The sequence below is a fragment of the Leucobacter allii genome, assembly GCF_022919155.1.
GTDB classification, from domain to species: Bacteria; Actinomycetota; Actinomycetes; order Actinomycetales; family Microbacteriaceae; genus Leucobacter; species Leucobacter allii.
This window is the reverse complement of record NZ_CP095045.1, coordinates 2,318,662-2,546,963: the sequence shown is the minus strand read 5'-3', so window position 1 is coordinate 2,546,963 and position 228,302 is coordinate 2,318,662. Positions and strand designations below refer to the sequence as shown.

Below are 228,302 nucleotides of genomic sequence, written 5' to 3'. Positions count from 1 at the left end.
TATCGTCATCTGATCGGGTGATTCCGCGGTCGATTGCCTCCCGCATGTCGCGGGCGCAGGCCTCTGCGGCCCGGCGCCGCCGGAGCGCGCGTCCCGAGCCCGTGCGTCCCGCCCCAGCCCCCGCTCGCCGTGGCGTTGCCGCGCCTCGCGCTTCCTGAGCGTGCACCGTGCATGCAGCTTCCGCCATGCTCGGGGCGGTAGCGTTGCGAGCAGCGATCGGCAACCGCCTGTGGCTTATCAGGACCGCTGCTCGCAGCGCTCCGGAATGGAACAGGTGCGCATCGTGGATACCGCTACTCTCACGTCGGGCGGATACACGCCGACCCGGGCGAAGACCGGGGACTTCCCCTCCGTCGCGAAGACCTATTCGCAGATCTCCCAGGTGGTCAGGGAATCCGGACTGCTCCGGCGCGCGCCGTGGTTCTACGCGGCCGTCGGCGCTGCGCTGCTCCTCGCCTTCGGCGGCGCCGTCACCGGATTCGTGCTGCTGGGGGAGAGCTGGTTCCAACTGCTCATCGCCGCGGCGCTCGGCATCGTCTTCACCCAGACCGCCTTCCTCGCGCACGAGGCCGCCCACCGGCAGATCCTCGCGCGCGGTCCCGCCAACGACCGGCTCGCCCGCGTCCTCGCCGGCCTCATCGGCATGAGCTACGCGTGGTGGGATTCGAAGCACACCAGGCACCACGCGAACCCCAACCGCGTCGGCAAGGATCCCGACATCGAGGTCGACACCATCTCCTTCCTCGAGGAGGACGCGGCGCAGGCCCGCGGCTTCCGCCGGGCGCTCACGAAGCGGCAGGGATGGTGGTTCTTCCCGCTGCTCACCCTGGAGGGCCTCAACCTGCACGCGCAGAGCTTCGCCCACCTGTTCGGCCGCGAGCCCGTGCGCGGCCGCTGGATCGAGCTCTCGATCATCGTCGCCCGGTTCGCCGTCGTCCTCGTGCCCGTCTTCTGGGTGCTCCCGCTCGGCATGGCCTTCGCCTTCCTCGGGGTGCAGCTCGCCGTCTTCGGCGTCTACATGGGCGCATCGTTCGCGCCGAACCACAAGGGCATGCCGGTCATCGCGCACGACGCGCGCCTCGACTTCTTCACCAAGCAGGTGCGCACCTCGCGCAACATCCGCGGCGGATGGTGGGCGACCTGGCTCATGGGCGGACTGAACTACCAGGTGGAGCACCATCTCTTCCCGAGCATGGCGCGGCCGCACCTCGCGCGCGCCCGGACCATCGTCCGCGAGCACTGCCGCACCCTCGGCGTCCCCTACACGGAGACGTCCCTCTGGCGCTCCTACGCGATCGTGATCGCCTACCTCAACCGGGTGGGGCTCTCGGCCAGGGACCCCTTCGACTGCCCCGTCACCGCGCAGTACCGGCGCGCCTGAGCGCACAGACGGCCCGCGGGCCCGGCACCGGAATCCGGCTCCGGGCACGTAGGCCGTCCTCCGGGCTCAGGCCACGGCGATCTCGTTCGGCGCCTCGGCGAACTCGGCGCTCGCGAGGATCTCGCCCGTCGTGAGGTCGATCGCGTGGAGGGCGTTCGCCGCAGGTTCGGTGACGTAGGCGATGTCGCCGGCCACCTTGATCGAGGGATGCGGATCCTGCCATTCGGCCGGCCCCTCCCACGCGTCGATCACCGGGAACTCATCGACCAGCTCGCCCGAGGCGGGGTCGAGGACGTGGATGCTGCCGTCCGTGGCGATGATGTAGGCGAGGTCCTCCGGGCCGCGCGCCACATCGCGGTAGGTGAACTGCACCTCGTCGGGCAGGTCGACGACCTCGTAGGAGTGCGCCGAGGTATCGATGAGCGCGAGCGAGTTGAGCAGGTAGCCCTCCGCGTCCGGGTCTGACTTGTAGTCGCCGACGACGATCGGGCTGGTCTCGGACACGTAGGCGTTGCCCATGCGCCCGTAGGCGTCCGGGGCGGTGAACTTCTCGAAGGCGCCGTCGTGGTAGAGCAGCGCGCCGTCCTCGCAGCCGAAGATCACCGCCTCGCCCTTCGCGGTGCCTTCGCCGTGGATGCCGGGGCACTCGTCGCTCGCGGCGAGCTCGTGCCAGTGATCGTCGTGCGGTCCGAGCGCGACGGCCCCCGTCCGCGCGGTCTCGTCGCCCACGGTGGTGAGCAGGGTGCCGTCCGCGAGCACGATCGAGACGCCGTGGTGCGCCGCGTCCGCCGTGTACTCGACGGTCTCGGGCAGCGCGCCGTCGCCGTCGCGCAGCGCATCGGTCTCGACGATCGTGGTGGCGCCCGTGCCGTCGTCGAAGAGCACGGTCTTGCCGTCGTGCACGACGACGTGCCCCGGAGTGGTGGCCGGGAAGACGGTGGAGGTCAGCTCGGGGGCGGCCGTGTCGAGGATCTGGAAGCCCTCGGACGTCGTGACGGCGACGTTCTCGCCATCGCCGAAGGCGTTCAGACGGGTGAACTCCTCCGTCTCGAACTCCTCGACCACGTCGAGCGTCGCCGCGTCGAGCACCGCGATCCCGTTCGCGTAGGCGACCGCGATGCGGCCGTCGGCGCCGGCGACCTGCGCCGCGGCGCCGTCCCGGGCCCCGCCCGTTGCTGCCTCGCCGCCGGCGTCCGCCGTCGAGCAGGCCGTGGCGAGCAGCGCGATGCCGGCCAGCGCGGCCACGGCGGCGGTCCTGCGTCCTGGAAGATGCGTCATGTTCTCTCTTTCTCTGGAGGGTCGGTCCCGGGATCCGAGCGGGTCCGTCCGCCGGAGCGGACGGACCCGCTCACGCCCCGAGCCCGTCGGCGATGCGCTGCGTGTTCGCGCGCATCATGGTCAGGTAGGTGTCGGCGCCCTCGCCCGGGGCGGTCAGCGACTCCGTGTACAGCTCGATGACGTCGACATCGATCCCCGCCTCGCTCGCGAGCACCTGCACGAGGCGGTCGGGCTGGGAGGACTCCGCGAAGATCGCGGGCACGCCGGCCTGCTCGATCGCCGACGTGAGCTCGCGCAGATCCGCGGCGCTCGGCGAGGCGAGCGTCGTGCCGCCGGGGATCACCGCCCCCACGACTCGGAAGTCGAAGCGCGCGGCGAGGTAGCCGAACACGTGATGGTTGGTGACGAGCGCCCGGCGATCCCGCGGGATCGCGTCGAAGGCGGTCGTCATCTCGGCATCCAGCTCCGCGAGCTCCGCTCGGTAGTCGGCCGCCCGCTCCGCAATCCGTTCGGGATCGACGCCGTCGATCGCGGCGACGCGCTCGGCGACGGCGTCGACGACGTCCCCCATCCGCGCCGGATCGGTCCAGAAGTGCGGATCAGGCGTGCCGGCCGCGTCGCCCTCCGCGTAGGGGAGGGGGTCGATCACGTCGCCGGCGGTGAGCAGTCGCGCGTCCCCGGCGTTCCCGCCGTCTCCGGCGTCTCCGGCGAGGCCATCGAGGTGCTGCTGCAGGCCCTCCTCGAGGCCCAGTCCGTTGGATACGACGAGCTCGGCCGAGGAAAGGAGGGCGGCCTCCTGCGCGGAGATCTCGAAGGAGTGCGGGTCGGCGTTCGGGCGCATGAGGGTCGTGACCTCCGCCTCATCCCCGACGACGGCCGAGACGACGTCGCCGAGGATGTTGGTGGTGACGACGATGCGCGGGGCGCCCGACGCCTCGGCGGGCGAACCGCCGGCGCCGGGAGCGGCGCAGCCGCCGAGGAGGGCGGCCGCGAGCAGCGCGGGGGCGAGGATCGCGATGCGCCGGCGAGCTCGCCGCGCGATGCGCGGGGCCGACACGCGGCGGGTCATCGTCCCACCTCCGCGAGGTGCGCCGCGGGAGTGCCCGGTGAGATCGCCCGGGCGACACGGGCGCCGTCCGCGTAATCGATCTCGAAGACCTCGCCGGTCGCGGGATCGTTGACGTAGGCCCGCTGGGCGTCGACGAAGAGCGAGGCGGTTCCGCCCCTGGCCGCCCCCTCCGCGCGCACGAGCGCGTCGGTGGCGCCCAGCAGCGCGCCGCTCTCGGCGTCGAACACCCGCACCCGTCCGTCCGTGCCGAGTCCGACGACGTGCGCGGGCGCGTCCGCGGCGCCGTCGTCCACCGCGACGACGCGGGCGAGCGGCGCCTCCGTCGGGATGAATGACCAGGCCCGCTCGCGGGTGTCGAGCAGCCAGAACCCGGTGTCGCCCGCGATGCCGGCGACGGTCGGCCGCCCCTTCCTGCCGTCGAAGGCGAGGGCGCGCTCGGCGGCCGGCTCGCCCCCCGCGGCGGCCTCGGGGTAGGGGATCCGCGTGAAGTCGACGCCGTCCGCGCCGCCCGTTCCCGCGCTGGTCGTCACGAGCACCGCTCCGTCGGCGCAGCCGATGACGAGGCCGACGCGCGTGGTGATGGTGCCAGACGGGGCGGCGCAGGGCGCCGCCGATCCGCGGGATCCGGCACCCTCGGCCTCCGCGCTCTCGGCGTCCGCGCCTCCGGATCCCGCATCGTCGGATCCTGCATCGTCGGAACCGGCATCGTCGGATCCTGCATCGGTGGATCCCGGTTCTTCGGGACCGACGAACCGCAGTTCTCCGTCATCGCCGGTCGCCGAACTCACGACCATGCCCTCGCCGATCGGCGCCGCGACGAGGGGATCGCCGGAGGCGCCGTCGAGCGGGAGGCGCAGCGTCTCGACGAGCTCCCCCTGGGAGAGGGCGTGATTGTCGAGGAGCACCGCCTCCCGCGATCCCGCGAAGGCGAGCGCGGTGCCGCCGGCCGTGGCGAGCGGTCCGCCGGAGACTGCGACCGGCCCCTCGCCGGCGACCTCGCCGAGCAGGGCAGGCGCCGCCCGGTAGTAGTGGAAGTGGTCCACGTGATCCCAGGTCCAGACACCGCTGTCGATGACATGAACGCCCGCGGTGCCTCCGGCGATGTCCGGGAAGTGCGTATCGGAGTCGGATGCGTCGGCGCGCACGGACTCGGCGAACACGTAGCGACCGTCGGTCGCCGTGCCGACGATCCCGGGCAGCTCGCCGATCTCGGTGTCCGTCCCGGCGAGGAGGTCGTGGATCCCGACGGATCCGGCGTCGTCGATGCTCAGGAGCTGCAGCGGCGGCTCGGCGACCTCGCTGGCGCCGGCGACGGCGCCGTGGTCGGCGTTCTCGGCGGCGGGCCCCGTCGTGCCGTGAGGGTCGACGGGGGCGCCGCCGCCGGTGAAGGCGGCGCAGCCGCCGAGCAGGAGCGTCGCGGCGGCTGCGGCGGCGGCGGCGAGGATGAAGCGGTGGGAGGTCATTGCGGCTTTCTCTGAGGTCAACGGGTGGGAGGAACGGCGATGCTGCGCGCGGGGGCGTCGTCTCGATGCGGGGGTTCGGCGCGTGCATCGGCGGCGCCTCCGCCGGTGGCCCTGCGGCGTCGGATCCGGTCGACGGCAGCGCGGACGAGGGTCGAAGCCGCGGCGAGCAGGATCGCGCCGAACGCGATCGACGCGCCGGCGGCGGTGCCGAGGTGCCAGGATGCGAGCAGGCCCGACACCACGGCGGCGATCCCGAAGCCGCTCGCGAGGAGCATCGTCGCCGGGATCCGCGCGGTCCACCGACCCGCCGCCACGGCCGGGGCGAGCAGCAGCGCCACTGCAAGGAGGCTGCCGACGATCTGGTAGGAGGCGACCACGGCGAGCGTGACGAGCGCGACGAGCGCGAAGCGCGCGAGCCGGGGCCGCAGCCCGAGCGCCTGCGCGATCCGCGCATCGAAGGCGGCGGCGACGAAGGCGCGGTGGCAGAGGATCGCGATCGCGAGCGTCACGGCGAGCGCGCCGCACAGGAGCACGGCATCGCCCGATTCCGCGGCGAGGATGTCGCCGAAGAGCATCGCCGTCGTGTCGGTCGCGAAGCTGCGCGAGTGCGAGACGATGATGACGCCGAGCGAGAGCATGCCGACGAAGAGCAGGCCGATGCTCGTGTCGTAGGAGAGTCGGCCGCGGCGCTGCAGCGCGCCGATGGCGGCGCTCATGAGGGCGGCGCTCGCCGCGGCGCCGAGGAGCAGCGGCGCGCCGACGACCGTCGCGATTGCGACCCCGGGCAGCATGCCGTGGCCGATCGCCTCGCCGAGGAACGCCATCCCGCGGATCACGACCCAGGTGCCCACGACGCTGCAGATGATCGCGGTCACGGCACCGGCGAGCAGGGCGTGACGCATGAACTCGACGACGAAGGGGTCGAGGACAGGGCCGAGCGGCGAGGCGGGGAAGGTGGGCACGGTCGTTCAGCGTACTCATAACGATAATGATTATCAAATGCTAAAGTCGGAATCATGCGCTTCCCGTCTCTCGCCTCCCGGTCCGCGTCGCAGGCCCGGCCCGAGTCCGCTGTCCGGTCCGGCCCTGCCGTTCGGCTCGACGCCGCTCCCGCGTCCCACTCCGCGGCCGCCCCGGCCGTCCCGGTGGACGACCCGACCGCCTCGGCCGGCCCGGAGACCTCCCGCTCGTCCTGCTCCGTGCGCTCCGTGCTCGCAGAGCGCTCCGGGCTCGCAGAGCGCTCCGCAGGCTCCGCTCGGGACGCGGCCCCCGGCGTTCGGCAGGCGCTGCTCGCCCGCGGTCTGCGATTCGACTACGGTGGGGAGCCCGTGCTCCGCGGCGTCGACCTCGAGATCGGTTTCGGGGAGCTCGTGGCGATCACCGGCGTCAACGGTTCGGGCAAGTCCACGCTCGTGGAACTGCTCGCGGGCGTGCGTCGGCCGAGCGGCGGCGCCATCGAGCGCGCCGCGGCGGTCGCGCTCGTGGTCCAGCAGCCCGACGTCGCCCCGCACCTGCCCCTCACCGTGCACGACGTCGTCGCCATGGGCGGCTGGCGCCCGCGCTCCGCGCGCTGGGCGCGCCTCGAACGCGCGCCGCGCCGGACTCGCCGGGCGCGGGCCGTCGACGCGGCGCTGGCGCGCGTCGGCCTCGAGGGGCTCGGTGCGCGTCCGTGGACCGAGCTCTCGGGCGGGCAGCGGCAGCGCGCGCTCGTCGCCCAGGGCATCGTCGCGATGCCGGCGATCCTGATCCTCGACGAGCCGGCCGCGGGCCTCGACGCGGCGAGTCGGGGTCGCACGCGCGAGATCCTCCGGGCCGAGGCTGCGCGCGGAGCGGCCGTCGTATGGGTCACCCACGACGCCGAGGATGTCGCGGTCGCCGACCGGGAGATCCGCGTCGACGGCGGACTCGTGCGTGCGGATCTGGGCGGCGCCTGAGGCGAGGTCGCGGTCCGCGACGCGTCGCGACTGATCGCGAGGGGTCATCCCACTGCTTCGGGACGCGCTGCGGCGGGACGGCGCGGCGAACACCGGATGGAGCGATCGACGAAACCTGCGCGACCCGATCCCGAAACACGCGCCTCGTATGCTCATCGGCATGGCGGCGCAGGATACGGACCCGGGGGTGAACTTCTACACCCGCAAGTGGGTGCGGCCCGAGGATCTCAACGCCAACGGCTCGCTCTTCGGCGGCAGCCTGCTGCGCTGGATCGACGAGGAGGCGGCGATCTATGCGATCCTGCAGCTCGGCAATCCCCATGTGGTCACGAAGTTCATCTCGGAGATCAACTTCGAGGCCTCGGCGCGGCAGGGCGACCTCATCGAGATGGGCCTCGTCGCCACGGAGTTCGGGCGCACCTCGCTGACGATGCGCGCGGTCGTGCGCAACATGATCAACCGCAGGACGATCCTCACCATCGAGCGCATCGTCTTCGTGAACATCGGGGCGGACGGCTCGCCCGCCCCGCACGGCTTCAACGGCATCACGTACGATCGCGATCGCATGCCCGTCTCCCTCGGGGGATGACGACGGCGCGGATCGCGCGCAGACTCCCGCGGGGAGCTCCGGGTAACGGTGCTCGGCTCCTCGCGGGAACCCTCTCGGCCGGTGCCGGGGCGAGGTGAGGGCGTCTCGCCCGTCCCGTTCGGACCCCGGCGCCGTCCCGACTTGTGGAGGGCGTTCCGCTGAATCGGGGCGGGGAACGCGGTAGGCCCCGTGGGACTCGAACCCACGACCCGCGGATTAAAAGTCCGATGCTCTACCAACTGAGCTAGAGGCCCGTGCCTCACTAATCTACCGTGTTTTCGGGGAGGGGAATCCCGCCCCGGGCGCGAGCGGCGAAGGGTCGCGCCCGCCGAGCTCGGGCCGAGGTGCAGCTTGGGTGAGCGATGCGGCTTCGGTGAGTCGGGATCGTGCGGATCGGTGTGACGGAAGCCGCATCGCTCACCGAAGCGACGCCCAGACCCGAAGCGACGCCCAGACCCGAAGCGGCGCAGGATCCGCGCCGGATCCGCACCGTGCCGGGCCCCGATCCGCGCTCAGCATTCCACGGTGTTCACGCCGACGCCGACCCTCACGGCGAGGCCGCCGAGCGCGGTCTCCTTGTACTTGTCGCTCATGTCCTTCCCGGTCTCGCGCATCGTGGCGATCACCTGATCGAGGCTGACGTGGTGCGAGCCGTCGCCCATGAGCGCCATGTTCGCCGCGTTGACCGCCTTCCCGGCCGCGATCGCGTTGCGCTCGATGCAGGGGATCTGCACGAGACCGCCGACCGGGTCGCAGGTGAGGCCGAGGTTGTGCTCCATGGCGATCTCCGCGGCGTTCTCCACCTGCTCGGGGGTGCCCCCGAGCACCTGCGCGAGTCCCGCCGCCGCCATCGAGGATGCGGACCCGACCTCGCCCTGGCAGCCGACCTCGGCCCCGGAGATCGACGCCTGCTCCCGGTAGAGGGCGCCGACCGCGGCGGCGGCGAGCAGGAACTCCCCGACGACCTCCTGGCGCTGCGCCGCGCACCAGCCCGCCGCCTCCGGGTGGTAGTGCGTGGCGTAGAAGAGCACCGCGGGGATGATACCCGCCGCGCCGTTCGTCGGCGCCGTGACGACGCGCCCTCCCGAGGCGTTCTCCTCGTTCACGGCGAGCGCGACGAGGTTGATCCACTCCTGCCAGTACCGCGGATCCCGATCCGGATCGCGCTCGCTCAGCCGCCGATGCCACTCGGGCGCGCGGCGTCGCACGCCGAGGCCGCCGGGCAGGGGCCCCGTGCGGGTGAGCGCCGAGTTCTTGCAGGCCTCCATGACCTGCCAGATGCGGGCAAGGCCATCTTGGATATCCCGTTCCTCGTGCCGGCTCCGTTCGTTCGCGAGCATCACCTCCGCGATCGAGCGCCCGGACCCCCTGGCATGCGCGAGCAGTTCGGCGGCCGTGCGGAACGGATAGGGCTCCGCCGGGCCGGCCGCGGATTCGCCGGACTCCTCCTCGCCCTCCCGCACGACGAAGCCGCCACCGACCGAGTAGGCGAGCTCCTCGTGGAGCGGGGCGGCCGAGGCGTCGAGGGCCGCGAAGCGCATCCCGTTCGTGTGTCTCGGCAGCACGGTGAGGGGGCGCAGCACGAGATCCTCGACGCCGAAGTCGAGCTCGACCGTCGGGGACCCCAGCTCGGCGGCGAGCCGGACCGTCCCCTCCGAGCGGATCCGGGCGAGCGCCCGATCCGCCTCGTCGGGGAGCACGGTCCCGGGGTCGAAGCCCTCCAGTCCGAGCAGCACGGCGGTGAAGGTGCCGTGCCCGCGCCCGGTCGCCGCGAGCGAGCCGGTGAGCTCGACGCGCAGTCCGGCGACCCGGTCCACGAGCCCCGCGGCGCGCACTCGGTCGACGAAGCCGCGGGCGGCGCGCATCGGTCCGACGGTGTGCGAGCTCGACGGGCCGAGGCCCACCGTGAACAGTTCGAACACGCTCGTGCCCGATCGCGCCCGCGCGGGCGGGAGCGACGGGGCAGCGGGTGCCGTCGTGGAAGAGACGGCGGGGGAGGCTGCGGGTACGGTCGCCGGGGAGTCTGCAGGTGCGGTCGTGGAGTCTGCGGGTACGGCGGGGGAGGCTGCGGGTACGGTCGCTGGGGAGCCTGCGGGGGAGGCGGGAACGGCGGTCATGGGGTCTCCGAACGGGGTGCGCGTTCGCGCGGGCGGACTGGGATCCTCCCCGCTCTGTACTGGGACCTGAGAGATTCGAACGCCCCGTCCGTTCGCGACGAGCGCGTCCTTGCACCTTCGGTGAGCCGCGGCGTCGCGGCTGCTTTTCAGAGTTGCCGTGCTGCAGCGGTACGGGTGCCTGAGAGATTCCCGGGGAGGGCTTGCTCCTACGGCGCCGGGTCGCACGCCCCCGGACTCTCCCGCTGCGGCTCGATGGCCGATATTCACGTTGATTGCAGCCGACGATAGCACCGCCGCGGCGGATCCCCAAGCACCGCGCACGGCACGCGCCCCGGTCGGATCGGGCCCGCGCCCCGACGGTGCCGGGCCCGTGCCCGGGCCGCGTGACGGGATTCCAACCCGGCTCCCATGCGCGCGGGCTCCCGGCGGCGTAGACTCTCCGGGTCCGCGGGCGGCCGGAGATCGCGCACCATCCCGTGCGCCAGGCCCCGCGGAGACACCCGAGGAGTTCCGTGCACCGAGACCATCAGCGTCCCATCCTGCAGCCCACCGCCGATTTCGACTGGATCATCGGCTCTGACGAGCCCGGCGCGGCCCACCGCCTCGCTCAGGAGACCTCGTGGGCGCTGCTGGACCGGGTGCGACGCGGCGCCGATCCCCAGGTCGTCGAGCGGGTCGTCGGGCTCGCCTCGGGCGACGGCATCGACGACATCGCGGAGCTCTGGGCGGCGGAGGGCACGCACTCCCTCGCCGGCGTGCTCTGGCGCCTCTACCTCCTGCGTCGCGTCGTCGCCGCGGATCCCGAGGCGGCCGCCGACCTCTTCACGCGCGGGAGCGCCGCCTCGGCGACCATCGATCCGGTCGTCGCCGGCGCCGCGGAGCCCGTGACCCCCGGCTCGATCGCGGGGCTGTGCGACACGATCCTGCGCGGAGTCTTCGCGGGGGATCTCGGCGCCGCGCTCGATCGCGCTGCAAGCTACTGCCGCCTCATGGCGCTCGGCGCGGCCGACCTCGCGGACGCGCGGGACGCGCACGACGACGCGCACGCGACGCAGCTCACCACCCGGGCGCTGCGCTATTCGACGCTCGCGCAGGAGCTGCACGCGGGGGCGCGCCGCTGGCGGGACGGCACGCTCGCCTGACGCGCCCGGGCCCGAACCCGCCCTGGTGCGCGGAGGAGACTGCGGTAGAATCTCTCGTGCCGGGCCGCAGTAACCCCGGGCTCCAATTTTCGCCGCTTCGAGCGGCCTTCCGCCGAGAGGCGTTCTGCGGCTCGGTTCCTTCCTCTCCGGTCGACGACCGCACTCAGGCGACGTGCACCCACGGACGGCGCGTGTGATCGGGCTCCGCCTCCCGCAGCACCTCGCGCGTCATCGGCGCGATCTCGCCCTCGCCGAAGAGCAGGAAGCGGGCGAAGCCGGCGATCGGATTCCCCTCGTTCCACCGGAAGTAGACGTGCGGCGTGCAGCCGAGCGCGTCGCGCAGGTGCAGCGCGACCGCGGCGATGGCGTTCGGCACCGAACTGCTGCGCACCACGAGCACGCGGAAGCCGTGGCGTTCGACGCCCCGCACGAGCAGCTCGCCCTCGAAGTCCGAGCTGTCGGAGATCTCGACCTCGATGAAGAGCGCGTCGGCGTCGGGCAGGCGATGCGCGCGCCGCGCGTGCTCGAGCTTCGCGGCGTAGCGCTCCGCCGACAGATCGTCCGGCGTGTGGGCGATCAGCCGGAGCTGTCCGGGAGCCTCGATGAACGCCGCGGCCGAGGGCTCGAGGCGCACGGCGGTCGCGCGCAGCTCCGTCGACCGGAGGACGCGGGAGACGAGGCTCACCGCGAGGATCCCCAGGATGAAGCAGCCGGCGATCTTGATGCCGTCGGGCCGCTCGATGATGTTCGCGACCGTGGTGTACAGGAAGACGAGGCTCACGATCCCGAAACCGATGGTCGCCCCGCGCTCCTTCCGCGCCCGCGCCGTGAGCGTCACCGCGACCGCCGCCGAGGTGATGAGCACGAGCACGCCGGTCGCGTACGCCCCGCCCTGCGCGTCGACGCTCGCCTCGAAGATCACCGTGATCGCGAAGGCGACGGCGGTGAACACGAGCACGAGCGGCCGCGTCGCGCGCGCCCACGCGGGGGCCATGCCGTAGTGCGGCAGATAGCGCGGGACGAGATTCAGCAGGCCCGCCATCGCCGAGGCGCCGGCGAACCAGAGGATCGCGATCGTGATGATGTCGTAGACGGTGCCGAAGCCCTCGCCGAGATAGGCGTGGGCGAGGTAGGCGAGGGCGCGGCCGTTCGCCGCCCCGCCCGGCTGGAACTCGGCGGCGGGGATGAGGGCGACCGTTGTGATCGATGAGGTGACGAGGAAGCCGCTCATGATGAGCGCCGAGGTGGTGAGGAGGCGCCGCGCGCCCCGGATCCGGCCCTCGGGCCGCTCCGCGGTGTCCGCGGCGTCGCCGCGGATCTGGGGCATGACCGCGACGCCGGTCTCGAAGCCGGAGAGCCCGAGGGCGAGCTTCGGGAAGACCACGAGCGCGATCGCGACGACGAGCAGCGGATCGCCGTGCTGCGCGGTGAGCACGCCCCACCAGTCGCCGATCACGATCGGATCGGCCACGAGATGGCCGATCGCGACGACGACGACCACGAGGTTCACGGCGAGGAACGCGGCGACGAGCGCGGTGGCGAGCCGGATCGCCTCGCGGAAGCCGCGGAGGAAGACGACGCCGAGACCGGCGAGCAGCGCGAGCGTGATGACGACCTCCTGGCCGGCGAAGCCGCGCGGCGCGAAGGGGTTCTCGACGAGGTGCGCGGTGGCGTCCGCCGCCGACAGGGTCATGGTGATCATGAAGTCGGTCGCGGCGAAGCCGAGGAGGGCCAGGATCGCGAGCTTGCCGCCCCAGCGGGGGAGGAGCCTGGCGAGCATCGAGATCGAGCCGGTGCCGTGGGGGCTCTCCCGCGCGACGCGACGGTACACCGGTAGGGCGCCGAGCAGGGTGACGGCGACCAGCACGATGGTGGCGATCGGCGCGACCGCGCCCGCGGCGAGTGCGGCGATGGCCGGCTGGTAGCCGAGGGTGGAGAAGTAGTCGACGCCGGTGAGGCACATCACCCGGAGCCAGTGGGCCCGGCGCTCCTGCCCCGGTCGGCCGTGCGGGCCGGCGTGCTCCCCGGGCGGCTCAGCCGTCTCGGCGAGCAGCCACGAGCGCAGCGCGTGTCGGCGACCCGATAACGGAGGCTCCTCTGGCGTCGCTTCGAGCGACGAGCCCATCCTGGTGTTCACTGCGCAAGTGTACCTCCGCGCGGGGCGACTGGCAGCCGTTCGCCATCTTTCTCCGAAGCGGGCTCGCTACAGTGAGCGCGTGACCATCGGACAGATCCTCGACGTGCTCCTCGTCGTGCTCGTCGCAGCTGCCGCGATCGCCGGGTTCGCCCGCGGGCTGCTGCGCACGCTCGGCGCCGCGCTCGGCCTGGTCGCGGGGGGAGCTGCCGCACTCGTCGTCATGCCGTTCGTCTCCCGCGAGGTGCCCGCGGTCGGCTGGAACGTCGTCGCGGCGCTCGCCGCGGGGCTCCTGCTGCTGGGGCTCGGCGCGGCCCTCGGGGGCCGCATCGGGCGCGCGGTCCGGCGGTCCGCCGAGCGGGCGAAGCTTGCCCCGCTGGATCGGGTGCTCGGCGCCGCGGCGAACCTCGGGGTGTCCCTCGCCACCGTCCTCGTGCTCGCGATGAGCGTGACCTCCTTCGGGGTCCCCGCGCTCTCGCAGGCCGTCGCCTCCTCCTCGGTCCTCCGCTTCCTGCAGAGCGCGACCCCGGAGCCGGTCGAGGCGGCGCTCGCGCGGCTGCGCTCCGCCGCGCTCGAGGACGGCATTCCGACGATGCTGGAGGCCGCGGGGATCGACGCGGGCCGGGCGCCCGACGCCGATGCCGACACGGCCGCCCTCGACGCCGCGGCGCGATCCGTGCTTCGGATCACGACGAACTCGCCGGCCTGCAGCACCTCGAGTTCGGGCAGCGGCTTCGTCGTCTCCGACGGCGTGGTGATGACGAACGCCCATGTCGTCGCCGGCGCCCAGGAGATCGTCGTCGAGGAGTCCGGCGCGATCCCGGAGGCGGCCAGGCTCGTCTACTTCGATCCCGCGGCCGACATCGCCGTGCTCCGGGCGGACGGGCTGACCGCCGCGCCGCTGCGCATCGCCGCGGATCCCGCCGCCGGCGACACCGTCTTCTTCCAGGGGTACCCCTACGGCGGTCCCTTCGCCTCGCGGAGCGCCGCAGCGCTCGTCACCGGCCCGCTCCTCGGCAGCGACGTCGGCGGGGGCGGCACGGTCACCCGCTCGGTGACGACGATCGCGGGGGAGGTGCGCCCGGGGAACTCCGGCGGCCCGCTCCTCACCGCGGACGGCGCCGTCGCGGGGATGATCTTCGCGAAGTCCGACACGAGCGCGGAGATCGGCTTCGCGCTGTCCATGGCGGAGCTCGCCCCCGTGCTCGCGCTCGCCGAATCGCTCTCGGAGCCGGTCGCCTCGGGATCCTGCACGGCCTGAGACGACTCCTGCACGGCCTGGGACGACTCCTGCACGGCCTGAGACGACTCCTGCACGGCCTGAGACGACGGTGCCGCAGGGGCTCGGAACCGACGGAGCGGCGCCCGCCGCGACCCCGGGGATCCCTCCCCTCGATCGACGGCGGGCGCCGCTCTCGGTGCCCGTTGCGCGCGGCGGCCTAGCCGAAGCGACCGGAGACGTAGTCCTCGGTGGCCTGCACCGAGGGGGTCGAGAAGATCGTGGAGGTCTCGTCGTACTCGATGAGCTTGCCCGGCTTGCCCGTTCCCGCGATGTTGAAGAACGCGGTGCGGTCGGAGACGCGGGAGGCCTGCTGCATGTTGTGGGTCACGATGACGATCGTGTACTCCTGCTTCAGCTGGTCGATGAGGTCCTCGATCGCGAGCGTGGAGATCGGATCGAGCGCGGAGCAGGGCTCGTCCATGAGGAGCACCTCGGGGGAGACGGCGATCGCGCGGGCGATGCACAGGCGCTGCTGCTGACCGCCCGAGAGGCCGGAGCCCGGCTTGTCGAGGCGGTCCTTCACCTCGTTCCAGAGGTTCGCGCCCACGAGGGACTTCTCCACGAGGGCGTCGGCGTCGCCCTTCGAGATGCGCCGATTGTTGAGGCGCACCCCGGCGAGCACGTTCTCGCGGATCGACATCGTGGGGAAGGGGTTCGGGCGCTGGAAGACCATCCCGATCTGCCGGCGCACGAGCACGGGATCGACGCCGGCGCCGTAGAGGTCCTCGCCGTCGAGCAGCACTTCGCCGTCGACGCGGGCGCCCGGGATCGCCTCGTGCATCCGGTTGAGGGTGCGCAGGAAGGTGGACTTGCCGCAGCCGGAGGGGCCGATGAACGCGGTGACGCTGCGGGGCTCGATGTTCATCGAGACGCCCTCGACCGCGAGGAACTTGGAGTAGTAGACGTTGAGGTCGGAGACCTCGATGCGCTTGGACATGCGATGGGTGCTTTCGTTCGGAGTCTGCAGGGGCGGGGACCGGTCAGCGGCCGGTCTTCGGCGCGAACCAGCGCGCGATGAGCCGCGCGAAGAGGTTCAGGGCCATGACGATCAGGATGAGCACGAGCGCCGCGGCCCAGGCGCGGTCGACGAACGCGAAGGCCGGGTTGCCCTGGTTCATGAACTGCGTGTACACGTATACCGGGAGGGACTGCATGCGGTCGGAGAAGAGGTCGTAGTTCATGGAGGCCGTGAAGCCCGCCGTGATGAGCAGCGGCGCGGTCTCGCCGATGACGCGGGAGATCGCGAGCATGATGCCCGTGGTGATGCCCGCGATGGAGGTGGGGAGCACCACCTTCAGGATCGTCCGCCACTTGGGCACGCCGAGGGCGTAGGCGGCCTCGCGCAGCTCGTTCGGCACGAGCCGCAGCATCTCCTCGCTGGAACGGACGACGACCGGGATCATGAGGACCGACAGCGCGACGGCGCCCACGATGCCCATGCGGACCCCGGGGCCGAAGAAGAGCGCGAACAGCGCGAACGCGAAGAGGCCGGCGACGATGGACGGGATGCCCGTCATGACGTCGACGAGGAAGGTGATGATCCGCGCGAGGCGCCCGCGGCCGTACTCGACGAGGTAGATCGAGGTCATGAGGCCGAGCGGCACGGAGATGACGGTCGCGGCGAGCGTGATGAGCAGCGTGCCCACCATGGCGTGCAGCGCTCCGCCGCCCTCGCCGGTCACGTTGCGCATGGAGGAGTTGAAGAACTCCCCGTCGAAGCGGGCCAGGCCGTTGCTGATGACGGTGATGCCGACGGAGATCAGCGGCACCATCGCGACCAGGAAGGCCCCGGTGACGAGCCCGGTGACGAAGCGGTCGACGGCCTGCCTCGAGCCCTCGACGAGCGTCGACATCACCGTGATGACCACGAGATAGCCGATGGCGCCCACGAGCACCGCTCCGACCAGGGAGAACGCGGAGCCGGCGGCGGCCGCGAGCAGGGCGAACAGCGCGAAGGAGGCGACGAGGCTCGCGCCGAGCACGATCCACGGCGTGCGACGCGAGAGCCGATTGCCCGCGAGGGCCGAGCCGGCGCCGGAGGGGCGGACGGTGAGGGACACGGAGGGGGTCCTCTTCTCTGTGGGGGTGGTCTGCTGCAGCATCAGTTCGCCGCCGAGAACTCTGCGCGCCGGCTCACGATCCAGCGCGCGACCGCGTTCACGAGGAACGTCACGACGAACAGGATCAGGCCGGTCGCGATGAGCACGTTGATGTTCTCGCCGTAGGCCTCGGGGAAGGAGAGCGCGATGTTCGCCGCGATCGTCGACGGGTTCTCGGAGGTGAGCAGGCGCAGACTGATGACGCCGGTCGCCGAGAGCACCATGGCGACGGCCATCGTCTCGCCGAGCGCCCGCCCGAGCCCGAGCATCGCCGCCGAGACGATGCCGGAGCGGCCGAAGGGGAGCACGGCGAGCCGGATCATCTCCCAGCGCGTCGCGCCGAGCGCGAGCGCCGCCTCCTCGTGGAGCGGAGGCGCCTGGAGGAAGACCTCGCGGCAGATCGCGGTCATGATCGGCAGGATCATCACGGCCAGCACGAGGGCGGCCGTCAGGATCGTGCGCCCGGTGCCGGTGACGACGCCGCTGAAGAGGGGGATCCAGCCGAGGTACTCGTTCAGCCACACGTAGATCGGCTGCACGGCGGGTGCGAGGACGCCGATGCCCCAGAGGCCGAACACGACGCTGGGCACCGCGGCGAGCAGATCGACGACGTAGCCGAGCACCTGCGCGAGCTTGCGGGGCGCGTAGTGGGAGATGAAGAGCGCGATGCCGATCGCGAGCGGCAGCGCGACGAGCAGCGCGAGGGCCGCGGCCCACACGGTGCCGAAGACGAGGGGGCCGACGTAGGCCCAGAAGTTGCTGGAGAGCAGCGACGCGGTCTCGTCAGTGGCGACGAAGGCGGGGAGGCTGCGCGCGATGAGGAAGATCGCGACGGCGGCGAGCGTGACCAGGATCATGCTGCCCGCGAAGACGGCCGAACGGGAGAACACCCGGTCGCCGAGGCTGAGGATCGGTTTCCGGGGGCGGGGGCCCGGGACGCGGGGGCCGTGGAGGTGGGGGCGGTGGTCACTCGGGCTCCTGGGAAGGGACGGATGCGGACGGAGACCGGGCGTCGGGGCCGCTCCGGCCCCGACGCCCGGGGGCGATCACTTGATCGAGTCGATCGCGGTCTGGATCTTGCCGCGCAGGTCCTCGGAGATCGGGGCGCTGCCGGCGGCCTCCGCGGCCGTGCTCTGCCCGTCCTCGCTCACGATGTAGCTGAAGTAGGACTTGACGAGCTCGGCGTTCGCCGCGTCCGCGTACTCCTCGCAACCGATGAGGTAGCTCACGAGCACGATGGGGTAGACGCCCGCCTCGGTCGAGGTGCGGTCGAGCGCGATCGCGAGATCGTGATCCGTGCGGCCCTCCTCGAGCGGCGACGCGTCCACGATCGCTGCGGCGGCCTCGGGGGAGTAGGCGACGTACTCCTCGCCGACCTTGATCTCGACGGTGCCGAGCTCGCCGGCCTGCGAGGCGTCCGCGTAGCCGATCGTCCCGGTGCCGTTGGTGACGGCGCTCACGACGCCGGAGGTGCCCTGGGCGCCCTCGCCGCCGAACTCGGTCGGCCACGACTCGATCGAGCCGACGGTCCAGTCCTCGGGGGCGGCCGCCGCGAGGTAGTCGGTGAAGTTGCCGGTCGTGCCCGACTCGTCGGAGCGGTGCACGGCGGAGATGTTCTGGTCGGGGAGCGTCGCGTCGGGGTTCTGATCCGCGATCGCCGCGTCGTTCCACTTCGTGATCTCGCCGGAGAAGATCTTCGCGACGGTGGCGGCGTCGAGCTTGAGCGAGTCCACGCCCTCGACGTTGAAGATGATCGCGATCGGGGAGATGTAGGCGGGGAACTCGACGATGTCGCCGGTCGCGCAGCCCTCGAAGGGGCCGGCGGAGATCTCGTCGGTCTTGAACGCCCGGTCCGAGCCGGCGAAGGCGCTCGCGCCCTGCTGGAAGGTCTCGCGGCCGGCGCCCGAGCCGGAGGGCTCGTAGTTCACCGTGACGTCGGCGTTGGCGGTCTGGAAGCCGGCGACCCAGGCGCCCTGGGCCGAGTCCTGGGAGGAGGCGCCGGCGCCGACGAGCTCGCCGGAAAGGCTGGAGGAAGCGCTGTCGCCGGTGTCCGCGCCCGACTCGTTCGTGGCGCAGGAGGTGAGCGTCAGGGCGGCGATGCCGCCGATGGCTGCGACCTTGGCGAATGCTGAAAGCTTCACGTTGGGGTGATCCAATCTGAGAGATGGTCAGGGGATGATGACCGCGAACGGCCACGTGTCCACGTTAGGCACGCTGCGTGACGCGCGGTCTGCCGATGGGTGAACAGCAGGTGAACTCCCGGGGCGACGCGGGTGGCCCGTTAGCATGGAGTACGTGACCGGAACGATGAAGCTCCCCGCCCTCGCCGCAGCCCTCGCCGTCGTCGCGCTCGCCGTCGGCTGCGCCCCCGAGCCCGGAGCGGAGCCCGCCGAGCCGGCCCCGCAGCCCACGGCGGAAGCGCCGGCGACCCCGACGCCGGAGCCCGAGCCCGAACCCCAGCCGGGCGCCGGTCCCGCCTGCCCGACCGAGCGCTGCGTCAGCGTCGCCGTGACCGGCGACCTGCTCTTCCACGAGGGACTCTGGACGCCGTACGCGATCCCGACGAACGAGCAGGGAGACAACTTCGACTTCGTGCCGCTCCTCGAGGGGCAGCGGGCCTATCTCGACCGGACCGACCTCGCGATCTGCCAGATGGAGACGCCGCTCGCGCCCGTGGGCGGGCCCTACGCGGGCTACCCCGCCTTCAGCACGCCGCCCGAACTCGCGAAGGCGGTGAAGGAGGTCGGCTACGACGTGTGTACGACCGCCTCGAACCACACCGTCGACCAGGGGACCGAGGGGCTCGTGCGGACCCTCGACGCGCTCGACGCCGCCGGCATCGCCCACACCGGCTCCTACCGCGCCGAGGGGGAGCGCGACGAGCCGCTCATCGTGGAGGCGAACGGCGTCAAGATCGCGGTGATCACCTCGACCTTCTCGCTGAACGGGCTGCACGCGGAGCACGAGTGGCAGGTCGACTACCGCGAGACGGAGCCCCGGGTGGACCCGGAACGGGCGATCGCGAAGGCCGAGCGGGCCCGGGAGCTCGGCGCCGAGATCGTGATCGGCGTGCAGCACATCGGCGAGGAGTACTGGTCGGAGCCGACGCCCGGCCAGGTGGAGCTCGCGCATCAGCTCCACGACAGCGGCCAGTTCGACTTCGTGTACCAGCACCACGCCCACGCGGTGCAGCCGCTCGAGTCCTATGGCGGGAAGTGGGTGCTCTACGGCACGGGCAACACCATCAGCGAGTCCGCACCGCCCGCCCAGCAGGTGAACAACGAGTTCCTGATGACCCGGGTGCAGTTCGCCCAGCAGCCCGACGGCGCCTGGACGACGACCGACGTCGCCTGGAACGCCGCGACGAACACGCAGAACGGCGGCTACAAGTGGTGCTCCGTGATGCCCGATGCGCCCCAGGGAGTCTGCCAGTCGGCGGAGTTCGACGCCGGCGTGCTCGAGCGCACCCGCGCCACGGTCAACGCGATGGGCGCCGCCGAGGCCGGGGCGAGGGAGTGGCTCATCACCCAGGAGTGAGCGCCGCGCGGCGGCCGCCCCGAGCTCAGTGCTGCAGCGGGTAGGTCTCCACGCCGAGGATCCCCGCCCCCGGGCGGAGCCGGGAGAAGTGGAAGACGGAGAAGCCGGCGGGCGGGAGCGCGGCGGCCTCCTCGATGTAGCGGCCGGGGACGCTGCCCGTCGCGAGCGTGAGCTCCCGCGCGAGGTCGGGGAGTACGGGGCGGTGGCTGCACACGATCGCGCTGCGGGCCTTCGCGACGAGCTTGCCGACGGTGCGGCGCAGCGGGTCGAGATCGCCCGCGTCCCAGAAGTCCTGGCTGAGCTCCTCCTTCTCGCGGACGCGCTTGCCGAGGTGCTCGGCGAGCGGGGCGACGGTCGCCAGGCATCGCGTCGCCGTGGAGGACAGGATCCGCCGGGGGCCGAAGGCCTCCAAGATCGGCACGAGGGTCTCGGCCTGCTCCTCGCCCGAGGGGCGGAGGGGACGCGCGCGGTCCTCGGGGAAGGCCGCGCTGCGCGGCTCGGCCTTCGCGTGCCGCAGCAGGGTCACGGAGAAGGTCTCCAGCAGCCCGTGCTCCGCGAGCCCGAGGAAGACGTCGTAGAGCTCGCGGTCGGCGCGGTAGCTCAGCCGTCTCCGCGCCTCCTCCACGGGGACCCACTCGAGCGCCTGCACCTCCCCGTTCGGCGTGAACGTCGAGGCGAGGGCGGTCGCCGCGGTGACCTCCGCGGCCCAGTACTGCACGGTCTTGCTGCGGCCGCCGCTGAGCGCGTACTGGATCGTGCCGAGATTGACGCCGAGCGAGACGGAGAGGCCCGTCTCCTCCCGGGTCTCCCGGACGGCCGCCTGCGGCATGCTCTCCCCGGGATCGAGCTTCCCCTTCGGGAAGGACACGTCCCGCTGCTTCGTGCGATGGATGAGCAGCACCATCACCCGCTCGCCGCCGTCGCTCGCGCGCACGCGCCGCCAGCACACCGTGCCCGCGGCGAGGATCTCCGCGCCCGGTGCCGGCTCCGCCGTCGCGGAGCGCCCGCTCACCGCGATCTCCGCGAGCGGGCCTGCGTGCGGTCCTCCATGACGAGATCCTGCAGATCGGGGAGCGGTTCGCCCGACTCGCTCACGACGCTGCGGTGCCAGGAGCCGTCCGGCAGCATGCGCCACGAGGACACGTCGTCGCTGAAGGCGAAGGCGAAGAAGCGGTCGATGCGCGCGAGGTGCTCGCGGTCCGAGAGCTGCACGAGGACCTCGATGCGCCGGTCCAGATTGCGGTGCATGAGGTCGGCGCTGCCGATGAAGACCTCGCGCTCGCCGTCGTTCTCGAAGGCGTAGATGCGGGAGTGCTCGAGGTAGCGGCCGAGGACGGAGCGCACCTGGATGTTCTCGGAGAGCCCCGGAACCCCGGCGCGGATCGAGCAGATGCCGCGCACCCACACCTCGACCGGCACGCCGTCCTGGCTCGCGCGGTACAGGGCGTCGATGATCGTCTCGTCGACCATCGAGTTGGCCTTCAGCCTGATCCCGCTCGGCCGCCCCGCCCTCGCGTGCGCCGCCTCGCGCTCGATCCGTTCGAGCAGGCCGCTGCGCAGCTGCAGCGGCGCCACGAGCAGGCGGTCGTAGTCGGTCTCGATGGCGTAGCCGGAGAGCACGTTGAAGAGCTTCGTCACGTCGCGGCCGATCTCCGGGGAGGAGGTGAACAGGCCGAAGTCCTCGTAGATCCGGCTCGTCTTCGGATTGTAGTTGCCGGTGCCGATGTGGCAGTAGTGGGCGAGACGACCGCTCTCCTCGCGGATCACCTGCACGAGCTTGCAGTGCGTCTTGAGGCCGACGAGCCCGTAGACCACGTGCACGCCCGCCTGCTCGAGCTTGCGGGCCCAGGTGATGTTCGCCTCCTCGTCGAAGCGCGCCTTCACCTCGACGAGGGCGAGCACCTGCTTGCCGGCCTCCGCGGCCTTGATGAGGGAGGCGACGATGGGGCTGTCGCCCGAGGTGCGGTAGAGCGTCTGCTTGATGGCGAGCACGTCGGGATCGGTGGCCGCCTGCTCCACGAAGGCCTGCACGCTCGTCGCGAACGACTCGTAGGGGTGGTGCACGAGCACCTCGCGCCGCGCGATCGCCGCGAAGGTGTCGGGCTTCTCGCTCGGCGAGTTGGTGCGGAAGAGCGGGTGGGTGACGGGGATGTGCGGCTGGAACTTCAGGTCGGGCCGCGCGATCCGGGTCAGGGCGAACAGCCCGCTGAGGTCGAGGGGCGCGGGCAGCGTGTACACCTGCTGCTCGTCGATGTCGAACTCGCGCACGAGCAGCTCGAGCGTCGCCTCGTCCATGTCGTCGGAGATCTCGAGCCGGATGGGCGGGCCGAAGCGCCGCCGCAGCAGTTCCTTCTCGAGCGCCTGGATGAGGTTCTCGGTCTCGTCCTCCTCGATCTCCATATCCTCGTTGCGGGTCACGCGGAAGACGTGATGGTCGATGACCTCCATGCCGGGGAAGAGGCCCTCGAGCTGGTTCGCGATGAGCTCCTCGAGGGGGATGTAGCGCACGTCGTCAACGCTCTCGCGGCGGTCGACCCTGACGTACCGCGGGATCATCTGCGGCACCTTCAGGCGCGCGAACTCGACCTTGTCCGTGCGCGGGTTGCGCACGCGGATCGAGAGATTCAGCGCGCGGCCGGAGATGTAGGGGAACGGGTGCGCCGGATCGACGGCGAGCGGCATGAGCACCGGGTAGATGTGGTGCTCGTAGTAGTCGCGGAGGATCTCGTGGTCGGCGGCGTCGAGCTCGTCCCAGTCGACGATGCGCACGCCGGCCGCCGCGAGCTCGGGCTGCACGCGGGTGCGGAAGCACTCGGCGTGCCGCAGCTGCAGTTCGTAGGCGCGGCGGTTGATGTCGGCGAGCACCTCGGTGGGGGCGCGGCCGACGTTCGTCGGCACGGCGAGCCCGGTGACGATGCGGCGCTTCAGCCCGGCGACGCGGACCATGAAGAACTCATCGAGGTTCGCGGCGAAGATGGCGAGGAAGTTGGCCCGCTCGAGGAGCGGCACGGCCGGATCCTCGGCCAGCTCGAGCACCCGCTGATTGAACGCGAGCCAGCTGAGCTCCCGGTCGATGTAGCGGTCGGCCGGCAGCGCGGCCCGGTCCGGGGCGACGGCGCGGATCTCTTCGGTCATGCGTCCATTCTGACATCGACGCCCGCCCGCGGCTCGCGGCGCCACTGACGGCTGCGTGAATCGATCGTGAATCCGGCCGTCTCGTACATCCGCACGGCGGCGGCGTTCTCGCCGTCGACGTACAGCGTCACCCGTTCCGGGGCGTGCTGCGCCATCCGAGCGAGGGTCGCGTCGAGCAGCAGGCGCCCGAGGCCGCGCCCGGCGTACTCCGGCCGCACGCTGACGGCGTAGAGCTCGGTCTCCGCGTCCCCGTTCTCGCCGCGCACCGTCTTGATCCAGCTCGAGCCCGCTAGCTCTCCCGCGCCGTCCTCGGCGGCGTCCCCGGTGCCGCCCGCGGCGAGCAGCAGCAGGTCCTCGGGATCGAACCAGGGCTCGCGCCGCAGGATCGCGAAGTCCACCTCCGTGATGCGGCCCTGCTCCGGGTGGTCGGCGAAGGCGGCGGCGTTCGCCCGCACCCAGGCACCCGCGTCGCGCGGCGACGCCGGATCGAAGGCGCGCAGCGCGAGGCCCTCGGGCACGGGGAGGCCGAACGGATCGCGACCGTCCGCGGGCAGGAGCGCCGGGTCGAGCGCCATCCGGTAGAGGGAGCGGACCGGCGCGAAGCCACTCGCGCGCAGCAGCGCCTCCGCGCCGGGATTCTCGCCGTGCGCCCAGGCGAGCAGCGGCACGCCGTCGTCGGTCGCCGCGAGCAGCGCTCGCGACGCGGCGGCGCCGATCCCGCGTCCGCGCTCCTCGGGACGCACCACGAGATCGATCTCGCCGTCGCCCACGACGCCGACCGCGACCGGCCGGGGCGAGCCCCCCTCGGAGAATAGGCGCAGTGCGCGCTGCCCCTGCGCGGCGGCGAGGAGCGCCTGATCGGAGATCGCGGAGGCGCCGTCGTGCGCCTCCGCCTCGGCGACGAGCGCGCGGGCCGTCTCGATCTCGGCGGCGGACGTCGCCTCGGCGGCCTCGAGCGTCATGCGGGCTCCCTCTCCTCGGGGTTACTGCGGGGCGTCGTCCTCGGCCCGCGCCCGCGCGAAGCCGTAGCCCACGCCGCGGACCGTGCTGATGAGCCCCTCGTGCTCGCCCAGTTTCGCGCGAAGCCGCCGCACATGCACGTCGACGGTCCGCGTGCCGCCGAAGTAATCGGTGCCCCACACCTCGCTGAGCAGCTGCTCGCGCGTGAACACGCGTCCCGGGTGGCCGGCCAGGAAGTGCAGGAGCTCGAACTCCTTGTAGGTGAGGTCGAGCGGGCGGCCGAAGAGCCGCGCCGTGAAATTCGACTCATCAATGACAACGCCCGCGGATTGGACCGCGGGCGGAGGGGAGGAGGAGGCGGAGCGCTCGAGCAGTCGCAGGCGCAACTCGATCTCGGCCGGGCTCGCGGTCGGCAGGAGCAGCTCGCTCGTGCCCCACTCCGCCGTGAGCGCCGTGAGGGCGAGCTCGGGCAGGACCACGACCCGCGGCGTCTGCACGGCGTCCGCAAGGCTCAGGCACGCGGTGCGCGCGCGGCGGGCGTCGAGCGTGCCGTCCACGAGGATCGCGTCGAAGCGGCTCGCCATGGTCTCAGGGACGCGCAGCGACAGGGGGGAGGTCCGCAGCTCGTGGGGGAGCAGGTCGAGCCCCGGGAGCGAATCGGCGGGATCGCGATCGGTCAGACAGAGCAGCTGCATCAGATGCGCCCCCATTCATCGTGCGTTCAACCCGAGGCAATAGTACTGCGGGCTCTGTTTCGCGGTCGTTACGCGGCGGTGGCGCGCAGAGGCGATGTGGGAGAATGACGGGCGTGACCGAACCGAGCGACCTCCCCGAGCGCGAGATGCGCGATGTGCAGTCCTGGCACGTCCCGCGGCTGATCATCGCCTGGGCCGTCGCCGCGGTCATCGGCGTGCTCGTCACCGTCTTCGCGGAGCGGGAGGCGCGCTTCTCCTGGCTCGTGCTCGCGATCGGCATCTCCACGCTCGTGACGTTCGGCCTGCAGATCGGCACGGCGCAGCGCGACGGATTCATCACCCGGGTCGCCTTCAGCGTCGCGGGCTCCGTCCTCGTCATCCTCGTCGTCGACGTCGTCGGCGCGCTGCTCTGAGCCCGGCGGCCGCGGGGCGCGTGCGGCGCCCGCGCGTCTTGGTAGACTGGCCCCATGCTCCTCGCACTCGAACTCTTCTTCCTCGGTCTGCTCGGACTCGCCTCGCTCGCGATCGCCTGGGTCTCCGGCACCGTGATCTACAAGCTCTTCAAGGGCCAGCGCTGAACCCCTTCCTCGACCTTCCGGGGGCGGTGGCCCCCGACGACGGGGGCGCGCAGGGGGTCGCGGCGCACTACGGCGAGCCGCTGCCCGAGCAGCGCGCTCTCGCCGAGGGGCGAGCGATCGTCGATCTCTCGCACCGCGGGATCGTCGCGGTCACCGGCGACGATCGCCTGAGCTGGCTGCACTCGATGACGAGCCAGCAGCTCATCGGCCTCGCGCCGGGCGAGAGCACCGAGACCCTGCTGCTCGACCCCAACGGGCGCATCGAGCGCGCGATCCGGCTCGTCGACGACGGCGCCTGCACCTGGCTCCTCGTCGACGAGGGCTCGGCGGAACCGCTCACCGCCTTCCTCACCCGCATGCGCTTCGCGCTGCGCGTCGAGGTGCGCGACGTCTCGGACGAGTACGCGGCGGTGCTCGCCTTCGCCGGCCCGGCCTCCGAAGCGCTGCGCGCGGCCGGCCCGGCGGCAGAGTGGCGCGACCCGTGGGCCGCGGTATCCCGAGGGGGCGTGCAGTACGCCAAGGGCGAGCTCCACGCGGGGGCCGAGTGGACGGCGAGCCAGTTCGTCTTCCCCCGCGACGCGCTGGCCGGCATCGCCTCGTTCGCGCAGCAGGGCGGGCTGCGGCCGGCCGGGCTCCTGGCGCTCGACGCCCTCGAGGTGCGCGCCTGGCGACCATCCCAGCACGCCGACGTCGACGAGCGGGCCATCCCGCACGAGCTCGACTGGCTGCGGACCGCCGTGCACCTCACCAAGGGGTGCTACCGCGGCCAGGAGACGATCGCGAAGGTCCACAACCTCGGCCATCCGCCCCGGCGGCTCGTGCTGCTGCACCTCGACGGGGTCTCGGGCGAACTGCCGGTGCCCGGCGCCCTCGTCTTCCCCGCCGGTGCCGCCGCGGACCCCGCGGCCAGACCCGTCGGCCGGGTGACCCGCGCCGCGCTGCATCACGAGTGGGGCGCGATCGCGCTCGCACTCGTCAAGCGGTCCGTCGCCGAGGACGCGGCGCTCGAGGTGCGCGGCGGCGCCGATGCCGCCGACCCGCAGGCGCCCGTGCACGAGACGCATGCGGCGGCGCAGGAGGTCATCGTGCCGGCGGATGCCGGCCGCACGCGGGAGATCCCGCGGCTGGGCCGGCTGTAGCGCCCGCCGTGCGGGGCGATCCCGCGCCCCTAGACTGGGAGCCATGACGAATATGCTGATCCTGCTCCGTCACGGACAGAGCGAGTGGAACGAGAAGAACCTCTTCACCGGATGGGTCGACGTGCGACTCACCGAGCGGGGGCGGAGCGAAGCCGCCCGGGCCGGCGCGCTGCTGGCCGAGTCCGGGGTGCTGCCGGATGTGCTGCACACCTCGGTGCTCAGCCGGGCGATCCAGACGGCGCACCTCGCGCTCGACAGCGCGGATCGGCTGTGGATCCCGGTGCGCCGCTCGTGGCGGCTGAACGAGCGGCATTACGGCGCGCTCCAGGGCCTCGACAAGGCCGAGACGCTGCAGCAGTACGGCGAAGCCCAGTTCATGGAGTGGCGGCGGTCCTTCGACACCCCGCCGCCCGCGCTCGACGACGCGAGCGAGTGGTCGCAGGCGGCGGATCCCCGCTACGCGGGAATCGACGGCGAACGCCCCCGCACCGAATGCCTCAAGGACGTCGTCGAGCGCCTCGTGCCCTACTGGGAGCAGGAGATCCTCCCCGATCTCACGGGCGGCAGCACCGTTCTCGTGACCGCGCACGGCAACTCGCTGCGGGCGCTCGTCAAGCACCTCGAGGGGATCTCGGACGCCGACATCGCGGGCCTGAACATCCCGACCGGCATGCCGCTCGTGTACGAGGTCGACGACCGGGGGACGCCGAGCGGCCCGGGCCGCTATCTCGATCCGGAGGCCGCTGCGGCCGGGGCCGCGGCGGTCGCCGCGCAGGGTCGCTGAGCGCGCGGGACCGCCGAGCGCGGCGAAGGGATCCCTCCACGGGAGGGGCTCTTCGCCGTCGCGCCGCATCGGAAGCGCGGCTGCCGGTACGCCGCCGTCACGGAGAACCGGGAGGGGTCAGTCCTCGTCCTCGTCGTCCGTGTTGTACTTGTCGGCGTACTCCGCCCACGGGTCCTCCCCGCTCCGCCGGTCGGACTCCGCGGAGAGCTCCCGTTCAAGCGCCGAATAGTTCGTGTCGGGGCTGAAGTACTTCAGCTCCCTGGCGACCTTGGTGTGCTTTGCCTTCTGACGGCCGCGCCCCATGCGTGACCCCCTTACACATTCGGGCCCCGCGGGATCAACGCCGCGAAGCAGGTACCAATTCAAATAGACGTATGGAGCAGATTCTAGCATGATCGGCCCGACGGACGCGGCCCGGCCATTACGATGAAGGCATGGCTTCACGACGTGTTCGTCCGCTCCGGATCGTGCTCATCGCCGTCCTCGCGATCGCCGTGATCGCGCTCGTCGGCGCGCTCGTCGTCGCCCTCCCGATCCTCACGCATCAGAGCGCCGGCGGGTCCGGCCAGGAGATCCCGCAGGGCACCGCTTCGCACGCGGAGGCGACCGGCGCCGACGGGCGGACCCGCGAGCTCGAGGTGGCCGCGATCGACGGCGGGGAGCTCGACGTGGCCGCGCTCGTCCCCGGCCAGGCCGTCGAGGTGCGCGGCAGCGGCTTCGATGCCTCGATCGGCATATACGTCGCCGTCTGCGCGATCCCCGAGAGCCCCGGGGAGAAGCCGAGCCCGTGCCTCGGGGGCATCCCCGAGGGCGCCGAATCGGGTGAGGCGGACGGCGAGGCGCTCACGAGCGCGTGGGTCACCGAAGACTGGGCCTGGCGCGCCTTCGCGACCGACCGCTACGACGACGCGGAGCGGGGGAGCTTCACCGTGCGCTTCGCGGTGCCCCCGGCGAGCGGCGAGGGGCTCGACTGCCGCGAGACGCGCTGCGCCATCGCGACGCGCGCCGACCACACGGCCGGCGCCGATCGGGTGCAGGACATGCTGCTGCCGGTGGCCTTCGCCGAGTAGCGGCGCGGCGCCGTCGCGGGCGACCGCGATCCCGGCCCCGGCCCTCCCGGCTCCGTGTCGCCCGGCCCGGCGGGACCGCCCGGTCCGGGGCGGTCGGCCCGGCATCGCCCGGTTCAGTGCGCCAGGGGGGCGATGACGAGCGTGGCGACGGCGTAGATGGCGAGGCCCGCGAGAGAGCCGACGACGGTGCCGTTGATCCTGATGAACTGCAGGTCCTTGCCGACCTGCAGCTCGATCTTCTCCGCGGCCTCCCGCGCGTCCCAGCGCTGCACCGTCTCCGTGATGATGTTCGCGAGGTCGTGCCGGTAGTTCCGCACGAGGTGCTCCACGACCTCCATCACCCAGACGTCGATCTTGTACTGCAGCGTCGGATCGTCGAGGAGCTTGCGCCCGAAATCCTGGGCGGCCCCGTCGATGCGGGTCCGCAGCTCGCTCCCGGGATCCTCCAGCATCTCGACGAGCGCGGTGCGCGCCGCCTCCCAGGTGCTCGCCGCCAGCGAGCGGATCCGCGGGCTGTCGAAGACCTCGTGCTTGAACGCCTCGAGCTGCGTCTGCAGCCGCTCCTGCTCCCGCAGATCGCGGGCGAGATCGGAGAGGAACTTCGCGACGGCGATGCGGAAGGGGTGGTCGGGCTCGGCGGAGACGCGCTGCGCGAAGCGCACGGCCTCGGCGTGCAGGCGGTTGTCGACGAAGCGGTCGACCACGCTCGGCACCCAGGAGGGGAGCCGGGAGGAGACGACGCGGTCGAAGGCCGCGGGGTGGGCGACGAGCCACTCCTCGAGCCGGTCCGCGGCGATGTCCACGAGCGCCGCGTGATGCCCGCCCGCCACGAACGATTCGACGGCCGTGCCGAGGAGGGGCCCCCACTCGGGATCGACGACGTGCCGTCGGACGAGCACCTCGATGAACTCGCGCACGTCGTCGTCGTCGAGCACCGTGAGGGCGCCGAGCCCGGCGCTCGCGACCATGCTGCCGGCGCGCTGCGCGTTGGCCGGCTGCGACAACCACTCGCCGGCGGCGCGGGCCCCGCTGATCTCCGAGAGCTTCGCGTGCACCACCTCGTCCGCGAGGAAGTTCTCCTCGACGAAGGAGCCGAGCCCGGCGCCGATGTCGTCCTTCTTCGCGGAGATCAGGTTCGTGTGCGGGATGCGGATGCCGAGGGGGTGGCGGAAGAGCGCGGTCACCGCGAACCAGTCGGCGAGGGCGCCGACCATGCCGCCCTCGCTGGCGGCGCGCACGTAGCCGAGCCAGGGGAAGCGCTCCTGCAGCGCGAAGGACACGACGAAGACGATCGCCATGAAGACGAGGAGGGCGATCGCGATGCCCTGCATCCGTCGCAGCTCCGAGAGCCGGGCGAAGTCGGCCGGCGTGACGGCGCCGAGGGTGCGTCGGGAGCGGGGGAGCGGCATGCCAGTCATTATGCCCCCATCCGCATGCCGTGCAGCGGCCGGTGCCCGGCGCACGTCGCAGGATCGCCCCGGCGCTTCCCGACCGGGGCGGACCGCATGGGATAATCGACCCCATGCACCAGCTCACGGCGCTCAGCCTGAAGAACCGCGCGCTCATCGCGCTGGTCACGATCGTCGCGGCCGTGTTCGGCCTGCTCGGGGTGGGATCGCTGAAGCAGGAGCTGATGCCCTCGGTGCAGTTCCCCACCATCGCGGTCGTGACGAGCTATCCGGGGGCCTCGCCCGAGGTCGTGAACAACGACGTCTCGACGCCCATCGAGACCGCGCTGCGCGGCGTCCCGCACCTCGAGTCGTCGACGGCCACGTCGGGCACGGGCGTCTCCACGGTGCTCGCGGAGTTCACCTACGGCGTGGACATCGCCGCGACGGAGCAGAAGGTCGAGCGGGCGATCAGCCGCATATCGCAGGCGCTGCCCGCCTCCGCGGAGCCCCAGGTCGTCTCCGGCAGCATCGACGACTTCCCCGTGATCCAGATCGCCGTCACCCCGGCCGACGGGGAGACCCCGGAGAGCACGGCCCAGCTGCTCGATCGCGTCGCGATCCCCGAGCTCTCCGACCTCGACGGGGTGCGCGAGGCGAGCCTCACGGGCGCCCAGCTGGATCGGATCACGATCACCCCGGACGCCGGCCTGCTCGCCGCGAACGGGCTCAGCCCGCAATCGGTGACCGAAGCGCTCCAGCAGAGCGGCGTGCTCATCGCCGCGGGCACGGTCGCCGACGGCGACCGTACGCTCGCGGTGCAGGCGGGCTCGGAACTGCACAGCGCCGAGGAGATCGCCGCGATCCCCCTCCCGGCCGTCCCGGCGCAGCTCGCCGCTCCGCCGCAGGAAGACGACCCGGCCGCGGGCACGCCCCGCACGATCGGCGAGGTGGCCACGGTGGTGCTCGGACCCGGCCCCCAGGAGAGCATCTCGCGGGTGAACGGCGAGGCCGCGCTCACGATCGGCGTCACGAAGACCTCCGAGGCGAACACGGTCGAGGTGTCGCACGCCGTGCAGGAGGCGCTCGACGGACTCGCCGACCAGCTCGGCGGCGCGCAGCTCACGATCATCTTCGACCAGGCGCCGTACATCGAGCAGTCGATCCACACCCTCACGACCGAGGGGCTGCTCGGGCTCGTATTCGCCGTGCTCGTCATCCTCGTCTTCCTGCTCTCGGTGCGGGCGACCCTCGTCACCGCGATCTCGATCCCGACATCCGTGCTGCTCACCTTCATCGGGCTGAACTTCGCGGACTACACGCTGAACATGCTCACGCTCGGCGCGCTCACCATCTCGATCGGGCGCGTCGTCGACGACTCCATCGTCGTCATCGAGAACATCAAGCGGCATCTCGCGGACGGCGGGGACCGGACGGCGTCGATCATCGAGGCCGTGCGCGAGGTCGCCGGTGCGATCACTGCGTCGACCATCACGACGGTCGCGGTGTTCCTCCCCATGGCCTTCGTCTCGGGGATGGTGGGCGAGCTCTTCCGCCCCTTCGCGTTCACCGTCACCATCGCTCTCGCCGCCTCGCTCCTCGTCGCGCTCACCATCGTGCCCGTGCTGGCGTACTGGTTCCTGCGCGGGGACCGCGGCGGCCGAGTGCGGCAGCGCTCGAACGCGCCGGCGGAGGCCGAACGGCCGACCGCGCTGCAGCGCGGCTACCGCCCGATCATCGAGTGGACGCTGCGGCGCCCGGTGGTCACACTCCTCATCGCGGTCGTCGTCTTCGGGGCGACGCTCGCCGCAACGCCCCTCATGAAGACGAACTACCTCGGCAACGACGGGCAGAACTCCGTCGGGCTCGTGCAGACCCTGGAGCCCGGCACCAGTCTCGACGCCCAGCTCGCGCAGGCCGAGCGGGTCGAGGAGGCGCTGCAGGGCGTCGACGCCATCGAGACGGTGCAGGTGACGATCGGCAGCGCCGGCGGCGCGGGCGCCCTCTTCGGCGGCAGCGGCGACGGGTCCCTGAGCTACGCGATCACGACCGACGCGGACGCCGATCAGGCGGCGGTCCAGGACGAGATCCGCAGCGCCGTCGACGGACTGGAGGACGCCGGGGAGTTCTCGCTCGGCCAGTCGGGCGGCGGGGTGACGATGAGCAGCGCGATCGAGGTCGAGGTGACCGCCCCGGACCAGGCGACCCTCGCCGAGGCGAGCGATGCGGTGCTCGCGGCGCTGCGGGACGTCGACGGGCTCCAGGAGGTGGAGAGCGATCTCGGGCAGTCCCGACCGTTCCTGCGCATCGCGGTGGACCGCGGCCTCGCCGCCCGGGCGGGCCTCACCGAGGCGGGCGTCGCCGGGCAGGTCGCGCAGCAGATGCAGCCGAGCCAGATCGGCCAGATCACGATGGACGACGACACGGTGTCCGTGTACCTCGCCACCGGCACCGCGGCCGCCGACCAGACGGCGGTCGCGGCGCTGCCGATCCAGACCGCGCTCGGCGTGCAGCGGCTCGATCAGCTCGCCGGGATCGCGGTCGAGGACGGGCCGGTCACGGTGCGCACCGAGGACGGCGTGCGCATGGTGACCGTCTCGGCGCTGCCCGCCGAGGACGACCTGGGCACCGCGAGCGCGGCCATCACCACGGCGCTCGATGGACTCGAGCTGCCCGGGGGAGCCGACGCGGCCGTCGGCGGCGTGATCTCGCAGCAGGGCGAGGCGTTCGAGCAGCTCGGCCTCGCGCTCCTCGCCGCGATCCTCATCGTGTACGTCGTCATGGTCGCGACGTTCCGCAGCCTGCTGCAGCCGCTGCTGCTGCTCATCTCGGTGCCGTTCGCCGCGACGGGGGCGCTGCTGCTGCTCATCCTCACGGGGATCCCGCTCGGCGTCGCGTCGCTCATCGGCGTGCTCATGCTCATCGGCATCGTGGTGACCAATGCGATCGTGCTCGTCGATCTGATCAATCAGTACCGCAGACGCGGGGACCCGCTGCGGGACGCGGTGCTGCACGGCGCCCTGCAGCGTCTGCGGCCGATCGTCATGACGGCGCTCGCGACCATTCTCGCGCTCACCCCGATGGGCCTCGGCATCACCGGCAAGGGCGGCTTCATCTCGCAGCCGCTCGCGGTGGTGGTGATCGGCGGACTGCTGTCGTCGACCGTGCTCACGCTCGTCGTGCTCCCGACGCTGTACTACCTCGTCGAGCGGCGGCGCGAGCGCGGCTCGGGGGAGCGACGGACCCGGTCGCCCCGGGCCCCGAGGCCGCCGCGCCGCCGCGGCGGCGACGTCGTCGAGGCGGGGACGCTGGGCTTCACGGGCTCGGCTCCCGCGGTCGTCGGCGCAGCCGGAGCCGCAGCCGGTGCCGGTGACAGCGCTGGGGCGGGCGCGGCGCTCGGGGCCGGGATCGGGTCTGCGCGGACCGGTGCCGTGCAGAGCGACGTCGTGCAGGGCGACGACTTGCTCGCCGGTGCTGTGCAGAGCGACGTCGCGCAGGCCGGCGCGGCGCTGACCGACGCCGTGCGGACCGCTGCGGCGCAGACCGACACCGACGCGGAGGACTGGATCCCCGAGGATCCGGTGTCCCGTCGCCGCAGCACCTTCGTCGAGGAACCGCCGCACGTCGCCGAGGAACCGCCGCACGTCGTCGAGGAACCGCCGCACGTCACCGAGGATCCGCTGCACGTCGCCGAGGAGCCGGGCGCCGGGCCGATCGCTGCTCCGGTCGCGGATCCCGAGACCCAGCGCGCCATCCTCGACGAGCTCCTCCGCGTCGGACGCTCCGCCCCGGAGACGACGGCCCCGGCGCCCACGGTCTCGGCAGAACCGGGTGTCGCGCGGTCCGAGGACCGCGCTCGAGGCGTCGACGCGCCGAACGGGGAAGCCGACGTCGCCGATCGGCTCGATGCCGCGGCTCCGGACGCTGCCGACGCCTCCGAGCCGGTCGCTCCCGGCGGTGCAGACGCCGGCACGGCTGACCCGGTCGCGCCCGCCACGAGCGACGCGGACATCCCGCTCCAGGCGCTGCGGCTGCCCGAACCCGTGCCGGAGGACGCTGCCGTGATGGGACCGGCGACCGAGGAGATGTCGCTCGCGCTCGCCGATCTCGGCTTCGTCGGGGACGACAATCCGCTGAGCGACCTCTTCGCCGATGCCGGAGGCGTCGAGCGCCCGGAGGCACGGGAGTCGCGGATCGAGTCGGAGGCCGCGATCGAGCGCGAGACTCCGCTCGGGCAGGACGCGCCCGCCGATCCGGCTGCGCCGGACGCGCCCGCCGATCCGGCTGCGCCGGACGCATCCGCCGATCCGGCTGCGCCGGACGCATCCGCCGATCCGGACGCTCCCGCCGGTCCGGCTGGGCCCGCATCCCCCTTCGCGCCGGAATCCCTCCGCCACTCGGAGCGCCAGGACGATCCGGAGACCCCGGATGCGTCGGAGCCCGCGACCGTGCCGGAGGCTTCGACGGGATCGCCTGAGGAGGCCGAGGCCGAGGCCGATGCCTCGGCCGACGCCGCGACGGTGCAGCTCCGGCTTCCCGAGGCGGCGCCTCGGTCGCCGGAGCCTGCGGATCCCGTCGCAGCACCCGATCCCGAACCCGCCGCGCCGCCCGAGACCGCGCTGCGCCGGTCCGTCCCGCCCGAGACCGCGCCGTCCGATCCGGTGTTCCTCGCGCCGGAACAGCCGGAATCCGCTCCCGGTCCGCTCGAGCCGGAGCAGCCCGATACGGACGCCGATCCGACGGAGGCGGCCTCGGCGCCGCAGGCCGCGCCTCCGGTGACCGGCGAGCTCAATTGGGAGCAGTTGCTCTGGGAGGCGACGCAGGACGCCGAGGAGGCGGACGGCGGCTCCTCCCCGGACTCCGGCGCACGCTCGTCGGGCGACGAGCGCGACGGCGGTGCGGATCGCGGCGACGCGGACGGCGCGGGGGCGCGCTAGATGGCGCAGCGCCGCCGCGGAGGGTTCAAACCGCCCGCGAACTACGAGCCCGGGCGGAAGCCGGCGAGTCGGCGTCGCGCCCCGGGCGTCCCCCGCGACGCCGCGGCCCCGGGAGCGGAGCGCGCACCGGGGAAACCGAGGGCGGATCGCACCGCGGAGACGCCGGGTCGCGAACGCGCTGCGGGGAAGCCCGGCCGCGAACGCGCTGCGGGCCGGGCGGACGGCGGACGCGCGGCCGGGCAGCCGGATCGCGCGCGCTCTCGGAGGTCCGCGCCCCGGTCGGTGCCGGATCCCGCGGCGCGCCTCGACGCCCGCGTGACGACCGCCGCCGATGTCGCAGGGCTCGGCTTCGCCGACCTGGGCCTCGGCGGCAACATCGTCCGCACGCTCGCGGAGCTCGGGGCCGAACACCCGTTCCCGATCCAGGCGGCGACGATTCCCGACACGATCGCCGGCCGCGACGTCCTCGGTCGCGCGCGCACCGGATCGGGCAAGACCATCGCATTCGGAGCGGCCCTCGTCGAGCGGCTCCTGAAGCTGAAAGCCGAGGGCGTCTTCGCCGGGGATCCGGCCCCCGCGCCGGAGCGACGGCAGCGCGGCGTCCGCGCGCCGCGGCGCGTCGGACGCAATCCGAAGGCGCTGATCCTCGCGCCGACGCGGGAGCTCGCACTGCAGATCGACCGCACCGTGCAGCCGATCGCGCGCTCCGTCGGCTTCTACACCGCTCAGCTCGTCGGCGGCGTGCCGATCGACCCGCAGGTGCACGCGCTCGAACGCGGCATCGACATCGTCATCGGCACGCCGGGACGCGTGCAGGATCTCGTGAACCGGCGGAAGCTGGATCTGCGGGAGGTGCGCGTGACGGTGCTGGACGAGGCCGATCACATGTGCGACCTCGGCTTCCTCGAGCCGGTGCAGCGGGTGCTCCGCGACACCGTCCGCGGGGGACAGCGGCTGCTCTTCTCCGCGACGCTCGACAGCGGCGTCTCCGAGCTCGTCGCGGAGTTCCTCCGCGATCCCGCAGTGCACGAGGCCGAGGAGGCCGAGGCCGCCGCGGTGCAGCACCGCGTGCTCGTCGTGCTCCGCGAGGACAAGCCCCGCGTGCTCGAGGAGCTCGCCGCGTCGCCCGGGCGAATCCTGATGTTCTGCCGCACCCGGGCCTTCGCCGAGCAACTCGCGGAGCGGCTCGCGGAGGCGGGGGTCGAGGTCGCCGCCCTGCACGGGGATCTCAGTCAGGGCAGGCGGGAGCGGAACCTCGCCCGCTTCGCCTCGGGCCGCACGCGCGTGCTCGTCGCCACCGATGTCGCCGCGCGCGGCATCCACGTCGACGACGTCGACCTCGTCGTGCAGGTCGATCCGCCGGAGGACTTCAAGACGTACCTGCATCGCGCGGGCCGGACGGGGCGGGCCGGCAGCGGCGGCCGCGTCATCACGCTGATCCCGAGGACCCGGCAGCAGCGCACCCGCGAGATGCTCGCGGAGGCCGGGATCACGCCCGAGTACTTCGGAGACGGTGCGCCCGGCCAGCGCTTCTGACCCGCCCATGGAGCAATGCTCCATCTTCGGCCCGTCGGTTTTGCATGATTCATACAATCGCATCGGGTGGCGTCGCGGTGCCCCGTTGTGCGCTCCCGGGGGTCCGCTTGTCGCCGACGGCACCGCCTCCTAGCCTGTGAACAGCACCGGGAACCGGGGCGCCGACGTCGCGGCGGCCTCGGACGCGACGCCGAAGGAGCACCGATGAGCGACACCACCCCGCAGCCCGCCCCACGCATCGACATCGCCGCGGTCGGCGACGCGCTGCTCGGCACCTGGAAGACCGAGCGTCTCGCCTCGCGCGAGCTCGCCGCCGATCCGCGCCTGCACACGATCCCGGGCCAGCCGATGGCCGAGCACCGCGAGCGCGCGTTCGGGCAGCTCGGGATCCTCGTCGAGCACGGCGCCATCCAGCGCGCCTTCCCCCGGGCGCTCGGCGGCGGGGACAACCACGGCGGCAATATCGCGGCGTTCCAGGAGCTCGTGCTCGCCGATCCCTCGCTGCAGATCAAGAGCGGGGTGCAGTGGGGGCTCTTCGGCGCCGCGATCCTGCACCTCGGCACCGCCGCGCATCACGAGCGCTGGCTGCCGGACGTGATGAGCCTGCAGCTCCCCGGCGCCTTCGCGATGACCGAGATCGGCCACGGCTCCGACGTCGCCTCCATCGGCACCACCGCGAGCTACGACCCCGAGACCGAGGAGTTCGAGATCCACACCCCCTTCGCGGGGGCCTGGAAGGAGTTCCTCGGCAACGCCGCTCTGCACGGGCAGGCCGCCGTCGTCTTCGCGCAGCTCATCACCCGCGGGGTGAACCACGGAGTGCACGCCTTCTTCGTGCCGATCCGCACCCCTGACGGCGAACTGCTGCCGGGCGTCGGCAGCGAGGACGACGGCGTCAAGGGCGGGCTCAACGGCATCGACAACGGGCGCCTGCACTTCGACCACGTGCGCATCCCCCGCACGAACCTGCTCAACCGCTACGGCGACGTGGCGGCCGACGGCACCTACAGCTCCGGCATCGAGAGCCCGGGCCGCCGCTTCTTCACGATGATCGGCACGCTCGTGCAGGGGCGCGTATCGCTCGACGGCTCCGCGGCGCGTGCCATGTCGGCGGCGCTCGCGATCGCGGTGCGCTACGGGAACGAGCGCCGGCAGTTCCCCGGCGCCTCGAGCCGGGAGACGGTGCTGCTCGACTACGGGCAGCACCAGCGGCGACTCATTCCCCGGATCGCCCAGACCTACGCGATGACCTTCGCCGACGAGAAGCTCCTCACCGTCTTCGACGAGGTCTTCTCGGACACCCGGGACACGGACGAGAACCGCGAGGACCTGGAGACGCTCGCCGCGGCGCTCAAGCCGCTCTCCACCTGGGCCGCGCTCGAGACGCTCCAGGAGGCGCGCGAGGCCTGCGGCGGCGCCGGCTTCATCGGCAAGAATCGGCTCACGGGGCTGCGAGCCGACCTCGACATCTACGCGACCTTCGAGGGCGACAACAACGTACTGCTGCAGCTCGTGGGCAAGCGCCTGCTCACCGATTACTCGGCGCAGTTCAAGAACGCCGACCGTGCGGCGCTCGCGAAGGCCGTCGCGAGCCAGCTCGGTGACCGGGTGAGCCGCTTCGGGCTCCGCCAGCTCGGACAGAGCATCGCCGACCTCGGACAGGTCGCGCGGTCCGTGGAGAGCGTGCGCAGCCCCGAGGCGCAGCGCGCCCTGCTGACGGACCGCGTGCAGACCATGGTGTCGGAGATCGCGCTCGCCCTCCGCGACGCGACGAAGGACGTGCCGAAGAGCAACCAGCGCGCGAAGGCCATCGCGAACGAGAACGCCTTCAACGCCCAGCAGCACAAGCTCATCGAGGCGGCGCGCGCCCACGGCGAGCTGCTGCAGTGGGAGGCGTTCACGGAGGCCATCGAGCGGATCGCGGACCCGGGCTCCCGCCAGGTGCTCACCTGGCTGCGCGACCTCTTCGGGCTCGGCCTCATCGAGACCCACGCGGCCTGGTACCTCGTGCAGGGCCGGCTCTCGGGGCACCGCGCCGAGTCGATCACCGCGTACATCGATCGACTCATCACGCGCCTGCGTCCGCACGCCCAGGACCTGGTCGATGCCTTCGGACTGACCCCGGAGCTGCTGCGCGCCGAGATCGCCACGGGCATCGAGGCGGAGCGCCAGCAGGAGGCCCACGACTACGTCGAGGCGCAGCGGGCGGCCGGCGCGTGGCCGATCCACGAGAAGGAGCTGCGCGCGCAGCAGAAGTCGGCGGCGAAGCGCGCGTCCGCCTGACCTGCGCCGAGCGCGGCCGCCGGGTCCCGGCCGCTGGGCGGGTGTCGAGCTCGGCCGCTTGTTTCGCGCCGTGCCCTGCCGCTGGGTCCCAGCCGCACGCGCTCGTCTGATCTGCCGTGCGAGTTCCCGTTCCGGTTCCGTCCGGCTTCCGCGCCCCCATCCCCTCCGCACCACTCTCCGCCCCACCCCCATCCGCACTTTCCACCCCACCCCATCCCATTCCCGGCCATCCCCGTCCCCGGATCCGGGTCGCTCTCGCAGGGTCAGCACCCTGAGAACCGTGCCGGAGGGACCCGGATCCGGGCGGAGGTGCCGCAATGGCCTGAATCAGGGGCCGGGGATAGGGGGAGGGCGGTGCCGGAGGGGCCCGGATCCGGGCGGAGGTGCCGGAGCGACCCCGATCGGGAGGAGGGAGGAGGGCGCGACCGGGAAAGGGAGGGAACGCCCCGGGACGCACGATGCACGATGCACGACGCACGGTGCCGGAGATAGGGTGAGGGGATGAGCGGAGCCCTGCGCGCACTGTACCCGCCGATCGAGGCGGACGCCTTCGGGCGGCTGGACGTCGGCGACGGCCAGCAGATCTTCTGGGAGAGCTGCGGCAACCCCGATGGGAAGCCCGTCGTCTTCCTCCACGGCGGGCCGGGCGGAGGGTGCGCGCCGGACCACCGCAGGTACTTCGATCCCGAGCGCTACCGGATCGTGCTCTTCGACCAGCGCGGCTGCGGCCGGAGCCTGCCCCACGCGGGCGCGCCCGATGCGGATCTGACGGCGAACACCACCTGGCACCTCGTCGCGGACATCGAGCGGCTGCGGGAGCACCTCGGGATCGAGCGCTGGCAGGTCTTCGGGGGCTCCTGGGGGTCGACGCTCGCGCTCGCCTACGCGCAGACCCACCCCGAACGGGTCGCCGAGCTCGTGCTGCGCGGGATCTTCACGCTGCGCCGCAGCGAGATCGACTGGTTCTATCAGGAGGGCGCCTCCCAGATCTTCCCCGATGCGTGGGCGGATTACCTCGCGGCGATCCCGGAGGGCGAGCACGGGGATCTGCTCGCGGCGTACCGTCGGCGCCTGGAGGATCCCGATCCCGCCGTCCACGTCCCGGCTGGGGTCGCCTGGACCGCCTGGGAGCACTCGACGATCCGGCTCATCCCCGACGCGGAGGCGATCGCGGACGCCCGCGAGGACACGGCCGCGGCGGTCGCCTTCGCCCGCATCGAGAACCATTACTTCTCGCACGGCGGCTGGCTGGAGGAGGGGCAGCTCATCCTCGATGCGGCCGCGCGGCTCGCCGGCATCCCCGCGGTCATCGTGCAGGGCCGCTACGACGTCTGCACGCCGCCGCGCACCGCGTGGGATCTCCACGAGGCCTGGCCCGAGGCGGAGCTGGAGATGATCCCGGACGCCGGCCACGCGGCGAGCGAGCCCGGCATCGTCGACGCCCTCGTGCGCGCCACGGACCGCTTCGCCGCGCGGTGAAGCGCCCGGCACGCCGGCGGCTGGCCATACACTGGGACCAGCATCACCGTCCCGAGCCGAGGAAGCCGCGATGACCTTCAACGACAACGTCAGGATCGACACGAGCAAGGTGTCCAAGCGCAGCGGGGCGAAGCGCGGCGGCATGATCGCCGGCGGGGGCGGACTCGTCGTGATCCTGCTGGCCATCGGCTCGCAGCTCCTCGGCATCAACCTCATGCCGTTCCAACCGCTCGCGGAGGATCTCGTCGGCTCCGGCCCGATCGCCGCGGAGCAGAGCGGCGAGCTCGTCGGCTGCGAGAGCGGGGCCGACGCGAACACCGACGCGGAGTGCCGCATGGCCGCGACCGCCGACGCGCTCGACCGCTACTGGGCGACTCAGGTCGGCAACTACCGGGCACCCGGCCCGGTCGTGCTCTTCAGCGGCCAGACCCAGTCGGGCTGCGGCGCCGCATCGTCCGCGACCGGTCCGTTCTACTGCCCCGCCGACGAGACGATCTACGTCGACGTCGCCTTCTTCGACACGCTGAGCAGCCAGTACGGCGCCTCCGACGGCTCCCTCGCGCAGATGTACGTGCTCGCGCACGAGTGGGGGCACCACATCTCGAATCTGATCGGCTCACTGCAGGGCGCCGGCCGCGAGACCGGGGCGAGCTCGGGATCGGTGCGGCTCGAGCTCCAGGCCGACTGCTTCGCGGGCGCCTGGGTGCAGAACGCTTCGACCGTCGCCGATGACGGCGGAGTGCCCTTCCTCAAGCCCGTCACCGAGCAGCAGATCGCCGACGCGATGAGCGCCGCGGCGGCCGTGGGCGACGACCACATCATGGAGTCGGCGGGCGTCGGCGTGGATCCCGAGCGCTTCACGCACGGCACCTCGGAGCAGCGGCAGCGCTGGTTCATGACGGGCTACGAGCAGGGACCCACCGCCTGCGGCACCTTCGACGTGCCGGCATCGGAGCTCTGACCCCGAAGCCGACGCCTGAGCCGACGCGGAACCGAAGCCGGAACCCGGAACGGATCGCCGGGCTCCGGTCCGCCGATCGCGGCGCGCTCAGCGCCGCTTGCGCCGCTTCGCCTGTCTGGCCTCCGCGCGCTTGCGCTCGGCCTTCTCCTTCGCGGCCTGCAGCTGCGCGCCGCGCGAGTTCGGCTTGAGCTTCGGGGCGGCCTTCCGGGGCTGCTCACGGGTGCGCGGCTCGCGCGCCGTGCTCCGCGCCTCCTCGCGCGCCGACTCCCGGGAACTGCCCGCGGTGCGCCCGCGGAGGATCCCGGCGAGATGCTGCACCGTGGCGTCGTCCCGTTCCCGATCCCACACCGCCCAGACGACGGAGCCCTCCAGCTGCGCCTCGCCCGGCGCGGCGCGCAGCGGCAGCACGACGTGCTCGCGCTTGCTCGCGAGGTGCCTCGCGAGCGGCAGCGGCAGCAGCATCGCGCCGGCGCCCGTCGCGACGAGCGCCAGCGCCGCCTCGGGGCCGGCCGGCATCCACGCGGGCTCGGCCCAGGGCGCGGCGGCTGGCCAGCTCGGGTGGTGGTCGGGGTGGTCGAGCAGCGTCACGAGGCCGAGGTCCTCGGGGCCCGCATCGTCCTGCTCCGCCAGCTCGTGATCCCGCGGCACGACGAGGGCGAGGACTTCGGCGTACAGGCGGATCGCATGCCGCGATCCCGTGCCGCCGCCGGCACCGGCACCGCCGGCACCGCCGGCACCGGCACCGCCGGGCCCCGCCTCGGAGCGCTCCGTGTCCGCCGGTCGGGCGCCCGGGGACGTGCGCTCGATGAGCACATCGCAGCTCGCGGCCGCCTCGGCGGTCGCGGGATCGGCGGCGTCTCGGGCGGAGCCGTAGGCCGTATCGAGGGGCACGAGTTCCAGCACCCGGCCGGGCGTGGCCGCCTTCCACCGCCTGGCCCAGGTGCTCGGCGCGACGCCCCGCGGGAATCCGAGGCGGAGGGGTCGGGGCGCGTCGGCGTCTGGCCGCGCATCGGGTGGCGTCGTCACAGGGCGACCTCCGCGTAGATCTCGTGGGTGTAGGGCAGCCGGGCCGAGGACAGGGCGATCCGGTAGTCCTCGTCGTCGGCGCGCCGGAGCGGCGTGCCCTCGGCGAGGTAGTGGGGCAGCGCGAGCCGCGCGTGGCCCTGCGGGGGCAGCCCGCTCGCGGGCACCACGCGCCACCACGGCGCGGCGTGCCCGTAGAGGGCCATGACCCGCCCGACGGCGCGGGGCGCCTCCGAACCGATCGCGATGCCGACGTCGCCGTAGGTCATCACGCGCCCCTCGGGGATGCGCGCGACGACGGCGAGCACGGCGTCGACGAACTCGGGGCTGGGCATGCGACCAGCCTACGCGGCGCGTCGGCGGCGGGCGATCCGGCGCGGCGGGCGATCCGGCGCGGTGCGCGGCACGGCGCGCTGGGCGGTCCGCCGGAGGCGGCCGCAGGCGCGGTGCCGCCGGCGGGCCTCAAGCGGCGGAGACGCCGAGCAGCGTGCCGATCGTGTAGGTGGCGGCGACCGCGATGCTGCCGAAGAGCAGCTGCCTGGCGGCACCCGCGAGCCAGCTGCGGCGCGTGAAGCGTGCGGCGATGCCTCCGGCGAGGAGCAGGCCGACCCCGCCGAAGGCGAGCCCCCAGCCGAGCACGCCGAAGCCGAGGAGGAACGGGAGGATCGGGATCAGCGCCCCGATGCCGAAGGCGCACAGCGAGGCGATGGCGGCGACCCAGGGGGACGGCTTCTCCTCCGGGCTCACCCCGAGCTCCGAGAGCAGGTGCATCCGCACCGCGACCTCGCCGTTGGCATGGACCTGACGGGCGACGGCACCGGCGGTCTCGGCGTCGACGCCCAGACCCTCGAAGAGCCGCCTGAGCTCGGCCTGCTCGCCCTCGGGGTTGCGCAGGTGCGCCTCGCGTTCGATGCGGACCTCGGCGTCGAGCTGCTCGTTGGCGGTGCGCACGGAGGTGAACTCGCCGAGCGCCATCGAGATCGCGCCGGCTATGAGGCCGGAGATGCCGGTGATGGCGACGATGCCGGGGGCGGCGCCGGCGGCGGCGATGCCCGCGATGAGACCGAGGTTCGAGACGAGACCGTCCATGGCGCCGAAGACGCCGGCGCGCAGCCAGCCGGAGGTCACGTCGGCGTGGCTGTGGTCGTACTCGTGGGGTGCGGCGATGTCGATCACGCTCATGGTCCTCCCGGGTCCCGCCCGTGCGCATGCCGCGCACGGTGAGCCACGCTAGCAAGGTTTCGCGGGGAGGGAGAAGCCCTGATCCGAGGTCGATCCGCCGCCCCGAGGGAGTTCGACGCGCCGAACTTAGGGTGTCGATGGAGCCGTCGACGGGGCCGCCAGTGGGGCCGTCGAAGTGCCCGTCGACGGGACCGTCGAAGTGACCGCCGACGGGGCCGCCGACAGTGCCGCCGACCCGCTCGTCGCTCAGCCCGCCGGCACCGCCTCGTCGATCAGCCCGCCGCCTCCGCGCCGCCCGCCGCCTCCGGCCCGCCTGCAGCGACCGCGCCGGACGGCGCGCGCATGCGGCGGCGGGCGACGAGGTCGATGCCCCAGCCGACGAGGAGCATGATGCCGATGGCGAGCAGGGCGGAGTACACCGGGTTGCCGAGCCACGCGACCGACACGGAGGCGATCGCGACGCACATCGCCGCCCACGCGGCGCTCGCGAGTGCCGAGTACGCGAGGAAGCGGCGGTAGTGCAGCCCCGAGGCGCCGGCGAGCGCGTTCACGGCGACCCGGCCGACAGGGATGTACCGGCCGACGAGCACGAGGGTCGCCGGCGCGGCGTGCACGCGCGCGGCGAGCCAGGCGGTCGTGCGGCGCATGCGCGGCCGGCGCATCCAGGCCAGACGCTCGAGGCCGAAGCGCCGTCCGATGAGGAAGGCGACGCTGTCGCCCGCGGCCGCTCCGAGCCCAGCGAGCGCCGCGACCGCGGCGATCCACCAGTGGTCGTGGCCGAGCGCGATGCCGGTCGCCAGCACCGCGACGACAGTCGTCTCGCTCGGTACCGGAGGGAAGAAGCCGTCGATGATGCAGACGGCGGCGATGAGGATCGGCAGCCAGGGCGAGACGATGAGTGCGGAGATGAGGTCGGGGAGGGCGTCCATGCGGCAACGGTAGGCGCCGGGCCCCGGCCGGGGCGTCACCCCGGCGGACGATTCCGACCCCCTACGGGAGAGGGAGGAGCGCCCGCACCCGGAAGCCCGCCTCGGCGGTCGCCCCCGTCTCGACGGTCCCACCGACGGCCGAGACGCGCTCGGCGACGCCGGAGAGGCCGAGCCCGGCTCCCGGAGCGGGAGGCTGCTCCCCGCTCGCGTCGCCGACGGGGCCGTTGACGATCTCGACCGCGAGCCCCGCGCCCGTCGCATCCACGGTGACGCGGATCTCGGCCCCGGGGGCGTGCCTGACCGCGTTGCTCAGCGCCTCCTGGACCACCCGATAGGCGGTGAGCGCGGTCGCGGTCGGCACCGCGCGCCCGCCGACCGCGATCCGGGATGCGATGCGCGCCCCGGAGCGTCGCGTGGCCTCGATGAGCGCGGGAAGCTCGTCGAGGGTCGGCTGCGGCGCGAGTGCGGCCGAGGCCTCGCCGGGGGAGCGCAACAGCGCGAGCAGGCCGCGCATCTCGCCGAGCGCTCGTCTCGAGGCCTGCGCGATCGAGTCGAACTCCTGCGCGACGGCGTCATCCAGGCCGGGCAGCCGGTAGGGCGCGGTCGTCGCCTGAACGCTGATCACCGACATGCTGTGCGCGACCACGTCGTGGAGCTCTTGCGCGATGCGGGTGCGCTCGTCGCTCTCCCGGCGCTGCTCGGCGAGATCCTCGTTGGTGCGGCGCGCCGCCTGCAGCGCCCCGCGGCTCGCCCCGAGGAGACGGAGCGACACGCCGATCGCGGCGACGCCGAGCGTCACCGCGGCCGCGACGATCACCGTGTTTCCCGCGACGGCCTCCCGGCTCGCGGCCGCGGCGGCCCCGGGCGGGACGAGGGCGACGAGGAGCGGCAGGATCTGCGGGGCCGCCCACGCGACGGCGACCGTCGACCAGCGGTGCCGGAGCGCCACGATCGCGAGTAGCACCGCCTGGACGACGATCGTCGTGGCCGGCCACGGCCAGGGCCAGGTCACGGTGCCCGCCGCCGCGAGCGCGGTGCCGGCGAGCGCGGCCGACTGCGCGGCGATCGCCGCCCACGGCAGCCTGACCGCGAGCAGCAGCGCGGCCGCGTGCGCGAAGGAGATGAGCATCGCGATGGCCGCCGGGACCGGGTAGAGCACGGCGAGGACGGGCCAGTCGACCGCGATCGTGACGATGGCGGCCGCGACGGCCGCGATCCAGCTCCAGCCGTCCGCGGAGAGCTCAGCCGCGAGGCGGGGCGCGCCCGGGCCAGGGGCGGCGGGCCCGGAAACGGCGGGCCCGGCAGCGGCGGACCCGGCAGCGGCGGACCCGGGGCGCTCCGCCGATCCGCCCGCGGCTGCCGTGCGCCCCCGTGCGCCGAGCGCCGCGGCGGTCGTCGAGGCGTCGAGAAGTGCGAGCCCGCGCATCACGAGCGGCAGCGTGACAAGGAGGACGGCGCCGATGACGAAGGTGAAGGCGACGTCGAGGGCGAAGGCGTTCGCCAGGGCGTCGGGAGCGGCGCCGTCGGTGATCGCCTCGAGGATGATCCCGGCCAGGGGCGTGTCGTCGCGGGGCAGGAAGACCGCCCACAGCCCGTAGCTCAGCCCGCCGAGCGCGCCGAGCGTCCAGCTCGTCGCGACGACGAAGGTCACCGTCCGCAGCGGGAACGCGATCAGCGTCTCGAAGGCGAGATCGAGCCAGCGGCGTGCGTCGAGCGCGCGCCGGAGGAGACCGACGAAGCCCGGGCGCGGCTCGGGGGGTGCGACCCGCCCCGGTTCGACGCCCCAGCGGCGCAGACGGGCGCGGGAGAGTTGCGCGAATCGCGAGGCGAGCAGCAGCGCGAACGGGAGCACGAGTGCACCGATCCAGACGATGTACGTGGCGAGCGCGAAGACGGTGAGCGGGACGAGGACGACGAATGCGCACAGCGCGAGCGGGAAGCCGGGCATGACGTAGGCGTAGTCGCGGGCGAGGCCGGCCAGGCGGCGCTCGGGGGCGTGGGGGATCATGGTCAACACCGTAGACGCCGCGCACGAACGGCGCGTCACCCCGCGGAGGGATCCCGGGTGCTACCGGGGAGGGATCCGCCGGCCGGGAGGGGTCGGTAGCATCGGCGGTATGGGACGAAGCGGAGCACCGGGAACGGAGATCGCCGTCGCGATCATCGACGACCAGGCGATGGTGCGCGAGGGATTCGGCGCGCTGCTGTCGGCGCAGGAGGACATCACCGTCGTGGGGAGCGCCGCGGACGGCAGCGAGGCCGTGCAGCTCGTGCGGCGCACCCGGCCGCACGTCGTGCTCATGGACATCCGCATGCCGCAGCTCAACGGCCTCGACGCCACGCGGGCGATTCTCGCGATGCCCGGCCTCGAGCATCCGCGCGTCATCATCCTGACCACCTTCGACGCCGACGAGTACGTGTTCTCGGCGCTGCGTGCGGGCGCGAGCGGCTTCCTGCTCAAGGACGCCACCGCAGAGGATCTCGTGGCCGCCGTGCGCATCGTCGCGGCGGGCGACGCGCTCCTCGCGCCCTCCGTGACGAGCCGGCTCATCGCCGACTACGCCGCCCGACCCGCGCCGCGGGAACCGGCGGCGGAGCTCATGGCGCTCACCCCGCGCGAGCTCGAGGTGATGCGCCTCATCGCGACCGGTCGCTCCAACGCGGAGATCGCGGGCGAGCTCTTTCTGGCCGAGCAGACCGTGAAGACGCACGTCTCGCGGGTGCTCGGCAAGCTCGGACTGCGCGACCGCGCCCAGATCGTCGTCGCGGCCTACGAATCGGGGCTGATCTCCGCCGGGCGCTGACCCGCCGACGGTGCGGCGGGCGTACGCTGGAGTCGAGCCCGCGCACGCGGGCCGGAGCACGGGTCGTCGGCCCGGGAGCGGGAGGCCGGCATGACCGAGGCGAGCGGACGGGTGGTCGAGACGGCACGGGGACGCGATCTGGTGCTCGCGCGATCGTTGGCGCTGCCGATCGCCGAGGCGTGGGCGTACCTCACCGAGTCCGAGCTGACCGAGCAGTGGTTCGGCCCCTGGGAGGGGGACGCGCGCACCGGGGGAGCCGTGCGCGTGCGCATGCGCTTCGAGGATCACGAGCCCGCGATCCGGATCGGGATCCGTCTCTGCGAGGCGCCCGAGCGACTCGCGCTGGAGGCCGAGTCCGAAGTCGGCGGCTGGAAGCTCGACCTCGCGCTCGAAGCCGAGGGCGATGACGACGCCCTGCTGGTGTTCACCCACCACCTGGAGGGCGACGATCCGATCGGGGAGATCGGGCCGGGCTGGGAGTACTACCTGGACTTGCTCGTCGCGGCGACCGAGGGCACCGAGCGGCCCGGCTTCGATCAGTACTACCCGGCGCTGCGGGAGGCCTATCTCGAGATGTAGCGCGGCTGCGGCGGGTCGAGAGGATCCGCAGCGGGCGCCTCGATGAGCTCCTCCGCGTAGCGCTCGACGGCGGCACGGTACCGGGGCAGCGTGCGGGCGAGCGCCGTCAGCGCGACGCGGAGCGCCTCGTCCGTTCGCCCCGCGTCCCGCAGCGCGAGCGCGAGGAAGGCCCGCGGGGCGTCCCCGACGACGGTCGCATCCGGGGAAGCCGCCGCGGGGCGGTCCCGCAGCAGCCGGATCGCCTCCTCGGGACGTCCCGTGTTCCGGAGCGAGCTCGCGAGCTGGATCACCGCCTGGCGTTCGCGGTCGCCGGCGAGCCCGGCGCGGAGCGCGGCCTCGTACAGCGGGACGGCCTCCCGCTCGCGCCCGAGGAAGTCGTGCACCGACGCCCATTCGTAGAGCGCGTCGGGATCGTCGGCGGGCCGCTCGGAGACCAGCGCGCGCATCTCCCGCAGCGCCTCCTCCGGGCGGGCGTCGTCCGCGGTCGCCCAGTAGGCGTCGATCCGCGCCTCCCAGGAGCCGGTCACCGCTCGGCCCTCGCGAGGTGCCGCACGGGGTACGGACGGCCGTCACCGTCGCGCTCGCTCCGCCCCTGCGGCGCGAAGCCGCGCGCCAGGTAGAAGGCGAGCGCCTCGGGGTTCTGCTCGTTGACGTCGACGCGGACGACGCCGTGCCGTGTCACGGCCTCCTCCAGCAGTGCCGTGCCGACGCCGGTGCCGCGGGCCGCGTCCGCGACGAACAGCATCTCCAGGTTCCCGTCGGAGACCCCGGCGAAGCCGAGGGCACGACCGTCGCGCTCGGCCACGATCAGGGCCACCGCGGGGAAATACCCCGTGGCGAGGGCGCCCTCGATCCGGGCGAAGTCGGAGTCGGCCAGGAAGTGGTGGGTCGCCCGCACGGCGCTCCGCCAGATCTCCACGAGAGCCGGGTACTCCTCTGGGCCCGCGCAGGGGCGGATCGTCGGCCGGGGCTCGGTATCGCGCATGCTCCCAGTCTCCCACTCGTCACGGCGAGATCGGGACGCGCGGCGGCTCCGGGGGTCGAGGCCCTCCGACCTCACCCGGTCGAGCGGATCACCCCACGCGCATCGGTACGGCTTCCACGCCGAGCTCGGCGCGCAGCCGTTCCGCGAGCCCATCGGCCGCGGCGCCGAGACCGCCCTCGTAGGCGAGCCAGTACTCCACGTCGTCCTCCCCTGCGGCGATCACCTCGCCCGCGACCGTCCGGGCGAGGTCCGCGTCGGCGACGGGCAGGATGAGCACCGGCCGGAAGCTCTCCCGGTCGATCCCGCGGATCACCGCCACCCAATCGAGCGGCGGGGCGCCTCCGGCAGGCACGCGGACCGGCAGCAGATGCGGCCTGGGCGGGGTCGTGATCCGCTCGGGCATCTCCGGTGCGCGCGCGAGCTCGGCCACCGTGCGGAAGAGATCCGCCCGCCCGCCCAGGTTCTTCACCAGCAGCGGCGTGATGCTGAGGCGCGACGGCCGCTGCTCGGCCTGCTCCGCGCCGCGAAGCGCCTCGGCCAGGGACCGCCCGAGCTCGCGGCACGGCGGAGCCTCATCATCGGCCTCGACGAGCCCGCGGGTGCGACGGCGATAGTCGGCGGGGGATTCTCCGAACCAGGCGCGGAAGGCCCGGGTCAGGTACTTCAGATCGGAGAACCCGCATTCGGCCGCGATCTGCGCGACGGTCGCGTCGTCTCGGACCAGCTTCCGTTCCGCGGCGCTGACCCGCAAGTAGGTGAGGAGATCGCTGAAGCTGACCGCGGTCGTCTCGCGCACGATGCGCGAGAGCGATGCCTTGCGGTAGTGCAGCCCCGTGGCGATCTGGTCGAGCACGTCGCGTTCGGCGATCCGGTCCTGCATGGCGATCACGAGCTGCCTGAACTGCAGCCGCCGGGCGCGGCTCGGACTGCGCCGTCGCTCGTAGTAGTCCTCGAAGGCGTACCCGTCCGCGAGCTCGGCGAGCAGCGCGGCGGCGCGTTCGAGATCGTGGCCCGGCGCGGCCAGCAGGACGTCCAGGATCCTCCGGCGCAGCGAGTTCTCGGTGCGCCGGAAGCGAGGCAGGTCGAACGACTCGCAGGCGAAGATCACCCCTCCGAGTCCGGGCACATGATCCGCGAACTCCTCGAGGCGCAGCTGCAGGATCGCGGTCGCGTTGTCCGCCGAACCGACGAGCAGATGCGGATCCCCCGCGTTGAGCACGGCGTAGTCCCCCTCGCGCAGCGCGAAGCGCTCGCAGCTCACCGTGACGTCGAGCGCACCGCGGAGGACGAGGACGATCTCGAGCACGCCCGGATGCGCGCGCAGCGACGTGCGCCGCACCGCGGAGTAGCCGATCTGGATCGCCGAGCCGTCGTGAATCATCCTCGGATCAGGATACGACGCCCCGCCTACACGCGGTGTCCCGGCGTCACCACACGAACTCGCCGTCCCGCACGGTGAGCTTGCCGTCGCAGTACACGCGGGCGTGATGGGCCGCGTCGTAGACGACGTCGGCGCTGCTGGTGGGATCGGCGCGCAGCACGAGCAGATCGGCCAGCTTCCCCGCCTCCAGCGTGCCGAGCGCGTGCGACATCCCCACGGCCTCGGACGAGACCGCGGTGGCGGCGTGCACGGCCTGCGGCACGGTCATCCCGTACTGCACGAGCGCCCGGAACTCCCGTGCGCTGTACTCGCCGTACTTCGTCAGCGGCTCGTACACGGTGTCGGATCCGAGGGCGATCTTGACACCGGCGGCGAGCGCCGTGCGGAAGCTCGCCTCGGAGGCGGCGCTGTAGGCCTCGCCGAATTCCTCCGTGCGCTCCTGATAGAGGTCGCGGTACAGGAAGGCCTCGGGCCTCACCGGCGCGCGCGGCTCGTCGCCCAGCGGGATGAAGTCGCGGTACCAGTTGATGATCAGCTCGAGGGTGGGGACGAGAATGGTGCCGCGCTCGACCATCTTCTTCGCGAGGGCCTCGTCGATCTCCTCGCCGTGCTCGATGGTGTCGCAGCCCGCGTCGATCGCCATCTCGATGGCCTCGCGGTTCTCGGCGTGGGCGGCGACGATGGTGCCCTTCTGCCGATGGGCCTCCTCGACGCACGCGCGCAGCTCCTCCATCGAGTAGTGCACGTCCTCGATGCGGTCGTGCGGCCAGTTGTCGCCGCCGCTGACCCAGATCTTGATCGCGTCGGCGCCTTCCCGCAGATTGCGGCGCACCGCTTTCCTCACCTCCTCGGGGCCGTCGGCGACGATGCCCCAGACCCCGTGCTCGGCGACGTAGTCCGGGGTGAACTGGAAGAGGTCGCCGTGGCCTCCCGTGCGGGTCAGGCCCGGGCCGCACGCGACGACCTTCGGCCCGGGGATCTGCTGCTCCACGAACAGCCGCTTCAAGTAGAAGCCGTTCCACGATATGTCCCGCACCGTGGTGAAGCCGCGCTTGAGCAACTGCTGAGCCTCGTAGACCGAGCGCATCGCCTTGAGGCCCATCGGCTCGGCCACGACGCCGATCTCCTGGTCGTCGACCTCGGCGCGGCCTCCGGAGAGATGGACGTGCGCGTCGACCAGGCCGGGCATCACGTAGTGCCCGGGCAGCCGGACCTCCTCGACGCCGTCGCGCGGCGCGTAGTCCGCCATGTCCCCGATTCTCGCGATCCGCGCTCCGAGCACCTCGAGGAACGCGTGCTCGCGCACCGGTCCGCCCGTGCCGTCGACGACTGCGATATCGCAGAGGACGAAGCTGTGCCGTTCGGTCATCGCGACTCCTTCGCCTGCGGGTGCACTGGGGGCCTAGGCATTGATCACGCCGACGAACGCCTCGACGTAGCGCTTCGTCTCGGCCGAGGTGAGCTGCCGGAAGTCGAAGATCCGCTTCGCGTCCTGCTCGGAGGGGAAGAGCATCGGGCTCTCCGCGAGCCGCGAGCCGAGCTGCGCGAGCTCTTCGCGCACCCCGTCGACGGGCGGCACGGAGGCCGTGTACTCGACGACCCTCGCCATGATCTCCGGCTGGTAGTAGAAGTCGATGAGCGCCTCGACGTCGGGCATGCGGTCCGTCCCCCTGGGCACCTGTATGGCGTTCACGTACTTGGTGCCGCCCGGCTCGGGGATGACGAACGCGAAGAGCTCCTTGCCCGCCTCGTCGTTGAGCACTTGGATGTCGCCGGACCAGCACATCGCCGCCCAGATCCGGCCCGACTGCAGATCCTGCGTGTACTGATTGCCGGTCGCCTGGGCGTACTGCCCGCTCGTCAGGCGCTCGTGCACCTGATCGAGCGCCGCGTCGAACTGCGCGTCCCCCCAGTCGCCCGAAACGTCGACTCCCTGATCCAGCAGGGTCAGGCCGATCGTGTCGATCATCTCGGTGAGGATCCCGACCTTCCCGCGCAGCTCGGGCCTCGCCAGGTCCGCGACGCTGCGGATGCCCCTCGGGTAGAGCTCCGTGTTGTAGCAGAGCCCGGTCATGCCGCCCATCCAGGGGATGCTGAACTTCCGGTCCGGATCGTAGGACGGGTGCGCCATCAGCTCGGACATGTGGGAGAGATTCGGGATCCGAGAGTGATCGAACTCCTGCACCTGCTCGTTGGCGATGAGCCGCGCGGTGAAGTCGTCGGCGAAATTGAAGAGGTCGTAGCCGGGGAACTGCCCCTGATCCAGCTGCTCCCGGATCTTGGCGTAGAAGGTGGCGCTGTCGTTGATGTCCTCGAAGTAGTCGACGGCGATCCCGGACTCCTCCGTGAACTGCTCCAGCGTGGGGTACGCGCCGGACTCGTCGTCGTAGTCCATCGTCATCGTCCAGTTGCCCCAGACGAGCGGTGCGCCTCCCTGGCCGGCGCCCGCGCAGGACGCCAGGGAGGCGACTCCGAGGGCGCCGATGCCCACCCCGGTGAGACGGAACAGGTCGCGGCGGCTGAGATCCAGCCGCGCGCGGGTACGGAGCGCGCGCATCTTCACACCTTCCCGCCGGTGCTCGCGACCGGGCACCTCGATGCTACGAGCGGGGGAGGCGCTGCGGACATGCCGATTCGCCCGGGCCCGCATGACGATCCGTTCCGGTCCCGGACCCGGTCGCATCTGCGTGGGAGGTCCGGGCGCGCGGAGCGTCAGGCCCGTCGCCGCGCGGTGGCGCTCAGATCGCGTCGCCCGTGACGGGCCCCTCCGTGTTCGGCTTCCAGCCGAGGGCCGGCGCGACGTGCTCGGCGAAGGCCTGCAGCACGTGCAGGTTGTACTCGGGGCCGAGCTGATTCGGGTCTATTGGTGTTCCTCATACAGTGCTTTTCGCATTCGAAAGTTCACGAGCTTCACTCCTTGCTTGACAGGTTCCTGTCGGTGCTCAACGAAGAATCCGTGTCTCTCGAAGAAAGGTCGAGCAGTGATGCTGACATCGGCAGTGAGGCTTGCCGCGCCGAGTTCTCTCGCTTGCCTTTCCGCCTCCTCAAGAAGCGCGCGCGCCACTCCTTGTCTCTGGTGTTGGGGATCAACAAACATCATGTCGATGTATCCATGCACATTGACATCGGAAAACCCAACGACCTCACTGTTCGCAGTGGCGACAAAACTGTTTCGCTTGCGCATGGCGAGGTGCCACCCTGTGGCATCTCGCTGGCCCGGTTGGGCCCAGGCCTGGACTTGCTCTGGCGAGTAGTCAGCCGCAGCGGTCTTTGTGATCGCCGCCGTGAAAATCCTCAGCGTGGTCGTAGCGTCGTCAGCCTGGTAGGGGCGGATGCTTGGGTGTTGCGGAGTCGTACTCACAGTTTCGTCAGTCTACCTAGACCCCAAAGGACACTGGCCTTAGATCGCGTATCCCTCGACGGGGCCCTCTGTGTTCGGCTTCCAACCAAGCTCAGGCGCTACATACTGGGCGAACGATTCCAGGATATGTACACAATAAGCAACACCCAACTGGTTCGGGATCGTGAGCATCAGGGTGTCCGCGGCCATGACGGCCTCGTCGGCCCTGAGCTGCTCGATGAGCCGGTCGGGAGTGTCGGCGTAGGTCTTGCCGAAGGTGGACCTGAAGCCGTCGATCACGCCGATCTGATCCTGCCCGTCGCGCCCGCGCAGCCCGAAGTACTGCTCGTCCTCCGCGCTCACGATCGGGAAGACGCTGCGGCTCACCGAGACCCGCGGCGTACCGCGGTGCCCGGCCTCCCGGTACGCCTCGCGGAACCCCTCGATCTGCTGCCGCTGCAGCACGTGGAAGGCCTCGCCGGTCGCCTCGGTGAGCAGCGTGGAGCTCATGAGGTTGAGCCCCTGGCGCCCGACCTGCTCCGCGGACTCGCGGGATCCCGCGCCCCACCAGATGCGGTCGCGCAGACCGGGGGAGCGCGGCTCGATCGGCAGCCGCCCGGGCGGTGCCATCTGCGGGTCGCTCTCGGCGAGCGCCTCGCCGTCGACGGCGCGCAGGAAGAGCTCGAACTTCTCCCTGGCGAGGTCGGCGCCCCGCGGATCCTGCGCCCCGTGATACCCGAAGTTCTCGTAGCCGCGCAGCGCGGGCTCGGGGGACCCCCGGCTCACGCCGAGCGCGATCCGGTTCTCGGCGATGAGGTCGAGCGCCGCCGCCTCCTCGGCGAAGTACAGCGGGTTCTCGTACCGCATGTCGATCACGCCGGTGCCCACCTCGATGCGCCGCGTGCGCGCGGCCATCGCGGTGAGCAGCGGGATCGGTGATGCCGCCTGCCGCGCGAAGTGGTGCACGCGCACGTACGCGCCGTTCACGCCGATCTCGTCGGCGCCCTCGGCGATCTCGATGGTCTGCCGCAGCATGTCGCCGGCCGTCCGCACGCGCGAGCCGGGGACGGGGCCGTAGTGCCCGAAGGACAGGAATCCGAATGCTCTCATGCGGGGTGCAACGGCGCCGGCCGAAATATATTCCCGCGCATATAAATCCGCGCCGCCGGGCTCGCGCCGCCGGGCTCGGCCGCGCGGTGCGGCCGGTACCGCCCGACATGGCACCCCGGCACCATGCGGACGGTACCCCGGGACGATCCGCGGGATCGCGGGCGCCGCGTAGCTTCGGGGCATGGACATCCTTTCGAGCGATATAGGAGCGGTCGCGCGCGTCGCGCACCTCGGCAAGCACTACGGGACGGGAGGACAGCGCGTCACCGCGCTCGACGACGTCTCGATCGGGATCAGGCGCGGCCAGTTCACCGCGATCATGGGGCCATCGGGTTCGGGCAAGTCGACGCTCATGCACGTCATGGCCGGCCTCGACACCGCGAGCGAGGGCCGCGTCTGGCTCGGGGACGACGAGATCACCGCGCTCGGCGACGCCGCGCTCACCCGGCTGCGCCGGCGCCGCATCGGCTTCGTCTTCCAGGCCTTCAACCTCGTGCCGACGCTCGACGTGATGGGCAACCTCCGGCTGCCTTTCGAACTCGACGGCCGCGGCCCCGACACGGCCGAGCGGGAGCGCATCGCCGCGCTCGTGGCCGCGCTGGGGCTCGACGGGCGGACCGGGCATCGCCCGCACGAACTCTCGGGCGGGCAGCAGCAGCGCGTCGCCATCGCGCGCGCCCTCGCCACCCGCCCCGACGTGATCTTCGCCGACGAGCCGACGGGCGCCCTCGACTCGCGGACGAGCCGCGAGGTGCTGCGCCTGCTGCGCTCCGCCGTCGTGGAGACGGGGCAGAGCATCGCGATGGTCACCCACGATCCGGTCGCGGCGAGCCACGCCGACCGCATCCTCTTCCTGGCGGACGGCCGCATCATCGACGATCGGGAGGCCATGAGCGCGGCGCAGATCTCCGAGACGATGCTCCGCCTGGAGACCGCGGCGTGAGCGCGGCCGGGCTGCGCGAGCACGCCGCGACGATCGTCGTCGCCGCCCTCGCCTCGCTGTTCGCGTCCACGCTGATCCTCGGCACCGGCGTGCTCACCGCGGCGCTCGATCCCGACCTCATCGCGGAGTCGGGCACCTACCGGCTCGTGCTCCTCATGGTGTGCGCCATTTTCATCGTGATCGCGCTGTACGTCGGCGCGGTCGTGACCGCCAACACCTTCGCGACGATCATCGCGGGCCGCACCCGCACGATCGCTCTCCTGCGGCTCATCGGCGCGAGCGCCGCCCGCGTGCGCGCCCGCGTCGCCGCCGAGGGGCTCGCCATGGGCGCCGTGGGGGCCGCGATCGGTCTCGCGCTCGCGACCGCGATCGTCGCCGGCGTCGCGAGCTGGGGGCCGGGCCTCGGATGGCTCCCCGAGGGCCGGGAGTACCCGCGCTTCGATCCGCTGGCCGTCGCTGCCGTCGCCGTCGTCGCGCTCACGACCTGGGCCGCGGCCTGGGCGGGATCGCGGCGCGTCGGCCGAGTGTCGCCGATCGCCGCGACGGGCGCCGCCGTCGAGGAGCGGCCCGAGGAGGCCCGCGCGCATCGCGGCCGCACCGTCGGCGCCTGGATCCTCATCGCCGTCGGCGCGGCTCTCCTCGCCCTCGGCGTGCTGCTCGGACTGCTGACGCCGCTCGCGCTGCTCGTCGCGTTCTGCGGCGGACTGTGCTCCTTCACGGGCATCGTGCTCGGCGCGCACGTCATCATGCCGCCCCTCCTGCGGTTCGCGGGGCGCGCCACGGGCCGCGGTCCGAGCGGGGCGCTCGCGGCGGCGAACGCCGTGCGTTTCCCCGAGCGGAGCGCACGGGCGACCATCGGCCTCGTGGTCGGCGTCACCCTCGTCACCATGTTCGCCGTCGCCCTCGACAGCTACCGGAGCATGACGCTGCTCGCCTTCGCCGACGATCCGACCCTCGCCGGCGAGCTCGAGAGCACGCTCGCGATCACGAGCGCGATCCTCACCGCGCTCGTCGGCTTCTCGGCGATCATCGCCGCGGTCGGCCTCATCAACACCCTCTCGCTGAGCGTGCTGCAGCGGCGGCGCGAACTCGGCCTGCTGCGGGCCCTCGGCTTCACGGCGGCCCAGGTGCGGCGGATGATCGTCGCCGAGAGCGCCCAGCTCACGCTCACCGCCCTCGGCTTCGGACTGCTGCTCGGGATCGGCTACGGCTGGATCGCCGCGCAGTCCCTGCTGGGCTCCCAGAGCGGGATCGCGCCGCCGACGATCCCGTGGCCGGTCGTCGCGGGCGTCGCGGGGTTCGGGATCGTCCTGGCCGCGCTCGCGGCGCTCGCCCCGGCGCGGCGCGCGACGCGGGTGTCGCCGGTCGCCGCGCTCGCGGTCGACTGAGCGCGGCGCCGCCCGCGGGCCGCGGGCCGCGGGCCGCGGGCGGCGGAGCCGCGGCCTGCGACGCCGCGGCCTGCGGATCCCGAGCCCGGGCCTGCGGGCCCCGGCGGAAGACTAGGCTGGAGACCATGAGCGTTGTGATTGACCCCGCATTCGATCCGGTCCCCTCCCTCGCGCGCACCACCCGCGTCGCCGTGTCCGCCGAGGCGCCGCGCGACCCCGGGGCGCTGGCCGTGCTCGTGACCGCCTCCGGGGCGCTGCCCGAGGGGCTCGACGGCGTCGACCGCGGCGGGCTCGAGGCCGCGGGCTTCACCGGCGCCGCGAATCAGACGCTCGTGCTCCCCGGTGCGCCGCTGCGCATCCTCGTCGGCTCCGGCGAGGGGATCGAGACCGACGCGCAGCTGCGCGACGCCGTCGCCGCATTCACCCGCGCGGCCCGCGAGTGCGACCGGATCGCGGTCGATCTCACCGGCGTGCTCGACGGCGGGGACTGGGACGTGGAGGTCGCGGTGCAGGCCGCGATCGAGGGCGCCGTGCTCGCGCGCTACCGCTACGACGCGCTCAAGAGCGAGCCGAAGACCGTGCCGCTCGAGGAGCTCGCGCTGCGGCTGCCGGCGGATCGCGCCGAGGCGGCCGAGGCCGGCATCGAGCGCGGGCTCGTGCTCGCCCGCACGGCGGCCATCGCCCGCGACCTCGCGAACACGCCGCCGCGCCATCTGAGCGCCGTGAAGTTCGCCGAGGTCGTCGAGCGGCTCGCGCCGGAGTTCGGCCTGACCGCCGAGGTCTTCGACCGCGAGGCGCTCATGGAGCTCGGCACGGGCGGCCTGCTCGGCGTCAACGCCGGCAGCACCGAGGAACCGCGGATGATCAAGGTCTCCTACCGCCCGGCCGACGCCGAGGGGCATCTCGCCCTCATCGGCAAGGGCATCATGTACGACTCCGGCGGGATCAGTCTGAAGCCCTCCAACGCCATGCACGCCGCGATGAAGTTCGACATGATGGGCGCCGCCGCGGTCTTCGCCGCGATGACCTCGCTCGCCGAGCTCGGCGCCACGACGGCGGTCACAGGCTGGCTGATGTGCACCGACAACATGCCCTCGGGCAGCGCGACGAAGCTCGGCGACGTGCTCACCATCCGCGGCGGCACGACCGTGGAGGTCAAGAACACGGACGCCGAGGGGCGTCTGGTGATGGCCGACGGCCTGGTGCTCGCCACGGAGGAGGCGGTCCGCCCCGACGCGATCGTGGACATCGCGACACTCACGGGCGCCGCGATGGCGGCGCTCGGCACCCGGACCGCGGCGATGCTCGCGAACGACGACGCGGTCGCCGCTCAGCTGCAGGCCGCGGCGGACGCGAGCGACGAGAACATCTGGCGGCTCCCGCTCGACCACCGCTACCGCGATCAGCTGAAGTCGAACGTCGCCGACCTCTCGAACATCGGCGGGCAGTACGCCGGAGTGATCCTCGCGGCGCTCTTCCTCAACGAGTTCGTGGACGGGCTGCCCTGGGGCCACCTCGACATCGCCGGCACCATGCAGGCCGAGAGCGACGACCTCTGGCGTTCCACCGGCTCGACCGGGTTCGGAGCCCGCCTGCTCGCCGAGTTCGCCGCGGCATTCGAGAAGCCGGTCGACGGCGCGGCGGGGGAGTAGCGACGTGCCCGGGCTGCTCGCCCAGCGCGACGGCTACATCGATGCGCTCGCCGGTTTCGTCTCGGCGTCGCCGAGCTCGTACCATGCGGCTCGGAGCGCCGCCGACGCGCTCGCGGCGGCCGGCTTCGCCGCGCACGACGAGACGGCGGCGTGGCCCGCGCTCGAGCCCGGCGCCCGCGGCTTCGTCGTGCGCGACGGCGCGATCATCGCGTGGCGGGCGGGCGCAGGCATCACGGCGACGAGCCCCGTGCGGATCCTCGGCGCGCACACCGACTCGCCCGGTTTCGTGCTCAAACCCGAGCCCGACTTCGTCTCGGACGGATGGGCGCAGGTCGGCGTGGAGATCTACGGCGGCCCGCTCCTGAGCTCCTGGCTCGACCGGGATCTCGGCTTCGCCGGCCGCGTGGTGACCCGGGACGGCGCCGAGCATCTCGTGCGCACCCGCGCCGTCGCCCGCATCCCGCAGCTCGCCATCCACCTCGACCGCGAGCAGAACAGCGGGCTCGCCCTCGACCGGCAGCGCCACGTGCAGCCCGTGCTCGCCGCGGAGGCGACCGGCGTCGGGGTGTTCGATCTGCTCGCCGAGGCCGCGAACGCGGTCGCGCCCGGCAGTGCGCCCGCCGTCGCAGCGGAGGACATCGCCGGCACCGACGTGCGGCTGTACGACACGCAGCGGGCCGAGCGCATCGGCGTCTCGGGCGAGCTCCTCGCCTCGGCGCGGATGGATAATCTGAGCTCGACCTTCGCCGGGCTCACGGCGCTCCTCGAATCGGAGCCCGCCCCCGGCACGATCGCCGTGCTCGCCGCCTTCGACCACGAGGAGCTCGGCTCGGCGTCACGCTCGGGCGCCTCGGGACCGTTCCTCGAGGAGGTGCTCGGCCGTCTGCGCGCGGGGCTCGGCGCGGACGCCGAGGCGGCCGCCCGAGCACTCGCGTCCTCGTGGTGCCTCTCGGCGGACGCCGGCCACTCCGTGCACCCGAACTACGGCGAGAAGCACGACCCCCGGGTCCGCCCGCTCGCGGGCCGCGGCCCGATGCTGAAGACGAACGCGAATCAGCGCTACGCCAGCGACGCCCACGGCGCGGCGCTCTGGCGCGCCGTCTGCGCGGAGGCCGGCGTCGCGACGCAGACCTTCGTCTCCCACAACACGGTGCCGTGCGGCTCCACGATCGGCCCGCTCACGGCCACGCGGATCGGGATCCGCACCGTTGACGTCGGCGTGCCGCTGCTGTCGATGCACTCGGCCAGGGAGCTCGCCCACGTCGACGACCTGCACGGCCTCGCCCGCGCCGTGGGGGCCTTCTTCGCCCGGGCATGACGCCCGGGCTCGACGATCCGGCCGTGCGCCCGCGCGGAGCGCCTCTGTTCCCGCGGCGGGAGGATTCGCTAGGATCAAGCCATGAGCGAGATGCAGCAGGCAGGGAACGGGAGTGTCGCGCTGACCCGCACTGCGCTCGCACCGAGCGTGCAGCGCATCGGGGACCGCGACATCGAGATCACGTTCCTCGGGGACAACGCGCAGGGACTGCCCACCTGGATCATGTGGAGCGCCGATGAGCCCTATCTCATCGGCATGCTCTGCCAGGGCAAGATGGGCTACCACTTCGAGCAGCGCACGAGCACGGGCGTGCTCGTGCACGAGAACATCTCGCTGAGCCGCGTGCAGCGCGCGCTCGGCGGCTGAGCCCCTGTCCCGACCGGCTCAGCCCTGCACGAGCACGCGGCCGAGGGTGCGCGCGTAGTCCTCCTTCACCACGTCGTAGTGCGTCCACGAGTCGAGGGCGCTGACGCCGGGCAGCGAGCGGATCGCGTCCATCACGGCCAGCAGGTGGGCGGGGGAGGAGCCGACCATCGTCGCGATGAAGTCGAAGCTCCCGTGCGCGCGCGTGGCAAAGTCGATGTCGGGCGACTCCATGATGTAGCGGCGGATCGGGTCGGGATCGCCGCTCACGGTGATGCCGACGCCGATGGCGAGCCGGTTCCGGGAGATCCCGCCCGACTGGATCGCGGAGATGCGGATGACGCCGGAGTCGATGAGGCGGTGCACGCGCGCCCGCGCCGACGACGGCGACAGGTGCACGGTGTCGGCGAGCTCCCGGTAGCTCGTGCGGCCGTCCTGCTGCAGCACCGCGATGAGCTCGTAGTCGATGCGGTCGAGCGCGACGTCGTTCCTGCCGTGCGAGACGAAGAATCCCTTGAAGACCTCGACGTAGGTCGACACGAGCACGCGGCGCACCGACGGCATGCGCCGCACCTCGTCGAGCACCTCGAGCAGCTCGCGGCTGTCCCCGTGCCGGGTCTCGAAGACGAGGGGGAACGGTCCGCTCGCCATGGAGACGAAGACCGCGTCGGGGAACTCCGCGATCTCCCGGGCGATGGGGCCGACCGGTCCGTCGACCTCTGCGCGGGCGTGCACGAGGAGATGGTGCCCGACGAAGCCCGGGTCGAGCGCCGCGACGATCCGCAGGCCGCCCGCGCCCGTGAGGCCGCGCAGGCGCTGCGCGACGAGGTCCCTCGAGGCTCCGAGCCGCTGGGCGAGCTCGTGGATGCTCGCGCGGCCGTCCGCCTGCAGCGCGCGGATGAGCGCGGCGTCCAAGGCGTCGGGATCGTGGCCGCGGGTCGTGCCGTGCGGCGCGACGCTCCGGATGGCGGGGCGCATGGGGTCCTCCCTGGGGGCGGGCGGGCGCCGGACGACACCCGCTCCCAAAATACGCTGATCTGAGCGGCTCCGCACGCATTCCAGCGGTGAAGCGTGGCTCCATCCCGCCGAATTCTGATGAAACACGCGAGAAGTCTGCGAATCCACGGTACCCGACCGGGTGTTGGCGCACGTTTCGCGCGCGCAATCCGTCGCGCTGATCTACAGTCGAGGCAGTTGCCGCGCGCACGGCGCGATCCTCTAAGCAAGGGAGCTTCTCATGTCCACAGCAACCGCACCGGTGAATTCGCACCGCAGAGCGCTGAAGTCGGGCTTCGCCGCGGCCGTCGGCACGACGATCGAGTGGTACGACTTCTACGTCTACGCGACCGCCGCCGCCATCGTCTTCCCGAGCGTCTTCTTCCCCGAGCTCGACCGCGGCCTCGGCACGCTCGCCTCCTTCGGCACCTACGCCGTGGCGTTCTTCGCCCGCCCGCTCGGCGGCATCATCTTCGGTCACGTCGGCGACAAGCTCGGCCGCAAGCCCGCCCTCACGATCACGCTGCTGCTCATGGGCATCGCCACGACCCTCGTCGGCGTGCTGCCCGGCTACGCGACGATCGGCATCTGGGGCCCGATCCTGCTCATCATCCTCCGCTTCGGTCAGGGCCTCGCGGTCGGCGGCGAGTGGGGCGGGGCGAGCCTCATGTCGGTCGAGAGCGCCCCGCCGAGGTTCAAGACCTTCTACGGCGGCTTCACGCAGCTCGGCAACCCCCTCGGCGCGCTCATGGCCTCCGGCGCCTTCTGGATCCTCGCCGCGATGGGCGACGACGTGCTCATGACCTGGGGCTGGCGCCTGCCGTTCCTGTTCAGCATCGTGCTCATCGGCGTGGGGTTCTGGGTCCGCTACCGCGTCGAGGAGACCCCGGTCTTCGAGGCGAAGATCGAGGGGCACCAGCAGTCGACGCCGATCCTCTTCGCGCTCAAGAACAACTGGTGGCCGATGCTCCTCGGCTTCGGCATCATCGCCATGTCGTCGGGCGGCTACGTGCTCGCCACGACCTTCGTGCAGAACTACGCGACGAGCCCCGAGATCGGTCTGGCCGCGAGCGTCATCCTCGGCGCGATGACCATCGCCTCCTTCGTCGAGGCCGTCGTCACCCTGCCGCTCGCGTGGCTCGGCGACAAGGTCGGCGCCAAGACGATCATGATCCTCGGCTCCGCGCTCTCGCTCGTCGCCGTGATCCCGCTCGTGCTCTTCATCGATAACCACAACGTCGCGATGATCTACCTCTTCGTGTCCGTGCTGCGCCTCACGCTGAGCGGCGCGTGGGCGCCGCTGTCGACGCTCATGGCCCAGATGTTCCGCCCGCAGGCGCGCTACACCTCCATGTCGCTCTCCTACGGCATCGGCGCCGCGGTCTGGGGCGGGCTCTCGCCGGCGATCGCCTCGGGGCTGCTCGCCGCGACGGGGAATTTCTGGACCGTCATCGCGTTCTTCGGACTGCTCGCGCTGCTCGCGATCCTCGGCACCGTGTTCGCCCCGCAGCACTCCGACACCGCTCCCGCCACGGGCTCGCTCAACGCCAGGCTCGACACGACCGCGGTCGACACGAGCGCCGCGGAGCGCTGACCCGTTCCGGCGGCCCGCGGGCTCCCGCGGGCCGCCGGCCCACCCCATCCATCCCACCGAGAGAACAGGCCACACCGTGCGACAGCTCGCCACCTACGACGCCCGCGATTCGATCCCGACGATCGTCACCGCGGCGCGGATCCTCACCGTCGACGCCGAACGACCCGAGGCGGAGGCGTTCCTCGCCGCGGGCGGGCGCATCCTCGCGGTCGGCTCGCTCGCCGAGGTCGAGGCGGCCGCCGCCGAGGCCGGGCTCTCCCCGGAGCGGGTCGACCACCCGGGCGCGACCGTGGTCCCCGGCTTCATCGACGCGCACGCGCACCCGCTCATGTACGGCCAGATGCTCACCTGGATCGACGTCTCCCCGGCGAAGGCCGGGTCGATCCCCGAGATCGTGGAGCTGCTGCGCGAGGGCGCGGCGAAGCTCCCGGCGGGCGCGCCGATCCGCGGCTACGGCTACGAGCAGCGCAACCTCGCCGAGCGCCGCCACCCCACCCGCCAGGAGCTCGACGCGGTCGCCGCCGACCGCGAGGTGTACATCATGAACGCCTCGGGTCACGGCGGCGTGGTGAACAGCTTCACCTTCGAGAAGTTCGGCATCACGCGCGACACCCCGAACCCGGAGGGGGGCGAGTTCTTCCGCGACGCCGACGGCGAGCTCACCGGCGAGCTCTCGGACGCGGCCTGCAACGTGCTCACCGGCCTGCACGGCGTCAAGATCGGCCACCACGGCCCGAACTTCCACCTCGGGGACGAGCCGGCCGAGCACCAGCGCCAGCTCGACCTCGTGCAGCGCGAGTTCCTCGCGGGCGGGGTCACGGCGATCGGCGACGCGCAGGTCTCCCAGCGCGAGCTCGCGGCCTACCTCGAGGCCGCCGACCGCGGGGCGCTCGACATGCGCGTCTCCATGTACTTCCTGTCCCACCTCGTCGACCAGGTGCTCGAGCTCGGGCTCACCGGCCCGTTCGGCAACGCCTTCCTCTCGGCCACCGGGATCAAGCTCTACGCCGACGGCACGCTCGGCGGCTGGACCGCCTACTTCCCCGAGGGGTACGTCGGCGATCCGTGCCGCACCGGCCAGCTCTACCACGAGCCGGCCGAGTACGCGGACCTCGTGCGCCGCGTGCATGCCGCGGGCCTGCAGACCGCGACGCACGCTCAGTCGCCGACGGCGATCGCGATGGTCGTCGACGCGATCGAGGCGGCGCTCGCCGAGCGGCCGGACCCCGACGCCCGGCACCGCATCGAGCACTGCGGATTGCCGACCCCCGAGGACATCGGCCGCATGGCGGCCCTCGGCATCCGCCCCGTCAATCAGACCCAGCACTACTACAACTGGGGCGAGGGCGTGGAGCAGGCGATCGGCACGCCGGGGGAGCGCTTCAACCCGCTCGGCGAGTTCGTCGCGGCCGGTGTCCCTGTCACCATCTCCTCCGACGCTCCCGTCGCCGAGCCCCGGCCGCTCGAGGCGATCCAGGCCGCCGTCACCCGCGTGACGCGCCGCGGGCACCAGCTCGGCCCGGACTCCCTCCGCATCAGTCCCGAGGCCGCGCTCCGCGCGCACACCCTCGAGGGCGCGATCACGCTCGGCCGGGAGCGCGAGCTCGGCTCGATCGAGGTGGGCAAGCGCGCCGACTTCGTGGTGCTCGGGGCGAACCCGCTCGAGGTCGCCGGCCCCGAGATCGCCGCGATCCCGGTTCGCGAGACCTGGGTGGACGGCAGTCGCCGGTACGCCGCGGATTCCGCCGTCGCGGGATCCGCCGCCGTCGCGGAGGCGGGGCGATGAGCGCCGTCGCGCGCACCGAGATGCGCCGCACGACCGGTTGGGTCGTCATGGAGACGCTGCGCGGTTACGGCGTCGACACCGTGTTCGGGATCCCGGGCACGCACAACCTCGAGCTCTACCGCCCCCTCGGCGCGCTCGGGATCCGCCCCGTCACCTCCCGTCACGAGCAGGGCGCCGGCTACGCCGCCGACGGCTGGTCGCTGCAGACCGGGCTGCCCGGCGTCGTCATCACGACGAGCGGGCCCGGCCTGCTGAACGCCCTCTCGGCCGCGGGTACGGCCTACTGCGAGTCGCGGCCGATGATCATCGTGTCGCCCGGGCCCGCCCGCGGCGCCGAGTTCGCGGACGTCGGCACGCTGCACGAGACGAAGGACCAGCTCGCCGCGGCCGCGGCGATCGTGGAGTGGGGGCGGCGCGCCGCCACCGCCGAGGAGGCCGTCGAGGCCGTGCACGACGCCTTCGCGCTCTTCGCCACGGGCCGACCGCGCCCCGTGTACCTCGAGATCCCGCTCGATCTCCTCGAGGAGGAGGCGGGCGTCGACGCCGCCGCGCTCGCCCCGCGCGCCGCGGCCCCCGTGCCCGCCCCCGATGCGGCCCGCGTGGCCGAGGCGGCCGAACTGCTCGCCGGCGCCTCCGCCCCCGTGATCCTCGCCGGCGGCGGCTCGCGCCGCGCCGCGACGCAGCTCCGCGCGCTCGCGGAGCGCCTCGCGGCGCCCGTCGTGACCACGCTCAATGCGAAAGGGGTGCTGGACGAGCATCACCCGCTCGCCATCGGCTCGCACCTCAGGCTCGCGGCGGCCCGCGAGGCCGCCCGCGACGCCGAGGTGCTGCTCGTCGTCGGTTCGAAGCTCGGCGAGGCCGAGCTCTGGGCCCCCCGGCTCGAGGCGGCCGGCCGGGTGATCCGGATCGACCTCGTCGCCTCCCAGATCGACAAGAACCAGGCGGCCGAGATCGGCCTCGTCGGCGACGCCGCCGCCTCCCTCGACGCCCTCCTCGCGGCGCTCGACGCCCTCCCGGGCGGCGGGGCCGCCGCGCCGGAGATCCGCGAGCGCGCCGAGCAGCGCGTCGCTCGGATCCGCGAGGCCGTGCGCGCGGAGTCCCTCGAGCTCTCGGCGGAGAACACCCGCCTCGCCGAGTCCATCGCCGAGGCGCTCCCCGCGGATGCGATCGTCGCCACCGACTCCTCGCAGATCGCGTACTGGGGACTCCTCGACGCCCTGCGCTCCTCCCGACCGAATTCGACGCCCTACATGGCGACGTACGCGACGCTCGGCTACGGCCTGCCCGCGGCGATCGGCGCCCGCATCGCCGAGCCGACGCGTCCCGCGTTCGTGGTGACCGGCGACGGCGCGCTGATGTTCTCCGTCCAGGAGTGCATCACCGCCGTCGAGCAGGGGCTCGACGTCACCGTGATCGTCGTCGACAACGGCGGCTACGCGGAGATCAAGCAGAACGAGGCGGACGCGGGCATCGCGCCCGTCGGCGTCGAACTCGCCCAGCCCGACTGGGCGGCGCTCGCCGCCGCATTCGGCGGCACGGGCCGCCGGGCGGGCAGCCGCGCGGAGCTCGCCGAGGCCGTCGCGGCGGCGGTGGCCTCCGGCGGCCTGCAGCTCATCCACATCGATCAGGCGTCGTTCGCGGCCTAGCCGCCGCACGCGACGGGGAGGATCCCATGCAGGAGAACGGGACAGCGGGGACGCGGATCGCCGTCTACACCGACACCGACGACACGGACGTCGCGCAGGGCGTGCGGCTGCTCGAGGAGGCGGGCTTCACCGTCCGCCGACTCGACACCCGCGACCCCGCCGAGATCATCGCGGGCGCGCAGGGCGCCGAGGTGCTGCTGCCCGGCTACGCGGCGATCACCCGCGAGATCATCGAGGCGCTGCCGAGCCTCCGGCTCATCGCGCTCATGTCGATGGGCTTCGACTACGTCGACCTCGAGGCCGCGAGCGAGCGCGGGGTGTGGGTGACGAACGTGCCGGGCGCCGCCACCGAGGAGGTCGCCACGCACGCGCTGGCGATCCTGCTCCACGCGAGCCGGCAGCTGCCGTTCTACCTCGCCTCGGCGACGCCCGAGGACTGGAACGCGCGCGCGGCGACCCCGCCGCCGCGGCTGAGCGAGGCGACGCTCGGCATCGTCGGGCTCGGCAAGATCGGCCGCGAGCTCGCACGGCTCGCCGGCCCGCTCTTCGGGCGGGTGCTCGGCACCGACCCGCTGCTGCCCGACACCCCCGAGACCCGCGCCCAGCTCGCCGAGCTCGGCATCGAGCGCGCGGAGCTCCCCGAGCTGCGTCGCTCCGCCGACGTGCTCTCCCTGCACCTGCCCCTCACGGCGGAGACCGAGCGGATGGTCGACGCCGGCTTCCTGGCCGAGATGCCCCGCGGCGCGGTGCTCGTCAACGTCTCCCGCGGCGCGCTGATCGACGAGCCGGCGCTCGCCGCCGCGCTCGACGACGGCCACCTCGCGGCGGCCGCCCTCGACGTGCTCTCGGAGGAGCCGCCGGCACCGGGCCATCCGCTGCTCGGACGCGACGATGTCGTGCTGACGCCGCACATCGCCTACTTCTCGGCGCGCACCGAGACCGAGTACGTGCGCATTCAGGCGCAGAACGCCGTGAGCCTCGCGCGGACGGGGGAGCCGGACTCGCCGGTGAACCGTCCCGCGTAGGCGGCGTGCGGGTTGCACCCTGGGGCCGCATTCCTGCCCGTCGCGTGTCCCGTCCGATCGCGTGCCGTCCGGCAGCGCGATCCCGGCACCGGAGCCCGGCTCCTGTCGCCGCCGTCCGCGCGGCCCCGCTCCCACCCGGTCCGCGCAGCTCCGGCGGCGCGACCCCGGCACCGTCCGGACCGATCCCATCCACCACTTCGAAAGGACCCCCGTGACCGAGCTCACCGCCGAGGCGAAGGAGACCGCGCGCGCGTGGATCGACGCGCACCTCGATCAGCTCACCGACTGGCACACCCGTATCTGGGAGCTCGCCGAACCCGCGTGGCGCGAGTACCGCTCGCAGCAGTGGTACGTCGAGCGACTGCGCGCCGAGGGCTTCGAGGTCGAGGACGGCTCGGCCGGCATGCCGACGGCGTTCAGCGCGCGCTGGTCGAACGGCGACGGCCCGACCCTGCTCACCTACGCCGAGTACGATGCGGTGCCGGGCAACAGCCAGGCCGCGACCACCACCGAGGCCCCTCGCGAGGGGCTCACCCGCTTCGCGCCGGGCCACACCGATCCGCACTCGGTGCTCGGCATCTCGACGCTCGCCGGCGTCCTCGCCGCGAAGCACGCGATGGAGCGTCACGGCATCATGGGCACCCTGCACTACACGGGGGAGCCCGCGGAGAAGATGCACGGCTCGAAGGTGGTGCACGGCCTCCGCGGCTACTACGACGACGCCGACGCGATCGTCTCCTTCCATCCCTTCTACATGCTGCCGCTGTGCAACACCGCGCGCTGGGACACGCAGTGCGGGGCGTACTACAGCAAGGTCTACAGCTTCGTCTGCGACCACCCGGAGACCTGGCAGCTCTCGAGCGCCGACCCGAACTCGCCGATCCCCGCCTCGCACTCGGCCGCGCGGGCGCCCGGCGCGAATGCCTCGCTCATGCAGATGTACACGGCCTCGCGCACCATGCTCGACTCGATGCTGCCGGCGACGGGCGGCTGGAGCTTCTCCGACGCGATCCTGAGCGACGGTCAGGCGACCGCGGACAATCTGCCGCAGCGGGTCGCCCGGATCCAGTTCTCGTGGCGCACCCCTGACATCGAGATGGCCGAGCACATCCTCGCGGTCCTCGATCGCAACGCCGCCGCCGCCGCGACCATGGGGCACTGCGCGCTCGAGGAGCGCTGGATCGCCCGCAGCCGGCCGGGCCGCACCAACCACGCCATGGCATCGGCCCTCTACGCGAACCTCGAGGAGGTGGGCGCACCCGTCTACGGCGCCGAGGCCGTCGCGGTCGCGCAGGAGATCCAGCGCTCCCTCGGCCTCGAGCCGAGCGAGCGGCCGTTCCTCGCGGAGACGGAGCAGCTCATCGAGCCGCAGGAGGCGGAGCGGGCGCTGCGGGAGCACATGCCCGCGTGGCAGCGGAACTGGACGAGCGACGACTACGTCGAGATGAGCCACTACGCGCCGCTCGTGCGCTTCTACGTGTCGCGGCCGGCGTTGCAGCCGGTGCCCGGGGCCGGGCCGTATCCGGCGTGGGTGATGAACGCGCTCGGCGGGATCCCCGAGACCATCGCCCCCACGATCGTGACCGCGGGCAAGACCGTCGCCGGGACCTTCCTCGATCTCCTCACCCGCCCCGAGCTGCTGGCGGAGGCGCAGCGGGAGTTCGCCGAGCGGACGGCCGCCGAGCCGATGCCCGCGCTGCTGCCGGCGGACTTCGCGCCGCCGATCGAGCTGCCCTGGCCCGACTATCGGACGGATCCCGCGGGCGGCGGGCACCGCCACTGGTAGCCGGTCGCGCGGCCCGGATCCCGCCGGATCCGGGCCGCGCTGTTCAGTGCTCCGTCGCGGTCTTCCCGCCGGCGCCGTGGTCCGCGGGGTGTCCGCCCCCGCCGTGCCCGTCTGCGGCCTCGCCGTGGCCGCCTGCGGCCTCGCCGTGGCCGCAGGTGCAGGATCCCGCGCCGCCGGCGCAGCAGGCGCCCGAGCCCTTCGCGGGTGAGCGCGGTGCGTCGAGCGCGGGGTTGCGGTCGAAGAAGCCGAAGGGCTTCAGCGTGAAGGCGACCTTGTCGACGGGCATGATCGGCCAGTCCTCCGCGCGGGTGATGTGGTGGATGCCGAAGACGTACCAGAGCACCACATCGGTGTCGACGAGACCCTCGTCGTCGGCGATCCACGCGCTCATGCCGTTGCCGAGGTCGTCGGCCGACTGCGTCGGGTAGTCGCCCGCCGGCCACATCTCCGCGTCGTGGTGCCGCGTCACCCAGAGCTGATTGCCGATGACGGGATTGCGGCGGAGGATCGGCGAGGCCTCGTCGAACATCGCCGGGAACGAGCCCGTCGGCACGAGCTTGTAGGCCGTCGGCGCGCCCCAGGCGTTCAGGCGGCCCGGGTTCTGCACCTTCCAGGCGCGCTGCCGCTCCCAGTCGTAGCGGCGCCCGGCGTCCCGCTCCGAGGCGATCACGGTGCCGCGCGTGTTCAGGTCCAGACCGAAGGGGTTCGCGTCGCTGATCGGCGCGGGCAGGGAGTCCGATTCGACGACGGTGTTGCCGCCCCCGTCGACGTCGAGATCGAGGTGCGCGACGAGGAAGTGCTGGTGGTGCGGCGCGTAGGTGCGGCGGTCGATCACGGTGCCCGTCGGGTGAGCGGCCGCCTCGTCCTCCATCGGCGTGGAGACCATGATCCCGGTGGCGCGGATCTCGCACTCGATGTTGCCGTCGGGATAGAAGCGCCAGTAGACGAGGTACTCGTAGTTCGCCACCGTCGCATGGACGGAGACCACGAAGCGGCGCATGCGCCGCACCTCCGTGCCCGCGTCGGGGTCGACGTGCTTCCAGAGCACGGCGTCGTCCTCCTCGTGGAGACAGATGACGTTCTTCGTCACGACGGGTTCTCCCGCCGTGTTCGGCAGCACCCCGTCGAGGTAGGTGATCTCGCCGAGGCAGTCGCAGCCGAGTTCGAGCGAGGTGCACATGTAGCCGAGGCCCCACTCGCCGATGTCGAAGGCCGTGCGGCGGTAGTGGTCGAAGCTCGAATCGCGGTAGGGCACGATCATCTCGGCGAGGGACATGCGGTAGGCGATGTCCCGGTACTCTTCGCCGTCCTTGAAGCGCAGTTGGTAGAGCACGGGCCCCTCGCGGTAGTTGAAGCCGAGTCGGAACTCCCAGTCCTGCCAGCGGATGCGCGAGCCGTCGAGCTCGAAGGAGACGCCTTCGGGCTGCACGATGTCGAGGGGCTTCAGGTCCGTGCGCGGAGCCTCGCCGCGCAGCTCGGGGACGTACTCGGCGTCGACCTCGGGGAAGCCGCGGTCGTGGCCGTCGTCGATCTCGAGCACCTCCAACGTGTTGACGTCCACCACGATCTTCAGCCCGCTCACCGGGTGCGCGTACGGGTTGCCGCCCGGGGCGGCGCGCTTCCAGATGTCGACCCAGCCCAGACGGCGGTCGCGCCACTGCGGCGGCATGACGGCGTTGCCGTAGGTCCACAGGTCGAAGAGCACGAGCTCGGGGTCGATGCCGCGGGCCGCGAGCACGGCGCGCACCCCGGCGTCGGCGCGCAGGGCGACGTCGCAGTCGTGGTACTCGTCGACGGTGAAGTTGGGGGTGACGCCCGGCACATGGGTCCAGGATTCGAGCGCGTCGTCGCTGAGGTTCGCGACGGCCTCGTAGACCTCGTTGCTGCGCTTGTCCCAGAGCACCGCGAGGGCGCGTCGGACGATCGGATCCCCCTCGCGCCAGGCGAGCACCTCGGCTTTCGGCGGTTCGCGGAGGATGATCGAGGCGTAGCGCCAGGAGCCGTCGATGCCCCGCTCGCGGGCGAGCAGCGCGGAGGTGCGGGAGAGTTCGTCTGCGGACAGCGAATCGAGCGGGTGGGATCCCATGGCGTCTCCATTTCTCGGGCGTCGCGGCGTCGCGGTGCATCCGCTCCCACTGTGCCACGCCGGCGCAGGCTTGGGAAGACGGTGCGGGCGGTCACTCCCGGGGGTCGGCGCCCGGTCCGCCGGGGGATCCCCAGTGATCCCCAGTGATCCCCAGTGATCTCCAGTGATCCCCAGCGATCTCCGGGGGTCGCGGCGGACGACACGCCAGGGATGCGCGCTCGTGGGGGCTCGATTTGCGCGGGCGAGGCGTTCCGGCATAGTATTTCATCTCGGTAGCAAGCGAGAAATCGCTTCGGCCCCATCGTTTAGCGGCCTAGGACACCGCCCTTTCACGGCGGCAGCACGGGTTCGAATCCCGTTGGGGTCACTGACACCGAATACAATTGAATACACATTATGGCCCTGTGGCGCAGTTGGTTAGCGCGCCGCCCTGTCACGGCGGAGGTCGCGGGTTCAAGTCCCGTCAGGGTCGCCAGATGAAGAGCCCTTCCCTTGGGAAGGGCTTCTTCGTCTCAGGCGATCGCCATAGCGGTGATTGTCCGGCTCTGTAGCTCAGTTGGTAGAGCGCACGACTGAAAATCGTGAGGTCACGGGATCGACGCCCGTCGGAGCCACTGCGGGAGTATTACGCCCGCTCCGAACCCCCTCCTAGCTTCTACATGGAGGGGGTTCACTTGTGTTTCAGGAGTTGAACAACGATGATGTCGCTCGCTCAAGGTGCGTTGGTGTGGTGTACGGTGGTGTTCGGCCTGGCCGCTGTCGTCTTCGTCGTGCTCGTGAGCATGATTTTGATGGCGCGCATCGTCCTGGAGGCGGAGCCGCGGATCATACGCGCTGCGCTCGCCGTGCTCTATGCTGGCGCGTTGTTCTGGCAGTTCATCTGGGTATGGAATCCTGCCGCCTTGTTCGCTGCCTTCGAGCGGTCACTCCTGGCTTCTGATGCTGCTGCGGGCGCTGCACATAACCAAGCGCTCGATGCCGTCAGTGACTACTTCTGGGGTGTCGTGATCGCCTTCCTGGGGGCATTCGCGGCCGCCGGAGAGATGGTCGCCCAAAGCGCTGCGAGCAGGTACTATCGTGCATTGATTAGGGGGCTGGCGCTCGCTGTTGTGATCGCGAGCTTCGTTTTCTTGATCGTTGGCCTCAGGGAAGTGCTGCCCTTCTATCTCTACCCAGAGGGCTGGGTGCCGGCTGTAGCGGTCATCGCCCTTCCGCTCATCATCTCTTGGCTGCCATCCGAACGGCTGAGGGTATTTCCGGAATCGGGGTCGAGAAGCCTTGCGTGAAGCATCCTATTCTGCTGTTTGAACTCCATGACGTGGCGTGCGAGGTCTCCTTCTGCCGATCAGGAATCTTGTTCGAATCGATTGTCTGAAAATCGATCTCAGTCGCACGCTGCACAAATGCCCGAAACATCCTTCAGGATGAAGCAGCTGGAGCACACTTCACGTGAGGGGGTCGACGACTTTCGAGCTCGCTCGCCATTGGCGGGCTCTCCGTGGTCTGGGAGGAAGACGTACCAAGTGCCTTGTCGAGACTTGCTGGGGTAGGCGTCTTGTGCGCCTGAAAGCGTAAGGGCCTCTGTTTTCGACCCGTAACCAAGGTATGCCGGTGCGTCTGACCCAGCTGGTCGAATGCCTCGACCCGGTAGTTGAAGTTCGGGGGTCCTTCTCGCCTCTTCAGTAAGCACCCATGTGCTTGACGGCTCACTGTCTTCCTGACTGGTCTGGGGAGGGGGTCCTACCGTGTCTCCTTAAGCGGTGACCAGCCGTACCCCTGACGTTCGCGGGCGAGCCAGAGCTCTCGTCTTTCCCGGGCTTTCTTATCTTGGCCGATTGACCACTCTTTGCCATTTCGAGAGGGCATGTACCCGGCATCTTTCAGGAGATGCTTTGCGAGCCGTCGGGGGAGGACGAGGGCCTCCATGACGTCGCTTAACCGCCAGATCGGTTTCGTGTCCAACCAGTTTCTAAGCGTAAGAGCTGAAGTGATGTGTCTTGAGATCAAATCCCTACTGAATTGTGCGTAGCGCTGGGTGCGTGTGATATTTCTCCTTGTGCCCGCCAGTTTGCGGAGGTTTGCGAGGAGCCAGCCGACTAGTGCGCTGAACACGAATGAGGCTGATTCTGAGAGCAGCCACCCCGTAAGCTCCTCCATAAGGGAAGTGCCTGCGCCACCGAATCCGCCTCTGTATCGGATGATGATGGTCGATGAATCGAAATTGGGGAAGTGGTCGTCGACCACCCTGCGCAATTGATTGATCGTGATCTTCGTAGGGATAGTTTGCGGCAGGGGCAGCATCTCTAACTCCCCATACGGGCCATATGCAAAGAAAATATGTTGCACGGCATCGCGGTCAGCTAGCTCGTAACTATCCGCATCGAGATCGCGTCGGAGAACAGAAATGTCAGTTCTTACGGCGCTCTCGTGTTCTTGAAAGCCGAGTATGTCCATCTCACGACTCAAGTCCCAAAGGATCGTGTGAATGGAATCATCTGGATCGACGTCGCAACGCACAATCTGAGTACGAGGGGCGCTTGGGGGCAGGCGCGGATCCTCTTTCCAATAGCCAAGATCAATGATAAGCGTCACTTGCTCAACTGAATTAAGCGCCATTCTGCAATCTCTCCCTTGGGTTAGTCATCGGCTAGTGGTAGCTGTCTTGCGCTTGGCTCGGCGTCGATCCATTCCTGATAACGGAGCGCATACTTTTCAGGTCGACCTAGTCGCCAAGTTTGGTCCTCAAAACGCTTGACATAACCCAATGCGTCAAAAATTTCCTCCATTGTTGAGACCGAGACGCCAAGCTTCTTTGCAGCTACCGTGCTGGTCCACTCATCCCTAGTGGCGGCCCAAAACCGAATGGTCTCTGACCCATAAATTCCTCGTTTTACAAAGCTCTGGGCTATTTGGCGAGCTTTCGAGGTCAAACGTAGTTCTTTGCCACCGACTCCTACTAAAGCAATCAAGTTGCCAATTCCAATCCAAACAAGGTTGGAGATGAGGTCCGGAAGTGGGCCAACTTGTCCCACCCCCTGCATCGGAATTGCCAGAATGACTCTAGGGTCGTTCTCTAGGTATCCAGCACTGTACGCACGATCCAGGTCTGAGAGTGTCGCAAGATCATTGGCGTAGGGTAGCGGCGCAAAATGAACGAGTTCGTCCTCGGACTCCCACATCCCAACTTGCTCAAGAGCGTGATTCTCGAAGGGAGCGTCACGCTCGACCGCGACAAGTAGGGAAAACTTGCCCCCATGAGGGATTGAACCGTTCGAAATGTGGCTTTCATCGTGTCCGGCTAGAACCTCGTCTACTAGCTCAAATATGGGGCTCTCCTCGTTAAAAGGAGCAGTTCTTGATGCGATCGGTATGAGGTGGCCGGGTTGGACTGGCTGAGCCTTGGTGATTAGCGAGGCAAACGCATCGATCGGCAGAACACAAATAGTTCGAATGGCATATGTCATTGTGATTCTGGCCTTTCTGCCTTACTCGGTACTCTCATCATGTCATTGTGTGTGGCTCGCACAATTGCGGGCACATATCAGCAAGCAAGGTACCTAGGTGTCGCAGCAAAGAGTGATCAATTGAATGAGTTGCATGTGACTTGTTCGACTGAAAATCGTGAGGTCACGGGATCGACGCCCGTCGGAGCCACTGCGGGAGTATTACGCCCGCTCCGAACCCCCTCCTAGCTTCTACATGGAGGGGGTTCTTTTCGTGCGCCCCGTTTCCGCGGCCACCCCGCTCCTCGCACGTCAGGAATCGTCGTCTGGCGGGCCTCCGAGCCGCATCTCCTGACGTGCGAACGCGCCGCGCCCTGCACGGGGGCTCCGTTCGCCGCGCACGCCCGGGGCTGCCACTTCGCACGTCAGGAGTCGTTGCCTGAAACGGCTTGCAGCGACAACTTCTGACGTGCGAATAGGCCCGACGTGGGAAGCGGGCCGACGCTCCGCCCGGGCGGCGCTCCGCCCGCGCGCCTACGCGCCCGAAGCGCGGCGCTCCGCCCGCGCGCGCCCGAGCTGCACGATCCACTCGATGACGAGCCAGAGCCAGCCCGCGAGCCACATCAGGGCGCACGGGGAGAGGAGCCCCATGGAGAGCCGCTCGCCCTCGGCCGTCGACGACGTCCCGGTGAGCTCGGTGAACGCCGAGCCGTAGGAGCCGTCGTCGCCGCCGTCGACGAGGAAGAAGGCGCTGAGCAGGACGCCGGCCGAGGTGAGCCACGCGGCCAGGATCCCCCGCCAGGCGTCGGACGCGACCGCGAACACCCCGCGTGAGCGGAGCATCCCGTTCGACGCGACGACGATCTGCATGGCATAGCCTATGAGGAGCGGGATCGCGCCGAGGACGAGGATGAACATCATCCACCCGGGGAACACGGACGCCTTCAGGAGGAACGCGAGCGGCGGGGCGAGCAGCAGAGCCCATCCTGTCGCCAGGACCAGTCCGCGGTGAGGAGTGCGCATACGGCGAGTGTGCCATACGCGAGCGCGCACCACGACGCCGGTGTCCCGCGGCGTCAACCCCGCGGGCCGAGCGCGGCCCCTATGCGAGCTGCGCGGCGAGGCCGGCCGCGTCCAGCTGGATCCAGTACTCGGCGATCCGGCCGTCGGCGATGCGATACACCGCGCTGCCGATGGTCTCGATCGGACGGCCCGTCGGCGCATGTCCGGCGATGACGCCGATGTGGTGACCCCGCTGCACCCACCGGGCGTAGCCGCGATCGCCGTCGACCAGCAGCTCCTCGACGGCGAAGTCGAAGGCGCCGAACATCTCGAGCATCTCCTCGACGTGCGCCGTGTAGTCGGCGGGGGAACGCTCGACCACCTCGCGCGTGCCGGCGGCGACCTGGTGCGCGAGCACGACCGGCGCGAGGAAGTCGGCCGCGCGCTCCGGGGCGCGCCCGCTGCGGACGTGCTCCAGGAAACCGCGGATGGTCGCTTCGGTGCTGCGGATCATGCGCTCCAGGCTACCGGCCCGGTCCGGCCCCGTCCGGCCCGGTCCGGTCCCGTCCGGCCCGGTCCGGTCCGTCGATCCCGCGCTCCGCCGCGCCTGACCCGGCCGGCGCCCGCGCGCATGTCGGCGGGACCTGTCAGACTGGGGGCGTGACGGATACCCAGAACGGTCGCGTGGCGGTCTACCTCGATTTCGACAACATCGTGCTCTCCTGGTACGACCGGGTGCACGGGAGGAACTCCTTCGCGCGGGATCGCCAGAAGATCGCCGAGGATCCGACGGCGCCCGGCATCGCCGAGCGCCTGCGCGCCGCGGTCGTCGACGTCGGCGCGATCATCGACTACGCCTCCTCCTTCGGCACCCTCGTCCTCACCCGCGCCTACGCGGACTGGTCGGCGCCCATGAACGCCGAGTACCGCTCCCAGCTCGTCGCGCGCGCCGTCGACCTCGTGCAGCTCTTCCCCGCCGCCGCTTACGCGAAGAACGGCGCGGACATCCGTCTCGCCGTGGACGCGGTGGAGGACATGTTCCGCCTCGACGACCTCACCCACGTCGTCATCGTCGCCGGCGACTCGGACTACGTGCCGCTCGCGCAGCGCTGCAAGCGGCTCGGCCGCTACGTGGTCGGCATCGGCGTCGCCGGGTCGACGGCGAAGTCCCTGACCGCGGCCTGCGACGAGTTCGCCGCCTACGACGCGCTTCCGGGCATCGAACGCCCCGAGCGCGGTGCCGCGGAGCCCGGGCGCGGGGCGTCGGCGCGGGGGAGTCGGCGCGGCGGGGGTGCGCGCGCCTCGGCGGACTCCGGAGCCGCGGTCGATGAGACGGCCGGATCCGGCAGCTCGGGATCGGGCACCGCGGGAGCCGGGGCCGTCGGGTCCGACGCCGGAGGATCAGGGGCCGAGGGGTCGGAGACCGCTGCGACGGGCGGCGGGGATCGGGATCGGCGCTCCCGCGAGGCGGTGGCGCATGCGGCGCACCCGGGCGCGGCCATCGACGCCCACGACGGGATGGAGGACGACGAGGAGACCGAGTCGGCCGAGGATCGCGATATCGCCGTGACGGGCCTCCTCATCCGCGCGCTCTGGCTGAGCCAGGACAAGGACGACTCGGGCTGGCTCTACAGCTCCGCGGTGAAGCAGCAGATGCGACGCATGGACCCCTCCTTCAACGAGAAGGCGCTCGGCTTCCGCAGCTTCTCCGACTTCCTGAAGTCGCGCTCGGACGTCGCGGAGCTCGAGGAGACGGGGCACGAGCGGCTCGTGCGGCTGCGCGACCAGGGCAATTGACGACCTCGGCGATTCGCGGGGCCGGAATCCGAGCCCGCGGCGCGGGGCCGACCGGACCATCCGCGCGGCAATCTCGCGCCCAGCGGACGTGCGCTCGGCGTGCCCTCGTCGGAGGCTCGGCGGGTGGTCGATGTGCGCGCGTCGCAGCGTTCCGGCATTGATTTCGCGCGAACCTGGGAAAACGCTTGACGTCGCTTCCGCCCGCGCAGTAGCGTGGAACACATCGAGTCGCGGAAGGAGGTGTCGAAGATGGTGACGAACAACGCGCAACGCGATTTCCCAATCATTTCGGCAGCGTCCGCAGGCTCCGTGCTGCTCGGGTAGCGCCCCGCGCACCCGGCACACCCCGTGCGGCCTGCTGAGCCGCCACCGCCTCGTCGACCGATTCCGATGGTCCGCCGCGCTGTGCGCGCGCCGCGACCGTCGCACTCGCGCTCGACGTACTCCCGCTTGCCGCGTCGGCACGCCGCCTCGTCCGATTCCCGCGCGATTTCCGCGCCGGAGATCGAGAGCATGGGGCGTGCCCCTCGCGGCACCCGCATGAGGCGCATCCCTCGGCGATGCCCTCCCCGCTTCCGCAACTCCCGAACAGGAACTCATCGTGAACACCACGTCTCCCGCACCCAGGCCCGCTACGGCGGATCGCGTCGTCGGACATCCCCCCGAACCCGAGCACCTGGCGCTCCGCGTCCCGAACGGGGCGGCGCTCCGCCGCCTCTCCGTCTCCGAGCGCATGCGGCTTCGTGTCGCCCTCTGGCTGCTGCTCCGGACGCCCGCGGGCGCCGAGGCGCGGTCGCAGACGGCCCGGCCCGCCGGGCTCGCCCCGATCGAGACCGGCGAGGCGTCCGCGCAGGAACGCCGCGCAGCGCGCCGCCTCGCGCAGCACGGACGCGCATCCTTCGCCGCCGAGCAGGCGCTCCGTCACCGCGCCCTGTGATCCGTCGGGCGGAGCGCGCATCGACGGGCTCCGCCCGGCACCTGGGCCGAGCGGTCGCCGAAGTGGCACGTTGCATGTCTGGCCACGCTGGGCGTCGCCCCGGCCGCGCCTGACGCTTCGCCGGCGCGCCCGGCGTCTCCGCCCCGCGCTGATCCGGCGCACTCGGCTCCTCGCGCGCCCGGTCGTCACCCGCGGGCTGTCATGTCCGCGCGCACGCCCGATCCGCGCGGCTCGCCCGGCCGGTTCCCGCTCGCCCCGCGCGTCGGCCGGTCGCGCCCGCGTGTCCCGTGCGCGCGGTCTGAGCTACGCGGCCCGCGTGCGCGGCGAACCCGGCGCAGACGCGGCGGCCTCCGCGATCCGGACTCGCTCGGTCGCGAAGCCGTCCGCGCCCGCGGGGCCGGCATCCGCGGCTCCCGCGTCCGCGGCCCCGGCGTCCGCCGCCCCCACGTCCGCAGCCCGGGCATCGCCGGGCCGCGCGTCCGCGGCCCCGGCGCCAGCGGCGCCCGCGCCTGCGGCCCCGGCTCGCGCCCCCGCAGCCCCGGACTCCGCGGCCTCGAGGAATCGCCGGACGCCGCTCGCGGCGATGCGCCCCGCGCGGTTCGCGCCGATGGTGCTGGCCGACGGGCCGTAGCCGACCAATTGGATCCGGGGGTCAGCGACGGCCGTCGTGCCGCGCCCGGCACGGTCGAGGCGGATCCCGCCCGCGGGACTCCGCAGGCGCAACGGCGCCAGGTGCCCGATGGCCGGTCGGAAGCCCGTGGCCCACAGGATCGCGTCGATCGGCTCGAACGAGCCGTCGGGCCAACGCGCCCCGTCGGCCTCGAGCCGGCTGAACATCGGCCGCCGCGCGCGGTAGGCGCCGAGGCGCTCCGCCTCGCGCTCCTGCTCTCGCAGCACGAGTCCCGTCACGCTTACGACGCTCCGCGGCGGGAGTCCGGCGGCGACGCGCTGCTCCACGAGCGCGACGGCGGCCGCCCCCGCCTCGGGGGTGAACTCGTCGTCGCGCCAGACCGGCTCCCGGCGGGTCGCCCAGATCGTCTCGGCGATCGGGGCGAGCGCCCCGATGAACTGCACCGCCGAGGCTCCGCCGCCCACGACGAGCACCCTCCGACCCGCGAAATGCTCAGAACCCGGGTAGTCGACGGTGTGGAACTGCTCGCCCGCGAACACCTCCACCCCCGGGAGGCTCGGGATGAACGGCCGGGTCCAGGTGCCGCTCGCGTTGACGAGGGTGCGGGCGAGCCAGCGCCTCGGGCCGGCATCGATGCGGAGCACGCCGTCCGCGTCGCTCACCCGGTCGACGCGTACCGGGCGGACGACAGGCAGCGCATGGGCTCGCTCGTAGGCCGCGAAGTACGCGGGGATCGCGCGGTTCGCGCGCTCCCCGGACGAGGGCGGGGGATCGGCGCCGGGGAGCTCGGCGACGCCGTGGACGTCCCGCATGGTGAGCGCGTCCCAGCGGTGGCGCCAGGCCCCTCCCGGGGCGTCGTCGGCGTCGAGCACGAGATGCGCGATCCCGAGCCGCTGCAGGTGGAAGGAGGTCGAGAGGCCGGCCTGGCCGGCGCCGATGACGATGCTCGGCAGGATCGCGCGGGTATCGTGATCGATGGCGCTGCGGTGATGGATGGCGCTGCCGTGATCGATGGCGTTTCCGCCGCGGTCCGCTGCGCGGCCCGTCGCTGCGGACCGCGCGGCGGCTGGGTTCTGCGGGAGGGGCACGCCTCGTGCAACGCGGGGCGCCCCGCGGGCATTCCGCGGCTGTGACGGCGACGACCGGGATCCGGAGGCATCGCGTCCCGGCGCTCCGGATCCCGCAGCATGGCGCGGCTCGTCCACCGCGGCCCGCCCGGCCGAGGCCGAGGCGCTCCAGCGCCCGCACGCCCGCCCGGGCGCGCGCCAGGGCGTCTCAGGCCGCCGCGCGCTCGGCGCGCAGGGCGGCGAGTTCGCGGCCGGATCGGCTCGCGTCGGCCTCCGCCTGCTGCTTGAGCTCCGCGGCCATGTCGGAGAAGGCGTCGAGCGCGGGGTTCACCCCGACGAGGGTAAAGGGGCGCTCCACGACCCGCAGGTCCAGGCCCCACACGTCCTCGAGCACGCGGCGCAGCCATGCGGTCGAGTGATCCCAGCCGTCCTTCGGAGTGCCGGGGCCGTAATTGCCGCCGAGTACGGTGACGAGCGTGGCGGGCTTGCCGTTCAGCGCGGTGCCCTCCGGGTCGATGCGGGAGTCGGTGTACGCGACGTCGAACCAGGTCTTGAAGTGCTGGGAGACGCCGAAGTTGTAGAGCGGCACGGTGAAGAGCAGCGCGTCCGCCGAGATGAGCTCGTCCGCGAGCGTCGTCGCGAGGGTCGCGGCGTCGCGCTGGGCCTCGCTGCGCTCGGCCTCGGGGACGAAGCCCGCCGTCACGGCCGCCTGCCAGGCGGTGGCGGCGATGGGCTCCGCGGCGAGGTCGCGGCGCACGATGCTCGACTCGGGATGCGCGGCCGACCATTCCTGCTCCACGAGGTCGCCGAGCGCGCGGCTCGCGGACGTCGCGGGGAGGATGCTGGCGTCGAGGCGGAAGAGGGTCACGGGCACTCCGATCTGTTTGCGATAGTCGCTAAGTTTTTCTGAGCGACTGTGGTGAGTGTAGCACGGTAGAATCTGCAGGCATGGAGCCCCAGCAGCACGAGCGACGTGAATGCGATGCCGCGGTGAGCCTCGCCTTCACGATCCTCGGGAAGCGCTGGAACGGCATGATCATCGACGCGCTCGGCTCGGGTCCGCTCGCCTTCGCCGCGCTGCGCCGGGCGGTGCCGGGCATCAGCGACGCCGTGCTCTCCGATCGCCTCGGCGAGCTCGCCGACGCGGTGCTCATCTCCCGCAGCGTCGATCCCGGCCCGCCGGTCTCGGTGAGCTACGCGCTCACGACCGCCGGTGAGCGGCTCATCCCCGTGCTCGGGGAGCTCGGGCGCTGGGCGTCCGAGCACCTCGGCGGCCCGGCGGAGCGGTGAGCCCCCGTTAAAGCTCGCCCGAGGTGACGCGGGCGAGGACGTCGATCCCCGGATCGACGTCGGGCGATCCCGAGCGGATCTCGGACACGGCGGCGATCCAGGCCGTGAAGGCGGCGACCGCGCGGGCCCGCGGCTCGACGGAGCCCGCGGGCCACGACCCGCGGGCGGCCGCGTCGGCCGCGATCCGCTCCTGCGCGCGCATCCAGCGCTGGAGCACGTGGCCCGCGATGTCGGGGGAACCCGCAACCAGGTCCTCGACGATCGGCAGCGCTCCGCCCATCGCCTGCCAGGAGTCGCCGCCGGGGCAGCGACCGTCCGCCGCCCGGGAGGCGGCGCGGACGGCCGCGCAGATCGGCTCGTCGGGCGGGCGGGCGCTGAACGCCGCGACGAAGGCGTCGAGCCAGTCGTCGAAGTGATCGAGCAGGATCGCGGCCTTGGACGGGAAGTGCGTGTAGATGGTGCGGACGGCGACGTCCGCGGCCTCCGCGATGTCCTCGATCGCGGTCTCGGCGTAGCCGCGTTCGGCGAAAAGCGCGTCCGCGGCCCGCAGGATGCCGGCGCGGGTGGCCGCCTTGCGGCGCGCCTGCCGCGACGGGACGGTCGGCGCGTCGGTCGAGGACATGGCTCCACCCTAGGTCACACCGGGACGGTTCGGACGGTGCCGGGCGGGGTGCGGCTGTTCCGAGATGACGGTGCGGCGATCCCCTGGGGCGACGGTGCGGCGGTCCCCGGGGCGACTGCTCCGCCGTCGCCGGGACGACCGCGCGGGATCCGCGATGCGCTCGGCTCCGCCCGACGCCGGATCCCGGGCACGTGCGGCGGATCAGCTCTCGGCGGTGTCCCGGTCGGCGGTGTCCCCGACGGCGGCGTCCCCGTCGGCGGCCTCCTGCTCGGTTCCGGCCTCGCCGTCGATCCGCTCGGCGAGCGCCACGAGGATCCCGTCGGGTCCGCGCAGGTAGCAGAGCCGGTACGCGCCGCCGTACGGGACCACACGATCGACGAGCTCGCCGCCGAGGCGCCGGAGCCGCCGCACGGCGTCGTCGATGTCGGCGACCTCGAACATCACGGTGCGCAGTCCGAGGGCCTGCGGCGTCTCCGGCCCGGGCGCGGGTGCGATCGGCTCCGGCGCGTCGTAGCGCGTGAGCTCGAGGGCACCGTGTCCGTCGGGGGTGCGCATCATCGCGATCTCGGTGCGCATGCCGGGGATCCCGGTCACGGCCGCCGCTGCGGAGTCCGTGATCGCCGCGCGCCCGTCCAGCGTCAGGCCGAGCTCGGCGAAGAATGCGATCGCCTCCTCGAGATCGCGGACGACGACGCTGACGTGATCCATGCGCGGCAGGGCCATATCCGGAGCCTACGCCGACCGCGCTCCGGACGCCAGGCCCAGCGTTCCCGGCCCCGGGCCCCGGGCCGACGCCCCTCGGCGCCCCCCGGTCCCGGGCCCGGCCCCCGCGGGCCCCGCGGAACCCGCGATCAGTTCGCGAGGCGCGAGGGCGCGAGACCCGCGAGCACGCCGAGCAGCGAGTCCGGCACGAGCGCGGCGTCCGCGCGCCCTTCGCGCACGATGGTCGCGATGCGGGATCCCAGCTCGGCGGTCGTCGCCCCCATGTCGGGACCCGCGAGCGCGGGAAGGCCGCCCAGCACCTCGACGGTCGCGGCCTCGACGGCGCGCGCCGCCTCGCCCTCGCCGAGGTGGCCGAGCAGGAGTGCGAGGGAGAGGATCGCTCCGGCGGGGTTCGCGGTGCCGGTGCCCGCGATGTCGGGCGCCGAGCCGTGGATCGCCTCGAACATGCTCGGCGCCGTGCCGTCGAGATTGAGGTTGGCGCTCGTCGCGACGCCGAGCCCGCCCTGGATGACGGCGCCGAGATCGGTGATGATGTCGCCGAAGAGGTTGTCGGTGACGACGACGTCGAAGCGCTCGGGGGTGAGCGGGAGATGGAAGCACATGGCGTCGACGTGCACGTAGTCGACCTCGACCTCGGGGTAGCTGGCGCTCACCTCGGCGACGACCTGCTGCCAGAGCTGCCCGGCGGCGACGAGGATGTTCGTCTTGTGCACGAGGGTCAGCTTCCTGCGGCGGCCCAGGGCGAGCCGGAAGGAGAAGTCGACGACGCGCTCGATGCCGGCGCGCGTGTTGAGCGACTCCTGCATCGCGACCGCGTGCGCGGTGCCTGCGTGGACCGTGGAGCCGCGGCCGACGTAGGCGCCCTCGGTGTTCTCGCGCACGATCACCAGCTCGCAGCGCTCGGGCGTGAGGCCGGAGATCGGGGTGGGGACGCCGGGGTAGAGGCGCACGGGGCGTACGTTCGCGGCCTGCTGGAAGCGCTGGCGCATCTCGAGGATGAAGCCGCGCTCGAGGATGCCCGGGGTGACGCGAGGGTCGCCCATGGAGCCGAAGAGGATCGCGTCGTGCGCGCGCAGCGGCGCCTCCACGGCGTCGAAGAGCTCGCCGGTGGCGAGGTAGTGGTTCGCGCCGGCGGCGAGGGTCTCGCGACGGGTGGCGAAACCGTAGCGGGCCTCCGCCGCGTCGAGCACCTCGAGCGCGCAGGCGACGACCTCGGGGCCGATGCCATCGCCTGGCAGGACCGCGAGGGAGTAGCTGTTCGTCATGTCGATCCTTTCAGGGCGCCCGTGCGCGCGCCTTGGAGATGAGCCGGTGGTGATCTATATTAAATGGTAAGACCACTCGGCGTGAAGCCTGCTGTGCCTCGCAGCGCGCGGCGACACGCCCCTCGCCCAGGGAGCCGCCATGTCCGACGCACTCGATCTCATCGCCCCCGCGAACGCCCTCCCCATCGGCGACGGCTGGCGCGCGCTCGAGGCCTCGGCGGAGATCGTCTTCCCCTACGACGGCAGCGTCGTCGCGACGGCTCCGGTGAGCGGGGCGCAGGACTCGCGCGACGCCCTCGACGCCGCCGAGGCCGCACGCGCCGAGCTCGCGGCGCTCACCACGGCGCAGCGCAAGGCGATCCTCGCGGGCATCACGGAGCGCGTGCGGCACGCCGCCGCCCGGCTCGAGGAGCTGCTGATCCTCGAGACCGGCAAGCCGCGCGTCGACTGCCGCACCGAGGTGAACCGCACCATCGTCACGCTCGAGGCGACCGCCGAGGAGGTCTCGCGCATCCACGGGGAGACCGTGCCGCTCGATCTGCAGGAGCTCGGTCGCGGCATGATCGGCTACTACACGCGCAAGCCCGCGGGCGTCGTGGTCGGCATCGCCGGGTTCAACTACCCCCTCCTCCTCGCGACGCACAAGCTCGCCCCGGCGATCGCCGCGGGCTGCCCCGTCATCATCAAGCCCGCGCCGAACACGCCGCTCGCCACGATCGAGCTCCTCGCCATCGCGCGGGAGGTGCTCGCCGCGCACGGCGTCACCGCCGCGGCCGTCCAGCTCGTCAACGGCGGCCCCGAGGTCGGCGAGATCCTCGTGCGGGATCCGCGTGCCGCCGTCGTCTCCTTCACCGGCTCGGCGAAGATCGGCCACCTCATCGCGCAGCAGGCCGCGCCCCGCAAGGCGCTGCTGGAGCTCGGCTCGAACACCGGCTTCATCGTCGCAGCGGATGCGGATCTCGAGGCCGCGGTCGACGCCGTGCTCCGCGGCGGCTTCTACGCCAACGGCCAGGCCTGCATCTCCGTGCAGCGGGTCGTGCTGGAGCGGCCCATCGCCGAGCGCTTCACCGCCAGACTCGTCGAGCGCATGTCCGAGCTCGTCGTCGGCGATCCTCGCGACGCCGCGACGAACGTGGCCCCCGTCATCAACGCCGCGTCGGGCGAGCGGATCCGCGCCATGATCGACCGGGCGCGCGCCGCCGGGGCGATCCTGCTCACCGACGGTCCGGGAGACGCCGGCGCCGCGCACCTCGCGCCCGTCGTGCTCGGCGACGTCCCCGCGGACGTCGACGTCTGGTGCGAGGAGATCTTCGGCCCGGTGGTTTGCCTCACCACGGTGGATTCGGTCGACGACGCGATCGCCCTCGTCAACGACTCCCGCTACGGACTGCAGGCCGCCATCTACACGGCGTCCCTGCAGAGCGCCTTCGCGGCGATCGAGCAGCTCGAGGTCGGCGGGGTCGTCGTCAACGAGATCCCCGGCTTCCGATCCGACATCATGCCCTACGGCGGCGTGAAGGACTCGGGCATCGGACGCGAGGGCCCGCGCTTCGCCATCGAGGAATTCACGGTGACCCGCATGGCGATGATCCGCCCGCAGGCCCGCAGCTGAATCGACCCCACCCGATCCGCACCCACCGATCCCGAGCCGCCCACGGCGGCACCCGAAGGAGCCCCTCATGACCCACGCCCCCGACTACGCGCAGCTCTTCCGCCTCGACGGCCGCACTGTCGTCGTGATCGGAGCGGGCAGCGGCATCGGTCGCGAGTCGGCGCTCGCGCTCGCCGCGCAGGGCGCGCACGTCGTCGTGGCCGACTACTCGCTCGCCGGGGCCGAGGCGACGGTCGGGCTCATCGCGGAGCACGGCGGCGTCGCGGAGGCCGTCGAGCTGAACGTGCTCGACGACGCCGCGGTCGACGCGGCGGTCGAGCGTTTCGGCTCGGCATCGGCCCTCGTCTTCACGGCGGCGACGAACGTGCGCAAGCGCATGGAGGACTACAGCTTCGAGGAGTTCGACCGGGTCGTGAACCTCAACCTGCGCGCCTCCTTCCAGCTCATCCGCCGCTTCGGCGCGCGGTTCGCCGCGAACGGCGGCGGATCGATCATCGGCTTCGCCTCGATCCGCGCCCAGGTCGTCGAGCCGGGGCAGGGCGTCTACGCCGCGACGAAGGCCGGGCTCGTGCAGCTCGCGAAGACCGCGGCGGCGGAGTTCGGACCCCAGGGGGTGCGGATCAACGTCATCGCCCCCGGCGTGGTCGAGACGCCGCTCACCGCCCAGATCAAGGCGAATGAGGAGTGGTACGGCGCCTACGCCCAGAAGGCCGCGCTCGGCCGTTGGGCGCGCCCCGACGAGCTCGCGGGCGCGGTCGTGTACCTCGCGTCGGACGCCTCCTCCTTCGTGACGGGATCGACGCTCACCGTCGACGGCGGCTGGACCGCGATCGACGGGCGCTTCACGCCCCCGGCCTCCTGAGCCGGGCCGGGCGCTGCGGGGCCGCCGGCGTCTCCTGCGGCCGCCCGCAGCGCCCGGACGATCCGTGCCCATCGGGCCGGGCAATCGCGCGGTCGCGCGCCGCACTCGCCGCCGTCGCCCGCACGCGAGCCGGCGACGGGCCGGAGACGGGCCGCCGCGGGGTCAGTCGATCCGCGACCAGTCGACCTCGGCGTCCTCGCCGCGGACCTCCTCGAACCAGCGCGCGACGCGCAGCAGCCGATCGTCCGCGCCGATCCGGGCGGCGATCTGCAGGCCGATCGTGCGGCCGTCGGCCTGCACGCCGGCCCCGATGGACACCGCCGGCTGCCCCGACATGTTATAGGGGACGGTGAAGGAGATGTGCCCCATGGTCGCGAGCGGATCCGTGATGGGCATCGGATCCTCCGCGGGGAACGCCGCGACCGGAGTGACGGGGGAGAGGACGAGGTCGAAGGGCTCGGTCGCGGCGCGCGTGAGCCTGGCCATCTCGTCGATCATGTTGCGGTTGCGCACGGTCTGCGCGGCGGAGAAGCCCGCGCCGGCCAGGCACCACTCGGCGATGAAGGGCAGCACGACGGCGCGCTCGGCCTCGCTCAGCGCCTCGTAGTCGGCGTAGGAGCGGCTGCGCCAGAAGTCGACGAGGCCGTCGAGCACCGCAGTCCCCACGAACGGCGCGAGCGGCTCGACGGCCGCCCCCGCTGCGGCGAACCGCTCGGCGGCGCGCTCGACGGCGGCCAGCGTCTCGGCCTCGACGGGGAGGCCGGATCCGGCGTCCAGCTGCACCGCGACGCGCATTCCGGCGGGCACGAGCGGCTCCGTCGACCACTCCATCGCGGGGTACGGGCGCGTGAGGTAGTCCCGCGGGTCGGGGCGGCCGATGATCGACATGAGCCGGATCGCGTCGGCAGCGGTGCGGGTGAGGGGGCCTGCGGCGCGGCCGTCGTAGGGCACGTCGAGGGGGATCAGCCCCTCGCTCGGCTTCAGGGCCGTGAGGCCCTGCCAGGAGCCGGGCAGCCGGATCGAGCCGCCGATGTCCGTGCCGACGTGGAACGGACCGTAGCCCGCGGCTGCCGCCGTGCCCGCGCCCGCGCTCGAGCCGCCCGAGGTGTGCGCGGGGTTCAGCGCGCCGCGCGTGACGCCGTGCAGGCTGGAGACGCCCGAGGAGAGCATGCCCCAGTCGGGCATCGTCGTCGAGCCCACGATGACGGCGCCGGCCTCGAGGAGCCGGTCCGTCGTCGGGGCGTTGCGCTCCGCGATCGGCGGGTGCGGGATCGCGGTGCCCGAGGGCTTCGGCCGGCCGGCGCGCGCGAGGTTCTCCTTCACGGTCGCGGGCACCCCGTCGAAGGGGCCGAGCGGTGCGCCCGAGCGCCAGCGCTCGGCGGAGGCCGCGGCATCGGCGCGCACCTCCTCGGCGTCGAAGAGATAGAGCGCGTTGAGCTCGGGCTCGCGGTCGACGACCCGGGCGATGACGTCCTCGGCGACGTCGGCGGGGGAGAGGCTCCCGTCGGCGTAGCGCGCCGCGAGGGTGCCGGCGTCGAGGAATGCGGGGCGGGTCTCGGGGGAGGTCATCTCGGGCCTTTCGTCGGAGGTCGGTCGGGGGTCGGTGCGGTGCTGCGGTGTCGTGGATGCGGTGCGGGGCGGGCGGATGGCGATGCGGCGGGCGGCGGATCGGCTCGGTGCGGCCGTGCGCTCGGTCGGGGATGCGGCTTCGGTGAGATCGGAATGGCGGAATCGGACTGACCGGAGCCGCATCCCCGACCGGAGTCGCGGTCCCGGAGTCGCAGTCCCGGGGGGGCGACCCCGGAGTCGCGGTCCCGGGGTCGCGGTCCCGGAGTTGCTGACCCTGAGCCGCCGCGGGAGGACGGGCGAGCCCGCGGTCCCGGAGCCGCGGCGGGGGCCGGGCCGGGTGCGCCCGTCAGGCGCTCCGGGCGAGCTCCTGCCTGAGCGTCAGGGAGGAGTCGATGAGGCGCCGCGTGTAGGGGTGCTGCGGGTCGCGGTACACCGTCTCGGTGTCGCCGGCCTCGACGATCTCGCCCGACTGCATCACGATGACCGAATCGCACAGGTGCCGGACCACGTTGAGGTCGTGGGAAACGAACACGAGCGTGAGCCCGTACTCGTCCACGAGATCGGCGAGGAGGTTGAGCACCTGGGCGCGCACGGAGACGTCCAGCGCGCTCACGGGCTCGTCCGCCACGACGACCTTCGGCCGGCAGATGAGGGCACGGGCGATCGAGATGCGCTGCCGCTGCCCGCCCGAGAACTGGTGCGGGAAGCGCTGGGCCGAGGAGGCGGGGAGCCCCACGGCCTCGAGCATCTCGGCCACCATGCGCCTGCGGTCGGCGGCGGTCTCGCCGCGTCCGGGGACGAGGAGCGGCTCCGCGATGATCTGCTCGACGGTCATGCGCGGATCGAGCGAGCCCATCGGATCCTGGAAGACGATCTGCAGGTTCTGCCGCAGCGCCCGCAACTGCGCCTCGCGGGCGCCGGCGACCTCGTTGCCCGCGACGACCGCGCTGCCCGAGCTCGGCTGATCGAGGCCGGCGAGGATGCGCAGCAGCGTCGACTTGCCTGAGCCCGATTCGCCGACCACGCCGAGCCTGCCGCCCTCGGGCACCTCGAAGGAGATGCCGCCCAGCGCCCGGACCTCGGGGGCGGGCTTGAACAGGCTCGTCTTCCCGCGGGTGTAGGTGCGCACGAGGTCCGTGACGCGCATCACGGGCGCGGCTGCGGCGGGCCGCGGATCCGGATCGCCGTCGGCGCCGACGGACGCAGCGCCGACGGCGGATGCAGCCGCGCCGACGCCCGCAGCCGCGGCCGCGCCCGCGCCCGCGCCCGCAGTCGACTCGGCCGCGTGCTCCGCGGCGAGCAGGCGCTCGTGCGCCGCGGCGTGCGTCTCGTCGACCCCGGCGGCGGGGGCCTCGGCGCTCGGCGGCACGTACTCCTGCGCCGTCGAGACGGTGAAGAGCCGTCCGCGGGCGTCCACGGCGTCGAGATCCGAGGCGGCGAGCAGACCCCGCGTGTAGGGGTGCTGCGGCCGGGTGAAGACCTCCTCCGTCGTGCCCTCCTCGACGATGACGCCCTGGTTCATCACGAGCACGCGCGTGCACATGTTCGCGACGACGGCGAGATCGTGGGTGATGAAGAGGAGCCCGGTGCCGCGCTCGCGCACGAGCTCCAGGATGAGGTCGAGCACCTGCCGCTGCACGGTGACGTCGAGCGCCGTGGTCGGCTCGTCGCAGAGGAGCAGCGACGGGTCGTTCGCGAGCGCCATCGCGAGCATGACGCGCTGCCGCTGACCGCCGGAGAGCTGATGGGGGTAGGCGCGCGCGGCCTGCGCGGGGTCGGGGAGCCCCACGGCGTCGAGCATCTCCACCGCGCGCCGCCCGGCCACCGTCTTGCCCGGCGCGAGGCCGTGCTGCAGCATGATCTCGGCGACCTGGTCGCCCGCCCGCATGAGCGGGTTGAGCGCGGTCAGCGGCTCCTGGAACACCATCGCCATCCGGTTGCCGCGCAGCCCCATGAGTTTCCGCTCGGAGGCCTCGAGGAGGTTGCCCTCGACGCCGTCGAGCTGCACGGATCCGGAGGCCGAGACGCCGTTCGGCAGCAGGCCGAGCAGCGCCGTCGTGGTCATCGACTTGCCCGATCCGGACTCGCCGATGAGGCCGACCCGCTCGCCGTGCGCCATGTGCAGCGAGAAGTCGTGCACGAGCGTCCGCTCGGCGGTGCGCACGGTGAGGCCGTCGACGCGCAGCAGCGCCGAGGCCTCGGAGCCCGGGGCCGCGGAGGCCGCGGGATCCGCGGGGGAGGGGGTCTTCGGTGCGTCGTTCATCAGCCGCGGCTCCCGTTCAGTTTCGGATCGAAGCGGTCGCGCAGGCCGTCCCCGAGGAGATTGAAGCCCATGACCGCGATGGCGATGGCGATGCCCGGCCACACCGCGAGCATCGGGTGCGTGCCCAGGAACTGCTGGGACTCCTGCAGCATGCGCCCCCACGAGGGCGTGGGCGGCGGCGTGCCGAGCCCGAGGAAGCTCAGGCCGGCCTCGGCGAGCACGGCGAGCGCGAAGGACACGGACGACTGCACGACCACCATGCCGACGATGTTCGGGAGCACGTGCCGCACGGCGATCCGGAACCGGGACTGGCTCGCGGCCCGCGCCGCGAGCACGTACTCGGTCGTCATCACCTGCAGCGTGCCCGATCGCGCGACGCGGGCGAAGCCGGGGATGGTGGCGATGCCGATCGCGACCATCGCCGTGAGCGTCGAGGCGCCGAAGACCGCGCTGAACATGATCGCGAGGAGCAGGGCGGGGAAGGCGAGTGCGATGTCGGAGGTGCGCATGATGACCTCCTCGATCCAGCCGCCGCGGATCCCCGCGAGGATGCCGAGCGGGGTGCCGACGAGGATCGCGATGCCGACCGAGATCACGCCCACGAAGAGGGTGATGCGCGCGCCGTGGAGCATCGCGGAGAAGACGTCGCGGCCGTACTTGTCGGTGCCCATGAGGTGCGCGGCGCTCGATCCCTGCAGCCGGGCGGCAGGATCGGCCTGCACCGGGTCGTAGGGGGTCCACACGAAGGAGACGATCGCGGCGAGCACGACGAGGGCGATGAGGATGAGGCCGATGGTGAGGGTGGCGGAGAGCCGCCGCCGACGGGAGCCGGGGGCCTCGCTCGTGCTCGCGCCGCCGGGGGCCTGGATCGCCGTGGTGCGCGGAGGCTGCGACGGCGGCGTGGGGATCTGCTGCGTGCTCATGGCTAGGCGCTCCTTCGCAGTCGCGGATCGATGATCGTGTACAGGATGTCGACGACGAGGTTGAGGATCAGGGTGATCGCCACGAGGACCATGACCACGGACTGCACGGTGAGCATGTCGCGGTTGCCGACGGCGTCGAGCAGCATGGAGCCGAGTCCGGGGATGACGAACACGCGCTCGATGACCACGGCGCCGATGATGAGCGCCGCGATCTGCACTCCGGTGACGGTGATGACGGGGATCGCGGCGTTGCGCAGGCCGTGCTTGAGCAGCGCGCCGTTCGCGCTGAGCCCCTTGGCGCGGGCGGTGCGGAGGTAGTCCTCGCTCATCACCTCGAGCACGGCGGAGCGGACGTAGCGGGTGAGGATCGCGCCCTGCACGGAGGCGAGGGCGACGACCGGGAGGATGAGCCGGCGCAGGAAGTCGCCGAAGTCCTCCGCGGGGGCGGTCCAGCCGTTGGCGGGGAGCCAGCCGAGTCCCACGGCGAAGATCATCACGAGCAGGATGCCGGCGAGGAAGCCGGGGATCGCGACGCCGATCTGCGAGCCGAGCCCGATGGCGACGCCGGAGAAGCTGCGGTGCTTCACGGCGGCCCAGGTGCCGAGCGGGATCGCGACGAGGAGCGCGACGGCCATCGCCGTGAGCACGAGGATGAGGCTGACCTGCACCCGGTCGAGCACCATGGGGCTGATGTCGGTGCGCGTGAGGTAGGAGGTGCCGAAGTCGCCGCGGAGCAGGCCGCCGAACCACTCGAAGTACTGCACGACGAGGGGCCGGTCCGTGCCGAACTCCCGCCGGGTCTGCTCGAGCAGCTCCGGCGTCGCGTTCACGCCGAGGGCGATCTGGGCGGGGTCGCCGGGGATGAGGCGCATGAAGAGGAAGACGACGACCGTGGCGACGACGTAGGTCACCGCGAATCTCGCGAGATTGATCAGGATCCGTATGGCCATGCGGGGTCCTCCGGGACGGAGCGAACGGGGTGGGGCGGGGCGGGGCGGGATCGCCCCTGCGGGCCGGGGCCGGGCGTCCGGCGCGGCGCGGGGCCGCGCCGGACGCCCGCGCCCGTTACTGCCAGCTCAGATCGGTGAGGTTGAGCGCCTCGACGATCGCGTTCTCGGGCAGGCCCTGCAGGCCGGCCTTCGCGACGGTGATGTTCGGGAAGAGGAACAGCACGCCCGAGGCGGCGTCATCGACGATCTGACGGGCGACCTGCTGCATGCCCTCGACGTAGCCCGCCTCGTCGGCCTGGTCGGCCTCCGCGGCGATCGGCGCGATCTTCGAGTTGTCGTAGCCGATGTAGTAGTCGGGGTCGTTGAACACCGTCAGGATGTCGCGCGCCTCGACCGCGAGCACGGTCGTCATCTGGTAGTCGTGCTTCGTGAAGACCTCGTCGAGCCAGACGGCGGGGAACTCGGCGGACTCGATCGTGGCGGTGATGCCGACGTCCTTCAGCTGCGACACGACGATCTCGGAGACGGCCTGCGCGTAGGGGCGGGTCGGCACGGTGAAGGTGATGCTCAGGTTCTCCTGGCCGGCCTCCGCGAGGAGCTCCTTCGCCTTCTCGGGGTCGTGCGGGTACACGTCCGTGAGGTCCTCGTAGTAGGGGTCGGTCGGCGTCGCGTAGGTGGCGACGAGCGAGCCGTAGCCGTTCCACGCGGTGTCGAGGATCGCCTGCTCGTCGAGCGCGTAGAGCACGGCCTGGCGCACGCGCACGTCGTCGAAGGGCGCGGCGCGGTTGTTCATCGACAGCGAGACCTCGCCGCTGGAGGTGCCGCTCGTGACGACGAACTGGTCGTCGGCCTCGAAGCTCGAGAGCAGCTCGGGGGCCTGGAGGTTCGCGATGGCGTCGACGTCGCCGGTCTGCAGCGCGTTGGTGGTCGCCGTGGCGTCGGCGAAGTACTTGAGGGTGACCTCCTCGACGCCGGGGGCCTCGCCCCAGTAGTCGTCGCGGGTCTCGAAGACGATGCTCTCGTTCGGGGTCCAGGACGCGACCTCGTAGGGGCCGGTGCCCACGGGGGCGTTCGCGAGGTCGTCTACGCCCTCGGGGGTGAAGATCGCGCCGACCGGCGTGGCGAGGCTGAAGAGCCACGCGTTCGACGGGGTGCTCAGATGCACGGCGACCTCGGTGTCCGAGAGCACCTCCACGTTCTCGACGACGTCCATCTTCGTCTTGAGGCTGGAGACCCAGTCGGTCTTCACCCGGTCGAAGCTGAACTTCACGTCCTCGGCGGTGAACGGCGCGCCGTTGGAGAAGGTGACCCCCTCCTGCAGCGTGAAGGTGTACGTCTTGCGGTCGTCGCTGACGCTCCACTCCTGGGCGAGGAGCGGGACGATCTCGCCGGAGTCGTCGAGCTCGACGAGGCCCTCGTAGACGTTCGACATGAGCGCCTGGGGGATCGCGGAGCCCGCGGTCGTGGTGAAGTCGAGGTTCGTCGGCGTGCCCGTGAGGGCGATCGTCGCGGTCGTGGGGGTCTCGCCCCCGGAGCCGCTGCTGCTGCCGGCGCCGGCGGAGCATCCCGCGAGGCCGAGGAGCGCGGCGGTCGCGAGGGCCGCCGCGGCGAACAGGGAGTTCTTACGTCGCATCATTGCTTTCCTGTGGCTCGGATCCCCGTGGGGATCGGTGATGATGGTCGGGTCGGGCGACAGTGCCCGGGAGCGCTGGACGACGCCGATCCCGGACGGTGTCGGCACTGCCAGCGTATTGCGGATCGAAGTGGGGTGCGTCCTTCCGAGACGGGATCGAGATTTCGAACCAGGATACATGGTAAGGCCACTGGTGTCGCGGTATCATCGGGAATGACACCCGGCCGCGGACGGCCGGGACCGCGCGGAACGCGCCCCTCCCGGCCGGAAGGACCCCTGGTGACGACGTCCCACAGCTTCGAACCCGCCGTGCCCGTGCACACCTACGAGCGCATCGTGGACCAGATCGAGCGGGCCATCGTCTCCGGGGAGATCCCGGTGGGCTCGCAGCTCGCGAGCGAGCGGGACCTCATGGTGCAGTTCGGCGTGAGCCGCCCCACGGTGCGCGAGGCGCTCCGGATCCTGCAGAGCATGGGGCTGCTCGAATCGCGGCCGGGGACGCGCGGCGGCCCCGTCGTCCTCGCCCCCTCCTCGAAGACGCTCGCGCGCTCCTTCCGCGCGATGGTGGGCACCGATGCGCTCAGCGCGGCCGAGCTCGTGCAGTACCGCGTGATCCTCGAGGGCTCGACGAGCCGGCTCGCCGCCTTCCGGCACGACGACGCTCAGCTCGCGCGCATGCGCCGGGGGATCGAGCGGATGGAGCGCGACGCCGAGGCGAACGATCCGGGCTTCGCCGACGCCGACCTCGAGTTCCACGAGGCCATCTGGGCCGCGAGCGGCAACGAGGTGCTGCGGCTCAGCGGTCAGGCGGTCTCCGGCGCCCTCCGCCCGCTCATGCAGCGCGACGCCGAGGGCGAGCACCACGACAACCGCGTGAAGCTCGACTCCGCCCGCATCGACCGGGGCCTCTTCACCGCCATCGAGGCGCGCGATTCCGAGGGGGCGAGCCGGATCGCGCGGCGCGCGGTCGCCGACCGTTTCGGACCGCTGCTCGCGGAGGAGGCGGATCGCCTGGCCCTCGCCATGCTCGCCGAGTAGCGGAGGAGCGGAGTAGCGGAGGGGCGCCGAAGCCCGGCGGAGCCCGGGCGCCCCGGAAGCGGCGCGCCCGGGTCGACGCCGTCAGCGGGGTGAGCTCCCGCCGCGCCGCCCGCGTCGCGCTCGCCGCCCGGCGACGACGCCGAGCAGCGCGCACGCCCCGGCCGTCGCGAGCGCGAAGAGGGCCACCGCGTCCGCCCGGCCGATGCGCTCGACGAGCGCCCCGAGCGCGACGACCGGCAGCGCGCTGCCGAGGTAGGTGACCGTGTAGATCGCGCTGACGGTCGAGGCGTGGCGATCCGGCGCGACCCGGGCCGTCGCGTCGGTGAACGCCGCCTGGAAGGCGACGCCCTGACCGATGCCCGCGAGCGCGCAGACGACCACGAGGAACCAGACGGCGCCGACCGCGCCGGCCGCCGCGAGCCCCGCGAGCGCGAGCGCGAGGATCGCGAGCCCGGCAGGGGTCCGCCAGGCGCCGCGCAGCGGCACGAGCTGGGTGAGCGCCGAGGCGCCGAGGGTGGTGGCGGCGAGCAGCCCGATCACCGGCCGCGCGTCCGTGCCGGCGATCGCGGCGAAGTGCGAGGGGGCGAGCGAGAGGCAGAAGCCGAAGACTGTGAAGCTCAGGAAGCCGACCGCGGCCGCGATCCTGAACGCGCTCAGCGCGTCCCGCCCGCCGCGGCCCGCGCCTCGCGCCGAGCGCTCGGGGGGCGCGTCGGGGAGCGCGATGCGGTCGTCGTGCGGCGCGGGCGCGCAGGCGGCGTGCGGCGCGACCGCGAGGATCGCGGGCACGAGCGCCGCGAGCACGACGGCAATCGCGAGATACGGGATCAGCCGGGGCGCCGGTGCGAGCGAGAGCAGTCCGCCGAGCACGGGCCCGGCGGCGACCCCGCCCGAGGTGGCGAGGAGGGTGAGGCGTCCCACGAGCGCCGGCCGCCCCGGCAGCAGCGTGCGCAGCGCGCTCGCGCCGATCCCCGTCGCGCACGCGACGGCGGCGCCCTGCACCGCGCGCGCCGCGCAGAACCAGCCGAGGGTGGGCGCGACCCCGAGCGCCGCGGTGGCGAGCGCCGCCGCGGCGAGCGCGGTCACGAGCACCGTGCGCCGGTTGACGACGTCCGCCACGCGGCGGAAGAGGAGCAGCCCGACGATGAGCGCGAGCACGTAACTCGAGAACGCCAGCGTCGTGCCGAGCGCGCCCGTGCCGAGCTCGCGCTCGAGCAGGGGGAAGAGCGGCGTCGAGAGGTTGGCGCCGACGAGGAGCGCGAACAGGGCCAGCGCGGTGAGGACCGTGCGCGCGGGGGCGCGCACCTGGCGCGGGTGCGGGAGCCCGCCGGGGGCGGGGTCGACTGCGGCCCGGGGGATGGCCTGGGTGCCGGGGTGGGGCATGGCTGACTCCTTGCTACCGCCCTTGTGGGGCGTTCCGTTCCGCCCGCGGGGATGGTGCGGACGGCTGCGTCCGCGGCTCGGGTGCGAGCCCCGGACGGGAGTCAGTCAATCGGATGCGCCGCGATATGCGCAAGACTCTGCAAGAAGATTGTGCAATATGATCGATCGGACACGGTGTCAACCGACAGAAGGGCGTCAGAATGCGCGGACTGGACGAGACCGACCGCCGGATCCTGCGGGTGCTCGACGAGGACGCGCGCATGCCGACGGCGATGATCGCGATGCGGCTCGGGCTCGCCCGGGGCACGGTGCAGGCGCGGCTCGAACGGCTGCGCGAGTCGGGGGCGCTGCGCCTGCACAGCGCCCGCGTCTCGCCGCAGGCGCTCGGCCGGCCCGTCGGCGCGAGTGTGCAGGTCGAGCTCGATCAGCATCAGATCGGCGACGCGATTGCCGCCCTCGCCGACATTCCCGAGGTGCTGGAGTGCTTCGCCCCGGCGGGGAGCACGGATCTGCTGCTCAGGGTCGTCGCGAAGGATCCCGACGATCTCTACCGGGTGAGCGAGGAGATCCGCCTCTGCCCGGGGATCGACCGCACCTCGACGAGCCTGTTCCTGCGGGAGGTGATCCCGTACCGCGTCACCGGGCTGCTCGCCGAGGAGAGCTGAGCGCTCCCGGGATGCGGCGCGGCGCCCGGACGCTCACGCCGCGAGCCGCGCGGCGCCGAGGATGCCGGAGCGGTACTCCGGATCGGCGAAGGCGCGGCGGTACAGCGTCGCGGCGAGCGCGCCGTCGCGGGAGGAGATGGCGCGCAGCAGCTGCTCGTGCCCGCGCGCGGTGCGGTGATCGACGGGGGAGGCCGCGAGCACCATGCGCCGCCGACCCTCGAGCTTCCGGCCCATCTCGACGAGCACGCGGTTGCCGGTCATCTCGTACATCTGGCGGAGGAAGGCGAAGGCCGGCTCGTGCGCGGAGGCGGGGTCGTGCGCGATCGCCGACTGCTCCGCGACGACGATCCGGTGCAGGGACGCGAGCTCCTGCGGTGCCGGGCGGCGCGCTGCGAAGCCGGCCGCGAGCGCGTCGAGCTCGGCGGCGACGTCGAACAGATCCTCCGCCTCCTCCGCTCCGAGGGAGCGCACTCGGGAGGCCACGCGCGCCGAGCCGAGCGTCACGAGCCCCTCGTAGGCGAGCGCCTCGATCGCCTCGAGCGCGGGATAGCGGCTCACGTCGAACTCGACGGCGAGCAGCCGGCCGGAGATGACGGTGCCCGGGCGGCGCGTCCTCGCAACGATCTGGTCGCGCACCGCGTCGCGCACGAGGACGAAGCCCGGGGTGTAGGGGATCCGCTCGCGCAGCAGCCCGGCGGCCTCGGCTGTGCCGTACCCGGAGGCGGTGTCGCCGCCATCCGTGAGCTCGATGAGGGCGTGCTCGGCCCGAGCCTCGGCGATGTGCGCGCCGAGGGCGGCCATCGCGGCGTCGGCGCCCCCGGGGTCTCGGGCGGCGAGGGCGTCGGCGAGCCGGTGGAAGTGGGGGAAGGGATCGAGCGCGAGACGGCTGGCCTGGGTGAACATGCGCATCGTGCGGCTCTCGAGCGCCTGCTGGATCTCCCGGAGCGGACGATTCCCGGTCGCGGCGAAGACGAGGGAGCGCAGCTCCTGGATCACCCGTCCGCTCGCGGCCCGGTCCCCGGCCGCCGCGGCCCGCTCGGCCACGGCGAGCTCGGCGCGGAAGCGCTCGGCGTCCGCCGCGGGGGCCCGCAGCGCCGCCTGCCGCGCCGTCAGGCGGTCGAGCGGTCCGTGCAGCTCCGCGATGTCCGCGACGTCGGCGCGATCCATCGCATGGACGACGCCGCCGTGGCGGGGGCTGCGGTCGATGAGTCCCTCGAGGATGAGCCAGCGGATCGCCTCCCGCACCGGCAGGCGGCTGACGCCGTACTGCTCGGCGAGCTCGCGCTCGATGAGGCGGGCGCCGCCGGGCAGCGCGCCGGAGACGATGTCGGCGCGCATACCCTGCAGCACCCGATCCGCGGAGGAGTCGTTCTGGGGACCAATCAGCACAGCGCACCTCGTGAAGACGATGGGCCGGACCCTTCCGGGGGTCCGGGAGCCGGGGTCGCGGAGAAGCCGACGCCCGTGATTCCCTCCCACGGTACACCGGCACACCTGGGGAATAGTCGATACACAAGTTTTGAATGGAGTATCGATAAGTCACGCGCGCGCCCGGCGCCGCGTCGACGCGTCGGCGCCTCGGGTCCCTAGAATGGACTCGGGCCAGAAAATACCTACGGCGCACGGCCGGATCGGGAGGTGCGAAGTGCCCATCACGGCGAGCATCCTGGAGACCGCGGCGGCGCACCCGGAGCGCCTCGCGCTCGCGGGCGACGGCGAGGCGCTCGGCTACGCCGCGCTCGTCGAGGACTCCCGCCGCGTCTTCGCCGTCGTCGACGCGCTCCATGCCGAGAGCGGCGAGCGCGCGCCGCGCCCCGCCGCCGAGACCCGCGGTATCCCGATCACGGCGGTGAGCGTGCGCTCGGCGTTCCACACGGCGCGCATCCTCGCCGGGCTCTCCGGCTACCGCGCGGTCTCCGCGACCCTCGATCCGCGCTGGCCGCTGCAGCACCGCGTGCGCGTCGTGCTCGCCACGGGGATCGGGGTCGTGATCGCCGACGATCCGGCCCTCGCCGATGCGCTCGCCGCCGCGGGCTGGGGCGGGCGGATCCTCGGGCTGGACGAGTTCCGCGCGCGGGAGCGCACGGCGGTCCCGGCGGCCCCGCCGTGCGTGCGCGCGCCCGACGAGGCGTTCCTGCTGCTCTTCTCCTCGGGAACGACGAGCGATCCCAAGGCGTTCCTCAAGACCCGCGCCCAGTACCGGGCGAACCTGGCCGTCTCGAGTGCGCACCTCGAGCCCGGCCCCGGCGTGGTGACCCTCGCCCCGGGGCCGGTCTCCTACAGCCTCACCCTGTACGCCGTGATCGAATGCCTCGGCACGGGAGGGGCCGCGCACCTGGCCGACGCCTTCTCGCCGTTCGCGCTCGCGGCGCGGATCGCGGAGGCGGGCGTCAGCCGCGTCGTCGCGGTGCCCGCGGTCGTGCAGGCGATCGCCGACGCGGCACGCCGCGATCCGGCGGCCTGCGCGACGCTCGACCTCGTCGTCACCGGCGGCGCCCACCTCTCCGCGGCGCTCCGCGACGCCCTGGCGCAGGCGCTGCCGGCGGTCCGGCTCATCAGCTACTACGGCGCCGCCGAGATCGGCTTCATCGGCGACAGCCGCGGCGGCGACGGCTCCCGCATCGCCGTCTACCCCGGCATCGGCGCGGCGATCCGCGACGCCGCGGGCGCAGCCCTGCCCGACGGGGAGATCGGAACGCTCTGGATCAGCGCCGACGCCTGCTCGGACGGCTACCTCGCCGGCACGAGTCCGACGCAGCTGCGCGGCCCGGACGGCTGGGCCAGCGTGGGGGACCAGGGGCGCCTCATCGGCGGCGAACTCGAGCTCCTCGGCCGTGCGGGCGACATCGCGGTGACCGGCGGGCACAAGGTCGCGCTGCCCGAGGTCGAGCGGGCCTTCGCTGGCATGCCGGGCATCGGCGAGGCCTGCGCCGTCGCGCTGCCCCACGCGCGGCTGGGCAGCGTCGTGGCGCTCGTCGTCGAGGAGGCTCCGGACGCGGCGTCCTCGCCGTCGACCCGCACGGATCCCTCGACCCGCGCGGATCACTCGACCCGCGCGGATCCATCGATCCGCGCGGCGCTCGCGGCCCGCGCCGCCGAGCGCCTCGCCCCGCAGTTCGTGCCGCGCCGCTGGTATCGCATCGCCCGGCTGCCCCGCACGGTCGGCGGGAAGATCCGCCGCGGCGAGACCGCCGAGGCGATCGCCGACGGACGGGCGGTGCGCCTGTGAGCGGGGGCGGGCGCGGCCCCGAGCGCGTCGCGATCACCGGGATGGGCGCCGTGACCGCGAGCGGCATCGGCGCTCCGGCGCTCTGGGACGCGGTGGTCGCCGGGCGCAGCGCGATCACGGCGCTGGACGGCGCTGCCTTCGCGGAGCTCCCCGTGCGCATCGGCGGACGGGTCCGCGACTTCGACGCGTCGCGCGTGCTGACGCCGGCTCAGGCGCGGCGCCTGAGCCCCGTCGTGCAGTGGGCGATCGCCACCGCCGACGAGGCGCTCGGCGACGCCCTCGGCACGGCCCTCGACGGCGCGACGGCCGCGGTCGCCGAGCCGCCGTTCCCGCTGCCGTGGTCGCCGCGGCGGACCGCCGTCATCGTCGCGACCGGCTCGGGACCGGTCGACGCCATGCAGGCCGCGACGCGCGCGCTCGACGCCCGCGGTCCGCGCGCCGTGCCGCTCGCGCTCGCGATGCACGGGGCGCCGGACGCCGCGGCGGCGCTCATCAGCCAGCGGCACGGCCTCCACGGCGCGGCCCAGGCCGTCTCCGCCACCTGCGCGAGCGGCGGCGTCGCCCTCGGCGAGGGGCTCAGGCGAATCCGCCACGGCTACGCCGATGCCGTGCTCGTGGTCGGCGCGGAGGACTGCCTCGGACCCGTCAACCTCGCGGCGAACGCGAACCTGCGGGCGCTCGCCACGGGCTACGAGGCGCATCCCGAGGCGGCGTGCCGCCCGTTCGACCGGGGCCGCGGCGGCTTCGTGATGTCGCAGGGCGCCGCCGCGATCCTCCTCGAGTCCGCCTCGGCGGCCCGCGCGCGCGGCGCCGTCGTGCTCGCGGAGCTCGCGGGCTTCGGCGCATCGAGCGACGCGCACCACGCCACCGCCCCCGAGCCCGGGGGACGCGGCGCGGCCGAGGCCGTCGCGGAAGCGCTCGCCGACGCGGGCATCGACGCCGCTGCCGGAGCCGACGCCGCTGCCGGAGCCGCTGCCAGTGCTGGCGCCGCTGCCGCTGTCGGAGCCGCTGTCGGTGCCGGCGCCGCAGTCGGGATCGACGCGATCAACGCCCACGGCACCGGCACGCCGGCGGGGGACGCGGCGGAGCTCGCCGCGTTCGCCCGCGTCTTCGGGGACGCGGCGCGGCGCATTCCGATCAGCGCGACGAAATCGGTCACCGGGCATCTGCTCGGCGCTTCCGGCGTCGCCGAGGCCATCATCGCCGTGCAGTCGCTGCGCACCGGGATGCTGCCGCCGACCCGCAACCTCGACGACCCCGAGTTCCCGGAGTGGGACATCGTGGCGGGCGCGGCGCGGCGCGCGCCGATCCGCACCGCGCTGTCCACCTCCTTCGGCTTCGGCGGGCACAACGCCGCGCTCGTGCTGCGGCGCGCCGATCCGGCGAACGGCCTGAGCTGATCCCGACCCCGACCCCGACCCCGACCCCGATCCCGACCGAGAGCAGGAGACCCGCCATGACCGACCGCGAGACCCGGCACGCGGAGCTCGCCGCGCGCTACCTCCCCGATGCGCTGCTCGAGCGATTCCGCGGGCGCGCCGCAGAGACCGACCGCGAGAACGGCTTCTTCGATGAGGACCTCGCCGAGCTGCGCGGGGCGGGCTACCTCGCGCTCTTCGTCCCCGAGGCGCACGGCGGGCCCGGACTCACCCTCCACGAGGTCTCGCGGCTGCAGCAGCGGCTCGCCGGAGCCGCCCCGGCGACCGCCCTCGGCGTCAACATGCATCTCATGTGCACCGGGGTGGCCCGCGCCATGTCGGAGCGCGGCGACCGCACCCTCGAGCAGGTCTTCGCCGAGACGCTCGCGGGCGAGATCTTCGCCTTCGGCATCAGCGAGCCGGGCAACGACTGGGTGCTGCAGGGATCGACGACGGCGGCCGTACCCGAGCCGGACGGCGGGTACCGGCTCAGCGGCGTGAAGATCTTCACTTCGCTGTCGCCGGTCTGGACCCGCCTCATCGCGCACGGCCTGGACGCGAGCGACCCGGAGGACCCCCGACTCGTCTACGGCTTCGTGGAGCGGGCGGAGGCCGGCATCGGGGTCTCGGATCGCTGGGAGGTGCTCGGCATGCGCGCCTCCCAGAGCCGCGCGACGACGCTCGAGGCGGTGCGGATGCGGCCGGAGCGGGTCGTCAGGATCCTGCCGCCCGGGCGCGTGCCCGATCTGCTCACCTTCGCCATCACGAGCCAGTTCCAGCTGCTCGTCGCCTCCGTCTACGCGGGCGTGGCCCGCCGCGCCCTCGACGTGGCCGCCGCGGGGCTGCGCCGGCGGCGCTCGGCGAAGAGCGGCGGGTCCCTCGCCGAGGTCGCCGAGTACCGCACGCGCCTGGGCGACGCCTACGCGGAGTACCTCGCGGTGCCGGCGCAGCTCGACGCGACGACGCGCGACTTCGACGAGCGCATCGATCACGGGGCGTCGTGGCCGCCCCGTCTCGTCAGCGCGCGGCTGAACGCCTCGCGCGCGGCGCGGCGCGCGGCGGAGGTCGCGCTCGTGTGCGCCGGCGGCGCGGGCTACGACGCGGAGCACGAGGCGAGCCGGCTGCTCAGAGATGCGACGGCGGGGCTCTTCCACCCGCCGAGTGCGGACGCCGCCCGCCCGATGTTCGCGGCGGCGCTGCTCGACGACTGAACCGGGCCGATCGGATCGGGCAGGGGCGTGGTCTCCGGGGGCCTCGGAGGGCCCGGAAGAAGGTGACCGCGGACGCCGTTGTCGGCGGTCACAGGACACGTTAGCCCGTCCTCGGCGACTTGTGAACCCCCCGGGCTGCCCGCCGCGCGGGGATGCGGGCCTCAGCCGTCGCGGACCGCGAGGATCGCCCCGTGCGGTCGCGCCCCGGGATCGTGCCGCGTCTCGACGCGGGCGACCGTGAACCCGGCGGCCGCGAGCTCGGTCGTCAGCAGCTGCGGCGGCCAGAAATAGGCGGTCGCGACCGCGTGGTCGAAGGGGGCGAGCTCGGAGCCGGCGAAGAAGCCGAGCGCGAGGCCGCCGCCGCGTCGGAGGACCCGCGCGAATTCCGCGAGCGGCGCGGCGATGTGCTCGGGCGGCGTATGGATGAGGGAGTACCAGGCCAGGACGCCGCCGATCGAGGCGTCCCTGCCGCCGAGGCGTTCGGCGGCGCCGAGCCGGAAGCGCACGCCCGGGGCGTCGGAGCGGGCGCGCGCCAGGAACTCCGGCGAGGGATCGACGCCCCGGGCGTCCGCACCGAGCTCGGCGAGGTACCGCGTCCACTGGCCGGGGCCGCAGCCCACGTCGAGCAGCGGGCCCGCGATGCCCAGCGCCCACTCGCGCACGAGCGCGAGGTCGGGCTCCGCGACGTGCCCGATCCGCCCCACCGCGGCGATGTACTCGTCGGCGCGCGCGCCGTAGGCGCCGGCCGTCCGGGCGGTGGCGGCGTCGAGGTCCGCCGATCCGCGGTCGTTCCGCTCCGCCATCCGCGCCCTCTCGATCCGTCGCCGCGTCGCGCGGAATGCCGCGCCTCCCCGATCGCTTCCGGGGTCGGGCGCGGCGTCGATGCTAGCGTATCCCTGGACCGAAGACCGACACATGGGCTGGGGGAGTATGCGGAAGCGGATGAGGGGATCGACGAGGCGCGTCCTGAGCGCGATCGGCGCCTGCGCCTTCGCGGCCGGGATCCTGGTCGCCGCGCCGATCGGAGCGGCCCCCGCGCAGGCGCTCGATCTGCCGACCTGGGACGACGTGCAGCAGGCGAAGCAGAACCAGTCGGCGGCCTCCGCGAAGGTGAAGGAGATTGAGCAGCTCATCGCGGACGGCGAGGTGGAGCTGGACCGGCTCCGGAACCTCCACTCCACCACCATCGAGGAGCTGCACGCCGCGGAGGACGCGCTTGCGCGCGCCTCGGAGAAGGCCGCGACCCTCGAGACGCAGGCCGAGGCGAGCCGTGCGGAGGCGGACGACGCGGCTGACCGCGCCGGCGCCCTCGTCGCGCAGATGTACCGCTCGGGAGGCGTCGACCGCAGTCTCGAGCTCTTCCTCGACTCCGACGGCAGCACCGCGGACGCGCTGCTGGACCGCATGGCGTCGATGTCGAAGGCCACCGAGCGCAACACGCAGCTCTCCCAGGAGGCGGAGCAGGCGGCGAACACCGCGGACACGCTCACCCAGCAGGCCGAGGCGGCCGCCGCCGAGCGCGAGGTGCTCCGCCAGGAGCAGCAGCAGAAGGAGCAGGAGGCAGCCGCGGCCGTCTCCACGCAGGGCGAGAAGGTCCAGGAGCAGGAGGAGCAGCAGCGCGATCTCGCGGTGAAGCTCGAGGCGCTCAAGGACACCACGACGAAGACGGTCGAGGGATATCAGGAGCGGCTCCGCATCGAGGAGGAGCAGCGCCGCGCCGAGGAGGAGCGCCGGCGCAAGGAGGCCGAGGAGGCCGAGCGTCTCGCCCGCGAGGCCGGGAACGGCGGCGGAGGCGGCGGCGGTGGCGGCACCGATCCCGGCTCCGGCGGAGGCGGAGGCGGCGGTGGCGTCGGCGGCGGCGGGAACGGCTGGACGCTGCCGACCTCTGGGTACTGGGTCTCCGAGGGATTCCGCCCGCCGGGGCGCCCCGACCACACCGGCATCGACCTCGCCGCCGGGTGCGGCACACCGATCTACGCCGCGGGCTCCGGCACGGTCGCCCTCACCTACTGGGACGGCGGCGGCGGCGGCAACATGGTCAGCGTCAACCACCCCAACGGCTGGCAGACCCGCTACGCGCACATGATGAGCTGGGCGATCGTCGTGCCCGGGCAGGCCGTGTACGCCGGCCAGATCCTCGGCTACGTGGGGACCACCGGCGCGAGCTCCGGCTGCCACCTGCACTTCGAGATGCGCCCCAACCAGGACAACGGCTGGTACGACTTCGTGAACCCCGCGGACTACATCTACTTCTGACGCGCGCCGCGGGGCCGGAACGCGGGAACGCCGCAGGGCCGGAACGCCGCAGGGCCCGGGATCGCGATGATCCCGGGCCCTGCGCCGTCGCGTGCCGAGGCGGGTTCCGCGGCTCGGCACTGCTCGGCGAGGCGCGTTCCGCGGCTCAGTGCTGCTCGGCGAGGCGCTGCTGCGCCTCGATGATGAGCTGCTCCGCGTCGGCGGCCGAGCCCCAGGCGTCGACCTTGACCCACTTGCCGGGCTCGAGGTCCTTGTAGTGCTCGAAGAAGTGCTCGATCTCCTTGCGCGTGTACTCCGGGATGTCGGCGACGTCCTGGATGTGCGCCCAGCGCGGATCCTTGTGCTGCACCGCGATGACCTTGTCGTCGCCGCCGGCCTCGTCGCTCATCTTCAGCACGCCGACCGGGCGCACCTTCACGCCGACGCCGGGGAAGACGGGGTAGTCGAGCAGCACGAGCACGTCGAGCGGATCCCCGTCCTCGCCGAGGGTCTCCTCGAAGAAGCCGTAGTCCGTCGGGTAGACGAAGCCGGTGTAGAGCACGCGGTCGAGGTACACCCGACCGGTCTCGTGATCCACCTCGTACTTGTTGCGGCTCCCCTTGGGGATCTCGATGACGGCGTCGAATGCTGCGGCCATGTGCGCTCCTTGCGTGCGTTCTGCGGTTGATGCGGCCGGTGCTCCGGCCGCGGGTGCGGGATCAAGGCTACCCGACCCCCGTGCGCGGGAACCGGGCGCCGGGCGCGGGAACCGGGGGCCGGGGGCCGGCGCCGCATCCGCGCCGCAGCCCGGTTCCGTTCCCGCCGCGCTCGGTCCCCGCCGCGCTCGGTCCCCGCCGCGCCCCGGCCGCATCCCCGGGGTGCGGCGGGTAACGTTGAGACATGGGCGAGACGGCGGACGCGGGAGCATGATCCAGCGCGCACTGCTCGATACGCGCCGCGCCGTGCGGAACGCGCTGCGCCACGCCGCGCTGCCGGGTACCGCCGCGCTGTCCGGTACCGCCGCGCTGTCCGGAACCGCCGACCCCTCCGGAACCGCCGAGCCGCCGGGCGGCGTCCGCCCAGGTGTGGCCGCGCCGGCGCCGCGGCCGCTCGTGCTCGTCGCGCTCTCGGGCGGTGCCGACTCGCTCGCCCTCGCCGCCGCCGTCGCGCACGAGGCGCCGCGCCTCGGACTCTCGGCGGGCGCCGTGATCGTCGATCACGGGCTGCAGCGGGACGCGGCCGCCGTCGCGGGCACGGCGGCCGACCTCGCCCGCGGGCTCGGGCTCGCCCCCGTCCGGCTCGTCGGCGTCCGGGTGACGGACGACGGCGACGGGCCGGAGGCCGCCGCGCGCGCCGCGCGCTACGACGCGCTCGCCCGGACCGCCGAGGCGGAGCGCGCCGCGGCGATCCTCACCGCCCACACCCGCGACGACCAGGCCGAGCAGGTGCTCCTCGGACTCGCCCGCGGCTCGGGCAGCCGCAGCCTCGCCGGGATCCCGCCGGCGCGGGAGCTCGCCCCGGGGGTGGCGATCCTGCGCCCCTTTCTCGCCGCGGACCCCGCCATCACCCGAGCGGTCACCGAGGCGGCCTGCGCGGAGCAGGGGCTCGCGTTCTGGCGGGACCCCCACAACGCCGACCCCGCGTACGCGCGCGCCCGGGTGCGCACCCGGGTGCTGCCGGTGCTCGAGCGCGAGCTCGGTCCCGGAGTCGCGGCGGCGCTCGCTCGCAGCGCCGACCTCGCCCGCGAGGACGCCGAGGCCTTCGACGTGATGGTCGAGGAGCAGATCGAGGAGATCGTCGAACCCGCGGAGGCGGGCATCGCGGTCTCGGCGGCGGCGCTCGCGGCGAACCCCGCCGCACTCAGGCACCGCATCATCCGCCGCGTCGCGGAGGCCGAGTTCGGGATCGGACTCGGCCGGGAGCACACGCTGGCGATCGCCGCCCTCGTCACCGCCTGGCGCGGTCAGGGCCCCCTCCACGTGCCCGGGATCCTCGTGACCCGGGATCGCGGGCGCATCGTGTTCACGGGTGCGCCGGGGGCCCGCTCCGGGATGGAAGAATAGACGCATGGATGCCAAACATCTGGGTGATGACCTGTCCGTCGTACTGCACACCGAGGCCGAGCTGCACGCGCGCCTCGCCGAGATGGCCCGCGAGATCGAGGCCGACTACGCCGACGCGCCCCCGCTCCTCGTGGGCGTGCTCAAGGGGGCCGTCATGGTGATGGCGGATCTCGCGCGGGAACTGCGCTTCCATGCGCAGATGGACTGGATGGCCGTCTCCTCCTACGGCGCGAGCACGAAGTCGAGCGGCGTCGTCAAGATCCTCAAGGATCTCGACGCCGACATCACCGGCCGCGACGTGCTGATCGTGGAGGACATCATCGATTCGGGGCTCACCCTCTCCTGGCTCAAGGAGAACCTCGAGAGCCGCGGGGCGAAGTCGGTGCGCATCTGCACGATGCTCCGCAAGCCCGAGGCGCTCAAGGTCGAGGTCGACGTCGCATACGTCGGCTTCGACATCCCCGTCGAGTTCGTGGTCGGCTACGGTCTCGACTACGCCGAGGACTACCGCAATCTGCGCGACGTGGCGGTGCTCGCGCCGCACGTCTACGGCGGGGAGTAGCCCGGCGGAATCCGCCGTGAGCGTACAGGCCCCGTCCGCTCAGTCCGGTGACAGGGGTATTGACTACGCTGGTGGTCGCCGGTCCTCCCCGGCCCGCCCGTCTCGAAAGGCCCCGACTTGGCAGAGAACGCTCCGAAGAGCACCTCGAAGAACCGCAAGCTGTTCCGCGGCCCGCTGCTCTACCTGATCCTCGCGCCGCTCATCGTGCTGCTCGGGTGGTCGCTGCTCGCCGGGGGCAACACCCGGGAGGTGCAAACCGACCGCGGGCTCGAGCTGATCGCCGACGGCAAGGTCAAGCAGGCCGAGATCGTGGACGGCGACCAGCGCGTCAACCTCACGCTCTCCAAGGTCGACACGAAGACGGGCACCGACCAGGTCTTCTTCTACTACGTCTCGCAGCGCGGCACCGACGTGGTCGAGGCGGTCAACGAGGCGGATCTCAAGGACGGCTTCACCGATGCCGTGCCGCAGACGAATCCGCTGTGGTCGCTGCTCGGCTTCCTGCTGCCCATGCTGCTCGTCGGCCTCCTCATCTGGTGGATGCTCTCCTCGATGCAGGGCGGCGGGCGCGGCGTCATGCAGTTCGGCAAGTCCAAGGCGAAGCTCGTCTCGAAGGAGACCCCGCAGGTCACCTTCGCCGACGTGGCGGGCGCTGATGAGGCCGTCGAGGAGCTGCACGAGATCAAGGACTTTCTGCAGGACGCGACGCGCTTCCAGGCGGTCGGCGCCCGGATCCCGAAGGGCGTGCTGCTCTACGGCCCGCCCGGCACCGGCAAGACGCTGCTCGCCCGCGCGGTCGCGGGCGAGGCCGGAGTGCCGTTCTACTCGATCTCCGGCTCGGACTTCGTGGAGATGTTCGTCGGTGTCGGCGCGAGCCGCGTCCGCGACCTCTTCAAGGAGGCGAAGGCGAACGCGCCCGCCATCATCTTCGTCGACGAGATCGACGCGGTCGGCCAGCGCCGGGGGCAGGGCATGGGCGGCGGCCACGACGAGCGCGAGCAGACGCTCAACCAGCTGCTCGTCGAGATGGACGGCTTCGACCCGAAGACCAACGTGATCATGATCGCGGCGACCAACCGCCCCGACATGCTCGATCCGGCGCTGCTGCGCCCGGGCCGCTTCGACCGCCAGATCGGGGTCGATGCGCCGGACATGCCCGGGCGGCTCAAGATCCTGCAGGTGCACGCGAAGGGCAAGCCGCTCTCCCAGAACGTCGACCTCGACGTCGTGGCGCGCAAGACGCCCGGCTTCTCCGGCGCCGATCTCGCGAACGTGCTCAACGAGGCCGCGCTGCTGACGGCGCGCTCGAACGCGCAGCTCATCGACAACCGCGCCCTCGACGAGGCCATCGACCGCGTGATCGCGGGGCCGCAGCGCCGCACGCGCGTGATGAAGGACCGCGAGAAGCTCATCACCGCGTACCACGAGGGCGGCCACGCGCTCGTGGCCGCGGCGCTCAACCACACGGATCCCGTGACGAAGATCACCATCCTGCCCCGCGGCCGCGCCCTCGGGTACACGATGGTGATCCCGCTGGAGGACAAGTACTCGGTGACGCGCAACGAGTTGCAGGATCAGCTCGCCTACGCGCTCGGCGGCCGCGTCGCGGAGGAGCTCGTCTTCCACGATCCGACGACCGGCGCGGGCAACGACATCGAGAAGGCGACGGGCACGGCGCGCAAGATGGTGACGGAGTACGGGATGTCCGCGACCGTCGGGCCGGTGAAGCTCGGCCAGGGGCAGCCCGGCGCGTTCATGGGGGAGTTCGGCCAGAACCGCGACTACTCCGAGGGCGTCGCCGAGACGATCGACGTCGAGGTGCGCGCGCTGCTCGAGCAGGCCCACAACGAGGCCTACGAGGTGCTCGTGCAGAACCGCGACATCCTCGACGCCCTCGCCCGCGAGCTGCTCGAGAAGGAGACGCTCGACCACATCCAGATCGCGCGCATCTTCACGCACGTGCAGAAGCTGCCCGAGCGCCCCACCTGGCTCTCGCACGACGCCCGGCCGGTCTCGGATCGCCCGCCGATCGAGGTGCCCGCCGCGGTGCGGACGGACGACCGGGTCGCCGCGAACGACGAGGGCGCGGTGCCCGCGGGCCCGGCCGGGGCTGCGGATCCCGCGGGACCGGCTGCGCAGGCGCCGCCCGCCGCGCCCGCCGTTCCCGGCGTCCCCGCCGACGCGGGCGCCGTCGCCGATTCCGGCGCCCCCGCGGCGCCGCACGGCGACCGTACCGACCCCGCAGCGCCCGCCGAGCCGTCGGCCTCCGCCGGCTCCACGGCGCCGACGCCCCCGACGGACCCCGGTGCCTCCTCGCCGGGGTCGAGCGAGGAGCCGCCGCGGAACCTCGGCGTCCGGCCCGGCGACGCGGACGAATCCCGGTAGCCGCCATGGGGGCCACGGTGGATCGGGAACGCATCGCCGCGGCGGTGCGCGAACTGCTCGGCGCGATCGGCTCCGACCCCGACAGCCGGGAGCTCGCGAGCACCCCGTTCCGGGTCGCCGACGCCTATGCCGAGTTCTTCGCGGGGGTGGGACAGGATCCCGCGGTGCTCCTCTCCGATGCGATCCCGGTCGGCGAGGACACGGGGGAGCTCGTGCTCGTCCGCGACGTCGAGCTCCGCTCCGTCTGCGAGCATCATCTGCTGCCCTTCCGCGGGCGCGCCCATGTCGCCTACCGGCCGGGCGCCCGCGTGGTCGGCCTCAGCGCCATCCCACGCGTGGTCGAGGTGCTCGCGGCGCGGCCGCAGATGCAGGAGCGGCTCGGTGAGCAGATCGCCCAGGTGCTCGAGGACGGGCTGGCGCCGCGGGGCGTGCTCGTCGTGCTCGAGGCGAGCCACGGCTGCGTGGCCGATCGCGGCGTCCGCCAGACCGAGGCGCTGGCCGTGACCGTCGCCTCGCGCGGCGAGCTCGCGGAGGACGCCGCGCAGACCGGCGTCTTCGCGCTCATCGGAGAGCGGCGCGGGGGCGGGCATCGTGACCGCGGCGGAGCTCGACGCGCTCGATCCGGTCGGAGCAGCGCGCGGCGCGCGCACGCGCGTCATGGGCGTGCTCAACGTGACCCCCGACTCGTTCAGCGACGGCGGCCGCTACGCGATCGCCGCGACCGCGATCAGCCGCGGACGCGAACTCGTCGCACAGGGCGCCGGCATCGTCGACGTCGGCGGCGAATCGACGCGTCCCGGGGCCGATCCCGTGGCTCCCGAGGAGGAGCAGCGGCGCGTGCTCCCGGTGATCCAGGCACTGGCGGCCGAGGGTATCGCCGTGTCCCTCGACACGATCCACGCCTCCACCGCCGCGGCCGGGGTCGCGGCGGGCGCCCGGTACCTCAACGACGTCTCCGGAGGACTGCACGATCCCGACATGCTCCGCGTCGCAGCGGAGGCGAGTCGCGAGCGGGGGGTCGGCTTCATCATCGGCCACTGGCGGGGCGTGCCGGACCCGGCGCATCGGCGTTCGGACTACCGCGACGTGGTCGCCGAGGTCGGTGACGCGCTGGAGGGGCTCGCGGCTGCCGCGGTCGCGGCGGGCGTCGATCCGGGCGGCATCGTGCTCGACCCGGGACTCGGCTTCGACAAGACCGGAGCGCAGGGCTGGGAGCTGCTCGCGGGGCTCGACGCGCTCGCGGCGCGCGGATACCCCGTGCTCGTCGGCGCTTCGCGCAAGCGCATGCTCGCCGATGCCCTGGCCGGGCTGCCGGAGCGCGTGCGCGCCGGCCGCGGGCTGGCCCCCGGGGTGCACGAGCGGGATCTCGCCACCGCCGTGGTGAGCGCGCTCGCGGCGCGGGCCGGGGCCTGGGGCGTGCGCGTGCACGACGTGGCCGGTACGCTGCAGGCGCTCGCGATCGAGGCGGCGTGGGGGGCGGGCGCGGCCCGGACTCCACGAGCGTCTGCGGCGGGATCCGGGGCCGGGGGATCCGGGCCCGCCTCGCCAGATGCGGCTGCGGTGCCCAGTGCGGCGGCGTCTCCGAGTGCGGCCGCGGTGCCCGGTGCGCCTGTGGCGGCCGGTGCGCCTGCGGCGTCGGTCGCGCCAGCTTTGCCGGGCACGCCAGCATCGCCGGGTGCGCCCGACGCGCCGGCCGTCCCCGCCGCTCCTGTCGCGCCGGCCTCACCGGCCGTCCCGGCGGATCGGATCGCGCTGACCGGCCTCGAGGTGTTCGCCCACCACGGAGTCTTCGATTTCGAACGGGAGCGCGGGCAGCGCTTCCTGATCGACGTGGAACTCGCCGTCGATCTCGCCGTTGCCGCTGCGGGTGACGCGCTCGAGCGCACGGTGCACTACGGGGAGCTCGCCGAGGCCGTCGTGGCCGGGGTCGAGCGCGATCCCGTCGACCTCATCGAGACGGTGGCGGAGCGCGTCGCCGAGATCGCGCTCGGCTTCCCCGGCGTCGTCTCGACGCGCGTCACGGTGCACAAGCCCGAGGCGCCCATCGATGCCGTGTTCGCCGACGTCGCCGTGACGGTCGTGCGCTCGGCGGGGGGCGACGCGTGATCGCCCAGCTCGTCCCCGTGCTGCTCGCCTTCGGGGCGAACCTCGGCGATCGCGGAGAGACCATCCGCGCGGCGCAGCGCGAGCTGGCCGCAGCCCCGGGAATCCGCGAGTTCGCGGCGTCGCCGCTGCGCGAGACCATCGCGCTCACGGCTTCGGGCCCGGATCCCGAGGCTCCTCGCTACCTCAACGGGGTCGCCCGAGCCGCGACGACGCTCACCCCGCACGCGCTGCTCGATCTCCTGCAGGAGGTCGAAGCGGTGCACGGGCGCGTGCGCGACGTGCACTGGGGCGACCGCACGCTCGACATCGACCTGATCCTGTACGGCGGTCGCGTGGTGCAGGACGAACGGCTCACCGTGCCGCATCCGCGGGCGCACGAGCGGGATTTCGTGCTCGCCCCGTGGCTGGCGCTCGAGCCCGATGCCGTGCTCATGGGGCACGGGCGAGTGGCGGAGCTCCTCGCCCGCGTCGGCGACACCACGCGGCCGTTCGACGAGAATGCCGATGGCGCGGTCGTGGGTGCCGAGCGTGCCGACGGTGAGAGTGACGTCGCGGGCGCCGGGGACGTTGCGCGCGCCGAGGGTGCCGAGGGTGCCGATGCGTAGGCTCGAGCGGAGCAACCCGCTCGCCGCGGTCGCGGCCGCCGCGATGGGCGCCGCGATCGGGCTCCTCGTGCAGTTCGCGCTGTCGAGTCGGGGGGCGGCGCCCTTCGTGCCGCCCTACTCGCTGCCGATCACGCTCGTGCTCATCGGTGCGGTGCTGCTTGGATTTGCGATCCGGTTGCGGCGCACGCTCGCGGGGCGGACGGGTCGCGTCAACCCGTTCCAGGCGGTCCGGCTGCTGGCGGCGGCGCGGGCTGGGCAGCTCGTCGGCGCCCTGCTCGGCGGATTCGGCGCGGGGCTCGCGCTCTCCCTGCTGGGGCGGAGCATTCCCGCACCCGTGGCGACGTGGCTACCCATGCTCATCGTGTGTGGAGCCGGCGCCGTGCTCGTCGCGTGCGCCGCATACGCGGAGCACGCCTGCCGCATCCCTCCCGATGACGAGGACGGCGGTGCGGGCGAGGGGGAGACGGACCCTGGGCGAGGTCCGGTCGACCAGGCGGCCTACCGGAAGCCCTGAACCGCGCCCCTGGGCGAACGCATGCGCCCGCCCGGTGCCGATCACGCACAGGAGGGGACCGAGACGCGCGGTCGGGGTCGCGGGAGCCAGTGCGGTCGCCGTCGTCGTGCGAACGCGGTGCGGGAGCCGCGGAGACACCGGGTCGCCGTGCACACCTGGTGCGGGAGCAACAGGGTCACCGGGTCCGAGAGCGAGCGTGTCACGGTGTCACGGTGTCACGGTGTCACAGGATCACAGGATCACAGGATCACAGGATCACAGGATCACAGGATCACAGGATCACAGGATCACAGGGTCGCCGCATGAGCGCGGTGCGGGAGCCGTCGGGTAGCGGGTCGAGCGCGGCACGGGGTCGCGGGTCGAGGGTTACGCGCTCCGGGCGAGCCCCGGGGGTCGAAGCGGGGATCTGACTCGATGCCACCGGCGCCTCGGATCCGTCCAGTACGGCGGGCGGACCTCGGGGATCCCGTCGTGCATGCGCACCTCCCACCCGGAAGAGCCGAGACTGCGGTGGTGGTGCCAGCAGAGCAGCACGCCGTTGTCCGTGTGCGTCGGCCCTCCGGCGGCGTGCTCGGCCACGTGGTGCACCTCGCACCAGGCGGCGGCGACCGTGCACCCGGGGATGACGCATCCGCCGTCGCGCACCGTGATCGCCCGCCGTTGATGAGCGGAGAAGATGCGCTGGGGCGAGTCCAGGCCGATGATCCGGCCCGTCGTGTCCTGCGTCACCCGCTGCACTGCGCCCGCGCATGCGGCGTGCCGCACCGTGCTGATCGGCACGGGCAGGGGCGCCCCGTCGGGGCCGTGCACCCAGCCCGCGCCGTCCCCGCTCGAGAGCTCCTCCGCCGTGACCTGCACGAGCACGGTGACGGGAGCGCCGCCGAGCTGCGGGGTCTCGGCCTGCTTCGCCGCCGCCGCGAGCAATGTCGCGAGGGCGTCGTGCCGGCGCTGATCCGCCGTCCGGGGGTCGGTCGGTGTCAACGCGTCGGCGTCGAGGACGGCGTCGTCGCGGCGCTCCGCGGTCCCGCCATGCGCGGCCTCGCCTGGTTCTGCCCCGGTGCCCGCCGTGGGCGAGGCGGCCTCGACGGGGGCGAAGCGGGGACGCCGCGAGGCCTGCGGGGCGTTGATCGCATCGCAGAGCCTGCCGAGCAGCGCTGCGGTCTCCGCGAGCAGCGCGCCGTGGAGAGGGACGAGCCCACGGCGCTCGCGACCGAAGCGGAGCCCGCGTTTGAGCTCCGCCACGGTCTCGCCGGGACTCTCGCCGTCCTGATCCAGGAACGAGCCCCAGACGCGGGCGACCGTCCGCATGCTGTCGTCGTGCAGGGGGAGCTCGCCGCCGTCGCCGGTCGCCGCCGCCACCATCTCGCGTTCGGCGACCGCCAGATGCTCGGGGTCGGCTGCGAGCTCGGTGCGTGCGAGGACGCCGGTGACGAGATCCGTGCACTCGAGGGAGAGGCGGCCCTCGGCGAAGGCGCGCGCGGCGCATTCGTTCACGGGGTCGAGTCGTTCGCCGATGATGCCGAGGCGCGGAGCCACCCGGTCCGCGACGCGCAGGCGCCGGGACAGCGTCCGTGCGGACGCGGCGGTCGTGTGCTGCAGCAGCTCGATCGTTCCGCGACAGCCGCGCCGACGGGCGAGCGACTCTGCCCCGAGGCCGGGGGCGCTCGCCGCTCTCACGAGGTGCGCAAGACGGACCTGCGCAGCTTCGACCCGACGCGACAGGCTCTCGACCTCGGCGACCGCCGCGAGCAACTCGTCATCCGACGGGGACTCCGGAAGATCCGACATCGCCGCATCGAAGCTCGCGATCGCCAGACGGAACCCGGGCGCACCGGCGACATCGCCCGCCGGAGGGTCCTCCGGATCGACCACCGCGCACCCCTCCGACAGCCCGGCCGGAATGGCCGTTCGGAGGTCGAGCTCGGGGTTCGGGTCCATGCTCTATTCTCTCACATTCGGGGCGAAATATCGAAGATATGTTCGAATGAAATGCGCGCCGTTGCGTGGTCCGGATCGTGTGCCGGATCCCGCGCCGGACCGTCTGCCCTCACAGCGCCGAGAACGCTCCCGGCCCGCGCGGACGCGAGCACGCGCCGGAGTGCACGCGGGCACGCGCCGGAGCGCCCGCTGCCGCCCGGCCCCGCTGTCGCCCGCTGCCGCACCGGGGGGGCGGTGCACCGCGACGCCGTGCGACTCGAGCGCATCGGCCTGCGCCGCACGCGGGAACGCGGGCGCATCATGGTTCGGAGAGCGCTGAGCCCGAGGCGCGGCCGCCGGTCACTCACGGACATGAGGCGGGGCTCCAGCCGACGCGGCGCGAGGGGCGGGCGTCGGACGTACCTCCTATGCTGGAGGCGTGAACGAGGAAGCGAAGAACGCCCCGGCGCCGTCGAGCGAGTCCGCCGTCCCCCCGAACGACGTCCCGGCCTGGCAGCGGGTGTCCTCCGCCTACGCCTGGGCGGATCTGGCGATCAACCTGCTCCTGGTGCTCGCGGTCGTCGCCGCACTCGTGATCGTGCTCGTCGCCACCTCCGGCGACGCTCCGCTGCCGCCGCGCATCATCCTCCCGATCGTGGCTGCGGCGCTGCTCGTCAATGCCCTGTTCGCCTTCCGGCGCGTCCGCGCGATCGGCTACATCCTCCGCGAGGACGATCTGCTCTTCCGGCGCGGGATCATGTTCGAGCGGATCGTCGCCGTGCCGTACGGACGACTGCAGCTCGTGGACATCACGCGGGGGCCGCTGCTGCGCGCCCTCGGCCTTGCGACGCTCAAGTTCGTGACGGCCTCCGCCGCGACCGGGGTGCAGCTGCCCGGTCTGCGCAACGAGGACGCCGAGGCGCTGCGCGACCGGCTCGTCGCGCTCGCCGAGACCCGGAGGTCGGGCCTGTGACGGAGGCCGGCGGTCCCGCGATCTCCGACGCCGCGCTGCCCGGCAACGCGGATGCCGAGGGGTGGCGGCGCCTCCATCCGCTCTCGCCGCTGCTGCGCGGCGGAGTCGTGCTCATCGTGGTCGCGGGCATCGTCTTCGCGAACTTCCGCGATCACTTCGTGAACCTCTTCTTCTCCGACCGCTTCACGGGCGGCGGCGTCGAGGTCGATATGAACGGCGAGGGCGACATCGTCGACCTCTACGAGTACCTCGCGGCCGAGGGGCTCCTGCTGCTCGTGCTGGGCGGGGTGCTCCTCGTGCTCGTGCTCATCATCGTCTTCTCCTGGGTCGCATGGCGCTTCGCGACGTACCGCATCGGCGAGGACGACGTCGAGGCCCGGCGCGGGGTGCTCTTCCGCACGCACCGACGCGCACCGCTCGAGCGGATCCAGAGCGTCAACCTGCAGCGCTCCCTCCTCGCGCGCGCCTTCGGGCTGACGAAGATCGAGATCGTGACCGCCGGTCAGGGCGGCAAGGTCGAACTCGCCTACCTCGCGCACGGGGACGCCAAGACGGTGCGGGAGCAGATCGTGCGGCGCGCGGCCGTGAAGCGCGGCGAGGGGTCTGCGCCCGGCGGATTCCCCGGCCCCAGCGAGACGCCCGAGACCGCGGCGGCTCCGCGCGCGGCCGCATCGGGGGATAACGCGTTCGCATCGGGGGACTATGCGGTCGCGTCGGGGGACCGCGCGGCGGAGGCGAGCGGCGCGACCCCCGATCCCGCGACGACGGCCGTCGGCATCGACGGCCGTCCCTACGCGCCGGCCGGGGATCGGCTCTCCGCGCGCGCCCAGGACTTCGCGGACTTCGACATCGACCCGGCCGCGCTCGCCGCCGACGCCCTCGTGAAGGTGCCGCTCGGGCGCCTCATCGGCAGCATCGCGCTCGGCTGGGAAGCGGTCGTGGTGATGCTCATCGCCGTCCTCGTCGTCGCGGGCGGCGCCGTCTTCGAGCCGGCCTTGATCCTCACCGTGATCCCGCTCGGCATCGTCATGGTGGGCATCGTCTTCAGCCAGTTCAACAAGGGTTTCAACTTCGCGCTCTCCCGGGGGCGGGATGCGATCCGCACCGGCTCGGGGCTCACCTCGACCATGACCGAGTCCATCCCCTTCGGTCGCATCCACGCGGTCGAGGCGCGGCAGCCGCTGCTGTGGCGGCCGCTCGGCTGGTGGCGGGCGCGGATCACGACGGCCGGGCACTCCGTCGCGCAGGGCGGACAGAACGCGACCCAGAACGTCGTGCTGCCGGTCGGGACCGAGGCGGACGTGCTGCGCGTCATCGAGGCGCTGCTGCCCGGCGTCGGTGACGACGAGCGCGGGATCGCGGCGCTCCGGGACGCGCTGAGCGGCGCCGGCACCGGGTATCTCGGCGCGGGGCCGCGCGCGGGGTGGGTGCTGTGGTTCGGCCGGCGTCGGGCCGGCGTCGCCGTCGCGGAGACGGGCTCTGCCGATGCGACGCTGCGCATCCGGCGGGGCGCGCTCACCCGCTCCCTCTCGATCATGCCGCTCGTGCGGGCCCAGTCCGTGCAGCTGCGCCGCCCGCTCGTCCACCGCTGGCTCGGGCTCGCCTCGCTCCAGGCGCACACGGTGCTCGGCCCGGTGCGCATGGAGATGCGCGGCATCGCGCTGGAACCCGCTCGCGAGCTCTTCGACGTGCTCGAGGCGGACGTGCTGCGGATCCAGAACGCCGAGGCGCGCGAGCTCTCCGACGCTCAGGATCGACTCCCGGAGCGCCCCCCGGCTCGAGTCGCCGAAGCGGGAACCGGCATTCCGGCGCCTCGCGCGGCGGGGGCCGAGCCGCACGGCCCGGCCCGGCTCGCCGACGTCCCGGGGGACGTCCCCGGGGACGCCCCGGGGAACGTCCCGGGGGCCCCATGAGCGGGCCCTCGGCGTCCGCGGCCAGCGCGTCGCGGCTCGGCGTCGGCGTCGTCGGAGCCGGCCGGGTGGGCCCCGTCCTCGCGCGCGCCCTCGCCGGCGCCGGGCACGCGATCACGGGCATCAGCGCCGTCAGCGCGGAGAGCCGCGAGCGCGCCGAGAGCATGCTCCCCGGAGTGCCGGTCCTCGAGGTCGCCGAGGTCGTGCGCCGCTCGGAGCTCGTGCTCTTCGCGATCCCCGGCGCCGAGCTCCCGGCGCTCGTGTCCGGTCTCGCCGCGACCGGGGCGTGGCAGCCGGGCCAGCTCGCCGTCCACACCGCGCCGGAGCACGGATTCGGCGTCTTCGCCCCGGCGCTCGCCGCCGGAGTGATCCCGCTGGCCCTCCACCCGGCACTCGTCTTCACGGGCACGAGCCTCGACCTGAGCCGGCTCGCCGGGGCCGCGGTCGCGGTCACGGCGCCGGGCCCGGTACTGCCGATCGGCCAGGCGCTCGCGGTCGAGATGGGAGCGGAACCCGTGATCGTGCGCGAGGAGGATCGGCCGGCCTACGCCGAGGCGATGGCGGCCGCCGTCGAGTTCTCCGGCGCCGTCGTGCGGCAGGCCGCGGGAGCCCTGCGCGAGCTCGGTCTCGCGCAGCCGGACCGGGTGGTCGGCGGCGTGGTGCGCGCCGCCGTCGAAGAGGCGCTCCTCGCGGCTCACACCGGCCCCGGGGCCGAGCCGGATCCCGAAGCCTGACGGGGAAGCTAGGATGGATCGGTACGCCAGCCAGCATGGAGGACCCCATCCCGATGAGCGAGCAGAACGCCGCAGCACCGAGCGCCCCGGGCGCCGAGACCACGGCTCCGGCCGCCGACGCGGCGGGCGCCGCCGAGGTCTTCGAGCAGAAGCGCGTGCGCCTCGAGAAGCGGGACCGGCTGAACGAGGGCGCCGAGCTCGCCGGCGGCGCCTACCCGGTGTCGGTGCCGGTCACCACCACCATCCCCGCGGTGCGGGCGACGTGGGGGCGGCTGGAGACCGGTGAGGAGAGCGGCGAGACCGTCGGCATCGCCGGCCGCGTCGTCTTCCAGCGCAACACCGGGAAGCTCTGCTTCGGCAGCCTGCAGGCGGGCGACGGCGAGCGCATCCAGGTGATGGTGAGCCTCGCCGAGGTGGGGGAGGAATCCCTCGCCCGCTACAAGGAGCTCGTCGACCTCGGCGATCACCTCTTCGTGCGCGGCCAGGTGATCTCGAGCCGGCGCGGCGAGCTCTCCATCATGGTATCCGAGTGGCGGATCGCGGCCAAGGCGATCATGCCCCTGCCCAACATGTACGCGGAGCTCAGCGAGGAGACGCGGGTCCGCCAGCGCTACCTCGACCTGATCCAGCGGCCCCAGGCGCGCAGCAACGTCGTCACCCGCGCCCGCACCATGGCGAGCCTGCGGCGCACCTTCGCCGAGCGCGACTACATCGAGGTCGAGACCCCGATGCTGCAGACCATGCACGGCGGCGCCTCGGCCAGACCGTTCATCACGCACTCGAACGCCTTCGACACGGAGCTCTACCTGCGCATCGCCCCCGAGCTCTACCTCAAGCGCGCCGCCGTCGGCGGACTGGAGCGCGTCTTCGAGATCAACCGCAACTTCCGCAACGAGGGCGCGGACTCGACGCACAGCCCCGAGTTCGCGATGCTCGAGGCCTACGAAGCCTACAGCGACTACCACGGCATCGCCGATCTGACGCAGGCGCTCGTGCAGAACGCCGCGCTCGCCGCCAACGTCGGCACCGAGCGGGAGGGCACGCACGTGGTGCAGTGGGCCGACGGCACGCTCTTCGATCTCGGCGGGGACTGGGACCGGATTTCGATGTACGGCACCCTCTCCGAGGCGGCCGGGCGCGAGATCACGCCGGAGACTCCGGTGCCCGACCTGCAGGCGATCGCCGATGCCGAGGGCGTCCAGGTGCAGCTGCCGAACCACGGCAAGCTGGTCGAAGAGCTCTGGGAGCACTTCGTGAAGGACGGGCTGACGCGGCCGACCTTCGTCATGGACTTCCCGGTCGAGACGAGCCCGCTCACCCGGCACCACCGCACGATCCCCGGGGTCGTGGAGAAGTGGGACCTCTATGTGCGCGGCTTCGAGCTGGCCACCGGCTACTCGGAGCTCGTCGACCCCGTCGTGCAGCGGGAACGCTTCGTGCAGCAGGCGGCCGAGGCGGCCCGCGGCGACGACGAGGCCATGGGTGTCGACGAGGAGTTCCTGCGCGCGCTCGAGCACGGCATGCCGCCGACGGGCGGCATGGGGATGGGCATGGACCGCCTGCTCATGGCGCTCACGGGGCTCGGGATCCGCGAGACCATCCTCTTCCCGCTCGTCAAGTAGCGCGCCCCGCGGGCCGCGCCCAGGAAATCCCCGCGGAAGCGGCGCTAGACTCGAGGCACTATGGATGACTGGTGGCTGAACGCGGTGTGGTCGCTGACCCCGACCGTGCTGGTCGGACTCTTCTTCTGGATGGTGCTGCGGCTGATCCTGCGCGCGGATCGCACGGAGCGACGGGTCTACCAGGAGATCGAACGGGAAGAGCGGGCGAAGGCCGGGCTCCCCGTCGCCGAGGAGCCGCGCCCCGGCGCCTGAGCCCTCCTCCCTCCCGATAGAGTGTTCCCAGCCGAACGGCTGGTGCGCGCGAGAATCGGAGGGGGCGGCATGGATCTCAGCTGGTTGGGCATCAACTGGCCGCTCGTGTGGACGGTCTCCGTCCTCATCGTGGACAACCTGATCCGCCTCGTGGCCCTGTTCGTCGTGCCGCACAACCGCCGCCCCACCGCGGGCATGGCCTGGCTGATGGCCATCTTCGCGCTGCCCGTCCCCGGACTCCTGCTCTTCCTCGTCATCGGGAGCAAGCGGCTGCCCCGGTCCCGCGAGGAGAAGCAGGGCGCCATCAACAGCTTCGTCGCCGAGATCGCCGAGCGCGAGGAGGCCGAGCTCGTCACGCACGTCGAAGGGCTGCACACCGGGCTTCGCAACGCCGTGAAGCTCGGCCGCTCGCTCGGGGCCCAGCCGATGCTGCGCGACAACACGGCGACGCTGTGCATCGACTACGAGGCGTCGTTCGCGCAGATGGCCGCGGCGATCCGCGAGGCGCGGCACTACGTGCACATCGAGTTCTACATCCTCGTGCACGATGACGCCACCGACGACGTCTTCGCGGCGATCCGCGAGGCCGCGGCGCGCGGCGTGCAGGTGCGCGTGCTGCTCGACCACATCTCCGCGGTGCGCAATCCGGGCGCGAAGCGCACGGCGGAGAGCCTTACGGCCGCGGGCGCCGACTGGGCCTACATGCTGCCCGTCCGCCCGTGGCGCGGGGAGTACCAGCGGCCGGACCTGCGCAACCACCGCAAGCTCATCGTCGTCGACGGCCGCGTGGGGTTCATGGGATCGCAGAACCTCGTCGACTCGAGCTACAACAAGGCGTCGAACCGGCGCCGCGGCCTGCACTGGAAGGACCTGATGGTCCGCGTCGAGGGCCCGATCGTGCTCGGGCTCGAGGCGGTCTTCCAGGGCGACTGGTACCTCGAGACGGGGGAGTACCTCACCCACCTCGCCGAGGAGTCCTTCGACGCGGAGCGGCCGGGGACCCTCGACTGCCAGATCGTGCCGAGCGGCCCGGGGTACGCGGGGGAGAACAACCTGCAGGTCTTCGTCTCGCTGCTCTACACGGCGCAGCGACGGATCAGCATCACGAGTCCGTACTTCGTTCCGGACGGTTCGATCATGAACGCATTGCGCGCCGCGACGGCGCGCGGGGTCGACGTCGAACTCTTCGTCTCCGAGATCGGCGACCAGGCCGTCGTCTACCACGCGCAGCGCTCCTACTACGAGGAGCTGCTCCGGGCCGGCGTGCGCATCTGGATGTTCCGGCCGCCGTACATCCTGCACTCGAAGCACTTCACGATCGACGACGACGTCGCCGTCGTGGGCTCCTCGAACATGGACCAGCGCTCGTTCGGGCTGAACATGGAGATCTCGATGGTCGTGCACGGGGCGTCCTTCGTGCGGGACCTTGACGGCGTGAACGACTACTACCGGGAGAACTCCCGCGAACTGACGCTCGAGGAGTGGCTGCAGCAGTCCCTGCCGGCGAAGCTCCTGGACGGTCTCGCGCGGCTCACCTCGGCGCTGCAGTAACGCGGCGGCGGCGATCCGTGCGAAGATCGGCTCATGTTTGTAGTGACGACGAATGACGTGCCCGGCTACCGCGTGACCCAGGTCCTCGGCGAGGTGATGGGGCTCACCGTGCGCTCCGCGAACTTCGGCCAGAACTTCACCGCCGGGTTCCGCTCCCTCGGCGGCGGCGAGATGCCCGAGTACACCAAGGTCATCTACGAGTCCCGCTGGGAGGTCATGAACCGCATGTGGGCGGAGGCGCAGGGGCGCGGCGCGAACGCCGTGATCGCGATGCGCTTCGATTCCGGCTCGATCGGCAGCTTCACGGAGTTCTGCGCCTACGGCACCGCCGTGGTCATCGAGCCCATCGGGCAGCAGGCCCCGCCGGCTCCGCAGCAGCCGGCCCCGCAGCAGCCCGCCCAGTAGCGCTCCTCGGGCGCCGGCTCAGACGGCGTGCTGCTCGGCGGGCGCGCCGATGCGGCTGATGCCGAGAGGGCTCCCCGGCGCCTCGGCGGAGAGCCGCCACGCCTCACCGTTCAGGATCCGCGGGGCCTCCGTGCCGCCGAGCGCCGTGAGCGCGGAGCGCATGAGCGCGCCGTGCGCCACGACGATCGAGCCGGGAGCCTCCCGCAGGATCCGGGCGAGGGCGCGGGATCCCCGTTCCGCGAGCGCCGCAGGGGTCTCGGCGCCGGGCACCTCGAGGCCCGGCCAGCGGGCGTGCGCCACGTCGACCCGCAGCCCCTCGGCGGCGCCGAAGTCCCGTTCGAGGAGCTCGGGGTCCACCCCGCCCGCGGCGAGGCCGAGCGCCTCTGCGATGATCCCGCCGGTGCGCACGGCGCGGCCGAGCGGCGAGGTGATCACCCCGGACCACGCGCCCAGGTCGCGGAGGAGCTCGGCGGCCTCGGCGGCCTGCGCGAGGCCGCGGGCGTTCAGCGGCACCTCGGTGCGGCCCTGGATCACGCGGCCGATGTTCCAGTCGGTCTCGCCGTGGCGGACGACGACGATCGATGCGGGGCGGGAGGCGGCTGCGGTCATGGGTCCACGGTAGCGGCCGCGGATGAGCGGCGCGCTCAGTCCGCCGCGAGCACGAGGAGCTCGCCGACCTCGCACTCCAGCGCCCGGCAGATCGCGGTAAGGGTGGAGAAGCGGATCGCCTTCGCGCGATCGTTCTTCAGGACGGAGAGGTTCACGACGCTCACGCCGACGCGCGCGCTGAGCTCGGTGAGGGTCAGACCGCGCGCCGCGAGGAGCTCGTCGAGTCGGCACCGGATCCCGTGCCCCTCCTCGGGCTCCGCGGGGCTCATACGAGGCCGTCCGCGTCGCGCCGGAACCGATCGCCGACGGCGAAGACCGAGGCGGCGAACGCCGCGACGAAGGTTCCGGCGATGAGGGTCTGCAGCTCGAGCCCCATCACGACATTGTCGAAGCCGCCGTCGGACAGCCGCGCGAAGGCGCCGTTGGCCACCATGTTGCCGAAGAACGGGGCGAGCGCCGCGCCGAAGACCCAGACGATCCCCGCCGCGGAGACGAGGCGGGTGTTGCGCCGGCTGAAGATGCGGCCGCGGACGAGCTCGCGGCACAGCAGCGTCAGCAGGATCACGACGGTCGCGGTCGCCGCGATCCCGACGGCGGCCTCGAGGACGCCGGCGGCCACCGAGGCGGCGGGCAGGGCGTCCACGTGCAGCTCCGCGCGGTCGAGCACGACCTCGACGGCGGCGCCGTCCGGGCCGATTGGAGCTGTCGCCGTCGTGCCGAGGAACTCCGCGGGGACGTCGACGCCCGAGTTGCGGAGCAGCTCGCCGATCCGGAGTACGCCCCTGACCGCCGTGGCGACGGCGACGACGCCGCCCGCGGCGACGAAGCACCACAGACCCCAGGCGTCGCCGCGGCTGAGCGCCGGCTCGCGTGCGGGTTCTCGTGCGGGTTCTCGTGCGGACGCTGACATGGTTCCTCCCCGGGGCCGGGCGGACCCGGCATATCGATGATCGTTATTATCGTTTATCGATACTATGACGCGTGCGGATCGGCGCTGTCAACCCCGCGTCACGCCAGCGGCGAACACGGCCCCGCGATCCGGCATCACCGCGTAGCCTGGATCCATCGGCCGGAGCCGCACCCCGAGCTGCCCCGACCCCAGGAGGTTACAGATGTTCGAGAGATTCACCGATCGCGCTCGCCGCGTTGTCGTCCTCGCCCAGGAAGAGGCGAAGATGCTCAACCACAACTACATCGGCACCGAGCACATCCTGCTCGGCCTCATCCACGAGGGCGAGGGGGTCGCCGCCAAGGCGCTCGAGCAGCTCGAGATCTCGCTCGACGCCGTGCGCGCGCAGGTGACCGACATCATCGGCACGGGTCAGCAGCCGCCGGCCGGCCACATCCCGTTCACCCCGCGCGCCAAGAAGGTGCTCGAGCTGAGCCTGCGCGAGGCGCTGCAGCTCGGTCACAACTACATCGGGACCGAGCACATCCTGCTCGGCCTCATCCGCGAGGGCGAGGGTGTCGCGGCGCAGGTGCTCGTGAAGCTCGGCGCCGACCTCAACCGCGTGCGGCAGACCGTCATCCAGCTCCTCTCCGGCTACCAGGCCGGCAAGGAGAGCGCGACGGTGGGCGCCCCCGACCAGTCCGGCGGCGACGCCAAGGGCTCGCAGGTGCTCGACCAGTTCGGCCGCAACCTCACCCAGGCCGCCCGCGAGGGCAAGCTCGACCCCGTGATCGGGCGCGAGAAGGAGGTCGAGCGGGTCATGCAGATCCTCTCGCGGCGCTCCAAGAACAACCCCGTGCTGATCGGTGAGCCGGGCGTCGGCAAGACCGCCGTCGTCGAGGGGCTCGCGCAGGCCATCGTCAAGGGCGAGGTCCCCGAGACGCTGAAGGACAAGCAGGTCTACATGCTCGACCTCGGCTCGATGATCGCGGGCAGCCGCTACCGCGGTGACTTCGAGGAGCGCCTGAAGAAGGTCACGAAGGAGATCCGCAATCGCGGCGACATCATCATCTTCATCGATGAGATCCACACCCTCGTCGGCGCGGGGGCTGCAGAGGGCGCGATCGACGCCGCCAACATCCTGAAGCCCATGCTCGCGCGCGGAGAGCTGCAGACCATCGGCGCCACGACGCTCGACGAGTACCGCAAGCACTTCGAGAAGGACGCCGCGCTCGAGCGCCGCTTCCAGTCGATCCAGGTTGCCGAGCCGTCGCTGCCGCACTCCATCAACATCCTCAAGGGGCTGCGCGACCGCTACGAGGCGCATCACAAGGTGTCCATCACGGACGGCGCCATCGTCGCCGCGGTGAACCTCGCGGACCGCTACGTGCAGGACCGTTTCCTGCCGGACAAGGCCATCGATCTGATCGACGAGGCCGGCGCCCGGCTGCGCCTGTCGATCCTGTCGAGCCCGCCCGAGCTGCGCGAGTTCGACGAGAAGATCGCCGTGGTGCGCGCCGACAAGGAGGCCGCGATCGAGGCGCAGGACTTCGAGAAGGCCGCGAACAAGCGCGACGAGGAGAAGAAGCTCATCGCCGAGCGGCTGCGGCTCGAGAAGCAGTGGCGCTCGGGCGACGTGGCGACGAACGCCGAGGTCGATGAGGGACTCATCGCCGAGGTGCTCGCGCAGGCCACCGGGATCCCCGTCTTCAAGCTCACCGAGGAGGAGACCAGCCGGCTCCGCTTCATGGAGGAGGCCCTGCACCAGCGCGTCATCGGCCAGAACGAGGCGATCTCCGCGCTCGCGAAGACGATCCGCCGGCAGCGCGCCGGCCTCAAGGACCCGAAGCGCCCCTCGGGCTCGTTCATCTTCGCCGGCCCCACGGGCGTCGGTAAGACCGAGCTCGCCAAGGCACTCGCGGAGTTCCTGTTCGATGACGAGGACGCCCTGATCTCGCTCGACATGTCCGAGTACGGCGAGAAGCACACGGTCTCCCGCCTCTTCGGCGCGCCCCCGGGTTCGTCGGCTTCGAGGAGGGCGGGCAGCTCACCGAGAAGGTGCGGCGCAAGCCCTTCTCCGTCGTGCTCTTCGACGAGATCGAGAAGGCGCACCCCGACATCTTCAACTCGCTGCTGCAGATCCTCGAGGAGGGGCGCCTCACCGATGGACAGGGCCGGGTGATCGACTTCAAGAACACCGTCATCATCATGACCACGAACCTCGGCTCGACCGCGATCGCCGGCGGCCCCGTCGGCTTCCAGCTCGAGGGGGACTCGCAGGTCGGCTACGAGTCGATGAAGGGCAAGGTCAACGAGGAGCTGAAGAAGCACTTCAAGCCCGAGTTCCTCAACCGCGTCGACGACACGATCGTGTTCCCGCAGCTCACGAAGCCCGAGCTGCTGCAGATCGTGGACCTCTTCGTGAAGCAGCTCAAGGACCGCCTCCTCGATCGCGACATGCGCATCGAGGTCTCGCCGGCGGCGCGCGAGCGCCTCGCCGAGGTCGGCTACGACCCGACGCTGGGCGCCCGGCCGCTGCGCCGCGCGATGCAGCGGGAGATCGAGGATCGCCTCTCGGAGCGGATCCTGAGCGCCGAGCTGCTCGCGGGCGACCTCGTGCGGGTCGACTTCGTGGACGGCCAGTTCACCTTCGTCACGGACCGCAGCGCGCAGAAGGCGCACGGCGAGACCTCGGCGTCGGCCGCGGCCGCGGTGGCGTCGACGGCCCCGACGAACGAGTAGCGCGCCGCGCGGGCAAGACGGGATCCGGCCGATGGCCGGGTCCCGTTTTTGCTAGAGTGGGTGATCTGTCCGCGCTCCGCGCGGGGTGGTCTTCCCGGTCGTCGCCTCCGCGCGGTACCGCAGGTCCGAGGCTTGAAACCTCCAGCACGACTCGACGTTGATGCCTGGAGGAGGCCTCATGACCCGTTCCCTCGACACCGCTCCCGAGACCGGGAGCATCCCGACCGCGGGAGCTCCCGCCGGATCCGCCGGATCCGCCGTGCCGTCGGCGCCGCGCCCGAGCGCGGGTGCGCCGTCCGCGCTCCGCCCGGCCGCGTCCGCTCGCCGCTGGTGGGCGCTCGCCGTGATCGCGCTCACCCAGCTCGTCGTCGTCCTCGACGGCACGATCGTGAACATCGCCCTGCCGCAGGCGCAGCGGGACCTCGGCCTCACCGACGCGGAGCGCCAGTGGGTGGTCACCGCCTATGCGCTCGTGTTCGGGGCGCTCCTCCTGCTCGGCGGACGGATCGCCGACGCCTGGGGCCGCAAGCGCGCCTTCATGGCGGGCATGATCGGCTTCGGCCTCGCGTCGCTCTACGGCGGCCTGGCGCAGAGCGCCGCCGAGCTCGTCATCGCCCGAGGGCTACAGGGGCTCTGCGCCGCGCTGCTCGCCCCCGCCGCGCTCGCCCTGCTCACCGTGACCTTCCCCTTCGGCCGCGAGCGCAACACCGCCTTCGCCGTCTACGGCGCGGTCGCGGGATCCGGCGCCGCGGTCGGCCTGCTGCTCGGCGGGCTGCTCACGGAGGTCGCCAGCTGGCGCTGGTGCCTGCTCGTGAACCTCGCGTTCGTCGCCGTGGCCGTGATCGTCGGCGCGTTCGTGCTCGTCGAGAGCCGTGGGCAGCGCGGCGCCGGACTCGATGCGTGGGGCGCGTTCACGGCCGTGCTCGGCTTCGGCGCCCTCGTCTACGGCTTCACGCTCGCCGAGGAGGGCTGGACGAGCGCCGGGACGATCGGCTGCCTCGTCGGCGGCGCGGTGCTGCTCGCGCTCTTCGTCTGGATCGAGTCGCGCGTCGCGCATCCGCTGCTGCCGCTGCGGATCGTCGCGCACCGCGTGCGGGCGGGCGCGTACCTCGTGCAGGCCGTCGTGGGCAGCGTGCTCATCGGTGCGACGCTCTACCTCACGCTGCACCTCCAGCTCGTGCTCGGCATGGCACCGCTCCATGCGGGGCTCGCCACCGTCGTCATGACCGTCTCCACGCTCCTCGTCGTCCCGGTGTTCACGCGGCTGCTGCCCGCGATCGGGCCGCGCCCGCTCATGGTGGCCGGACCCGTCGTCGCCGCGGCCGGGATGCTGTGGCTGAGCCGGATCACGGCGGACGGCGACTACCTCGCGCAGGTGCTGCCCGGGCTGATCCTGCTCGGCGCCGGGCTCGGAATGGTCTTCGTGCCGCTGCAGAATCTCGCGCTCATCGGCGTCGCGCCGCAGGATGCGGGCGCCGCCTCAGCGACGGTCAACGCCTCGATGCAGCTCGGCGGCTCCATCGGGCTGTCGCTCTTCGCTCTCGTGGCAGCCTCGCGGAGCGCGCAGGCCGCGACGACGGGCGCCTCCGATGCGGAGGCGCTGGCGAGCGGCTCCGGTGCGGTCTTCCTCGCGGCGGCGGGCGCGCTGCTCATCGCGGCGGTGATCGCCCTCGTCTGCATCCGCGGCGCGAAGTCGGAGCTGATGCCCGAGCACGCGTGAGCGTCGGGTGGGCGACGGGCCCGCGCGACCGAGGCGCGCGGGCGGGCGACCGGCGCGCGGAGCGACGCTCGCGAGGGCGTAGGCTGAGGGGATGAGCGAGCCCGTCGAGATCCGGATCCGCACCGCCCGAACGGGCGACGTGCCCCGCATGGTCGAGCTGATGGATCCGCTCGTGTCGCGCCGCATCCTCCTCGGCAAGGACCTGGTGGAGCTCTACGGCGCGGTGCCGGAGTTCCTCGTGGCCACGACTGCGGAGGACGTCGTCATCGGTTACGGTGCGGTGCACGTGATGTGGGAGCAGCTCGGCGAGGTGCGCACCCTCGGCGTCTCGGAGGAGTGGCTCGGCCGGGGCGTCGGGCACCGGCTCCTCGAGGCCCTCGAGGAACGGGCGCGCGCCCTCGGGCTCACGCAGCTGTTCTGCCTCACCTTCGAGACGGCGTTCTTCGGCCGCCACGGCTTCGACGAGGTGGGGGAAGACGCCGAGCTCGTCGCCGCCGACGTCTACGCGGAGCTGCTGCGCTCCAACGACGAGGGCGTCGCCGAGTTCCTCGACCTCGCCAGGGTGAAGCCGAACACGCTCGGCAACACGCGCATGCTGAAGCGGCTCTGAGCGCCGAACGGGGCTACGCTGACGCCATGTCGACGCTGCGGGATCCGGTGGGGCCGAAGGACCGGAAGGTGTACATCCGGCGGCGGATCGCGGTGCTCGCGGTCCTCCTCGCGATCGTCGCCGTCGTCGCGCTCGTGATCCTGCGCCCCGGGGGCGCCGACGGCGCCCCGACGGCCGCCGACGTGGAACTGCCGAGCGACATCGCCGGCAGCGGCGAGACGGCACCCGAGGCCGCCGAGGGGACCGCCGACGGCGCGGGCGGCGTGCCCGACTGCACGGCGGGGCAGCTGAAGGTCACGCCCATCACCGACAAGGGCGACTACGCCGCGGGCGAGACGCCGCAGCTGTCGCTGAGCGTCGAGAACACCGGCGAGGAGGCGTGCAGCGCCGATCTCGGCACCGCGGGCATGCAGTTCGCCGTGTCGAGCGGCGACGACGAGGTGTGGCGCTCCGCGGACTGCCAGGAGGACCCCGAGCATCTCGCCGTGATCGTCGACGCCGGAGAAGTGCTCGAGAGCGAGGCGATCGCCTGGGACCGCACGCGCTCGAGCCCCGAGACCTGCGACATCACGCGGGATCCCGTGACCGCCGAGGGCGCGTCCTATCACCTGCGCGTGACGGCCGCGCAGGTGCAGGGTACCGGCACCGCGCAGTTCCTCCTCTACTGAGGCGGACGCGGGTGCCGGGCGCGGAGCGCGCGGCGCCGCCCGCGGCACCCCGCCGACACCGTTTCGTCATCCCGGAAACGCGCTTGCGGGGGTACAGTGAAGCATGGACAGGAAATCTGCGCACACGAACGGCATCCGCGTTGAACTGACCCCGGGCACCGACGAGGCGGTCGCGGTCGACGAGCTCGTCGACGACTTCCTGCACGGCGACACCCGCGGCATGCTCCACGCCCTGCACGAGCCGCACCCGGAGGACGAGGTGGTCGTCGAGGCCCCGCCGGGCGCCGACGCCTGAGTCTCCGCGCGAGGGCCGAGGCGCCGGGGGCGCTGGGGCCTCAGCCCGCTGCGGGCGGGATGACCACGACACCGCGGTAGGCGGGATCGCCCCACCGCGTCACTCGATCGACCGTGTCGAAGGGCAGCGGCAGCGCATAGGTGTCCGCCCAGGTCTCCCCGGTCTCGGCGTTCACCCACGGATCGGCGACCACGATCGAGCCGTCGAGCACGTCGCACGCGAGCACCCAGTGCGGGGTGGGGTCGGCGATGAGCTCCGTGAGGTCGATCAGCAGGAGCACGAGGGCGCCGCCCGCGATGAGCTCGGCGATCTCGGACACCTCGATCCAGCGGCGCGAGACCTCGAGACCGAGCTCGCCCGCCTGGCGCAGCGACTCCTCCTGGAGCTCGACCCGCAGCGCGCGATCCCACTCCTCGCCGAAGTCCTCGACGAGCACGGGCCCCGCGGCGCTCAGCACCACCGCGGGGAGCGGCGCGGCCGGATCGGCGGCGCGCAGCTCCTTCGCGGTCTCCACCGCGAGGCCGATCGGCTCGCAGGCCGGCAGGTTCGTCGCGCGACGCCAGAAGCCGATCTCCGCCGCGCGGTTGCCCGCGAGGTCCTCGGGTTCGAACCGCTCCTCGCCGCGCACGCCGAGCGCCATGAGCGAGGAGACCGCCCCGCAGGTGACATCGGTCGTCTGCCCGTAGTACGGGGGCAGCGCGGGAGCGCGCCCGCCCCGCCACCAGGACCAGACCTCGACCTCCTCCGGAGCGCCCGAGCGGGTGCTCGGCACCGAGGGCACGGGCACTCGGGCCGGGACGAAGCCGAGGCGACCGAGCTCCGCGCGGCGCTCCTCCGGCAGCGCGCCGAAGGCGGCGCGGTGCTCGAAGTGCACGACGATCGGCTCCGGTCGCGACTCCGAGACGGCCGCGGCGTCGTCGCGAGCCGCGCGGACGAGCGCCGCCCACGTCGCGTCGTCCTCGGCGATCACATCGACGATCTTGCGGTAGGCGGCGAACGGCCGCCCGGCGGTCAGCGCGGCGCCGAGGAGCCCTCCGCCCGCGTCCCGCGCGAGGAGCGTGCGCGGGGCCCAGAGCGCCCGCTCGGTCTCCCACGAGGCGACGCGCGCGCCGCCGGCGAAGCCGCGCAGCGGCTCGGGGAATGCCGTGCCGGGCTCAGCGCCGAGCTCGATGCCTGCGGGCGGGGTGGGGGTCATCGGGGTTCCTCCTGTCTCGGTGCCGGCGCGTCCGCATTCGCGCGCCGGTCGATGCTATCGGCGCGCGCCGCGGCGACGAGCATCCGGGTGTAGTCGTGCTGCGGGGCCTCGAGCACCGCGGCGGTCGTGCCGCGCTCGACGATCTCGCCGTTGCGGAGCACCACCACCCGATCCGCCACGCGCGCGACGACCCCGAGGTCGTGCGTGATGAAGAGCATCGCGAGCCCGAGCTCGTCGCGGAGCCGGTGCAGCAGCGCGAGGATCTGCGCCTGGACCGACACGTCGAGCGCGGAGACGCTCTCGTCGCAGATCAGCACCGCGGGCGCGGGGGCCAGCGCGCGGGCGATCGCGACGCGCTGGCGCTGACCGCCCGAGAGCTGGGACGGGCGTCGGGAGGCGAAGCCGGGGTCGAGCTCGACGAGCTCGAGGAGCTCCGACACCGTCCGGCCGCCGCGTCCGCCCGCGCGGATCGCCTCGGCGAGCGACTGCCCGATCGTGAACGAGGGGTTCAGCGTCGAGTAGGGGTCCTGGAAGACGATCTGGATCTCGGTCGGTCGACGCCCGCGCCGTCCGGGTCCGAGTGTGCGGCCGGCGAGCGTCACGGAGCCGGCATCGGGCACTTCCAGACCGGCGATCGCACGGGCCAGAGTCGACTTGCCCGAACCGGATTCGCCGACGATCGCGACGACCTCGCCGGCGGCGACGTCGACCGAGGCGTCGGTCAGGGCCGGGGTGGCGCCGAAGGACTTCGACAGCCCCGCGGCGACGAGTAGCGGGGGACCGGGTGCCGTCCGGGAGGCGGACGAGGGGGAGTCGGAGATGGACGGGTTCGCCGCGATGAGCGCCCGGGTGTAGGGATGCTGCGCCGCCCGGAGCACGTCGGCGGTGGGCCCCTGCTCGACGATCTCGCCGCCGCGCATGACCATGACCCGATCCGCGCGACCCTCGACGATGCCGAGGTCGTGGCTGATGAGCATGAGGCAGAGGCGATGCGAGCCCTGCAGCGATCGCAGCAGATCGAGCACCTCGCCCTGCGTGCTCGCGTCGAGGGCCGTGGTCGGCTCGTCGGCGATGAGCAGGCGGGGCTCCGCAGCGAGCGCCGCGGCGATCGCGACGCGCTGCCGCATGCCGCCCGAGAGCTCCGACGGGTACTGCCCGGCGACGCGCTCGGGGAGCTGCACCTCGGCGAGCCGCCTGCCGACCTCCTCGCGGACGGCGCCGCGCGACGCGCGGACGCCGGTGGCGGCGAGGCGGGCCTCGACGGTCATCGCGATCTGCGCACCGCAGGTGATGACCGGGCTCAGGCTCGTGAACGGATCCTGCAGCAGCAGGGTCGCGAGCGGTCCCCGCACCCTCGCCCAGGCGTTCGCGGCGTCGCCGGCGAGATCGTAGTCGTGCCCGTCGATCTCCGCGCGGCCCGAGGCGGAGACGCCGCGGGGGAGGAGTCCGGTGATCGCCCGAGCCGTCATCGACTTGCCCGAGCCCGATTCGCCGATGACCGCGAGCATCTCGCCGGGGGCGATGGTGAGATCCAGCGGTGCGACGATCGCCCGTCCCCCGCCCGAGACGGTGAGGCCGGAGACGGTGACGCCCTCCCGGGCGGCCGAGACGTTCATTGCATCCCCCGTTCGCGGAGCCGTTCGCCGAGATGATCGCCGATGACGTTGATCGCCATCGCGACGAGGACGATGAGGATCGCGGGCACGAGCAGCATCGCCGGGTTGTCCCCGATGATGCCGCGACCGTCCGTGATCTGCCTGCCCCAGTCCGGCGTGCCCGGGGCCACGCCGATGCCCAGGAAGGACAGCGATGACAGCGTGACGAGGGCGATGGCCAGGTTGAGCATGAGATTCGTCATGATCAACGGCCAGACGTTGGGCACGATGTGCCGGTACATGATCCGAGCGGGGGAGAGGGAGAGCATCTGGGCCGCCTCGACGTAGGGGCGCGGTGCCTGCTCAGTGACGCCCGCTCGGATGATGCGGATGTCGGAGGGAGCGAAGAGCACGATGAGCATGCCGACGGTGACCCAGTAGCCGGCGCCGAAGATGCCGGCGACCACGAGCGCCACGAGCATCACCGGGAGCGAGAGCAGAATGTCGACGACGCGCCCCACGCCCCAGTCGACGCCGCCGCGCAGGTATCCGGCGAGCGTGCCGACGAGCACGGCGATGAGCATCGAGCCCGTCGCGATGACGACGGGGCCGGCGATCGCGGAACCGGTGCCGGCGAGTGTGAGGAGCAGCACGTCGCGGCCGAGCTCGTCGGTGCCGAGCGGATGACCGGGCGCACCGGGCGGGAGCAGGGCGTCGAGGATGCTCTGCTCCGTGGCGGCGCCGACGAGGAACGGCGAGGCGACCGCGCAGAGCGCGACCGCGCCGAGCAGCAGCCAGGAGGCGATGACGCTCGCGTCGCGGTGCCCGCCCCGGTGCCCGCGGATGCCGCCGGCGAGGACGATCTGACGGGTGCGGGCGCTCATGCGGCACGCTCCCTCGCCCGGACCCGCGGGTCGAGCGCGAGGTAGCTCAGATCCACGAGGATGGTGATCCCGGCGATCGCGGCGGCCACGAGCAGCGTGATCGCCTGGACGACCGGCAGGTCCTTGAAGAGCACCGCCTCCTCGAGCAGCTGGCCGATGCCGGGCAGCGCGAACACGGTCTCCACGATGATGGTGCCCCCGATGATGAACGTGAGGATGAGCCCGGCGCTCGTCACGATGGGGATGAGGGCCGCGCGCAGCGCGATGCCGCGCACGCGCCGTTCCGGGATGCCGCGCGCCCGGGCGAAGGTGATGGCGTCGCTCTCGAGCTCCCGCAGCACCGCGGCGCGCGTCATGCGCATGAGGATCGCCCCGATGCCGAGCGCGAGCACGAGGGCGGGGAGGAGGACGTGCCAGAGCGTGTCCAGGCCGCCGTCGCCCGCGCCGTAGGCGGGGAAGACCGGGATGAGGATCGAGAACACGGAGATCGCGAGGATGGCGAGCGCGAAGCTCGGCGCGGAGAGCCCGAACAGCGAGGCGGCGCTCACGGCGCGGTCGATCGCGCTGCCGTTGCGCGCCGCGCTCCAGATCCCGAGCGGGACCGCCGTGACGACCGCGAAGAGGAAGGCCAGCGCGATGAGCAGGACGGTCAGGGGGAGTCGCGCCCCGATCACCTCCGTCACGGGCTGCTGCAGTCGGATCGAGACCCCGAAGTCGCCGCGGAGCGCGCTGAGGAGCCAGTCGCCGTAGCGGACGAGGAACGGATCGTCGAGGCGGTACTGCGCGCGGATCGCCGCGATCGCATCGGGCGAGCTCGGACGATTGCCGAGGAGGTTCTTCACGAGATCGCCGGGCGCGAGGTAGAGCAGCGTGAAGGTGAGGAACGAGATCAGGAGCAGGATCACCAGCACGCCGGCGATCCGCAGAATCACCGTGCGCGCGGTGCGGCCGCCGCGTTCGGGCCGTCGGGTGCGTGGGGACACGGCACCGCCTTCCAGGCGTCGGGGGTGCGGCCGCTCGGCCGCACCCGATCGGGGACTATTCGGCTTCGGCCGCGAAGAGCTGGGCTCCCCAGGCGCCGGTGAAGGTGAACGGGCTGTAGTCGTGGACGCCGACCGTGTTGGAGAACGCGGTGACCGACTTCCCCCACCAGATCGGCGCGTTGACGACCTGCTCGGCGTTGAGCCGCTCGAGCTCGAGGAGCTTCGCGGCCCGCTCCGCCGGATCGGAGAGCGCGTTCGCCTCGGTGATGAGGGCCGCGGCCTCCTCGCTCTCGAAGCCGTTCGGGTTGTCCGGGCCGACGAGGTAGCTGCTCACCTCGGCGGGATCGCCGGTCGTCGAGAAGTACCACATGAAACCGATGCCGTGCTCGCCGTCGCCGATCGTCGCGAGCCACTCCTCGATGGGGACCTCGCGCACCGACACGTCCATGCCGATCTCGTTGAGGTTCTCGGCGATGGCCTGCGCGGCGATGCCGATCTGCGGGCCGGTGTTCGGGTAGGTGATCTCCGTGGAGAGCCCCTCGGCCTCCGTGCCCGCGAGGAGCGCCCGCGCCGACTCGAGATCGAAGTCGTGCTGCGGCACCTCCTCCGCCAGCACGCGACGCGCCTCGTCCCCGTCGTAGGCCGCGGCGAGCGACTCCGGCGTCATGATGGCGGTCGCAGCCTCGCCGTAGCCGCGCAGCAGCTTCTCGGCGATCGCGGCGCGGTCGATGCTCTGCGCGATCGCGGTGCGCACGTCGACGTCGTCGAACGGCGGCACGCGCTGATCGAAGAGCAGCCCGACGTAGGAGAGGTCGTTCATCGACTCGACGCGCATGCCCGCGATCGCCCCCCAGTCCTCGGCCTGATTGATGGGCACGTTGAACGCGATGTCGACGTCGCCCTTCTGCGCCGCGGCGAGGCGCGTGCTCGCATCGGGGATGAAGTTCACGCGGATGGACTTCGCCGGGGGCAGCTCGCCCCACCAGGTGTCGACCCGCTCGAGCGTGACGTGCGAGTCCGGTTGGAACTCCGTCACCCGGTACGGTCCGGTCCCCATGAGCAACGAGCTGCTCGTGCCGACCGCGCCGTCGTGCTCCTCCCAGAACGCCTGCTGGGTGACGACGAGCGCGCCGGTGTTCGAGAGGCTCGTGAGGAACGTCGCGTCGGGGGTCGTGCTCGTGACGGTCACCTCGTGCTCACCGGTGACCTCCGCCGAGGCGAGGTTCGCGAGGTAGTAGGAGATGCCGGGGGACGCCTCGGCGTCGGCGGCGCGCTCGAGACTGAAGACCACGTCCTGCGGCGTGACCGGGTCGCCGTTCTGGAAGGCCGCGTCCTCGCGCAGGGCGAAGACGTACGTCGTCTCGTCCGGCGTCTCCCACGATTCCGCGAGCGCCGGGACGACCTTGCCCTCGGCGTCCTGGGCGACGAGGCCCTCCTGCACGGTCGCGGCGAGGTTGTAGTTGAGGATCCCGCTCTCCTGACCGATGTAGAGATTCGCGAGCGATCCGGGGAAGGCCACCGTGACCTCCTCGATCTCCGCGCCGGTGTCGACGAGCTCGACGTCCTCGGCGGGCGGGGCGGCGGAGCCGCCGGCGCAGCCGACGAGGGCGAGCGCCGCGGTGAGGAGCGCCGCCGCGCCGATGCGGCGCAGGGGGGTGCGCTGGGGTGTGGCTTGCATGGGTGATCTGCTCCTTCGCGGTTCGGCGCAGCGTCGCGCGACGCCCTCGGCATCGAGGGATCCGCCGTCGACGGTTGCTTCTGGGGCCACATTAGTACAGTCGCGGATCGCGCGAGACGCGCCGAGGCGCCCCTCCGCGGCCCTCCGCGGAATGCCGGGGGACCGGCGGCGACGCCCCCCAAGCAGAACGCATATCACCCCAGCCGAAACGGGCAGCTGGGCGGGCGGCGACCGGCATACGATGAGCCGGGTACCGGGTGGCGCATCCCCCGGACGGGACGCCCAGCCAGCCCAGCCAGTGAGAGGACGGCATGTCGACGAGCCTGCACACGTCGGATCGAGCGATCGGTCGCGCGATCGCCGAGATGGATTTCGGGAGACCCGAGGCGGTGACCCGCGCCCTCGCCGACGCGCTCGCGGAGGGGGAGCTCGGCTACCTCTCCGCAGCGCACATCGCGCGGATGCAGGACGCCGTCGGAGCCTGGCTCGAGACCGAGTACGGCTGGACCCCGCCGCCGGCCGCGATCCGACCGGTGTCCGATCTGGTCGCGGGCTTCCGCGCCGTGCTCACCCACTTCGTGCCCGAGGGCGAGCCGATCATCGTGCCCACCCCGGCGTACATGCCCTTCGTGTCGGTGCCGCAGCTCATCGGGCGCCCCGTCATCGAGGTGCCCATGATCCGGGAGGCCGCGGGGTGGCGCTACGATCTCGACGGCCTGCGCGCCGCATTCGGCCGCGGCGCGCGGCTGCTCGTGCTCTGCAACCCGCACAACCCGATCGGGAAGGTGGCGGACGGGGCCGAGCTGGCGGAGCTCGAACGACTCGTCGACGAGTGCGGCGGCATGGTCTTCGCCGACGAGATCCACGCGCCGATCATGCTCGGCGACGAGCCGCACCTCGTCTACGCGGCGCGCTCGCCGCGGGCCGCGGCGCACACCATCACCGCGACGTCGGCGAGCAAGGCCTTCAACATTCCCGGCGCGAAGTGCGGTCAGCTCGTCTTCACGAATCCCGAGCACCTCGAACGCTGGCAGCGGGTGGGGCACTGGTACGAGCACCAGACCTCGGCGCTCGGCGTCGTGGCGACCGAGGCCGCCTACGGACGCGGGCGCGAGTGGCTCGCGGAGACGCTCGCGGTGCTGCGCGAGGGGATCGCCGTGGCGACATCGCTGCTGGGCGAGGGGGAGCTGCACGGCGGGCCGCGGGTCGTTCCGCCGCGCGCCACCTATCTGCTCTGGTGCGATCTCCGCGGCACCGCGCTCGACCCGGCCGGAGCGTCGGCCGCCGCGCTCGTGCGGCGCCGTGCGGGGCTCATCGTGACCGACGGCGCCGAATGCGGTGCCGCCGGCGAGGGGTGCGTGCGCTTCAACGCCGCGCTGCCCCTGCCGGAGCTGCGCGCGGCGATGGAGCGGCTCCTCCGTGCGGCCGCGCCGACGTGCGACTAGGCTCGTCGGCATGCAGGGGCTGATACGGATCGCGGCGGCGCGGCACGCGCCGGCCCGCTCCCGGCGGGCGCCGCGTCGCGCGGGGGCGGGATCCGCACGCGCATGAGCGCCGAGATCGATCCGCGCGCGCTGATGTCGTTCCGCGCGGTCGCCGAGCACGGCTCCTTCGCCGCCGCCGCGCGCGAACTCGGCTGGACGCAGCCGGCGCTCAGCGGGCAGGTCCGCCGCCTCGAGGAGGGACTCGGCGCGGCGCTCGTCGTGCGCACCGTGAAGGGCGTGCGCCTCACCGACGCGGGCACGCGGCTGCTGCACTACGCGGAGCTCATCGACGGCCACCTCGCCCGCGCGGCCCGGGACGTCGCGGGGATCGTGGCGGGGGAAGCCCGGACGGTCCGCGTCGTCGCCTTCCCCTCGGCGTGCACGAGCATCGTCGCCCCGGCCATGTCCGAGCTCCTCGCCCGCCCCGGCGGGGCCCCGGGTACGACCATCGACCTCGAGCAGCAGGAGCCGACCTCGGTGCCCGAGCTGCTGCGCCGCGGTGCGGCGGACGTCGCGCTCGTCTTCCGCCACGACGCGCAGGAGCTCCGAGGGGCCGAGGAGGAGTTCGCCTCGACCGAGATCGGCTGGGACCCGCTGCAGCTCATCGTCTCCGCCCGGCGCGGCGATGCGCGGGCGCAGCGCACCAGGCGGATGGCGCATCATGCGGGCGACCGCTGGGTCGCCGGCTGCCCGAGCTGCCGGCAGCACTTCCTGCGCATCGCCGAGCGCGAGGGCTTCGCACCCGACATCCGCCACTCCACCGACGACTACATGGTCGTGCAGGAGCTCGTGGCCCGCGACATGTGCGTGTCCGTGGTGCCGCGGCTGAGCCTCGTCAGCTACCGCCATCCCGGCATCCGGGCGTACGGGCTCGAGGAGGGCGACGGCCGACGGCTCATGATCCTCACCGCGCGCGATGAATCCCGCGCCGAGGTGCGGGCGGTCGTGGCGGCGCTGCAGCGATCCGCCGCTCGAGTGCTGGACCCGGAGCCGGGCGAGGGCTGAGGCGCGAGGGTCCGCGTGCGGGGGACGGCGCGTGTCGGCTCGCGCGCCGGCTCGCGCGCACTTCAGCCGCCGATCTCCTCGAGCCGGAGCGCGAACCAGAGCTCGGCCCGGTCGTCCGGATCCGCGAGGGAGCGCCCGGTCAGGCGCTCGATGCGCGCGAGGCGGTCGCGGAGGGTGTTGCGATGGATGCCGAGCGCCTGCGCGGCGGGACCGCGCTGCCCGTCCGAGCGGAAGATGCGGCCGAGGGTCTCGCGGAGCATCGTCCGTTCGGAGGCGTCCAGCTCCGCGACGTGCGCCGAGAGCGGTCCGAGCACCCGGGCGGTCAGCGGGCGGGGCGCCTTCGCCGCCTCGCGCTCCGTCGCGCGGTGCGCCGCGGAGCGGGTGCCGGCCGCGGGGACGCCGTCCGTCGCGAGGAGCGCCTCGAGCAGCGGCGCGTCGCGATCCGCCCACACCGCCTCGGGGACGCGCGGCGCCGTGTACAGCGGCGCGGTCGGCGAGAGGGAACGCAGCCGGGACGCGGCCGAGCGCCGGCTCAGCGGGGCCTCGGCGAGCGTCGCCGGGCGGCCGACGACCGCGTCGAGGTCGTGCAGCGCCGCGGTCTCGAGCGCGCGCGCGAGTGCCGCCTCATCGTCTGCGACGAGCTGCCAGGCTCGGGCGAGGCCCGGGGTGTCCGGGGCGTCGCCCGGGGCGATGAGCCGCTCCAGGCCTCCGCGCGGGCGGCGGCGCCAGGCCGCGAGATCCTCCGCCCCGCCCTGGACCGCGATCGCGCGCACGCGTCCGGGCAGCTCGGCGCCGGGCGCGAGCACGGAGACGGCCGCCGGGGGCAGCTCGCCGGAGAGGAGCCCGGCGGCGAGCCGTTCCCAGCGCTCCCGTTCGCGCGCGGTCGCCGCGTGGTCGCCGCGCAGCTCGAGCCCGAGCACCATCGCCCCGGCCGTGAGCACAGCGCGGCCCTCGGGCGCGAGCGGCTCGGATCCCGCGATCGCGAGGTGCAGCGTCCCCTCTCGGTCGAGCGCGATGCGCTCCGCCTCGCCGGATGCCTGCGCGGCTGCGAAGCCCGCGGTGCTCGCGAGCGCGCGCCCGTCCCCGGCGATCAGCGCGAGATGCCGGCCGGTGGCCTGGGCGATGCTCGCCAGGATCTCCGCGGGGGAGCGCTCGTCCCGAGCGCCGTCGAGCAGCCGCTGCTGCGCCTGGATCGCGGAGCGCGCGGAGCGCAGCTCGTCCGCCTGGAGCAGACGGGCGATCGCCTTGCTGACCGCGATGAAGGGCGTCGGGGGCGGGACCTCGAAGAGGGCGACGCGGTAGGAGCTCGCGGCGAGGACGAGGCCGGGGGGCACCCGGTCGTGATTCACCCCGACGCCGAAGCCGATCGCGGCGACCCTGGCGCGGCTGAGCGCCGCCACGAAGTCGCGCCAGCGAGGATCGTCGAAGGCCAGGGCGAGGCCCGTGGTGAGGATGATCTCACCGCCCTCGAGATGCGCGCTGAGATCGAGCAGCTCGGTCGTCGAGCTCCAGCTCATCTCCGGGTCGCCGGGCCCCGATTGGAGGAGGCGCAGCCCGAGTGCGGGAACGGCGAGGAGCTGGGAGAGGGTGGCCACGCTGCAATTCTTGCACAGGCGAAGTCTGCCTGGGTATGCAAGAAGGCGGCGGTCGCGCGCCTCGGGCTCCGTAGACTGGCGACATGGCCGGCCGGGTGCCGGCCGCCGGCGCGCGCCGGCCCACGAGCAGCGACGATGGAGGAGCAGGGTGCGAAGGAACGACGTGCCGCAGGATCCGGGCACCGGGCGGGACGGACCCGCCGCCGGGGCGTCGGCCGATACGGGTGCCGCCCGGGTCGGCGCACTCGCCGGGATCCGCGTCGCCGATTTCTCGCGCGTGCTGGCGGGGCCGCACGCCACGATGATCCTCGCCGATCTCGGCGCCGACGTCATCAAGATCGAGAGCCCGGAGGGCGACGGCACCCGGCAGTGGCGGCCGCCCGTGAATGCGGCGGGGCAGAGCACCTATTTCGCCGGGGTCAACCGCGGCAAGCGCTCGGTGGTCTGCGACCTGCGCGATCCCGAGGGCCTCGCGCGCGCCCGGGAGCTCGCCCGCACGGCCGACGTCGTGATCGAGAACTTCAAGCCGGGAACCATGGAGCGCTTCGGCCTCGGGTACGCGGAGCTCGCGGCGGACAACCCGGGCGTCGTGTACTGCTCGATCTCGGGCTTCGGCGACGCGGCGGGGCGCGACCTCCCGGGCTACGACCTGCTCGTGCAGGCCGTCGGCGGCCTCATGAGCATCACGGGGCAGTCCGACGCGGCCGGCGGGGAGCCGACGAAGGTCGGTGTGGCGCTCGTCGACATCCTCACGGGCCTGAACTCGGTGATCGGGATCCAGGCCGCGCTGCGCGCGCGCGACACCGCCGGGTCCCCGGTCGCCGGACGCGGCCAGCACGTGAAGGTGACCCTGCTCGGCTCGCTGCTCTCCGCCCTCGCCAATCAGGCCTCCTCCACGCTCGAGACCGGCGTCGCTCCCGGCCGCATGGGCAACGCCCACCCCTCGATCGCCCCGTACGAGACCCTCGCCGCGGCGGATCAGCCGATCGCGCTCGCGGTCGGCACCGACGGGCAGTTCGCGCGCCTGTGCGGCGTCCTCGGCATCCCCGAGCTCGCCGATGACGAGCGCTTCCGCACGAATCCGCAGCGCGTCGCGCACCGGGAGGCGCTCCGCGCGGCGCTGCAGGAGGCGCTCCGCGCCCGCGATGCGGCCGACTGGATCGCGGCGCTCACCGCCGCGAACATCCCCGCCGGGCGGGTGAACACGATCGCGCAGGCATTCGAGCTCGCCGAGTCCCTGGGGCTCGAGCCCGTCGCCGAGACCGCGGCGCTCGGCCCGGACGGCGCGACGCACGCGGTCCGCTCGGTCGCGCTGCCCGTGTCCCTGTCCGAGACGCCCGCGCGCTACGAGACCCCGCCGCCCGGTATCGGCGAGCACCAGGACGCCGCCTGGCTGCCGCGCTGAACCAGCCGCCCCGATCCCGCGACTCCGCCAGCCGACACTTCCGCCTTCCGCCAGCCGACACTTCCGCCTTCCGCCTTCCGCCTTCCGCCTTCCGCCCGAGAGGATCCCCATGACCACCACCATCGACCAGCTGTTCGACGTCGCCGACTTCGTCACCGAGGAGGAGCGCGAGTGGCAGCTCAAGGCGCGCGACTTCGCCCAGACGCGGATCCGCCCGATCATCGACCAGGCCTTCGAGGACCGCAGGCTGCCGGTCGAGCTGCTCCCCGAGGTCGGCGAATTCGGCGCCTTCGGCATGTACCTCGAGGGATACGGCCTGAAGGGCGCCTCGTCGGTCGCCTACGGCCTCGTCGCCATGGAGTTCGAGGCCGTCGACTCCGGGTTCCGCACCGCCCTGTCGGTGCAGGGCTCGCTCGCGATGGGCGCCATCTACAAGTTCGGCTCCGAGGAGCAGAAGCAGCGCTGGCTGCCCGCGATGGGCCGGGGCGAGGCGATCGGCTTCTTCGGCCTCACCGAGCCGCAGGGGGGCTCGGACCCGAACACGATGCTCACGACGGCACGGCGCGAGGGCGACGAGTGGGTGCTCAACGGCCGGAAGCGGTGGATCGGGCTCGCCACGATCGCCGCGGTCGGGGTGATCTGGGCGAAGGACGAGGAGGGGATCGTGCGCGGCTTCGTCGTGCCGACCGACACTCCGGGCTTCCAGGCGACCGCGATCGAGAACAAGCTCTCGATGCGCGCCTCGCTCCAGACGGAGATCGTGCTCGACGAGGTGCGCCTGCCGGCCGACGCGATCCTGCCGGGTTCGAAGGGGCTGTCCTCGCCCTTCAAGTGTCTGAACGAGGCCCGTTACGGCATCGCGTGGGGCGTCATGGGCGCCGCGCGCTCCTGCCTCGAGGCGGCGGTCGAGCGCTCGCAGTCGCGCGAGGTGTTCGGCGCGCCGATCGGCTCCAAGCAGATCATCCAGGCGAAGCTCGCCGACATGTTCCTCGAGTACGAGAAGGGGCTGCTGCTCGCCCTGCACCTCGGGCGCCTCAAGGACGCCGGCACGCTGCCGCACGCCCAGATCTCCGTGGGCAAGCTCAACAACGTCCGGGAGGCCATCAAGATCGCCGGCACCTGCCGCTCGATCCTCGGCGGCGACGGCATCACCTCCGACTTCCCGGTGATGCGCCACATGGCGAACCTGGAGTCGGTGCGCACCTACGAGGGCACGGACGAGGTGCACCAGCTGGTCATCGGGCGAGAGCTCACCGGCATCGCGGCCTTCTAGGCGACCGCGACCCGGACCGCGAGGCCCCCTCCCCGCTCGGCGGGGAGGGGGCCTCGTCGTCGTCGCGCGTCTGGATCTGTAGTTCTAGTTGATATAGAATTATTCCTCGAAGGAGGGGGAAGATGCTGATCCGGATCGACGAGGCCAGCGAGCGGCCGATCTACGCGCAGATCGCCGACGCGATCCGCGGCGACCTCGCCGCGGGCCGGCTCCGCGCCGGGGAGACGCTGCCCCCGGCCCGCGAGGTGGCCGCAGCCCTCCGCATCAACCCCCATACCGTGCTGCACGCCTACCAGGCGCTCCGGGACGAGGGGCTCGTCGATCTGCGCCGGGGCCGCGGCGCCGTCGTCACCGATCGCGTCGCCGGGCTCGCCGAACTGCACGTGCAGGCGGTCGCGCTCGCGGAACGCGCGACGATCCTCGGGATCGGCCCCGAGGCGCTCGCCGCGCTCGTCTCCCACGCCGGTCGCCGCGCCGGCGCTCCCGTCGCCGCCCGCGCGACGCGCCCCGCGACCGGCATCGCGCCGGAACGACCTCAGGAGGACCGATGACCGACGACGCTCCCGATTCCGGACCGATGCGCCGGGATCCGGCTCCGGGCGAGGATCCGGCTCCGGGCCAGGCTCCGGATCCTGGTCCGAGTCCGGATCCGGATCCCGGTTCTGATTCCGTTCGCGCCGACGGGCCGTCCGCGCGGAGGCGGTACGCGGCGCCCGCACCGCTGCCCGAGCCGCGGCTGACTCCCGAGCAGCAGCGCGAGCTCGCCCGCGCGAGACGCGCGGCGCGCTGGGTCGGGCTGATCCTGCCGCTGGCCGTCATCGCCGTCGCGTGCGCGCTGCTCGCCGTGTGGCTGCCGCGGATGCCGGATCCCGCCGCCACGCACTGGGGCTTCACCGGCGGCCCCGACGGCTTCGGTGCCCCGAGCACCTTCCTCTGGCTGACCCTCGGTCTCGGCGGCGGCATGACCGTGCTGCTGTCGCTGATGACGGGCCTGTCCGGGCTGAAGCCCGGCGCGCCGATGTGGTCGTCGGCGCAGCGCTTCCTCGCGGCCTTCGCCGCCGGGTTCGCGGTCTTCTTCGCCACGGTCGGCATCGCCAGCGCGGCGGTGCAGCTCGATCTCGCCGAGGCCGCCGACGCGCCGGGCATCGGCGGGTACATGGGGCTCGGCTTCGGGGCTTGGATCGTCGTCGGCCTCGTCGCCTGGGCCGTGCAGCCGCGCGCCGACATCCTGATGGCGCCCGAGGCGCCGAGCGCCGCGCTGGAGCTGGCGTCGACGGAGCGCGCGGTCTGGTTCGGGCGGGTGCGTCCGTCGCGGGTGTACTCCTGGCTCGCCGGATTCGCGGCGGTATCGATGGTGCTCGCCGTCGCCATCGTGTTCGCCTCCCCGGCGCCGGCCGCCGTGCAGTGGGTGATGGTCGGCGCGCTCGTGATCGTCGTCGGGCTGCTCGCGGTCTCGGCGGGGTTCCGAGTGCGCGTGGACGCCGCGGGGCTCGTGGCCCGATCCGTGGTCGGATGGCCGGTGTTCCGGTTGCCGGCGACCGACGTCGCCCGCGTCGAGGTCTCCCGGATCGAGCCGCTCACCGAGTTCGGCGGGTGGGGACTGCGCTGGGCGCCCGGGCGCTTCGGCATCGTGATGCGTGCCGGGGAGGCGCTCGTGGCGACCCGGCACGACGGGCGGCTCTTCGCCGTGACCGTCGACGACGCGCGCACGGCGGCCGCGGCGCTAGAGGCCGCGCGGAACGGGGAGGGGACGCGGGAATGAACGTGGAACGAGGAGACCGTATGGACGAGGGCCCGACGAGCGCGCCGGCAAGCGACGGGGCGGGAGGTGCGCCGACGTTCCGTCTTCGGAGCGTCCCCTGGGTCGCGGTCGAGGTCTTCGCGGTCGTCTCCTTCGGACTCTCCTGGCTCGTCGCGATCCCGCTGTGGCGCATCGGCGCCGAGGATCCGGCCTTCCCCGTGCTGCTCGGGCTCGTCGCGTCCGTCATGATGACGACGCCGGCGATCGGTGCCGTCGTCGCCCTGTTCGTCGCGCGGATTCCCCGCGGGGAGCGGCTGCGGCTGCTCGGCATGTGGCCGCTGCGGCCCGCGAGGCGCGTCGTCTGGTGGACCGTCTGCGCGACCGTCGCGCCGCTCCTCGTGGTGGCCCTCGCGATCGGCATCGCGGCCCTGTTCGGGTGGACGCGGCTCGATCTCGTCGGGTTCTCCGGCTTCCGGGCGACCATCGACGCGCAGCTCGGGGCGCTCGACGGATCGACGGCGGAACTCGCCCGTGCGACGATGCCGCCCATCGGCGCTCTCGTGGCCCTGCAGATCGCCGCCGTGCCGCTCGGTGCGCTCGTGAACAGCGTGCTCGCATTCGGGGAGGAGCTCGGCTGGCGCGGCTGGCTGCTCCCGGCGCTGCGCCCCCTCGGCACGTGGCCGGCGCTCCTCGTCTCGGGGGCCGTGTGGGGGCTGTGGCACTCGCCGCTGATCCTGCTCGGCTACAACTTCGGGCTCACCGACTGGCGCGGCGTGGCCCTCATGACGGCCGGCTGCGTCGCGTGGGGGGTCCTGCTCGGGTGGGCGCGGCTGCGCACCGGCTCCGTGTGGCCCGCCGTCGTCGGGCACGGCGCGCTGAACGCATCCGGCGGGCTGATCGTCGTCGTCGCCGCGGCCGGTGCTCCGCTCGATCCCGCGCTCGTGCTGCCGCTCGGGGCGTCGGGGTGGATCGCGATCGCCGCGGTCGTCGTGATCCTCGTGCTGTGCGGGCAGTTCCGCGTCGATCGGCAGCGCGAGCTCGCCCCGCGGCGCGTGCCGGCCCGCCCCTGAGCGGTCCGGCGCGCCCGCAGCCGACCCCTGGCCCCTGAACCCTGACCCCGCCGAGCCGACCCCACCGCCCCGGACCCATTCGGAATTCACGCGAACGGGGCTAAAGCGCGCGGATTATCCCGGTTCGCGTTCCTTGGAGCGCTCCACCTCGAGGGGCGCGAGCGCTCGGGCGGAAGCGCGCGGGTCAGCACGCAGGCCGGTCTCAGGCGGTCAGCGCGTGAGCTCGGCGATGCGCCCGGCCGCGTCCGGGTAGCGCTCCTGCAGCGCGGCGCGGTCGCCGCCGAGCACGAAGCCGTCCCAGTCGAACGGCGGCGACATCGTCGTGCCGACGAGCGACCAGTCGCCCGCCGGGGAGGAGCCCTGCATCACCCCGGGCGGCACGACGAGCTGCGGCAGCTGCCCCGCGTCGGCGTCGGGGCCGAGCAGCCGCTCCTCCGCCCGGCCGTCGGGGTGCAGCAGCAGCAATCGCAGCGGCGAGCCGGCGTACCAGTGGTAGACCTCGGTCGACGCGAGCGCGTGCAGCGCCGAGAAATCGGGTCGTGCGAGCAGGTAGTAGATCGCGCTCGAGTGCGCGTCGAGGTGCATCTGCCGGAAGAGCCCGCCCTCGTGCGCGAGAGGCTCGAGGCGGAGGCGCTCGACCCAGCGCGCCGCCTCCGCCGGCAACGGCTCGGACGGCGCGTCTGCGACAGCCTCAGCGCCTGCGGCAGCCTCAGCGTCTGCGATGCCCGGACTGGCGCTCGCGTGACCGCCGCCCGCCTGACTGCCGCCCACCGGCGCACCGCCCACCGGCGCACCGCCCACCGGCGCACCGCCCGACGGCGCGCCGCCCGCCTGACCGCCGCCCGCCGGCGCCCCGCCGCTCACGCGAGCGCCGCCTCTCGGGTGCGGCGGAAGCGCTTGCTCATGAGGACGAGCACGAGGAGCGTGACGACGTACGGACCGGCATCGGTCAGCTGCTGCGGCAGGCCGAAGGACTGCAGACGGAAGCCGATCGCGTCCGCGAAGCCGAAGAGCAGCGCCGCGCCGAGCACGCCGACCGGGTGCGCCCGCGCGAGCATCACGGCGACGACGGCGATCCAGCCGCGGCCGGCGGACATGTTCTCGGTGAACTGCACCACGTTGCCGAGGGCGAGCTGCGCGCCGCCGAGCCCCGCGAGCGCGCCCGAGGCGAGTACCGCGCCGAGCTGGTAGCGCTGCGGGTCGACGCCCATCGTCGCGGCGGCGAGCGGCCGCTCGCCCACACCGCGCAGCCGCAGCCCCACCGGCGTGCGGAAGAGCACGATCCACAGCAGCGGCACGAGCAGCAGCGCGAGGTAGCCGAGCGGGGTGAGGGCGAACAGCGGCCCGATCCAGGGGATGTCGGCGAGCACGGGGATCCGCCACACGGGGATGCCGTCGATCGCGGGGTCCTGGAAGACACCCTGCACCTGGAAGATGGCCACGAGGAGGAAGCTCGTCATGCCGACCGCGAGGATGTTCATCGCGATCGCGAGCACGATCGGGTCGCCCTTGCGATAGACGGCGCCGTAGCCGAGGATCAGCGAGAACAGCATCCCGGCGAGCATCCCGGCGAGGACCCCGACGATCCAATTCTGCGCGAAGTAGGACGCGGCGACCGCGGCGAAGGTGCCCACGAGCAGCATGCCCTCGAGGCCGATGTTGAAGATGCCGGCGCGCTCGGCGATCATGCCGCCCAGTGCGGCGAGCAGGATCGGGATCAGCGCGCGCAGCACGGAGGAGATGAGATCCTGGTCGAACAGCTCGAGGAAGTTCATCGTGCGGTCTCCTTCGCCTCGGCCGCCGCGCGTCTGCGTCGGATGCGGGGGAGCGCGACCCGGAACGCGAGCAGGATGATGACGAGCGCCTGGATCACGGCGGCGATCTGCGGCGAGAGCCCGAGCTCGCGCCCCATCGCGTCGCTGCCGACCATGATGGCCGCGAAGAAGAGCCCCGCGACGACGATGCCGAGGGGCCGGTAGAGCGCCAGCAGCGTCACGAGCAGGGCGGTCCACGCGAAGTTCGTCTGGATGAAGTACCCCTCGATGAGCCTGGTGCTCGGGGCGCCGATGGTGAGCAGCAGCCCGAAGAGCCCGGCGAGACCGCCGGAGAGCGCCATCGTGCGCAGCACGAGCGGTCCGGGCTGCACACCGCTGTAGCGCACGAACTCCGCGTTCTGACCGCTGAGCCCCGACTCGAAACCGAAGCGCGTGCGGCGGTTCATGAAGATCGCCCCGGCGACCACGACGATGAGGATGACGAGCGACCAGTTGACGCCGGTGAGCACCGCGGTGACGGGGCCCGTCGGGCCGAAGACGCCCCGCAGCGTCTCGGCGAAGGCGGAGTCCTTCGGCACGAGGAGGGAGAGCTGCCCCGACTCGGGGAGCGGGCGGGACGCGACGAGGTCGGAGTCGGGGTCGTCGAGCTTGAAGCGGATGAGCCAGGAGGAGAAGTAGCGCGCCGGGTAGTTCAGCAGCAGCGTCGAGAGGAGCACGGGCACGCCGAGCAGGTTCTGCAGCAGCGCGGCGATGAGCCCCCACGCGGCGCCCGCGGCGACGGCGGCGACGATCGCGAGGGGGATGACGAGGATCGCGGGGCCCGGCACCGTCAGGGCGACGACGCCGCCGGCGACCGCTCCGAGGCCCGCCTGCCCCTCGGTGCCGAGGTTCAGCACGCCGGCGCGGAAGGCGATCGCGATCGCGATGCCGATCCCGATGATGGGGATCGCCCGGGCGATCGTGTTCGCGAGGCCCGCTCCCGATCCGAAGGAGCCCTGCAGCATCGCGGCGTAGCCGCTCAGCGGATCGACGCCGGCCACGAGCATGAAGCACGCGCCGATGAGCAGCGCGAGGACGATCGAGATGGGGATCGGCCCCGCGAGCCAGCGACCGACGCCGGCGATCGCTGTGCGGGGTCCGGCCCCGGTGTCCGCTGCGGTCACTGCTCGCTTCCCTTCTGCACGGCCTGCGCCGCGCCTGCGCCGGCTGCCGGGTCGGCTCCCGCGGATGCGCTGACCAGCCCGGCGGGCCGGTGCCGGGCCTCCGGCTCGTGCCCCGCCATGTAGAGGCCGAGGAGCGCCTCCGTGGCCTCCGCCTTCGGCACCTCGGCGACGATGCGCCCCTCGAACATCACGAGGATCCGCGAGGAGAGCGAGAGGATCTCGCTGAGCTCGGCGGAGATGAGCAGCAGCGCGCCGCCGGCGTCGCGGTACTCGCAGAGCTCCCGGTGGATCGACTCGATGGCGCCGATGTCGACGCCGCGGGTCGGCTGCTCGGCGATGAGCACCGGCGAGCCGTAGTCGAGCTCGCGGGCGACGACCACCTTCTGCAGGTTGCCGCCGGAGAGGGTGCCGACGGGCGTCGCGGGGCTCGCGATCTTCACGCCGAACCGGGCGATGAGGCGCTTCGCGTGCTCGGCCATGGCGGAGCGGGAGAGGAGCCCGCGACGTAGGATCGGGGCCGCGCGGTGGTGGCCGAGCGCGAGGTTGTCGATCGCGTCGGCGGTGCCGGCGCTGCCGACCGCGTGGCGGTCCTCGGGGATGTAGGCGATCCCGCCGTCGCGCCGCTGGGCGATGGTCGCGGCGCCGAGCTCGCGCCCGCGCACGGCGATGCTGCCGGCGCTCGTGCGACGCATGCCGATGATCGCCTCCGCGAGCTCCACCTGTCCGTTGCCGGCGACGCCGGCGATGCCGACGACCTCGCCGGCGCGCACGGCGAGGGAGGCGTCGGCGACGGCGTCGCGGCCGCCCGATCCCGGGACGGTCACGCCGCGCACCTCGAGGGCGGTCTCCCCGGGGGCGAGCGCCGGCGGCGGGGTCGTGAGGTCCACGTCGCGACCGGTCATGTGCCGGGTGATCTCGGCGGGGGAGCTGTCGGCGGTGACGAGCTGGGCGACGTTGCGGCCGTCGCGCAGCACGGTGACCCGATCCGAGATGGCCATGACCTCGCCCAGCTTGTGGGTGATGAGGATGATGGTGCGGCCGTCGGCCTTGAGCGCGCGCAGCACGTCGAAGAGGCGCTCGGTCTCCTGCGGGGTGAGCACGGCGGTGGGCTCGTCGAGGATCAGGACGCGGGCGTCGCGGTAGAGCGCCTTCACGATCTCGACGCGCTGCAGCACGCCGACGGGGACGCTGTCGACGCGCGCCGACGGGTCGATCTGGAGGCCGTAGCGCTCGGCGATCGCCGCGACCTCGCGGTTCGCCGCCTGGCGATCGATGAGCCCGCGCCTCGTGGGCTCGCTGCGGAAGACCACGTTCTCGGCGATGGTGAGCGAGGGGAAGAGCTTGAAGGACTGGAACACCATGCCGATGCCGGCGTCGATGGCGTCCAGCGGGGACGCGATCCTGCGGAGCTCGCCGCGGATGCGGATCTCTCCCGCGTCAGGCTGGTACACCCCCGCGAGGATCGACATGAGGATCGACTTGCCTGCGCCGTTCTCGCCCATGAGCGCGTGGATCTCCCCGGTCTCGACCTCGAAGTCGACGTCGTCGTCGGCGAGCACGCCGGGGAAGCGCTTCGTGATGCCGCGCATGGAGACTTCCGATGCCATGCTCGCTCCTTCGGATTCGGGGATGGGGACGAGCCGGGGCGGATCGCGCGGATCCGCCCCGGCCGGCGGGTCACTTCGCCGAGGCGATCTCGAGCTCGCCGCTGACGATGGCATCGCGGGTCTCCTCGACCTGCGCGAGCACGTCCGCGTTCTCCATCACGGTGCAGCCGGAGTCGGCGGCGTCCTCGGTGAGGCTGACGACGGTCATGCCCTCCTCCTTGAGGCCGAAGGAGCTCGTCGCCTCGGCGGAGCTCGTGCCGTCCATGATCTCGCCGACGACGGTCTCGACGACCTTGTTCACGGCCTTGACGGTGCCGTCGACGACGGAGCCGGGGGCGAGGTCGCACTGGTTCGCGTCGACGCCGTAGGTCGAGAAGCCCTTCTCGGCCGCGGCCTCGATGATGCCGCCGTTGGAGGCGGCGCCCACGGCGAACACCTGGTCGACGCCGGTGGACGCGAAGGCGAGCGCCTGCTCCTTGCCGCGTGCGGGGTCGGCGAAGGGGTTCTCGCCGCCGATGATCTGCGGCTCGACGGTGTCGACGGCGGAGTTGACGCTCTTCGCGCCCTCCGCGAAGCCGTCCGAGTACTTGCGGAGCAGCTCGTTGTCGACGGAGAGCACCGAGCCGACCTTGTCGGCCTGGGTGAGGAGGCCGGCCTCGACGCCGAGGAGGTACGAGGGCTCCTGCTCGCGGAACGTGGCCTGGTACAGGTTCTCGGGGGCGCCGTCGACGAAGGTGTCGATGAGCAGGAACTTCTGCTGCGGGTTCTGCTCGGCGAGCTCCTTGGCGACATCGGCGAACTGGAAGCCGAGCATCACGACGACCTCCGGGGCCTCGGCGATCGCGGCCTCGAGGTTGGAACGCCGGGTCGCGTCGTCCTTCGACTCGTAGGTCTTCGCGGTGCCTTCGTAGCTCTCCGCGACGGCGTCGATGCCCACCTTGCCGGACTTCAGGAACTCGTTCTGACCGATCGGGTCGCTCGTGATGTAGATGAAGCTCGGGCCGTCGGCGGCCGCGTCGGAGCCGCCGGCGTCGGAGCCGCCGCCCGCGCAGGAGGTGAGCAGGAGCGCGGCGGAGGCCGCGCCCGCGATCAGGGCCGCGCGGGCGCGACGCTTGGTGAGGAACATGTCCGGTCCTTTCGGGGGTGGGATGCTGCGGAGCGCAGCGGGGTTGGGATGAGCTTAGGCGCGCAGGTCCTCGAACGGCACCCCGGCGAGCGTCTCGCCCGCGGCGGGGCGGATCACGCGGCGCTCGGTGACGATAGCTGTGATGAGCTCGTGCGGGGTGACGTCGAAGGCCGGGTTCACGGCGCCGATGCCTGCGGGGGCGGTGCGGACGCCGGCGAAGCCGGCGACCTCGTCGACGCCCCGGTCCTCGATCTCGATGTCCGCCCCGCTCGCGGTCGACATGTCGATCGTCGACTCGGGGGCGACCACGATGAAGGGCACGCCGGCGTGCTGCGCCGCGAGAGCGAGGGAGAAGGATCCCACCTTGTTCGCGGTGTCGCCGTTCGCGGCGATACGATCGGCGCCGATGAAGACGGCGTCGGCGATGCCCCGCGAGAGGAGGAACGGCCCGGCCGAGTCGATGAGGAGGCGGAAGGGCGCCTCCATGCGCTGCAACTCCCACGCCGTGAGCCGGGCGCCCTGGAGCAGCGGACGGGTCTCGAGCGGGAACGCCTCCTCGAGCGCGCCCTGCTCGAGGAGCGTCTGGATGGCGCCGAGCGCGGTGCCGCGCTCCACCGTGGCGAGGCTGCCGGTGTTGCAGATGGTCATGACGCGCACGCGGTCCTTCGCGGTCAGCTCCCGCGTGAGATCGGCGCCGCGCAGCCCCATGGAGATGCAGGCGGCGATGTCCTCGTCGCGGATGGCGAGCGCCTCGGTGAGGACGGCGTCGGCGCCCTCCGGGAGCTTGGCGAGGGCGCGGTCCACCCCCCAGGAGAGGTTCACGGCGGTCGGCCGCGCCTCCCGCAGCAGCGCGGCCTGGCGGCGGACCTCCTCGGCGTCGAGCTCGGCGTCCCCGAGCTCGGCGCGCACGCTCGCGGTGATGAGGGCGACGCCGAGCGCGCCCGCGACGCCCAGCGCCGGCGCCCCGCGCACGGCGAGGCGCTGGATGTCGTCGATGAGCTCGGGGAGCTCGGTGACGCGTCGCATCTCGACCGTCTGCGGGAGCAGGGTCTGATCAATGAGTTCGATGGCCCCGTCGACCCAGTCGATCGTGCGCAAGCGGTGCTCCTTCAGAGTGTTACCCGGAGGCTGCGACGCGGCCCCCGACTGTGGTATCGCAGCCAACAGGATACCGGAGAAGGAAGGCCCCGCGCGCCGCGTTCGCGAGACCCGCCCCTCGGCTCGCCCGCGACCCGGGTCGGAGGCCGACGACGCCGTGCGTTCTCGGGGCCGTCACGAGAAGTTCACGCGCGGGATGCGTGTCACGGGAAAGGTTTCGCGGATCGCGGCGTAGCGTGTGAGGCATCGGGCAGGGTGCCCGATGGGCGGACCGATCCCCGGGGCGCAGCAGCATCCCGGACGACCGGCCGCCGAAGCCGCCTCGGCTTCGGTGACACGCAGGAGCCGTGGCAAGCAAGAGGAGCGACCCGTGGCCGAGTTCCAACACCCCGCACCCCCCGCAGCGCACCCCGCCGACGCCCCCGAGGCGAGCGCCGGCGACGCGCACCGCCCGTCGGCGGACCAGGATCAGCGCTGCTACGTGCTCGACACCTCGGTCCTGCTGAGCGACCCGGCGGCCCTGTTCCGCTTCGCCGAGCACTCCGTGGTGCTGCCCGTCGTCGTCGTGATGGAACTCGAGAAGAAGCGGCAGGATCCCGAGCTCGGATACTTCGCCCGCCGCGCGCTCCGGATCCTCGACGAGCTCCGCGGGCGGCACCTCCGCCTCGACTTCCCCGTGCCGGTCGGCGACGCGGGCGGCACCGTGCGGGTCGAGCTCAACCACTCGAGCCTCGACGCGCTACCGAGCGGCATGCGGCTCGGGGACAACGACACGCGTATTCTGGCCGTCGCGCAGAACCTCGCCTCCGAGGGCCAGGACGTCACGGTGGTCTCGAAGGACCTGCCCATGCGGCTGAAGGCCGCCGCGCTCGGCCTCGGCTCCGAGGAGTACCGCGCCGAGCTCGCCAGGGACGACGCGTACACCGGCACCGCAGCGCTCGAGCTCGACGAGACCGCGATGCAGCTGCTCTGGGAGGACGAGCGGCTCGACGACGTCGCAGGGCTCGACGAGCTGCCGCGCGGCACGGGGCTCGTGCTGACCTCGACGCGCGGATCCGCACTTGGCCGCGTGGACGGCCCCGGCTCGCTGCACCTCGTCCGCGGGGACCGCGAGGTCTTCGGCGTGAGCGGGCGCAGCGCCGAGCAACGGCTCGCGATCGACCTGCTGCTCGACCCGCAGGTCGGCATCGTGTCGCTCGGCGGCAGCGCGGGGACGGGCAAGTCTGCGCTCGCGCTCGCCGCGGGGCTGGAGGCGGTGCTCGAGCGCAGGCAGCATCGCAAGGTCATGGTCTTCCGCCCGCTCTACGCGGTCGGCGGGCAGGAGCTCGGATACCTGCCGGGCGACCACCAGGAGAAGATGAACCCGTGGGCGCAGGCCGTCTTCGACACGCTCGGATCGATCGTCTCCGAGAACGTCCTCGACGAGGTCGTCGCGCGGAACCTCGTCGAGGTGCTGCCGCTCACGCACATCCGCGGCCGCTCGCTGCACGATGCCTTCGTGATCGTCGATGAGGCGCAATCGCTCGAGCGCGGCGTGCTGCTCACGATGCTCAGCCGGATCGGGCAGAACTCCCGCGTCGTCCTCACGCACGACGTCGCGCAGCGCGACAACCTCCGCGTGGGGCGGTACGACGGGATCGCCGCGGTGATCGAGCGGCTGAAGGGGCACCGGCTGTTCGGGCACGTCACGCTGACCCGTTCGGAGCGGAGCGAGATCGCGGCGCTCGTCACGGAGCTGCTCGACACCCCGTAGCGCATCGGGGCGCGTCGGGGCCGGGATCGGGCGATCCCGGCCCCGGGATCGGGCGAACTGCCGCGTGTCGGCGTTCCCGGGTTCCCGGGTGTCCGCGTTCCCGGGTGACTGCTAGCCTCGGGGCATGCCCCCGGAGGAGCCCCGGAACGACTCGCCGTACGCCCGAGCGCTCGGCGCGCGCGTCGCCGAGCTGCACCCGGTGCTGCGGAGCTACTTCTCCGGGATCCCCGCCGGGCGGGCCGGCGTCGGCGAGGGGACCTTCGCGAGCGTCGGCACGCCGCGTCGCTGGCTGCGGCCGCTCCTCCTCCCGCTGCAGCGCGCCGGGATCGCGCACGCCGGCTGGGCGCGCGAGGTGCCCTTCCGCATCGTCAACCGGATCGCGGACGGGCGAGTGGTGAGCACGCGGGATCTCGCGCTGCCCGGGGGAACCTGGACGATGCGCGATGCCGTCGGACGCAATGCGCACGGCGGGCTCGTGGACGAGCTCGGCCCGTCCGGCGCGATCGTCGCGAGCTTCGACCTCTCCGTCGCGGACGGCGGCCTGCGACTGCGCAGTCGCGCCGTCGGGATCCGGATCGTCGGGCGCATGCTGCGCCTGCCGCGGGCGATCGCCCCCGTGATCCGACTGCACGAGCGCTTCGACGAGGCGGCGGGCGTGCAACGGGTCGACGTCACGATCGACATGCCCGTGGTCGGGCGAATCTACGGGTACAGCGGGTCGTTCCGGTACCGGATCATCGAGGATGCCGACATCGGTGCCGGCTTCGATACCGACGGCGTCATCGCCGAAGACGCCGACGACGGCATCGGCAACGGGAACGGCATCGGCGTCGGCACCGTCGGCATCGGCATCGCCGGCGCCGAGGACGCCGGGCGGGCATGATCGGCGGCGGGGAGACGCGCACCGGCCGCGTGGTGATCGGCGGCGCATCGGGCTTCATGGGCCGGCATCTGCAGCACCGGTACACCGTGCAGGGGCGCGAGGTCGTCACGATCGGCCGCTCGGGCGCGGACCTCGTCTGGGACGATACGGCCGGGATCGCCGCCGCGGTCGACGGGGCCGCGCTCGTCGTCGGGCTCGCCGGGAAGAGCGTGAACTGCCGCTACACCCCGGCGAACCGGGCGGAGATCCTCCGGTCGCGGACCGAGACCACCGCGGCGCTGCACCGCGCGATCGGCGCGGCGGACCGTCCGCCCGAGCTCTGGGTGAACTCCTCGACCGCCACGATCTACCGGCACGCGGAGGATCGGCCGATGACCGAGGCTTCGGGGGAACTCGGCGCCGGCTTCTCCGTCGACGTCGCCCGCGCCTGGGAGGCCGCGCTGCTCCACGGAGAGCTGCGCGGCACTCGGCGCGTCGCGCTCCGCAGCGCCATCGTGCTCGGTCCCGAGCTCGCCCCGGGCATCGGCGGCGTGCTCGGGCCGCTGCGGACGCTCGCGCGGCTCGGCCTCGGCGGCGCGCAGCACGACGGCCGGTGGCCGGTGGGCCGTCGACGCCGGGAGGCGGGCACGGCGCACCTGCCGGGCGCGCGTGACGGGAAGCAGCGATTCAGCTGGATCCATGTCGAGGACGCCGCACGCATCCTCGACTTCCTGGAGGCGACGCCCGAGTTGATGGGGCCCGTGAACGCGGCGGCCCCGCATCCGGTCGACAACGCGACGTTCATGCGCGTCGTCCGCCGTGCGGTCGGCGCCGCAGTCGGGCCGTCGCTGCCGCGGTGGATGCTCGAGCTCGGCGCCCTCGGGATCCGGACGGAGACCGAGCTGATCCTCAAGAGCCGGTGGGTGCTGCCGGCCCGCCTGACGGAGGCGGGGTTCGCGTTCCGCTTCCCCGAGATCGACGCGGCGGTCGCAGACGCCCTCGCCCGCTGAGCCGGAGTGCGACCACCTCGCCCCTCCTCGGCCGACCGGTGCGCCGCGCGATCGGCCGCGTGATGACCTCGTGCCCCGTCCCCGGCGCCGCCGGACCCCGCGTCATCGCCGGGCCCCCTATGAGGTCGTCGGGCCTCTACGGAGCCTCCGAGACCCTATGCAGTCGTCCAGACCCTATGCAGTCGTCGAGACCCTAGGGAACCTCCGAGACCCTACGGTATTGACGTTCGGTTTCATGGGGTTTCGCAGATTGCATAGGGGCTCGTGCGTGGAGCGCACGGCGCGATGCGATGGGGAACGATCTCGCGGCGGCAGCGTGCGCATGGCGTCGAGGCGGGGTGCGCGTGTCGGGGTCTCGTCCGCCGGCCGCGCGTGTCGGAACCCGGTTCTCCGGCCGCGCCTGCTCCGGCGCGCGCATATCGGGATCCTGCTCGCCGGTCGGTCCTGCCCCGCGCGTGCACATCGGGATCCTGCCCGCCGGCCGGTTCTGCTCGACGCCCGGTCCCGTCCGCAGGCCGGTCCTGCCAGCAGGCCGGTCCCGTCCGTCGGAGCCGCACCCCGTCTACCGGTCGGGGAGGGGGATCCGGTACGCGCGCAGCATGGCGGCGAAGCGCTCGGTGCTCTGCGCGTCGCGATACCCCCAGTGGATCATCCGTCGGCCCGTGCTCCCGGTGATCCAGTGGTCACGCCGGCGCTCGCGCAGCACGGCCTCCTGAGGCGTCCGGCCGCCGAGCATCCCGGGGTCCGTGAACTTCGCCTCGCCGTCTGCCTCGCCGAGCACGCCCAGACCGAGGAGTTCGAAGTCCACGTCGTAGTGCCCGCCGTCCTCTCGGGGCACGCGCCGCTGGAGGTCCACCGCGATGCCGAGGCGCGCGAAGTGCAGGCGGCTGACCCCCTCGAGCACCGAGTCGGCACGGGGATCCGCGAACGCGATCACCCGCCGGAGCAGCCGTGCGCCGCGCATGCCTCCGGCATCGTCGCAGCGCTCGCGCATACCGCGTCGCCACGCCTCGACACGGTCGGGGTCGATGCCGCGCCCCGCCCCGATGCCGCGCCCCGCCCCGATGCCGCGCCCCGCCCCGATGCCGCGCCCCGCTCCGACGGCGCGTCGCAGCACGGCGTCGGCGATGCCCACGAGCGCTGCCTCGTCGGCGACGCGCGCCAGATCCAGCAGGGTCCGCTCGAAACCGGTGCAGCGGACGCCCGCCACCCCGCCGAGGTCGCGCCGCGGGACCCGCAGGTCGTGGCGGCGGATCCCGCTCCCGCTCGCCGCGCTGCGCGTCGAGATCACGTGCACGGGCTCAGCGCGGAGGCGCCAGAGCGGAAGCCCGAGCAGCGCGGCCGCGGAATGATGGGAGAACAGCGGCGGCGTCGCCGCGTCCCGATGCGCGGCGAGCACGGCGGCGACGTGCCGATCCTCCGGGAACCAGGCCCGCCAGTCCTCCGCTCGTGCGAACCACCCGCGCCGGACGCGGACGAGCGCGCCATCGCGGACGAGCGCGGCGCGCTCCCGCGCCGAGACGCCGTCGCGCTCGAGATCCGCGGCGCGGCGCAGGGCACCGCCGATGTCCCTGATCCGCCGTTCGAGCCGCGCCATGCCTCGAGTCTGGTCGCCGTGCGGCAGCCGCGACGCGGTCCCAGACGATCTGTGGATCGTTCGGGTGCCGCTCGTTCGCTCCTGGCGCCTGTGGACGGCGTGCACCGGCGGGCCGAGTGCTCGGGCCCGACAAGCGTCGGGGCCCGGGATCCTGCGATCCCGGGCCCCGACTGCCGCACAGCGCGACGTGCCGCGCGTCTACTTCGCGACGCCCGGGTGGGTCATCGAGAGCAGATCGAGGGCCTGATCGAGTTCGGCCTCGCTGACCTCGCCGCGCTCCACGTAGCCGAGATCGACGACGGCCTCGCGCACGGTGATGCCCTTCGCGACGGAGTGCTTCGCGATCTTCGCCGCCGCCTCGTAGCCGATGAGGCGGTTGAGCGGGGTGACGGTCGAGGGGCTCATGCCGGCCAGCGCCGCCGCCCGGTCGAGGTTCGCCTCGAGCCCGGCGATGGTCTTGTCGGCGAGCACGAGGGAGGCATTCGCGAGCAGGCGGATCGACTCGAGCAGCGCCGTGCCCATGACGGGGATCTGCACGTTGAGCTCGAAGGCCCCGGAGGCGCCGGACCACGCGATCGTCGCATCGTTGCCGATGACCCGCGCGCAGACCATCAGCACGGCCTCGGGCACGACGGGGTTGACCTTGCCCGGCATGATGGACGAGCCCGGCTGCAGGTCGGGGATGTGGAGCTCCGCGAGCCCGGTGTTCGGCCCCGAGCCCATCCAGCGAATGTCGTTGTTGATCTTCGTGAGCGAGACGGCGATGGTGCGCAGCGCGCCGGAGGCCTCGACCAGGCCGTCGCGGTTCGCCTGCGCCTCGAAGTGGTTGCGCGCCTCGGTGATGGGCAGCCCGCTCGAGGCCGCGATCTCGGCGATGACCTTCTCGGGGAAGCCGAGGGGCGTGTTGATGCCGGTGCCGACGGCGGTGCCGCCCTGGGGCACCTCGGCGACGCGGGGGAGCGCGGCCTGAACGCGCTCGATGCCGTAGCGGATCTGCGCGGCGAAGCCGCCGAACTCCTGCCCGAGGGTCACCGGGGTCGCGTCCATGAGGTGCGTGCGGCCCGACTTCACGGCCGACTTCCACTGCTCGGCCTTCGCCTCGAGCGCCTCGGCGAGGTGCGCGAGCGCGGGGGTCAGCTGCTCGATGAGCGCGCCCGTGACGGCGATGTGCACGGAGGTGGGGAAGACGTCGTTGGACGACTGCGAGGCGTTGACGTGATCGTTCGGGTGCACCGGGGCGCCGAGATGCCGCGTCGCGAGCGTCGCGAGCACCTCGTTCATGTTCATGTTCGAGGAGGTGCCGGAGCCGGTCTGGTAGGTGTCCACCGGGAACTGCTCGTGGTGGGATCCCGCGATGATCTCGTCCGCGGCGGCGACGATGGCGTCGGCGGTGGGCGCCTCCAGGATGCCGAGCTCCTTGTTCGCGATCGCGGCGGCGCGCTTGATGCGCGCCAGCGCGACGATCTGCGCCGGCTCGAGACCCGTGCCGGAGATCGGGAAGTTCTCGACGGCGCGCTGCGTCTGCGCGGCGTAGAGCGCGTCCTTGGGCACCCGGACCTCGCCCATGGTGTCGTGCTCGATGCGGTACTCGACGGTGCTGTCTGCGCTGTGCTGAGTGGTCACGGTCTTCCTTCGGTGTCAGGGGTGGAACCCCGCGGAACGCTGCGCTGCCGCGGGACGACGGGATGTGCGGGGACTGCGGTGGAGCGGGTCGCGCTCCGGAGCGCGCCCGCGTCGATCAGTCGAGCGGCGCGAGCTCGAGCTCGACGGGGCCGACGACCGTGTAGGGCACGGCGCGCCCCTCGGTGAGCCGGTACTGGCAGCCGACGACGGCGAGGGTGCCGGCGTCGACGGCGTCGCTGATGACGCGGGAGGTGCGCAGCAGTTCGCTCACGGTCGAGGCGAGATGGATGCGGCCCACGGCGTTCGCGTCGATGCGGCTCGGATCGGCGTAGGGGGTGTCGGTGTTGTCGCGCAGCCAGCGCTGCTGCACCGAGGGCTGGATCGGCGCGAGAGTGTGGCGCACGGAGTCCGTCGTCTCCGACGGCGTGCGGCTCGACTGGTCGATCGCCGCCGCGACGGCGCCGCAGGAGTCGTGCGCGAGCACGACGATGAGGGAGGTGCCGAGCTGCGTGACCGCGTACTCCATCGAGGCCGTGATCGATTCCGCGACGACGTGCCCCATGTTGCGGGCGATGAAGAGGTCGCCGAGGCCGCAGTCGAAGATGATCTCCGCCGCGAGGCGGGAGTCGGAGCAGCCGAACAGCGCCACGTCGGGGGTCTGCGAGTTCACGAGCTCGGAGCGGCGCTCCACATCCTGGTTCGGGTGCGCGGAGGCACCGGTGACGAAGCGTTCGTTGCCGGCGGCGAACGCGTTCCAGGCCTCCTGCGGGGTGACGCGCGGTGCGGTCATTCTTCCTCCTCCGTTGTGGGGTCGGTTCCGGCCGCGGGCGCGGCCTGCAGCGACGCGGCGACGTCTGCGGCGAGGACGCGCAGGGTCGCCGCGCTGTCGGTGCCGTAGACGAGGATCGCGTCCCCCTGCCAGTCGCCGACGAGGCCGAATCGCATGTTGCTCGAGTCGGGATCGCGATCCGGGTGGTCGTAGACCGTCCAGGAGATCCCGCCGATCTCCTCGGTGCCCGTCGCGGCCTGCTGCTCAAGCTCCGTCGCGATCCACGTCTCGTCGACGGGGGAGCCGTCGGCGGTGAACGCCTGCACGACGGCCGCGTAGGCCTCGGCTCCGGTGGTCTCGTCGACGGTCGTGTAGTTGATCTGCCACGCGGTGACGCCGTCGCCGCTGCCGCGCAGGGTCGCCTGCTTCGCCTTCCACGCCGCGGGCACTTCGGGGGCCGCGAGCTCGCGGCCGGCGCTCGGCGACGCCTCCGACGCGAGGCTCGGCACGTCGACCGCGTGCTCGGAGAAGGCGTCGTCCCCGCGGGGCACGATGAGCACCATCACGACGACGAGGGCGAGACTCACGAGCAGCGAGAAGACGAGATTGTTGACGGTCTTCCGCTCGCGGTAGAGGCGGCTGTCGGTGGCCTTGCGCGCGGCGGTCTCCGCCGGGGTCTCGGGGCGGCCGAGCTCGGCGACCACGACCGGGGGCTTGTGCTTCTTCGCCATGGACTACGCGTCGCCCCCGGCGGGCGCATCGCCGTCGCCGGCATTCCGGCGCGCGGCCTCGAGGCGCTTGCGCGCGCCGAGGAGCCACTCCTCGCAGCGCGCCGCGAGCGCCTCGCCGCGTTCCCACAGCTGCAGCGACTCCTCGAGGGTCGTGCCGCCCTGCTCGAGTCTGCCGACCACCTGGATCAGTTCGTCGCGCGCCTGTTCGTAGCTGAGCGCGGCCGGATCCGGGCTCACCGTGTCTGCCATGCCCTCCAGCTTACCTCCCGCCGCTGGGCACCCCGGGATGCGTCGCGCCGGCGCCGCGCAGGGCCGGATCCCGCGGACCGGCGCGACGTCGCGCGCTAGCCTGGTGTCGATGTTGAGATTCCTGTTCTTCCTGGCCGTCGGGGTCGTGCTCGGCGGCGTGCTCATGATGATCATCGGCCACCCCGGCGCGGCGGCCTGGGCGTTCCCCACGGGCATGACGGTCGCGTCGCTGTCGGGCGTTCTCGTCCTCGTGGCCCGGGCGTCGAGCGGCCTCGCACGGGCCGATCCCGCGGCGACGCGCGCGGCCGTGGAAGCGGGCAGGCTCGGCCTCGCGCGGATCGACGCGCTGCGCCAGACGGGGACGCGGATCAACGATCAGCCCGTGTGCGAGCTCGAGCTGACGGTGCAGCCGCAGGACGGACCGGCCTTTCGGGCGGCCCTCAGGCAGATCGTGCCGCTGACGGAGATCCCCGCCTTCCAGCCGGGGACGGTCCGCGCCGTCGCGATCCTCGTCCCGGGTCGGCCCGACGTCGCGCTCGTCGACGAGCCCGCCACGAGCGCGGAGGCCTTCCGGGTCGTCGACGCGGTGCCGTCCGCGAGCGCGGCCGGGCCGCTGCGGCGATCCGATCCCGGCGGGCTCAGGGCCGACGGCTCGCGGCGCTCCCCGCTCGTGGGCACCGGGCGCCGCGGCAGGCCGCTGCGCATGCTCGGATACGCCCTCGTCCTCGCCGTGGGCGTCGGGATCGTGCTCGCGCCGTACCGGGTAGCCGTGGCGCAGACGCTCGCGGCGATCCCCGAAGGGCGGCTGCACGCGGATCTGCGCAGTCCGGAGGATCTCGAGGCGGCCGTCTCCGCGCTCGGGCACGAGATCGGTCACGGGAACCTCGTCGACGTCGTCGTCACGGACGCGTACGTGATCGTGGACGCGCCGCTTTCGCCCGGCGCGATCGAGACGGATACCTGGATGTACCGCGGCGGACTCGTCGAGCACCGCGGGGCCGCCACGATCCAGCCGGAGACGGAGCTCGAGCAGTTCGACGCGCGCGACGTCGATTGGGCGGCGCTGTGGCCGGCGGTCGAGGCGACGGCGGCGGAGGCCGGCGTCACCGCGCTCGATGAGGTCACGCTCACCCTCGGGCGCGGCACGGACTCCGACATCGAGAGCGAGACCTTCGGCCGGTCGGTCGGTCCCGTCGAGGTCGGTTTCTCCTTCTCCGACGACTACCACTCCGTGAGCTACCGCATGGACGCGCGTGGCGAGGCGGTCGAGGAGCTCGGATAGGCGGATGGACTACCCGTCCGCGGAGCGCGGGACGGAGCGTGCCCGGAGCGCCCCGCGCTCCGCCGCGCGTGCTACCCCGTCGCCGCGGTCTGCCGCTCGGCGGGCTCCTCGGCGACGGCCCTGCGCCCGAGCCGCGCCCACGACGTGCGGATCATGCGCTGGATCGAGCTGTCGAGCGCCACGGCGACGATGAGGGTGGCGCCGACGAGGATCGTCTGCAGGAACGGCGACGCCTGCATGAACACGAGTCCGGCGCGCAGCACCCGGAAGAACAGCAGGCCCGCCACGACGCCGCTGATCCGGCCGACGCCGCCCTCGAAGGCGACGCCGCCGAGCAGCACGACGGTGAGCACCTCGAGCTCCAGCCCGGAGCCGATGTTGGGGTTCGCGGATTGCACCTTCGCGGAGAGGAACAGCCCCGCGAGGGCGGCGAAGCCGCCGGTCGCCACGAAGAGCAGGAAGCGGGAGCGCTGCACGTTCACGCCCATGAGCCGCGCGGCCCGCTCGTTGCCGCCGATCGCCTTCACCGATTTGCCGAAGGTCGTGTGATTGAGCACGTACCAGCCCAGCGCGATGACGACGAGCAGTGCGACGATCTGGATCGGCACCGGCCCGAGCTTCAGCGTGCCGATCGCTCGGAAGGCCTCGGGCAGTTCGGCGCGCGGGATCGTGCGTCCGTCGGAGAGCAGCAGGGCGAGGCCGCCCCACACGCTCAGCGCGCCCAGCGTCACCACGAAGGAGTTGAGCCGCAGGTAGGCGACGAGGAAGCCGTTGAGCGCGCCGGCCGCCACGCCGGTGCCGAGAGCCACGGCGAAGCCGAGCAGCGTGGATCCGGTGCCGCTCATGGTCAGCCCGCCGGTGATCGCCGCCACCGAGGCCACGGAGCCGACGGAGAGGTCGATCGTTCCCGACATGATGAGGAATGCCGCCGGAATCGCGATGAGGCCGAGCTCGGCGGCCTGCAGCAGGATGCTCTGCCCGTTCGCGAAGGAGAAGAAGTTCGGCCGCAGGATCGAGAAGACCGCGATGAGCACGATGAGTGCGAGGAAGATGCCGTTTTTGGCGGCGAAGATCTTGAGGCGTTCGGTGTTCATGGTGGGTTCCGTTCAGGCGTGCGCGGGCTCGGCGAGGCCGAGGAGGGAGGAGAGCAGCTGGGCGTTGAATGACTCCGAGCGGGGGACCGGCACGAGCCGGTCGCCGAGCACGGTGTATGCGCGATCGCACATGCTCGCGATCTCGTCCGACTCGCTGGACGCGACGATCACGGCGGCGCCGTTCGCGGCGGCCGCGCGCGTCGCCTCGACGATGTCGAGCTTCGCGCCGACGTCGACGCCCTGGGTCGGCTGGGCGAGCACGAGCAGGGTCGGCTCGGCGGGGTAGAGCCAGCGGGCGAGCAGATGCTTCTGGCGGTTGCCGCCGGAGAACTGGGAGACCTCGGCATCGGCCGAGGGCCCGCGGATGTCGAGGCCGGCCCGGGCGCGGGCGTAGGTGTCGGCGCCCGAGCGGGTGGACACCCACCAGCCGCGCGAGGGACCTTCCGAGTACCAGGGGAGCATGACGTTGTCGAGGGCGGTCTCCGAGGCGATGAGGCCCTCCGTGTCGCGATCCGGCGGCACGAAGAAGACGCCGCGGCGGATCGCCCGGCCCGGTGAGGCGAAGCGGACCTCGGAGCCGCACAGGCGATACGGTCTGGGATCCGCGGCCGCGCCCGCGAGCTGCGCCGCGATGCCGAACTGCTCGCCCCCGGCCATGCCGAACAGCCCCACCACCTCCCCGGCGCGGGCGGTGATCTCGCCGCCGGACAGCGCATAGGCGACGACCTCGGCCCCGGGCTCGACGCGGGTGAAGTCGAGCGAGCGCAGGTCGGGGACGAGCGCTTCGGCGAGCAGCGCCGGCGTGAAGTCGCTCGCCGGTCCGTCGACCACCAGGGCGCCCCCGCGCAGCACGACGATGCGGCTGCAGACCTCCATGATGTCGGGCAGTCGGTGCGAGACGTAGAGCACCGAGACCCCCTGCGCGGCGAAGCGCCGGATGAGGGCGTGCAGGGCGTCCGTTTCCGCCTTGCCGAGGGCGGCGGTGGGCTCGTCGAGCAGCAGTACCTTCATCGTGCCCGAGAGCATCCCGCGCGCGATGTCGACCAGCTGGCGCTCGCCGAGCCCCAGCGCTTCCACCGGCATGTCGAGCGGAAGATCCGCGCCGACCTCGGCCAGCGCCTCGCGCGCGCGGCGCTGACGCTCGGCCGCGCTCGGCGCCGCTCGGGCGAGGAACAGGTTCTCGAGCACCGTCATGTTCGGGGCGAGGGCGGGTTCCTGGTGGATGACGGTGATGCCGCGCAGCGCCGCCTCCCGGGGGGTGAGACGGCCCTCCACACGTTGGCCATCGACGGCGAAACCGCCGGAGGACGCGCCGATCACCCCGGTGGTGACGTTGAACAGCGTGCTCTTCCCCGCGCCGTTGTGGCCGAGCAGGCCGACGATCTCTCCGGGTTCGACGGCGAAGGCGATGTCGTCGAGCGCGCGTGTGGCGCCGAAGTCGACGGTCACTCCGTCGAAGCGGAGCCGGGGCTCGGGTGCGGTCATGCGGGATCCTCTCGGCGGTGAGCGGCTCGGGGCTGTCGACGGCACGCGGGGCGCTCCGCTGAGGAGCGCCCCGCGGCGGTCACTGGTTGGCGAGGAGGAACTGCTCGGCGTTCTCGCTCGTGACCTCGGTGACCGGCACCGTGGTGTCCTCGACGGGCTCGCCCTCGGCGGCGGCGACCAGCATGCGGGCGTTCGCCTCGGCGAGTTCGCGGGCGGGCGCGATATAGGCGTAGCGCCAGAAGGATCCGGGTTCCATGATGATCTCGAGCTCGGCGTCGGTGGCGTCGAGATTGAGCAGCAGCATGCTCTCATCGGTCGGCGACACCCCGGAGTCGGTCAGCGCCTGGTAGGCGCCGAGTGCGGGATCGTTGGCGATCGCCAGCCATACCTTCGTGTTCGGCACGGCGTTGAGCTGGTTCTGCACGGCCGCGTAGCCGTCGTCGAGGCTGAGCGTCTTGTGCTCCGTGATGTTGAGATTCAGATCCGCGGCCTGCAGCGCGTCGAGCATGCCCTTGCCGCGCAGCCGCCCGAGATCGGTGTCGGGCCAGCCGAGGAAGGCGACGTCGACCTGCTCATCGCCGTAGGTCTCCTCGATCCACTCGGCGGCCTGCTCGCCGGCGAGCTTGCCGTCGGCCTCGTGATCGAGGGCGACCGCCGCCTGCACGCCGTCCCAGCTGCTGCCGTAGCCGAGGACGGGAATGCCCGCGTCGTTCGCCTGCTGGGTGACGGCGACCATCGCGTCCGACTGCACCGGATAGCCCATGATCGCCTTGATGTCGCCGCGCACGATCCAGGACTCCCAGTCCTGCACCTGCGTCTGCGCGTTCCACTTCGGGTCATCGGTCACGAACTCGTATCCGGCGTCGGTGACGATCGTCTCCATGAACGGCAGCATGTCGTTCCAGATCTGGATGTCGAGGCCCGCGAAGCTCATGGCGACGGCGCCCTGGGACTCGCCGCCGTCCGAGCCGGATCCCGATCCGCCGTCGGAGCCGCAGGCGCTCAGTGCGAGTGCCGCGGCGGCTGCGACGGCGATGCCGGCGGAGATGCGTCGGGTGCGTTTCATGATGTGACTCCTTCGTCCGTGGCTCCGGCGCTGAGGCGAGAGCGGTGCTGAGCGGCCCCCACTGGCCCTCTGCGTCACCCATAAGACCATGTCGGGCGCTCTATAGTCAACAGAGTTTTTATTTCATTAATGTTTCGACATTCGATTTCCCGTATTAGTTGTCATTCGCGAATTCTCAGCACTATGGTGTTCCGTGCCGGGGACGGTCACGAGACACGGCAGGCGCGATCCCCGCGACACGGAAGGAAACCGCAATGGAGCGCAAGACCGGCTACGTCTGGCACGAGCAGTACGCATGGCACGACACGGGGACTCACGCAGGGATCTACCCCTCGGGCGGCTTCGTGCAGCCGTACCACAACTTCGAGAGTCCCGAGTCGAAGGCGCGATTCGCCGGACTCGTCGAGGTCTCGGGGCTGCTGGACCGGCTCGTGCGCCTTCCCGCGCGGCAGGTGGAGACGGAGGACCTGCTGCGCGTGCACACCTCGGGGCATGTCGAGCGCATCCGTGAGCAGTCGGTCACGGGCGGCGACGCGGGCGACGGCTTCTCGCCCTTCGGCCGCGGCGGCTACGACCTCGCCCGGTTGGCCGCCGGCGGCACGCTGGCCGCTGCGGAAGCGGTGATGGACGGGACGGTCGACAACGCCTACGCGCTCGTGCGCCCGCCGGGGCACCACGCCGAGCCGGACCAGGGTCGCGGGTACTGCCTCTTCGCCAATGTGCCGGTGGCGATCGAGGCGCTCCGCGCAGCGGGCAAGCTCGAGCGGGTCGCGATCTTCGACTACGACGTGCATCACGGCAACGGCGCCCAGAAGATCTACTGGGAGGATCCCGATGTGCTCACCATCTCCGTGCACCAGGACCGGCTCTTCCCCGTCGACCTCGGCATGGCGGACGAACGCGGAGCGGGAGCCGGCGCGGGCACGAACATCAACGTGCCGCTCCCCGCGGGCTCCGGCGACGGCGCCTACTGGTCGGTGGTCGAGGAGGTCGCGGGTCCCGCGATCCGCGCCTTCCAGCCGGAGCTCATCATGGTCTCGAGCGGCTTCGACCCCTCCGCGTTCGATCCGCTCGGCCGTATGAGCGTGACCTCGGACGGTTTCCGCGGGATCGCCGACCGCCTCCTGGCACTCGCCGACGAGGTGTGCAAGGGCCGGATCGTCTTCTCGCACGAGGGCGGGTACTCCGCCGTGCACGTCCCCTTCTGCGGGCTCGCCGTGCTGGAATCGCTGAGCGGCATCCGCACCGGTGTCGAGGATCCGTTCAACATCTCGGTGGGCCAATCGCCCACCCGCGAGCTGAGCCCCTGGCAGCGCGAGACGATCGAGCACTCGGCCGAGCTTGCGCGCGCACTCGGCATGCTCGTCGACTAGGGCGCGCGTTCCGACGGGGCCCGCACGCGCCGTCCGCCGTCTCCCTGTGGCCCCGCCCGTCCGGACAGCCGGCGGGCGGGGCCTCCGGTGCGCGTCGCTTCGGTGCCAAGCGCCGCCCTCCGGCGGCGCTACGCTACCGGCCCGTGCCGAGCGGGAAGATCGGCCGGTGGGTGTGCACCGAGTCGTACAGGAAGGTCTCGATGTGCGCGACCCCGGGGATCTCCCGGATCTGCCGGTTGATCAGCGAGAACAGCCCGGAGGGCGAGGTCGCATAGGCCTCCACGAGGATGCTGAAGCGGCCGGAGCCGAGCACCACGTAGCGCACGCCCTCGAACGCCGCGATCCGATCGGCCACCGCGTCGATGTCGCCGCTCACCTCGATCTGCAGGCTCGCGATGCTCTGCAGCCCCACCGCCCGGGGGCTCGTCACGCCGATGACGCGCACCACGCCCCGCTCCTGCAGCCGCTTCACCCGCGCTCTGGCGCCGCCCGGGGTCAATCCGACCTCGACCCCGAGATCCGCGTAGCTCATGCGGCCGTCGCGTTCGAGCAGCAGGATCAGCTGTTCGTCGATCTCATCGAGCGCCCACGGCTGTTCGGGCGCCTCCGGGTGCGGCCGCGCCGCGTCGTCGTCGCCGGGGATGCGTGCTTTCGCCATGACATGCAGTATGGCACGGGCCGTTCCACCCCATCCGCTGGACGAGGATCACCCGTCCGCGGCAGCCGCGGAGGTCACCGCGAGGCGGCCCCCCGCGAGCGAGAGGCGGATCGCCGTGCCCTCGGGGGCATCCACCGGGTCGCGGAGCACGGGGCCCGCGCCGCCGGCCTCGTCGGCGAGCTGCGCGATCGCGTAGCCGCGTTCGAGCGTGGCCCGAGGGGAGAGGGCGGACAGTCGCGCCCGCGCCTCCGCGAGCCCCCGTGTCCGGTCCTCGACGGCCCGATCCGCGAGCTCGGTGCCGCGCGCGATCCAGCGCACGAGCTCCTCGGCCCGCTCGTCGACGATGCGCTCGGGCGCGGCGAGCACGGGCCTGCCGCGCAGCTGGGCGATGCGGTCGGCCTCGTGGGAGAGCAGCTGTCCGAGCCGAGCGCTCATGCGCGCTCTGGCCTGATCGAGGCCCGCCAGCTCCTCGCCGACGTCGGGGACGATCCGCTTCGCGGCATCCGTCGGCGTCGATGCCCGCAGGTCCGCGACCTCGTCGAGCAAGGGGCGATCCGCCTCGTGCCCGATCGCGCTCACGAGCGGTGTCGTCGCCGCGGCCGCGGCGCGGAGCACCCGCTCGTCGCTGAACGGCAGGAGGTTCTGGAAGTCGCCGCCGCCGCGGGCGACCACGATGATGTCGACCTCGGGATCGCGATCCAGCGCCTCGATGCCCGCCGCGACCTCCGCGGCCGCGCGCTCGCCCTGCACGGCCGCGTAGTGGAGCGCGAAGCGCACCCCGGGCCAGCGCAGCGTCGCGTTGCGGATCACGTCCTTCTCGGCGTCCGAGTCGCGGCCCGTCACGAGCCCGATGAGGTTCGGGAGGAAGGGCAGGGGGCGCTTGCGCTCGGGGGCGAAGAGCCCTTCGGACTGCAGCTGGCGGCGGAGCCGCTCGAGCCGTTCGAGCAGCTCGCCGATGCCGACGTGCGAGAGCTCGAAGACCTGCACGGTCAGGGAGCCGCCCTTCACCCAGAAGTTCGGCTTCACGAGTGCGATCACCCGGTCGCCCTGCGCGAACTCGCTCGTCAGGCGCTGCGCGACGGAGCGCCACACGGTGAAGCTGACCGTCGCGTCCTGCGAGAGGTCACGGAGCTTGCCGTACACGTGGCCGCCGCGCAGCTGCCACTGGGTGATCTCGCCCTCGACCCACACCTGGCCGAGACGGTCGACCCAGGCGGCGATCTTCTCGCTCATGAGCCCGACGGGCCAGGGGGCTTCGCGCGTCGCCGGCGCGTTCGATGCCGCTGCTGCCATGCCCCCAGCATACGGACCCGCGGCGCGCTTCCTGGACGGCCGTCCGTGGCGCCGACGGTAGAATCGACGCCATGAACGAGGCCACCGCGGAACGGATCAGGGAACAGCGCTCCCTCGGCGCGCCCATCGTGAGCCTCGCGATGCCGCGGCTGCGCCGCCAGGAGGGCCGCCTGCGCGACCTGCCGGTCGACGGGGAGAAGAAGGTGCTGCTCGCGGCCCCCCGCGGCTACTGCGCCGGCGTCGATCGCGCCGTCGTGGCGGTGGAGCGCGCGCTCGCACGCTACGGCGCCCCCGTCTACGTGCGCAAGCAGATCGTGCACAACGTGCACGTCGTGCGCACCCTGGAAAACCTCGGCGCCGTCTTCGTGGAGGAGGTCGACGAGGTGCCGGAGGGCGCGCACGTCGTGTTCTCGGCGCACGGCGTGTCTCCCGCCGTCGTGCGTGCCGCGGCGGAGCGCGGGCTGCACGCGATCGACGCGACCTGCCCGCTCGTCACCAAGGTGCATCGCGAGGCGGTGCGCTTCGCGCGCCAGGGCCGCCGCATCCTGCTCATCGGCCACACCGGGCACGAGGAGGTGGAGGGCACCGCCGGGGAGGCCCCCGAGCACGTCACGATCGTGAACTCGCCGGACGACGTCGACGGGCTTGAGGTCGAGGACCCGGCGAATCTCGTCTGGCTGTCGCAGACGACGCTCTCGGTCGACGAGACCATGGAGACCGTGCGGCGCCTGCGCGAGCGCTTCCCCGAACTGCAGGATCCGCCGAGCGACGACATCTGCTACGCGACGCAGAACCGGCAGGTCGCGATCAAACGGATCGCGCCGCAGGCCGATCTCGTGCTCGTCGTCGGCTCGGCGAACTCCTCGAACTCCGTGCGGCTCGGAGAGGTCGCGCTCGAGTACGGCGCGCGAGCCGCCCACCGCATCGACGATGCGAGCGAGGTGCGCCAGGAATGGCTCGACGGCGTGCGCACCATCGGGGTCACGAGCGGCGCATCGGTGCCCGAGGTGCTCGTCCAGGAGCTGCTCGACGACCTCGCCGACGCCGGGTACGCCGACGTGGAGGCGACGGTCACCGCGGAGGAGGACCTCGTCTTCTCCCTGCCGAAGGAGCTGCGGGAGGACGCCGCGGGCAACCGCGACGCCCGCGCGCTCGGCGGCCGCGGGCGCTGAGCGCGCAGGCCCCGAGGCTCCGTCCGCCCGGGAGCCGCGGATCGCGCGCGGCTCGATGGACGGATCCGCGGGCTACTGCGTCATCTCCGCCATGTAGTCGAGCAGCTGCTGCGTGGATGCCGGATCGGCGAGCGCCGTCATCAGCTCGGGGATCGCCGCCATCGCGACCGAGGTCACGACGATGATGCCGATGAGGGCGATCGCCCCGGCCGTCAACGGCACCCAGAACGTGATCTTCCGCGCGCGCATGCGCTGGATCGAGAAGATGAGGCTGACGGCGTAGAGCGCGAAGATCGCGATGGCGCTCACGGAGCCGAGGACGCCGAGCCAGGAGGGCGTCTCGACGTCCTGCAGATCGAAGGCGTCGAGGATCATCGCGAGGCTCGGGGCGAGGCCGAGCATCGACTGGGCCATGCTGAGCGCGCCGAAGGCGCCGAGCGCGAGGAGCAGGATCGTGACGACGCGGTCCCCGGTGCGGGGCCCGGGCTCGGTGCCCGGGGCACGGTCCCGGGGCGCGCGGGGCGCGGGCTGCTGCGGCGGCGCGGCGCGGTAGGGCTCGGGATCGGATCCCGCGGCGGTGGGGCTCCGCGGAGCATCGCCCGCGGGCGTCGAGGGTGCGGCGGGCGCCGGTGCGCCCGCCGCACCGTCCCCGCCGCGCGCACCGAGGTTGTGCGGCACGCCGGGCACCGGGGATCCCCCGGAGCCCGCGGGCGTGCTCGCCGCGGTCCGGGCGGCGCCGGCGCCGGCGGGCGGCGCGCCCTCCGGCTTCCATTCCCAGCCCTCAGGGGCGTATTCGCCGTAGGCGGGCGGTGTGCGGCGATCCTCCGGTGCCGGGAGCTGCGGGTCGGACACTACGCGCTCACCGACTTCCCAGCGGATCCGAGCTGCTCGGCCGCGAGCGCGACGCGCGCGGCGAGCCCGTTCTCCGCGGCCTTCCCCCAGGCGCGGGGATCGTACTGCTTCTTGTTGCCGACCTCGCCGTCGAGCTTCAGCACGCCGTCGTAGTTCTTGAGCATGTAATCGACGACGGGGCGGGTGAAGGCGTACTGGGTGTCGGTGTCGATGTTCATCTTGATGACGCCGTTGCGCACGGACTCCGCGATCTCCTCCGCGGAGGAGCCCGAGCCGCCGTGGAAGACGAGGTCGAGCGGCTTCTCGCCCGTGCCGTACTTCGCCTGCAGGCCCTCCTGGATCTCGGCGAGGAGCTCGGGGCGCAGGCGGACGCCGCCCGGCTTGTAGACGCCGTGCACGTTGCCGAAGGTCAGGGCGGTGAGGTAGCGGCCCTGCTCGCCGAGCCCCAGCGCCTCCACCGTGGCGACGGCATCGTCGAGCGTCGTGTAGAGCTGATCGTTGATCTCGTGGCTGATGCCATCCTCCTCGCCGCCCACGACGCCGATCTCGACCTCGAGGATCACGCCGATGGCCGCGAGACGGGGGAGGAGCTGCTGCGCGATCTCCAGGTTCTCGGGGAGCGGCACCGCCGAACCGTCCCACATGTGCGACTGGAAGTAGGGGAGCCCGCCCGCCTCGACCCGCTCCTCGCTCGCCGCCACGAGCGGCAGCACGAAGTTCTCGAGGTGCTGCTTCGGGCAGTGATCGGTGTGGAGGGCCACGGTGATGTCGTAGGCCTTCGCGACCTCCTCGGCGTACTTCGCGAACGCGATCGCACCGCCCGCCCGATTCTGCACGGTGTGACCGGCGAAGTAGTCGGCGCCGCCGAAGCTCACCTGGATGATGCCGTCCGATCCGGCCTCCGCGAAGCCCTGGATGGCCGCGTTGAGGGTCTGCGAGCTGGAGACGTTCACCGCGGGGAACGCGAAGGCGTTCGTCTTCGCGGCGTCGATCATGGCTGCGTACTGTTCCGGGGTAGCGACGGGCATGCGAGCTCCTTCTCCATCGGGGCGGTTCGGCGGTGGGCCGCGGTCTGGCCCTTCAGTCTACGCGGTAGAGTGGGGCCCATGACTGAACCTCACTCGCTCGGAGACTGGCAGCCGGATCGGAACCTCGCGATGGAGCTGGTCCGCGCGACGGAGGCCGCCGCGATGCGCGCCACGCCCTGGATCGGCCGCGGCGACAAGAACGCTGCGGACGGTGCCGCGGTCGACGCGATGCGCCGCTTCCTCGCGACCGTGAACATGAACGGCACCGTCGTGATCGGCGAGGGCGAGAAGGACGATGCCCCGTGGCTGTACAACGGCGAGCAGGTGGGCAACGGGCAGGGCGCGGAGTGCGACGTCGCGGTCGACCCGATCGACGGGACCCGGCTCACCGCCGAGGGGCGCCCGGGCGCGCTGTCGGTGATCGCGGTCGCCGACCGGGGGAGCATGTACGACCCCTCGGCCGTCTTCTACATGGACAAGCTCGTATCCGGCCCCGCGGGCGTCGGCGTGGTCGACATCCGCAAGCCGATCGGCGCGAACATCCGCGACCTCGCAAAGGCGAAGGGCGTCGACGTCTCCGACATCCGCGTTGCGGTGCTGGACCGGCCCCGCCACGAGCAGCTGATCGCCGAGATCCGCGAGGCGGGCGCCGGTACGCGCCTCCTCATGGACGGCGACGTCGCGGGCGGCGTCAACGCGGCCCGCTGGGATTCGCGCATCGACCTCTGCGTCGGCATCGGGGGCACGCCCGAGGGCATCATCACCGCCTGCGCCGTGAAGGCGCTCGGCGGCGTGATCCAGGGCAGGCTCTGGCCGAAGGACGACGACGAGCGGCAGCGGGCGATCGACGCCGGCCACGATCTCGACCGCGTGCTCGAGGCGGACGATCTCGTCTCCAGCGACAACTGCTACTTCGTGGCGACGGGCATCACCTCGGCCGACTTCGTCGAGGGCGTGCAGCGCCGCGGCCCCTTCGTGCGCGCCGAGAGCATCGTGATGCGCGCGCACTCGGGCACGATCCGCCACGTCACGAGCGATATGGACCCGAAGCGCTGGGCGTGACGGTTTCGTCCGCATCCGCCGTCGTCTGATCGACGGCGGGTGCGCCGCGGAGGGCGAGGCACCCGGGTCCCTCGCCCGAGACGGCGAGGCGCGCTCAGCGCGGCAGCGCGCCGCGGAGCGCCTCGAGGACGAGGGCGTGGTCGTCCTGCGGAGGAAGCCCGCTCACGGTGACCGAACCGAGGAGTGCGCCGTCCACCAGGATGGGCACGGCGCCGCCGTGCGGAGCGTAGTCGGCCTCGGGCATCTCGGGGGTGACCGGGCCGAGGCCCCGGGCGGCGAGCCGCTGGCCGACGAGGAAGCTGGGCTCCCCGGTGAGTTCGGCGACGTTGCGCTTGCGGCGGATCCACGCGTCGTTGCCGGTGCTCGTGCCGGGGAGGGCGAGTCGGAAGACCTCGTGGTCTCCGAGCATCACGGAGACCGCGACGGCGAGGTCGCGTGAGCGCGCGAGCCGCACGATCTCCTCGCCGACGGCGATCGCATCGGCGTGCGTGAAGGTCCCCGGCAGGGCCTCGGCGAACTCCTCGGCGATGACGGCGGGATCGGCGAGCACGGTCATGGGCGCATCGGTCATGGTGTCACGCTAGCGCACGCGGGCCGCGTGCGCCGCCGAGTTCGGCCGGGGCTCACTCCTCCCAGAGCGCCCCCAGCCCGGACGCGGATTCGGCCGCGCGCGCCCGCGCGACCGCCCGGGGATCCGGTTCGCGTGCAGCCTGCGGGAGCAGCGCGTCGAAGACGTCCCGGCCGGTCCCGCGGCCGCCCCCCGCCACCGGGCTCCTGCCGTCACCTGCGGGGTCAGCGCACTCCGTGTCGGCGGCGGGATCGACGTCCTGATCGATGGCGCCCTCGCCCCGGCCGTCCCCGGGACCGGTCGGCTCGCCGCCCTCGAGCGATTCGACCGATCGGAGGCGGCGCTCGACGGCCCGGGTGCGACGACCCGCCTCCGACACGGTGTTCTGCACGGTCGTGAGCTGCTTGCCGATCTTCTCCCAGACCTGCCCGTACTTCTGGAACTCCTGCTTCGCCGCGCTGAGCACCTGCCACACCTCGGAGCTGCGCCGCTCGATCGCGAGAGTGCGGAACCCGAGCTGCAGGCTGTTGAGCAGGGACATCAGCACCGTGGGGCCGGCCACCGTGACGTGGAACTCGCGCTGCAGGCGGCTCGTGAGCCCCGGCCGTCTGATGACCTCGGCGAACAGCCCCTCGGTCGGCAGGTACATGATCGCGAAGTCGGTGGAGTGCGGCGGCTCGATGTACTTGTCGCGGATGAGCTTCGCCTGCGCGACGATGACCCGCTCGACCGCCTTCGCCACCGCCTCGATCTCGTCGCGCTCGCCGCCCTCCTGGGCCTCGAGCAGACGTTCGTAATCCTCCTGCGGAAACTTCGAATCGATCGGCAGCCAGACCGGCGCATCGCCTTCGCCGCGCCCCGGGAGCCTGACCGCGAACTCCACGCGCTCCGCGGAGCCGGGGCGCACCGCCACGTTCTCGGCGTACTGCTCCGGCGAGAGCATGTCCTCCAACTGCCTGGCGAGCTGCACCTCGCCCCAGCTGCCGCGGTTCTTGACGTTCGTGAGCACGCGCTTGAGCCCGCCGACGTCGGAGGCCAGCGTCTGCATCTCGCCGAGCCCCTTCTGCACCTGCTCGAGTCGGTCGCTCACGAGGCGGAACGACTCGCCGAGCCGTCGTTCGAGCGTGCCCTGGAGCTTCTCGTCGACGGTCTCGCGCATCTGCTCCAGCTTCGCCTCATTGCCCCGCCTGAGGGTTTCGAGCTCCTGCCGCAGCACCTGCTGCAACTCGGTCTGCTTCATGAGATTCGCCTGGGCGAGCTCGGCGAAGCGGGCGTCGACGGTGCCGCGCAGCTCGTGCTGCGAGCGGAGCGTCGCCTGCGCCCCGGCGTGGACGCGCTCGGCCATGCCGGCGAGCGACTGGCCGAGCTCCGTGCGCTGCGCCGAGAGATCCTGCCGGATCTCCCCGGAAAGTCCCCGCAGCTCGGCGTCGCCGGAGCGCGCGTCCGTGGCCGGCGGCCGGCGCAGGAGCAGGACGAGGAGCACCGCGACGAGGAGGAGCAGGTTCGCGACGAGCAGGATGACGATGAGGGCGTTCATAGTCCACCGAGGCTTTCGGGTGTCGGACGGGGTGACGCCTCCACGTTCTCACGGACCTCCGACACGAAGACCGATCCGGGCCGCGGGGCGCGCGAACCCGCGCCCCGGAGGTTCAGAGCTTCAGCGGAATCGCCGTGAGCCGCTGCACCCGCAGTCCGACGGTCTTCGCGAGCGCCGGAACGTCGGCCGCGCCGTGGCGTCTGGCGGCGTCCACGATGATGGCGGCGCAGGCCTCCGCGTCGGCGAGCGCCTCGTGGTGCGCGAAGTCGCCGAATCCCGCGGCCGCGGCCGCGAGGGGGAGGCGGTGCGAGGGGATGTCGTAGGTCTTCCGAGAGACCTGCACGCTGCAGAGGTAGCGCAGGCGCGGGGTCGGGGTGACCGTCTCGGCGCAGGCCGCCCGGATCACGCCCATGTCGAAGCTCGCGTTGTGGGCGACCGCCACGTCGTCGCCGATGAACTCGCGCAGGCGCGCGAGCTGCTCGCCCCACTCGGGCGCGCTCGCCACCATGCCGGGGGTGATCCCGTGGATCTTGATGTTGAAGGGCAGGAACTGCGCGTGCCCGGCGGGCGGGCGGATGAGCCACTCCGCGCGATCGACCACGGCCCCGTCGCGCACGCGGGCGAGACCCACCGAGCAGGCGGAGGAGGGGTGGCTGTTGGCGGTCTCGAAATCGATCGCGGTGAAGTCGACGGGCACGCAACGATCCTGGCACACGCCGCTGACAGGGCCGGCGGCTCCGCCCCCGCTCAGCGCGTCGGCGAGGCGCAGACGCTGCGGCCGTCGGGCCGTTCCGCGCAGGCCCTGGCGCCGGGCGCGGCCAGCGCCTCGAGCGCGTCGAGGCGGCCCTCGAGCTCGGCGTCGCTCGCGTCATGCGCGGTCGTCAACGTGACGCCGACGGGCGAGACGACGAGCGAGGCCGTCTCGGGGTCAGCGAGGACGGCGCGGGCGGCGGTGACGGCGGCGGCGAGCTCCGCCGGGGCGGAGGTCACGCGGAGCGTGGGATCATCGGCCGCGCCGACGGTGAGGGTGAGCAGCTCGAACGCGGAGGCGGCCGGAACCGTCGCGAGCGCGCGGGCGAGCGTACCCGCGTCGTCGATCGAGGCGAGTCGCATCGAGGCCTCGGCGTCGTCGGTCCAGCTCGTCCGCACGAGAGCCCGGTCGGCCGGATCCAACCCCGCGAAGAGCGTCCGCAGCGAGGTTCCCGTCGCGTTCAGGCCGAGCGCGACGAGCGGGCTCGAGAACACGACGGGGATCGCGGTCTGCGACGGCATCGCGTCCACGAGCGCGGTCGCCGCCGCGACATCGGATTCATCGGCGAGCGTGAGATCGATCCGCTCGGGTTCCGCGGAGATCGCTGTCGTCTCGAGCGCGCCGGCCACCGTCGTCCAGGTGCTGCGGGCGGTCTCCAGCCAGGGGCCCGGGCGCCCCTGGATCCTGACGGCCGTCTCCGCGTCCCGCACGCTCAGCCACGGCACCGCGTCCTCGGCGGCCTCGGCGAGGAGCTCCGGAGCATCGAGGGCGAGTGCGAAGGCCGCGTCGACGCCGGCCGCCTCGGCGAGCCGCAGCCCCGCGCTGGTGATCCGATCCTCGCCGTCCGCGGCCGCGAGACCGACCGTCGCGACCCGGTCGTCCGCCGCGAGTGCGAGTGCCGCGGCGAGGGCCGCGGAGCTCGACTCGGTCTCCGCGAAGACGGGCACCGTGATCGCGTCGGCGCGGACCGTGATCACCGCGCCGACGTCCTCGTGCTCGCGCACGAAGCCGCTGAGCCGCTCGACGAGACCGTGCAGCTCGGTCTCGGAGGCTCCCGCGCGCGCGTCGACATCGGCGCTCACCCCGCCCGTGAACGGCATGTTGTCGGCCGTCGAGAGCTCGAACCCTGCGATCTCGGGGTCGCCCCCGAAGGTCCGCGCGAAGTCGCCGCGCGCTCCGTCGCCGCCGCATCCCGCGAGCAGCGGCGCGAGCAGCGCGAGCGCGACGATGCTGCGCAGTACGCGTGCGATCCTCCTCGTCATGGGGCCAGCGTAGCGAGGCCGCGCCGACTCGGCGGGAATGTCCGGAGCGCTTGCTAGCCTGACGGCATGGCCCACGAAGCGGACCCGGAGATCGAGCTGCACCTCGGCTACCTGCAGCGCGCCCGCGAGGCGCTGCTCTGGAAGCTGGAGGGGATCGGCGAGTACGACGCGCGCCGGCCGCTGACGCCGACGGGCACGAACCTCCTCGGGATCGTCAAGCACGTCTCCGGCACCGAGTACGGGTATCTCACCGAGTGCCTCGGCCGCGACGGCGGCATCGCGCTGCCCTGGATGGCGGAGGTCGCCGCCGACAACGCCGACATGTGGGCGACGGCGGAGGAACGGCGCGAGGACGTCGTGGAGCTCTACCGCCGGGTCTGGCGGAGCGACGACGCCGTGGTGCGGGAGCTCGGGCCCGACGCGACCGGGGCGGTGCCGTGGTGGGGCGGGGAGGTCGTGACGGTGCGGCGCCTCCTCGTGCACATGATCGCAGAGACCCATCGGCACGCCGGCCACGCGGATATCCTGCGCGAGACGCTCGACGGCGCCGCGGGCATGCGCGCCGATGCGATGAACCTGCCCCCGGGCGACGCGGCCTGGTGGCGGGGCCACGTGGCCGAGGTGGAGGCCGCCGCGCGAGCGGCGGCGGTCGCGGCGGGGGAGCACGTTCCCGGCTGAGCGCGGCGCCCCCGATCGGGCACCGGCCCGGTCGTGCGTCCCGCCGGGGCCGCGTAGACTGGTGCCTCGTGGCTCTGACAATCGGCATCGTAGGACTCCCCAACGTGGGCAAGTCGACCCTCTTCAACGCGCTCACCCAGAACGACGCGCTCGCGGCGAACTACCCGTTCGCGACGATCGAGCCGAACGTCGGCGTGGTGAATCTGCCGGATCCGCGGCTCGACACGCTCGCGGAGATCTTCGGCAGCGAGCGGATCCTGCCCGCCCCCGTGAGCTTCGTCGACATCGCCGGCATCGTCCGCGGCGCCAGCGAGGGCGAGGGGCTCGGCAACCAGTTCCTCGCGAACATCCGGGAGGCCGACGCGATCGCACAGGTCGTCCGCGGATTCTCCGATCCCGACGTGGTGCACGTCGACGGGGCGGTGAACCCGGCGAGCGACATGGAGACGATCAACACCGAGCTCATCATCGCCGACCTGCAGACCATCGACAAGGCGCTCGTGCGGTACGAGAAGGAGCTGAAGAACAAGAAGATCGACCCCTCGGTCGTCGAGACCGCGAAGGCCGCGCAGGCCGCGCTGAACGACGGCAAGATCCTCGCGCACGCGGGTATCGACCTCGAGCCGATCACGGAGCTCGGCCTGCTCACGGCGAAGCCGTTCCTCTACGTCTTCAACGTCGACGAAGGGGTGCTGCAGGATCGGGCGAGGCTCGATGAGCTCGCGGCCCTCGTCGCGCCCGCGCAGGCCATCTTCCTCGACGCGAAGATCGAGAGCGAGCTCATCGAGCTCGACGCCGAGGACGCGGCGGAGCTCCTCGCCTCGATCGGCCAGGAGGAGAGCGGCCTCGACCAGCTCGCCCGCATCGGCTTCGCCACGCTCGGGCTGCAGACCTATCTCACGGCCGGGCCGAAGGAGGCGCGCGCCTGGACGATCAAGCAGGGCGCGACGGCACCGCAGGCGGCCGGCGCGATCCACACCGACTTCGAGAAGGGCTTCATCAAGGGCGAGATCATCTCCTTCGACGACCTCGTCGAGGCGGGGTCCGTCGCCGAGGCCCGCGCCAAGGGCAAGGCCCGCATGGAGGGCAAGGACTACGTGATGCAGGACGGCGACGTGTGCGAGTGGCGGTTCAACGTCTGACCGCCCTCGCGTCGGCGCCGTGCGGGTTCCCGAGCAGCTTTCGGACCGGGTGGGCGTAGGCTGCTCCCCGTGGCCGGTTTCATGCTCGAGACGCGCATCGATGCGCCGGCTCGGGAGTGCTTCGCGCTGAGCCTGTCGATCGACGCGCACACGGGATCGATGGCCCGGTCGGGCGAGCGCGCGGTGGCGGGCGTCACCACCGGCGAGATCGGGCCGGGGGAGAGCGTGACCTGGCGGGCGCGGCACTTCGGGATCCGGTTCCGCATGACCTCTGCGATCACCGCGTACGATCCTCCCCGGAGATTCGTCGACGAGCAGCTCTCCGGTCCGTTCAGACGATGGTGGCACGAGCACGAATTCGTCGAGGACGGGGCCGGGACGCGGATGATCGACCGCATCGAGTTCGAGGCGCCGTTCGGTCCGCTGGGGCGGATCGCGGAACGCCTCCTGCTCGTGCGCTACATGGAGCGCCTCATCGTGCAGCGGAACGACTGGCTCGCGCACCGTCTCGAATCCGGGCGCGGCCCCGCCGTCGATCGGAACGACCGGCCGTGAGCGCGTCTGGCCGAACCGTGTGCCCCGCCCCCGAACCGGTGCTCCGTCGCGGGGGCGCTGGACGATGACCCCGCAGACGAAGCGTCAGCTGCGGGATCGCTGGACGCCCGAGCACACGGCCTCGATCGAGCGCGAGCTCGTGCTGGCGGCCCGGCGCCCCGGGGCGAGCGCTCCGACGTCGCCGTTCGGGACGACCGGCGGGGGACGGATCGACCTGCGCGGCATCCGGCTGACGACGCCGATCCGGTGGCAGCACGCGATAGGGGTCGATCTCTCGGACGCCGTCTTCGCGGACGGCGCCTCGGTGAACGAATCGGAGCTCGAGGACTGCGTCCTCGACCGGATCGACATGCGCGGCGTTTTCGTCCGTCGTCGTTTCGTCGATTGCAGTTTCGCCGGGGCGAAGCTCTCCGGGGCTCGCCTCGGCGGGACGTTCATCGGCTGCGACTTCTCCGGTGCGACGCTGTCCCGATCCGTCGCGTCCGGCGTGCGGTTCGAGCGATGCACCTTCACCGGAGCGACGCTGCGCGCGGTGCAATGGACGTCCCGCTGCGTGTTCGATCACTGCGTGTTCGACGGCGTCGCCGCGCTCACCGGCTCCGTCGCCGGCGGCGTGTTCATCGGCGCGACGCCGCCCGAGCTCGACGGCTGCATCGTCGATCACGTCCGGTTCGAGGCGGGGTGATCAGTGCGGTGCGCCGATCGATCCCGCGAGGCGACCGGCGGCGGCTGGCGACAACCGGCACCGGAGCCTCCCGCGTCCCCGGCGCCCCGTGGTCAGTCCGAGGTCGCGGGGGCTTCCGGAGCTCCTGCCGGCGCCCTGCGGCTGCGTCGCCAGGCCAGCAACGCGATGAGCGCGGCGATGAGCATGGTGAGCGCGGCGGGCAGGCCGCCCTCGGTTCCGAAGTCCCCGCCGGTCAGCAGATCCGTGGATCCGTCCACCGGAGCGAGGAAGATCAGCGACGTCGCGTGCGGCTCGAGACCGCTGACGGGGATGCCGTAGAAGTTGCCCATGCCGAAGTTCCACCCCGCGTGGATGCCGCAGATCAGCCAGAGCGACCGCTGCCACAGCACGACGAACGTGGCGAAGAGCCCGTAGAGGAAGATCGTCGAGAACGGCAGCACCTGGCTGCCGACGCCGTGCACGACGGTGAACAGGAACGCGGGCAGCAGGATCGCGAGCCAGCTCGGGAACCTCTGTCCGACGCTCTGCAGGAGGAATCCGCGGGTGAGGATCTCCTCGTTGCTGCCCTGAAAGACGACGGTCACGGCCAAACCGAGGATCATCGGCAGAGCGGGGAAGCCGGAGGAGGAGTCCGCAGGTCCGTCGACCACCGCGTACTGGCCGGTGGCGAGGAGCAGCAGCACAGGGAGCGAGATCATCGCGAGCCCGACGACGACGCCGAGCAGCAGCTTCAGCACCCCGCGGCCGGGGCTGCGGAACCCGAGCGTCAGGATACTGCGGCGCTCGAACACCGCGACCCAGAGGAACACGAGGCCGATGACGATGATGTTCGCCACGCCCTCCTGCAGTTGGGCCGCGACCGAGCCCGCCGGCACCGGGAGGTTGATCTGGAGCGCGGCCATCAGACCGATCTGGATCGCCCAGACCGCGAAGAACACGATCAGCCCGAGCCACCACGTGGTCACCCGCTTCCCGGTCCGTGCATCGGCGATGAAGGGATGTTGGCGCAGCGACATGGGGGCTCCTGGGAGGTTCCGAGCGCGAGCGCGCACCGTTCGGGGTCGGATGCTCGGCGCCGCGCCGCTCGGCGCGAGGACGAGCACGTCTCCGAGCCTAGCGGTTCGCGGGACCGCGATGCCGATGAACCCGGGCGGCCGCGGGCCGCTGCCGCGCTGCGATCGGTGTCGGGCGACCGGGATCCAGGAGTCGTCCGTCGGGCGGAATCGCATGTCGGTGCCGCCGCATAGAATCGGCGCATGACCGCACCGGGAGTGCAGCGGCGGACTCCCCGGCCGCTCGTCGTCCTGTTCGTACTGAGTACCGCCGTCTTCCCGCAAGGAGCGTGACCCCGCCATGGCCTCCACCCGCCCCGCCCGCCCCTCGGCCGAGATCGAGCCCCTGGTCCTCGTGGACGTGCGCGCCTGGCGCGCCTGGCTCGACGCGCACGAGGACGTCTCGGACGGCGTGTGGCTGCTGCTGGCGAAGCAGGGCACCGTCGCGCCGACATCGCTGAGCTATGCGGAGGCGCTCGACGAGGCGCTGTGCAGCGGATGGATCGACGGCCAGACGAAGTCGGTCGACGCGGGTACGTATCTTCGGCGGTTCACCCCGCGGCGGGCGCGCAGTCTCTGGTCCGCCCGCAACGTCGAGCATGTGGCGCGCCTCACGGACGACGGCCGAATGCGCCCGCGGGGGCTCGCCGAGGTCGAGCGCGCGCAGGCCGACGGCCGGTGGGAGAGCGCCTACGCCGGGAGCGCGTCCATGACGATGCCCGACGACCTCGCCGCCGCCCTCGCCTCCTCGGACGCGGCGCGCGCCGCCTTCGAGGCGCTGAACGCCCAGAACCGCTATTCGGTGCTGCACCGCGTCACGACGGCGCGCACGCCGGAGCTCCGCCTGCGCCGGATCGAGCGGGTCATCGCGATGCTCGCCGGCGGCGACACCCCGTATCCGCAGTGACGCAGCGGGCGCGGGATATCCCCCCCCGACTGACCGCGCGACTGCGACGTCGCACGACGGCGGCACCGCACGACGGCGGCACCGCTCGACCTCGGATCGGCGCGAGCCCGGGCGGCCTCGAGCGGACCCGGCCGGGCGGAGGCGCATCCCGGGGTAGCGTAGAGGCGTGACGGAGCCCGCATCCCCCCGCATCCACGCCCAGCGCATCGGCGACCCCGCCGCCGCGCATCGCGTCGTGCTGCTGCACGGCCTCTTCGGCCGGGGGAAGAACCTCGCGCGGATCGCCGGGGGGCTCGAGCCCGAGGCGCAGAGCCTGCTCGTCGACCTGCCCAACCACGGGCAGTCGGGGTGGACCGAGACCTTCGACTACGCTGAGATGGCCGATCTGGTCGCCGCCCAGCTGCGGGCGGGGTTCGCGGCCGAGGGTCCGGTCGACGTCGTGGGGCACTCCATGGGCGGCAAGGTCGCGATGATGCTCGCGCTGCGGCACCCCGGTCTCGTGCGCCGCCTCGTCGTGCTCGACATCGCGCCGGTCGCCTCGGGGGCCTCGCGCGGGGAGTTCCCCCACCTCCTCGACGCGCTCGCGAGCGTCGATCTCGCGACGCTCGAGCGCCGAGCCGACGCCGGGGCGGCGCTGCGCGCCGCGATCCCGCAGGATGCCGTGCGCGGCTTCCTGCTGCAGAACCTGCGCCGCGACCCCGACGGCTTCTCCTGGGAGCCGAATCTCCGGCTGCTGCGCGCGGAGCTGCCCGCCGTGATGGGCTTCCCGGATGTCTCGGGGCGGAGCTTCGCCGGCCCGGTGCTCTGGGTGAAGGGCGAGCGCTCGCCGTACATCACCGACGCCGACGCCCCGGTGATGCGGGAGCTCTTCCCGCGCACGGTGCGCATCACCGTGCACGGTGCGGGGCACTGGGTGCACGCGGAGGAGCCGGAGGCGGTGATCGCGGCGCTGCGCCGCTTCCTCATCGAGCCCGGAGACGCGTGAGCGGCGCCGCGCGCGGGGGAGGGCGCCGATGACCGAGGTGGTCTTCGCGCGCGCGAACCTGCTGTTCCCGCGGGTGATCCGACGGGACGGCGCGCTCCGCCTGGAGATGATCGGCGGCGCCGATGCGCTGCACGATCCTCGGACCTTCGAGCTGCCGATCGCCGAGGCGCACGCCGCTGCCATCCGCGAGAGCTTCGGGCGGCATCTGCTGCTGCGGAGCGCCCTGCTGCCGCTCTGCGAGGCCGCGGGGATCGGCGGTCCCATCGATGAGGCCGCGGCGACGGCTCTGCTCGACCCGATCCTGCTGAGCGGGGCCGCCGGAGCGGACGCGTGCCTCGCACGCGCACCGTGGAGCCGCGCCGTGCTGGTGGCGCACGGCGCCGACACGGCACGGCTCGACGAGGGGCGGATGGTCGAGGCCGTGCGCACCGCCGGTATCGAGGCGGACTGGGCCCGTGCCCGAGAGGACGACGCGGATCGGCGGCGCGCCGAGCGCGGCGTCGTGCTCGCGCCGCTCGACGCCGCGCTCCTGCGCTTCACCGGTCAGTACGTGCACGGCGCCACGGTTCCGCGTCGGGATCCCTCCGCCGTCGATCCCGAGCTGCTGCCCGAGGTGCTCGGGGTCGTCGCGACCGTGGAGCAGGCGGTCGCCGGGATGCGGATCGCCCGCGACCCTCGTCGCGGCCCGCGCGGCACCGCCGCCCGGGACTGGAAGCGGATGCAGGGCGCGGCGGAGGCGGCGCTGCGCACGGCCCGTCCCGAGCTCGTCGAGGACGCGGTGCGCACCGTGGGGTTCCTCGTCTGCGCCGAAGCGGCGGACCGGGGCAGGCGTGATCCGTACGACGTCGAGGCTCGAGCCGCCGGCGCCGAGCCGGCGCGTGCGCTGACCTTCTCCGACGACCGGGACGACGAGGAGCGCTGGGCGCCCGGAAACGGTCCCGGGGCCGTCGAGGCCTTCTGGGCGTTCGTCGCGGAGCGGTACGGATCGGGCAACGACGTCTTCGTGCTCGAGGACGAGGCGGCGGGCGATGGGATCCAGCTCATGCTCTCCGCCGACGCGATCGCCCGGGTGCGCACCGTCACCGCGGAGACGCCCGGCACGCCGGCCGCGTACCGGGTCGAGTACGGGCTGGTCGATGGACTGCCGGGGTACCGGGAGATGGTGCGCGCGTACGTCGCCGGGGCGTTCACCGCGCTCGACGGACTCGCGCGGTGGACGTCCGATCCCGCGGAGCTCGAGGACTGGCGTCAGCGCGCGAGCGGATCGCGCCAGTAGCACTGCGCCGCCGTGCCGTCGGCGAGGGTGACGATCGCGTGCGGCCGGTAGCCGACGCGCTCGTAGCGCGCGTCGTTCGCCGGGTTCGAGGATTCGAGGTAGCTCGGCACGCCGCGCGCATCGGCGCGGTCGAGCCCGGCGGCGAGCAGGCGCATTCCGGCGCCCCGGCCGCGCGCCTCCGGAGCGGTGCCGAGCAGCGTCAGATACGCGTGCGGCGCCGCGGGACGGGCCGCGGCGAAGCGCTCTCCCGCGTCGAGGAGTGCGGCGGCCGCCTCCGCGCCGAGCAGTTCGGCGATCAGAGCCTCGTAGGCCGCGTGCGCACCGTCGGACAGTTCGTCCGCCCCCGGCGGCAGCCACACGGAGACGGCCTCGAGGGCGCCGCCCGGCCCCTCGAGCACCAGGGACTCGGGGAAGCGCACGGCCTCGGAGACGACGAAGCGCCAATAGGCGTGCGCGGCGGCGGTCCGGCGCGGTCCCTCCGGAAACACCGGTCCCCAGACGGGATCGTCGTGGAACGCGGCGGTGAGGATCCGCGCCATCTCCTCCGTGTCGGCGGGGAGCGCGGTGCGCGCGCCCGGTGCGCGTTCCCGGGAGTCGCCGCGCGTCTCGTCGTCCATATCGGTCCTGCCGTCGTGCTCCGCCCCTGCCGGAGAGGTTCTCCGGAGTGCCAGGATCATCATCGGGGATCGGCGGGCCGCAGGGCAAGCGACCGCGGGACGCACGGGTGGACCGGTGCCGGTCCGGCCCGCACCGCAGCTCGTCAGGCCGCCCGCGGCGGGCAGCTCAGGTGCGTGGGCTTCCCCGGGCCGCCGCGATCGATGCGGTGCTCGTCCATCGGGGCTCCGCAGACCGGGCAGCGGGGGTCGGCCGGCGGTTCGTAGGGCGGCTCGTTCGGATCCCCCAGCTGCGAGGTGCCCTCGAACTGGTAGAAGAAGCGCCGCCAGGCGGCCCAGAACCCGGGCTGGCCGTCCCAGGGGGTCTCGTGCCAGAGTCGACGGTTTCGTTTGCGCACAAACAAAATCTATCACAGTTCATGAGGGCACGAACGAGATAGGATCGCCCCATGCAGGAGCTCCCGGAGGACGCGCTCGAACTCGACCGGCAGGTGTGCTTCGCGCTCGCGGTGGCGAGCCGGGGGGTCATCGGCGTCTACCGCTCGATCCTCGAGCCGCTCGGCCTCACCCATCCCCAGTACCTGGTCATGCTCGCGCTCTGGGGCGACGCTCCGCTCCGCTTCCGCGAACTCGCCGAGCTGCTGCGGCTCGATCCGGCGACGCTCTCGCCGATCGTCAAGCGCCTCGAGCAGTCCGGGCTGATCGAGCGCACCCCGGCCGCGGGCGACGAGCGCACCTTCTGCCTGGAGCCGACCGCCGAGGGCCGTGCGCTCCGCGAACGGGCGCTCGGCGTCCCACCCGCGGTCATCGAGCGGCTCGGACTCCCCGTGGAACGCCTGCTCGCGCTCCGGGACGAGCTCGCCGCGGTCATCGCCGCGGTCGAACGGGCCGGCTGAGCGCCGCGCGCGGGCCGGCTGCGGCGCGCACGCGGATCGCGGGGCGACGTCGGCGTCCGAGCTCGGCCGCGGCGCGCGCGGCGGCCGACGACCCTGGTCAGCGCGTCCGTCGCGGCGCATACTGGGAGGGCACCGTCGCCGACCGCTCAGGAGCCGCACATGCCGTCATCGCTCGCCACCTACATCGCCCTCCCGGGCAACACCGCCGAGGCCATGGAGTACTGGCACTCCGTCTTCGGGGGCGACCTCGTGATCCTCCGCTACGGCGACATGCAGCTCGAGGGGATGCCCTTCGAGCCCGACCCCGAGGCCGTCGCGCACGCGACCCTCACGCTGCCGGTCGGCGTGATCGCGGGGAGCGACGTCATGGACACCCGGGAGTACCCGATCCGCGACACCGCGTACTCCCTGCTGTACACGACCGAGACCGATGCGGAGGCGAAGCGCCTCTACGACGCGCTCATCGCGGGCGGCGGCACGGTCGGGATGCCGCTCGAGGTCGCTCCGTGGGGCGACCTCTACGGTCAGGTCTTCGACCGCTTCGGCGTCATGTGGTCGTTCTCCTGCGAGCATTCGGGGTAGTCAGGGGACCGCGCCGCACCGGGCGCGAGGGAGGCGCCGGCCGCGGGTGCGGTGCCCGCCGCGCCCGACACGTCCTCCCGCAGAACCGCCGGCCACGCCGCCACGTCCTCGGGCGTGCGTGCGATGCGCAGGCGCGCCGCGGGCAGCAGCGCGTGCAGCGCCTCCGCGGTGGAGACGGGGTGCGCCGGGTCGTCGACCCAGGCGAGGATCGTGACGGGGATCCCGATCCCCGCGATCGCCTCCCGTGCGGGGAGATCGCTCAGCGCCGCGCCGCGCAGCACCGCGGGCAGCAGCGCCTCCGCGACGTCGGGCGCCGTGGGCGGCGAGCCCACCGTCGCGGGGGGCTGGGGTGCTCCGCGCTCGAGTGCGCGGAGCGCGCCCGCTCCGCGCCGTTCGACGAGCCGGGCGCTCGCCCGATAGCCCTCGGCGCGGGCCGCCCGGCTCGCCCAGGCGGTCGCCGGGACGAGCAGGGTGAGGCCGCTGAACCGGCCCGGATCGCGGACGGCGGCGTGCAGCAGCGTCCCGGTCCCCATCGAGGGGCCCACGCCGTGCACGGCCTCGCCGGGGAACGTCGCGTCGAGCAGGGCGAGCAGATCGTCGGCGAGGCGCGGCCAGGCGTAGTCCTCGGGCACGGCTCGCCCGCTCGAGCGCCCGTGCCCCCGGGCGTCGTAGCGGAGGAGGCGGGTGCCGCTCAGCCCGCGGCCGAGGTCGAGGGAGAGCACGCGATCGCGCGCCCGGCTGGACGTGAGGCCGTGGAGCTGCGCCACCGGGCGTCCGCCCTCGTCGCTGAGCTCGGTATCGAGCACCGCTCCGGGCACGGTGATACGGGCGTGTTTCGGGGCGGTGAATTCTCGCGGCACAGCGGCTCCTCCGGCTGTCGGGTCGGGTCGTCCTGCGGTTAGGGTACCGGCATGCGACTCACCCACGTCGCGCATCTGCGACTCCCGTTCGGCCGGCTCCTCGGCTACGAGGTGCGGGCGATCCCCGCGCCCGCGACGGCCCCCGCTCTGCCGGTATCCTTCGACCAACGCCGGCACGTCGGAGCGGGGGACCGCGCGGGATCATGGATGGCGCTGTCCCTCGAGCTCCCGGGTCCGGTGCCGCGCGAGCGGCTGGCGGAGGCCTGGCTCGCCGTCATCGCGCGGCACGGCACGCTCCGCTCGGTCTTCGTCCCCACGGATGCGGGCACCTCGAGCGCCGCGTCCCCCGGGGTGCCGCGGCTGCGGGAGGCGACCGTCTCGGGCGGGGCGTGGGTCGAGCACGCGGTCGCGCCGGGGGCGGCCGTGAACGAGACGCTCCGCGCGGTCCTCGATGCGGCGTGCAGACCGTACGCCGCGCCCTCCCATCGGCTCTGCGTGCTCGAGACGGCGACCGGGCCCACCGTCGTCATCGCCGCGGATCACGCCCACGTCGACATGTGGTCGATGCTCGTCATCGCGCGGGACTTCCTGGCGGCGCTCGACGCGCTCGCGGCGGGACGCCCCGTGCGTCTGCCTGTCGCCCCGGCGTTCGCCGAGCACACGGCCGCGCTGCGCGACCGGCCTCCGGCGCCGATCGGCGTGCATCGGCGCTGGCGCGAGATCCTGGGCGCCTGCGACGATCTGATGCCGCGATTCCCGTTGCCGCTCGGGAGCACGGAGTCCCAGCCGGAGCGCGTGGAGCTGCGCGACGTGCTCGACGTCGATGCGAGCGCGGCGTTCTCCGCCCAGGCGCGGGCGGAGGGCGTCTCGACGCTGTCGCTCGCGGTCTCCGCCATGACCGCGGCGACGCGCGAGCTCGCGGGGATGCCGCTCCGGGCCGTCTTCCCCGTGCACAGCCGCACCGAGGAGCGCTGGCACGACGCGGTCGGGTGGTTCATCACGAACTCCGTGATCGAATCCTCGGAGCCCGATCCGGCATCCTGCGCCGCCGCCGTGCGGGAGGCCGTGGAGCTGGGCTCCTGGCCGCTCGCCGAGATCCTCGCGCCCTGGGGCGGCATGCCCGAGGCGCCGGGGATGTTCGCCATCTCCTGGCTCGATCTGCGCAGGCTCCCGGTCCGCGTCGACTCGCTCGGGCTCCGCGCGCAGTATGTGGGGGCCGCGATCCGCACGGACGGCGTCATGCTCTGGTTCATCCTCGACGAGTCGGGGCTCCACCTGCGCTGCCGCTACCCGGACACGCCCGAGGCGCGCCGGAACGTCGGCGCCTGGCTCGACCGGCTCGTGGGGCTGATGCGGGCGCACGCGGATTCGTCAGCGGGCGGGGTCATCCGCATCGGCGACGCTGGATTCCGCATCGAGCGCGCGGTCCGCGACGACGTGCCGGCGATCGCGGCGCTGCTCGGCGAGGACGCCGACGGACGCGAGCCGGACGACGCGACCGCGTGCCGGTACGACGACGCCTTCGCCGCGCTCTCCCGCGATCATGCGCACTTCCTCGCCGTCGTGCGCGGAGCGGACGGGCGGATCGTGGGAACCATGCAGCTGACCATCATCCCCGGCCTCGTGCGCGGCGGGGCGACGCGCCTGCAGATCGAGGGGCTCAGGGTCGCGGGGGAGCTGCGCTCCCGCGGCCTCGGGAGCGCCATGCTCGCGTGGGCCCACGAGCACGGCAGGGCGCGCGGCGCGACGCTCGCGCAGCTGGTGACGGACGAGGCGCGCGATCGCGCACGGGCGTTCTACGCGCGGCACGGCTACGCGTCCGCGCAGGTGGGTCTGCAGCGCGGGCTGTGACGGGCGGCCGCTCGCGGGGTCAGTCCCCGCGGAGGACGCGGGCGAGCGGGGCGAGCTCGGAGTCCTCGGCGACGTCGGCGAGCGCCTCGGCGAGCGCGCGATCGTTCGTCGGGCGGGCCGCGACGAGCACCGCGCGTCCCGCGTCGCTCACATCCGTGTAGATGCCGCGCCGGTCCGTCGGGCAGATGTAGCGCGCGAGCAGGCCGCGATCCTCGAGCCGTCCGACGAGCCGCGTCGTGGCGCTCTGGCTGAGCACGACCGCCGCGGCGAGCTCCTTCATCTGCAGATGCCCGCCGTCGCCGTCGTGCTGCTCGCCGAGCACCGAGAGCAGGGAGAACTCGCGGACGCTGATCCCGTGCTCCCGCTGCAGCTCCCGCTCCACATGGGCGTCGATGCGGTCGTGCAGCGACTGGAGCGCGCACCAGCGCTGCGCGAGTCGGATCGTGCGTCCGTCGCGGGTCTCGTCGGTCATGCGCGCCTCCTCTCCGCATCAGTATACGCGCGGTTGCAAGAGCAGGCGTGTGCAAGTAACATCTCTTGCGTGAATCAAAAGCAGGCGTATGCAACTAATTTCGGCATTCGGGCCCGCGCGACCCGCAACGTCGGGGAACTCCGGGGAGCGGGGGAGCCCCGGGAGGCCCGGCACCCGGTCCCGGCGCGCCGGCATGCGCGGGCCGCGCTGCTCGCGCTCGCCCTCGGCGCCTTCGGGATCGGCATGACCGAGTTCGTGCCCATCGGGCTGCTGCCGCAGATCGCCGGCACCTACGGCGTCTCGATCCCGACCGCCGCCTGGGTCGTGTCGGCCTACGCCGCGGGAGTGCTCGTCGGTGCACCGATGCTGACCATCCTGGGCACCCGCGTGCCCCGCCGTCGCATGCTCCTGCTGCTCATGGCGCTCTTCGTCGTCGGCAACCTCCTCGCCGCCCTCGCCCCCGGGTTCGCGGCGCTGCTCGCCGGACGCGTCGCGACCTCCTTCACCCACGGCGCCTTCTTCGGGATCGGCGCGGTCGTCGCCGCCGAACTCGTCGGCCCCGCGCGTCGCGCGGCGGCGGTGGCGCTCATGTTCACGGGACTCACGCTCGCCAACCTCGTCGGCGTGCCGCTCGGGACCCGGATCGGCGACCTCCTCGGGTGGCGCACGACCTTCGTCGTCATCGCCGCGATCGGCGTGCTGGCGCTGTGCGCGCTCGCCCGGTTCGTCCCCGGCGCCCCCCGCACGCGCCCCGGTTCCCCGAACGCCCCGGCGGCGATCGACGAGGATGCCGCATCGACCGGATCGCGTCTGCGGGCGGAGCTGCGCGCCCTCCGCGATCCGCAGGCGCTCCTCGCCATCCTCATGACGATGCTCGGCTTCGGCGGCGTCTTCGCCGTGATCACCTATCTCGCGCCGACGATGACCGGGCCGGCCGGCCTTCCCGAGGAAGCCGTCAGCTGGGTGCTCGTCGTGCTCGGTCTCGGCATGGTCGTGGGTAATTGGCTCGGCGGACGGCTCGCGGACCGCGCGATCATGCCGACCGTCGTCGGCAGCTTCGCCGTGCTCGCGCTCGCGCTGCTCGCCTTCGTCTGGACGGCTCACGCCGCCGTGCCCGCCCTGCTCACGGTCTTCGTCGTGGGCCTCGCCGGCTTCGCGTCGGTCGCCCCGCTCCAGACCCTCGTGCTCGAGCGGGCGGCGGGAGCGCCGATGCTCGCGTCCGCGGTGAACATCGGCGCCTTCAATCTCGGCAACGCGCTCGCCGCCTGGCTCGCCGGCGCCGCCATCGGCGCCGGTCACGGCTACGCCGCCACGGGCTGGGTCGGCGCGGCGCTCACCGGGACGGCCCTGATCCTCGCTCTCGCCTCGGCGGGGGCGAGCGCCGTCGGGCGTCGGCGGCGCGTGCTACCGTGACGACAGGAACCCGACGTCGAAGGAGACGCGCATGGCCGAGACCGTGACAGGCCCCAAGTCGTACTTCCCCGCCATCGAGGCGAAATACGGCAGACCGATCGCCGAGTGGATCGCGCTCCTCGGCCCGCACGCGGGGGAGAAGCACATGGAACAGGTGGCGTTCCTGAAGGAGCAGGGGATGGGGCACGGGCACGCGAACGCGCTCGTCCACGTGTTCCGCGCCGAGCACGATGGCGCCTGAGGCGCCGGGGCGCGCGGCGGCCAGAAGGGGCGGGAAGTCACAGCGGCCTCGTATGCGCCCGGGCTACCCTGAGGGCATGAGCACCCCCGCAGTCCCCTCCTCCGCCGCGCAGCCGTCCGAGGAGGTCGTCGACGACGCGATCACCGTGTCCGCGAGCGAGCTCAAGGCGCTCGGCGATCAGATGCAGCGCTTCCTCCTCGAGTACCGCTTCGCGATGCAGGAGGTGGAGACGAAGCTCGCGATCCTCCGCGAGGAGTTCCTGCACATGCACGAGTACAACCCGATCGAGCACGTCTCGAGCCGGGTGAAGTCGGTCGACAGCCTCGTGGAGAAGCTCGAGCGGCGCGGCATCGGCAGCGACTTCGACGAGATCCGCGGCCAGATCCACGACATCGCGGGCGTCCGCGTCACCTGCGCGTTCATCCGCGACGTCTATCGGCTCTTCGATCTGCTGACGCAGCAGCACGACGTGACCGTGCTCGAGGTCGAGGACTACATCGAGACCCCGAAGCCGAACGGCTACCAGAGCCTGCACACCATCATCTCGGTGCCGGTCTACCTCTCGACCGGCCCCGTCGACGTGCCGGTCGAAGTCCAGTTCCGCACGATCGCGATGGACTTCTGGGCGAGCCTCGAGCACAAGATCTACTACAAGTACGCGAGGCAGGTCCCCGAGAGCCTGACGCGCGAGCTCAAGGACGCCGCCGACATCGCCGCGGAGCTCGACACCCGGATGCAGCGCCTGCACGTGCAGATGCACGGCGAGCCGCAGCCGCACGCGGCACCGCAGCGGCATGTCGCCCCGCAGCCGCACGCCGCGCCGCGCGAACTGCACGCCGTCGAGCCGCGCATCCACCCGGTCTGAACCGCCGGCGCGGCTCCGGAGCGCTCGGTCGCCGGGCGCCCGGTCGCGTTCCCGGCTCCCGGGCGCCGGCTCCGGTACGGTCGAAGCATGGACAGCGAATTTCTCCCCGGGGGCTCGGGCGGCGTGTGGCGGGTGACGGACGCGCGGGGCCGCGCGCGGGTCCTCCGGCCCACGGGCCCGTGGACCCCCGCGGTGCACGCCCTCCTCGCCCACCTCGCCGCGCGCGGCCTGGACGGCGTGCCCGCCGTCCTCGGCATCGACGAGGAGGGCCGTGAGATCCTCGAGTATCTCCCCGGCGAGACGCTCGACCCCGAGGTCGACGCCGCGTCCGACGCGGCGCTCGTCGCGGCCGCCGGCTGGCTGCGCCGCTTCCACGAGGCGGCCCGAGACTTCCGTCCCGGCCGAGCGCTCTGGCGCCAGGGCGAGCAGGAACTCGGCGCGGACGAGGTGATCTGCCACAACGACCCGGGCCTCTACAACTGGGTGCTGCGCGACGGCGAGTTCGCGGGCATGATCGACTGGGATCGCGCCGGCCCGGGGCGGCCGATCGACGACCTGGCCTTCCTGTGCTGGTCGGGGATCCCCCTGCTGCGCGAGTTGCCGGCTCCCGACGCCGCGCGGAGGCTCGCGCTCGCCGCGCGCGCCTACGGGGACGTCGAACCGCTCGAGCTGCTCGCGGCCGTCGACGCGCGGATGGCGCTCATCGACGCGCGCTGGAACGCGGGCATCGAACGCGGCGACCCCGGCACGCTCGCGCTCCGCGACGCCGGGGTGATGTCCAGGCATCACGAGCGCGTCGCGGGCTTCGCCGCGCGCCGGGAGGGCATCCGTGCGGCGCTCGTCTCGGAGTCCGGACGGACCGCGGCGGCGGAGGATCCCGCCGCCGCGAGGACGCATCCGGGGGTCGCGGCGGGCGTTCCGCGCGCCGAGTCGGCCGGCCCCGGAGGCGTCGAGAGCGCGCCGTCCCGCGGCACCGCGCGGATCGACGACGGCACCGCGCTCGCCGACGGCACGGCGCTCGCCGACGGCGGCATCGAGACCGCGCTCGAGGAGCGGCTGGGCCAGGTGCTGCCGGAGTTCGCGGCCTTCGTGCTGCTCGAGACGGGGGAGGGGCGCGAGGCCCTGCGGGACTACTACCGTCCCTTCATCGAGATCGCGGCGCGGCACGGACTCCCGCTCGTCCTGGACACGCCGACGTGGCGGGCGAACCCCGATTGGGGCGCGAGGCTCGGAGTCGACGCCCCGGCCCTCGATCGGGCCAACGCGGACGCGGTGGCGCTCGTGCGCACGCTGCTCGACGCCGAGGCCGCCGGGCCCGAGACGATCGTCAACGGCTGCGTCGGCCCGCGCTTCGACGACTTCGTCGCGGGGGAGCGCATGACGGCGGAGGACGCGCAGCGCTACCACGACCCGCAGATCCGCGCCCTCGCCGAGGCCGGAGCGGATCGAGTCACCGGGGTGACGATGCTCGACGCCGCCGAGGCGATCGGCGTCGTGCGGGCCGCCGTCGCCGCCCGCGTGCCCGTCCGCGTGTCCTTCGCGGTCGGACCCGAGGGCGTGCTGGCCGACGGCAGCACGATCGCCGAGGCCATCGCCGCCGTCGACGGGGCGACCGCCGGCGCCGCCGAGGGCTTCCTCGTCAACTGCGCCCACCCGGCGGAGGTCGCAGCCGGGCTCGCCCGCGACGCGGGATCGGCCGCCCTCGGACGGCTCACGGGCTTCCGCCTGAACGCGGCGCACCACGGCGACGAGGGGGCCGGCGACGCCCCGCAGGCCTTCGCCGAGGCCGAGCTCGCGCTCCGCGCGCTCGCCCCTGCGGCCCGCGTCTTCGGCGGCTGCTGCGGCACCGACGCCCCCCATATCGACGCCATGGCCGCGCTGTGCGTTTCCTCCGAGCGGGCGGCGCCATGAGCCGGGCGTCCGGCGCCGCTCGGCATGGCGGTTAGGGTGGAACGGTGACTAGAGACCCATTCGAGGAGCTGTTCGGGCCTCGCGAGGACGATACGACGCCGATCGCGGAGCCCGTCCCCGCGCGGCAGCGCCTCGCCCAGGAGCAGGCGGAGCGCGTGCGCACGGCGCAGCTCCCGGCCGGCAAACGGGACGGACGGCCGCCCCGCGAGCGCCGCGCCGGGGCCGCTCCCGCGGCCCCGTGGATCGTCGTGGGCATCGTCGCGGTGCTCGCGATCGTCGCCTCGATCGTCGTCGTGAACCTCGTCCGCGCCGGCGGCGCGGACGAGGCGGCGACGCCCGCGCCCACCGCGACCCAGGCGCCGCCGACGACCACCGCGCCCGCGCCCGCTCCCGAGCCCTCGGAGGACCCCGAAGAGGAGGACCCGGCGGACGGCCCGCCGCAGGTGGAGGTCGGGCAGACGATGACGATGGCCATCACGCAGTGGGGGGTGACCTCGGACCTCTCGACACGGTTCGGGTCGACCAGCTACAACATCACCGGTGAGAACCTCGTGCTCACCTCGGATCTGCTGGAGTCCTTCCCGGACTCCTGTGCGGAGATGCGCCAGCAGTGGGGCGCCACGCGCACCGCGGCGGGCGGCTACACCGTGCTGAAGCCCGCGACCCGCTGCGCGGAGACCCCCGAGGTCTACGACGAGATCTGGGGACTCGTCGACGCCTGGGTGCAGACGATCAGGTAGCGGCGACCGGAACGCGGCATCGGCCGAGCGCGATCAGATCGCGGGCGAGCCGAACAGCTGGGGCCACCACGCCATCGCGAGCGCGTAGCCCGCGAAGCTCACGATGTCGAGGATCCAGTGCGCCACGACGAGCGGGAGCGCGCGCCCCCAGCGCCGGTAGGCCCAGCCGAACACGAGCCCCATCACCACATTGCCGAGGAATCCTCCGAAGCCCTGGTAGAGGTGATAGCTGCCGCGCAGCAGCGCGCTCGTGACGATGGTCGCGAGCGGACCGACGCCGAGTCGCCGGAAGCGATCGAACAGATACCCCACCACGATGAGCTCCTCGAGCAGCGCCGCCTTGAGCGCCTGCAGCACGAGCACGGGGACGGTCCACCAGTACGCGTCGAGCGCAGCGGGCACGACGGTGACGTTGATCCCGATCCCCTTCGCGAAGAGGTAGAACGCGAGTCCGGGGATCCCGATCGTCGCGGCGAGCAGGACGCCGCCGCCGCTCTCGCGCAGCCACCTCCAACGACCGCCGCCGGGCGGCGCGCCGAGTCCGAGCGCACCGAGGTGCGGGCGACGGGCGCGCCAGAGCAGGAAGACCACGAGCGCCACCGGGGCGAGCCCGAAGCCGAAGGAGAGCAGCTGGTACACGAGGTCGAACCAGGGGCGCTCGGAGGCCGAGGTGTTGAGCGTGGCCGTCTGCTCGGCGAGCGCCGTGTCGCGGCTGAGGCGCTCGACGATGGCGACGACCGCGTAGACGGCCGAGGCGCCGAGGGAGAGCGAGAGCACGACGACGATCTCCCAGCGGAGCCGGGAGCGGAGCGCCGCGCGGAGCGGCGCGCGGAGCGGCGTGCGGTTCTCGTCGCGGAGCCCGCCGTCCGACTGCCGGGGCGCGGTGGGGTCGATCATCGCCCCAGCGTATCGCTGGATCCCTGCAGCAATGTCGTTCGGGCACAAAAGCCGCGGCGACGTGCCGCTCGGAATTCTCGGAGACCTACAGAGGTGAGTCACGAAGGGATCACGGAGGCCCCGAAAGCCCGGTCCGCCGTCGGCGGCTTCGATAGGCTGCACGTCGTATGCATCTGCGATCCCGGACCGCCCGCGCGACGTCTGCGCCAGCGTCGGGATCTCGAAGGAGGAAAGTAAAGTGAAGCGATCACGGATCGGTACGGGCGTCGTCGCCCTCGCCGCTGCCGGCGCACTCGCGCTCTCCGGCTGCTCGTCGAGCGGCGGAGGCACGGATGCCGGAGGCGGCGACAGCAGCGCCATCATCACGACGAACGGGTCGGAACCCCAGAACCCGCTCATCGCCACCAACACCAACGAGGTCGGCGGCGGGAAGATCCTGGACCTGATCTTCGCGGGTCTCGTCTACTACGACGCCGACGGTGCGCCCCACAACGACATCGCCGAGTCGATCGAGTCCGACGACGCGATCACCTACACGATCAAGATCCGCGACGACGCCACCTTCACCGACGGCACCCCCGTCAAGGCGGAGAACTTCGTCAAGGCGTGGAACTACGGCGCCAACGCGGCCAACGCGCAGCTCAACAGCTACTTCTTCGAGGACATCGAGGGCTTCAGCTACGAAGAGGACGTCGAGGAGCTCTCCGGCCTCACCGTCGTCGACGACACCACCTTCACCGTCAAGCTCAACAAGGCCGCCTCGGACTTCCCGCTGCGCCTGGGCTACTCGGCGTTCTACCCGCTGCCCGACTCGGCCTTCGAGGACATGGACGCGCAGGGCGAGAACCCCGTCGTCAACGGGCCGTACAAGCTCGCCGGCGAGGGCGCCTGGCAGCACGACGAGCAGATCGAGCTCGTCGTCAACGAGGACTACAACGGCCCCCGCGTGCCCCAGAACGGCGGCGTGACGATCAAGTTCTACGCGACGCAGGACGCCTCCTACGCCGACCTGCTCGCGAACAACGTCGATGTCGTCGACCAGATCCCCGAGACCCAGCTCGCGAACTTCGAGAGCGACCTCGGAGACCGCGCGGTCAACCAGGCCGCGGCCATCTTCCAGTCCTTCACCATCCCCGAGCGCCTCGAGCACTGGTCGGGCGAAGAGGGCGACCTGCGCCGCAAGGCCCTCTCGATGTCCATCAACCGCGAGCAGATCGTCGACAAGATCTTCGACGGCACCCGCACTGTGGCGAGCGACTTCACCTCGCCCGTCATCGACGGCTGGACCGACTCCCTCGCGGGCGCCGAGGTGCTCGAGTTCAACGAGGAGGAGGCGAAGAAGCTGTGGGCCGAGGCCGACGCCATCTCGCCCTGGTCCGGCACCCTCGAGATCTCCTACAACTCCGACGGCGGGCACCAGGCCTGGGTCGACGCGGTCGCGAACAGCGCCTCGAGCGTGCTCGGCATCGACGTCGCCGGCAAGCCCTACGCGAAGTTCGACGTCCTCCGCGAGGAGGTCACGAACCGCACGATCCAGACCGGGTTCCGCACGGGCTGGCAGGCCGACTACCCGGGCCTGTTCAACTTCCTCGGGCCGTTGTACGCCACGAACGCGTCCTCGAACGACGGCGACTACTCGAACCCCGAGTTCGACGCGCTGCTCCAGGAGGGCTCGGTCGACACCGACCTCGAGTCGGCCAACGCGAAGTACCAGCAGGCGCAGGAGATCCTCCTCGAGGATCTGCCGGCCTTCCCGCTCTGGTACCAGAACGTGACCGGCGGCTACAGCGAGAACGTCGACAACGTCGAGTTCGGCTGGAACTCGGTGCCGATCTACTACGAGATCACCAAGGGATAACCCCCGCACTCGGAAGCCCCGGATCCGTTCCGGGGCTTCCGCGTGCCCGGGCTCATCCGGCCCGGGCGCGCCCCACCCGCGCAGCCCGCCGCGCGTCCGAGTCGCCCGAAACGGCCGCGCCGGAGCGAGGACAGCGACGTCCCGTCGGGTTTGCATCGCACCACAACTGCGAGAGAATACGCATCATGCACCACATCATCAGACGGAGGGGCGTGGTCTCGTGCTGAGATACATCCTCTTCCGACTCCTCCAGGTGATCCCGGTCCTCCTGGGCACCACCTTCCTCATCTACTTCATGGTCTTCGCCATGCCGGGCGACCCCATCCTCGCCATGTTCGGCGACAAGACGCCCGACCCGACCGTCGTCGAGCGGCTCCGGGCCGAGTACCACCTCGACCAGCCGTTCATCGTGCAGTACCTGCTCTACCTCAAGGGCGTGCTCGTCGGCGACTTCGGCGTCAGCTTCACCGGGCAGCCGGTCTCCGAGATCCTCGCCCGCACCTTCCCGGTGACGATCAAGCTCGCGGCGATGGCGATCGTCTTCGAACTGATCCTCGCCATCGGCATCGGCCTGATCTCGGGGCTGCGCAAGGGCAAGTTCTTCGACAACATCAACCTCATCATCGCGCTGCTCTTCATGAGCATCCCGATCTTCGTGATCGCGTTCATCGCGCAGTGGGGGCTCGGGATCAAGCTCGGCTGGTTCAACCCGACCGTCGGCTCCGGCGCGCCGATCCAGGATCTGCTGCTCCCGGCCATCGTGCTCGGCGTGAGCCTCTACGCGACGAGCATGCGCCTGACGCGCGCCTCGGTGATCGACACCCTGAACCAGGACTTCGTGCGCACCGCCTACGCCAAGGGATTGCGCCGCGGGCGCGTCGTCCCGGTGCACGTGCTGCGCAACTCCCTGATCCCGACCATCACGAACACGGCCACCGACTTCGGCATCCTGATGGTCGGCGCCACCGTGACGGAGGGCATCTTCAACGTGCCCGGCGTCGGCAACGCGCTGTTCCAGGCGATCATCAAGGGCGACAACTCGCTCGTGGTCTCCTTCGTCACCTTCATGGTGCTCATCTACCTCGGCGTGAACCTCATCGTCGATCTCCTCTACGCCGTGCTCGACCCGAGGATCCGCTATGCCTGAGCCGCAGAACCCGACACCCGAGCACTTCGTCGCCCCGTTCGACGAGACCCCGGTGACCGCCGTCGACGCGGTCGCGGTCGATGAGAAGAAGTCGAACCTCTGGCTCGACGCCTGGCGCGACATGCGGCGCCGGCCGATGTTCTGGATCTCCGCGGCGATCATCTTCGTCGTGCTGGCGGTCTCGCTGTTCCCGCAGCTGTTCACGAGCGTCGACCCGCGCGCGGCCGACCTCGACCTGTCGAAGGCGGGTCCGAGCGACGGGCACGTCCTCGGCTTCAACACCCAGGGCCAGGACATCTACGCGCGCATCATCTACGGCACCTCGACCTCGGTGAGCGTCGGCCTGCTCGTGATCATGATCACCTTCGTGGTCGGCACGATCGCCGGCGCCCTCGCCGGCTTCTTCGGAGGCTGGGTGGACACGGTGCTCTCGCGCATCGGCGACATCTTCTTCTCGATCCCCTACATCCTCGCCGGGGTCATCGTCATGACGGTGTTCATGGAGTACCGCAATCCGCTCGTCATCGCGTTCGCGATCGGCGGCTTCTCCTGGCCGGTCTCCGCGCGCATCCTGCGCTCCGAGATCCTGCGAGTGAAGAACTCCGACTTCGTGATGGCGTCGACGGCCCTCGGGCTCTCCCGCTTCAAGACGCTCGTGAAGCACGTGCTGCCCAACTCGATCGCGCCGCTGATCGTCGTGACCACGATCTCGCTGTCGGCGGCGATCGTCGCCGAGGCGGTGCTGTCGTTCCTCGGCGTCGGCCTGCCGCCGGCGGAGTACATCAGCTGGGGCAACGACATCAGCGCCGCCCAGCGCGACCTGCGCAACGACCCGCAGATCCTCCTCTACCCGTCACTCGCGCTCGCGATCACCGTGCTCGGCTTCGTCATGCTCGGCGAGGTCGTCCGCGATGCGCTCGATCCGAAGGCGAGGGCCCAGCGATGAACGACGCAGGCGCAGCGCGCAAGCCGATCCTCAGCGTCCGCGACCTCAGGGTCGAGTTCGGCTCCAAGAAGGAGCGCCGCGAGGTGCTCCACGGCATCAGCTTCGACGTCCACGAGGGGGAGACCGTCGCGATCGTCGGCGAGTCCGGCTCGGGCAAGTCGACCACGATGCACGCGGTCATCAACCTCCTCCCGGGGACGGGCGCCATCACCGGCGGGTCGGTCGACTGGCACGGGCGAGAGCTCGTCGGTATCCGCCGGCGCGACATGGAGGAGATCCGCGGCCGCGAGATCGGGCTGGTCCCGCAGGATCCGATGTCGAATCTCAATCCGGTGTGGTCCGTCGGCTTCCAGGTCGAGGAGGCGATCCGCGCGAACGGGCTCGCCACCGGCAAGAAGGCCGTGCGCGAGCGCGCCGTCGAGGTCCTCGAGCAGGCCGGGCTGCAGAACGCCGAGCAGCGGATGCGGCAGTTCCCGCACCAGTTCTCGGGCGGTATGAAGCAGCGCGCCCTCATCGGCATCGGCCTCTCGGCCAACCCGCAGCTGCTCATCGCGGACGAGCCCACCTCGGCGCTCGACGTGACGGTGCAGCGCGTCGTGCTCGACCACCTGGAGACCCTGACGAGCGAGCTCGGCACCGCGGTCGTGTTCATCACGCACGATCTGGGCCTCGCCGCGGAGCGCGCCGAGAAGCTCATCGTCATGTACCAGGGCAACATCGTCGAGTCCGGCCCGAGCCGGGAGATCCTGCAGCGCCCGCAGCACCCGTACACGAAGCGGCTGGTGTCGGCCGCGCCGAGTCTCGCCTCGCGGCGCATCGGCTCCGACGCCGGGCTGCCGGCCGCCCCCACCGAGTCCTTCGACCTCGCCGCCGTCGCCGAGACGGCGAGCGAGAAGGAGGTCGCGACGGGCGAGCCGATGATCGAGGTCTCCGGTCTCGGCAAGGTGTACAAGCTGCGCAAGGGCAACTTCGGCAGCGAGGACTTCCACGCGGTGGCCGACGCCTCCTTCACGGTGAACCGCGGCGAGACGCTCGCCCTCGTGGGGGAGTCGGGATCCGGCAAGTCCACCATCGCGAAGATGGTGCTGCAGCTCGAGCAGCCCAGCTCCGGATCGGTGAAGATCGCGGGCAAGGAGACGGCGGGGCTCACGGGCCGCGCGCTGTTCGATCTGCGTCGCACGCTGCAGCCCGTGTTCCAGGACCCGTACGGGTCGCTCGACCCGCTGCACAACATCGGCAACACCATCATGGAGCCGCTGAAGATCCACGGGGTCGGCGACGCGGCGAGCCGGAAGGCCCGCATGCTCGAGCTGCTCGACCAGGTCGCGCTGCCGCGCGAGCTCGCGAGCCGCTACCCGAACGAGCTCTCCGGCGGCCAGCGCCAGCGCGTCGCGGTCGCGCGCGGGCTCGCGCTGAAGCCCGACATCCTCGTGCTCGACGAGGCCGTCTCGGCGCTCGACGTGCTCGTGCAGGCGCAGATCCTCGACCTCCTCGCGGAGCTGCAGCGCGACCTCGGCCTCACCTACCTGTTCATCACCCACGATCTCGCGGTCGTCCGGCTCATCGCCGATCGCGTGTGCGTGATGCAGCAGGGGAGGATCGTCGAGCAGGCGAGCACCGACGAGGTGTTCGAGCGGCCGCAGCAGGAGTACACGAAGAACCTCCTCGCCGCCATCCCCGGCCGGCACATCGAGCTCGGCGTGTAGCGCGCCGGCGGACGCGCGCCGCGCCCCCGGGATCCCGCAGGGGTCTCGGGGGCGCGGTGTTCGGCGGTGTCTGGCGGTGTTCGGCGGTGTCTGGCGGCGTTCGGCGGTGTTCGGCGCCCGCAATCGCGTCTCAGCCGCGGCGCAGCGAGACGGCGACCGCCGTGGCGCTCAGGAGCGCCGCGGCGAGGATGACGAGCGCCATGGGCAGCGCCGTGTGCTCGCCCCAGGCGCCCACGAGCGGCGACGCGACGCCGCCGACGGCGAACTGGCCGGCGCCGAGCAGGGCCGACCCCGAGCCGCGGTGGGATCCGGAGCGGGCGAGGGCGAGGGCGCTCGCGTTGGCCATCATGAGACTCGCCCCGGCCGAGAGCACGAAGGCGCAGGCGATGAAGCTCGGCGGCGCGAGCGCCCGGGTGGCCGTCAGCGCGGTCGCCGCGAGCCCGGCGACGAGCAGCAGCGCGGCTCCGAGGGCGAGCATCCGCGTCGGCCTGACCCGGCCCGCGAGCCGGGCGTTCGCGAAGTTCCCCGCGACGAGCGCGAGCGCGCCCGCGGCGAAGCCGAGGGCGTAGACGAGCGGGGGCATGCCGAGCACGACCTGCCCGACGAAGGGGGAGGCGGCGATGTAGGCGAGCATCGCTCCGAAGGCGAGCGCGAAGGCGCAGCTGAGCGTCACGAACCCGGCATCGCCGAGGAGCGCGCGGATGCTGCGCAGGGCGGTGGCGATGCCGGCGGCGCTGCGCTGCGCTCGCGGCAGCGATTCCGGGACCCGCAGGAGGGCGAGGAGGAACATGGCCGTCGCGAGGATCGCGAGGGCGCCGAGGACGGCGCGCCAGTCTCCGAGGACGAGGATCGCGCCGCCGAGCGGCGGGGCGAGCAGCGGGCCGAGCCCCGTGAACATGGCGATGAGACTGATCGCGCGGATCGCGGCGTCGCCCGTCGCGAGGTCGACGGCGATGGCGCGGGAGACGACGACGCCCGCGGCGCCGGACAGCCCCTGCACCAGGCGGAGGGCGATGAAGACGCCGATGTTCGGCGACCAGACAAGTGCGATGCTGGCCGCCGCGAAGACGGCCAGCGCCGCGACGAGCACCGGCCTGCGGCCGAGCTGGTCGGAGAGCGGACCGAGGAGCAGCTGGCCGGCGCCCATGCCGACGAGGAACGCGGTCAGCGTCAGCTGCACCGAGGACGGCGGGGCCTGCAGCTCCGCCGCGATGTCCGTGAACGACGCGAGGTACATGTCGGTGGCGAGCGGACCGACGGCCGCGAGGAAGGAGAGGACGACGAGCAGCCCCGGGGCGAGGCGGCGGGACTCGGTCATCCCCAGATCATATACGATCACCCCGCGTGCGGCTCCGCCCGCCCCCGATCGCCGGGAGCGGGCGGAGCCGCACGCGGATGCCGGCTACTGCGCGGTGTAGCCGCCGTCGACGACGTGGTAGCTGCCCGTGATGAAGGATGCCGCGTCCGAGGAGAGGAACGCGACGAGCGCCGCGACCTCCTCGGGGTCGCCCAGGCGGCCGAGCGCGTGCTTGCCCTCGAGGAACGCGAGCGCCTCGGCGTCCATGTTCGCCTCGACGAGCGGGGTCTTGATGAAGCCGGGGCCCACCGAGTTCACGCGTACGCCCTGCGCGGCGTACTCGAGCGCCGCGTTCTTCGTGGCGCCCACCACGCCGTGCTTCGCGGCGACGTAGGCCGACGACATCGCGAAGCCCACGGAGCCGAGGATCGACGCCATGTTCACGATCGCGCCGCCCCCGTTCGCGACCATCGCGGGCAGCTGGGCGTGCATGCCGTACATGACGGCGTTGAGATTGATCTCGATGACCTTCTGCCAGCTGTCGATCGGGTACTCGCCGATCGGGGCGGCCGCCCCGCCGATGCCGGCGTTGTTGACCGCGATCTTCAGCGGTGCGAGCCGCTCCGCCGCCGCGACGGCCGCCACCGCGTCCTCCGGGTCCGCGACGTTGCCGACGTGCGCGACGGCGGTGCCGCCGGCGGCGACGATCTCCGCGACGACCGCGTCGGCCGATTCCTGCTTGAGATCGGCGACGACCACCTGCGCGCCGTTCGCCGCGAGCAGGAGGGCGACCGCCCGCCCGATCCCGGATCCGCCGCCGGTGACGATCGCGGACCGATCTGCGACATCGTACGTTGCCATGGGTGAGCTCCTTCATCGAACCGATGTCCGCGGGCGGCTCGAAACGGGCGTCCGGGACCTTGCTAACCGACACTTGTCGGGTAGTGTTCAGCGTACTCCCTTTCGCTACGATGCGCAGCAGGAGGTGTGCCATGACCGAGGAGCCCGTCGATGCGCGGCAACTGCGCACGCGCGCCGCGCTGCACGCCGCCGTGCTGGAGCTCGCGGCCTCGGGCGACATCGACGGCGTGACCGTGACGGCGCTCGCGGAGCGCGCCGGCGTGCACCGTTCGACGGTGTACGAGCACGGAGGATCGCCGCAAGGGGTGCTGCAGCGCGCGCTCGCGGTCGAGCTCGACGCGCTGCGGGAGGCGCATCTGCGCGACGTGGCGCCCGCGGGCGTCGCCGCCGCGCTGCGCGAGGTGACGCTCGGGGTCTTCGCCCATGTCGAGCGGCACGCCGCGGTCTACCGCAACCTGGAGGGCTCCGTCGGGACGACCCTGCACAGCTTCCTCAGCGAGCACTTCCAGGCGTCGACGCGGCTGCTCATCGCGCAGTCGCGACTGCGGATCCCGCTGGACGAGCCCGACGTCGCACCGGCGCTGCTCGAGGAGGCGGCCGCCCGTTTCGTCGCGGACGGCGTCGTGGGGCTGATCTCCGTGTGGCTGCGGGGGCCGGGGCTGCACGATCCGGAGGTCGCGCTCGCCATGCTCGAGCGCCTCCTGCCGGCATGGTGGCCCCCGGGCGCGGCGACGGCGGGCGACGCCGCCGGGCCCGCTGCACCCGATCCCGGCCCGAATCCGCTAAAATAGCACGTCGGCGTCTTTCGGTGCCATCGCGGGGCGATCCCGCTTCGTGCCCGGCATCCCGCCGTGCCGACACTCCGTACGTCTCGTTAGGACCTCACCTCTATGGCTCTCGCCACCCGCGAAGACCTCCGCAACGTCGCCATCGTCGCACACGTCGACCACGGGAAGACCACCCTCGTCGACGCGATGCTCCGTCAGACCAACTCCTTCGACGCGCACGCCGAGGTCGACGACCGGGTCATGGACTCGAACGACCTCGAGCGCGAGAAGGGCATCACGATCCTGGCCAAGAACACGGCCATCACCTACGAGGGCGCGCACGCGAAGAACGGGCCCATCGTCATCAACGTCGTCGACACCCCGGGCCACGCCGACTTCGGCGGCGAGGTCGAGCGCGCGCTGTCCATGGTCGACGGCGTGGTGCTGCTCGTCGACGCCTCCGAGGGGCCGCTGCCGCAGACCCGCTTCGTGCTGCGCAAGGCGCTCGAGGCGAAGCTGCCGGTGATCCTCGCGGTCAACAAGACCGACCGCCCCGACGCGCGCATCGAGGAGGTCGAGGGGGAGTCGCAGGACCTGCTCCTCGGGCTCGCCTCGGACCTGTCCGAGGATAACCCCGACATCGACGTTGACGCCGTGCTCGACGTGCCGACGGTGTACCTGTCCGGCCGCGCCGGCGCCGCCTCGCACGAGCGCCCCGTCGACGGCGAGCTGCCGAACAACCCGGATCTCGAGCCGCTGTTCGAGACCATCATCGAGCGGGTGCCCGCGCCGACCTACGACGACGAGTTCCCGCTGCAGGCGCATGTCACGAACCTCGACTCCTCGCCCTTCCTCGGCCGCATCGCGCTGCTCCGCGTGCACCACGGCACGATCAAGAAGGGCGAGACGGTCGCCTGGGTGAAGCAGGACGGCAGCGTGCAGAACGTGCGGATCACCGAACTGATGCTCACGAAGGCGCTCACGCGCTACCCCGCCGAGCAGGCGGGCCCCGGCGACATCGTCGCGATCGCGGGCATCGAGGACATCACCATCGGCGAGACGATCGCCGACGCCGAGGACGTCCGCCCGCTGCCGACGATCACGGTCGACGAGCCCGCCATCTCGATGACCATCGGTGCGAACACCTCGCCGCTCGTCGGCAAGGTGAAGGGCCACAAGCTCACCGCCCGCATGATCAAGGACCGCCTCGACCGCGAGCTGATCGGCAACGTGTCGCTGCGGGTGCTGAACACCGAGCGCCCCGACGCGTGGGAGGTCCAGGGCCGCGGCGAGCTCGCGCTCGCGATCCTCGTCGAGAACATGCGGCGCGAGAGCTTCGAGCTCACCGTCGGCAAGCCCCAGGTGGTGACGAAGGAGGTGGGCGGCAAGACGCACGAGCCGTACGAGCACCTCACGATCGATACGCCCGAGGAGCACCTCGGCGCGATCACGCAGCTGCTCGCGGCGCGCAAGGGCCGCATGGAGAACATGGTGAACAACGGCACCGGATGGGTGCGCATGGAGTTCATCGTGCCGTCGCGCGGGCTCATCGGCTTCCGCTCGGAGTTCTTGACCACGACCCGCGGCACCGGCATCGCGAACGCGATCTCGCACGGCTACGACGAGTGGGCCGGTGCGATCGTGACCCGCAACAACGGTTCGATCGTCGCCGACCGCGCCGGCGTGGTGACCCCGTTCTCGATCATCAACCTGCAGGAGCGCATGACGTTCTTCGTGCAGCCGACGGCCGAGGTCTACGAGGGCATGGTGATCGGTGAGAATTCGCGCTCCGAGGACATGGACGTGAACATCACCAAGGAGAAGAAGCTCACCAACATGCGCTCCTCCACCGCGGACTCCTTCGAGTCGATGACGCCGCCGCGGCAGCTCACGCTCGAGGAGTGCCTCGAGTTCGCCCGCGAGGACGAGTGCGTCGAGGTGACGCCCGAAGCGGTGCGCATCCGCAAGGTCGAGCTGGACGCCTCGCTGCGCGCCCGTGCCGCGTCGCGCCTGAAGAACCAGAAGTAGTCGCGCCGCGACCGCGGTCCGGCGCTCCGGCGTCGGGGCGCGCCGCCGCCACGGCCCCGCATCGCTCCGGCAGATCTCCGGCGATGCGGGGCCGTGGTGCGTTCGCCCTCGGCCGTGGGCGAACAGTGCGGGGGCCGGCAGCCGGCAGCCGGCCCGGGCGGCTCCGGGGTGTGAGGCGTATGCTCGGACCATGTCGATCATCCACCGGACCACGCTGACCCCGTCGAAGTACGAGCTGCTCGCCGCCTGGCTCCCCGCGCAGCCGTGGTTCAGCGGCGATCCCGCGCGCCTCGAGGCGATCGGCGCCTACCGCTTCGACGATCCCGAGGGGGCGGTCGGCATTGAGGGGCATCTCTGCACCGCGGGCGACGACACGGTCTACCACGTGCCGCTCAGCTATCGCGGCGCCCCGCTGGAGGCGGGGGAGGAGTTCCTCGTGGGCACGATGGAGCACGGCGTGCTCGGGACGCGGTGGGCGAGCGACGCCATCGGCGATCCGGTGTTCCGCGCCGTGCTCGCCTCCACGATCGCGCACGGCGGGACCGGCAGCCGCGAGTTCGTGCAGGACGCCGAGGGCGCCGAGAGCGAACGGGATCCCTCGGTGCGGGTCGCCGGCACGGGCGTCGCCGCGGCCGAGGTGCCGGAGCTGTGGGCGGTCGAGGTGCAGCAGCGCGGCACCTCGACGGTCGCGGAGAGCGAATTCGCCGCACTCGCGGTGCTCCGGGTGGTGGATCGGGCCGCAGACGGGGCCGACGACCCCGTCGGCACCCAGAGCCTCCGCGGCGCCTGGGGGGATCGCATCGGCGCGCTGCTCGCCACGCTCACCGTCTGAGTGGCCTCCGAGTCCGTCCGGCCCCGTCCCCTCTCCGGTCCGGGTCCGGGGTGTTCCGGGTCGCCCTGGGTTGCTCCGGGTCCGGGTTGATCCGGGTTGATCCGGGTCTGGGTTGATCCGGGTCGCTCCGAGTTGCTCGGAGTCTGGGCTGATCTGGGTTGATCCGGGTCACTCAGGGTGGTCGGGGTCTGGGTTGATCCGGGTCGCTCCGGGTTGCTCGGGGCCTGGGAGGATCCGGGTTGATCCGGCCGTGAGCCGGTGACCCGGTAGCCCGCACGGTGCCCAACCCTGCCCGCCCACCCCACCCCACCCCCCCAAATCCGGGCCACCGCCGCAGGGTGCTGGTGGCGCTCGCCCCGCCGGTTCCCCGATCCGGGTCGCTCCGGCAGGGTGCCGCTGGCTCCGACCCTGCCGGAGCGACCCGGATCCAGGATCGGGGATGGGATGGGGTGGGGCGGGAGCGGGGCAGCGGAGTGGGTGCGAGTGCAGGGGTGCGGGTGCAGGGGTGGGGAGCGGGGAACCGGAGGGCCGCGGAACCGAAAAAGCCGCGGAAACCCTGAGGTTTCCGCGGCTTCGTGGTCGGGATGACAGGATTTGAACCTGCGACCCCGTCGTCCCGAACGACGTGCGCTACCAAGCTGCGCCACATCCCGATTGCGTTTTTCACGCAAGGAATACTCTAGCGCTTCGGGGGCCAAACACGAAAACCGGGCCGGAATCCGGCCGTGTCGCGCGCGGTTCCGAACGTTCGATGCTTCGAAGACCGAAGACCGAAGACCGAAGACCGAAGACCGATGTCCGGCGCTTCGGCTCCCGGCCGGGCGGCTGCACCGATCGATCCGGAGCACTCGCTTGCCGCGGCGGCCCCGACCTCCCTAGTCTTGGCCGCATGGGGATCGAACGACGCAGCAGGGGAATCGCGCGCATCGGCATCGCGGCGGCGGTGGTCGGGATCATCGCGCTGCCGGGCTGGACGGCACCGCCGGCGGCGGCGGTCGACAGCGCGGCGACGATCGTGGTCAGCGTCGGCGGTGACCGGGTCTCCGACACGGTGGTCGGCGGACTCGCGGGTGCGGAGCTGAGACTCTACGCGACCGCCGACGCCGTCGAGCCGGCGGCGAGCTGCGCGTCGGATGCGGCCGGAACCTGCACCATGGCGGTGCCGCAGGAGCTGCTCGGGTCGACCGCGTGGGTGCGGCAGATCTCCGCCCCGCCCGGCTGGGAGATGAACGCCGCGCTGCGCACCGGTCCGGGCAGCAACAGCACCTCGGAGGAGAGCCCCTACGCCTTCGAGACGCCGGTGCTCGTGGACGGCACGGCCTATCGCTCCACCCGCGAGTTCATGTACAGCTCGAGCAACTCGCTGAGCACCCGCTCGAACGGGGTCTGGCAGAACTCGCGCGCGAATCCCGCGCTTCCCGAGGCCTGCGGCATCGACGTCGCGCTCGTCTTCGACCTCTCGGCCTCCGTCGGCTCTGCCCTCTCCGGCCTGAAGTCGGCCGCCGACGCGCTCGTCGACGCGCTCGCAGGCACGCCCTCCCGGATGGGCCTCTTCAGCTTCTCCGCGCAGTCCCCGAGCGAGCAGACCGCCGGGGGCGTGAGCGAGAACCACCCGGGGCTCCTGCCGATCTCGACCGACGCCGGGGCGGAGGAGGTCAAGTCCTGGTACGCGGACTGGTCCCTCGGTCGCGGGACCAACTGGGACGACGCGCTGCAGACCGTGACGGCGGCCGACGAGGCCTACGATGTCGCGATCGTGCTCACCGATGGGAACCCGACGCGCTGGGGCGGCGATGCGGGGCTGCACGGCGACGGCGGCAATACGCACCTCACCGACGTGGAGGCCGCCGTCTTCTCCGCCAACGCGCTGAAGGCCGAGGGGACGCGCGTCGTCTCCTTCGGCATCGGCAAGGGCGTCGAGGGGATCACGAGCCTCAATCTGGCCGCGATCTCCGGGCCGGTGGCGTTCGACGGCGCGAACGCGGCGACCGCCGACCACTTCCAGATCCCCGAGTTCTCCGACGCCGGAGACGTGCTCCGGGCGATCGCGACCCAGCAGTGCGCCGGAAGCCTCACCGTGGTGAAGCAGATCGTGCCGGAGGATCGCGCCGGCGAGGACGTGAGCGGGGCGGTGCCGGCCGGTGCCGGCTGGGAGTTCGCCGCCTCGGGAGACGACGCGGGCACCGCGGTCTCCCCGGGGACGGCCGTCACCGCGGACGACGGCACGGGGAGCGTGACCTTCGCCGTGGATACGGGGGGAGCCGCGGGCCGTGTGGGCATCGCCGAGACGCAGCAGGCGGGATATCAGCTCGTCACGCAGGGCGGGAGGAACGCGGTATGCCGTGAACTCGGCACCGACGCCTCGGTAGCGGTGGAGAACTCCGGCGGGCTCGGTTTCGACGTGCCCGTCAACCCGGGCGAGGCGATCACCTGCACGATGTACAACCGTGCGCTGCCGGTGCCCGTCGAGAGCAGCGTCCGGGTCGATAAGACCTGGGTGGTCGATGGCGAGAGCTTCGCCCACGGGGATCAGCCGAGCGGCATCGATGCGGAGGCGCTCGTGACCGGTCCTGATGGCGAGCCCGACCCGCTCGAGTTCGGGGCCGAGCGCGGCGGGTACACCCCTGGCGCTCTCGTCGAGGTCGACGAGACCGTGCAGATCACGCGCGCCGGCTGCACCCTGGAGGACGCCCGTGTGACCGCGGCTCCGGGCGGCGCGGCCTCCGGCGAACTGCCGTCGTCGGCCGAGCTCGACGCGGGACTCAACGTCTGGGCGCTCACGAACGTGGTGCACTGCGAGGCGACGAGCGCCGCCGGAGCCGACGCCTCGGGCGCCGCGGCAGATGCGGGCGCCGAGGCTGATGCGAGCGCCGGATCGGGCGCCGGGGGCGCGGCAACCGGCGGATCCGACGCCCGCGGCGCCGACGGAGCGGCGGGTGCCGCTCCCGGGACGGGGCCGCTCGCGACCACCGGCGGCGGCCCGCTCCCGCTCGTCGCGGCGGGAATCCTCGTGCTGCTGGGCGCCGCCGCACTCGCGGCGCGATCCCGCCGTCACGCGACGGACATCCGCCCTCGATAGACTGCGGTGAAAACCGCTGGGGGTGCGATGAACGCCATGCAGGACATGACCGGCGGGCGCGAGCTCGTCATGGTCTCGAACCGCTTGCCGGTCGACCGGGTCACGAACGATGACGGATCCACGTCCTGGCGCGCCTCGCCCGGAGGCCTCGTCACTGCCGTACAGCCCATCGTGGAGCAGCTCGGCTGCGTGTGGGTGGGTTGGGCGGGCAGCGCCGACGAGGCCGTGGAGCCCTTCGAGCTCGGCGCGATGCGGCTCGTGCCGATCGAGCTCAGCGCCGAGGACATCGCGCTCTACTACGAGGGCTTCTCGAACGGGACGCTGTGGCCGCTCTACCACGACGTCATCGCCCAGCCCGAGTACCACCGCGAGTGGTGGGATCGCTACCGGCGGGTGAACCAGCGCTTCGCGGAGCAGGTCGCGGCGACGGCCTCGGAGCAGGCCATCGTGTGGGTGCACGACTACCAGCTGCAGCTCGTCCCCGCGATGCTCCGCGAGCTGCGGCCCGACCTCACGATCGCCTTCTTCCTGCACATCCCCTTCCCGCCCGGCCGGCTGTTCGCCCAGTTGCCGTGGCGGCGCCAGGTGGTGCGCGGGCTCCTCGGCGCCGACGTCATCGGCTTCCAGCAGACCACCGATGCGGTCGCCTTCCGCATGGCGGTGGAGCGCTTCACGCGCGCGCCGGCCCTCGGCAACACGATCGTCCTCCCCGCCTCGGCAGACGGGCCCTCGCGCACCGTCCTCGCCCAGGAGTTCCCGATCTCCATCGACGCGGAGTCGTTCGCCGAGATCGCCAGGCGCCCGGAGACCCGCGAGCGCGCGAAGGAGATCCGCGCGGATCTCGGCGACCCGCGCATCGTCATGCTCGGGGTCGACCGGCTCGACTACACCAAGGGCATCCGCCACCGGCTGAAGGCCTTCAACGAACTCCTCGAGGACGGCGAGCTCGACCCGACGGACATCGTGTTCGTGCAGGTCGCGAGCCCGAGTCGGGAGCGCGTCGACGCGTACCGGCAGCTCAGGGACGAGGTCGAGGGAACCGTCGGCCGCATCAACGGCGCGCACGGCACGATCGGCCGCGCCCCGCTGAACTACCTGCACCGCGGGTTCACCCGGGACGAGATGGTCGCGCTCTACCTGGCCGCCGACGTGCTGCTCGTCACCCCGTTGCGCGACGGGATGAACCTCGTCGCGAAGGAGTACGTGGCGTGCCGCGACGACGAGCGCGGCGTGCTCGTGCTCAGCGAGTTCGCCGGCGCGGCCGACGAGCTCCGCGACGCGCTGCTCGTCAATCCGCACGACATCGAGGGGCTGAAGGCCGCGATCGTGCGCGCGGCGCACATGCCCCGCGAGGAGCAGCGGCGCCGCATGCACGCACTGAGACGGGCCGTCGCCGACAACGACGTCGCCCACTGGGCGGCCGGCTACCTGGGCGCCGTGCGCGCCGCGGCCGAGTCGGGGGAGATCGGCGTCGGCGGCACGCGTACCGAGCCCGTCGCGGTCTCGGCCGCCTTCGTGCCGCGCAGCATCGACGACCGGATCCGGCGCCTCGCCGCCTCCCCGGCGCTGATCGTGGCCACGGACTTCGACGGGACGCTCGCGCCGATCGTCCCACGGCCGCAGGACGCGCGGATCCTGCCGCGCGCGCAGCAGGCGATCGACGTGCTGCGCCTGTCGCCGGGGGTGAGCGTCGCCGTGCTCACCGGACGGTCCCTCGCGGGGCTCGCGGAGACGGGGCTGCGCACGGAGGGCTGGATCGTCTCCGGATCCCACGGCTCGGAGCTCGCGGGGCTCGAGAGCGAACCCCCGGCGCCGCTGTCGGAGGACGAGACGCTCGCGCTCGGGCGGGCGACGCGGCGCTTCGAGCGGATCTTCGGCCCCGAGGCCGGGGTGCGGCTCGAGCGCAAGCCGTTCGGGCTCGCGGTGCACACGCGGGAGGTCGCCGATCCGGTCCAGGCCGACGAGCTGCTCGCGGCGGCGGTGGAGCTCGGCGCCGCAGAGGGGCTGCAGGTGCGCGAGGGGAAGCAGGTGCGCGAGTTCTCGGTGCGCGCCGCCGACAAGGGGACGGTGCTGCGCCGCATCCGCGACGCGCTGCCGGAGGCGCCGGTGCTCTTCCTCGGCGACGACGTGACCGATGAGGACGTCTTCCGCGTGCTCGGGCCGGACGACCTGGGCATCAAGGTCGGCCCGGGGGAGACGGCGGCGAGCGAGCGGGTGCCGGACACGGCGACGGCCGCCGCCGTCATCGCCCTGCTCGCCGAGCTCCGCACCGGCATCGTGATCGGCTCCGACGCCGCCCTCCCCGAGGACTGAGCGGAGCGAGGACGGGGCCGCGGCGCGTCTCGGGCATAGCCGCTGCGCCGCTGGGAAATCAACCCCGCATACGCGCGATCCGCGGCCCCGTAGGCTCGGATCCACGGCACGAGCGCGGCCGGGCCCCGCGCCCGATCCGCGGACACAGCGAACGGGAGGAGCCGCGATGGCGGAAGAGGATCGGAGCGCACCGCGCACCTTCGGCGTCGAGGAGGAGTACCTGCTGCTGCACGCCGCGGACGGCACCCCCGCCGACCGCGCGGCGCAGCTCGTCAGGGATCTCGCCGAGCACGGCGAGGACGCCGACCGCGAGTTCTTCGCGAGCCAGCTGGAGACCGCCACGCCGGTGTGCCGCACCGCCGCGGAGGCGGAGGCCGCGCTCACGGGCTTCCGCGCGCGCCTCGCCCGCGAGGCGGAGCACCGGGGCGTGGTGCTCGCGGGAACGGGGCTGCCCCCGGCGGGGGGCGAGGAGGCCGGGACCGTGACGCCGCAGCAGCGCTACCGGCTGATCGGGGAGGAGCTCGGCGAAGCCGCGGCCCATCAGTACGTCACCGGCACCCATGTGCACGTCGCGGTCCCCTCGTCCGACGCCGGGGTGGAGGTGCTCGCCCGGCTCGCGCGGTGGGCGCCCGCGCTCGTCGCGCTCACGGCGAACTCGCCCGTGTGGTGCGGGGCGGAGACCGGCTTCGCCGCCTGGCGGCAGATCATGAACCGCTCCTGGCCCGTCTCCGGGTATCCGCCGGAGTTCGCCGACGGCGCCGCCTACGAACGGGCGATCGCCCAGCTCGTGGAATCGGGGATCCTCATCGACTCCGGCATCGTCACCTGGGAGGCCCGACTGTCCCAGCGCTTCCCCACGGTCGAACTGCGGATCGCGGATGCGCAGCTCGAGGCCGGCGAGGCGGTCTCCTTCGCCGTGCTCGTGCGCGCGCTCGTCGAGCACGCCCTGCGCGATGCGGCGGCCGGCCGGGCGCGGCCCGAGATCGCGGCCGGGCTCGTCGACGGCGCCGTCTGGAAGGCGGCGAGGAACGGCCTCGACGGCGAGCTCGTCGATCCGCTCACCGCGCGGTCGCTGCCGGCATTCGACCTCGTCGACCTCATGATCGCGGAGGCGCAGGCCGAGCTCACCGAGTTCGGCGACTTCCCGAGGATCGAGCGCTACGTCGGCAGGCTCAGGCGCGAGGGCGGCCCCGCGCGGCGGCAGCTTGCCCGCTTCCGCGAGCGCGGCATGGCCGGCCTCCTCGAGCTCTACCGCGAGGGCATGGGGATCGGCGCCCCGACGGCCGCGCGCGCCGCCGCCCGCGCGTGAACGCGGAGGCGCCCCGGAGGCGGGGGAGACGGCTCGCGATCACGCGCCGGATCGAGGACGGCGAGGCCGTCTACCTCCGCGGCGGACGCCGCATCACGAGACGCTCCGAGCTCTCCCGCCTCGACGCGCTCGCCGTTCCTCCGGCCTGGACCGACGTGGAGATCTCGGCATCGCCGCGATCGAAGATCCTCGCCCGCGGCATCGACGCCGCGGGGCGGGCGCAGGCGATCTACCACTCGGCCTTCCGCGCCAGGCAGGATCGGGAGAAGTTCGCGCGCATGGTCCGCTTCGCCCGCGCCCTCCCCGCGCTGCGGGCGCGGGTCGACCGGGATCTGCGCCGCCGCCGGCTCGGACGCGATCGCGTCTCCGCCTGCGTGATCCGCCTCATCGACCGTGAGCTCTTCCGCGTCGGCAATCCGGAGTACGCGAGGCGGCACCGCAGCTTCGGCGTCACGACCCTGCGCGAGGACCATGTCGTCACCGACACGACGGCCGTGGAGTTCGACTTCGTCGGGAAGAGCGGCGCGCGCCAGTCCCGTCGCGTCGCCGATCCCCGGATCGCCCGGGTCGTGGCGCGGCTCCAGGAGCTCCCCGGCCCCGAGCTCTTCCGCTTCTTCGACGAGGACGGGGAGATCAGGGAACTCCGCAGCCGCCACGTGAACGCGTACCTCCGCCGCCACGCCGGCCGGGGGTTCTCGGCGAAGGACTTCCGCACCTGGGGCGCGACGGTGATCGTCGCCGCGGCACTCGCCCGCCTCGATCCCGCGGACGCGGAGGAACCGAAGCGCGCGGCCGCGGCCGCCAGAGACGCGGTCCGCGAGGCGGCGGAGCGGCTCGGCAACACGCCGGCCGTCACGCGCTCGGCCTACGTCGACCCCCGGGTGCTCGCGGCGTTCGAGGATGCAGGGACCGTGGCGGCGCTGGCCCGCGCCCGGAGACGGATGCGGGCCCGGCATCATCTCACCGTGGATGAGCAGTACGCTCTCGCGCTCCTCACGGGGAGCATCGGCCGCGGGAAGCGCGGGTCCGGGGGAACGGGGAGCTGAGCACCCGTGATGGGCCCGCGGTCGCGGTGCCCGATCGCCCGCGCGTGCCCCGGCGCCGTGCGCGGTCGGCGAGGGTCGACGGTCGACTCGAGCCGCCGCGTCCTGTCAAGGGGGTCGCGGGCCCCGCGTGCGAGGCATAGCGTCGCCGCATGACCGCATCGCGCCCCGACGCCCCCGCTCCGCTCTGGCACGCCACGAGCCCGCCGATCCCCGTGCTCCCGCGCTCGGCGCCGATCCCCGCAACAGACGCGTTCGTCGTCGGCGCCGGGCTCACGGGACTCGTCGCCGCCGTGCTGCTCGCGCGCTCCGGGCTCCGCGTGACCGTGCTGGAGGCGCGCACCGTCGGTGCGGTGACGACGGGAGGCACCACGGGCAAGTGCAGCCTGCTCCAGGGGACGATCCTCTCCGAGTAGCGCGAGCACGCGGGCGACGAGGTGCTCGGCGCCTACGCCGAGGCCAACCGGGAGGGGCAGGCGTGGCTGCTGCGCGAGCTCGCGCAGCACGGAGACGCGGTCGAGCGCCGGACCGCCGTGACCTTCGTGCACGACGCGGCGCGCCGGGAGACGCTCGAGCGGGAGGCCGAGGCCGCCCGCCTCGTCGGACTGCCGATCGAGCTCGCCGACTCCGCCGATCTGCCCTTCCCGACCGCGGGGGCGCTCGTGCTCGAGCATCAGGCCCAGCTGCACCCGATGCGCGTGCTGGCCGTCCTCGCCGCTGAGCTGCGCGAGCGCGGGGGCGGCATCGTCGAGCACTGCCGCGTCCGCGACGTCGCGGAGGAGCACGGCCGCGTGACCCTCGAGACGTCGCTCGGCTCCGTCTCGGGAGAGAGCTGCGTCCTCGCCACGGGCATGCCGATCCCCGACCACGGCGGTTTCTTCGCCCGCCTGGAGCCCTCGCGATCGTTCGTGGCGGCGTACCGGGTCGCGGGCGGGGAGCTGCCGAACGGCATGTACCTCTCGGCCGACGCCCCCGACCGCTCCCTCCGCACGGCCGAGGACGCGTCGGACGAGCCGCTGCTCCTCGTCGGCGGCGGCGCCCACGTCACGGGCCGCGGGGGAGACACCGCCGCCGTGCTCGCCGAGCTCGATGCGTGGACCGTCGAGCGGTTCCCCGGTGCGCGACGGAGCCGATGGTGGGCGGCGCAGGACTACCGCATGCACTCGCGCGTGCCCTACGCGGGTCCGCTGCATCCTGGCACGGACCGGGTGCTCGCGGCCACCGGGTACGCGAAGTGGGGCATGACGAATGCGGTCGCGGCGGCCCTGTCCGTCACCTCGCTGCTGCTCGGCGGCCGGCTCGACTGGGCCGCGACGCTGCGCCGCCACGGACCGTCGCTCCGTGGCGCCGGCGATGCCGTCGGGGCGAATCTCGCGGTCGCGGGCCGGATGCTCGGCGGCTGGGCCGAGGCGGAGCTGAGCGATCCGGCGACGGCCGCCGCCCTCGGTGACGGGGAGGGACGCGTCATCCGCGATGGCGTGGCCCCCGTGGGCGTCGCCCGCGTGGACGGCGCGGAGTGCCGCGTCTCCGGCGTCTGCCCGCACCTCGGCGGCGTCCTCCGCTGGAACCCGGCGGAGCGCAGCTGGGACTGCCCCCTGCACGGCTCGCGGTTCACGGCCCGCGGCGAGCGCCTCGAGGGGCCCGCGGTCACCGACCTCGAACCCCGCTGACGCTCACTCCGACTCGACGGCGCTCTCGTCGTGGGGCGTGCCGACGGGCTTCGACTCGGCGGAGCCCCGTTGGCGGAGGAAGATCGAGAACGCCACCATGCTTCCGACGGCGAGCAGCTCCGACTGCCAGTTCTGAAGCGTGCGGTTCCAGAAGTCGGGCGAGGCCAGATACTCGAGGAACCCCAGCTCCGCCTGGCCGTGGAGCAGCCGCTCGTCGTTGGCCACGGTCACGCCGGCCATGGCCTGCAGCACCCAGGAGGCCAGGAAGATCGCGCCCATCGTGAGCAGCAGCGAGTTGCCGTACAGCGCCAGGCGCCAGCCCGGTCGTTTCGCCCAGCCCGGGGAGTCCGGGCGGGCATGCGCGCCGACGAGCTGATCCTCGTCGCTGCCGGGCCCCTCGTCGCCCGGTCGCTTCGATTCGGGCGAACCGCGCTGCACGAACCAGACGGTGGCCAGGATGAAGAGGAAGAACTGCAGGTACTCCGACTGCCAGTTCTCCGCCACGTCGACGATGAAGTCGGATGAGGTGACGAAGTCGAACCACCGGCTCGTCGCTGCGCCGTGGCGCAGCTGCTCCTCGTTGAAGTCCGCGAGCCCGGCGAAGGACTGGCCGACGAGCGCGGCGAGGAACGCGACGGCGAAGACGATGGAGAGGGCGTGATCCTTGAGGCGCACGGTTCACCTCCCCGCGAGCACGAGGGCGGACATGCCGCCGAGACCGAGGACGACGACCGCCAGCCACCAGAGGAAGACGATCCGCATGCCGAGTCTGTTCATGGCCCGAGCGTAGGCCGGTGCCGCGGCGCGGGGCAGACCCTTGCGCCGCGGGCGTCGGCTGTGGCAGGCGGGAACCGCGTCGGCACCCGCCCGGCACGGGTGGCAGGTGCCGGGCCGGTGACCGGCCGTTCGGGGGAAGATACCGGACGGCCGCCGCCGCGTCGAGGGGGTGCCGGGACGCCCGGCAGGCGGCGTACCGTCGGACCCGGAGCGCCGGAACAGCCCGGAACCGCCGGGGATCCCGCCTCGGAGCCGGCCTCCATGGAAGGGAGACGACATGACCCCGAACCAGGACCCCCGCACCCGCTACCCCCGTCCGCCGATGCCGGCGCAGCAGCAGCCGGCGCAGCCGGGACTCACCGGGCGGATGGAGCCGCCGCCCGATCACGGCGAGGGCAGCTACACCGGGCACGGCCGCCTCGCCGGCCTGCGCGCGCTCATCACCGGCGGGGACTCCGGCATCGGCCGGGCCGTCGCCATCGCCTACGGGCGCGAGGGCGCCGACGTCGCCATCTCCTCGCTGCCGGAGGAGGTCGAGGACGCGGAGGCGACGCGGGCGGAGGTGGAGCGCGCGGGCGCGCGCTGCGCGTGGCTGCCGGGTGATCTCCGCGAGGAGGCGGCCTGCGTCGAGCTCGTATCGCGCGCGGTCGCCGAGCTCGGCGGCCTCGACGTTCTCGTGCTCAACGCGGGCGTGCAGCGCGAGCGCGATGCGAACGCCGAGATTGAGCGCGAGCAGATCCTCGAGGTGTTCACGACCAATCTCGTCGCGCCGCTGCTGCTGTTCCGCGAGGCGGCGCCGCATCTGCAGCCCGGGGCGAGCGTCATCGTCACCGCCTCCATCCAGTCGTTCAACCCCTCGCCCGACCTCCTCGACTACGCCATGACGAAGGCGGCGCTCGTCGCCTTCACCCGCGCGCTCGCGGTGCAGCAGGGGGAGCGCGGCGTCCGCGTGAACGCGGTCGCGCCCGGCCCGATCTGGACGCCGCTCATCCCGGCCACCGGCTGGGACGAGAAGCTCGTGCACTTCGGCGAGGACACTCCGCTCGGGCGTCCCGGACAGCCGGCAGAACTGGCGGGAGCCTACGTCTACCTCGCCTCCGAGGATGCCTCCTACGTCTCGGGCGCCGTCGTACCGGTGACGGGCGGCAAGCACCTCTGACGCCGCAGGCGGCGCTACAGTGGAGGCCATGCCCGCACCCTCCCGCGCCGCCCGCGGCCGTCCGCCCGCCTCGTCGCGGGAGATGATCGCCGACGCGGCATGCGAACTGTTCCTCGAGCAGGGCTACGAGGCGACATCGATCACGGAGATCACGCGGCGCACGGGAGTCAGCCGCTCGAGCTTCTTCAACTACTTCGCGACGAAGTCCGAGATCCTGTGGTTCGCCTTCGATGCGCGCGCCGCGGAGGTCTCGGCGTCGCTCGCGGATTCCGGGATCGGGATCGCCGAGGCGCTCGCGCGCTTCGGGGCGGGGGAGCCGCCGACCACCCTCGCCCTGGCGATCGTGGACGCCCGCACGATGGGCGTCGAGGCGGAGCTCGCCGCCGGCCGCGCCGCGCGGCAGCTGCGGCTGGCGGAGGCCGTCGCCGCACGACTGATGCGGGACGGCGCCCCGTCGTTGCGGGCGGAGATCATCGCGGCCGGCTACGCCGGGGCGGCGGTCGCGGCGGTGTGGCGCTGGGCCGATCTCGGCGCCGGCCGGCACGCGCTGGGCGCCGTGCTCGCCGAGGGGCTCACCGAGGCCGAGCGCCTGCTCGGCGCGGCCTGACGCCGTCCGCGCCGGTCTGCCGCCGCCCGTCTGTCCGCCCGTCCGCCTGTCTGCCGCCACCCGCTCCGCCTCGCCCCCCCCGGCGACCACAGCCCGACGCCGGGCGCCCGCTCGAGATCAGGCGGGATCGACGGCTGCGGGCTCGCGATCCTGGAACGCCGTCTTCGGCACCACGAACAGCAGCAGCACCGCGGCGAGGAGCGCGGAGGCGCCGCACACGCCCCACACCACGAGATAGCCGGCGAAGGAGCCCGCCGTACCGCCCGCGGCCTCGCCGATGCCGTGCGCGAGCGCGATCCCGAAGATCGCGGACGCGATCGCGCCGCCGACGGTCTTGGTCGAGTTCGTGAGCCCCGTGGCGACGCCGGTGAGCCGCTCGGGCGCGCCCGCCGCCGCGGCGGCGGGCAGCGCCGCGACGAGCGCGCCCGAGCCGATGCCGGCGATCGCCATGTTGGTGAGCATCTGCGCGTAGCTGGCATGGAACGGGAAGAAGAGGAGATAGCCGACGGCCACGAGGAGCGCGGCCCCGGCGAGTGCGAGGCGCGGGCTCGTCACCCGGGCGACGAACGGGGAGAGCAGCGCACCGACCACCATGAACACGAGATACACGCCGATGACGAGCGAGGTGGCGAAGCCTCCGATGCCGAGGCCGAAGCCGGCGACCGCGGGGTCGGTGCGGACGAAGGTCGACAGCGGCGCCTGGGCCCCGAGCACGCTCATGCCGAAGAGCGCCGCGGTGACGAACACGGGCGCGAGCGCCGGGGAACGGAAGAGCCGCACGTCGATGAGCGGATCCGGATGCCGCAGCTCCCAGCGCGCGAACGGGATCACGAGCAGCAGACCGAGGGCGATCGTCGCCCACGCCCAGGGGCTGCCGACGCCGCCGAGCCGGAGCAGGCTCAGCCCGCCCGTGAAAGCGATCAGCGCGCAGCTGATCAGCGTCAGACCGACGACGTCGAGCCGGCCGCCGAGCTGCTCGGGCGACTCCTGCACCCCGAACGCGATGACGGCGAAGCAGAGGGCGACGAGCACGCCGGGGACGACGAGGACCGGCACGAGCGGCAGGAAGTCGACCAGCTGACCGCCGATGAGCGCCCCGGAGATCGCGCCGAGCTCGAGCGCTGCCACGAGGATTCCCGCAGCCCGCGCCGTCAGCAGCGAGCGACCCTCCCGCGATCGCGTCCGCGACCAGATGAGGGCGATCTCGAGCGGGAGCCAGACGACGTAGACGCCCTGGAGCGTCCATGCCGCGAGGAAGAGCGGGAAGGTGGAGGCGAAGGGCAGGGCGAGGCTCGCCGCCGCCGTGATGGCCGTGGACCAGAGCAGGATCCGCTTGTGGCCGACCATGTCGCCGAGTTTCGCGAGCGCCGGCACGACGAGCGCGGAGAGCATGAGCTGCGAGCCCTCGAGCCAGTTCACGTCGGCGTCGGGCACGCCGAGGTGGCGAGCGATGTCCGAGAGCATCGGCGTGTAGTAGCCCTGGAGGAACCCGCTCGTGAACTCGACGAAGGCGAGGAAGCCCACGACGCCGGCGAGCGCCCCGAGCGTCACGCGCCGCATCCCGGCGTCCGGTGCGCCGCGGGTCATCGCGCGGACTCCGGTGCCCCCGGCAGCGCGCGCAGCAGCGCCCGATGGAAGCGGGTGCCGCGGTCGAGCTCCTCGATCGCGACCCGCTCGTCGACGCCGTGGATCGTGGCGCGCAGCTCCGCGGGCATGGCGATGGGCGCGAAGCGGTAGACGGCGGGCGCGAAGCGATGGAAGTACCGGGAGTCCGTCGCCGCCATCACGAGGTAGGGCACCGCGACCGCGTCCGGGTGGGACGCCCGCAGCGCTTCCGCGAGGAGCGCGAACTGCGGGCCGTCGCTCGGCGACTCGGGGCTCGGTGCGCTGCCCTCGACGAGTTCCACCTCGATCCCGCGGTCGCGGATCCGCCGGCGCACCCGGCGGAGCGTGCCCTCGACCGTCTCGCCGGGGGCGAGCCTGAGATTCACCGTGGCGCTCGCCTGCGAGGGGAGCACGTTGGCCGCCGTGCCGCCGGCGAGCATCGTGGGGGCGACGGTGGTGCGCACGAGGGCCGCCGGCTCGCCGCCGAGCCGCGCGAAGACCTGCGCGGCGAGCGCCGGGGCCCGGGAGAGTAGCCGGTAGAACAGCCGCGCGGGCCCTCGGCTGCGTCCGGCGAAGACCTCGAGCATGCGCCGCACCGTCTCCGGCGTGCGCGCGCGGAAGGTGCCGGGCGCGAGGCGCGCGACGGCCCGCGCGACCCGCCCCACCGCAGTGCGCGCGGGCGGCGCGGAGGCGTGCCCGCCGTCACCTCGCGCGCTGAGCCGAATGGTGGTCGCCCCCTTCTCGCCGAGCCCGATCATCGCGGCGCGGCCGACGACACCGGGGAGCGGGGCGTCGGTGACGGCGCCGCCCTCGTCGATCACGATCCACGGGGTGATCCCGCGGTCCTGGAAGGTCTGGGCGATGCGCTCCGCCGCGGCGCCGAAGCTCTCCTCGTTGCCGCCGAAGGAGAGGTAGACGTCCCGCGCGGGCGCGAAGCCCTCGGCGAGCAGGCTCTCGACGGCCTCGAGGATCACGAGCAGCGGGCCCTTGTCGTCGAGGGCGCCCCGGCCGTGGACGAAGCCCCCGGAGATGCGTCCCTCGAACGGCGGGTGCGTCCAGGCGTCGGACTCGTCGACCGGGACCACGTCGAAATGGGCCATGAGAACCGCGGGATCGAGCGTCGCGTCCGCCCCCGGCCAGCGGAAGAGCAGACCGAGATCGGTGATGCGCTCGCGCCCCAGCTCCGCGTGGACGCGGGGGTAGAGCTCCTCGAGCAGCGCGACGAATCGCTCGAACGGCTCCGGGCCGCGCTCGGCGAGTTCTGCCGACACCGTCGGGATCCGGATCATGCGGGAGAGGCGCTCCGCTGCGCCCGCCTGGCTGCTCATGGCATCACCGTAGCCGATCCCGCAGTCCCTGCCGAGATCGCCGGGCTCACAGCGCCGCGGCGAGCCGCGTCCCCTGGTCGATGGCCCGCTTCGCGTCGAGCTCGGCGGCGACGTCGGCCCCGCCGATGAGGTGGGCGGCGACCGCGAGCGACGCCAGCGCCTCGTGGAGCTCGCGGGCCGGCTCCTGGCCGGTGCAGAGCACGACGGTGTCGACCTCGAGCGTCTCCGACTCCATCCCCGGCTCGTCGCCCCCTGCCCCGTCGGCGCCGGGCCGGAGGATGTGCAGCCCGGCGTCGTCGATGCCGCGGTAGGCGGCGCCGGCGATCATCCGGACGCCGCGCCTGGACAGCTCCGTGCGGTGGATCCAGCCGGTCGTCTTGCCGAGCCGGGCGCCCGGCTTCCCCGGCGATCGCTGCAGCATGACGACCGAACGCCGCGGCCGGATCCGCGGGGGAGGGAGGGTGCCGCCCGCGCTCGCGGGATCGGGGTCGACGCCCCAGTGCGCGAGGAAGCCGGGGATGTCCGCGGGATCCTCCGGCGTGTCGCTCGTCAGGTACTCGGCGACGTCGAAGCCGATGCCGCCCGCCCCGAGGATCGCGACGCGCTCGCCGACGGGGGCGCCGTCGCGCAGCACGTCGAGGTAGCTGACGACGCTCGGGTGCCCGACCCCGGGGATCTCGGGTCGTCGTGGGCGCACGCCGGTCGCGAGCACGACCTCGTCGTACCCCGCGGCGGCGATGGCCGCGGCCTCGGCGCGTGCGCCGAGGCGCAGCTCCACCCCGGTCTCGGCCAGCCGGGTGCCGAAGTAGCGGAGGGTCTCCCGGAACTCGCTCTTGCCCGGGACGCGCATCGCCACGTTCAGCTGCCCGCCGATCCGATCCGCGGCTTCGAAGAGGGTGACGGCGTGCCCGCGCTCGGCCGCGGTGGTCGCGCAGGCGAGCCCCGCCGGACCGGATCCGACGACCGCGATCCGCTTGCGCGCCACCGCCGGGGCGATGACGAGCTCCGTCTCGTGGCCGGCGCGGGGATTCACGAGGCAGGAGGTGGGACGGCCGGAGAAGGTGTGGTCGAGGCAGGCCTGGTTGCAGCCGATGCAGGTGTTGATGCGCTCGGGGGTGCCGGCTGCGGCCTTCGCGGCGAAGGCCGGATCGGCCAGGAAGGGGCGGGCGAGCGACACCATGTCGGCGTCCCCGGCGGCGAGGACGCGTTCGGCCGCTTCCGGCGTGTTGATCCGGTTCGTCGTGATGACCGGGATCGACACGGCCTCACGCACCCTGCGGCTCGCCCAGGTGAAGGCGCCGCGCGGCACGGGTGCGGCGATCGTCGGGATCCGCGCCTCGTGCCATCCGATACCGGTGTTCAACAGGGTCGCGCCGGCGGCCTCGATGCGGCGGGCGAGCGCGACGACCTCGCCCGCGGTCGCGCCGTCGGGCACGAGATCCAGCATCGAGAGCCGGTGGATGATGATGAAGCGGTCGCCCACGGCGTCGCGCACCCGACGCACGATCTCCACGGGGAAGCTGCCGCGCCGCTCGGCGGAGCCGCCCCAGCGGTCGTCGCGGCGGTTCGTGTGCGCCGCGGTGAACTCGTTGATGAGGTAGCCCTCCGAGCCCATGATCTCCACGCCGTCGTAGCCCGCGCTCTGGGCGAGGAGCGCGCAGCGGACGTAGTCGTCGATGGTGCGCTCGATCGCGGCATCGTCGAGCTCGCGCGGGGTGACGGCGGAGATGGGCGCGCGCAGCGGACTCGGCGCGACGATGCCGGGGTGCGCGCCGTAGCGGCCGGCGTGGAGGATCTGCAGTGCGATCCGCCCGCCCTCCGCGTGCACGGCGTCGGTGACGAGCCGGTGGGGCAGGGCCTCCTCCTCGGCCTCCAGCGTCGCGGCGTGCGGGGTCAAGCGCCCCTCGGCGTTGGGGGAGAAGCCGCCGGTGACGATGAGGCCGACGCCGGCCCTGGCGCGCTCGCGGTAGAAGGCGGCGAGACGCTCGAAGCCGCCGGGGATCTCCTCGAGGCCGAGGTGCATGGAGCCCATGAGCAAGCGGTTGGGGAGGACCGCGGTGCCGAGGTCCAGGGGTTCGAAGAGGAGCGGGAAGGTCTGCGCTGACATCGTCCACCGTTTCGGTCGTGATCGGTGTTCGGAACTGTAGCGGGGCTCGGCGTCGCGGGCCATCCGACTGTAGCAAGTGCACAACGCCGGTTCGCCGCGATGCGCGTCCGATCCGCTTCAGCCTGATCCGGGTCGCCTCGGCACGGTACCGAGAGCACGCACCCTGCTGGAGTGACCCCGACCGCGTCGGCCGGGAGCACGGGGTGGTGCGGGAGCGGTTGGAGGGGGGCGATGCAGCTTCGGTGAGCGATGCGGCCTCGGTGAGACCGATTCGCCCGATTCCGGCTCACCGAGCTCGCATCGCTGACCGGAGCGACGCCGATAGCCGCGCCGGGCACGGCTTCGGCCGCGACGCCGGGATCCGCTTCGGGCACCCCGGAATCGGCTGAGGGCGTGACGGTCCGGGAACGACTGAGGGGGCGGTGCCGAAGCACCGCCCCCTCAGGGGATCTCGCGACGCTTAGAGCGCGCGGATGTTGCTCGCCTGCAGGCCCTTGGGGCCCTGCTCGACGTCGAACTCGACGCGCTGGTTCTCGAACAGGTCGCGACGTCCGTTGCCCTGGATCGCGCTGAAGTGCGCGAAGACGTCGGAAGCTCCGTCGTCGGGGGTGATGAAGCCGAAGCCCTTCTCGGAGTTGAACCATTTCACGGTGCCGGTGGCCATACTGTGTTTCCTTCGTGTGTTGCTGGCCGCTGATGCGACCTGGGTGCCACGGCGACGGCGCCGACGTGGAGACTGGTAGCGTGCCGCGTTTCCGCGGCAATTAAAACGTGCTGGTGAATCCCAACGTTCGGCATTACTGGTCTTACTCGCCGAGCATATCCCACGCGGGCGCTCCGACCGCAGGATCGTGACCCGTTTGTGTCTTTCCGGGCGCCTCGGGACGGCCTTTCGGGGTTGACAGGCGCGCGAATCGCCCTATGCTGGGTTATGGTCAGATTGACCATAAGTCGAAGTCGGGTGAAGGCCCGGTCGGGAGGCGTCGTGGACTACGGCAGCGCGAGCGCGAGCGAGCGGCAGTATCTGCCGCCCGCCGTCGCGGTGTCCGCCGTCGCCTTCGCGCTGCGGCCCCCGGACGAGGCGAGCATCGGCGACGCCGGCACTCGCGAACCGGGAGGCGCCTCGCCGGGACGCGGCTCCACGACGCTCTGGATCCCGCTCGTGCGCCGCACCCGCGCGCCCTTCCTCGGACGCTGGGCGCTGCCCGGCGGGCCGACCCGCTGGAACGAGACCCTCACGGACACCGCGCTGCGCGCGCTCCGGGATGCCGTGCTGCGCAGCCCCGCGGCCCTCGAGCAGCTCTACTCCTTCGGCAGCGTGGAGCGTTCGGCGGAGGCGCAGCGCCTCGTCACGATCGCCTACTGGGCGCTGTACGGCGAGGAGGAGATCGCTCGCGCACCGGGGCGCCGAGCCGACGGCGCGGCGCGGCGCGATCCGGGCGCGCCCGACGGAGCCCCGGCCGCCGCCGCATCTACCGCGCCGGCCCGCTGGGACGATCCGGCGCCCGCCGGCGACCTCGGAGCGTCCGATGCGGCGCCGATCGCGGCCGGCGGCGCGGCGCCCGCGGCCGGCGGCGCGTCCGCCGGCCCCGACCCGAACGTGGCCTGGTTCTCCGCCGACGAGCTGCCTCCGCTCGCCTTCGACCACGCGGAGATCGTCGCGACGGCGCTCGCGCGGCTCCGCAGCAAGACGGCGTACACCGACGTGGCGCACCGCTTCCTCGGGGAGTGCTTCACGCTCGGACGCCTCCGATCGGTGACGGAGGCCGTACTCGGCCGGACCGTCGATCCCGCGAACTTCCGCCGGCAGGCTCTGGCGCAGGGGCGCCTGGAGGAGACGGGGGAACTCGAGACGGGCTCCCCGCACCGGCCGGCGAAGCTCTACCGCTTCCGCGACACCGCGGACGCCCCCGATCCGAACGCCACCGATATGCACGCACCGACGAGGAGCCGCTCATGACCAGCGTCCACGAACTCATCAGTCAGGCCGCCGAGCGCGAACGCGCCGCGGCAGTCCCGGCGCGGCGCCGGCCGATCGCGCTCCGCGCCACGGGGGCGTCGACCTGCGATTCGGGGCTCGCGCGCGATCCGTGGGCGATCGACCGGGATCCCGGCTACGGACCTGGCGCCTCGGTCGCGGACGACATCCCGGGGGACGCCCCCGCCAGGGGGCGCTGCCCGCCGAGTACACGGAGGCGAGCGAGGCCGAGCTGCACGCGCGCATCGTGGCCGCCAAGGCGGCGCTCGGCGAACGGGTGCGGATCCTCGGGCACTTCTACCAGCGCGACGAGATCGTGCAGCACGCCGATTTCGTCGGCGACTCCTTCATGCTCGCGCAGGCGGCGAAGGCGCACCCCGAGGCCGAGGCGTTCGTCTTCTGCGGCGTGCACTTCATGGCGGAGACCGCCGACATCCTCTCCGGCCCGGAGCAGGCGGTGCTGCTGCCGAACCTCGCCGCCGGGTGCTCGATGGCCGACATGGCCACGATCGAGCAGGTGGAGGACTGCTGGCGCGAGCTCACCGCCGCGCTCGCCGCGGAGGAGGGGCCGGAGGCCGAGCGCACCGACGGGCTGCAGCCCGTGATCCCGGTCACCTATATGAACTCCTCGGCCGCCATCAAGGCGTTCTGCGGCCGCAACGGCGGCATCGTGTGCACCTCGTCGAACGCCCGCACCGTGCTCGAATGGGCCTTCGCGCGCGGCCAGCGCGTCGTCTTCTTCCCCGACCAGCACCTCGGCCGCAACACCGCGAAGGCCATGGGGATCGCAGAGGAGCTCATGCCGCTGTGGCGCCCCCACCTCCCCCTCGGCGGCAACACCGCGCAGCAGCTGCGGGACGCCCGGGTGGTCCTCTGGAACGGCTTCTGCTCGGTGCACAAGCGGTTCACGGTCGCGCAGATCGAGCGGGCGCGCGCGGAGCACCCCGGCGTCCGGGTGATCGTCCACCCCGAATGTCCGGCCGCGGTCGTCGAAGCCGCGGACGGCGCCGGGTCGACGGAGTACATCCGCAAGCAGATCGAGGCGGCGTCGCCCGGGGACGTCATCGCGGTCGGCACCGAGATCAATCTCGTGAACCGGCTGCAGGAGCAGCACCCCGAGCTCACCGTGTTCTGCCTGGACCCCGTGGTCTGCCCCTGCTCGACGATGTACCGCATCCACCCGGCGTACCTCGCGTGGACGCTCGAGTCGCTCGTCGCGGGCGAGACGCCCAACCGCATCACGGTCGCCGACGAGGTCGCGCACGACTCGCGCGTCGCGCTCGAGCGGATGCTCGCGGCGAAGCCATGATCCTCGTCATCGGCTCCGGTGTCGCGGGGCTCTCCTGCGCGATCGCCGCGGCGCACGCCGCCGCGGGCACCGAGCTCGAGGTGCGCCTCGTCGCCCCCGGGGACCTCGCGACGGGGGATGCGGCGGTCGGAGGCAGCACGGTGCTCGCGCAGGGCGGCATCGCCGCCGCCATCGGCGCGGGGGATCGGTGGCAGGACCATCTGGCGGACACGCTCGCCGCCGGCGCGGGCATCGTCGCCGCCGACGCGGCGGAACTCCTCGTGCGGGAGGGCGCCGACGCCGTCCGCCGCCTGATCGCGGCGGGACTCGCCGTGGACCGTGCGTCGGACGGCGCCCCGGCGCTCGGCCTCGAAGCGGCGCACGGGAGGCCGCGCATCGTGCACGCCGGCGGCGATCGCACCGGGGCCGTGCTGCACG

General features: G+C 72.7%; 194 protein-coding genes, 5 tRNA genes, 6 pseudogenes and 2 riboswitches (1 of these 207 running past the window's edge). Of the genes and pseudogenes, 109 read left to right on the top strand and 96 right to left on the bottom strand.

Translation table 11 applies throughout. From position 1 onward, the window contains the following. Window positions 1–265 precede the first annotated feature (265 nt). Window positions 266–1,381, top strand: a complete 1,116-nt coding sequence (locus MUN78_RS11805; protein ID WP_429952327.1) for a fatty acid desaturase family protein — start codon at window positions 266–268, stop codon at window positions 1,379–1,381. Window positions 1,382–1,447: 66 nt separating this feature from the next. Here the strand turns inward: MUN78_RS11805 and aztD are convergent, their stop codons facing one another. The 4 genes from aztD to aztB form a co-directional block, all read right to left on the bottom strand. Then, the gene (aztD, locus tag MUN78_RS11800) at window positions 1,448–2,659 is read right to left on the bottom strand and encodes a zinc metallochaperone AztD (protein ID WP_244726633.1); all 1,212 of its coding nucleotides are present in this window, start codon (window positions 2,657–2,659) and stop codon (window positions 1,448–1,450) included. 70 nt (window positions 2,660–2,729) lie between these two features. Beyond that, window positions 2,730–3,728 carry a zinc ABC transporter substrate-binding protein AztC gene (gene aztC / locus MUN78_RS11795; RefSeq protein WP_244726631.1) on the bottom strand — a complete coding sequence of 333 codons (999 nt, stop codon included), beginning with the start codon at window positions 3,726–3,728 and terminating at the stop codon, window positions 2,730–2,732. Beyond that, complete coding sequence (locus MUN78_RS11790; protein WP_244726629.1) at window positions 3,725–5,191, bottom strand: ABC transporter; 1,467 nt, start codon at window positions 5,189–5,191, stop codon at window positions 3,725–3,727. Before MUN78_RS11790 ends, aztC begins: the two co-directional genes overlap by 4 nt. 17 nt (window positions 5,192–5,208) lie before the next feature. Next, a complete protein-coding gene (gene aztB, locus MUN78_RS11785; RefSeq protein WP_244730082.1) occupies window positions 5,209–6,093 on the bottom strand; it encodes a zinc ABC transporter permease AztB in 885 nt (294 codons plus the stop codon). A 243-nt stretch (window positions 6,094–6,336) separates the two neighbouring features. On the opposite strand from aztB, the gene MUN78_RS11780 reads away from it, so the two are divergent. Together MUN78_RS11780 and MUN78_RS11775 are read left to right on the top strand one after the other, a co-directional pair. Beyond that, window positions 6,337–7,125, top strand: a complete 789-nt coding sequence (locus tag MUN78_RS11780) for a metal ABC transporter ATP-binding protein (protein ID WP_244726627.1) — start codon at window positions 6,337–6,339, stop codon at window positions 7,123–7,125. Between the two features lie 160 nt (window positions 7,126–7,285). Next, window positions 7,286–7,714, top strand: coding sequence for an acyl-CoA thioesterase (locus MUN78_RS11775; protein ID WP_244726625.1), 429 nt, complete (start codon window positions 7,286–7,288; stop codon window positions 7,712–7,714). A 181-nt stretch (window positions 7,715–7,895) separates the two neighbouring features. Here MUN78_RS11775 and MUN78_RS11770 read toward each other — a convergent pair. Both MUN78_RS11770 and MUN78_RS11765 read right to left on the bottom strand, forming a co-directional pair. After that, window positions 7,896–7,968 (bottom strand) — tRNA-Lys (locus tag MUN78_RS11770). A gap of 258 nt (window positions 7,969–8,226) precedes the next feature. Beyond that, on the bottom strand, window positions 8,227–9,579 hold the full coding sequence (locus MUN78_RS11765) for an L-serine ammonia-lyase (protein ID WP_244730081.1): 1,353 nt from the start codon (window positions 9,577–9,579) through the stop codon (window positions 8,227–8,229). Between the two features lie 296 nt (window positions 9,580–9,875). After that, window positions 9,876–9,986, bottom strand: a riboswitch (glycine riboswitch). A 1-nt stretch (window position 9,987) separates the two neighbouring features. Then, a riboswitch (glycine riboswitch) is annotated at window positions 9,988–10,083 on the bottom strand. A gap of 260 nt (window positions 10,084–10,343) precedes the next feature. Between MUN78_RS11765 and MUN78_RS11760 the strand changes: the two genes are divergently transcribed. Continuing rightward, entirely contained in the window at window positions 10,344–10,973 is a 630-nt protein-coding gene (locus MUN78_RS11760; RefSeq protein WP_244726623.1) for a hypothetical protein, read from the top strand. A gap of 163 nt (window positions 10,974–11,136) precedes the next feature. Here MUN78_RS11760 and MUN78_RS11755 read toward each other — a convergent pair whose 3' ends face one another. Then, window positions 11,137–13,098, bottom strand: a complete 1,962-nt coding sequence (locus MUN78_RS11755) for an APC family permease (RefSeq protein ID WP_429952326.1) — start codon at window positions 13,096–13,098, stop codon at window positions 11,137–11,139. 91 nt (window positions 13,099–13,189) lie between these two features. On the opposite strand from MUN78_RS11755, the gene MUN78_RS11750 reads away from it, so the two are divergent. Next, window positions 13,190–14,368, top strand: coding sequence for a MarP family serine protease (locus tag MUN78_RS11750; protein WP_244726620.1), 1,179 nt, complete (start codon window positions 13,190–13,192; stop codon window positions 14,366–14,368). A gap of 178 nt (window positions 14,369–14,546) precedes the next feature. Here the strand turns inward: MUN78_RS11750 and pstB are convergent, their stop codons facing one another. The 4 genes from pstB to pstS all read right to left on the bottom strand — a co-directional run bounded on the left by pstB (window position 14,547) and on the right by pstS (window position 18,629). Further along, entirely contained in the window at window positions 14,547–15,326 is a 780-nt protein-coding gene (pstB, locus tag MUN78_RS11745; protein ID WP_244690132.1) for a phosphate ABC transporter ATP-binding protein PstB, read from the bottom strand. 43 nt (window positions 15,327–15,369) lie between these two features. After that, window positions 15,370–16,491 (bottom strand): phosphate ABC transporter permease PstA, encoded by a 1,122-nt coding sequence (pstA, locus tag MUN78_RS11740; RefSeq protein WP_429952179.1) that lies wholly within the window; start codon window positions 16,489–16,491, stop codon window positions 15,370–15,372. After that, entirely contained in the window at window positions 16,491–17,378 is an 888-nt protein-coding gene (gene pstC, locus MUN78_RS11735; protein ID WP_429952178.1) for a phosphate ABC transporter permease subunit PstC, read from the bottom strand. Before pstC ends, pstA begins: the two co-directional genes overlap by 1 nt. A gap of 156 nt (window positions 17,379–17,534) precedes the next feature. After that, on the bottom strand, window positions 17,535–18,629 hold the full coding sequence (gene pstS, locus MUN78_RS11730; RefSeq protein WP_244690128.1) for a phosphate ABC transporter substrate-binding protein PstS: 1,095 nt from the start codon (window positions 18,627–18,629) through the stop codon (window positions 17,535–17,537). 145 nt (window positions 18,630–18,774) lie between these two features. Here pstS and MUN78_RS11725 point away from each other — a divergent pair, with 145 nt between their 5' ends. Then, window positions 18,775–20,025 carry a CapA family protein gene (locus MUN78_RS11725; RefSeq protein WP_244726618.1) on the top strand — a complete coding sequence of 417 codons (1,251 nt, stop codon included), beginning with the start codon at window positions 18,775–18,777 and terminating at the stop codon, window positions 20,023–20,025. 25 nt (window positions 20,026–20,050) lie between these two features. Here the strand turns inward: MUN78_RS11725 and MUN78_RS11720 are convergent, their stop codons facing one another. Genes MUN78_RS11720 through MUN78_RS11705 form a run of 4 tightly spaced genes read right to left on the bottom strand, consistent with a single transcriptional unit; the run spans window position 20,051 to window position 24,815 of the window. Then, window positions 20,051–21,037, bottom strand: coding sequence for an NUDIX hydrolase (locus MUN78_RS11720; protein WP_244690124.1), 987 nt, complete (start codon window positions 21,035–21,037; stop codon window positions 20,051–20,053). Next, a complete protein-coding gene (locus MUN78_RS11715) occupies window positions 21,034–23,160 on the bottom strand; it encodes an RNA degradosome polyphosphate kinase (RefSeq protein ID WP_244726616.1) in 2,127 nt (708 codons plus the stop codon). The genes MUN78_RS11720 and MUN78_RS11715 overlap by 4 nt, the downstream gene beginning before the upstream one ends. Beyond that, on the bottom strand, window positions 23,157–24,122 hold the full coding sequence (mshD, locus tag MUN78_RS11710) for a mycothiol synthase (RefSeq protein ID WP_244726614.1): 966 nt from the start codon (window positions 24,120–24,122) through the stop codon (window positions 23,157–23,159). The genes MUN78_RS11715 and mshD overlap by 4 nt, the downstream gene beginning before the upstream one ends. 21 nt (window positions 24,123–24,143) lie before the next feature. Beyond that, the gene (locus tag MUN78_RS11705; RefSeq protein WP_244730079.1) at window positions 24,144–24,815 is read right to left on the bottom strand and encodes a winged helix-turn-helix transcriptional regulator; all 672 of its coding nucleotides are present in this window, start codon (window positions 24,813–24,815) and stop codon (window positions 24,144–24,146) included. A gap of 113 nt (window positions 24,816–24,928) precedes the next feature. Here MUN78_RS11705 and MUN78_RS11700 point away from each other — a divergent pair, with 113 nt between their 5' ends. The 3 genes from MUN78_RS11700 (at window position 24,929) to MUN78_RS11690 (ending at window position 27,316) form a co-directional block, all read left to right on the top strand. Then, window positions 24,929–25,228 (top strand): hypothetical protein, encoded by a 300-nt coding sequence (locus tag MUN78_RS11700; protein ID WP_429952177.1) that lies wholly within the window; start codon window positions 24,929–24,931, stop codon window positions 25,226–25,228. Window positions 25,229–25,419: 191 nt separating this feature from the next. Continuing rightward, the gene (gene ygfZ, locus MUN78_RS11695) at window positions 25,420–26,532 is read left to right on the top strand and encodes a CAF17-like 4Fe-4S cluster assembly/insertion protein YgfZ (RefSeq protein WP_244726610.1); all 1,113 of its coding nucleotides are present in this window, start codon (window positions 25,420–25,422) and stop codon (window positions 26,530–26,532) included. Between the two features lie 43 nt (window positions 26,533–26,575). Beyond that, a complete protein-coding gene (locus tag MUN78_RS11690) occupies window positions 26,576–27,316 on the top strand; it encodes a phosphoglyceromutase (RefSeq protein ID WP_244726608.1) in 741 nt (246 codons plus the stop codon). Between the two features lie 117 nt (window positions 27,317–27,433). On the opposite strand, the gene MUN78_RS11685 is transcribed toward MUN78_RS11690, so the two are convergent. Next, on the bottom strand, window positions 27,434–27,619 hold the full coding sequence (locus MUN78_RS11685; protein ID WP_244690112.1) for a DUF3073 domain-containing protein: 186 nt from the start codon (window positions 27,617–27,619) through the stop codon (window positions 27,434–27,436). A 131-nt stretch (window positions 27,620–27,750) separates the two neighbouring features. Here MUN78_RS11685 and MUN78_RS11680 point away from each other — a divergent pair, with 131 nt between their 5' ends. Beyond that, entirely contained in the window at window positions 27,751–28,386 is a 636-nt protein-coding gene (locus MUN78_RS11680; protein WP_244726606.1) for a hypothetical protein, read from the top strand. Window positions 28,387–28,499: 113 nt separating this feature from the next. Here MUN78_RS11680 and MUN78_RS11675 read toward each other — a convergent pair whose 3' ends face one another. Continuing rightward, window positions 28,500–29,795, bottom strand: a complete 1,296-nt coding sequence (locus MUN78_RS11675; protein WP_244690108.1) for a DUF445 domain-containing protein — start codon at window positions 29,793–29,795, stop codon at window positions 28,500–28,502. A gap of 113 nt (window positions 29,796–29,908) precedes the next feature. On the opposite strand from MUN78_RS11675, the gene MUN78_RS11670 reads away from it, so the two are divergent. The 5 genes from MUN78_RS11670 to ypfJ all read left to right on the top strand — a co-directional run bounded on the left by MUN78_RS11670 (window position 29,909) and on the right by ypfJ (window position 40,970). Continuing rightward, window positions 29,909–34,711 carry an efflux RND transporter permease subunit gene (locus MUN78_RS11670; protein ID WP_244726604.1) on the top strand — a complete coding sequence of 1,601 codons (4,803 nt, stop codon included), beginning with the start codon at window positions 29,909–29,911 and terminating at the stop codon, window positions 34,709–34,711. Window positions 34,712–35,026: 315 nt separating this feature from the next. After that, entirely contained in the window at window positions 35,027–36,247 is a 1,221-nt protein-coding gene (locus MUN78_RS11665; RefSeq protein ID WP_346730567.1) for a DEAD/DEAH box helicase, read from the top strand. A 204-nt stretch (window positions 36,248–36,451) separates the two neighbouring features. Further along, a complete protein-coding gene (locus MUN78_RS11660) occupies window positions 36,452–38,530 on the top strand; it encodes an acyl-CoA dehydrogenase family protein (RefSeq protein ID WP_244726602.1) in 2,079 nt (692 codons plus the stop codon). A gap of 501 nt (window positions 38,531–39,031) precedes the next feature. After that, a complete protein-coding gene (gene pip, locus MUN78_RS11655) occupies window positions 39,032–40,009 on the top strand; it encodes a prolyl aminopeptidase (RefSeq protein WP_244726600.1) in 978 nt (325 codons plus the stop codon). Window positions 40,010–40,079: 70 nt separating this feature from the next. Continuing rightward, entirely contained in the window at window positions 40,080–40,970 is an 891-nt protein-coding gene (gene ypfJ / locus MUN78_RS11650) for a KPN_02809 family neutral zinc metallopeptidase (protein ID WP_244726598.1), read from the top strand. Between the two features lie 87 nt (window positions 40,971–41,057). Here the strand turns inward: ypfJ and MUN78_RS11645 are convergent, their stop codons facing one another. The 5 genes from MUN78_RS11645 to MUN78_RS11625 form a co-directional block, all read right to left on the bottom strand. After that, on the bottom strand, window positions 41,058–41,996 hold the full coding sequence (locus MUN78_RS11645; RefSeq protein WP_244726596.1) for a LysR substrate-binding domain-containing protein: 939 nt from the start codon (window positions 41,994–41,996) through the stop codon (window positions 41,058–41,060). Then, entirely contained in the window at window positions 41,993–42,328 is a 336-nt protein-coding gene (locus MUN78_RS11640) for an MGMT family protein (protein WP_244726594.1), read from the bottom strand. Before MUN78_RS11640 ends, MUN78_RS11645 begins: the two co-directional genes overlap by 4 nt. A 127-nt stretch (window positions 42,329–42,455) precedes the next feature. Next, a complete protein-coding gene (locus tag MUN78_RS11635) occupies window positions 42,456–43,175 on the bottom strand; it encodes a VIT1/CCC1 transporter family protein (RefSeq protein ID WP_244726593.1) in 720 nt (239 codons plus the stop codon). A 272-nt stretch (window positions 43,176–43,447) separates the two neighbouring features. Next, a complete protein-coding gene (locus MUN78_RS11630) occupies window positions 43,448–44,104 on the bottom strand; it encodes a DedA family protein (RefSeq protein ID WP_244690091.1) in 657 nt (218 codons plus the stop codon). A 61-nt stretch (window positions 44,105–44,165) separates the two neighbouring features. Beyond that, a complete protein-coding gene (locus MUN78_RS11625) occupies window positions 44,166–46,112 on the bottom strand; it encodes a sensor histidine kinase (protein WP_244726591.1) in 1,947 nt (648 codons plus the stop codon). A 109-nt stretch (window positions 46,113–46,221) separates the two neighbouring features. On the opposite strand from MUN78_RS11625, the gene MUN78_RS11620 reads away from it, so the two are divergent. Together MUN78_RS11620 and MUN78_RS11615 are read left to right on the top strand one after the other, a co-directional pair. Further along, window positions 46,222–46,908, top strand: a complete 687-nt coding sequence (locus MUN78_RS11620; RefSeq protein WP_244726589.1) for a response regulator — start codon at window positions 46,222–46,224, stop codon at window positions 46,906–46,908. Between the two features lie 90 nt (window positions 46,909–46,998). Continuing rightward, window positions 46,999–47,487 (top strand): SRPBCC family protein, encoded by a 489-nt coding sequence (locus tag MUN78_RS11615; RefSeq protein WP_244726588.1) that lies wholly within the window; start codon window positions 46,999–47,001, stop codon window positions 47,485–47,487. On the opposite strand, the gene MUN78_RS11610 is transcribed toward MUN78_RS11615, so the two are convergent. From MUN78_RS11610 to MUN78_RS11575, 8 genes and pseudogenes are all read right to left on the bottom strand, one after another. Next, complete coding sequence (locus MUN78_RS11610) at window positions 47,472–48,014, bottom strand: tetratricopeptide repeat protein (RefSeq protein WP_244726586.1); 543 nt, start codon at window positions 48,012–48,014, stop codon at window positions 47,472–47,474. The genes MUN78_RS11615 and MUN78_RS11610 overlap by 16 nt on opposite strands. Next, window positions 48,011–48,472 (bottom strand): GNAT family N-acetyltransferase, encoded by a 462-nt coding sequence (locus MUN78_RS11605; protein WP_244690081.1) that lies wholly within the window; start codon window positions 48,470–48,472, stop codon window positions 48,011–48,013. Before MUN78_RS11605 ends, MUN78_RS11610 begins: the two co-directional genes overlap by 4 nt. 88 nt (window positions 48,473–48,560) lie before the next feature. Then, window positions 48,561–49,853, bottom strand: a complete 1,293-nt coding sequence (locus MUN78_RS11600) for a helix-turn-helix domain-containing protein (protein WP_244726584.1) — start codon at window positions 49,851–49,853, stop codon at window positions 48,561–48,563. A gap of 46 nt (window positions 49,854–49,899) precedes the next feature. Next, a complete protein-coding gene (locus MUN78_RS11595) occupies window positions 49,900–51,222 on the bottom strand; it encodes a metal-dependent hydrolase family protein (protein WP_244726582.1) in 1,323 nt (440 codons plus the stop codon). Window positions 51,223–51,255: 33 nt separating this feature from the next. Next, window positions 51,256–52,410: an ABC transporter substrate-binding protein gene (locus MUN78_RS11590; protein ID WP_244726580.1), complete on the bottom strand. Its 1,155-nt coding sequence runs from the start codon at window positions 52,408–52,410 to the stop codon at window positions 51,256–51,258. 181 nt (window positions 52,411–52,591) lie between these two features. Beyond that, window positions 52,592–52,711 (bottom strand): annotated as a pseudogene (locus MUN78_RS11585) (flavin-dependent oxidoreductase); the annotation flags it as partial. A 2-nt stretch (window positions 52,712–52,713) separates the two neighbouring features. Further along, complete coding sequence (locus tag MUN78_RS11580) at window positions 52,714–53,214, bottom strand: GNAT family N-acetyltransferase (protein WP_244726578.1); 501 nt, start codon at window positions 53,212–53,214, stop codon at window positions 52,714–52,716. 39 nt (window positions 53,215–53,253) lie between these two features. Beyond that, entirely contained in the window at window positions 53,254–54,303 is a 1,050-nt protein-coding gene (locus tag MUN78_RS11575) for an LLM class flavin-dependent oxidoreductase (protein ID WP_244726576.1), read from the bottom strand. A 181-nt stretch (window positions 54,304–54,484) separates the two neighbouring features. On the opposite strand from MUN78_RS11575, the gene MUN78_RS11570 reads away from it, so the two are divergent. From MUN78_RS11570 to MUN78_RS11550, 5 genes are all read left to right on the top strand, one after another. After that, entirely contained in the window at window positions 54,485–55,246 is a 762-nt protein-coding gene (locus MUN78_RS11570) for an ABC transporter ATP-binding protein (RefSeq protein ID WP_244726574.1), read from the top strand. Continuing rightward, window positions 55,243–56,634: an ABC transporter permease gene (locus MUN78_RS11565; RefSeq protein WP_244726572.1), complete on the top strand. Its 1,392-nt coding sequence runs from the start codon at window positions 55,243–55,245 to the stop codon at window positions 56,632–56,634. The genes MUN78_RS11570 and MUN78_RS11565 overlap by 4 nt, the downstream gene beginning before the upstream one ends. Window positions 56,635–56,759: 125 nt before the next feature. Beyond that, window positions 56,760–58,286 (top strand): leucyl aminopeptidase family protein, encoded by a 1,527-nt coding sequence (locus MUN78_RS11560; RefSeq protein ID WP_244726570.1) that lies wholly within the window; start codon window positions 56,760–56,762, stop codon window positions 58,284–58,286. A gap of 13 nt (window positions 58,287–58,299) precedes the next feature. Continuing rightward, complete coding sequence (locus MUN78_RS11555) at window positions 58,300–59,604, top strand: M18 family aminopeptidase (protein WP_429952325.1); 1,305 nt, start codon at window positions 58,300–58,302, stop codon at window positions 59,602–59,604. 81 nt (window positions 59,605–59,685) lie between these two features. Beyond that, window positions 59,686–59,970, top strand: coding sequence for a hypothetical protein (locus MUN78_RS11550; protein ID WP_244690066.1), 285 nt, complete (start codon window positions 59,686–59,688; stop codon window positions 59,968–59,970). A gap of 18 nt (window positions 59,971–59,988) precedes the next feature. Here the strand turns inward: MUN78_RS11550 and MUN78_RS11545 are convergent, their stop codons facing one another. Beyond that, entirely contained in the window at window positions 59,989–60,945 is a 957-nt protein-coding gene (locus tag MUN78_RS11545) for an Lrp/AsnC family transcriptional regulator (protein WP_244726567.1), read from the bottom strand. A gap of 259 nt (window positions 60,946–61,204) precedes the next feature. Between MUN78_RS11545 and MUN78_RS11540 the strand changes: the two genes are divergently transcribed. The 5 genes from MUN78_RS11540 (at window position 61,205) to MUN78_RS11520 (ending at window position 68,800) form a co-directional block, all read left to right on the top strand. Further along, complete coding sequence (locus MUN78_RS11540) at window positions 61,205–62,557, top strand: MFS transporter (RefSeq protein WP_244726565.1); 1,353 nt, start codon at window positions 61,205–61,207, stop codon at window positions 62,555–62,557. A 76-nt stretch (window positions 62,558–62,633) separates the two neighbouring features. Then, window positions 62,634–64,343 carry an amidohydrolase gene (locus MUN78_RS11535; protein WP_244726563.1) on the top strand — a complete coding sequence of 570 codons (1,710 nt, stop codon included), beginning with the start codon at window positions 62,634–62,636 and terminating at the stop codon, window positions 64,341–64,343. Further along, the gene (locus MUN78_RS11530; protein WP_244726561.1) at window positions 64,340–65,989 is read left to right on the top strand and encodes a thiamine pyrophosphate-dependent enzyme; all 1,650 of its coding nucleotides are present in this window, start codon (window positions 64,340–64,342) and stop codon (window positions 65,987–65,989) included. Before MUN78_RS11535 ends, MUN78_RS11530 begins: the two co-directional genes overlap by 4 nt. A gap of 26 nt (window positions 65,990–66,015) precedes the next feature. Further along, window positions 66,016–67,014 (top strand): C-terminal binding protein, encoded by a 999-nt coding sequence (locus MUN78_RS11525; RefSeq protein WP_244726559.1) that lies wholly within the window; start codon window positions 66,016–66,018, stop codon window positions 67,012–67,014. A 211-nt stretch (window positions 67,015–67,225) separates the two neighbouring features. Further along, window positions 67,226–68,800 (top strand): zinc-binding metallopeptidase family protein, encoded by a 1,575-nt coding sequence (locus MUN78_RS11520; RefSeq protein ID WP_244726557.1) that lies wholly within the window; start codon window positions 67,226–67,228, stop codon window positions 68,798–68,800. 43 nt (window positions 68,801–68,843) lie between these two features. On the opposite strand, the gene MUN78_RS11515 is transcribed toward MUN78_RS11520, so the two are convergent. Further along, window positions 68,844–70,886 carry a primary-amine oxidase gene (locus tag MUN78_RS11515; protein WP_244726555.1) on the bottom strand — a complete coding sequence of 681 codons (2,043 nt, stop codon included), beginning with the start codon at window positions 70,884–70,886 and terminating at the stop codon, window positions 68,844–68,846. A 294-nt stretch (window positions 70,887–71,180) separates the two neighbouring features. Between MUN78_RS11515 and MUN78_RS11510 the strand changes: the two genes are divergently transcribed. From MUN78_RS11510 to MUN78_RS11495, 4 genes are all read left to right on the top strand, one after another. Beyond that, a tRNA-Glu gene (locus MUN78_RS11510) sits at window positions 71,181–71,253 on the top strand. Window positions 71,254–71,284: 31 nt separating this feature from the next. Next, window positions 71,285–71,361, top strand: a tRNA-Asp gene (locus tag MUN78_RS11505). A gap of 66 nt (window positions 71,362–71,427) precedes the next feature. Continuing rightward, window positions 71,428–71,500, top strand: a tRNA-Phe gene (locus tag MUN78_RS11500). A gap of 84 nt (window positions 71,501–71,584) precedes the next feature. After that, complete coding sequence (locus MUN78_RS11495) at window positions 71,585–72,172, top strand: hypothetical protein (protein WP_244726553.1); 588 nt, start codon at window positions 71,585–71,587, stop codon at window positions 72,170–72,172. A gap of 454 nt (window positions 72,173–72,626) precedes the next feature. Here MUN78_RS11495 and MUN78_RS11490 read toward each other — a convergent pair whose 3' ends face one another. The 4 genes from MUN78_RS11490 to MUN78_RS11475 all read right to left on the bottom strand — a co-directional run bounded on the left by MUN78_RS11490 (window position 72,627) and on the right by MUN78_RS11475 (window position 75,845). After that, window positions 72,627–73,478 carry a hypothetical protein gene (locus tag MUN78_RS11490; protein ID WP_244726551.1) on the bottom strand — a complete coding sequence of 284 codons (852 nt, stop codon included), beginning with the start codon at window positions 73,476–73,478 and terminating at the stop codon, window positions 72,627–72,629. A 44-nt stretch (window positions 73,479–73,522) separates the two neighbouring features. Beyond that, the gene (locus tag MUN78_RS11485) at window positions 73,523–74,350 is read right to left on the bottom strand and encodes a hypothetical protein (RefSeq protein ID WP_244726549.1); all 828 of its coding nucleotides are present in this window, start codon (window positions 74,348–74,350) and stop codon (window positions 73,523–73,525) included. 513 nt (window positions 74,351–74,863) lie between these two features. Beyond that, the gene (locus MUN78_RS11480) at window positions 74,864–75,352 is read right to left on the bottom strand and encodes a hypothetical protein (RefSeq protein WP_244726547.1); all 489 of its coding nucleotides are present in this window, start codon (window positions 75,350–75,352) and stop codon (window positions 74,864–74,866) included. A 79-nt stretch (window positions 75,353–75,431) separates the two neighbouring features. Next, window positions 75,432–75,845, bottom strand: coding sequence for an ester cyclase (locus MUN78_RS11475; protein ID WP_244726545.1), 414 nt, complete (start codon window positions 75,843–75,845; stop codon window positions 75,432–75,434). 146 nt (window positions 75,846–75,991) lie between these two features. Here MUN78_RS11475 and MUN78_RS11470 point away from each other — a divergent pair, with 146 nt between their 5' ends. Further along, entirely contained in the window at window positions 75,992–77,128 is a 1,137-nt protein-coding gene (locus tag MUN78_RS11470; protein WP_244726543.1) for an NYN domain-containing protein, read from the top strand. Window positions 77,129–77,729: 601 nt separating this feature from the next. Further along, window positions 77,730–78,065, top strand: coding sequence for a hypothetical protein (locus MUN78_RS11465; protein ID WP_244726542.1), 336 nt, complete (start codon window positions 77,730–77,732; stop codon window positions 78,063–78,065). 540 nt (window positions 78,066–78,605) lie between these two features. Here MUN78_RS11465 and MUN78_RS11460 read toward each other — a convergent pair. Beyond that, window positions 78,606–79,673: pseudogene (locus MUN78_RS11460) on the bottom strand (NAD(P)-binding domain-containing protein); the annotation flags it as partial. 298 nt (window positions 79,674–79,971) lie between these two features. Next, window positions 79,972–80,631, bottom strand: coding sequence for an FMN-dependent NADH-azoreductase (locus tag MUN78_RS11455; RefSeq protein WP_244726540.1), 660 nt, complete (start codon window positions 80,629–80,631; stop codon window positions 79,972–79,974). Between the two features lie 80 nt (window positions 80,632–80,711). Here MUN78_RS11455 and MUN78_RS11450 point away from each other — a divergent pair, with 80 nt between their 5' ends. Then, the gene (locus MUN78_RS11450; RefSeq protein ID WP_244726538.1) at window positions 80,712–81,053 is read left to right on the top strand and encodes a winged helix-turn-helix transcriptional regulator; all 342 of its coding nucleotides are present in this window, start codon (window positions 80,712–80,714) and stop codon (window positions 81,051–81,053) included. Between the two features lie 7 nt (window positions 81,054–81,060). Here MUN78_RS11450 and MUN78_RS11445 read toward each other — a convergent pair whose 3' ends face one another. The 3 genes from MUN78_RS11445 to MUN78_RS11435 all read right to left on the bottom strand — a co-directional run bounded on the left by MUN78_RS11445 (window position 81,061) and on the right by MUN78_RS11435 (window position 83,663). Next, window positions 81,061–81,675, bottom strand: coding sequence for a TetR/AcrR family transcriptional regulator (locus tag MUN78_RS11445; RefSeq protein WP_244726536.1), 615 nt, complete (start codon window positions 81,673–81,675; stop codon window positions 81,061–81,063). 201 nt (window positions 81,676–81,876) lie between these two features. Continuing rightward, window positions 81,877–82,398, bottom strand: coding sequence for a VOC family protein (locus tag MUN78_RS11440; protein WP_244726534.1), 522 nt, complete (start codon window positions 82,396–82,398; stop codon window positions 81,877–81,879). 128 nt (window positions 82,399–82,526) lie between these two features. Then, entirely contained in the window at window positions 82,527–83,663 is a 1,137-nt protein-coding gene (locus MUN78_RS11435; protein WP_244726532.1) for a 3-isopropylmalate dehydrogenase, read from the bottom strand. A 139-nt stretch (window positions 83,664–83,802) separates the two neighbouring features. Here MUN78_RS11435 and MUN78_RS11430 point away from each other — a divergent pair, with 139 nt between their 5' ends. Both MUN78_RS11430 and MUN78_RS11425 read left to right on the top strand, forming a co-directional pair. After that, complete coding sequence (locus MUN78_RS11430) at window positions 83,803–85,275, top strand: aldehyde dehydrogenase family protein (RefSeq protein ID WP_244726530.1); 1,473 nt, start codon at window positions 83,803–83,805, stop codon at window positions 85,273–85,275. A 67-nt stretch (window positions 85,276–85,342) separates the two neighbouring features. Next, the gene (locus MUN78_RS11425; protein WP_244726528.1) at window positions 85,343–86,137 is read left to right on the top strand and encodes an SDR family NAD(P)-dependent oxidoreductase; all 795 of its coding nucleotides are present in this window, start codon (window positions 85,343–85,345) and stop codon (window positions 86,135–86,137) included. A 162-nt stretch (window positions 86,138–86,299) separates the two neighbouring features. Here MUN78_RS11425 and MUN78_RS11420 read toward each other — a convergent pair whose 3' ends face one another. From MUN78_RS11420 to MUN78_RS11400, 5 genes are all read right to left on the bottom strand, one after another. After that, window positions 86,300–87,706, bottom strand: a complete 1,407-nt coding sequence (locus MUN78_RS11420; protein WP_244726526.1) for an amidase — start codon at window positions 87,704–87,706, stop codon at window positions 86,300–86,302. A gap of 346 nt (window positions 87,707–88,052) precedes the next feature. Further along, window positions 88,053–89,969: a dipeptide ABC transporter ATP-binding protein gene (locus MUN78_RS11415; protein WP_244726525.1), complete on the bottom strand. Its 1,917-nt coding sequence runs from the start codon at window positions 89,967–89,969 to the stop codon at window positions 88,053–88,055. Beyond that, window positions 89,969–90,892: an ABC transporter permease gene (locus MUN78_RS11410; protein WP_244726523.1), complete on the bottom strand. Its 924-nt coding sequence runs from the start codon at window positions 90,890–90,892 to the stop codon at window positions 89,969–89,971. The genes MUN78_RS11415 and MUN78_RS11410 overlap by 1 nt, the downstream gene beginning before the upstream one ends. A gap of 2 nt (window positions 90,893–90,894) precedes the next feature. Beyond that, the gene (locus MUN78_RS11405; protein WP_244690027.1) at window positions 90,895–91,842 is read right to left on the bottom strand and encodes an ABC transporter permease; all 948 of its coding nucleotides are present in this window, start codon (window positions 91,840–91,842) and stop codon (window positions 90,895–90,897) included. Window positions 91,843–91,957: 115 nt separating this feature from the next. After that, window positions 91,958–93,478 carry an ABC transporter substrate-binding protein gene (locus MUN78_RS11400; RefSeq protein ID WP_244726521.1) on the bottom strand — a complete coding sequence of 507 codons (1,521 nt, stop codon included), beginning with the start codon at window positions 93,476–93,478 and terminating at the stop codon, window positions 91,958–91,960. A gap of 276 nt (window positions 93,479–93,754) precedes the next feature. Between MUN78_RS11400 and MUN78_RS11395 the strand changes: the two genes are divergently transcribed. Further along, window positions 93,755–94,513 (top strand): FadR/GntR family transcriptional regulator, encoded by a 759-nt coding sequence (locus tag MUN78_RS11395; RefSeq protein WP_244690023.1) that lies wholly within the window; start codon window positions 93,755–93,757, stop codon window positions 94,511–94,513. Between the two features lie 81 nt (window positions 94,514–94,594). Here the strand turns inward: MUN78_RS11395 and MUN78_RS11390 are convergent, their stop codons facing one another. Then, window positions 94,595–95,893: an MFS transporter gene (locus tag MUN78_RS11390; RefSeq protein ID WP_244726519.1), complete on the bottom strand. Its 1,299-nt coding sequence runs from the start codon at window positions 95,891–95,893 to the stop codon at window positions 94,595–94,597. Window positions 95,894–96,093: 200 nt separating this feature from the next. Here MUN78_RS11390 and MUN78_RS11385 point away from each other — a divergent pair, with 200 nt between their 5' ends. Next, window positions 96,094–96,558 (top strand): Lrp/AsnC family transcriptional regulator, encoded by a 465-nt coding sequence (locus MUN78_RS11385; protein ID WP_244726517.1) that lies wholly within the window; start codon window positions 96,094–96,096, stop codon window positions 96,556–96,558. Between the two features lie 33 nt (window positions 96,559–96,591). Here the strand turns inward: MUN78_RS11385 and MUN78_RS11380 are convergent, their stop codons facing one another. After that, a complete protein-coding gene (locus MUN78_RS11380) occupies window positions 96,592–97,947 on the bottom strand; it encodes a GntR family transcriptional regulator (RefSeq protein WP_244726516.1) in 1,356 nt (451 codons plus the stop codon). A 256-nt stretch (window positions 97,948–98,203) separates the two neighbouring features. On the opposite strand from MUN78_RS11380, the gene MUN78_RS11375 reads away from it, so the two are divergent. From MUN78_RS11375 to MUN78_RS11365, 3 genes are read left to right on the top strand one after another with little or no spacing between them, the layout of a single operon-like run. After that, window positions 98,204–99,787, top strand: coding sequence for an AMP-binding protein (locus MUN78_RS11375; protein ID WP_244726514.1), 1,584 nt, complete (start codon window positions 98,204–98,206; stop codon window positions 99,785–99,787). Then, window positions 99,784–101,187 (top strand): beta-ketoacyl-[acyl-carrier-protein] synthase family protein, encoded by a 1,404-nt coding sequence (locus MUN78_RS11370; RefSeq protein WP_346730564.1) that lies wholly within the window; start codon window positions 99,784–99,786, stop codon window positions 101,185–101,187. Before MUN78_RS11375 ends, MUN78_RS11370 begins: the two co-directional genes overlap by 4 nt. 56 nt (window positions 101,188–101,243) lie before the next feature. Next, a complete protein-coding gene (locus tag MUN78_RS11365; protein WP_244726512.1) occupies window positions 101,244–102,416 on the top strand; it encodes an acyl-CoA dehydrogenase family protein in 1,173 nt (390 codons plus the stop codon). Between the two features lie 161 nt (window positions 102,417–102,577). On the opposite strand, the gene MUN78_RS11360 is transcribed toward MUN78_RS11365, so the two are convergent. Continuing rightward, window positions 102,578–103,219, bottom strand: a complete 642-nt coding sequence (locus MUN78_RS11360; protein WP_244726510.1) for a class I SAM-dependent methyltransferase — start codon at window positions 103,217–103,219, stop codon at window positions 102,578–102,580. A 139-nt stretch (window positions 103,220–103,358) separates the two neighbouring features. Here MUN78_RS11360 and MUN78_RS11355 point away from each other — a divergent pair, with 139 nt between their 5' ends. Further along, window positions 103,359–104,672: a peptidoglycan DD-metalloendopeptidase family protein gene (locus MUN78_RS11355; RefSeq protein ID WP_244726509.1), complete on the top strand. Its 1,314-nt coding sequence runs from the start codon at window positions 103,359–103,361 to the stop codon at window positions 104,670–104,672. A gap of 145 nt (window positions 104,673–104,817) precedes the next feature. On the opposite strand, the gene ppa is transcribed toward MUN78_RS11355, so the two are convergent. Continuing rightward, window positions 104,818–105,309 (bottom strand): inorganic diphosphatase, encoded by a 492-nt coding sequence (ppa, locus tag MUN78_RS11350; RefSeq protein WP_244690008.1) that lies wholly within the window; start codon window positions 105,307–105,309, stop codon window positions 104,818–104,820. A 268-nt stretch (window positions 105,310–105,577) separates the two neighbouring features. Between ppa and tilS the strand changes: the two genes are divergently transcribed. The 7 genes and pseudogenes from tilS (at window position 105,578) to MUN78_RS11310 (ending at window position 112,886) form a co-directional block, all read left to right on the top strand. Continuing rightward, complete coding sequence (tilS, locus tag MUN78_RS11345) at window positions 105,578–106,714, top strand: tRNA lysidine(34) synthetase TilS (RefSeq protein ID WP_244726507.1); 1,137 nt, start codon at window positions 105,578–105,580, stop codon at window positions 106,712–106,714. A gap of 4 nt (window positions 106,715–106,718) precedes the next feature. After that, complete coding sequence (hpt, locus tag MUN78_RS11340) at window positions 106,719–107,276, top strand: hypoxanthine phosphoribosyltransferase (protein WP_244690004.1); 558 nt, start codon at window positions 106,719–106,721, stop codon at window positions 107,274–107,276. A 117-nt stretch (window positions 107,277–107,393) separates the two neighbouring features. Next, window positions 107,394–109,661, top strand: coding sequence for an ATP-dependent zinc metalloprotease FtsH (ftsH, locus tag MUN78_RS11335; protein ID WP_244726505.1), 2,268 nt, complete (start codon window positions 107,394–107,396; stop codon window positions 109,659–109,661). 5 nt (window positions 109,662–109,666) lie between these two features. Next, window positions 109,667–110,245, top strand: a pseudogene (folE, locus tag MUN78_RS11330) (GTP cyclohydrolase I); the annotation flags it as partial. A gap of 7 nt (window positions 110,246–110,252) precedes the next feature. Continuing rightward, window positions 110,253–111,767, top strand: a complete 1,515-nt coding sequence (gene folP, locus MUN78_RS16710) for a dihydropteroate synthase (protein WP_283248399.1) — start codon at window positions 110,253–110,255, stop codon at window positions 111,765–111,767. Then, on the top strand, window positions 111,764–112,372 hold the full coding sequence (gene folK / locus MUN78_RS11315; protein WP_244726503.1) for a 2-amino-4-hydroxy-6-hydroxymethyldihydropteridine diphosphokinase: 609 nt from the start codon (window positions 111,764–111,766) through the stop codon (window positions 112,370–112,372). Before folP ends, folK begins: the two co-directional genes overlap by 4 nt. Beyond that, window positions 112,365–112,886 carry a DUF3180 family protein gene (locus tag MUN78_RS11310; RefSeq protein WP_244689994.1) on the top strand — a complete coding sequence of 174 codons (522 nt, stop codon included), beginning with the start codon at window positions 112,365–112,367 and terminating at the stop codon, window positions 112,884–112,886. The genes folK and MUN78_RS11310 overlap by 8 nt, the downstream gene beginning before the upstream one ends. Window positions 112,887–113,252: 366 nt before the next feature. On the opposite strand, the gene MUN78_RS11305 is transcribed toward MUN78_RS11310, so the two are convergent. Continuing rightward, complete coding sequence (locus MUN78_RS11305; RefSeq protein WP_244726501.1) at window positions 113,253–114,824, bottom strand: HNH endonuclease signature motif containing protein; 1,572 nt, start codon at window positions 114,822–114,824, stop codon at window positions 113,253–113,255. Window positions 114,825–115,242: 418 nt separating this feature from the next. On the opposite strand from MUN78_RS11305, the gene MUN78_RS11300 reads away from it, so the two are divergent. The 7 genes from MUN78_RS11300 (at window position 115,243) to MUN78_RS11270 (ending at window position 122,250) form a co-directional block, all read left to right on the top strand. After that, window positions 115,243–115,776, top strand: coding sequence for a PH domain-containing protein (locus tag MUN78_RS11300; protein ID WP_244726500.1), 534 nt, complete (start codon window positions 115,243–115,245; stop codon window positions 115,774–115,776). Next, window positions 115,773–117,689 carry a PH domain-containing protein gene (locus tag MUN78_RS11295; RefSeq protein WP_244726498.1) on the top strand — a complete coding sequence of 639 codons (1,917 nt, stop codon included), beginning with the start codon at window positions 115,773–115,775 and terminating at the stop codon, window positions 117,687–117,689. The genes MUN78_RS11300 and MUN78_RS11295 overlap by 4 nt, the downstream gene beginning before the upstream one ends. Then, complete coding sequence (locus tag MUN78_RS11290; protein WP_244726496.1) at window positions 117,686–118,420, top strand: DUF2520 domain-containing protein; 735 nt, start codon at window positions 117,686–117,688, stop codon at window positions 118,418–118,420. Before MUN78_RS11295 ends, MUN78_RS11290 begins: the two co-directional genes overlap by 4 nt. Window positions 118,421–118,473: 53 nt before the next feature. Continuing rightward, window positions 118,474–120,042 (top strand): lysine--tRNA ligase, encoded by a 1,569-nt coding sequence (gene lysS, locus MUN78_RS11285; protein WP_244689984.1) that lies wholly within the window; start codon window positions 118,474–118,476, stop codon window positions 120,040–120,042. Between the two features lie 60 nt (window positions 120,043–120,102). After that, window positions 120,103–120,294, top strand: a complete 192-nt coding sequence (locus MUN78_RS11280; RefSeq protein WP_244689982.1) for a hypothetical protein — start codon at window positions 120,103–120,105, stop codon at window positions 120,292–120,294. A gap of 69 nt (window positions 120,295–120,363) precedes the next feature. Then, window positions 120,364–121,845 carry a cardiolipin synthase gene (gene cls / locus MUN78_RS11275; RefSeq protein WP_244689980.1) on the top strand — a complete coding sequence of 494 codons (1,482 nt, stop codon included), beginning with the start codon at window positions 120,364–120,366 and terminating at the stop codon, window positions 121,843–121,845. A gap of 33 nt (window positions 121,846–121,878) precedes the next feature. After that, on the top strand, window positions 121,879–122,250 hold the full coding sequence (locus MUN78_RS11270; protein ID WP_244726494.1) for a YbjQ family protein: 372 nt from the start codon (window positions 121,879–121,881) through the stop codon (window positions 122,248–122,250). An 18-nt stretch (window positions 122,251–122,268) separates the two neighbouring features. On the opposite strand, the gene MUN78_RS11265 is transcribed toward MUN78_RS11270, so the two are convergent. From MUN78_RS11265 to MUN78_RS11255, 3 genes are read right to left on the bottom strand one after another with little or no spacing between them, the layout of a single operon-like run. Next, on the bottom strand, window positions 122,269–122,859 hold the full coding sequence (locus MUN78_RS11265; protein ID WP_244726492.1) for a histidine phosphatase family protein: 591 nt from the start codon (window positions 122,857–122,859) through the stop codon (window positions 122,269–122,271). Between the two features lie 35 nt (window positions 122,860–122,894). Further along, window positions 122,895–123,128, bottom strand: a complete 234-nt coding sequence (locus MUN78_RS11260) for a helix-turn-helix domain-containing protein (protein WP_244689974.1) — start codon at window positions 123,126–123,128, stop codon at window positions 122,895–122,897. Further along, window positions 123,125–123,769 (bottom strand): hypothetical protein, encoded by a 645-nt coding sequence (locus MUN78_RS11255; RefSeq protein WP_244726490.1) that lies wholly within the window; start codon window positions 123,767–123,769, stop codon window positions 123,125–123,127. The genes MUN78_RS11260 and MUN78_RS11255 overlap by 4 nt, the downstream gene beginning before the upstream one ends. 202 nt (window positions 123,770–123,971) lie before the next feature. Here MUN78_RS11255 and MUN78_RS11250 point away from each other — a divergent pair. The 6 genes and pseudogenes from MUN78_RS11250 to MUN78_RS11230 form a co-directional block, all read left to right on the top strand. After that, window positions 123,972–126,052 (top strand): annotated as a pseudogene (locus tag MUN78_RS11250) (ATP-dependent Clp protease ATP-binding subunit); the annotation flags it as partial. Next, a complete protein-coding gene (locus MUN78_RS16815; RefSeq protein ID WP_429952324.1) occupies window positions 126,044–126,490 on the top strand; it encodes a hypothetical protein in 447 nt (148 codons plus the stop codon). The pseudogene MUN78_RS11250 and the gene MUN78_RS16815, both read left to right, overlap by 9 nt. A 178-nt stretch (window positions 126,491–126,668) precedes the next feature. Beyond that, the gene (locus MUN78_RS11245; protein WP_244726489.1) at window positions 126,669–128,210 is read left to right on the top strand and encodes an MFS transporter; all 1,542 of its coding nucleotides are present in this window, start codon (window positions 126,669–126,671) and stop codon (window positions 128,208–128,210) included. Between the two features lie 91 nt (window positions 128,211–128,301). Continuing rightward, window positions 128,302–128,820, top strand: a complete 519-nt coding sequence (locus MUN78_RS11240; protein WP_244689967.1) for an amino-acid N-acetyltransferase — start codon at window positions 128,302–128,304, stop codon at window positions 128,818–128,820. Window positions 128,821–128,846: 26 nt separating this feature from the next. After that, complete coding sequence (locus MUN78_RS11235; RefSeq protein ID WP_244726487.1) at window positions 128,847–129,488, top strand: hypothetical protein; 642 nt, start codon at window positions 128,847–128,849, stop codon at window positions 129,486–129,488. 103 nt (window positions 129,489–129,591) lie between these two features. Next, window positions 129,592–129,783: a hypothetical protein gene (locus MUN78_RS11230; RefSeq protein WP_244689963.1), complete on the top strand. Its 192-nt coding sequence runs from the start codon at window positions 129,592–129,594 to the stop codon at window positions 129,781–129,783. Between the two features lie 40 nt (window positions 129,784–129,823). Here the strand turns inward: MUN78_RS11230 and MUN78_RS11225 are convergent, their stop codons facing one another. From MUN78_RS11225 to MUN78_RS11205, 5 genes are read right to left on the bottom strand one after another with little or no spacing between them, the layout of a single operon-like run. After that, window positions 129,824–130,978, bottom strand: a complete 1,155-nt coding sequence (locus tag MUN78_RS11225; protein WP_244726485.1) for a peptidase C39 family protein — start codon at window positions 130,976–130,978, stop codon at window positions 129,824–129,826. Then, window positions 130,975–132,594, bottom strand: coding sequence for an ATP-binding cassette domain-containing protein (locus MUN78_RS11220; protein WP_244726483.1), 1,620 nt, complete (start codon window positions 132,592–132,594; stop codon window positions 130,975–130,977). Before MUN78_RS11220 ends, MUN78_RS11225 begins: the two co-directional genes overlap by 4 nt. Beyond that, window positions 132,591–133,457: an ABC transporter permease gene (locus MUN78_RS11215; protein ID WP_244689957.1), complete on the bottom strand. Its 867-nt coding sequence runs from the start codon at window positions 133,455–133,457 to the stop codon at window positions 132,591–132,593. The genes MUN78_RS11220 and MUN78_RS11215 overlap by 4 nt, the downstream gene beginning before the upstream one ends. Then, window positions 133,454–134,440: an ABC transporter permease gene (locus tag MUN78_RS11210; protein WP_244689955.1), complete on the bottom strand. Its 987-nt coding sequence runs from the start codon at window positions 134,438–134,440 to the stop codon at window positions 133,454–133,456. Before MUN78_RS11210 ends, MUN78_RS11215 begins: the two co-directional genes overlap by 4 nt. Window positions 134,441–134,495: 55 nt before the next feature. Then, window positions 134,496–136,118 carry an ABC transporter substrate-binding protein gene (locus tag MUN78_RS11205; RefSeq protein ID WP_244726481.1) on the bottom strand — a complete coding sequence of 541 codons (1,623 nt, stop codon included), beginning with the start codon at window positions 136,116–136,118 and terminating at the stop codon, window positions 134,496–134,498. A 311-nt stretch (window positions 136,119–136,429) separates the two neighbouring features. Here MUN78_RS11205 and MUN78_RS11200 point away from each other — a divergent pair, with 311 nt between their 5' ends. Beyond that, window positions 136,430–137,563: a MalY/PatB family protein gene (locus tag MUN78_RS11200; protein ID WP_244726479.1), complete on the top strand. Its 1,134-nt coding sequence runs from the start codon at window positions 136,430–136,432 to the stop codon at window positions 137,561–137,563. A gap of 102 nt (window positions 137,564–137,665) precedes the next feature. Beyond that, window positions 137,666–138,607, top strand: coding sequence for a LysR family transcriptional regulator (locus MUN78_RS11195; RefSeq protein WP_244726477.1), 942 nt, complete (start codon window positions 137,666–137,668; stop codon window positions 138,605–138,607). Window positions 138,608–138,669: 62 nt separating this feature from the next. Here MUN78_RS11195 and MUN78_RS11190 read toward each other — a convergent pair whose 3' ends face one another. Continuing rightward, a complete protein-coding gene (locus MUN78_RS11190; protein ID WP_244726476.1) occupies window positions 138,670–140,202 on the bottom strand; it encodes a PucR family transcriptional regulator in 1,533 nt (510 codons plus the stop codon). 148 nt (window positions 140,203–140,350) lie between these two features. Between MUN78_RS11190 and MUN78_RS11185 the strand changes: the two genes are divergently transcribed. From MUN78_RS11185 to MUN78_RS11165, 5 genes are all read left to right on the top strand, one after another. Beyond that, complete coding sequence (locus MUN78_RS11185) at window positions 140,351–141,607, top strand: CaiB/BaiF CoA transferase family protein (RefSeq protein WP_244726474.1); 1,257 nt, start codon at window positions 140,351–140,353, stop codon at window positions 141,605–141,607. 109 nt (window positions 141,608–141,716) lie between these two features. Continuing rightward, the gene (locus MUN78_RS11180) at window positions 141,717–142,880 is read left to right on the top strand and encodes an acyl-CoA dehydrogenase family protein (RefSeq protein WP_244726472.1); all 1,164 of its coding nucleotides are present in this window, start codon (window positions 141,717–141,719) and stop codon (window positions 142,878–142,880) included. A gap of 122 nt (window positions 142,881–143,002) precedes the next feature. After that, on the top strand, window positions 143,003–143,431 hold the full coding sequence (locus MUN78_RS11175) for a GntR family transcriptional regulator (RefSeq protein ID WP_244726470.1): 429 nt from the start codon (window positions 143,003–143,005) through the stop codon (window positions 143,429–143,431). Beyond that, a complete protein-coding gene (locus MUN78_RS11170; RefSeq protein WP_244726468.1) occupies window positions 143,428–144,642 on the top strand; it encodes a DUF1648 domain-containing protein in 1,215 nt (404 codons plus the stop codon). The genes MUN78_RS11175 and MUN78_RS11170 overlap by 4 nt, the downstream gene beginning before the upstream one ends. A 20-nt stretch (window positions 144,643–144,662) precedes the next feature. After that, window positions 144,663–145,691: a CPBP family intramembrane glutamic endopeptidase gene (locus tag MUN78_RS11165; protein ID WP_244726466.1), complete on the top strand. Its 1,029-nt coding sequence runs from the start codon at window positions 144,663–144,665 to the stop codon at window positions 145,689–145,691. Window positions 145,692–145,901: 210 nt separating this feature from the next. On the opposite strand, the gene MUN78_RS11160 is transcribed toward MUN78_RS11165, so the two are convergent. From MUN78_RS11160 to mtnA, 6 genes are all read right to left on the bottom strand, one after another. Further along, window positions 145,902–146,555, bottom strand: a complete 654-nt coding sequence (locus MUN78_RS11160) for a cupin domain-containing protein (protein ID WP_244726464.1) — start codon at window positions 146,553–146,555, stop codon at window positions 145,902–145,904. Further along, complete coding sequence (locus tag MUN78_RS11155; RefSeq protein WP_244689910.1) at window positions 146,552–147,466, bottom strand: ABC transporter permease; 915 nt, start codon at window positions 147,464–147,466, stop codon at window positions 146,552–146,554. The genes MUN78_RS11160 and MUN78_RS11155 overlap by 4 nt, the downstream gene beginning before the upstream one ends. Beyond that, window positions 147,463–148,629, bottom strand: coding sequence for an ABC transporter permease (locus MUN78_RS11150; RefSeq protein ID WP_244726463.1), 1,167 nt, complete (start codon window positions 148,627–148,629; stop codon window positions 147,463–147,465). Before MUN78_RS11150 ends, MUN78_RS11155 begins: the two co-directional genes overlap by 4 nt. Continuing rightward, window positions 148,626–150,236, bottom strand: coding sequence for an ABC transporter ATP-binding protein (locus tag MUN78_RS11145; RefSeq protein WP_244726461.1), 1,611 nt, complete (start codon window positions 150,234–150,236; stop codon window positions 148,626–148,628). Before MUN78_RS11145 ends, MUN78_RS11150 begins: the two co-directional genes overlap by 4 nt. 70 nt (window positions 150,237–150,306) lie before the next feature. Next, entirely contained in the window at window positions 150,307–151,362 is a 1,056-nt protein-coding gene (locus tag MUN78_RS11140) for a BMP family ABC transporter substrate-binding protein (RefSeq protein ID WP_244726459.1), read from the bottom strand. Between the two features lie 54 nt (window positions 151,363–151,416). Then, window positions 151,417–152,460: an S-methyl-5-thioribose-1-phosphate isomerase gene (mtnA, locus tag MUN78_RS11135; RefSeq protein ID WP_244726458.1), complete on the bottom strand. Its 1,044-nt coding sequence runs from the start codon at window positions 152,458–152,460 to the stop codon at window positions 151,417–151,419. 370 nt (window positions 152,461–152,830) lie between these two features. On the opposite strand from mtnA, the gene phoH2 reads away from it, so the two are divergent. From phoH2 to MUN78_RS11120, 3 genes are all read left to right on the top strand, one after another. Then, the gene (gene phoH2 / locus MUN78_RS11130; RefSeq protein ID WP_244689899.1) at window positions 152,831–154,213 is read left to right on the top strand and encodes an RNA 5'-3' helicase PhoH2; all 1,383 of its coding nucleotides are present in this window, start codon (window positions 152,831–152,833) and stop codon (window positions 154,211–154,213) included. 124 nt (window positions 154,214–154,337) lie between these two features. Continuing rightward, window positions 154,338–155,096, top strand: coding sequence for a DUF4166 domain-containing protein (locus tag MUN78_RS11125; RefSeq protein ID WP_244726456.1), 759 nt, complete (start codon window positions 154,338–154,340; stop codon window positions 155,094–155,096). Further along, the gene (locus tag MUN78_RS11120) at window positions 155,093–156,085 is read left to right on the top strand and encodes an epimerase (protein WP_244726454.1); all 993 of its coding nucleotides are present in this window, start codon (window positions 155,093–155,095) and stop codon (window positions 156,083–156,085) included. Before MUN78_RS11125 ends, MUN78_RS11120 begins: the two co-directional genes overlap by 4 nt. Window positions 156,086–156,647: 562 nt before the next feature. Here the strand turns inward: MUN78_RS11120 and MUN78_RS11115 are convergent. From MUN78_RS11115 to MUN78_RS11095, 5 genes are all read right to left on the bottom strand, one after another. After that, on the bottom strand, window positions 156,648–157,682 hold the full coding sequence (locus MUN78_RS11115) for a hypothetical protein (protein WP_244726452.1): 1,035 nt from the start codon (window positions 157,680–157,682) through the stop codon (window positions 156,648–156,650). Between the two features lie 198 nt (window positions 157,683–157,880). Then, on the bottom strand, window positions 157,881–159,305 hold the full coding sequence (locus tag MUN78_RS11110) for a class II fumarate hydratase (protein ID WP_255821007.1): 1,425 nt from the start codon (window positions 159,303–159,305) through the stop codon (window positions 157,881–157,883). Window positions 159,306–159,420: 115 nt separating this feature from the next. Continuing rightward, complete coding sequence (locus MUN78_RS11105) at window positions 159,421–160,095, bottom strand: carbonic anhydrase (RefSeq protein WP_244689894.1); 675 nt, start codon at window positions 160,093–160,095, stop codon at window positions 159,421–159,423. Next, complete coding sequence (locus MUN78_RS11100) at window positions 160,092–160,805, bottom strand: DUF4245 family protein (RefSeq protein WP_244689892.1); 714 nt, start codon at window positions 160,803–160,805, stop codon at window positions 160,092–160,094. Before MUN78_RS11100 ends, MUN78_RS11105 begins: the two co-directional genes overlap by 4 nt. A 3-nt stretch (window positions 160,806–160,808) precedes the next feature. Then, window positions 160,809–161,054, bottom strand: coding sequence for an exodeoxyribonuclease VII small subunit (locus MUN78_RS11095; protein ID WP_244689890.1), 246 nt, complete (start codon window positions 161,052–161,054; stop codon window positions 160,809–160,811). A gap of 109 nt (window positions 161,055–161,163) precedes the next feature. Between MUN78_RS11095 and MUN78_RS11090 the strand changes: the two genes are divergently transcribed. Then, entirely contained in the window at window positions 161,164–162,336 is a 1,173-nt protein-coding gene (locus tag MUN78_RS11090; protein WP_244726450.1) for a hypothetical protein, read from the top strand. 71 nt (window positions 162,337–162,407) lie between these two features. Here the strand turns inward: MUN78_RS11090 and MUN78_RS11085 are convergent, their stop codons facing one another. From MUN78_RS11085 to MUN78_RS11075, 3 genes are all read right to left on the bottom strand, one after another. Further along, entirely contained in the window at window positions 162,408–163,430 is a 1,023-nt protein-coding gene (locus MUN78_RS11085; RefSeq protein ID WP_244689885.1) for an ABC transporter permease, read from the bottom strand. A 12-nt stretch (window positions 163,431–163,442) separates the two neighbouring features. After that, window positions 163,443–164,915 carry an ATP-binding cassette domain-containing protein gene (locus MUN78_RS11080; RefSeq protein ID WP_244726448.1) on the bottom strand — a complete coding sequence of 491 codons (1,473 nt, stop codon included), beginning with the start codon at window positions 164,913–164,915 and terminating at the stop codon, window positions 163,443–163,445. 79 nt (window positions 164,916–164,994) lie between these two features. Further along, a complete protein-coding gene (locus MUN78_RS11075; RefSeq protein WP_244726446.1) occupies window positions 164,995–165,981 on the bottom strand; it encodes a sugar ABC transporter substrate-binding protein in 987 nt (328 codons plus the stop codon). 254 nt (window positions 165,982–166,235) lie between these two features. Here MUN78_RS11075 and MUN78_RS11070 point away from each other — a divergent pair, with 254 nt between their 5' ends. Beyond that, window positions 166,236–167,354 carry a class II histone deacetylase gene (locus MUN78_RS11070; RefSeq protein WP_244726444.1) on the top strand — a complete coding sequence of 373 codons (1,119 nt, stop codon included), beginning with the start codon at window positions 166,236–166,238 and terminating at the stop codon, window positions 167,352–167,354. Between the two features lie 133 nt (window positions 167,355–167,487). Here MUN78_RS11070 and MUN78_RS11065 read toward each other — a convergent pair whose 3' ends face one another. Continuing rightward, entirely contained in the window at window positions 167,488–168,012 is a 525-nt protein-coding gene (locus MUN78_RS11065; protein ID WP_244726443.1) for an Lrp/AsnC family transcriptional regulator, read from the bottom strand. Between the two features lie 48 nt (window positions 168,013–168,060). Next, on the bottom strand, window positions 168,061–169,305 hold the full coding sequence (xseA, locus tag MUN78_RS11060; RefSeq protein WP_244726441.1) for an exodeoxyribonuclease VII large subunit: 1,245 nt from the start codon (window positions 169,303–169,305) through the stop codon (window positions 168,061–168,063). 140 nt (window positions 169,306–169,445) lie between these two features. Here xseA and MUN78_RS11055 point away from each other — a divergent pair, with 140 nt between their 5' ends. Further along, a complete protein-coding gene (locus MUN78_RS11055) occupies window positions 169,446–170,477 on the top strand; it encodes a 4-hydroxy-3-methylbut-2-enyl diphosphate reductase (RefSeq protein WP_244730070.1) in 1,032 nt (343 codons plus the stop codon). Window positions 170,478–170,549: 72 nt separating this feature from the next. Here MUN78_RS11055 and MUN78_RS11050 read toward each other — a convergent pair whose 3' ends face one another. Continuing rightward, window positions 170,550–171,329 (bottom strand): DUF6264 family protein, encoded by a 780-nt coding sequence (locus MUN78_RS11050; RefSeq protein ID WP_244726439.1) that lies wholly within the window; start codon window positions 171,327–171,329, stop codon window positions 170,550–170,552. Continuing rightward, window positions 171,329–172,357 (bottom strand): class II fructose-bisphosphate aldolase, encoded by a 1,029-nt coding sequence (gene fbaA, locus MUN78_RS11045; protein WP_244726437.1) that lies wholly within the window; start codon window positions 172,355–172,357, stop codon window positions 171,329–171,331. Before fbaA ends, MUN78_RS11050 begins: the two co-directional genes overlap by 1 nt. A gap of 78 nt (window positions 172,358–172,435) precedes the next feature. Here fbaA and glpX point away from each other — a divergent pair, with 78 nt between their 5' ends. Beyond that, a complete protein-coding gene (gene glpX / locus MUN78_RS11040) occupies window positions 172,436–173,419 on the top strand; it encodes a class II fructose-bisphosphatase (RefSeq protein ID WP_244689869.1) in 984 nt (327 codons plus the stop codon). A gap of 94 nt (window positions 173,420–173,513) precedes the next feature. On the opposite strand, the gene MUN78_RS11035 is transcribed toward glpX, so the two are convergent. From MUN78_RS11035 to MUN78_RS11020, 4 genes are all read right to left on the bottom strand, one after another. Beyond that, window positions 173,514–173,990, bottom strand: coding sequence for a heme-degrading domain-containing protein (locus MUN78_RS11035; RefSeq protein WP_244689867.1), 477 nt, complete (start codon window positions 173,988–173,990; stop codon window positions 173,514–173,516). A gap of 52 nt (window positions 173,991–174,042) precedes the next feature. Then, window positions 174,043–175,524, bottom strand: a complete 1,482-nt coding sequence (locus MUN78_RS11030; protein WP_244726435.1) for a DNA recombination protein RmuC — start codon at window positions 175,522–175,524, stop codon at window positions 174,043–174,045. Between the two features lie 112 nt (window positions 175,525–175,636). After that, complete coding sequence (locus MUN78_RS11025) at window positions 175,637–176,221, bottom strand: 3'-5' exonuclease (protein ID WP_244689863.1); 585 nt, start codon at window positions 176,219–176,221, stop codon at window positions 175,637–175,639. A 50-nt stretch (window positions 176,222–176,271) separates the two neighbouring features. Then, window positions 176,272–177,537 (bottom strand): hypothetical protein, encoded by a 1,266-nt coding sequence (locus tag MUN78_RS11020; RefSeq protein ID WP_244726433.1) that lies wholly within the window; start codon window positions 177,535–177,537, stop codon window positions 176,272–176,274. 66 nt (window positions 177,538–177,603) lie between these two features. On the opposite strand from MUN78_RS11020, the gene MUN78_RS11015 reads away from it, so the two are divergent. From MUN78_RS11015 to MUN78_RS11000, 4 genes are all read left to right on the top strand, one after another. Beyond that, the gene (locus tag MUN78_RS11015; protein ID WP_244726432.1) at window positions 177,604–178,215 is read left to right on the top strand and encodes a DinB family protein; all 612 of its coding nucleotides are present in this window, start codon (window positions 177,604–177,606) and stop codon (window positions 178,213–178,215) included. A 68-nt stretch (window positions 178,216–178,283) separates the two neighbouring features. Continuing rightward, window positions 178,284–179,357, top strand: coding sequence for a redox-regulated ATPase YchF (ychF, locus tag MUN78_RS11010; RefSeq protein WP_244689857.1), 1,074 nt, complete (start codon window positions 178,284–178,286; stop codon window positions 179,355–179,357). A 69-nt stretch (window positions 179,358–179,426) separates the two neighbouring features. Further along, a complete protein-coding gene (locus tag MUN78_RS11005; RefSeq protein ID WP_244689855.1) occupies window positions 179,427–179,912 on the top strand; it encodes an SRPBCC family protein in 486 nt (161 codons plus the stop codon). Between the two features lie 64 nt (window positions 179,913–179,976). Further along, entirely contained in the window at window positions 179,977–180,597 is a 621-nt protein-coding gene (locus tag MUN78_RS11000; RefSeq protein ID WP_244726430.1) for a pentapeptide repeat-containing protein, read from the top strand. Window positions 180,598–180,689: 92 nt separating this feature from the next. Here MUN78_RS11000 and MUN78_RS10995 read toward each other — a convergent pair whose 3' ends face one another. After that, on the bottom strand, window positions 180,690–181,613 hold the full coding sequence (locus MUN78_RS10995) for a CPBP family intramembrane glutamic endopeptidase (protein ID WP_244726428.1): 924 nt from the start codon (window positions 181,611–181,613) through the stop codon (window positions 180,690–180,692). 337 nt (window positions 181,614–181,950) lie between these two features. On the opposite strand from MUN78_RS10995, the gene MUN78_RS10990 reads away from it, so the two are divergent. From MUN78_RS10990 to MUN78_RS10980, 3 genes are all read left to right on the top strand, one after another. After that, window positions 181,951–182,556 carry a YdeI/OmpD-associated family protein gene (locus MUN78_RS10990; protein WP_244726426.1) on the top strand — a complete coding sequence of 202 codons (606 nt, stop codon included), beginning with the start codon at window positions 181,951–181,953 and terminating at the stop codon, window positions 182,554–182,556. A gap of 166 nt (window positions 182,557–182,722) precedes the next feature. After that, entirely contained in the window at window positions 182,723–183,541 is an 819-nt protein-coding gene (locus MUN78_RS10985) for an alpha/beta fold hydrolase (RefSeq protein WP_429952176.1), read from the top strand. Window positions 183,542–183,569: 28 nt separating this feature from the next. After that, window positions 183,570–184,817: a DUF6357 family protein gene (locus MUN78_RS10980; RefSeq protein WP_244726424.1), complete on the top strand. Its 1,248-nt coding sequence runs from the start codon at window positions 183,570–183,572 to the stop codon at window positions 184,815–184,817. On the opposite strand, the gene MUN78_RS10975 is transcribed toward MUN78_RS10980, so the two are convergent. Together MUN78_RS10975 and MUN78_RS10970 are read right to left on the bottom strand one after the other, a co-directional pair. Then, a complete protein-coding gene (locus tag MUN78_RS10975; protein WP_244726422.1) occupies window positions 184,790–185,434 on the bottom strand; it encodes a GNAT family N-acetyltransferase in 645 nt (214 codons plus the stop codon). The genes MUN78_RS10980 and MUN78_RS10975 overlap by 28 nt on opposite strands. A gap of 143 nt (window positions 185,435–185,577) precedes the next feature. Then, entirely contained in the window at window positions 185,578–185,829 is a 252-nt protein-coding gene (locus MUN78_RS10970; protein ID WP_244689844.1) for a hypothetical protein, read from the bottom strand. A gap of 51 nt (window positions 185,830–185,880) precedes the next feature. Here MUN78_RS10970 and MUN78_RS10965 point away from each other — a divergent pair, with 51 nt between their 5' ends. Both MUN78_RS10965 and MUN78_RS10960 read left to right on the top strand, forming a co-directional pair. Continuing rightward, the gene (locus MUN78_RS10965; RefSeq protein WP_244689842.1) at window positions 185,881–186,327 is read left to right on the top strand and encodes a MarR family winged helix-turn-helix transcriptional regulator; all 447 of its coding nucleotides are present in this window, start codon (window positions 185,881–185,883) and stop codon (window positions 186,325–186,327) included. Between the two features lie 159 nt (window positions 186,328–186,486). Beyond that, window positions 186,487–186,909, top strand: coding sequence for a VOC family protein (locus MUN78_RS10960; protein WP_244726420.1), 423 nt, complete (start codon window positions 186,487–186,489; stop codon window positions 186,907–186,909). Here MUN78_RS10960 and MUN78_RS10955 read toward each other — a convergent pair. After that, on the bottom strand, window positions 186,852–187,769 hold the full coding sequence (locus MUN78_RS10955) for an alpha/beta fold hydrolase (RefSeq protein WP_244689838.1): 918 nt from the start codon (window positions 187,767–187,769) through the stop codon (window positions 186,852–186,854). The two genes, MUN78_RS10960 and MUN78_RS10955, sit on opposite strands and share 58 nt — an antisense overlap. A 51-nt stretch (window positions 187,770–187,820) precedes the next feature. On the opposite strand from MUN78_RS10955, the gene MUN78_RS10950 reads away from it, so the two are divergent. Continuing rightward, a complete protein-coding gene (locus tag MUN78_RS10950) occupies window positions 187,821–189,620 on the top strand; it encodes a GNAT family N-acetyltransferase (RefSeq protein ID WP_244726418.1) in 1,800 nt (599 codons plus the stop codon). Between the two features lie 19 nt (window positions 189,621–189,639). On the opposite strand, the gene MUN78_RS10945 is transcribed toward MUN78_RS10950, so the two are convergent. After that, window positions 189,640–190,092 (bottom strand): MarR family winged helix-turn-helix transcriptional regulator, encoded by a 453-nt coding sequence (locus MUN78_RS10945; protein ID WP_244726417.1) that lies wholly within the window; start codon window positions 190,090–190,092, stop codon window positions 189,640–189,642. A 69-nt stretch (window positions 190,093–190,161) separates the two neighbouring features. Between MUN78_RS10945 and MUN78_RS10940 the strand changes: the two genes are divergently transcribed. From MUN78_RS10940 to MUN78_RS10920, 5 genes are all read left to right on the top strand, one after another. Then, window positions 190,162–191,505 carry an MFS transporter gene (locus MUN78_RS10940; protein WP_244726415.1) on the top strand — a complete coding sequence of 448 codons (1,344 nt, stop codon included), beginning with the start codon at window positions 190,162–190,164 and terminating at the stop codon, window positions 191,503–191,505. 31 nt (window positions 191,506–191,536) lie between these two features. Beyond that, window positions 191,537–191,746, top strand: a complete 210-nt coding sequence (locus MUN78_RS10935; RefSeq protein WP_244689832.1) for a DUF4287 domain-containing protein — start codon at window positions 191,537–191,539, stop codon at window positions 191,744–191,746. Window positions 191,747–191,822: 76 nt separating this feature from the next. Continuing rightward, complete coding sequence (locus tag MUN78_RS10930; RefSeq protein ID WP_429950733.1) at window positions 191,823–192,611, top strand: GTP pyrophosphokinase; 789 nt, start codon at window positions 191,823–191,825, stop codon at window positions 192,609–192,611. An 87-nt stretch (window positions 192,612–192,698) separates the two neighbouring features. Further along, the gene (locus MUN78_RS10925) at window positions 192,699–194,522 is read left to right on the top strand and encodes a homocysteine S-methyltransferase family protein (RefSeq protein ID WP_244726413.1); all 1,824 of its coding nucleotides are present in this window, start codon (window positions 192,699–192,701) and stop codon (window positions 194,520–194,522) included. A gap of 44 nt (window positions 194,523–194,566) precedes the next feature. Then, a complete protein-coding gene (locus MUN78_RS10920) occupies window positions 194,567–195,262 on the top strand; it encodes a hypothetical protein (RefSeq protein ID WP_244689828.1) in 696 nt (231 codons plus the stop codon). A gap of 33 nt (window positions 195,263–195,295) precedes the next feature. On the opposite strand, the gene MUN78_RS10915 is transcribed toward MUN78_RS10920, so the two are convergent. Next, window positions 195,296–196,159 (bottom strand): CPBP family intramembrane glutamic endopeptidase, encoded by an 864-nt coding sequence (locus MUN78_RS10915; RefSeq protein ID WP_244726411.1) that lies wholly within the window; start codon window positions 196,157–196,159, stop codon window positions 195,296–195,298. Between the two features lie 238 nt (window positions 196,160–196,397). Between MUN78_RS10915 and MUN78_RS10910 the strand changes: the two genes are divergently transcribed. From MUN78_RS10910 to MUN78_RS10895, 4 genes are all read left to right on the top strand, one after another. Beyond that, window positions 196,398–198,017: a peptide ABC transporter substrate-binding protein gene (locus MUN78_RS10910; protein ID WP_244726409.1), complete on the top strand. Its 1,620-nt coding sequence runs from the start codon at window positions 196,398–196,400 to the stop codon at window positions 198,015–198,017. 220 nt (window positions 198,018–198,237) lie between these two features. Next, window positions 198,238–199,164 carry an ABC transporter permease gene (locus MUN78_RS10905; protein ID WP_244726407.1) on the top strand — a complete coding sequence of 309 codons (927 nt, stop codon included), beginning with the start codon at window positions 198,238–198,240 and terminating at the stop codon, window positions 199,162–199,164. Further along, window positions 199,157–200,110 carry an ABC transporter permease gene (locus tag MUN78_RS10900; RefSeq protein WP_244689820.1) on the top strand — a complete coding sequence of 318 codons (954 nt, stop codon included), beginning with the start codon at window positions 199,157–199,159 and terminating at the stop codon, window positions 200,108–200,110. The genes MUN78_RS10905 and MUN78_RS10900 overlap by 8 nt, the downstream gene beginning before the upstream one ends. Continuing rightward, window positions 200,107–201,816 carry a dipeptide ABC transporter ATP-binding protein gene (locus MUN78_RS10895; RefSeq protein WP_244726405.1) on the top strand — a complete coding sequence of 570 codons (1,710 nt, stop codon included), beginning with the start codon at window positions 200,107–200,109 and terminating at the stop codon, window positions 201,814–201,816. Before MUN78_RS10900 ends, MUN78_RS10895 begins: the two co-directional genes overlap by 4 nt. Window positions 201,817–201,946: 130 nt before the next feature. On the opposite strand, the gene MUN78_RS10890 is transcribed toward MUN78_RS10895, so the two are convergent. Continuing rightward, a complete protein-coding gene (locus tag MUN78_RS10890) occupies window positions 201,947–203,134 on the bottom strand; it encodes a multidrug effflux MFS transporter (RefSeq protein WP_244726404.1) in 1,188 nt (395 codons plus the stop codon). 84 nt (window positions 203,135–203,218) lie between these two features. Continuing rightward, complete coding sequence (locus MUN78_RS10885) at window positions 203,219–203,974, bottom strand: SDR family NAD(P)-dependent oxidoreductase (protein ID WP_244689815.1); 756 nt, start codon at window positions 203,972–203,974, stop codon at window positions 203,219–203,221. Window positions 203,975–204,105: 131 nt separating this feature from the next. Between MUN78_RS10885 and MUN78_RS10880 the strand changes: the two genes are divergently transcribed. The 3 genes from MUN78_RS10880 to MUN78_RS10870 all read left to right on the top strand — a co-directional run bounded on the left by MUN78_RS10880 (window position 204,106) and on the right by MUN78_RS10870 (window position 207,601). Beyond that, entirely contained in the window at window positions 204,106–204,765 is a 660-nt protein-coding gene (locus MUN78_RS10880) for a TetR/AcrR family transcriptional regulator (RefSeq protein ID WP_244726402.1), read from the top strand. Between the two features lie 99 nt (window positions 204,766–204,864). Continuing rightward, the gene (gene typA / locus MUN78_RS10875; RefSeq protein WP_244726400.1) at window positions 204,865–206,769 is read left to right on the top strand and encodes a translational GTPase TypA; all 1,905 of its coding nucleotides are present in this window, start codon (window positions 204,865–204,867) and stop codon (window positions 206,767–206,769) included. 190 nt (window positions 206,770–206,959) lie between these two features. Continuing rightward, on the top strand, window positions 206,960–207,601 hold the full coding sequence (locus MUN78_RS10870) for a CG0192-related protein (protein ID WP_244726398.1): 642 nt from the start codon (window positions 206,960–206,962) through the stop codon (window positions 207,599–207,601). A gap of 576 nt (window positions 207,602–208,177) precedes the next feature. Here MUN78_RS10870 and MUN78_RS10865 read toward each other — a convergent pair. Continuing rightward, a tRNA-Pro gene (locus MUN78_RS10865) sits at window positions 208,178–208,254 on the bottom strand. A 236-nt stretch (window positions 208,255–208,490) separates the two neighbouring features. Here MUN78_RS10865 and MUN78_RS10860 point away from each other — a divergent pair. The 6 genes and pseudogenes from MUN78_RS10860 to MUN78_RS10835 all read left to right on the top strand — a co-directional run bounded on the left by MUN78_RS10860 (window position 208,491) and on the right by MUN78_RS10835 (window position 217,015). After that, window positions 208,491–210,680, top strand: coding sequence for a vWA domain-containing protein (locus MUN78_RS10860; RefSeq protein WP_244726396.1), 2,190 nt, complete (start codon window positions 208,491–208,493; stop codon window positions 210,678–210,680). Window positions 210,681–210,707: 27 nt separating this feature from the next. Continuing rightward, complete coding sequence (locus MUN78_RS10855) at window positions 210,708–212,993, top strand: bifunctional alpha,alpha-trehalose-phosphate synthase (UDP-forming)/trehalose-phosphatase (RefSeq protein ID WP_244689805.1); 2,286 nt, start codon at window positions 210,708–210,710, stop codon at window positions 212,991–212,993. 166 nt (window positions 212,994–213,159) lie between these two features. Then, a complete protein-coding gene (locus MUN78_RS10850; protein ID WP_244726394.1) occupies window positions 213,160–214,302 on the top strand; it encodes a carboxylate-amine ligase in 1,143 nt (380 codons plus the stop codon). Then, window positions 214,299–215,348, top strand: a complete 1,050-nt coding sequence (locus tag MUN78_RS10845; protein ID WP_244726393.1) for a DNA topoisomerase IB — start codon at window positions 214,299–214,301, stop codon at window positions 215,346–215,348. Before MUN78_RS10850 ends, MUN78_RS10845 begins: the two co-directional genes overlap by 4 nt. Before the next feature lie 149 nt (window positions 215,349–215,497). Continuing rightward, window positions 215,498–216,562: pseudogene (locus tag MUN78_RS10840) on the top strand (NAD(P)/FAD-dependent oxidoreductase); the annotation flags it as partial. A gap of 24 nt (window positions 216,563–216,586) precedes the next feature. Next, complete coding sequence (locus MUN78_RS10835) at window positions 216,587–217,015, top strand: Rieske 2Fe-2S domain-containing protein (protein WP_346730637.1); 429 nt, start codon at window positions 216,587–216,589, stop codon at window positions 217,013–217,015. A 3-nt stretch (window positions 217,016–217,018) separates the two neighbouring features. On the opposite strand, the gene MUN78_RS10830 is transcribed toward MUN78_RS10835, so the two are convergent. Beyond that, the gene (locus tag MUN78_RS10830; protein WP_244689800.1) at window positions 217,019–217,690 is read right to left on the bottom strand and encodes a DUF6766 family protein; all 672 of its coding nucleotides are present in this window, start codon (window positions 217,688–217,690) and stop codon (window positions 217,019–217,021) included. A 379-nt stretch (window positions 217,691–218,069) separates the two neighbouring features. Between MUN78_RS10830 and MUN78_RS10825 the strand changes: the two genes are divergently transcribed. After that, window positions 218,070–218,951, top strand: a complete 882-nt coding sequence (locus MUN78_RS10825) for an SDR family oxidoreductase (protein ID WP_244726391.1) — start codon at window positions 218,070–218,072, stop codon at window positions 218,949–218,951. Window positions 218,952–218,979: 28 nt separating this feature from the next. Then, window positions 218,980–219,558 (top strand): TetR/AcrR family transcriptional regulator, encoded by a 579-nt coding sequence (locus MUN78_RS10820; RefSeq protein ID WP_244726389.1) that lies wholly within the window; start codon window positions 218,980–218,982, stop codon window positions 219,556–219,558. A gap of 117 nt (window positions 219,559–219,675) precedes the next feature. On the opposite strand, the gene MUN78_RS10815 is transcribed toward MUN78_RS10820, so the two are convergent. From MUN78_RS10815 to MUN78_RS10800, 4 genes are all read right to left on the bottom strand, one after another. Continuing rightward, entirely contained in the window at window positions 219,676–221,145 is a 1,470-nt protein-coding gene (locus MUN78_RS10815) for an MFS transporter (RefSeq protein WP_244726387.1), read from the bottom strand. Beyond that, the gene (locus MUN78_RS10810) at window positions 221,142–222,491 is read right to left on the bottom strand and encodes a M20/M25/M40 family metallo-hydrolase (protein ID WP_244689792.1); all 1,350 of its coding nucleotides are present in this window, start codon (window positions 222,489–222,491) and stop codon (window positions 221,142–221,144) included. Before MUN78_RS10810 ends, MUN78_RS10815 begins: the two co-directional genes overlap by 4 nt. Before the next feature lie 46 nt (window positions 222,492–222,537). Continuing rightward, window positions 222,538–224,598, bottom strand: a complete 2,061-nt coding sequence (locus MUN78_RS10805; RefSeq protein ID WP_244726386.1) for an NADPH-dependent 2,4-dienoyl-CoA reductase — start codon at window positions 224,596–224,598, stop codon at window positions 222,538–222,540. A gap of 460 nt (window positions 224,599–225,058) precedes the next feature. Continuing rightward, window positions 225,059–225,262 (bottom strand): cold-shock protein, encoded by a 204-nt coding sequence (locus MUN78_RS10800; RefSeq protein ID WP_244689788.1) that lies wholly within the window; start codon window positions 225,260–225,262, stop codon window positions 225,059–225,061. Window positions 225,263–225,583: 321 nt separating this feature from the next. On the opposite strand from MUN78_RS10800, the gene MUN78_RS10795 reads away from it, so the two are divergent. The 3 genes and pseudogenes from MUN78_RS10795 to MUN78_RS10785 form a co-directional block, all read left to right on the top strand. Next, window positions 225,584–226,558, top strand: a complete 975-nt coding sequence (locus tag MUN78_RS10795) for an NUDIX hydrolase (protein WP_244726384.1) — start codon at window positions 225,584–225,586, stop codon at window positions 226,556–226,558. After that, a pseudogene (nadA, locus tag MUN78_RS10790) lies at window positions 226,555–227,885 on the top strand (quinolinate synthase NadA). Before MUN78_RS10795 ends, nadA begins: the two are co-directional and overlap by 4 nt. Next, window positions 227,882–228,302 carry the start of an L-aspartate oxidase gene (locus MUN78_RS10785; protein ID WP_244726383.1) on the top strand. The gene runs 1,553 nt beyond the window's last position, so only the first 421 of its 1,974 coding nucleotides appear in the window; the start codon lies at window positions 227,882–227,884; the stop codon falls past the right edge of the window. Before nadA ends, MUN78_RS10785 begins: the two are co-directional and overlap by 4 nt.

Bases quoted from the DNA above. Each gene is read 5' to 3' on its own strand.
- MUN78_RS11410 (WP_244726523.1), bottom strand. From the start codon at position 90,892: ATGAGCACGCAGCAGATCCCCACGCCGCCGTCGCAGCCTCCGCGCACC.
- MUN78_RS11625 (WP_244726591.1), bottom strand. From the start codon at position 46,112: ATGATCCCCCACGCCCCCGAGCGCCGCCTGGCCGGCCTCGCCCGCGAC.
- MUN78_RS11240 (WP_244689967.1), top strand. From the start codon at position 128,302: ATGAGCGAGCCCGTCGAGATCCGGATCCGCACCGCCCGAACGGGCGAC.
- MUN78_RS11605 (WP_244690081.1), bottom strand. From the start codon at position 48,472: ATGCGCGATACCGAGCCCCGGCCGACGATCCGCCCCTGCGCGGGCCCA.
- MUN78_RS10935 (WP_244689832.1), top strand. From the start codon at position 191,537: ATGGCCGAGACCGTGACAGGCCCCAAGTCGTACTTCCCCGCCATCGAG.
- MUN78_RS11000 (WP_244726430.1), top strand. From the start codon at position 179,977: ATGACCCCGCAGACGAAGCGTCAGCTGCGGGATCGCTGGACGCCCGAG.
- MUN78_RS11450 (WP_244726538.1), top strand. From the start codon at position 80,712: ATGGAGCCCCAGCAGCACGAGCGACGTGAATGCGATGCCGCGGTGAGC.
- MUN78_RS11725 (WP_244726618.1), top strand. From the start codon at position 18,775: ATGGAGTACGTGACCGGAACGATGAAGCTCCCCGCCCTCGCCGCAGCC.
- MUN78_RS11065 (WP_244726443.1), bottom strand. From the start codon at position 168,012: ATGGCGAAAGCACGCATCCCCGGCGACGACGACGCGGCGCGGCCGCAC.
- MUN78_RS11670 (WP_244726604.1), top strand. From the start codon at position 29,909: ATGCACCAGCTCACGGCGCTCAGCCTGAAGAACCGCGCGCTCATCGCG.
- MUN78_RS11125 (WP_244726456.1), top strand. From the start codon at position 154,338: ATGCCCCCGGAGGAGCCCCGGAACGACTCGCCGTACGCCCGAGCGCTC.
- MUN78_RS11100 (WP_244689892.1), bottom strand. From the start codon at position 160,805: ATGGCGAAGAAGCACAAGCCCCCGGTCGTGGTCGCCGAGCTCGGCCGC.
- MUN78_RS11790 (WP_244726629.1), bottom strand. From the start codon at position 5,191: ATGACCTCCCACCGCTTCATCCTCGCCGCCGCCGCCGCAGCCGCCGCG.
- MUN78_RS11070 (WP_244726444.1), top strand. From the start codon at position 166,236: ATGGAGCGCAAGACCGGCTACGTCTGGCACGAGCAGTACGCATGGCAC.
- MUN78_RS11095 (WP_244689890.1), bottom strand. From the start codon at position 161,054: ATGGCAGACACGGTGAGCCCGGATCCGGCCGCGCTCAGCTACGAACAG.
- MUN78_RS10895 (WP_244726405.1), top strand. From the start codon at position 200,107: ATGAACGACGCAGGCGCAGCGCGCAAGCCGATCCTCAGCGTCCGCGAC.
- MUN78_RS11175 (WP_244726470.1), top strand. From the start codon at position 143,003: ATGCTGATCCGGATCGACGAGGCCAGCGAGCGGCCGATCTACGCGCAG.
- MUN78_RS11385 (WP_244726517.1), top strand. From the start codon at position 96,094: ATGCGCGGACTGGACGAGACCGACCGCCGGATCCTGCGGGTGCTCGAC.
- MUN78_RS11440 (WP_244726534.1), bottom strand. From the start codon at position 82,398: ATGGCCCTGCCGCGCATGGATCACGTCAGCGTCGTCGTCCGCGATCTC.
- MUN78_RS11430 (WP_244726530.1), top strand. From the start codon at position 83,803: ATGTCCGACGCACTCGATCTCATCGCCCCCGCGAACGCCCTCCCCATC.
- aztC (WP_244726631.1), bottom strand. From the start codon at position 3,728: ATGACCCGCCGCGTGTCGGCCCCGCGCATCGCGCGGCGAGCTCGCCGG.
- MUN78_RS11600 (WP_244726584.1), bottom strand. From the start codon at position 49,853: ATGATTCACGACGGCTCGGCGATCCAGATCGGCTACTCCGCGGTGCGG.
- MUN78_RS11020 (WP_244726433.1), bottom strand. From the start codon at position 177,537: ATGACGAGGAGGATCGCACGCGTACTGCGCAGCATCGTCGCGCTCGCG.
- aztD (WP_244726633.1), bottom strand. From the start codon at position 2,659: ATGACGCATCTTCCAGGACGCAGGACCGCCGCCGTGGCCGCGCTGGCC.
- MUN78_RS11155 (WP_244689910.1), bottom strand. From the start codon at position 147,466: ATGAACTTCCTCGAGCTGTTCGACCAGGATCTCATCTCCTCCGTGCTG.
- MUN78_RS11595 (WP_244726582.1), bottom strand. From the start codon at position 51,222: ATGACCGAACGGCACAGCTTCGTCCTCTGCGATATCGCAGTCGTCGAC.
- MUN78_RS11115 (WP_244726452.1), bottom strand. From the start codon at position 157,682: ATGGCGCGGCTCGAACGGCGGATCAGGGACATCGGCGGTGCCCTGCGC.
- MUN78_RS10805 (WP_244726386.1), bottom strand. From the start codon at position 224,598: ATGTCAGCGCAGACCTTCCCGCTCCTCTTCGAACCCCTGGACCTCGGC.
- MUN78_RS11765 (WP_244730081.1), bottom strand. From the start codon at position 9,579: ATGCGCGCCGCCCGCGGCTTCGTCGACCGAGTGCGCGCCGCGGGGCTC.
- pip (WP_244726600.1), top strand. From the start codon at position 39,032: ATGAGCGGAGCCCTGCGCGCACTGTACCCGCCGATCGAGGCGGACGCC.
- MUN78_RS11270 (WP_244726494.1), top strand. From the start codon at position 121,879: ATGTTTGTAGTGACGACGAATGACGTGCCCGGCTACCGCGTGACCCAG.
- MUN78_RS11630 (WP_244690091.1), bottom strand. From the start codon at position 44,104: ATGGACGCCCTCCCCGACCTCATCTCCGCACTCATCGTCTCGCCCTGG.
- MUN78_RS11220 (WP_244726483.1), bottom strand. From the start codon at position 132,594: ATGAACGTCTCGGCCGCCCGGGAGGGCGTCACCGTCTCCGGCCTCACC.
- MUN78_RS11390 (WP_244726519.1), bottom strand. From the start codon at position 95,893: ATGCCCCACCCCGGCACCCAGGCCATCCCCCGGGCCGCAGTCGACCCC.
- MUN78_RS11530 (WP_244726561.1), top strand. From the start codon at position 64,340: ATGAGCGCCGTCGCGCGCACCGAGATGCGCCGCACGACCGGTTGGGTC.
- MUN78_RS11560 (WP_244726570.1), top strand. From the start codon at position 56,760: ATGAGCGTTGTGATTGACCCCGCATTCGATCCGGTCCCCTCCCTCGCG.
- ppa (WP_244690008.1), bottom strand. From the start codon at position 105,309: ATGGCCGCAGCATTCGACGCCGTCATCGAGATCCCCAAGGGGAGCCGC.
- MUN78_RS10810 (WP_244689792.1), bottom strand. From the start codon at position 222,491: ATGAGCAGCCAGGCGGGCGCAGCGGAGCGCCTCTCCCGCATGATCCGG.
- lysS (WP_244689984.1), top strand. From the start codon at position 118,474: ATGAGCGAGCAGAACGCCGCAGCACCGAGCGCCCCGGGCGCCGAGACC.
- MUN78_RS11075 (WP_244726446.1), bottom strand. From the start codon at position 165,981: ATGAAACGCACCCGACGCATCTCCGCCGGCATCGCCGTCGCAGCCGCC.
- MUN78_RS11690 (WP_244726608.1), top strand. From the start codon at position 26,576: ATGACGAATATGCTGATCCTGCTCCGTCACGGACAGAGCGAGTGGAAC.
- MUN78_RS11640 (WP_244726594.1), bottom strand. From the start codon at position 42,328: ATGCCCAGCCCCGAGTTCGTCGACGCCGTGCTCGCCGTCGTCGCGCGC.
- MUN78_RS11360 (WP_244726510.1), bottom strand. From the start codon at position 103,219: ATGGCGGAGCGGAACGACCGCGGATCGGCGGACCTCGACGCCGCCACC.
- MUN78_RS10930 (WP_429950733.1), top strand. From the start codon at position 191,823: ATGAGCACCCCCGCAGTCCCCTCCTCCGCCGCGCAGCCGTCCGAGGAG.
- MUN78_RS11205 (WP_244726481.1), bottom strand. From the start codon at position 136,118: ATGCAAGCCACACCCCAGCGCACCCCCCTGCGCCGCATCGGCGCGGCG.
- MUN78_RS10980 (WP_244726424.1), top strand. From the start codon at position 183,570: ATGACCGAGGTGGTCTTCGCGCGCGCGAACCTGCTGTTCCCGCGGGTG.
- MUN78_RS11165 (WP_244726466.1), top strand. From the start codon at position 144,663: ATGGACGAGGGCCCGACGAGCGCGCCGGCAAGCGACGGGGCGGGAGGT.
- MUN78_RS11140 (WP_244726459.1), bottom strand. From the start codon at position 151,362: ATGTTCCTCACCAAGCGTCGCGCCCGCGCGGCCCTGATCGCGGGCGCG.
- MUN78_RS11355 (WP_244726509.1), top strand. From the start codon at position 103,359: ATGAGGGGATCGACGAGGCGCGTCCTGAGCGCGATCGGCGCCTGCGCC.
- MUN78_RS11290 (WP_244726496.1), top strand. From the start codon at position 117,686: ATGAGCGGGCCCTCGGCGTCCGCGGCCAGCGCGTCGCGGCTCGGCGTC.
- MUN78_RS10850 (WP_244726394.1), top strand. From the start codon at position 213,160: ATGGCGGAAGAGGATCGGAGCGCACCGCGCACCTTCGGCGTCGAGGAG.
- MUN78_RS11620 (WP_244726589.1), top strand. From the start codon at position 46,222: ATGGGACGAAGCGGAGCACCGGGAACGGAGATCGCCGTCGCGATCATC.
- MUN78_RS11015 (WP_244726432.1), top strand. From the start codon at position 177,604: ATGGCCCACGAAGCGGACCCGGAGATCGAGCTGCACCTCGGCTACCTG.
- MUN78_RS11685 (WP_244690112.1), bottom strand. From the start codon at position 27,619: ATGGGGCGCGGCCGTCAGAAGGCAAAGCACACCAAGGTCGCCAGGGAG.
- MUN78_RS11545 (WP_244726567.1), bottom strand. From the start codon at position 60,945: ATGCGCCCCGCCATCCGGAGCGTCGCGCCGCACGGCACGACCCGCGGC.
- cls (WP_244689980.1), top strand. From the start codon at position 120,364: ATGGATCTCAGCTGGTTGGGCATCAACTGGCCGCTCGTGTGGACGGTC.
- MUN78_RS11180 (WP_244726472.1), top strand. From the start codon at position 141,717: ATGACCACCACCATCGACCAGCTGTTCGACGTCGCCGACTTCGTCACC.
- MUN78_RS11170 (WP_244726468.1), top strand. From the start codon at position 143,428: ATGACCGACGACGCTCCCGATTCCGGACCGATGCGCCGGGATCCGGCT.
- MUN78_RS11305 (WP_244726501.1), bottom strand. From the start codon at position 114,824: ATGGACCCGAACCCCGAGCTCGACCTCCGAACGGCCATTCCGGCCGGG.
- MUN78_RS11755 (WP_429952326.1), bottom strand. From the start codon at position 13,098: ATGGGCTCGTCGCTCGAAGCGACGCCAGAGGAGCCTCCGTTATCGGGT.
- MUN78_RS11035 (WP_244689867.1), bottom strand. From the start codon at position 173,990: ATGACCGATGCGCCCATGACCGTGCTCGCCGATCCCGCCGTCATCGCC.
- ypfJ (WP_244726598.1), top strand. From the start codon at position 40,080: ATGACCTTCAACGACAACGTCAGGATCGACACGAGCAAGGTGTCCAAG.
- MUN78_RS10890 (WP_244726404.1), bottom strand. From the start codon at position 203,134: ATGACCGAGTCCCGCCGCCTCGCCCCGGGGCTGCTCGTCGTCCTCTCC.
- MUN78_RS10925 (WP_244726413.1), top strand. From the start codon at position 192,699: ATGGACAGCGAATTTCTCCCCGGGGGCTCGGGCGGCGTGTGGCGGGTG.
- typA (WP_244726400.1), top strand. From the start codon at position 204,865: ATGGCTCTCGCCACCCGCGAAGACCTCCGCAACGTCGCCATCGTCGCA.
- MUN78_RS10965 (WP_244689842.1), top strand. From the start codon at position 185,881: ATGCAGGAGCTCCCGGAGGACGCGCTCGAACTCGACCGGCAGGTGTGC.
- MUN78_RS11495 (WP_244726553.1), top strand. From the start codon at position 71,585: ATGATGTCGCTCGCTCAAGGTGCGTTGGTGTGGTGTACGGTGGTGTTC.
- MUN78_RS11245 (WP_244726489.1), top strand. From the start codon at position 126,669: ATGACCCGTTCCCTCGACACCGCTCCCGAGACCGGGAGCATCCCGACC.
- MUN78_RS11195 (WP_244726477.1), top strand. From the start codon at position 137,666: ATGAGCGCCGAGATCGATCCGCGCGCGCTGATGTCGTTCCGCGCGGTC.
- MUN78_RS10800 (WP_244689788.1), bottom strand. From the start codon at position 225,262: ATGGCCACCGGCACCGTGAAATGGTTCAACTCCGAGAAGGGCTTCGGC.
- MUN78_RS10860 (WP_244726396.1), top strand. From the start codon at position 208,491: ATGGGGATCGAACGACGCAGCAGGGGAATCGCGCGCATCGGCATCGCG.
- hpt (WP_244690004.1), top strand. From the start codon at position 106,719: ATGGATGCCAAACATCTGGGTGATGACCTGTCCGTCGTACTGCACACC.
- MUN78_RS11090 (WP_244726450.1), top strand. From the start codon at position 161,164: ATGTTGAGATTCCTGTTCTTCCTGGCCGTCGGGGTCGTGCTCGGCGGC.
- MUN78_RS11265 (WP_244726492.1), bottom strand. From the start codon at position 122,859: ATGACCGCAGCCGCCTCCCGCCCCGCATCGATCGTCGTCGTCCGCCAC.
- MUN78_RS11255 (WP_244726490.1), bottom strand. From the start codon at position 123,769: ATGTCAGCGTCCGCACGAGAACCCGCACGAGAACCCGCACGCGAGCCG.
- MUN78_RS11635 (WP_244726593.1), bottom strand. From the start codon at position 43,175: ATGAGCGTGATCGACATCGCCGCACCCCACGAGTACGACCACAGCCAC.
- MUN78_RS11405 (WP_244690027.1), bottom strand. From the start codon at position 91,842: ATGGCCATACGGATCCTGATCAATCTCGCGAGATTCGCGGTGACCTAC.
- MUN78_RS10820 (WP_244726389.1), top strand. From the start codon at position 218,980: ATGCCCGCACCCTCCCGCGCCGCCCGCGGCCGTCCGCCCGCCTCGTCG.
- fbaA (WP_244726437.1), bottom strand. From the start codon at position 172,357: ATGCCCGTCGCTACCCCGGAACAGTACGCAGCCATGATCGACGCCGCG.
- MUN78_RS11120 (WP_244726454.1), top strand. From the start codon at position 155,093: ATGATCGGCGGCGGGGAGACGCGCACCGGCCGCGTGGTGATCGGCGGC.
- MUN78_RS11575 (WP_244726576.1), bottom strand. From the start codon at position 54,303: ATGAGAGCATTCGGATTCCTGTCCTTCGGGCACTACGGCCCCGTCCCC.
- MUN78_RS11225 (WP_244726485.1), bottom strand. From the start codon at position 130,978: ATGACCCCCACCCCGCCCGCAGGCATCGAGCTCGGCGCTGAGCCCGGC.
- MUN78_RS11080 (WP_244726448.1), bottom strand. From the start codon at position 164,915: ATGACCGCACCCGAGCCCCGGCTCCGCTTCGACGGAGTGACCGTCGAC.
- MUN78_RS10945 (WP_244726417.1), bottom strand. From the start codon at position 190,092: ATGACCGACGAGACCCGCGACGGACGCACGATCCGACTCGCGCAGCGC.
- pstA (WP_429952179.1), bottom strand. From the start codon at position 16,491: ATGCTGCAGCAGACCACCCCCACAGAGAAGAGGACCCCCTCCGTGTCC.
- mshD (WP_244726614.1), bottom strand. From the start codon at position 24,122: ATGACGCTCGAGGCCGCCGAGGCGACGTCCGCCGCCGAGATCGAGACG.
- MUN78_RS11550 (WP_244690066.1), top strand. From the start codon at position 59,686: ATGAGCGAGATGCAGCAGGCAGGGAACGGGAGTGTCGCGCTGACCCGC.
- pstB (WP_244690132.1), bottom strand. From the start codon at position 15,326: ATGTCCAAGCGCATCGAGGTCTCCGACCTCAACGTCTACTACTCCAAG.
- MUN78_RS11415 (WP_244726525.1), bottom strand. From the start codon at position 89,969: ATGAACGACGCACCGAAGACCCCCTCCCCCGCGGATCCCGCGGCCTCC.
- xseA (WP_244726441.1), bottom strand. From the start codon at position 169,305: ATGGCAGCAGCGGCATCGAACGCGCCGGCGACGCGCGAAGCCCCCTGG.
- MUN78_RS11475 (WP_244726545.1), bottom strand. From the start codon at position 75,845: ATGATCCGCAGCACCGAAGCGACCATCCGCGGTTTCCTGGAGCACGTC.
- MUN78_RS11680 (WP_244726606.1), top strand. From the start codon at position 27,751: ATGGCTTCACGACGTGTTCGTCCGCTCCGGATCGTGCTCATCGCCGTC.
- MUN78_RS10975 (WP_244726422.1), bottom strand. From the start codon at position 185,434: ATGGACGACGAGACGCGCGGCGACTCCCGGGAACGCGCACCGGGCGCG.
- MUN78_RS11805 (WP_429952327.1), top strand. From the start codon at position 266: ATGGAACAGGTGCGCATCGTGGATACCGCTACTCTCACGTCGGGCGGA.
- MUN78_RS10870 (WP_244726398.1), top strand. From the start codon at position 206,960: ATGTCGATCATCCACCGGACCACGCTGACCCCGTCGAAGTACGAGCTG.
- MUN78_RS11105 (WP_244689894.1), bottom strand. From the start codon at position 160,095: ATGACCGCACCGCGCGTCACCCCGCAGGAGGCCTGGAACGCGTTCGCC.
- MUN78_RS11525 (WP_244726559.1), top strand. From the start codon at position 66,016: ATGCAGGAGAACGGGACAGCGGGGACGCGGATCGCCGTCTACACCGAC.
- MUN78_RS11675 (WP_244690108.1), bottom strand. From the start codon at position 29,795: ATGCCGCTCCCCCGCTCCCGACGCACCCTCGGCGCCGTCACGCCGGCC.
- MUN78_RS10995 (WP_244726428.1), bottom strand. From the start codon at position 181,613: ATGTCGCTGCGCCAACATCCCTTCATCGCCGATGCACGGACCGGGAAG.
- MUN78_RS11085 (WP_244689885.1), bottom strand. From the start codon at position 163,430: ATGAACACCGAACGCCTCAAGATCTTCGCCGCCAAAAACGGCATCTTC.
- MUN78_RS11260 (WP_244689974.1), bottom strand. From the start codon at position 123,128: ATGAGCCCCGCGGAGCCCGAGGAGGGGCACGGGATCCGGTGCCGACTC.
- MUN78_RS11235 (WP_244726487.1), top strand. From the start codon at position 128,847: ATGTCGACGCTGCGGGATCCGGTGGGGCCGAAGGACCGGAAGGTGTAC.
- MUN78_RS11030 (WP_244726435.1), bottom strand. From the start codon at position 175,524: ATGAACGCCCTCATCGTCATCCTGCTCGTCGCGAACCTGCTCCTCCTC.
- MUN78_RS11145 (WP_244726461.1), bottom strand. From the start codon at position 150,236: ATGGCATCGGAAGTCTCCATGCGCGGCATCACGAAGCGCTTCCCCGGC.
- MUN78_RS11590 (WP_244726580.1), bottom strand. From the start codon at position 52,410: ATGCGCGCGCTCCGTACCCGCGCGCGGCTGGATCTCAGCCGCCGCGAC.
- MUN78_RS11570 (WP_244726574.1), top strand. From the start codon at position 54,485: ATGGACATCCTTTCGAGCGATATAGGAGCGGTCGCGCGCGTCGCGCAC.
- MUN78_RS10835 (WP_346730637.1), top strand. From the start codon at position 216,587: ATGACGAATGCGGTCGCGGCGGCCCTGTCCGTCACCTCGCTGCTGCTC.
- MUN78_RS11420 (WP_244726526.1), bottom strand. From the start codon at position 87,706: ATGACCTCCCCCGAGACCCGCCCCGCATTCCTCGACGCCGGCACCCTC.
- aztB (WP_244730082.1), bottom strand. From the start codon at position 6,093: ATGCGTCACGCCCTGCTCGCCGGTGCCGTGACCGCGATCATCTGCAGC.
- MUN78_RS11515 (WP_244726555.1), bottom strand. From the start codon at position 70,886: ATGGGATCCCACCCGCTCGATTCGCTGTCCGCAGACGAACTCTCCCGC.
- MUN78_RS10900 (WP_244689820.1), top strand. From the start codon at position 199,157: ATGCCTGAGCCGCAGAACCCGACACCCGAGCACTTCGTCGCCCCGTTC.
- MUN78_RS10885 (WP_244689815.1), bottom strand. From the start codon at position 203,974: ATGGCAACGTACGATGTCGCAGATCGGTCCGCGATCGTCACCGGCGGC.
- MUN78_RS10990 (WP_244726426.1), top strand. From the start codon at position 181,951: ATGGCCTCCACCCGCCCCGCCCGCCCCTCGGCCGAGATCGAGCCCCTG.
- MUN78_RS11775 (WP_244726625.1), top strand. From the start codon at position 7,286: ATGGCGGCGCAGGATACGGACCCGGGGGTGAACTTCTACACCCGCAAG.
- MUN78_RS10880 (WP_244726402.1), top strand. From the start codon at position 204,106: ATGACCGAGGAGCCCGTCGATGCGCGGCAACTGCGCACGCGCGCCGCG.
- MUN78_RS11480 (WP_244726547.1), bottom strand. From the start codon at position 75,352: ATGCGCACTCCTCACCGCGGACTGGTCCTGGCGACAGGATGGGCTCTG.
- MUN78_RS11055 (WP_244730070.1), top strand. From the start codon at position 169,446: ATGCCGCGGCTGCGCCGCCAGGAGGGCCGCCTGCGCGACCTGCCGGTC.
- MUN78_RS11280 (WP_244689982.1), top strand. From the start codon at position 120,103: ATGGATGACTGGTGGCTGAACGCGGTGTGGTCGCTGACCCCGACCGTG.
- MUN78_RS11310 (WP_244689994.1), top strand. From the start codon at position 112,365: ATGCGTAGGCTCGAGCGGAGCAACCCGCTCGCCGCGGTCGCGGCCGCC.
- MUN78_RS16815 (WP_429952324.1), top strand. From the start codon at position 126,044: ATGAAGGGCAAGGTCAACGAGGAGCTGAAGAAGCACTTCAAGCCCGAG.
- glpX (WP_244689869.1), top strand. From the start codon at position 172,436: ATGACTGAACCTCACTCGCTCGGAGACTGGCAGCCGGATCGGAACCTC.
- MUN78_RS10855 (WP_244689805.1), top strand. From the start codon at position 210,708: ATGAACGCCATGCAGGACATGACCGGCGGGCGCGAGCTCGTCATGGTC.
- MUN78_RS10950 (WP_244726418.1), top strand. From the start codon at position 187,821: ATGCGACTCACCCACGTCGCGCATCTGCGACTCCCGTTCGGCCGGCTC.
- MUN78_RS11445 (WP_244726536.1), bottom strand. From the start codon at position 81,675: ATGTCCTCGACCGACGCGCCGACCGTCCCGTCGCGGCAGGCGCGCCGC.
- MUN78_RS11425 (WP_244726528.1), top strand. From the start codon at position 85,343: ATGACCCACGCCCCCGACTACGCGCAGCTCTTCCGCCTCGACGGCCGC.
- MUN78_RS11660 (WP_244726602.1), top strand. From the start codon at position 36,452: ATGAGCGACACCACCCCGCAGCCCGCCCCACGCATCGACATCGCCGCG.
- MUN78_RS10960 (WP_244726420.1), top strand. From the start codon at position 186,487: ATGCCGTCATCGCTCGCCACCTACATCGCCCTCCCGGGCAACACCGCC.
- tilS (WP_244726507.1), top strand. From the start codon at position 105,578: ATGATCCAGCGCGCACTGCTCGATACGCGCCGCGCCGTGCGGAACGCG.
- MUN78_RS10815 (WP_244726387.1), bottom strand. From the start codon at position 221,145: ATGACCCGCGGCGCACCGGACGCCGGGATGCGGCGCGTGACGCTCGGG.
- MUN78_RS11715 (WP_244726616.1), bottom strand. From the start codon at position 23,160: ATGACCGAAGAGATCCGCGCCGTCGCCCCGGACCGGGCCGCGCTGCCG.
- MUN78_RS11485 (WP_244726549.1), bottom strand. From the start codon at position 74,350: ATGACATATGCCATTCGAACTATTTGTGTTCTGCCGATCGATGCGTTT.
- MUN78_RS11200 (WP_244726479.1), top strand. From the start codon at position 136,430: ATGTCGACGAGCCTGCACACGTCGGATCGAGCGATCGGTCGCGCGATC.
- MUN78_RS11435 (WP_244726532.1), bottom strand. From the start codon at position 83,663: ATGACGAACAGCTACTCCCTCGCGGTCCTGCCAGGCGATGGCATCGGC.
- MUN78_RS11365 (WP_244726512.1), top strand. From the start codon at position 101,244: ATGACCGACCGCGAGACCCGGCACGCGGAGCTCGCCGCGCGCTACCTC.
- MUN78_RS11705 (WP_244730079.1), bottom strand. From the start codon at position 24,815: ATGCAGCTGCTCTGTCTGACCGATCGCGATCCCGCCGATTCGCTCCCG.
- MUN78_RS10825 (WP_244726391.1), top strand. From the start codon at position 218,070: ATGACCCCGAACCAGGACCCCCGCACCCGCTACCCCCGTCCGCCGATG.
- MUN78_RS11540 (WP_244726565.1), top strand. From the start codon at position 61,205: ATGTCCACAGCAACCGCACCGGTGAATTCGCACCGCAGAGCGCTGAAG.
- MUN78_RS11230 (WP_244689963.1), top strand. From the start codon at position 129,592: ATGGACAGGAAATCTGCGCACACGAACGGCATCCGCGTTGAACTGACC.
- MUN78_RS11400 (WP_244726521.1), bottom strand. From the start codon at position 93,478: ATGATGCGACGTAAGAACTCCCTGTTCGCCGCGGCGGCCCTCGCGACC.
- MUN78_RS11615 (WP_244726588.1), top strand. From the start codon at position 46,999: ATGACCGAGGCGAGCGGACGGGTGGTCGAGACGGCACGGGGACGCGAT.
- MUN78_RS11215 (WP_244689957.1), bottom strand. From the start codon at position 133,457: ATGAGCGCCCGCACCCGTCAGATCGTCCTCGCCGGCGGCATCCGCGGG.
- MUN78_RS10915 (WP_244726411.1), bottom strand. From the start codon at position 196,159: ATGATCGACCCCACCGCGCCCCGGCAGTCGGACGGCGGGCTCCGCGAC.